This is a genomic window from Streptomyces sp. D2-8, from assembly GCF_023184515.1.
Taxonomy (GTDB): Bacteria; Actinomycetota; Actinomycetes; order Streptomycetales; family Streptomycetaceae; genus Streptomyces.
This window is the reverse complement of the sequence record NZ_JAAHBP010000001.1, coordinates 229,451-460,136: the sequence shown is the minus strand read 5'-3', so window position 1 is coordinate 460,136 and position 230,686 is coordinate 229,451. Positions and strand designations below refer to the sequence as shown.

General features: G+C 70.8%; 195 protein-coding genes, 7 tRNA genes and 6 pseudogenes (2 of these 208 cut by a window edge). 61 read left to right on the top strand and 147 right to left on the bottom strand.

Annotated features, from left to right (window positions below; translation table 11 throughout):
• The 6 genes from G3I77_RS02020 to G3I77_RS01995 form a co-directional block, all read right to left on the bottom strand.
• A protein-coding gene (locus G3I77_RS02020; protein WP_248500665.1) for a hypothetical protein crosses the window boundary here: on the bottom strand, positions 1-698 show its 5' portion. Its footprint begins 112 nt before the window's first position; 698 of the gene's 810 nt are visible here — the first part of the coding sequence; the start codon lies at positions 696-698; its stop codon lies beyond the left edge, outside the window.
• A 6-nt stretch (positions 699-704) separates the two neighbouring features.
• Positions 705-1,031 (bottom strand): hypothetical protein, encoded by a 327-nt coding sequence (locus tag G3I77_RS02015; protein WP_248500664.1) that lies wholly within the window; start codon positions 1,029-1,031, stop codon positions 705-707.
• A 73-nt stretch (positions 1,032-1,104) separates the two neighbouring features.
• The gene (locus tag G3I77_RS02010; protein WP_248500663.1) at positions 1,105-1,479 is read right to left on the bottom strand and encodes a hypothetical protein; all 375 of its coding nucleotides are present in this window, start codon (positions 1,477-1,479) and stop codon (positions 1,105-1,107) included.
• Between the two features lie 12 nt (positions 1,480-1,491).
• Positions 1,492-2,535, bottom strand: a complete 1,044-nt coding sequence (locus G3I77_RS02005; protein WP_248500662.1) for a major capsid protein — start codon at positions 2,533-2,535, stop codon at positions 1,492-1,494.
• Between the two features lie 12 nt (positions 2,536-2,547).
• A complete protein-coding gene (locus G3I77_RS02000) occupies positions 2,548-2,961 on the bottom strand; it encodes a head decoration protein (protein ID WP_248500661.1) in 414 nt (137 codons plus the stop codon).
• Positions 2,962-3,147: 186 nt separating this feature from the next.
• Complete coding sequence (locus G3I77_RS01995; protein WP_248500660.1) at positions 3,148-3,834, bottom strand: hypothetical protein; 687 nt, start codon at positions 3,832-3,834, stop codon at positions 3,148-3,150.
• Positions 3,835-4,117: 283 nt separating this feature from the next.
• Here G3I77_RS01995 and G3I77_RS01990 point away from each other — a divergent pair, with 283 nt between their 5' ends.
• Entirely contained in the window at positions 4,118-5,512 is a 1,395-nt protein-coding gene (locus G3I77_RS01990) for a deoxyguanosinetriphosphate triphosphohydrolase family protein (protein ID WP_248500659.1), read from the top strand.
• A gap of 35 nt (positions 5,513-5,547) precedes the next feature.
• Here the strand turns inward: G3I77_RS01990 and G3I77_RS01985 are convergent, their stop codons facing one another.
• From G3I77_RS01985 to G3I77_RS01950, 8 genes are all read right to left on the bottom strand, one after another.
• Positions 5,548-7,350 (bottom strand): hypothetical protein, encoded by a 1,803-nt coding sequence (locus G3I77_RS01985; RefSeq protein ID WP_248500658.1) that lies wholly within the window; start codon positions 7,348-7,350, stop codon positions 5,548-5,550.
• 41 nt (positions 7,351-7,391) lie between these two features.
• Complete coding sequence (locus G3I77_RS01980; RefSeq protein ID WP_248500657.1) at positions 7,392-8,483, bottom strand: TIGR02391 family protein; 1,092 nt, start codon at positions 8,481-8,483, stop codon at positions 7,392-7,394.
• Positions 8,484-8,649: 166 nt separating this feature from the next.
• Positions 8,650-10,188: a terminase large subunit domain-containing protein gene (locus G3I77_RS01975; RefSeq protein ID WP_248500656.1), complete on the bottom strand. Its 1,539-nt coding sequence runs from the start codon at positions 10,186-10,188 to the stop codon at positions 8,650-8,652.
• Positions 10,185-10,721, bottom strand: a complete 537-nt coding sequence (locus G3I77_RS01970; protein ID WP_248500655.1) for a hypothetical protein — start codon at positions 10,719-10,721, stop codon at positions 10,185-10,187. The genes G3I77_RS01975 and G3I77_RS01970 overlap by 4 nt, the downstream gene beginning before the upstream one ends.
• Before the next feature lie 202 nt (positions 10,722-10,923).
• Complete coding sequence (locus G3I77_RS01965; RefSeq protein ID WP_248500654.1) at positions 10,924-11,520, bottom strand: hypothetical protein; 597 nt, start codon at positions 11,518-11,520, stop codon at positions 10,924-10,926.
• 129 nt (positions 11,521-11,649) lie between these two features.
• On the bottom strand, positions 11,650-12,096 hold the full coding sequence (locus tag G3I77_RS01960) for a hypothetical protein (protein WP_248500653.1): 447 nt from the start codon (positions 12,094-12,096) through the stop codon (positions 11,650-11,652).
• 85 nt (positions 12,097-12,181) lie between these two features.
• Positions 12,182-13,627 (bottom strand): methyltransferase domain-containing protein, encoded by a 1,446-nt coding sequence (locus tag G3I77_RS01955; protein WP_248500652.1) that lies wholly within the window; start codon positions 13,625-13,627, stop codon positions 12,182-12,184.
• Positions 13,624-14,286 carry a ParB N-terminal domain-containing protein gene (locus G3I77_RS01950; RefSeq protein WP_248500651.1) on the bottom strand — a complete coding sequence of 221 codons (663 nt, stop codon included), beginning with the start codon at positions 14,284-14,286 and terminating at the stop codon, positions 13,624-13,626. Before G3I77_RS01950 ends, G3I77_RS01955 begins: the two co-directional genes overlap by 4 nt.
• Before the next feature lie 123 nt (positions 14,287-14,409).
• Here G3I77_RS01950 and G3I77_RS01945 point away from each other — a divergent pair, with 123 nt between their 5' ends.
• Positions 14,410-14,799 carry a hypothetical protein gene (locus tag G3I77_RS01945; RefSeq protein ID WP_248500650.1) on the top strand — a complete coding sequence of 130 codons (390 nt, stop codon included), beginning with the start codon at positions 14,410-14,412 and terminating at the stop codon, positions 14,797-14,799.
• A 390-nt stretch (positions 14,800-15,189) separates the two neighbouring features.
• Here G3I77_RS01945 and G3I77_RS01940 read toward each other — a convergent pair whose 3' ends face one another.
• The 4 genes from G3I77_RS01940 to G3I77_RS01925 form a co-directional block, all read right to left on the bottom strand.
• The gene (locus G3I77_RS01940; RefSeq protein WP_248500649.1) at positions 15,190-16,110 is read right to left on the bottom strand and encodes a methyltransferase; all 921 of its coding nucleotides are present in this window, start codon (positions 16,108-16,110) and stop codon (positions 15,190-15,192) included.
• 10 nt (positions 16,111-16,120) lie between these two features.
• Positions 16,121-16,435 (bottom strand): hypothetical protein, encoded by a 315-nt coding sequence (locus tag G3I77_RS01935; protein ID WP_248500648.1) that lies wholly within the window; start codon positions 16,433-16,435, stop codon positions 16,121-16,123.
• 60 nt (positions 16,436-16,495) lie between these two features.
• Positions 16,496-17,650, bottom strand: coding sequence for a ParB/RepB/Spo0J family partition protein (locus G3I77_RS01930; RefSeq protein WP_248500647.1), 1,155 nt, complete (start codon positions 17,648-17,650; stop codon positions 16,496-16,498).
• A gap of 162 nt (positions 17,651-17,812) precedes the next feature.
• Positions 17,813-17,983, bottom strand: coding sequence for a hypothetical protein (locus tag G3I77_RS01925; RefSeq protein ID WP_248500646.1), 171 nt, complete (start codon positions 17,981-17,983; stop codon positions 17,813-17,815).
• 341 nt (positions 17,984-18,324) lie between these two features.
• Here G3I77_RS01925 and G3I77_RS01920 point away from each other — a divergent pair, with 341 nt between their 5' ends.
• Together G3I77_RS01920 and G3I77_RS01915 are read left to right on the top strand one after the other, a co-directional pair.
• Positions 18,325-18,852: a hypothetical protein gene (locus tag G3I77_RS01920; RefSeq protein WP_248500645.1), complete on the top strand. Its 528-nt coding sequence runs from the start codon at positions 18,325-18,327 to the stop codon at positions 18,850-18,852.
• A gap of 5 nt (positions 18,853-18,857) precedes the next feature.
• Positions 18,858-19,628, top strand: a complete 771-nt coding sequence (locus tag G3I77_RS01915; protein ID WP_248500644.1) for a hypothetical protein — start codon at positions 18,858-18,860, stop codon at positions 19,626-19,628.
• On the opposite strand, the gene G3I77_RS01910 is transcribed toward G3I77_RS01915, so the two are convergent.
• Positions 19,617-20,576: a recombinase family protein gene (locus G3I77_RS01910; protein ID WP_248500643.1), complete on the bottom strand. Its 960-nt coding sequence runs from the start codon at positions 20,574-20,576 to the stop codon at positions 19,617-19,619. The two genes, G3I77_RS01915 and G3I77_RS01910, sit on opposite strands and share 12 nt — an antisense overlap.
• A 487-nt stretch (positions 20,577-21,063) precedes the next feature.
• On the opposite strand from G3I77_RS01910, the gene G3I77_RS01905 reads away from it, so the two are divergent.
• Positions 21,064-22,956: a site-specific integrase gene (locus tag G3I77_RS01905; protein ID WP_248500642.1), complete on the top strand. Its 1,893-nt coding sequence runs from the start codon at positions 21,064-21,066 to the stop codon at positions 22,954-22,956.
• A 193-nt stretch (positions 22,957-23,149) separates the two neighbouring features.
• On the opposite strand, the gene G3I77_RS01900 is transcribed toward G3I77_RS01905, so the two are convergent.
• From G3I77_RS01900 to G3I77_RS01890, 3 genes are all read right to left on the bottom strand, one after another.
• A tRNA-Ile gene (locus tag G3I77_RS01900) sits at positions 23,150-23,223 on the bottom strand.
• 190 nt (positions 23,224-23,413) lie between these two features.
• Positions 23,414-23,486, bottom strand: a tRNA-Asn gene (locus G3I77_RS01895).
• Positions 23,487-23,491: 5 nt separating this feature from the next.
• A tRNA-Asn gene (locus tag G3I77_RS01890) sits at positions 23,492-23,564 on the bottom strand.
• A gap of 160 nt (positions 23,565-23,724) precedes the next feature.
• Here G3I77_RS01890 and G3I77_RS01885 point away from each other — a divergent pair.
• The 4 genes from G3I77_RS01885 to G3I77_RS01870 all read left to right on the top strand — a co-directional run bounded on the left by G3I77_RS01885 (position 23,725) and on the right by G3I77_RS01870 (position 29,404).
• Positions 23,725-24,030, top strand: a complete 306-nt coding sequence (locus G3I77_RS01885) for a YtxH domain-containing protein (protein ID WP_248500641.1) — start codon at positions 23,725-23,727, stop codon at positions 24,028-24,030.
• 152 nt (positions 24,031-24,182) lie between these two features.
• Positions 24,183-25,631, top strand: a complete 1,449-nt coding sequence (locus tag G3I77_RS01880) for an FGGY-family carbohydrate kinase (RefSeq protein WP_248500640.1) — start codon at positions 24,183-24,185, stop codon at positions 25,629-25,631.
• A 111-nt stretch (positions 25,632-25,742) separates the two neighbouring features.
• Positions 25,743-27,476: an ABC transporter ATP-binding protein gene (locus G3I77_RS01875; RefSeq protein WP_248500639.1), complete on the top strand. Its 1,734-nt coding sequence runs from the start codon at positions 25,743-25,745 to the stop codon at positions 27,474-27,476.
• A complete protein-coding gene (locus G3I77_RS01870) occupies positions 27,476-29,404 on the top strand; it encodes an ABC transporter ATP-binding protein (protein ID WP_248500638.1) in 1,929 nt (642 codons plus the stop codon). Before G3I77_RS01875 ends, G3I77_RS01870 begins: the two co-directional genes overlap by 1 nt.
• Before the next feature lie 94 nt (positions 29,405-29,498).
• On the opposite strand, the gene G3I77_RS01865 is transcribed toward G3I77_RS01870, so the two are convergent.
• The 5 genes from G3I77_RS01865 to G3I77_RS01845 all read right to left on the bottom strand — a co-directional run bounded on the left by G3I77_RS01865 (position 29,499) and on the right by G3I77_RS01845 (position 36,453).
• Entirely contained in the window at positions 29,499-30,797 is a 1,299-nt protein-coding gene (locus G3I77_RS01865) for an RNA polymerase sigma factor (RefSeq protein WP_248500637.1), read from the bottom strand.
• A gap of 86 nt (positions 30,798-30,883) precedes the next feature.
• A complete protein-coding gene (gene dnaG / locus G3I77_RS01860) occupies positions 30,884-32,803 on the bottom strand; it encodes a DNA primase (protein WP_248500636.1) in 1,920 nt (639 codons plus the stop codon).
• A 29-nt stretch (positions 32,804-32,832) separates the two neighbouring features.
• Positions 32,833-34,098 (bottom strand): FAD-dependent oxidoreductase, encoded by a 1,266-nt coding sequence (locus G3I77_RS01855; RefSeq protein ID WP_248500635.1) that lies wholly within the window; start codon positions 34,096-34,098, stop codon positions 32,833-32,835.
• Between the two features lie 160 nt (positions 34,099-34,258).
• Positions 34,259-35,542: a deoxyguanosinetriphosphate triphosphohydrolase gene (locus tag G3I77_RS01850; RefSeq protein WP_248500634.1), complete on the bottom strand. Its 1,284-nt coding sequence runs from the start codon at positions 35,540-35,542 to the stop codon at positions 34,259-34,261.
• A 143-nt stretch (positions 35,543-35,685) separates the two neighbouring features.
• Complete coding sequence (locus tag G3I77_RS01845; protein ID WP_248500633.1) at positions 35,686-36,453, bottom strand: sirohydrochlorin chelatase; 768 nt, start codon at positions 36,451-36,453, stop codon at positions 35,686-35,688.
• A gap of 214 nt (positions 36,454-36,667) precedes the next feature.
• Between G3I77_RS01845 and G3I77_RS01840 the strand changes: the two genes are divergently transcribed.
• Positions 36,668-37,366, top strand: coding sequence for a vancomycin high temperature exclusion protein (locus G3I77_RS01840; RefSeq protein ID WP_248500632.1), 699 nt, complete (start codon positions 36,668-36,670; stop codon positions 37,364-37,366).
• 11 nt (positions 37,367-37,377) lie between these two features.
• Here G3I77_RS01840 and G3I77_RS01835 read toward each other — a convergent pair whose 3' ends face one another.
• The 3 genes from G3I77_RS01835 to G3I77_RS01825 are packed head-to-tail and all read right to left on the bottom strand — an operon-like array spanning position 37,378 to position 40,931.
• Entirely contained in the window at positions 37,378-38,145 is a 768-nt protein-coding gene (locus G3I77_RS01835) for an enoyl-CoA hydratase-related protein (protein WP_282572377.1), read from the bottom strand.
• 12 nt (positions 38,146-38,157) lie between these two features.
• Positions 38,158-39,414 (bottom strand): hypothetical protein, encoded by a 1,257-nt coding sequence (locus G3I77_RS01830; RefSeq protein ID WP_248500630.1) that lies wholly within the window; start codon positions 39,412-39,414, stop codon positions 38,158-38,160.
• Positions 39,411-40,931, bottom strand: a complete 1,521-nt coding sequence (locus tag G3I77_RS01825) for an amino acid adenylation domain-containing protein (protein WP_248500629.1) — start codon at positions 40,929-40,931, stop codon at positions 39,411-39,413. The genes G3I77_RS01830 and G3I77_RS01825 overlap by 4 nt, the downstream gene beginning before the upstream one ends.
• Positions 40,932-41,324: 393 nt before the next feature.
• Here G3I77_RS01825 and G3I77_RS01820 point away from each other — a divergent pair, with 393 nt between their 5' ends.
• Complete coding sequence (locus tag G3I77_RS01820) at positions 41,325-43,478, top strand: molybdopterin oxidoreductase family protein (RefSeq protein WP_248500628.1); 2,154 nt, start codon at positions 41,325-41,327, stop codon at positions 43,476-43,478.
• A 3-nt stretch (positions 43,479-43,481) separates the two neighbouring features.
• On the opposite strand, the gene G3I77_RS01815 is transcribed toward G3I77_RS01820, so the two are convergent.
• A complete protein-coding gene (locus G3I77_RS01815; protein WP_248500627.1) occupies positions 43,482-45,128 on the bottom strand; it encodes a M4 family metallopeptidase in 1,647 nt (548 codons plus the stop codon).
• Positions 45,129-45,267: 139 nt separating this feature from the next.
• Here G3I77_RS01815 and G3I77_RS01810 point away from each other — a divergent pair, with 139 nt between their 5' ends.
• Positions 45,268-45,684 carry a gamma-glutamylcyclotransferase family protein gene (locus G3I77_RS01810; protein ID WP_248500626.1) on the top strand — a complete coding sequence of 139 codons (417 nt, stop codon included), beginning with the start codon at positions 45,268-45,270 and terminating at the stop codon, positions 45,682-45,684.
• Positions 45,685-45,851: 167 nt separating this feature from the next.
• Here the strand turns inward: G3I77_RS01810 and G3I77_RS01805 are convergent, their stop codons facing one another.
• The gene (locus G3I77_RS01805; RefSeq protein WP_248500625.1) at positions 45,852-46,469 is read right to left on the bottom strand and encodes an NADPH-dependent FMN reductase; all 618 of its coding nucleotides are present in this window, start codon (positions 46,467-46,469) and stop codon (positions 45,852-45,854) included.
• Between the two features lie 268 nt (positions 46,470-46,737).
• Between G3I77_RS01805 and G3I77_RS01800 the strand changes: the two genes are divergently transcribed.
• A complete protein-coding gene (locus tag G3I77_RS01800) occupies positions 46,738-47,259 on the top strand; it encodes a hypothetical protein (RefSeq protein ID WP_248500624.1) in 522 nt (173 codons plus the stop codon).
• A 129-nt stretch (positions 47,260-47,388) separates the two neighbouring features.
• The gene (locus G3I77_RS01795; protein WP_248500623.1) at positions 47,389-48,048 is read left to right on the top strand and encodes a class F sortase; all 660 of its coding nucleotides are present in this window, start codon (positions 47,389-47,391) and stop codon (positions 48,046-48,048) included.
• Here the strand turns inward: G3I77_RS01795 and G3I77_RS01790 are convergent.
• Both G3I77_RS01790 and G3I77_RS01785 read right to left on the bottom strand, forming a co-directional pair.
• Entirely contained in the window at positions 47,986-48,378 is a 393-nt protein-coding gene (locus G3I77_RS01790) for a helix-turn-helix domain-containing protein (RefSeq protein WP_248500622.1), read from the bottom strand. The genes G3I77_RS01795 and G3I77_RS01790 overlap by 63 nt on opposite strands.
• A 32-nt stretch (positions 48,379-48,410) precedes the next feature.
• Positions 48,411-48,575 (bottom strand): annotated as a pseudogene (locus G3I77_RS01785) (sulfite exporter TauE/SafE family protein); the annotation flags it as partial.
• A gap of 161 nt (positions 48,576-48,736) precedes the next feature.
• Between G3I77_RS01785 and G3I77_RS01780 the strand changes: the two are divergent.
• The 3 genes from G3I77_RS01780 to nirD are packed head-to-tail and all read left to right on the top strand — an operon-like array spanning position 48,737 to position 52,916.
• Entirely contained in the window at positions 48,737-49,963 is a 1,227-nt protein-coding gene (locus tag G3I77_RS01780; RefSeq protein WP_248500621.1) for an NAD(P)/FAD-dependent oxidoreductase, read from the top strand.
• The gene (gene nirB, locus G3I77_RS01775) at positions 49,963-52,569 is read left to right on the top strand and encodes a nitrite reductase large subunit NirB (protein WP_248500620.1); all 2,607 of its coding nucleotides are present in this window, start codon (positions 49,963-49,965) and stop codon (positions 52,567-52,569) included. Before G3I77_RS01780 ends, nirB begins: the two co-directional genes overlap by 1 nt.
• Entirely contained in the window at positions 52,566-52,916 is a 351-nt protein-coding gene (nirD, locus tag G3I77_RS01770; RefSeq protein ID WP_248500619.1) for a nitrite reductase small subunit NirD, read from the top strand. Before nirB ends, nirD begins: the two co-directional genes overlap by 4 nt.
• A gap of 102 nt (positions 52,917-53,018) precedes the next feature.
• Here nirD and G3I77_RS01765 read toward each other — a convergent pair whose 3' ends face one another.
• Entirely contained in the window at positions 53,019-54,299 is a 1,281-nt protein-coding gene (locus G3I77_RS01765) for a helix-turn-helix domain-containing protein (protein WP_248500618.1), read from the bottom strand.
• Positions 54,300-54,533: 234 nt separating this feature from the next.
• Between G3I77_RS01765 and G3I77_RS01760 the strand changes: the two genes are divergently transcribed.
• Positions 54,534-54,962 carry a peptidase inhibitor family I36 protein gene (locus G3I77_RS01760; protein WP_248500617.1) on the top strand — a complete coding sequence of 143 codons (429 nt, stop codon included), beginning with the start codon at positions 54,534-54,536 and terminating at the stop codon, positions 54,960-54,962.
• Between the two features lie 80 nt (positions 54,963-55,042).
• Here the strand turns inward: G3I77_RS01760 and G3I77_RS01755 are convergent, their stop codons facing one another.
• Positions 55,043-56,722 (bottom strand): SulP family inorganic anion transporter, encoded by a 1,680-nt coding sequence (locus tag G3I77_RS01755; RefSeq protein ID WP_248500616.1) that lies wholly within the window; start codon positions 56,720-56,722, stop codon positions 55,043-55,045.
• Positions 56,723-57,318: 596 nt separating this feature from the next.
• Positions 57,319-57,924 (bottom strand): carbonic anhydrase, encoded by a 606-nt coding sequence (locus G3I77_RS01750; protein WP_248500615.1) that lies wholly within the window; start codon positions 57,922-57,924, stop codon positions 57,319-57,321.
• 215 nt (positions 57,925-58,139) lie between these two features.
• Here G3I77_RS01750 and G3I77_RS01745 point away from each other — a divergent pair, with 215 nt between their 5' ends.
• The 4 genes from G3I77_RS01745 (at position 58,140) to G3I77_RS01730 (ending at position 62,402) form a co-directional block, all read left to right on the top strand.
• Positions 58,140-58,964 (top strand): response regulator transcription factor, encoded by an 825-nt coding sequence (locus G3I77_RS01745; protein WP_248500614.1) that lies wholly within the window; start codon positions 58,140-58,142, stop codon positions 58,962-58,964.
• Positions 58,961-60,448 carry a HAMP domain-containing sensor histidine kinase gene (locus G3I77_RS01740; protein ID WP_248500613.1) on the top strand — a complete coding sequence of 496 codons (1,488 nt, stop codon included), beginning with the start codon at positions 58,961-58,963 and terminating at the stop codon, positions 60,446-60,448. The genes G3I77_RS01745 and G3I77_RS01740 overlap by 4 nt, the downstream gene beginning before the upstream one ends.
• A 162-nt stretch (positions 60,449-60,610) precedes the next feature.
• On the top strand, positions 60,611-61,768 hold the full coding sequence (locus G3I77_RS01735; RefSeq protein WP_248500612.1) for an alkaline phosphatase PhoX: 1,158 nt from the start codon (positions 60,611-60,613) through the stop codon (positions 61,766-61,768).
• A gap of 115 nt (positions 61,769-61,883) precedes the next feature.
• Positions 61,884-62,402, top strand: coding sequence for an NUDIX hydrolase (locus G3I77_RS01730; protein ID WP_248500611.1), 519 nt, complete (start codon positions 61,884-61,886; stop codon positions 62,400-62,402).
• Positions 62,403-62,521: 119 nt separating this feature from the next.
• Here the strand turns inward: G3I77_RS01730 and ppdK are convergent, their stop codons facing one another.
• The gene (gene ppdK / locus G3I77_RS01725; protein WP_248500610.1) at positions 62,522-65,269 is read right to left on the bottom strand and encodes a pyruvate, phosphate dikinase; all 2,748 of its coding nucleotides are present in this window, start codon (positions 65,267-65,269) and stop codon (positions 62,522-62,524) included.
• A gap of 406 nt (positions 65,270-65,675) precedes the next feature.
• Positions 65,676-66,902 (bottom strand): ROK family transcriptional regulator, encoded by a 1,227-nt coding sequence (locus tag G3I77_RS01720; RefSeq protein WP_248500609.1) that lies wholly within the window; start codon positions 66,900-66,902, stop codon positions 65,676-65,678.
• Positions 66,903-67,023: 121 nt separating this feature from the next.
• Between G3I77_RS01720 and G3I77_RS01715 the strand changes: the two genes are divergently transcribed.
• The 3 genes from G3I77_RS01715 (at position 67,024) to G3I77_RS01705 (ending at position 72,561) form a co-directional block, all read left to right on the top strand.
• Positions 67,024-68,490 carry a hypothetical protein gene (locus tag G3I77_RS01715; RefSeq protein ID WP_248500608.1) on the top strand — a complete coding sequence of 489 codons (1,467 nt, stop codon included), beginning with the start codon at positions 67,024-67,026 and terminating at the stop codon, positions 68,488-68,490.
• Positions 68,487-70,424: a glycogen debranching N-terminal domain-containing protein gene (locus G3I77_RS01710; protein WP_248500607.1), complete on the top strand. Its 1,938-nt coding sequence runs from the start codon at positions 68,487-68,489 to the stop codon at positions 70,422-70,424. Before G3I77_RS01715 ends, G3I77_RS01710 begins: the two co-directional genes overlap by 4 nt.
• 376 nt (positions 70,425-70,800) lie before the next feature.
• Positions 70,801-72,561, top strand: a complete 1,761-nt coding sequence (locus tag G3I77_RS01705) for a sulfatase-like hydrolase/transferase (RefSeq protein ID WP_248500606.1) — start codon at positions 70,801-70,803, stop codon at positions 72,559-72,561.
• Here G3I77_RS01705 and dusB read toward each other — a convergent pair whose 3' ends face one another.
• Complete coding sequence (gene dusB / locus G3I77_RS01700) at positions 72,562-73,695, bottom strand: tRNA dihydrouridine synthase DusB (protein ID WP_248500605.1); 1,134 nt, start codon at positions 73,693-73,695, stop codon at positions 72,562-72,564.
• Between the two features lie 78 nt (positions 73,696-73,773).
• On the opposite strand from dusB, the gene G3I77_RS01695 reads away from it, so the two are divergent.
• On the top strand, positions 73,774-75,219 hold the full coding sequence (locus tag G3I77_RS01695) for an MFS transporter (RefSeq protein WP_248500604.1): 1,446 nt from the start codon (positions 73,774-73,776) through the stop codon (positions 75,217-75,219).
• A gap of 369 nt (positions 75,220-75,588) precedes the next feature.
• Entirely contained in the window at positions 75,589-75,852 is a 264-nt protein-coding gene (locus G3I77_RS01690; RefSeq protein WP_248500603.1) for a hypothetical protein, read from the top strand.
• Here the strand turns inward: G3I77_RS01690 and G3I77_RS01685 are convergent.
• The 3 genes from G3I77_RS01685 to G3I77_RS01675 form a co-directional block, all read right to left on the bottom strand.
• Positions 75,849-76,445, bottom strand: coding sequence for a TetR family transcriptional regulator (locus G3I77_RS01685; protein WP_248500602.1), 597 nt, complete (start codon positions 76,443-76,445; stop codon positions 75,849-75,851). The genes G3I77_RS01690 and G3I77_RS01685 overlap by 4 nt on opposite strands.
• A 26-nt stretch (positions 76,446-76,471) precedes the next feature.
• Positions 76,472-77,476, bottom strand: coding sequence for an aldo/keto reductase (locus G3I77_RS01680; RefSeq protein ID WP_248500601.1), 1,005 nt, complete (start codon positions 77,474-77,476; stop codon positions 76,472-76,474).
• 78 nt (positions 77,477-77,554) lie between these two features.
• On the bottom strand, positions 77,555-78,181 hold the full coding sequence (locus tag G3I77_RS01675) for a LysE family translocator (RefSeq protein ID WP_248500600.1): 627 nt from the start codon (positions 78,179-78,181) through the stop codon (positions 77,555-77,557).
• Between the two features lie 213 nt (positions 78,182-78,394).
• On the opposite strand from G3I77_RS01675, the gene G3I77_RS01670 reads away from it, so the two are divergent.
• Positions 78,395-79,498, top strand: a complete 1,104-nt coding sequence (locus G3I77_RS01670; protein WP_248500599.1) for an endonuclease/exonuclease/phosphatase family protein — start codon at positions 78,395-78,397, stop codon at positions 79,496-79,498.
• A 61-nt stretch (positions 79,499-79,559) separates the two neighbouring features.
• Here G3I77_RS01670 and G3I77_RS01665 read toward each other — a convergent pair whose 3' ends face one another.
• On the bottom strand, positions 79,560-80,942 hold the full coding sequence (locus G3I77_RS01665; RefSeq protein ID WP_248500598.1) for a glycine--tRNA ligase: 1,383 nt from the start codon (positions 80,940-80,942) through the stop codon (positions 79,560-79,562).
• Positions 80,943-81,125: 183 nt separating this feature from the next.
• On the opposite strand from G3I77_RS01665, the gene G3I77_RS01660 reads away from it, so the two are divergent.
• From G3I77_RS01660 to G3I77_RS01645, 4 genes are read left to right on the top strand one after another with little or no spacing between them, the layout of a single operon-like run.
• Positions 81,126-82,082: a metal ABC transporter solute-binding protein, Zn/Mn family gene (locus G3I77_RS01660; RefSeq protein ID WP_248500597.1), complete on the top strand. Its 957-nt coding sequence runs from the start codon at positions 81,126-81,128 to the stop codon at positions 82,080-82,082.
• Positions 82,083-82,102: 20 nt separating this feature from the next.
• Positions 82,103-82,870 carry a metal ABC transporter ATP-binding protein gene (locus G3I77_RS01655; protein WP_248500596.1) on the top strand — a complete coding sequence of 256 codons (768 nt, stop codon included), beginning with the start codon at positions 82,103-82,105 and terminating at the stop codon, positions 82,868-82,870.
• On the top strand, positions 82,870-83,775 hold the full coding sequence (locus tag G3I77_RS01650) for a metal ABC transporter permease (protein ID WP_248500595.1): 906 nt from the start codon (positions 82,870-82,872) through the stop codon (positions 83,773-83,775). The genes G3I77_RS01655 and G3I77_RS01650 overlap by 1 nt, the downstream gene beginning before the upstream one ends.
• Before the next feature lie 58 nt (positions 83,776-83,833).
• Complete coding sequence (locus G3I77_RS01645; RefSeq protein WP_248500594.1) at positions 83,834-84,253, top strand: Fur family transcriptional regulator; 420 nt, start codon at positions 83,834-83,836, stop codon at positions 84,251-84,253.
• Positions 84,254-84,636: 383 nt separating this feature from the next.
• On the opposite strand, the gene G3I77_RS01640 is transcribed toward G3I77_RS01645, so the two are convergent.
• From G3I77_RS01640 to G3I77_RS01630, 3 genes are read right to left on the bottom strand one after another with little or no spacing between them, the layout of a single operon-like run.
• Entirely contained in the window at positions 84,637-85,470 is an 834-nt protein-coding gene (locus tag G3I77_RS01640; protein WP_248500593.1) for an isoprenyl transferase, read from the bottom strand.
• A 56-nt stretch (positions 85,471-85,526) separates the two neighbouring features.
• Positions 85,527-86,273, bottom strand: a complete 747-nt coding sequence (recO, locus tag G3I77_RS01635; RefSeq protein ID WP_248500592.1) for a DNA repair protein RecO — start codon at positions 86,271-86,273, stop codon at positions 85,527-85,529.
• 35 nt (positions 86,274-86,308) lie between these two features.
• Complete coding sequence (locus G3I77_RS01630; protein WP_248500591.1) at positions 86,309-86,524, bottom strand: hypothetical protein; 216 nt, start codon at positions 86,522-86,524, stop codon at positions 86,309-86,311.
• Between the two features lie 502 nt (positions 86,525-87,026).
• Between G3I77_RS01630 and G3I77_RS01620 the strand changes: the two genes are divergently transcribed.
• Positions 87,027-88,502 carry an alpha/beta hydrolase gene (locus G3I77_RS01620; RefSeq protein ID WP_248500589.1) on the top strand — a complete coding sequence of 492 codons (1,476 nt, stop codon included), beginning with the start codon at positions 87,027-87,029 and terminating at the stop codon, positions 88,500-88,502.
• Positions 88,503-88,526: 24 nt separating this feature from the next.
• Here the strand turns inward: G3I77_RS01620 and G3I77_RS01615 are convergent, their stop codons facing one another.
• Both G3I77_RS01615 and G3I77_RS01610 read right to left on the bottom strand, forming a co-directional pair.
• Positions 88,527-88,964 carry a protein phosphatase gene (locus G3I77_RS01615; RefSeq protein WP_248500588.1) on the bottom strand — a complete coding sequence of 146 codons (438 nt, stop codon included), beginning with the start codon at positions 88,962-88,964 and terminating at the stop codon, positions 88,527-88,529.
• A gap of 40 nt (positions 88,965-89,004) precedes the next feature.
• Positions 89,005-89,631 (bottom strand): annotated as a pseudogene (locus tag G3I77_RS01610) (FadR/GntR family transcriptional regulator); the annotation flags it as partial.
• 200 nt (positions 89,632-89,831) lie between these two features.
• Between G3I77_RS01610 and G3I77_RS01605 the strand changes: the two are divergent.
• The 5 genes from G3I77_RS01605 to G3I77_RS01585 are packed head-to-tail and all read left to right on the top strand — an operon-like array spanning position 89,832 to position 96,348.
• Positions 89,832-91,460 carry an ABC transporter substrate-binding protein gene (locus tag G3I77_RS01605; protein WP_248500587.1) on the top strand — a complete coding sequence of 543 codons (1,629 nt, stop codon included), beginning with the start codon at positions 89,832-89,834 and terminating at the stop codon, positions 91,458-91,460.
• Positions 91,461-91,464: 4 nt separating this feature from the next.
• Entirely contained in the window at positions 91,465-92,427 is a 963-nt protein-coding gene (locus G3I77_RS01600; RefSeq protein WP_248500586.1) for an ABC transporter permease, read from the top strand.
• Between the two features lie 8 nt (positions 92,428-92,435).
• Positions 92,436-94,403 carry a dipeptide/oligopeptide/nickel ABC transporter permease/ATP-binding protein gene (locus G3I77_RS01595; RefSeq protein WP_248500585.1) on the top strand — a complete coding sequence of 656 codons (1,968 nt, stop codon included), beginning with the start codon at positions 92,436-92,438 and terminating at the stop codon, positions 94,401-94,403.
• Positions 94,400-95,419, top strand: a complete 1,020-nt coding sequence (locus tag G3I77_RS01590; protein WP_248500584.1) for an ABC transporter ATP-binding protein — start codon at positions 94,400-94,402, stop codon at positions 95,417-95,419. Before G3I77_RS01595 ends, G3I77_RS01590 begins: the two co-directional genes overlap by 4 nt.
• A complete protein-coding gene (locus G3I77_RS01585; RefSeq protein ID WP_248500583.1) occupies positions 95,416-96,348 on the top strand; it encodes a dihydrodipicolinate synthase family protein in 933 nt (310 codons plus the stop codon). The genes G3I77_RS01590 and G3I77_RS01585 overlap by 4 nt, the downstream gene beginning before the upstream one ends.
• 14 nt (positions 96,349-96,362) lie before the next feature.
• Here G3I77_RS01585 and G3I77_RS01580 read toward each other — a convergent pair whose 3' ends face one another.
• The 5 genes from G3I77_RS01580 to leuA all read right to left on the bottom strand — a co-directional run bounded on the left by G3I77_RS01580 (position 96,363) and on the right by leuA (position 103,189).
• The gene (locus G3I77_RS01580) at positions 96,363-97,025 is read right to left on the bottom strand and encodes a response regulator transcription factor (protein WP_248500582.1); all 663 of its coding nucleotides are present in this window, start codon (positions 97,023-97,025) and stop codon (positions 96,363-96,365) included.
• A complete protein-coding gene (locus G3I77_RS01575; protein WP_248500581.1) occupies positions 97,022-98,263 on the bottom strand; it encodes a sensor histidine kinase in 1,242 nt (413 codons plus the stop codon). Before G3I77_RS01575 ends, G3I77_RS01580 begins: the two co-directional genes overlap by 4 nt.
• 50 nt (positions 98,264-98,313) lie before the next feature.
• Complete coding sequence (locus G3I77_RS01570; RefSeq protein ID WP_248500580.1) at positions 98,314-100,407, bottom strand: MMPL family transporter; 2,094 nt, start codon at positions 100,405-100,407, stop codon at positions 98,314-98,316.
• Between the two features lie 153 nt (positions 100,408-100,560).
• Positions 100,561-101,256, bottom strand: coding sequence for a TerB family tellurite resistance protein (locus tag G3I77_RS01565; protein ID WP_248500579.1), 696 nt, complete (start codon positions 101,254-101,256; stop codon positions 100,561-100,563).
• A 211-nt stretch (positions 101,257-101,467) separates the two neighbouring features.
• A complete protein-coding gene (leuA, locus tag G3I77_RS01560) occupies positions 101,468-103,189 on the bottom strand; it encodes a 2-isopropylmalate synthase (RefSeq protein ID WP_248500578.1) in 1,722 nt (573 codons plus the stop codon).
• A gap of 321 nt (positions 103,190-103,510) precedes the next feature.
• Here leuA and G3I77_RS01555 point away from each other — a divergent pair, with 321 nt between their 5' ends.
• The 3 genes from G3I77_RS01555 (at position 103,511) to G3I77_RS01545 (ending at position 106,268) form a co-directional block, all read left to right on the top strand.
• Positions 103,511-104,572 (top strand): M4 family metallopeptidase, encoded by a 1,062-nt coding sequence (locus tag G3I77_RS01555; protein ID WP_248500577.1) that lies wholly within the window; start codon positions 103,511-103,513, stop codon positions 104,570-104,572.
• A 20-nt stretch (positions 104,573-104,592) separates the two neighbouring features.
• Positions 104,593-104,859 (top strand): protealysin inhibitor emfourin, encoded by a 267-nt coding sequence (locus G3I77_RS01550; protein ID WP_248500576.1) that lies wholly within the window; start codon positions 104,593-104,595, stop codon positions 104,857-104,859.
• A gap of 83 nt (positions 104,860-104,942) precedes the next feature.
• Complete coding sequence (locus G3I77_RS01545) at positions 104,943-106,268, top strand: GH1 family beta-glucosidase (protein ID WP_248500575.1); 1,326 nt, start codon at positions 104,943-104,945, stop codon at positions 106,266-106,268.
• Here G3I77_RS01545 and G3I77_RS01540 read toward each other — a convergent pair.
• From G3I77_RS01540 to G3I77_RS01530, 3 genes are read right to left on the bottom strand one after another with little or no spacing between them, the layout of a single operon-like run.
• The gene (locus G3I77_RS01540; RefSeq protein ID WP_248500574.1) at positions 106,258-107,070 is read right to left on the bottom strand and encodes an SAM-dependent methyltransferase; all 813 of its coding nucleotides are present in this window, start codon (positions 107,068-107,070) and stop codon (positions 106,258-106,260) included. The genes G3I77_RS01545 and G3I77_RS01540 overlap by 11 nt on opposite strands.
• Positions 107,071-107,120: 50 nt before the next feature.
• On the bottom strand, positions 107,121-107,372 hold the full coding sequence (locus G3I77_RS01535) for a DUF397 domain-containing protein (protein WP_031131025.1): 252 nt from the start codon (positions 107,370-107,372) through the stop codon (positions 107,121-107,123).
• Positions 107,369-108,241 carry a helix-turn-helix transcriptional regulator gene (locus tag G3I77_RS01530; RefSeq protein ID WP_248500573.1) on the bottom strand — a complete coding sequence of 291 codons (873 nt, stop codon included), beginning with the start codon at positions 108,239-108,241 and terminating at the stop codon, positions 107,369-107,371. Before G3I77_RS01530 ends, G3I77_RS01535 begins: the two co-directional genes overlap by 4 nt.
• Before the next feature lie 248 nt (positions 108,242-108,489).
• Between G3I77_RS01530 and G3I77_RS01525 the strand changes: the two genes are divergently transcribed.
• Entirely contained in the window at positions 108,490-108,936 is a 447-nt protein-coding gene (locus tag G3I77_RS01525; RefSeq protein ID WP_248500572.1) for an ATP-binding protein, read from the top strand.
• Between the two features lie 14 nt (positions 108,937-108,950).
• Here G3I77_RS01525 and era read toward each other — a convergent pair whose 3' ends face one another.
• Together era and G3I77_RS01515 are read right to left on the bottom strand one after the other, a co-directional pair.
• Positions 108,951-109,913, bottom strand: a complete 963-nt coding sequence (gene era, locus G3I77_RS01520) for a GTPase Era (RefSeq protein WP_248500571.1) — start codon at positions 109,911-109,913, stop codon at positions 108,951-108,953.
• 62 nt (positions 109,914-109,975) lie between these two features.
• Positions 109,976-110,533 (bottom strand): annotated as a pseudogene (locus tag G3I77_RS01515) (hypothetical protein); the annotation flags it as partial.
• Here G3I77_RS01515 and G3I77_RS01510 point away from each other — a divergent pair.
• Positions 110,526-110,741 (top strand): annotated as a pseudogene (locus G3I77_RS01510) (P-II family nitrogen regulator); the annotation flags it as partial. The pseudogenes G3I77_RS01515 and G3I77_RS01510 sit on opposite strands and share 8 nt — an antisense overlap.
• A 25-nt stretch (positions 110,742-110,766) precedes the next feature.
• Here the strand turns inward: G3I77_RS01510 and G3I77_RS01505 are convergent.
• The 8 genes from G3I77_RS01505 to G3I77_RS01470 form a co-directional block, all read right to left on the bottom strand.
• Positions 110,767-111,243 (bottom strand): hypothetical protein, encoded by a 477-nt coding sequence (locus tag G3I77_RS01505; protein ID WP_248500570.1) that lies wholly within the window; start codon positions 111,241-111,243, stop codon positions 110,767-110,769.
• A 159-nt stretch (positions 111,244-111,402) separates the two neighbouring features.
• Complete coding sequence (locus tag G3I77_RS01500) at positions 111,403-111,768, bottom strand: cytidine deaminase (protein ID WP_248500569.1); 366 nt, start codon at positions 111,766-111,768, stop codon at positions 111,403-111,405.
• Positions 111,769-111,788: 20 nt separating this feature from the next.
• A complete protein-coding gene (locus G3I77_RS01495) occupies positions 111,789-112,148 on the bottom strand; it encodes an MmcQ/YjbR family DNA-binding protein (protein WP_248500568.1) in 360 nt (119 codons plus the stop codon).
• Positions 112,145-113,449, bottom strand: a complete 1,305-nt coding sequence (locus G3I77_RS01490) for a hemolysin family protein (protein WP_248500567.1) — start codon at positions 113,447-113,449, stop codon at positions 112,145-112,147. The genes G3I77_RS01495 and G3I77_RS01490 overlap by 4 nt, the downstream gene beginning before the upstream one ends.
• A gap of 8 nt (positions 113,450-113,457) precedes the next feature.
• Entirely contained in the window at positions 113,458-113,955 is a 498-nt protein-coding gene (gene ybeY / locus G3I77_RS01485) for an rRNA maturation RNase YbeY (RefSeq protein WP_248500566.1), read from the bottom strand.
• Between the two features lie 13 nt (positions 113,956-113,968).
• Positions 113,969-115,036, bottom strand: coding sequence for a PhoH family protein (locus G3I77_RS01480; protein WP_248500565.1), 1,068 nt, complete (start codon positions 115,034-115,036; stop codon positions 113,969-113,971).
• 132 nt (positions 115,037-115,168) lie between these two features.
• Entirely contained in the window at positions 115,169-116,305 is a 1,137-nt protein-coding gene (locus G3I77_RS01475; RefSeq protein ID WP_248500564.1) for a PfkB family carbohydrate kinase, read from the bottom strand.
• A 139-nt stretch (positions 116,306-116,444) separates the two neighbouring features.
• Entirely contained in the window at positions 116,445-117,734 is a 1,290-nt protein-coding gene (locus tag G3I77_RS01470) for a glucarate dehydratase family protein (protein ID WP_248500563.1), read from the bottom strand.
• A gap of 422 nt (positions 117,735-118,156) precedes the next feature.
• Here G3I77_RS01470 and G3I77_RS01465 point away from each other — a divergent pair, with 422 nt between their 5' ends.
• A complete protein-coding gene (locus G3I77_RS01465; protein WP_248500562.1) occupies positions 118,157-119,470 on the top strand; it encodes an MFS transporter in 1,314 nt (437 codons plus the stop codon).
• 15 nt (positions 119,471-119,485) lie between these two features.
• On the opposite strand, the gene G3I77_RS01460 is transcribed toward G3I77_RS01465, so the two are convergent.
• The 10 genes and pseudogenes from G3I77_RS01460 to hrcA all read right to left on the bottom strand — a co-directional run bounded on the left by G3I77_RS01460 (position 119,486) and on the right by hrcA (position 130,054).
• Positions 119,486-120,478 carry an adenosine deaminase gene (locus tag G3I77_RS01460; protein WP_248500561.1) on the bottom strand — a complete coding sequence of 331 codons (993 nt, stop codon included), beginning with the start codon at positions 120,476-120,478 and terminating at the stop codon, positions 119,486-119,488.
• 20 nt (positions 120,479-120,498) lie between these two features.
• Positions 120,499-121,407: a ribonuclease Z gene (locus tag G3I77_RS01455; RefSeq protein WP_248500560.1), complete on the bottom strand. Its 909-nt coding sequence runs from the start codon at positions 121,405-121,407 to the stop codon at positions 120,499-120,501.
• A 6-nt stretch (positions 121,408-121,413) separates the two neighbouring features.
• Positions 121,414-121,767, bottom strand: coding sequence for a histidine triad nucleotide-binding protein (locus tag G3I77_RS01450; protein WP_248500559.1), 354 nt, complete (start codon positions 121,765-121,767; stop codon positions 121,414-121,416).
• Between the two features lie 122 nt (positions 121,768-121,889).
• The gene (locus tag G3I77_RS01445; protein WP_282572453.1) at positions 121,890-125,039 is read right to left on the bottom strand and encodes a S41 family peptidase; all 3,150 of its coding nucleotides are present in this window, start codon (positions 125,037-125,039) and stop codon (positions 121,890-121,892) included.
• A gap of 90 nt (positions 125,040-125,129) precedes the next feature.
• The gene (locus tag G3I77_RS01440) at positions 125,130-125,675 is read right to left on the bottom strand and encodes a hypothetical protein (protein ID WP_248500557.1); all 546 of its coding nucleotides are present in this window, start codon (positions 125,673-125,675) and stop codon (positions 125,130-125,132) included.
• A 49-nt stretch (positions 125,676-125,724) separates the two neighbouring features.
• Positions 125,725-125,862 (bottom strand): annotated as a pseudogene (locus tag G3I77_RS01435) (VOC family protein); the annotation flags it as partial.
• A 37-nt stretch (positions 125,863-125,899) separates the two neighbouring features.
• The gene (locus tag G3I77_RS01430) at positions 125,900-126,640 is read right to left on the bottom strand and encodes a 16S rRNA (uracil(1498)-N(3))-methyltransferase (RefSeq protein WP_248500556.1); all 741 of its coding nucleotides are present in this window, start codon (positions 126,638-126,640) and stop codon (positions 125,900-125,902) included.
• On the bottom strand, positions 126,637-127,710 hold the full coding sequence (locus G3I77_RS01425; protein WP_248500555.1) for a nitronate monooxygenase: 1,074 nt from the start codon (positions 127,708-127,710) through the stop codon (positions 126,637-126,639). Before G3I77_RS01425 ends, G3I77_RS01430 begins: the two co-directional genes overlap by 4 nt.
• A 191-nt stretch (positions 127,711-127,901) precedes the next feature.
• Positions 127,902-129,038 carry a molecular chaperone DnaJ gene (dnaJ, locus tag G3I77_RS01420; protein ID WP_248500554.1) on the bottom strand — a complete coding sequence of 379 codons (1,137 nt, stop codon included), beginning with the start codon at positions 129,036-129,038 and terminating at the stop codon, positions 127,902-127,904.
• Positions 129,038-130,054 (bottom strand): heat-inducible transcriptional repressor HrcA, encoded by a 1,017-nt coding sequence (gene hrcA, locus G3I77_RS01415; protein ID WP_248500553.1) that lies wholly within the window; start codon positions 130,052-130,054, stop codon positions 129,038-129,040. The genes dnaJ and hrcA overlap by 1 nt, the downstream gene beginning before the upstream one ends.
• A gap of 171 nt (positions 130,055-130,225) precedes the next feature.
• Here hrcA and G3I77_RS01410 point away from each other — a divergent pair, with 171 nt between their 5' ends.
• Both G3I77_RS01410 and G3I77_RS01405 read left to right on the top strand, forming a co-directional pair.
• Positions 130,226-130,957 carry an MBL fold metallo-hydrolase gene (locus G3I77_RS01410; protein ID WP_248500552.1) on the top strand — a complete coding sequence of 244 codons (732 nt, stop codon included), beginning with the start codon at positions 130,226-130,228 and terminating at the stop codon, positions 130,955-130,957.
• Between the two features lie 31 nt (positions 130,958-130,988).
• Positions 130,989-131,792 (top strand): DUF3097 domain-containing protein, encoded by an 804-nt coding sequence (locus G3I77_RS01405; RefSeq protein WP_248500551.1) that lies wholly within the window; start codon positions 130,989-130,991, stop codon positions 131,790-131,792.
• Positions 131,793-131,934: 142 nt separating this feature from the next.
• Here G3I77_RS01405 and hemW read toward each other — a convergent pair whose 3' ends face one another.
• Both hemW and G3I77_RS01395 read right to left on the bottom strand, forming a co-directional pair.
• Positions 131,935-133,167: a radical SAM family heme chaperone HemW gene (hemW, locus tag G3I77_RS01400; protein ID WP_248500550.1), complete on the bottom strand. Its 1,233-nt coding sequence runs from the start codon at positions 133,165-133,167 to the stop codon at positions 131,935-131,937.
• A gap of 27 nt (positions 133,168-133,194) precedes the next feature.
• Positions 133,195-135,507, bottom strand: a complete 2,313-nt coding sequence (locus G3I77_RS01395; RefSeq protein ID WP_282572376.1) for a SpoIIE family protein phosphatase — start codon at positions 135,505-135,507, stop codon at positions 133,195-133,197.
• A 102-nt stretch (positions 135,508-135,609) separates the two neighbouring features.
• On the opposite strand from G3I77_RS01395, the gene G3I77_RS01390 reads away from it, so the two are divergent.
• A complete protein-coding gene (locus tag G3I77_RS01390; protein WP_248500548.1) occupies positions 135,610-139,689 on the top strand; it encodes a HAMP domain-containing protein in 4,080 nt (1,359 codons plus the stop codon).
• On the top strand, positions 139,686-140,156 hold the full coding sequence (locus G3I77_RS01385; protein ID WP_248500547.1) for a two-component system response regulator: 471 nt from the start codon (positions 139,686-139,688) through the stop codon (positions 140,154-140,156). Before G3I77_RS01390 ends, G3I77_RS01385 begins: the two co-directional genes overlap by 4 nt.
• An 89-nt stretch (positions 140,157-140,245) precedes the next feature.
• On the opposite strand, the gene G3I77_RS01380 is transcribed toward G3I77_RS01385, so the two are convergent.
• Both G3I77_RS01380 and lepA read right to left on the bottom strand, forming a co-directional pair.
• Entirely contained in the window at positions 140,246-142,117 is a 1,872-nt protein-coding gene (locus G3I77_RS01380) for a long-chain fatty acid--CoA ligase (RefSeq protein WP_248500546.1), read from the bottom strand.
• A 250-nt stretch (positions 142,118-142,367) separates the two neighbouring features.
• Positions 142,368-144,236, bottom strand: a complete 1,869-nt coding sequence (gene lepA / locus G3I77_RS01375; protein ID WP_248500545.1) for a translation elongation factor 4 — start codon at positions 144,234-144,236, stop codon at positions 142,368-142,370.
• A 241-nt stretch (positions 144,237-144,477) separates the two neighbouring features.
• On the opposite strand from lepA, the gene rpsT reads away from it, so the two are divergent.
• A complete protein-coding gene (gene rpsT / locus G3I77_RS01370) occupies positions 144,478-144,744 on the top strand; it encodes a 30S ribosomal protein S20 (RefSeq protein WP_175432486.1) in 267 nt (88 codons plus the stop codon).
• 175 nt (positions 144,745-144,919) lie between these two features.
• On the opposite strand, the gene G3I77_RS01365 is transcribed toward rpsT, so the two are convergent.
• From G3I77_RS01365 to leuS, 10 genes are all read right to left on the bottom strand, one after another.
• On the bottom strand, positions 144,920-145,315 hold the full coding sequence (locus G3I77_RS01365) for a nuclear transport factor 2 family protein (protein WP_248500544.1): 396 nt from the start codon (positions 145,313-145,315) through the stop codon (positions 144,920-144,922).
• A gap of 316 nt (positions 145,316-145,631) precedes the next feature.
• The gene (holA, locus tag G3I77_RS01360) at positions 145,632-146,621 is read right to left on the bottom strand and encodes a DNA polymerase III subunit delta (RefSeq protein ID WP_248500543.1); all 990 of its coding nucleotides are present in this window, start codon (positions 146,619-146,621) and stop codon (positions 145,632-145,634) included.
• A gap of 75 nt (positions 146,622-146,696) precedes the next feature.
• The gene (locus G3I77_RS01355; protein WP_248500542.1) at positions 146,697-146,942 is read right to left on the bottom strand and encodes a hypothetical protein; all 246 of its coding nucleotides are present in this window, start codon (positions 146,940-146,942) and stop codon (positions 146,697-146,699) included.
• 38 nt (positions 146,943-146,980) lie between these two features.
• Positions 146,981-147,862, bottom strand: a complete 882-nt coding sequence (locus G3I77_RS01350) for a YceI family protein (RefSeq protein ID WP_248500541.1) — start codon at positions 147,860-147,862, stop codon at positions 146,981-146,983.
• 174 nt (positions 147,863-148,036) lie between these two features.
• Positions 148,037-148,867, bottom strand: a complete 831-nt coding sequence (locus tag G3I77_RS01345; protein WP_248500540.1) for an arylamine N-acetyltransferase — start codon at positions 148,865-148,867, stop codon at positions 148,037-148,039.
• A 4-nt stretch (positions 148,868-148,871) separates the two neighbouring features.
• On the bottom strand, positions 148,872-151,466 hold the full coding sequence (locus G3I77_RS01340) for a ComEC/Rec2 family competence protein (RefSeq protein ID WP_282572374.1): 2,595 nt from the start codon (positions 151,464-151,466) through the stop codon (positions 148,872-148,874).
• Positions 151,463-152,599, bottom strand: a complete 1,137-nt coding sequence (locus G3I77_RS01335) for a ComEA family DNA-binding protein (protein ID WP_248500538.1) — start codon at positions 152,597-152,599, stop codon at positions 151,463-151,465. The genes G3I77_RS01340 and G3I77_RS01335 overlap by 4 nt, the downstream gene beginning before the upstream one ends.
• A gap of 119 nt (positions 152,600-152,718) precedes the next feature.
• On the bottom strand, positions 152,719-153,564 hold the full coding sequence (locus tag G3I77_RS01330; protein ID WP_248500537.1) for a DegV family protein: 846 nt from the start codon (positions 153,562-153,564) through the stop codon (positions 152,719-152,721).
• 72 nt (positions 153,565-153,636) lie between these two features.
• Positions 153,637-154,425 carry a hypothetical protein gene (locus G3I77_RS01325; RefSeq protein ID WP_248500536.1) on the bottom strand — a complete coding sequence of 263 codons (789 nt, stop codon included), beginning with the start codon at positions 154,423-154,425 and terminating at the stop codon, positions 153,637-153,639.
• Positions 154,426-154,563: 138 nt separating this feature from the next.
• Entirely contained in the window at positions 154,564-157,443 is a 2,880-nt protein-coding gene (leuS, locus tag G3I77_RS01320; protein WP_248500535.1) for a leucine--tRNA ligase, read from the bottom strand.
• 469 nt (positions 157,444-157,912) lie between these two features.
• Here leuS and G3I77_RS01315 point away from each other — a divergent pair, with 469 nt between their 5' ends.
• Entirely contained in the window at positions 157,913-159,178 is a 1,266-nt protein-coding gene (locus G3I77_RS01315) for a ferric reductase-like transmembrane domain-containing protein (RefSeq protein WP_248500534.1), read from the top strand.
• Positions 159,175-160,782 carry an NADH-quinone oxidoreductase subunit NuoF family protein gene (locus tag G3I77_RS01310; protein ID WP_248500533.1) on the top strand — a complete coding sequence of 536 codons (1,608 nt, stop codon included), beginning with the start codon at positions 159,175-159,177 and terminating at the stop codon, positions 160,780-160,782. The genes G3I77_RS01315 and G3I77_RS01310 overlap by 4 nt, the downstream gene beginning before the upstream one ends.
• Positions 160,783-160,882: 100 nt before the next feature.
• Here G3I77_RS01310 and G3I77_RS01305 read toward each other — a convergent pair.
• The 10 genes from G3I77_RS01305 to G3I77_RS01260 all read right to left on the bottom strand — a co-directional run bounded on the left by G3I77_RS01305 (position 160,883) and on the right by G3I77_RS01260 (position 166,099).
• Positions 160,883-160,955: transfer RNA gene (locus G3I77_RS01305), tRNA-Ala, on the bottom strand.
• Positions 160,956-161,052: 97 nt separating this feature from the next.
• On the bottom strand, positions 161,053-161,286 hold the full coding sequence (locus G3I77_RS01300) for a hypothetical protein (RefSeq protein WP_248500532.1): 234 nt from the start codon (positions 161,284-161,286) through the stop codon (positions 161,053-161,055).
• Positions 161,287-161,289: 3 nt separating this feature from the next.
• Complete coding sequence (locus G3I77_RS01295; protein WP_248500531.1) at positions 161,290-161,463, bottom strand: hypothetical protein; 174 nt, start codon at positions 161,461-161,463, stop codon at positions 161,290-161,292.
• A gap of 200 nt (positions 161,464-161,663) precedes the next feature.
• Positions 161,664-161,736 (bottom strand) — tRNA-Ala (locus G3I77_RS01290).
• Between the two features lie 74 nt (positions 161,737-161,810).
• Positions 161,811-162,479 (bottom strand): histidine phosphatase family protein, encoded by a 669-nt coding sequence (locus tag G3I77_RS01285; protein WP_248500530.1) that lies wholly within the window; start codon positions 162,477-162,479, stop codon positions 161,811-161,813.
• Positions 162,476-162,922: a ribosome silencing factor gene (gene rsfS / locus G3I77_RS01280; RefSeq protein ID WP_248500529.1), complete on the bottom strand. Its 447-nt coding sequence runs from the start codon at positions 162,920-162,922 to the stop codon at positions 162,476-162,478. The genes G3I77_RS01285 and rsfS overlap by 4 nt, the downstream gene beginning before the upstream one ends.
• A gap of 113 nt (positions 162,923-163,035) precedes the next feature.
• On the bottom strand, positions 163,036-164,769 hold the full coding sequence (locus tag G3I77_RS01275; protein ID WP_248500528.1) for an LCP family protein: 1,734 nt from the start codon (positions 164,767-164,769) through the stop codon (positions 163,036-163,038).
• A gap of 16 nt (positions 164,770-164,785) precedes the next feature.
• Positions 164,786-165,526, bottom strand: coding sequence for a nicotinate-nucleotide adenylyltransferase (nadD, locus tag G3I77_RS01270; RefSeq protein WP_248500527.1), 741 nt, complete (start codon positions 165,524-165,526; stop codon positions 164,786-164,788).
• An 85-nt stretch (positions 165,527-165,611) separates the two neighbouring features.
• The gene (locus tag G3I77_RS01265) at positions 165,612-165,776 is read right to left on the bottom strand and encodes a hypothetical protein (protein WP_248500526.1); all 165 of its coding nucleotides are present in this window, start codon (positions 165,774-165,776) and stop codon (positions 165,612-165,614) included.
• 164 nt (positions 165,777-165,940) lie between these two features.
• On the bottom strand, positions 165,941-166,099 hold the full coding sequence (locus G3I77_RS01260) for a hypothetical protein (RefSeq protein WP_248500525.1): 159 nt from the start codon (positions 166,097-166,099) through the stop codon (positions 165,941-165,943).
• Between the two features lie 125 nt (positions 166,100-166,224).
• Here G3I77_RS01260 and G3I77_RS01255 point away from each other — a divergent pair, with 125 nt between their 5' ends.
• Entirely contained in the window at positions 166,225-167,346 is a 1,122-nt protein-coding gene (locus G3I77_RS01255) for a M48 family metallopeptidase (RefSeq protein WP_248501439.1), read from the top strand.
• Between the two features lie 98 nt (positions 167,347-167,444).
• On the opposite strand, the gene G3I77_RS01250 is transcribed toward G3I77_RS01255, so the two are convergent.
• The 5 genes from G3I77_RS01250 to proB all read right to left on the bottom strand — a co-directional run bounded on the left by G3I77_RS01250 (position 167,445) and on the right by proB (position 172,429).
• Positions 167,445-168,515, bottom strand: a complete 1,071-nt coding sequence (locus G3I77_RS01250) for a hypothetical protein (protein WP_248500524.1) — start codon at positions 168,513-168,515, stop codon at positions 167,445-167,447.
• Positions 168,516-168,604: 89 nt separating this feature from the next.
• Positions 168,605-169,207, bottom strand: a complete 603-nt coding sequence (locus G3I77_RS01245) for a hypothetical protein (RefSeq protein WP_248500523.1) — start codon at positions 169,205-169,207, stop codon at positions 168,605-168,607.
• A 167-nt stretch (positions 169,208-169,374) separates the two neighbouring features.
• Complete coding sequence (locus G3I77_RS01240) at positions 169,375-170,661, bottom strand: glutamate-5-semialdehyde dehydrogenase (protein WP_248500522.1); 1,287 nt, start codon at positions 170,659-170,661, stop codon at positions 169,375-169,377.
• Positions 170,662-170,733: 72 nt separating this feature from the next.
• Complete coding sequence (locus G3I77_RS01235) at positions 170,734-171,192, bottom strand: hypothetical protein (RefSeq protein ID WP_248501438.1); 459 nt, start codon at positions 171,190-171,192, stop codon at positions 170,734-170,736.
• 130 nt (positions 171,193-171,322) lie between these two features.
• Entirely contained in the window at positions 171,323-172,429 is a 1,107-nt protein-coding gene (proB, locus tag G3I77_RS01230; protein ID WP_248501437.1) for a glutamate 5-kinase, read from the bottom strand.
• Positions 172,430-172,776: 347 nt separating this feature from the next.
• Between proB and G3I77_RS01225 the strand changes: the two genes are divergently transcribed.
• Positions 172,777-174,810, top strand: coding sequence for a hypothetical protein (locus tag G3I77_RS01225; RefSeq protein ID WP_248501436.1), 2,034 nt, complete (start codon positions 172,777-172,779; stop codon positions 174,808-174,810).
• Between the two features lie 45 nt (positions 174,811-174,855).
• Here G3I77_RS01225 and G3I77_RS01220 read toward each other — a convergent pair whose 3' ends face one another.
• The 16 genes and pseudogenes from G3I77_RS01220 to G3I77_RS01145 form a co-directional block, all read right to left on the bottom strand.
• Positions 174,856-176,013, bottom strand: a complete 1,158-nt coding sequence (locus tag G3I77_RS01220) for a glycosyltransferase family A protein (RefSeq protein WP_248501435.1) — start codon at positions 176,011-176,013, stop codon at positions 174,856-174,858.
• A gap of 251 nt (positions 176,014-176,264) precedes the next feature.
• A complete protein-coding gene (locus G3I77_RS01215; RefSeq protein WP_248500521.1) occupies positions 176,265-178,373 on the bottom strand; it encodes a CDP-glycerol glycerophosphotransferase family protein in 2,109 nt (702 codons plus the stop codon).
• 173 nt (positions 178,374-178,546) lie between these two features.
• Complete coding sequence (locus G3I77_RS01210; RefSeq protein WP_248500520.1) at positions 178,547-180,043, bottom strand: bifunctional cytidylyltransferase/SDR family oxidoreductase; 1,497 nt, start codon at positions 180,041-180,043, stop codon at positions 178,547-178,549.
• A gap of 662 nt (positions 180,044-180,705) precedes the next feature.
• Complete coding sequence (locus G3I77_RS01205; protein ID WP_248500519.1) at positions 180,706-182,256, bottom strand: alkaline phosphatase; 1,551 nt, start codon at positions 182,254-182,256, stop codon at positions 180,706-180,708.
• Between the two features lie 224 nt (positions 182,257-182,480).
• Positions 182,481-182,867, bottom strand: coding sequence for a hypothetical protein (locus G3I77_RS01200; RefSeq protein WP_374385339.1), 387 nt, complete (start codon positions 182,865-182,867; stop codon positions 182,481-182,483).
• Positions 182,777-183,775 carry a VCBS repeat-containing protein gene (locus G3I77_RS01195; protein WP_248500517.1) on the bottom strand — a complete coding sequence of 333 codons (999 nt, stop codon included), beginning with the start codon at positions 183,773-183,775 and terminating at the stop codon, positions 182,777-182,779. The genes G3I77_RS01200 and G3I77_RS01195 overlap by 91 nt, the downstream gene beginning before the upstream one ends.
• Positions 183,776-183,808: 33 nt before the next feature.
• On the bottom strand, positions 183,809-183,970 hold the full coding sequence (locus G3I77_RS01190; protein ID WP_248500516.1) for a hypothetical protein: 162 nt from the start codon (positions 183,968-183,970) through the stop codon (positions 183,809-183,811).
• A 178-nt stretch (positions 183,971-184,148) separates the two neighbouring features.
• A complete protein-coding gene (gene obgE, locus G3I77_RS01185) occupies positions 184,149-185,585 on the bottom strand; it encodes a GTPase ObgE (RefSeq protein ID WP_248500515.1) in 1,437 nt (478 codons plus the stop codon).
• A gap of 102 nt (positions 185,586-185,687) precedes the next feature.
• On the bottom strand, positions 185,688-185,942 hold the full coding sequence (gene rpmA / locus G3I77_RS01180; RefSeq protein ID WP_062926831.1) for a 50S ribosomal protein L27: 255 nt from the start codon (positions 185,940-185,942) through the stop codon (positions 185,688-185,690).
• A 14-nt stretch (positions 185,943-185,956) separates the two neighbouring features.
• Positions 185,957-186,277 (bottom strand): 50S ribosomal protein L21, encoded by a 321-nt coding sequence (gene rplU, locus G3I77_RS01175; protein ID WP_030836278.1) that lies wholly within the window; start codon positions 186,275-186,277, stop codon positions 185,957-185,959.
• 268 nt (positions 186,278-186,545) lie between these two features.
• Complete coding sequence (locus G3I77_RS01170; protein ID WP_248500514.1) at positions 186,546-190,679, bottom strand: Rne/Rng family ribonuclease; 4,134 nt, start codon at positions 190,677-190,679, stop codon at positions 186,546-186,548.
• 260 nt (positions 190,680-190,939) lie between these two features.
• Entirely contained in the window at positions 190,940-191,722 is a 783-nt protein-coding gene (locus G3I77_RS01165; RefSeq protein WP_248500513.1) for a TIGR03936 family radical SAM-associated protein, read from the bottom strand.
• A 48-nt stretch (positions 191,723-191,770) separates the two neighbouring features.
• Entirely contained in the window at positions 191,771-192,976 is a 1,206-nt protein-coding gene (locus tag G3I77_RS01160) for a hypothetical protein (protein ID WP_248500512.1), read from the bottom strand.
• A 99-nt stretch (positions 192,977-193,075) separates the two neighbouring features.
• Positions 193,076-193,543, bottom strand: coding sequence for a GNAT family N-acetyltransferase (locus G3I77_RS01155; protein ID WP_248500511.1), 468 nt, complete (start codon positions 193,541-193,543; stop codon positions 193,076-193,078).
• On the bottom strand, positions 193,543-193,773 hold the full coding sequence (locus tag G3I77_RS01150) for a helix-turn-helix transcriptional regulator (protein ID WP_248500510.1): 231 nt from the start codon (positions 193,771-193,773) through the stop codon (positions 193,543-193,545). Before G3I77_RS01150 ends, G3I77_RS01155 begins: the two co-directional genes overlap by 1 nt.
• Positions 193,773-194,274, bottom strand: a pseudogene (locus tag G3I77_RS01145) (DUF2975 domain-containing protein). Before G3I77_RS01145 ends, G3I77_RS01150 begins: the two are co-directional and overlap by 1 nt.
• Positions 194,275-194,485: 211 nt before the next feature.
• On the opposite strand from G3I77_RS01145, the gene G3I77_RS01140 reads away from it, so the two are divergent.
• A complete protein-coding gene (locus tag G3I77_RS01140) occupies positions 194,486-195,148 on the top strand; it encodes a GAF and ANTAR domain-containing protein (protein ID WP_248501434.1) in 663 nt (220 codons plus the stop codon).
• A 455-nt stretch (positions 195,149-195,603) separates the two neighbouring features.
• Positions 195,604-196,461, top strand: coding sequence for a helix-turn-helix transcriptional regulator (locus G3I77_RS01135; protein ID WP_248500509.1), 858 nt, complete (start codon positions 195,604-195,606; stop codon positions 196,459-196,461).
• Here the strand turns inward: G3I77_RS01135 and G3I77_RS01130 are convergent.
• Positions 196,446-196,715, bottom strand: coding sequence for a DUF397 domain-containing protein (locus G3I77_RS01130; RefSeq protein ID WP_248500508.1), 270 nt, complete (start codon positions 196,713-196,715; stop codon positions 196,446-196,448). The two genes, G3I77_RS01135 and G3I77_RS01130, sit on opposite strands and share 16 nt — an antisense overlap.
• A 381-nt stretch (positions 196,716-197,096) precedes the next feature.
• Between G3I77_RS01130 and G3I77_RS01125 the strand changes: the two genes are divergently transcribed.
• A complete protein-coding gene (locus G3I77_RS01125) occupies positions 197,097-197,306 on the top strand; it encodes a cytochrome c oxidase assembly protein COX20 family protein (RefSeq protein ID WP_248500507.1) in 210 nt (69 codons plus the stop codon).
• A gap of 232 nt (positions 197,307-197,538) precedes the next feature.
• Here G3I77_RS01125 and G3I77_RS01120 read toward each other — a convergent pair whose 3' ends face one another.
• The 12 genes from G3I77_RS01120 to G3I77_RS01065 all read right to left on the bottom strand — a co-directional run bounded on the left by G3I77_RS01120 (position 197,539) and on the right by G3I77_RS01065 (position 213,837).
• Positions 197,539-197,949, bottom strand: a complete 411-nt coding sequence (locus G3I77_RS01120; RefSeq protein WP_248500506.1) for a hypothetical protein — start codon at positions 197,947-197,949, stop codon at positions 197,539-197,541.
• A gap of 458 nt (positions 197,950-198,407) precedes the next feature.
• Positions 198,408-200,372, bottom strand: a complete 1,965-nt coding sequence (locus G3I77_RS01115) for a TIGR03960 family B12-binding radical SAM protein (protein WP_248500505.1) — start codon at positions 200,370-200,372, stop codon at positions 198,408-198,410.
• An 87-nt stretch (positions 200,373-200,459) separates the two neighbouring features.
• Positions 200,460-201,965 carry a CYTH and CHAD domain-containing protein gene (locus G3I77_RS01110; protein ID WP_248500504.1) on the bottom strand — a complete coding sequence of 502 codons (1,506 nt, stop codon included), beginning with the start codon at positions 201,963-201,965 and terminating at the stop codon, positions 200,460-200,462.
• A 55-nt stretch (positions 201,966-202,020) separates the two neighbouring features.
• The gene (gene rodA / locus G3I77_RS01105; protein ID WP_248500503.1) at positions 202,021-203,223 is read right to left on the bottom strand and encodes a rod shape-determining protein RodA; all 1,203 of its coding nucleotides are present in this window, start codon (positions 203,221-203,223) and stop codon (positions 202,021-202,023) included.
• Entirely contained in the window at positions 203,220-205,466 is a 2,247-nt protein-coding gene (mrdA, locus tag G3I77_RS01100) for a penicillin-binding protein 2 (RefSeq protein ID WP_248500502.1), read from the bottom strand. Before mrdA ends, rodA begins: the two co-directional genes overlap by 4 nt.
• 115 nt (positions 205,467-205,581) lie before the next feature.
• Entirely contained in the window at positions 205,582-206,253 is a 672-nt protein-coding gene (gene mreD, locus G3I77_RS01095; RefSeq protein WP_248500501.1) for a rod shape-determining protein MreD, read from the bottom strand.
• 13 nt (positions 206,254-206,266) lie between these two features.
• Entirely contained in the window at positions 206,267-207,214 is a 948-nt protein-coding gene (gene mreC, locus G3I77_RS01090) for a rod shape-determining protein MreC (protein WP_248500500.1), read from the bottom strand.
• 144 nt (positions 207,215-207,358) lie between these two features.
• The gene (locus G3I77_RS01085; RefSeq protein WP_004001297.1) at positions 207,359-208,378 is read right to left on the bottom strand and encodes a rod shape-determining protein; all 1,020 of its coding nucleotides are present in this window, start codon (positions 208,376-208,378) and stop codon (positions 207,359-207,361) included.
• 276 nt (positions 208,379-208,654) lie between these two features.
• Positions 208,655-209,068: a nucleoside-diphosphate kinase gene (ndk, locus tag G3I77_RS01080; RefSeq protein ID WP_133911629.1), complete on the bottom strand. Its 414-nt coding sequence runs from the start codon at positions 209,066-209,068 to the stop codon at positions 208,655-208,657.
• A 65-nt stretch (positions 209,069-209,133) separates the two neighbouring features.
• Positions 209,134-209,490: a DUF4233 domain-containing protein gene (locus G3I77_RS01075; RefSeq protein ID WP_248500499.1), complete on the bottom strand. Its 357-nt coding sequence runs from the start codon at positions 209,488-209,490 to the stop codon at positions 209,134-209,136.
• Positions 209,491-209,495: 5 nt separating this feature from the next.
• Positions 209,496-211,019, bottom strand: coding sequence for a folylpolyglutamate synthase/dihydrofolate synthase family protein (locus tag G3I77_RS01070; protein WP_248500498.1), 1,524 nt, complete (start codon positions 211,017-211,019; stop codon positions 209,496-209,498).
• A 160-nt stretch (positions 211,020-211,179) separates the two neighbouring features.
• On the bottom strand, positions 211,180-213,837 hold the full coding sequence (locus tag G3I77_RS01065; protein WP_248500497.1) for a valine--tRNA ligase: 2,658 nt from the start codon (positions 213,835-213,837) through the stop codon (positions 211,180-211,182).
• Positions 213,838-213,975: 138 nt separating this feature from the next.
• Here G3I77_RS01065 and G3I77_RS01060 point away from each other — a divergent pair, with 138 nt between their 5' ends.
• Complete coding sequence (locus G3I77_RS01060; RefSeq protein WP_248500496.1) at positions 213,976-214,950, top strand: hypothetical protein; 975 nt, start codon at positions 213,976-213,978, stop codon at positions 214,948-214,950.
• A gap of 69 nt (positions 214,951-215,019) precedes the next feature.
• Here G3I77_RS01060 and clpX read toward each other — a convergent pair whose 3' ends face one another.
• The 5 genes from clpX to G3I77_RS01035 form a co-directional block, all read right to left on the bottom strand.
• Positions 215,020-216,309, bottom strand: coding sequence for an ATP-dependent Clp protease ATP-binding subunit ClpX (gene clpX / locus G3I77_RS01055; protein WP_031130858.1), 1,290 nt, complete (start codon positions 216,307-216,309; stop codon positions 215,020-215,022).
• A gap of 181 nt (positions 216,310-216,490) precedes the next feature.
• Positions 216,491-217,198: an ATP-dependent Clp protease proteolytic subunit gene (locus G3I77_RS01050; RefSeq protein ID WP_308311351.1), complete on the bottom strand. Its 708-nt coding sequence runs from the start codon at positions 217,196-217,198 to the stop codon at positions 216,491-216,493.
• Between the two features lie 109 nt (positions 217,199-217,307).
• The gene (locus G3I77_RS01045; protein ID WP_248501432.1) at positions 217,308-217,913 is read right to left on the bottom strand and encodes an ATP-dependent Clp protease proteolytic subunit; all 606 of its coding nucleotides are present in this window, start codon (positions 217,911-217,913) and stop codon (positions 217,308-217,310) included.
• Between the two features lie 248 nt (positions 217,914-218,161).
• Positions 218,162-219,550 (bottom strand): trigger factor, encoded by a 1,389-nt coding sequence (tig, locus tag G3I77_RS01040; protein ID WP_248500495.1) that lies wholly within the window; start codon positions 219,548-219,550, stop codon positions 218,162-218,164.
• A gap of 217 nt (positions 219,551-219,767) precedes the next feature.
• Positions 219,768-219,844 (bottom strand) — tRNA-Pro (locus G3I77_RS01035).
• Between the two features lie 164 nt (positions 219,845-220,008).
• On the opposite strand from G3I77_RS01035, the gene G3I77_RS01030 reads away from it, so the two are divergent.
• A tRNA-Gly gene (locus G3I77_RS01030) sits at positions 220,009-220,082 on the top strand.
• Between the two features lie 183 nt (positions 220,083-220,265).
• Here G3I77_RS01030 and G3I77_RS01025 read toward each other — a convergent pair.
• The 3 genes from G3I77_RS01025 to G3I77_RS01015 all read right to left on the bottom strand — a co-directional run bounded on the left by G3I77_RS01025 (position 220,266) and on the right by G3I77_RS01015 (position 223,591).
• Positions 220,266-220,775 (bottom strand): hypothetical protein, encoded by a 510-nt coding sequence (locus G3I77_RS01025; RefSeq protein WP_248500494.1) that lies wholly within the window; start codon positions 220,773-220,775, stop codon positions 220,266-220,268.
• A 138-nt stretch (positions 220,776-220,913) separates the two neighbouring features.
• Positions 220,914-223,286 (bottom strand): PQQ-binding-like beta-propeller repeat protein, encoded by a 2,373-nt coding sequence (locus G3I77_RS01020; RefSeq protein ID WP_248500493.1) that lies wholly within the window; start codon positions 223,284-223,286, stop codon positions 220,914-220,916.
• 110 nt (positions 223,287-223,396) lie between these two features.
• Positions 223,397-223,591, bottom strand: a complete 195-nt coding sequence (locus G3I77_RS01015; protein WP_248500492.1) for a hypothetical protein — start codon at positions 223,589-223,591, stop codon at positions 223,397-223,399.
• Positions 223,592-224,214: 623 nt separating this feature from the next.
• On the opposite strand from G3I77_RS01015, the gene G3I77_RS01010 reads away from it, so the two are divergent.
• Positions 224,215-225,399, top strand: a complete 1,185-nt coding sequence (locus tag G3I77_RS01010; RefSeq protein WP_248500491.1) for an acyltransferase family protein — start codon at positions 224,215-224,217, stop codon at positions 225,397-225,399.
• A gap of 15 nt (positions 225,400-225,414) precedes the next feature.
• Here the strand turns inward: G3I77_RS01010 and G3I77_RS01005 are convergent, their stop codons facing one another.
• Both G3I77_RS01005 and G3I77_RS01000 read right to left on the bottom strand, forming a co-directional pair.
• Positions 225,415-225,852, bottom strand: a complete 438-nt coding sequence (locus G3I77_RS01005) for an HD domain-containing protein (protein ID WP_248501431.1) — start codon at positions 225,850-225,852, stop codon at positions 225,415-225,417.
• 38 nt (positions 225,853-225,890) lie between these two features.
• Positions 225,891-227,069: a PP2C family protein-serine/threonine phosphatase gene (locus tag G3I77_RS01000; protein WP_248500490.1), complete on the bottom strand. Its 1,179-nt coding sequence runs from the start codon at positions 227,067-227,069 to the stop codon at positions 225,891-225,893.
• Positions 227,070-227,231: 162 nt separating this feature from the next.
• On the opposite strand from G3I77_RS01000, the gene G3I77_RS00995 reads away from it, so the two are divergent.
• Positions 227,232-228,482 carry a GNAT family N-acetyltransferase gene (locus G3I77_RS00995; protein WP_248500489.1) on the top strand — a complete coding sequence of 417 codons (1,251 nt, stop codon included), beginning with the start codon at positions 227,232-227,234 and terminating at the stop codon, positions 228,480-228,482.
• Between the two features lie 13 nt (positions 228,483-228,495).
• Here G3I77_RS00995 and G3I77_RS00990 read toward each other — a convergent pair whose 3' ends face one another.
• Together G3I77_RS00990 and G3I77_RS00985 are read right to left on the bottom strand one after the other, a co-directional pair.
• Positions 228,496-229,305, bottom strand: coding sequence for a DNA-formamidopyrimidine glycosylase family protein (locus tag G3I77_RS00990; protein WP_248500488.1), 810 nt, complete (start codon positions 229,303-229,305; stop codon positions 228,496-228,498).
• Between the two features lie 510 nt (positions 229,306-229,815).
• The gene (locus G3I77_RS00985; protein ID WP_142163952.1) at positions 229,816-230,301 is read right to left on the bottom strand and encodes a ribose-5-phosphate isomerase; all 486 of its coding nucleotides are present in this window, start codon (positions 230,299-230,301) and stop codon (positions 229,816-229,818) included.
• Between the two features lie 279 nt (positions 230,302-230,580).
• Here G3I77_RS00985 and G3I77_RS00980 point away from each other — a divergent pair, with 279 nt between their 5' ends.
• Positions 230,581-230,686, top strand: the start of a protein-coding gene (locus G3I77_RS00980) for an amino acid permease (RefSeq protein ID WP_248500487.1). The gene runs 1,385 nt beyond the window's last position; the window shows 106 of its 1,491 coding nt (coding positions 1-106); it begins with the start codon at positions 230,581-230,583; its stop codon lies off the right edge, out of view.

Here is a 230,686-nt window from a genome sequence, read left to right as displayed (position 1 = left end):
TGATGTGTGGTCCAGCCGCAGTCGAGCCCATCGAAGACTTCAACCATCGTGACGCCCGCCTGGCGGGTCCGGTTGAGGGTGCCGGCGTTGTAGGCGACGGCCGACTTGGCGAGGGTAGCGGCCTCGGCCCAGGCGCGGACTGGGACGCGAGCGCCGTTGCGGTAGACGACGTGGGTCAGGTCGTGCTCGGCGGCGAGTCTGACCGCCAGTTTCGTCGCGGACTGCTTCGCCGTCATGTTGCCCGCCGCGAGCAGCGGGACCTCTCGGCGGGCCGCCTCTCGCGCCGCTCGATAGAACTGGTTCGCCATTCGCTCGGCTTCCTGGGAGCGGCGCAGGAAATCGGCGTAGGAGTCGGACGCAAGCGACTGGAGGGCGTCGCGGTGGAAGGTGGTCCAGGTGAAGGTCACGTCGAGGGCCTCAGCGGCGGCTTGAGCGCCGGCGGCGTACAGCTGGGGCAGCTGCCGCTGGACGAACTGCCGGGCCTCTTGGTCGACGCGCTGGCGAAAGGCGCGGATCGCTTGCTTGAACTCTTCCAACGTCGCCACGGTGTGCGACGTCCTCGGGTTGTCGGCAAACTGGGTGAGGACGGCGCGCTGTTTGGCGGCAAGTCGCTGCCAAGCGTCCTCGAGTACGACCGCGACACGGCGGGCGATCTCGTCCGGTTCTCCGGGCACCAGCGGGGACCACTCGTACGGCACGCTGGTCTACCTGCACCGGCGAGCGCGCAACAGCGGCGCGGTCACGAGGTCAGTGTTTTCCTCTCCCTCGGCCAGTTCGTCCGGTGCGACCAGGTCCATGAGTGCGGTGATTTGGCGTTCGAGTCCTGCGAGGTTGTTGCTCTGGTCGATGGTGACCACGCCATCCACGGTCATGCGGAGCGGGTCGGTGAGTAGCTTCGCGCGTCGCTCGGCCAAGACCTCGTTCGCGACAGCGCGAGCGGAGGCCAGCCGCGCGTAGCGTGCGTCGAGGTCGGAGGTGTCAGTGGTGGGGCCGAGCTGAGCCAGCAGCCAGGCCCGTACAGCGACGTCCACGAGTTGCTCCTGTCGTACAGCGTGAGGCTCGGCGCCGTGGCGGTGCCGAGCCTCACCGGTGATGTGCCGCTACCTACGCACCTGTGCCAGCCGTCTTCGCGGCGCGTCGCCTTGGAGTCTTGGCGGGCTCCGGCTCCGGCTCCGGCTCCGGCTCCGGCTCCGGCTCCGGCTCCGGCTCCGGCTCCGGCTCCGGCTCCGGCTCCGGCTCCGGCTCCGGCTCCGGCTCCGGCTCCGAGGCAGGATCCGCCACGGTTGGCGCTTCTCCCGCCTCACCGCCTGCACCGATCTGGTTCGGGATGTCCTCCTCCGCTGAGGGAGCCTCCTCTGACCACGCGGCCGGGTTCGAGATGAGTAGGGCGAGCCGCTCGGGAACCTCCTCCCCCGCTTCCAGTCGGATCGGGCCCTGCTCGGGGTCTCGCAGGAATACCGTGCGCGCCAACTTCGGCATGGCCAACTCCCTTTAGAAGACCGTCGCGGCGATGTGGATGTCCGGCACGTACAGCACGGGCATTGCGGCAGCAGCGGAGATCGTGGACAGCTGGACGGGGGTACGGGTCTGCACGTGGGTGGTGATCACGATGCCGGGTGCCTCCTCAGCAGTGATGACTCCCTTGCCGCGCAGCTCGATCGCCTCGGCGGTCAGACCGTACTGGGTCTCGCCCCACTGTTCGCGGCGTGGCGGGATCATCGCCCACAGGGACTCCGGGGTCGTGCGCACCAGGTTGTCGCTGCTGTCGTACGCCTGCACGTCGTAGGTGGTTACAGGGGGCAGGTTGTACTTGGCGCGGACCCGGTTGACCTCCTCCGGAGCGAGCATCCCTGTCGGGATCTGCTCGGTGGACGGCGAGTTATGGAACGCGGCCCGGTACTCCGCCGTGGACCCGAGCAACGACAACGCCTTCTCCGAGCTGATGACCCGCTCGGGGCGCGGCGCACCGATGCTCTTCAGGTACTGAATCCACGCCAACTCGTCGGTGATCGGGGTGGCCGCATCCGACTGGGACCACGGCACCGCCACCATCGGCCGGTTGGCGGCCGGCACCTTCCAGTCCACGTCGAGGGCGACACCGGGCAGGGACACCACACCGGTGGACAGCATCTGTCCAGCGGCGATCTCCATGGCGGCCTTCGTGGCCTCCACATGCTGTTCCAGGTCGTCGTACAGCAGATCGAGGAACTCGCTGGTGTCGTGGCCGCGGTCGACAGCGGCCAGGATGATCTGGAGTTCGGAGAAGGGCAGTTCCTGACCGACCCAGGGCAGCATGCCTTCGTTAATGACCTGCTCGGCGCGCCGCTTGGCCAGCGCCGGCGCGGCTTCCCACGCGCGGAACTTCGCCGCGTTAACACGCCGCTTGCTGCTTTTCGTACGGAACTTGACGTTGTCGATGTTCCGTTCGGCGAACACCTCACGGGTGAGGAGGTAGTCCTCCGGCGTAGTGATCGCTCGGATGAACGCCTGGATGTCTTCGGGGACGATCGCCTCAAGAAGCTTCTCAAGTGCCATGGGGCTGCCTCCTTACCGGTAGTGGATGAACGCGGTCGTGTTCGCAGCGGCCGGGGGCGCGAACACGACGGGCAACTTCGACGCGTACACCTCGCCGCGCCACAGCAGTGCCCCCGCGGTCTTCGCAGAACCGGGCGTGAACGCAGTCTCAGCAACGAGAAATCCGGTGAGGACCTGCGTGCCGTCACTGGCCGAAGCATTGTAGGGCGCGTAGAGGCCAGATACGGTGAGCCGCCCAAGTGGTATGCCGGACTTGATGATGTGGCGGGGCTGCTTCTGCGTGCCCGCGATGTAGTGGGTGCCAGCCGTCAGCTTGCTGGTGTCGATAGTGATCGTGTGGGCTTCGTGGACGCCGTCCAGTGAAGCGAGCCAAGTCCGGTCGTCGGTGACCGTCGTGGCAGTGGTGAGGACCTGGTAGTCGCTCACGGTCTCTCCCTCGTGGGTACGGATCGGATTCCTCCCGCACCCGGCGCGAACTGCGAGGGGCGGTGTCCACGAAGTGACGACGGTCGAGCCGCGTCAGGGCGTGGTCCCTGATCAGCCCGACCAGGTCCCGGAAGGGCTTCCACGGTTTGAAGGGCGTGGTCCCAAGGCCATGTCTTGTTGACGTGGTCAGTCGCTGATGAGCCCTCGCCGCCGCGCCATTTCGAGCCCCGCCGCTCCGCGCTGGGGTGGAATGCCTCCGCGCTTCGGCGGGCCGCCGGCGGGAGATCCGCCCGGAGCGGGCGGCACGGTCTCCCGGACGGGCCCGAACAACTCGGGTCGTCGCTCCTTGAGTTGTTCAGCGGCAGCGGCGACAGCCGTCTCGTCGGCGTCGGGCTGGTCGTGGAGGGCACGGTCGATCAGGAGCACTGCGTCGTCAAGGTCGTCCCCGGCCGCGCCGAGTCCCCCGATAGCAGCGCGCCGAATGGCGGCGCGCTCCCTGGTCAGGGCCTGCGCCTCGCGGGCCTCGGCTGCCTTCAGCTTCTCTTCGGCGGCCTGCTCGCGGCGCTCGACCTCGGTCATCGCGGCCTGGTCGGCGTCACGCTTCGTGGTGATGAACTCGGTCAGTGCCTCGGAAGTGTCGAAGCCGAGGTCGCCGAGCAGCTTCTTCACGGCAGCCCGGCCACCCTGGGTCTTCTCTCGGGCCAGCAGCCGCGACAAGTCGTCCTGGGTGACGCCGCCGCTCGGGGGGCTGCCCTCGTCACCCGGCTTGTTGGAGTCGTCTTCCGGCGAGGCACCGAGGATGGGATAGATCGGCCGCCCATCACGGCGGTGCCCGACCGGGTCGAGCGGGTTGGGGAGCGAGGGGCGCGTCATGCGTGAACCATCCACAGGTCTCCAGCGCCCCCGCGCCGTTGATCAGTGTAGCGGCGAGCTGCTTCTAGCCAGTAGTTCGTCCTCTGCTCGTCGACGCGCCTCCGGTCGCTCGGACCAGCCATTCGACGTAGCGTTGACAGTACAGCGGATAGCTGCAGCATCTTGGTCGTGTAGCTTTGTTGGCTGTGGTCGACGGCCTGCAATTCGGCGCGTTTATCTATCCGCAGTGCGAATCCATTCCGGAACCCGCCCACAGTGGAGCACCTTCCAAGAGGAATGCACCATGAGGAATTTTGCCGACGATTACGACCCTCCCCTGGCAACCGATCGAGCCTACGAAGGAAGGCAGGGGCAGGAAGACAAATACGGGCGCAGACCTTTCGAGAAAGACAAGGATCGAATTCTCTACTCCTCGGCATTTCGCCGACTGGCTGGGGTAACCCAAACCTCCGCCGTCAACGAGCGCCGCCTTCTTCACAATCGCCTTACGCACAGCCTAAAAGTAGCCCAGATCGGAAAGAGGATCGCTAATCGACTCTCGCGCCAAGACCCGCAGAGCGCAAGAGAAATCGGCTTGGACGCCGATATTGTGGAAGCCGCCGGACTTTCCCACGATCTAGGACACCCGCCCTTCGGCCACACGGCAGAGAAGGTTCTCAATTCTCTCCTGGAGGGCCACGGCGGATTTGAGGGCAATGCCCAAACATTCCGCATCCTGACTAAGCTATCGGTGCGACGTCGACCGAAGGCGCGGGGTCTAGATTTGACCCGCGCAATGCTTAACGGGGTCCTCAAGTACCCGCAAAAGAGGGACGAGGAAGAAGACGGGCAGGAAGCGGTGCCCTGGACGGATCGGAGTGTCGGCAGGAAGTGGGGCGCCTACGAAACCGAGGCAGACGATCTCGAATTTGCGCGCCGAGGAAGCACCGGGAAAATACGACACGCTAATGCCATAGTGATGGATTGGGCGGATGATATAGCATTCGCGACACACGACCTCGATGACTACTTCCGCGCTGGCATGATACCGATGCAAAGCATCAGTAGAGACGTGGGAGCCATCATGGGCCACGCAGCTCGACGCCTTCACGACTATCCGGAATTCAATACAGACGAACTCTCAAACGCTTTCGACAGGGTCGCTAAGGGATACCCTGGAGGCCCATTCACCGGCACACGAACCGACCGATACGAGATACATCATTTCATCTCCAACGTGATCAAACGCTGCGTTGACCACGTAAGCATGGGAACAGGAACACCACAAATTACGATCGATCCTGACGTGCAATATGAGGTCGAGGTCCTTAAAGAGCTGACTTGGTTCTACGTGATCGAGAGTCCCTCACTGGCCACTCTCCAAGAAGGGCAGCGAAGACTGATTGCAGATCTGTACTGGATGCTGAACAACTGGCTCAATACTGCTGACAAGCGCACCGTAGCGCCTGGCATGACTGTACAAGTCGACAGGAGCCCCAGTTTCAGAACTCCCGCAGCTTTGGAATCGCTCACAAGAGGTCTTGACGAAGACCTCAGTGCCAATTCGATGCGCCGAGAGACAAAGCGCGCAAGGGCCGTGTGTGACTACATCTGCACACTAACAGAAGACCAGGCGTTTGACATGCATGAGCGGTTCACCGGCACGTATCGTGGATCACTGTTTGGAGCCTGGTTTTAGACTCATAACGGATCAAATTCCAGCGTCATCGCGACTCAGATATGCGGGATACCGGAGTCGGTCTTCGGCAGGCCGAGGTAGGTGCGAACGGCATCGTTATCTCCGGTGGCGTCGGCGAGGCGAGCCGCCGCGTCGAAGGCGCGGGACTGGATACGCTCGATTTCCGCCTGTGCGTCGTCAATTGGATATCCGGCGTCGATGAGCATGCGGACGCCGGTCTCGATGGACAACACATCGGCGCCCACGCCCTTTACCACCTCGTCGAGCACGGCGGCCCGGTCGGTCGGGGTGTGCGGCCCCCACATCAGACCTGCGGGCAGCGACTCCCCCGCGGGCCAGCCCGCGGCCTGCCCGGCTTGGTGGAGGCGCTGCACCATGCGCAGCAGGACGACGTACTTGTGGTTGCGGGCCAGGCGCATAGCGGCGACGAGCGAGTCGAGCGGTCCGAGCGCGAGCTGTAGGGCGTAGCCGGACGGCAGGGCGGTTGGGTCGAGGGTGCCAAGGCCGGCGGCGGTGAGGCGGCTATTCGCGGCGATACGGTCGAGGATGTGGTCGACGCGGGCCCGCAGTTCGGCGAGCTGCGCCGCGGTGTTGAGGACGTCCATGCGCCCGTTGTCGTTGAGCTGCCACACCGTCCCGGCCCGGACCTTGATCGGGAGCGGCTGGCCGGTGGCGCGGTCGATGGGCAGTCGGGCCCCGGCCAGACCGATGATCGGCGAGCCGGTGGTAGCCGAAGCGCCAGAGCTGTCGGTGTCCGTGGCGGACAGTTCGTCGAGGGCCTGGAGGACGGTGGCCACGGTGGGCTTGCCCCAGTGCTCTCCGCTGGCGGGGATGCTGTTCGTGATATGGATGACGGGGATGAAGTCCGCCATCAGGTCGAGCCTGTCGAGGACTTCCCCGTCCGAGCGGACTCGGTACCGGGCCTTATGCATCGGCAGGTCGTACAGCAGGTCGGCGTACTTAAGGTCGTCCAGGTCCCATTCCGCGTCAGTCAGGTAGCACGTCCACGGGGAGCGCCGGGTGGGTGCCCACGGGTAGGTACGGGTGATGAGTCCTGTGTCGGCGTCACGCGCATCGCCCGTGACCAGGACCGGGTCGCCGCTGTCGGTGTACAGGTACTCGCGTGCCGGACTGCCGTCCTTTGCCGCGCCGCGCCGACTGGCCGGTCCGATCGCTCCGAGTTCGTAGGTGACCCGCCGAAGCCTCGCCTTGAGCCCGCGCCGTTTGTCCTCAGGCAGTTCCCAGGCCAGGTGAACGCGCAGTGGGAACTCGGCACCGTCCTGCTCGCCGTCCTCCGGCCACTCCGGGAAGTACAGGCCCGGGTCCCAAGTGCGCAGCAGGACCCGGCCCTTCCCCGGGTCCCAGGCCAGGGTGTAGACGGCATCACCCAGCAGGATCGCGGTTCTCTCGGCCTGCTGAAGGCGCAGCGGCAGCATTTCCTTCTCCGCCCAGGCCCTCAGCTTGTCCTGTACGGCCAGCGCCGCGGCTGCCTCGGCGGTCGGCTCGTCGTCTGTGTGCTCCGCACCCCCCACGCTGATGACCTGCTGGGAGCCGAGGAGGTAGCCGAGCGCGGTGTCGACCAGCTTGGAGGCGTCGCCGAGTTCCCTCCGTTCGATGCCTGCCTCGTCATCGCCTGTCACGGCGGCGACTTGGCCGGCCTGGTTGGAGTCGTACGCGGCCAGGAGCCGGTAAGCGGCCAGGCGTCGCAGGTCCTCGTCGGGCACCCAGGATCGGGTCAGTTCCGCCCAGGTGTTACGGCCTGGTCGGCGCGGGTCGGCCATGGCTGGCTTGTAGTCCAGCCAGCTCCAGACGTCGGTGATCAGCTCGCGCAGGCCCACAGTGCCCCTCCAGGCAGTCGGCCCCGCGCCGCAAGATCAGGTTACGGGGTCCCGGCAGCCTGAGCAGCCTGGGTGTTGAGCTCGTCCTCTGCATGGTCGAGCCGTCGCATGAGAAGGCTCGCGAAGGCGAGCATTTCCTGTGCTTCTTCAGGGTCGTCGGCGTAGTGAGGGCCGTGCGCCCTCGGGTTCCGCAGTCCCGTCATCGCTCCCTTGAACAGGTCCCGGAAGCCTTCCCGCTCGCTTGGCAGCGACGGGCCTGCGGCCCGCGTAACCACGAGCATCGGCGTCGCTGACCCAAGTGCCAGCCCCATGAGCCGCGCCCCGACTTCGGGCAATCCGCTCAGGGATTGCACTCGGTGCTCCACAGCTTGGAAGGCCCGCATCACTGCGTCGGCGTGCTGCCCGTTCTCGAAGCGTTCAGCCGCTACAGCAGCCACTTCGGGGTGGAGAGGGATTGATACGGCGAACGGAGGTGTGCGCGACATCCGGAGCTGGGGTGGAGCAGCGAAGACCGGATCCGGGGGTGTCGGCGCAAGCAGCCCCTGCCGGGTGGTCCAGTACGCGAGCGCCGTGTCTGCAACACCGACAAACGCCCTGATCCGGCGATCGAAGTTCAGCGACCACCTGTAGTCGGCAATGTTAGTGCTCGAACCGCTGAACGCCGGCTCCACACCAGCCAAGAGGACGGCGCGATAGATGACGCGTGGATCCCCGGGAAGGGAGTTCTGTCCCAGCAGGTCGGGCAAGGTTTCCGCGTCGAGCGTACGGGCTGTGAATGGCGCACGGATGCCGCATTCGATCTCGGTAGCCAGATCAACCAGCCGAAGGTACATGTGCGTCTCGGGCTCAGAGTTCGAGCAGTTGAAGGCGCCCGCGAACGTGAGCTCAAACGTCTGGCCGGTGTTCACGCTCACGGGCATGTTCCAGTTGACGCCGTGCACCAGGTCGCTGGACAGCTCGGCCAGGGCCTCTTCCAGGTGAACGCCCTCTCGGAAGAGAAGAGTGTCGATGTGATCGACGGAGGGCCAGGCATCGGCGGCCTTGAACGCCTCCCACACCTTTTCGAGGAGTGCCCTGCCCTTGTCGCCGCTCGGCTCAGACACTCCTACCGCGGTCGAACTCGTCTGGCTCATGTGCACTCCCACCGCTGATCACCACGGTTTGCAGATTAGCGGTTGACTGGACTGGCGGCCCACCGAATAGGGGCTTGGAGCGACCCGAGCAACGGCGGACGCGGTCCAGTCGGGCGGGGAGGGGCATCCCTGCTGGGCAGTTACCTGTACGGGCTGTTTCCTTCGGTCAGCGGCGGCCGTCGAAACGGTCGTCATCCGTGTCGGTGGGCAGGGTGTCGAGCTGGTCGGGGTCGGCCAGTTCGGTCAGTCCGTGCACAGCAGCGTCCATGCGATCAGGGCTGTCCATCCCCTCGACCCAGGTGACCATCTGGCCTTCCAGGTCGGGGTATTCGCCGACATGGTGTACGAGCTGCTGTTCGTAGAGCTGGGCCACGGGAGCAGCGCGCAGGCGTTTGCCGACCTTGGCGGTGACCTCCAGGATCATGGGCATGAGGAGCCCCTTGGTGACGTCCTCGCGGCGCAGCTGCTCCCATGCCTGGGTGACGATCTGCCGCGCCATGTCGCCGCCGTAATTCTTCTCGACCACGATCGCGTCGGCCTTGAGTTCGAGGGCGAGACGGCAGGCCGCTAGGCCCCAGTCGTTGGCGCCCATCGAGCCGGACCTGTCCGCCAGTACGTACAGCTGCCGGTCGAAGTCGCGGCCGACGCCGATGACGCCCGTTTCGTCGCCGACCGTGGACTCTCCACCGGCGGGGTCGACGGCGACGACGATGCGCGCCATGTCGAGACCGGAGAACTGGACGGCGTTGAGGCGGGCGGTCTCGATCCACTCCCGCTTCCAGACGCCTCCCTCCGGCGGCCGGGGCTTCTGCAAGTAGAGGGCGGCCCAGACGCGTTCGCCGACACGCTTGCGGGTCTTGGCGTGGTGGGAGACGTCGAAGCGTTCGGGCCACAGCGCCTGACCCGGAGCGCGGCCGAGCGGGTCGTCGGGGCTGTCGGCGATGGCGGGCAGGTCAATGACCCGCCAGGCGTCGCGCTCGGTGGCGAGGATGCGTCCGGCGAGGTCGTCTTCGTGCCACCGGGTCTGAATGAGGCAGATAGCGCCGACGGGTTCGAGGCGGGTCTGCAGGACAGAAGTCCACCAGTCCCAGGCACGCTTACGCATGGTGGGGCTGTCGGCGTCGGCCATGTCCTTGACCGGGTCATCGACGATGGCGATGTGTGCGCCGCGTCCGGTCAGGCCGCCGCCGATGCCGGCCGCGAGGAGACCGCCTTCGCCACCGACGATGTCGAAGCGGTTGGCGGCCTGACTTCCTGGCTTGAGCTGGATGCCGAGGTCGTCGCCCCAGGTGTTGATGGCGTCCCTGATCCACCGGCCGTGGTCGTCAGCCAGATCGGCGGAGTAGCTGGCGATCATCATGCGGTGGCCGGGGTTGCGCCGCAGGTACCAGAGGGGTGCCCATCGGGATGCTCGTCGACTCTTGCCGTGCCGTGGGGGCATGGTCAGCATGACGCGGTCGCATCTGCCCGCGGCCATGTCGATGAACGCCTGGTCGATGAGATCCAGGTGCGGCGCCTGCATCTCGCGTCCACCGGTGAGGACGGCGGCGAGAGCACCTGGCGAGCGGTCCATGGCGAGTTGGCGTTCGGCTCGTGCCAGCTCGGCGCGCAGCGTGGGAGACGCGGCCCGTGCGATGGTGCGGCGCTGCGCCGGGGGAAGGGTCTTGTAGTGGGCGATGACGCTCTCGTGGTCGCGCGGTGTCATTCGCTGTCCGGATCGGTGAGCGCGATCAGGGTGTCGAGTTCGTTGACGGTCACGTTCTCGACCTGGACTGGTCCGCCGTCCGTGCCGGACAGTTCCGCACGGACGGGCATGTCGAGGCCGAGCAGTCGTGCGCGGCGCTCCATGATCCGCAGGGTGCGGTCGATGGCGGCGAGGTCCTGGTCGCGGACGGCCTTCTTGTAGGCGACGAAGAACAGCCGGTCGAGTCGGTCAGCTTCCAGTGCGCGCAACTCGTCGACGTCGTCGTTGAGTTCGGCGCGGCGGTCGGCGAGTGCGGTGCGGACGTCCCGGCAGGCGGCATGAATCAGGGCCTCGTTGGTGGGCGGGTCCTGGTTTTTGCGGTGCCGCTCGACGCCGTACCCCTGCGGGTAGGCGATGCCGTCTGAGTTGACGGTCGGGTCGGCGGCGAGCTTGCGGGCGATCGTCAGCCAGTCGACACCGGCGAGGCGTAGATCGATGGCGTCCGAGCGGCGGCGCGCGATGGCCGCACGCGCGGCTTTGTCGGGGCGTCCCACGGCGGGGGTCCTTCACAGCTCGGGTGCGCCCCCGCGCCCGTCCTATGATCGCCCATAGCGGCGACGGTCTGCAGTCTTGCTTGTCCCACTGGGCCGCAGAAGGCCAACCATGCGCCGCGCGAACGTCGCAGACGACCGACCTCGGCAGCCAAAGCAATGCGCAGCGAGACGAGTCCCAGCCCCCGAAAGCACCCGAGCACATTCACCGCAAGCCTCGAAGCGTTTTCGCGATTTGACGCCAGGGGCGGAACAGCCACAGCAAGTCATCCTTTTTGCGCAGCCAGCGCATCTGGACACGCACGATACCTCTATTAGGCGTGAATGAAATGCCGTCCGCTTCCGATAGGGGGACAAAGCGCGGTCGCGGGTACCGTGCTCTCTCCGGGTCCTCTAGGGCATCCCCCAGTGCGTCCGCCATCTCCGCTACAGCCGAGGGAAGCCTGCCCTTCGCGCTCTCGCGCACATGCTCAGGAACGTCGAGCGTCAGACCGCCCACCACGTGCGCCTCAAAAGCCACAAGGTCAGCGAAATCTACAAGCCAACGCGGCCCCACGAGACGTACTTCGTGCACGAGACGATCAAAGTCCTTAGCAAGAGATGCGAAGGACTCACCGTCTTCCATTGAGGTCACAAGCTGTTGCGCATGGCGGCTGACCTCTTTAAACACATCGACACGACGATCCCGAAGCCACTTCGCATGATCGGTTCGCGCAGCCTCACGAGCAGCCTTACGGGTTCCTCGTGTCGTGATGAGAGTGCCGGCAACGCCAAGTAGGCCACCGCCCAGAGTGCCCGCCAAGCCAGTGAGCGCGACAGAGTCCACAAAGCCCCCTCGTCTGCCAGTTCTGGCAGACGAGGGTACTGGCACAGATGGCAAGCAAGGGACAGAACCGGCAGGGCCGAGAGCTCGCACCTGGCCCCACCTGGATCAGATCAATGCCATCTGCTCGCCTTCGCCCGGCCTCTTCGGCGGCACGTACTCTGGCGGGGCATCCGGCGCGTCGCGCTCCGCCCGCAGCCACCAGGCGAACTGGTAGTTACGGCAGGTCCGGAAACGGACCGACTTTCGGCGCGGCTCGTTCTCGGGAATGTTGTGCTCGCCCCATCCGGTGATGGGGCGAGCGTTGTCCAGGCGCACGTACAGGCCCGGCACCAGGGCCGGTCCGTCCCAGTGCTCCCCGGGTGCGCCTTCGAAGGCAAGGTGCGCGTTGTCGCTCCACTTCCAGGGGTTGGGCAGCGCGCAGAGGTACCAGGCCAGGGGTGGGTTGCGCTCGGGGAGTTCGAGGGTCTGGTGCCGGCGGCTGATGTCCAGCCGGGGGCGGTCGGGCTGGCCGAAGGTGCGCAGGCAGTGCTGGTCGAGGGCTACGTGCCGCACGCCTGCCAGCCACATGATGTGGTACGGAGTTCGTGATTCAATTTGGACCTGTATTCGCTGCGACATCCGCTCCCCATTTACCCGTTCAATTGGCGAGAGATTCATTTCTCTCTACTACCAATTTTATCAAATTTCCCACCAATTCCAGATGCCTGTCATGCCGGAAGCCATTCGGATAGGGCATGTTGAATTCCTCTTCGAATGCCTTCTCGTATTCCTCCTTGGGGAGGGCGATGGGGCGGCGGCAGGTGGCCTTGATGTTGGAGCCGCTGAGGTCGGTGACCTGTACGTCCTCGAAGTAGCGGCGGAGCAGCGGCTCCAGGGTTTCGGGGGTGTGGAAACGCAGCTTCTGCCACTTCCCTTTGACGAAGTTCATCTCCACGTTGTCCTCGTCGAGGAAGCTCATCTTGGTGGTGGCGGTCTGGGAGGTGACCCGCTTGGCCTGCTCGTCCCGGAGTTCGCGGGCGAGGTTGCGGGTGCCGAGGCACACGACTCCGTCCGCCGAGCAGAGGGCGTTGACGGTGGTCATCACCCAGTGCTGGTAGTCGAGGGATGTGGTGGCGTTGATGACGGAGTCGAGGACCACCACGTCGTAGAGGCCGTTGGCCTGGATGTCCTTGTCGATGTCGCGGATCATGCCGACGACGGCGCGGATGTCGACGGCGTACGAGCCGTCCCGGCAGCGGTAGGGCTCGTAGTCGTGGATGTTGAAGCCCTTGGCGCGCAGGTGCTTGGCGTAGTCGCCGTAGCCGGCGCCGAAGTCCACGACCCGGTGGGTGGGCTTGAGCCAGGGCGTGACCAGCTGGTCCCAGGTCTCGGAGCCGTAGGCGAGCTTTCCGGCCTTGGCCTTGGAGGAGAACTTGCGGAGCCTCTTGGGCTGCACGATGTGCTGGTTCCACACTGGGGCCTTGCTCTCGATGGCGGTCCAGTCGTAGACGCCGTACTCGCCGGTGAGGTCTGCGTGGAGCTGGGCGGCGTCGGCGGACGTGACGGTCCAGGCGAGGAGGTCGAAGCGGTTGATGGAGGCGACGACGGCGTATTCGGCGTTGAGGACGATGCGGCCCTGGTCGTCGATGACGACGCTGCCCCAGGGGCCGTGGCCGGTGGTCATGTGCCCGATGGCGTTGACGAAGGAGAGGTTCTTTCGTTCGGCGACCCGGATGGACTGCCATGGAATCCACGACCAGGCGCCGATGACGCCGGGCTCGGCGTAGACGATGCTGGCCTCGGTCTCGACCCGGTTGTGCAGCAGGTTGAATTGGATCTCGTCCTGCAACCTGACCTTCGTGCCGAGCATGACCGCGGGGGTGTGCGTCAGGCCGATGGCCTGGAGGCCCTTGGTTCTCTGGTGGCCTGCGACCAGTGTGCCGTCGGCGTTGAGGATGACGGGTTTCACGACACCGTGGCGGCGCAGTGACGCCTGGAGCCTGATGAACGCCTCCTCGCTGAGGCGGCGCGGGTTGTAGTCGGCGGGGCGAAGCCGGTCGAGCGGGTACGCCTCGTAGAACGTCGTGGTGGGGGCGTTGCTCATGCCGCCTCGCCCTCCTCGTAGGCTTGCTGCAAGACGTGCCAGCCGAAGCCGAGGTCGCTGTTGGTGTCGTCCACGAACTTCGTGTAGATGGCGTTGAGGGCTTCGACCTCTTCGGAGGTGATCCGAACTCGCTTGGACTCCCACTGGAGGTAGCCCCACTGGAGGTAGTCGACGGTGGCTGCGGCTCCGGTGCCCGCGCCGTCGGAGGTGAGCTCCAGTGTCTCGGGAAGGGAGGTGTCGTCGAGGAGCCGGTCTACGCTCTCGCGGTCGTAGCCGGTACCGGACAGGTCCGGGATCTCGGAGAGGATCTCGGCCAGGAGCACGCTGTCGTATCCGGCGAGGTCGTTGGTCCGGTTGTCGACGATGACGATCCGGGCTGCGGCGTCGTCGTCGACGTCGACCCAGGTGACGGCGATCTGCTCCCAGCCGAGCTGCTGGGCGGCCGCGTAGGTGTGGTTGCCCGCCAGGATCTCGTTGTGCCGGCCGGTGAGCGAACCCTTGTTGACGACGATCGCGCGGTACTGGCCGTTGACGGTCAGCGATTCGGCGATCGAGGGCAGGTCGCCGTTGCGGGGGTTCCGGTAGTACGGCGTGAGGTCCCCGGTGGGGACGGCGAGCGGCAGGAGCAGTTCGGGGATGTTGGCGGGCGTCGGGGTCACTGGGCGTCCCTTGTGTAGGCCGTTCCCCGCGCCCTACAGCTAGTCAGACTAGACGATCACGTCCGGCCGCGGCTGTTGCGGGAGCGGGGGTGGAGCTGGTGCGGGGGTGGAGCTGGTGCGGGGGTGGAGTTGGTGCGCCGGCTGCCGACCGTGCACCCTTCGCTGAATGTGGTGGATGGTGGCGGCCACCAGCCCGCAGCCGGGGAAGGCCAAGAGGCTGGCGAGAAGGACCCCTCCACCGCCGAGCTGCACAATGACCCAGTCGACGACAGCGATGGCCGCCATGAGCAGGACGGCCATCGTGTCTGCGGCGAGGCGAAGAAGCGTTCGCATCACCGGTTGTTGCAGCGGCAGATGCCGGACGGCAGGCACCAGGAGTCGCAGGACCGGCACCACACCGCCCCGGGTACGGGAGGCGTCCGGCGCTCCGGCTCTGCGGGCGGTGTCTGCTCGGCGGTCATGCTCTGTGTCGCTTTCGTCGTCGGGGGGTTGCGGCCGCTTCGAGTTCCGTGAGGTGCCGGGTCGCGTCCGGATCCGGGCCTCCTGGGACTTCGAGGCCCGGGTCCCGTTCGGCGAGGGCCTTGATCGGCGCCCCGTCCCGCTCGATGAGGAGACGTTCGTACAGCTCGCGATCCTCTGGGTCTCCGGCGAAGCCCTCTGTGTTCATGGCGCTCCTGAGTGCACGGGGACCCGCCCCCGGCGTGAGGCGGGGGCGGGTCCGGTCGTGATCGTGGATCTTGGCGACGCTCCGGTGGCTCCGCTCAGGTGCGGAGCCGATGCCTGGCGGGTAGGGCGCGGGGGATTGGCCACCCGCCAGGCACCGAAGGGGAATGCCGCATGCCACGGCACGTTGGTGAGCCGGTTCCTCGACTGAGGCCGCCCTCACCAACGAGATAGAACGTATCACGCATCAGTGTTGGGATCTATTTTGAGTCGTGGCGCGGCCCCGTACTCGAACCCATCGAGGGTCCGTGTGCCGTGGGCTGTCGGTGCGTCCGTGAAGAACAGACCTTGCTGGACCGCTGCCGGCCTTGCAGTGAAGTCCTCAGGTCTGGGCGCCTGAGGGTTGAAGGGACGGGGCGGCGCGGGCTCACGGACCGGGATGACGGCAACCACCGTGCTCACGCCGACCGCGGGAAACGCGTCGTCGGGCAGTTCCGTGATGGTTCCGCGCGCTTCCTGCACCCGGGCCCGGAAATCCTTCGCCTTGCGGTCAGTCCGAAAGGGGAGGCTGCCGTACATGACCGCCACGAGCAGGCCGCCCGGCTGGAGGAAGCGCAACGCCCGCTGGACGTGCCGGATGTCCTGCCGGTCAGCGAACGGCGGGTTCATGATGACCCGCTGGTATCGGCGCTGCACCTTCACGCTGAAGAAGTCGGCCGCCGTGACCTCGCGGGCGTATCCGCCGGCGCGGATGTGCTCGGCGCGAGCAGTGTCGAGTTCGACGCAGTCGACAACGACACCACGGGCAGCTGCGGCCTTAGCGATGGCGCCGCGTCCGGCCGACGGCTCCAACACCTCACAACCGACTTCGAGTTCCGCCAGGTCCAGGAGCTGTTCGACAACGGGCTTCGGCGTGGGGTAGTACCCGCGGTCGACGTCGGTGATGACCTCACCCGTGGCGAGCAGGCCCGCGATGGCGTCGGCAGCGGCGAAGGGGAACGTGTGGGCGCGCTCGTAGCGGTTCCAGGTGCCGCCGACCGCGTGAAGGGCCAGGTTGACCCGCTCGTACAGTTTGCGCTCGAGCTTGCCGTTGAGACGGAGCGTCAGGCCCTCGACCGTGGCAGAGCGGATGACCTTGAGAACGTCGGGATCTATCTTCACGGCTGCCTCCTCACTCGCTGGCGGTCTTGGCCTCGGCGGCGAGCAGCGCCGCTTCGAGCTCAACGAGTCGGGCCGTGACCATGAGGTGGGTGCGCACGTACACCGAACTACCGGCACCCTTCATGAGGTCGGAGGCGGCGAGCAGGGTGAGGTTGTACGCCTCATTCAGGGCGGCCCCGTCGTTGTGGCGCGCCTTGAACAGGTGCGCCGCAGCCTCGCGGACGAGTTCGGCCACGTCGCAGTCGTACTCCTCAAGGGCGTTGGCCGAGGCCGGCACGTCGAACAGGTTGTGGTTGATGTTGCGCATGGCGCGGATGTCGTTCATCACTGCGGGGCTCCATAGAGATGGGGGCGGCCCGCTGGGGACCGCCCCGGGATGGACAGGTCAGGCCGCGATGGCGACCGGCTCGGCCGCCGCCTCGGCCTCGGTGTCGTCCCCCTCCGGATCCACCGGGCTCTCGGTCTGCGCGTCGGCGGCCGAGGTGGCCTCGGTCTCCGCGTCGGCGGCCTCCGGCTCCGGGGTGGGCTCCGCCTGCGTCTCCGGCTCGGCGTCGCCCGCAGCCGGGTCCAACTGAGCAAGTACGGCGTCGGCCTCGGCCACCAGGTCGGGCGCTGCGGCGGCGGGGTTGACCATGATCTCGCTGGCGTCGGCGTGAGCCTTCGCCTGGCGGAGCTGGAACCGGGCCTTCTGTACGACGTCTGCGACCCGGTCCATCTGCTCAAGCCGCTTGCCGACCTCCCCCGCCAGAGCGCGGGCCAGCTCCATGGGGTCCGCCTTGCCGATGCTGTCCAGCAGCGCCCACATCCCCTCGATCGCGTCGAGGTCGCTCTTGGTCTTGGCCTGCGCGCGGCTCCGCTCGGCCTTCTCCTCGGGGGTCATCTCGTCGACGTCGACCATGGAGTCCTGCGTGGCCGCCTTCTCCTGCTTGCGCATGGCGTAGGCGATGTGGACGAGCTGGTTGTCGTTCTTGTCGCCCTTCTTCCAGTCCTGGAAGACCGCCTTCTGGTTGTCCTTCGAGAGTGCGGCGATCTGGACGGCGGCCTGGGTGCCGATGTGCCCGAGGTCGACGGCGGCCTGGATCTCGGGGCGCAAGGCGAGCAGGGCCAGGCGCTGGTTGACGAACTGGACCGACTTGGAGAACGCCTTGGCGACGCTCGCGGGCGTGGCGTCCTCCTCCTCGTCCAGGACCTTCTTGAAGCCGCGCGCCTCCTCCAGCGGGAGCATGTCCTCGCGGTTCAGATTCTCGGCCATCGCCTTCTTGAAGGAGTCCATGTCGGTAATCTCGGACTCGCCCTCGGGCAGGAGAATCTTCGCCTCGATGGTGATGTTGTCCGCGAGTTCGTTGGCGCGGAAGCGGCGCTCGCCAGCGACCAACTCGTAGCCCTCCTCCACCTTCCGGACGACGATCGGCTGGAGGAGGCCGTGCTCCTTGATCGACTCGGCCAGCTCGTTCAGCGCGTCCTCGGCGAAGGTCTTGCGGGGCTGGTTCGGGTTGCGGTGGATCTGGCGCATCTTCAGGGTGGCGTACTTGTGCGACATTTCGAGCTCCAAGAGGTCAGTGGGGGCTTCTCCTTCCCCCTTCCTTCTGGTTCTATTCTATATGCATTCAGGTTGAGGGTCCACAATTGTCGATAAGTTTTTGCAGGTCAGGCGTGTGAGAGCGGACCCCTGACGGGGCCCGCTCCCGACTACTCGCGTAGATCAACTCGTAGTAGCACCGCTCACACGCTCCACGTCACAACCGACCCGTTTCGGGTCGACGACCGCCAGAGCCCCCAGTAAGCCGAGCGCCGCTTCGTCATCCAGAATGACGTTTTCCGTGCCATCCGACTCCTCCAGTCGGGCCAGCACCCGATCCAGCTCGATCCCCACCCGCGTCCTCCCGGCGTTGCAGCGTTCCGCCCCCGTAACGAACCGCAGCTCACTTAGATCCCCACACAAGCGAGTTAGCGGCACACATCGAGGCCCATCTGGGCGCCTGTCGCAATCCTGCACGGTAGGAGGCGAAGTGGGGTGGCGCCCCCGCATGCCGAGCACGCGCTTACTACGCTTTACGTTATAGATCTTGCTTCGAGCGTTACCTATTGTCAACCAACATAGACATTGCACTGCACCACCAGCCACTGCCGTCCCATAGCGATACTGAGTGCGCACGACGTCCACCGTCCACCGCCAGGTCGGGCCTGCCCGCATCACGAGGAGTAGCCAGCACAATGCCGCTCGGCCCGGACACCCCCCTCTCCAGCAAGCTCGCCGTACTCCTCAGCAGGAAACGCGGCGCGGACGGGAAGACCCCCAGCACGCGCGCCATCGCCGCCGCCACGGCCGAGACCCCCGGCGGCAAGCCAGCGATGACCCACCAGGTCGTGAACGACCTCCTGAACGGGGTCAAGACGAACCCATCGAGCGCCCAACTGGCCGGGCTCGCAAGGGCATTCGACTGTCCGGTAGCTTACCTACTCCCCGGTTACAACGGACTGACGTCCCTATCGGTCTACGAGGAGTACCAAGACGCACGCGAGGCACTTCGGCTCATCCACGACCTGGGCGAAGCCGGGGCTGCCGAACTTCTGGAGGCCGCCCGTGAGATCCGTCTGCGACACGGACACAGCGATCTCACTGTCCCGGAAGTACCCGAGCCTCTTCCCCCGGCCGCGGAACCACCGCGGCCCGGCCGGCGGAGACGACTCAGCTTCACCGAAGCAGCCGAGCGCGCCGTCTCCGACCTGGAAGGAACCTGAACCAAATGGACGGCCTAGTCTTCGGCCTGTGCGCTCTGATCGGCCTGGTGGGCACCGTGCTCTCCGCTCGGGAAGCCTGGCGTCAGCGTGACCGAAGCGACTACCGCGTAGCCCGTTTCACCCGAGCTGTGGCTATCGGCATCTGCACTTTAGGCGTCACCCTCGCCGTCCCGGCGGTAGAGGACATGATCGAGTCTGCTACCGGCATGAACAATGCCGCCAAGCTCGGGGCGCACATCTGCGCCGTCGTGTGGTGCGGCAGTCTTCAGCTCATGCTCGTGGACTGGTCATACAACCATGAGGTGTTGAAGGCCAGCCTGTTCGCACGTGCCGCTCTGGCAGCGTGCGTCCTCCTCGCGATGCTGCCACTGTTCGTCAGCACCACCGACGAGACCGTGGAATTCACGACCGAGTACGCAACAGTGCCAGGCGTCACCGTCTACCTCATGGTCTACCTGGGCTACGTGGCAATCACGTGCGGCGAGATCGCGTTTCTGTGCACCGGAATGGCTCTCGTTGCCCGACGCGGAGGACACGCCTGGTCGGCTCGCGGCCTCGCCCTGTCGTCGGTCTCCGCGGTCCTTGGAGTGGCCTACGCCGCCAGTAAGGGGTCATATCTGGTGACCCATTACCTGGGCCATCCGTGGCCCCTGCGGTACGAGGAGGTCGTCTCGCCGCTCTTGGCGGGGCTCGCCGTGATCTCACTGATCACGGGGCTGACCATGGCGATGGTGGGCAGGCGGCTCGCATCGCGGGTGGCGACCTCAGCCGCCTGACATGCTGGACAGCTTGCGCCAGTGGAGGACGACTCGCCCCGGCTCAATGGTCCGAACACCGCGGGCGCTCGCCGGAAACACCTCGACCTTCTCCAAGAGCAGCACCACAAGACCTCGCTTCGACGCGGTGGGCGCAGTGTTCCACCACTTCACCAGGTCCTTGGCATGGCCCAGTGAGAAGTTCGCCATCTGCTCCGCGTAGCGAAGACGCGGACGGATGTCCTTGAGGTTGGCCGCGATCTCCCGTTCCCCGGCTACGAGCGCCTCGCTGCTGATCTCGCGGTTGCCGTAGAGCCTCCCGAGCTCGGCTTGGCGGCCCTCCAGATCCTTGATCTCCTGCTTGAGGTCGTCAGCCTTCTTGCGCACGGCGTCTTGGGCCTTGGTGATCTGGGCTCGGATGCCGGGCTTGAGGAGTTCCGCCACGACGTTCTCTCCGACGTAGCCCTCCAACAGCTCGGCATCGATCCGGACCTCGCCACAGCCGCCGTTCCCTCTCTTGTCCTTCGGGCGACAGCGGTATCCGGGCGTGCCGACGTTGGTACGGGCGCCCCCGAGGTCCTGTGTGCACTTGCCGCAGGTGCTGCCCCCGCCGGTCAGGAGATAGTCGTATGCCGGCTCCGCGTCCTTCGTGCTGCGAGCCTTCTCCCGCTCGAGAAGGGCCTCGAACTCATCGCGCGTGATGGCTCCGGGGTGGCCCGCGTCGACGAGTTTGCCGTCATCGTCGTAGCGCAGTCCGGCGATCGCGGGGTTACGGAAGAGCCGTCCAACCGACGCGTCCTTCCACTCCCCGCCGAGCGTTCCCCGGTAGCCCTCACCGTTCGCCCATACCGCAATGTCCTGGTTGGACTGATTGCTCAGCGCCCGGCTCACCATCTGGCGGAGCGGGTCCACTTCGTCGTCACGTAGCCGACGACGTGAGGCGTCATCGAAACCGTAGAGCCGTGGCATGCGGTGGTCCGTTCTCGTCTCGTGCGCCCGTAGCCGCCTGATCCTAGGCCACGGCCCATGTGCGAGCTATGGCCCAGCGAGACCGACAGGCGGGCTACACAGATCACTGCACCAGGGGCGTCACCCCAAGCACTTGCCAGAGTGCAGCAGTGGGGACTCTCACCGTGCCGCCCAGGGGGAGCGTCTGCACGGGGAAAGACCCCTCCTTGATCAAGTTGTAAGCCTTGTGCGTGCCGATCCCCAGCGCCCGCGCAGCCGTCACAACGTTCACGGTCGGTGGCAGCGCGAGTAGTTCCTCCAGGGTCATCGAACTGACCCCGGCGTCCGTAGCTACAGAGGCGTCCTTCGTTGTCATTCCCGTTGTCGCGTTCTCCCCCACGCCAACGTGCCATAAGGATACTCCAACACTGGAGTGTTGGGGCAAGATAGGGCATCGGTCGACAAGGACCGACACAAAAGATCCACACGCCATCGCAAAGGGGAGAGCGTGTCAGAGGCGAGCTACTTCCGCCGCTGCCAGTGCAAGGCGCCGGCGACAGACGACTCCGGGGAGGCAATATTCAACGACGACGGCTCAGCGAAGCTCAGAGACATCGGGCTGACGTGTCCTGACCTCAAGCGCAAGGGGCACGGTACGTGGTACTTCTCGATCGACTTGGAGCCTGGCGAGAACGGCAAGCGACGCCGCGTCAAACGGGGCGGATTCGCCACCAAGGAGGAGGCCAAGGCCGAGGCGAAGAAGGTCGCTCGTGACTCCGACCGCGGCACCGACGTACTCAGCAATGCGACAGTCGGCGAGGACCTCACAGCGTGGCTCAAGCGAAAGAAGGCTCTGGCCCGCACAACGCGGCACAGCTACGAGGAGCACGTCGCGAACTACCTCGCACCGCGCCTGGGCCACGTCAAGCGGCGAGACTTCAAGCTCCGCCATGTCGAGGCCATGTTCGACGCCATCGAGAAGGAGAACGCCGAACGGTTGCTGCACCACGCCCGCGTGGTTGAGCTCCAGAACGCCCGTGACACGGCCTACACGGCGTGGGTACGCGCGGCAGGGAAGAGAGATGAGCGGCGCGTCACCCGCCGAGCCTGGCTTGATGCCAACGCCGCCCTGAAGGCGGGCCGCAAGGGCGTGCGCAAGATCACCAGTGCCGCGACGATGCATCGCATCAACGCCACCCTCAGTTCGTTTCTCAACACCGGGATCAAGCGAGGCGAGTACACGACCAACTGGGCACAGATGGTCGAACTTCCAGCCGCGAAGCGGCCCAAGCCGCTGGTGTGGACGCCAGAGAGAGTCGAACAGTGGAGGCGGACGGGTGCCAAACCGGGTCCGGTCATGGTCTGGACTCCCGAACAGACCGGACAGTTCCTGGACTTTGTCAGCGATGACCGGCTGTATCCCCTATGGCACACCTTTACCTTCCTAGGACCCCGCCGCGGTGAGATGTGCGCCCTGCCGTGGCCGGAAGTGAGCTTGACCTCTCCATGGATGCGCATCTCTGCACAGATCGTCGAGGTCGCTTACCGCCTGTACGGGGAAGATCCAAAGGCAGACAGTGTCCGCACCATCTCGCTCAGTGCGGAATCAGTCGAGGTGCTGCGCGCCTGGCAGGTCGCTCAGGCGAAGGAACGCGACCAGTGGTCCGGCCAGGAAGCCTGGGTCGAATCGGACCGCGTTTTCACGCAGGAGAACGGAGAGCCTTACCACCCTGACTGGGTCAGTCGACGCTTCAAACGGCTGGTCGAGTTGTCTGGACTTCCGCCGGTCCGCCTCCACGATCTCCGGCACATTTCAGCCACCCTGTCTCTTCTCGCGAAGAACGACATCAAGGTGGTCCAAGAGCGTCTGGGGCACAGCTCACGTCAGATCACGTCCGACACGTACACCAGCGTGCTGCCGCAGCTCATGCGGGCAGAAGCCGAATCGACTCTCTCTGTAGTGCCTCGCGAGACAGCTCTCGCCTACGAGGTGGTGCGGCCCTTGAAGATTCCGGCGAAGATCTTCAACCACGACATGGCCGTGCTCTTCGTCCACGGCGCCAGCAGCGGCGGCCTCTGGACCATCGGGCTGAAGGCCCGCGCGAAGGGGATCGCGCTCGGAGTGATCCGGGCTACAGTCCGCACACCGGAGCAGGCGGCTGCGGCGACGGAGAAGTGGTTGCGGGAATGCTGCGCGAGCTCCGGTTTCGAGATCGTCCATGTAGAGAACTGGAACGATCGTCTCTCGGAGGAGCAACGGCCGCACGCGATGCTCAGCCGAGTCGTGATCGACCGAGCGGCGGGGCCGAACGCCGTCGGCTGGGTTCCGCCGCAGCCATCCGCGCCAGACTCCAGCGGCCAGACCGACTCAGCAGAGAGGCCGCCCGAGAAGGTGGTGTGACCCACAGATCCGGGTTTCACAACCCGCCTGTGGTCCCCCAGTGGCCCCTGGAGCACCGACGAATGACCTTGTGGTCCCTCTGTGGTCCCTGGGACACCAACGAGTGACAGGTAAGGACCGCCGAGACCCCTCAAGTTCCCCGCTCTGCCAGCGAAGTTGCTGGTCAGAAGGTTTCTCCTCGCGTAGCGAAGAGTGGGGCGGGTGGGACTCGAACCCACGGCCGACGGATTATGAGTCCGCTGCTCTAACCGGCTGAGCTACCGCCCCATAACGGCGTGTCGCGTACATGTGTGCGCGCCGTCTGCCGCAGCATAGCCGCTCATACGATCTCCTGCTTCGGCTGGGCGGCTTCGCACGGCCTACGTGACCTTGAGGACTGCGCCGGGTGCCGCGCGGTTCCCGGGACAGCGGATCGGACATGAAAAAGGACCCCTGAGAGGGGTCCTCGTTCATCCTGCTCCCCCGACTGGACTCGAACCAGTAACCTGCCGGTTAACAGCCGGCTGCTCTGCCAATTGAGCTACGGAGGACCGAGCTCCCCGGACTGGACTCGAACCAGTAACCTGCCGGTTAACAGCCGGCTGCTCTGCCAATTGAGCTACCGAGGAAGGTCTCGTATTGCATCGAACGTACCTACCTGGGTATCCGCCAGGGGGCGCGCGTTCGCTGCGACACATACATTAGCGCAAGCAGGGGGGTGCTCCGCCAATCGGTACTCCCCGGCACCGACGCCGCACCGGAGACCTACGGAAGGAAAGGGTGGCCGCCATGCGTTACCGGCTCACGTTCGTCGCCGGAGTCGTCCTGGGTTACGTGCTGGGCACGAGGGCCGGACGCGAGCGCTACGAGCAGCTGAAGAAATCAGCCCGGCAGTTCGCTCAGAACCCCGCCGTCCGCAACACCGCCGAGACGGCGGCGCACCAGGGCCGCGAGTTCGCGGGCAAGGCGTACCACGTCGTCAGCGACAAGGTCGGCGACCGCATGCCCGACTCAGTGGCCGACCGGGTCCGCCATCTCCGGGAGCGGGCCACCCACAACGGCGGCGAGGACGACTGGGGCACGACCAACACGTAACAGTTCGTTCTCGGGCCGGGTACGGCCACGTCCCTCAGAGGGCGCGGGGAACTGCGCGACCAGCCACGACGGCACCCGCACCCGCGCCCCGGCGCCAAGATCCACGGCGCCCACGGCCCGACCCGAGCGGAGCGTACGGCAGAATTTTGGCCATGGGGATAGTCGCCGGGTTGGACAGTTCACCCGATTTCACTCGTATCGTCGTCTGTGACACGGACTCCGGAGCCGTGCTCAGGCAGGGATATGCACCGCATCCGGTGGAGAGCCCCGAGGGCGGCGGCCGGCCGTCGGACGTCGATCCGCAGGCCTGGCTGCTCTCCCTGGGAGAGGCCGCGGGCGGCGGGCTGCTGGAGGGCGTGCAGGCGATCGGCGTCTCGGCGCAGCAGAACGCCGTCGTGCCGCTGGACGCGCAGGGCAACACCGTGCGGCCGGCGATGGTCGGCGGCGACAAGCGGACGCAGGTCGCCGCGGCCGATCTGGTCGACGCGCTCGGCGGGCGCGAGGCGTGGGCGCAGGCGGTGGGCTGTGTGCCGCAGGCCGCGCAGCCGATCACGAAGCTGCGCTGGCTGGCCCGGACCGAGCCGGAGAACGCGCAGCGCACCGCGGTCCTCCTCCAGGCGCACGACTGGCTGGTGTGGCAGCTGCTGGGCCGGCCGGTGCGCAGAACCACCGACCGGGGCGGGGCCTCCGGCACCGGCTACTGGTCGGCGGCGACCGGTGGCTACCGGCCCGACCTCGTCGAGCTGGCGCTCGGGCACCAGGTGATGCTGCCGGAGGTGATCGGCCCGGCGGACGCGGCCGGGACGACGCCGGAGGGGCTGCTGATCTCCGTGGGCACCGGCGAGACCATGGCGGCGGCGTTCGGGCTGGGCATCGGCCTCGGCGACGCGGTGGTGTCCCTGGGTGCTTCCGGGTCCGTGATGGCCGTGCACCCCGAGGCGCTGGTCGACGGGTCCGGGATGATCACCGCGCTCGCGGACGCGACCGGCATGCACCTGCCCGTCGTCACCACGCTGAACGCCGTCCGGACGCTGCGCGGGGCCGCCGAGCTGCTGGGGCTGCCCGATCTGGAGAGCCTGTCCGACCTGGCGATGAAGTCGACGCCGGGGTCGCACGGGCTGGTGCTGCTGCCCTATCTGGAGGGTGAGCGGACACCGAATCTGCCGCACACCGCCGGGACCCTGGCGGGGCTCCGGCGCGAGTCGATGAAGGCGGAGCACCTGGCGCGGGCCGCGTTCGAGGGGATGCTGTGCGGGCTCGCGGACGCGCTGGACGTGCTGCGCGGCCGGGGTGTGGAGGTGCGCCGGGTGTTCCTGCTCGGGCCGGCCGCCGAACTGCCCGCCGTACAGGCGGCGGCACCCATGCTGTTCGGGACGCAGGTCGTGGTGCCGCAGCCCGCGGACTACGCGGCGATCGGGGCCGCCCGCCAGGCGGCCTGGGCGCTCGGGGCGTCGCAGGGCACGCTCGACGTGCGGACCCCGCCGACCTGGCAGGGCGCGGTGGCGCAGGTGCTGGAGCCCGGGGACGAGTTGGCCGTGGGGCAGGCGGTGCGCCAGCAGTTCGTGGCGGTGCGGGAGCAGACGCATCCCGGCGCCCTCTGACCTTTTGACCGCTTGTTGGGTTAATTCGGTTGAGGTAACGCCGGTGGAGTGTTCGACGATAGGGGCCAGGGGCAACCACTCGCCCCCGTCGCCCACTCCGAGAGAAGCAGCGTGCTCATACGACTTCTGCGGACCTATCTCAGGCCCTACAAGAGACCCATCGCTCTGCTGGTGCTGCTGCAGTTCCTGCAGACCTGCGCCACGCTCTACCTGCCCACGCTGAACGCGGACATCATCGACCAGGGTGTCGTGAACGGCGACAGCGGTTACATCCTGGGTTACGGCGGCGTGATGATCGCCATCTCGCTCGTCCAGGTCGTGTGCAACATCGGCGCCGTGTACTACGGGGCCCGTACGGCGGCGGCGGTCGGCCGGGACCTGCGGGCGTCCGTGTTCGACCGGGTGCAGTCGTTCTCCGCGCGTGAGGTCGGTCACTTCGGGGCGCCGTCGCTGATCACCCGGACGACGAACGACGTCCAGCAGGTGCAGATGCTGACGCTGATGACCTTCACGCTGCTGGTCTCGGCACCGATCATGTGCGTGGGCGGCATCGTGCTGGCACTCGGTCTGGACGTGCCGCTGTCCGGGGTGCTGGTGGCGGTCGTGCCGGTGCTGGGCATCTGCGTGACGCTGATCGTGCGGCGGCTGCGGCCGCTGTTCCGGGCGATGCAGGAGCGGCTGGACTCGGTGAACCGGGTGCTGCGCGAGCAGATCACCGGCAACCGCGTGATCCGCGCCTTCGTCCGGGACGAGTACGAGCAGCAGCGCTTCCGGAAGGCCAACACCGATCTCACCGACTTCGCGCTGGGCACCGGCAACCTGCTCGCGCTGATGTTCCCGATCGTCATGACGGTGGTGAACCTGTCGTCGATCGCCGTGGTGTGGTTCGGCGCGCACCGGATCGACAGCGGCGGGATGCAGATCGGTGACCTGACGGCGTTCCTCGCCTATCTGATGCAGATCGTCATGTCCGTGATGATGGCCACCTTCATGTTCATGATGGTGCCGCGCGCGGAGGTGTGTGCCGAGCGCATCCAGGAGGTGCTGGACACCTCCTCGAGCGTCGTGCCGCCGTCGGCGCCGGTGCGGGAGCTGCGCCGGCACGGGCATCTGGAGATCCGCGGGGCGGGCTTCCGCTATCCGGGGGCCGAGGAGCCGGTGCTGCGGGCCGTGGACCTGGTGGCCCGGCCGGGTGAGACGACCGCCGTCATCGGCTCGACCGGCAGCGGCAAGTCCACGCTGCTCGGGCTGGTGCCGCGGCTGTTCGACGCGACCGACGGGCAGGTGCTCGTGGACGGTGTCGACGTCGCGGAGATCGATCCGGTGCTGCTCGCGAAGACCGTCGGGATGGTGCCGCAGAAGCCGTACCTGTTCGCGGGGACCGTGGCGACCAACCTGCGCTACGGCAATCCGGACGCCACCGACGAGGAGCTGTGGCAGGCGCTGGAGGTGGCGCAGGCCAAGGACTTCGTGGAGCGGCTGGAGGGCGGGCTGGGCGCGCCGATCGCGCAGGGCGGGACGAACGTCTCCGGTGGTCAGCGGCAGCGGCTCGCGATCGCCCGGACGCTGGTGCAGCGGCCCGAGATCTACCTCTTCGACGACTCCTTCTCCGCGCTCGACTACGCCACGGACGCCGCCCTGCGGGCCGCGCTGGGGCGGGAGACCGCCGAGGCGACCGTGGTGATCGTGGCGCAGCGGGTGGCGACCATCCGGGACGCCGACCGGATCGTCGTCCTCGACGAGGGCCGGGTCGTCGGCACCGGACGGCACCACGAGCTGATGGCGGACAACGAGACCTACCGGGAGATCGTGCTCTCCCAGCTGACGGAAGCGGAGGCTGCCTGATGGCGGGGCCCATGGGGCGGATGATGGCCGGGGGCGGCCCCGACCAGCGCTCGCTCGACTTCAAGGGGTCGGGCAAACGGCTCGTCGCGCAGTTCCGGCCGGAGCGGATCACCCTCTACGTGCTGTTGCTGTGCGTGGTGCTGAGCGTCGGTCTCAGCGTCGTCGGGCCGAAGATCCTCGGAAAGGCGACCGACCTGGTCTTCGCGGGCATCGTCGGGCGGGGCATGCCGGAGGGGGCGAGCAAGGAGCAGGTCCTCGACTCCATGCGGCAGCGCGGGGACGGTGACGTCGCCGACATGCTGCGCAGCACCGACTTCACCCCGGGCGAGGGCATCGACTTCACGGCCGTCGGGCATGTGCTGCTGCTGGCGCTGGGCGTGTTCACGGTGGCCGGGCTGCTGATGGCGGTGGCGACGCGGCTGGTGAACCGGGCCGTGAACCGCACCATGTTCCGGATGCGCGAGGACGTGCAGACGAAGCTGTCGCGGCTGCCGCTGTCGTACTTCGACAAGCGCCAGCGCGGTGAGGTGCTGTCCCGGGCGACGAACGACATCGACAACATCGGGCAGACCCTTCAGCAGTCGATGGGGCAGCTCATCAACTCGGTGCTGACCATCATCGGTGTGCTCGCGATGATGTTCTACGTCTCTTGGATCCTGGCGCTGGTCGCGCTGGTGACCGTGCCGCTGTCGTTCGTCGTGGCCACGCGCGTGGGCAAGCGGTCGCAGCCGCACTTCGTGCAGCAGTGGCGCTCGACGGGCCGGCTGAACGCGCACATCGAGGAGATGTACACCGGACACACCCTGGTGAAGGTGTTCGGGCGCCAGGAGGAGTCGGCGCAGCAGTTCGCCGAGCAGAACGACGCGTTGTACGAGGCGGGGTTCAAGGCGCAGTTCAACAGCGGGGTCATGCAGCCGCTGATGATGTTCGTGTCGAACCTCAACTACGTGCTGGTCGCGGTCGTCGGCGGGCTGCGGGTGGCCTCCGGCGCCCTGTCGATCGGTGATGTCCAGGCCTTCATCCAGTACTCGCGGCAGTTCTCCATGCCGCTGACGCAGGTCGCGTCCATGGCGAACCTGGTGCAGTCGGGTGTCGCCTCGGCGGAGCGGGTCTTCGAACTGCTCGACGCGGAGGAGCAGGGCGCCGAACCGGTGCCGGGCGTACGCCCCGAGGAGCTGCGCGGGCAGGTGGCGCTGGAGCGGGTGTCGTTCCGCTACGCCCCCGAGAAGCCGCTGATCGAGGACCTGTCGCTGAAGGTCGAGCCCGGGCACACGGTGGCCATCGTCGGCCCGACCGGCGCCGGCAAGACGACGCTGGTGAACCTGCTGATGCGGTTCTACGACGTCACCGGCGGGCGCATCACCCTCGACGGCGTCGACATCGCGCGGATGTCCCGGGACGAACTGCGGGCCGGGATCGGCATGGTGCTGCAGGACACCTGGCTGTTCGGCGGCACGATCGCGGAGAACATCGCGTACGGCGCCTCCCGGGAGGTCACCCGCGGGGAGATCGAGGAGGCGGCCCGGGCGGCGCACGCGGACCGGTTCATCCGGACGCTGCCGGACGGGTACGACACCGTGATCGACGACGAGGGAAGCGGCGTCAGCGCCGGCGAGAAGCAGCTGATCACCATCGCCCGGGCGTTCCTGTCCGACCCGGTGATCCTGGTGCTGGACGAGGCGACCAGCTCGGTCGACACCCGCACCGAGGTGCTGATCCAGAAGGCGATGGCCAAACTGGCGCACGGGCGTACGTCGTTCGTCATCGCCCACCGGCTCTCCACGATCCGGGACGCCGACGCGATCCTCGTGATGGAGAACGGGTCCATCGTGGAGCAGGGGACGCACGAGGAGCTGCTCGCGGCGGACGGGGCCTACGCGCGGCTGTACAAGGCGCAGTTCGCGCAGGCGGTGGCCGAGGTCGACTGAGCGCGGCGCCGTCGCGGCTGGTCGCGCAGTTCCCACCGGCCCTTCAGGGGCGCGGGGAACTGCGCGACCAGCCACCACCGGCCCGCGGACGGCGTCAGTCCAGATAGCCCCTCAGCTGGTCCGCAAATGCATGATCCCGCAGCTTGTTGAGGGTCTTGGACTCGATCTGCCTTATGCGTTCCCGCGTCACGCCGAAGATGCGGCCTATCTCCTCCAGCGTGCGGGGGCGGCCGTCCGCCAGCCCGTAGCGGAGTTGGACCACCTTGCGCTCCCGCTCCCCCAGGGTCGACAACACCGCCTCCAAATGCTCCCTGAGCAGCAGGAACGCCGCCGACTCCACCGGAGAGGCCGCGTCGCCGTCCTCGATGAGATCGCCGAGGGCGACGTCGTCCTCCTCACCCACGGGCGCGTGCAGCGACACCGGCTCCTGGGCGAGGCGCAGGACCTCGCTGACCCGCTCCGGCGGCAGCTCCAGATGGGCGGCGACCTCCTCGGGCGTCGGCTCGTAGCCCCGCTCCTGGAGCATCCGGCGCTGGACGCGGACGACCCGGTTGATGAGCTCCACGACGTGGACCGGCACCCGTATCGTGCGGGCCTGGTCGGCCAGGGCGCGGGACATGGCCTGGCGGATCCACCAGGTGGCGTACGTGGAGAACTTGTAGCCGCGGGCGTAGTCGAACTTCTCGACCGCCCGGATCAGGCCGAGGTTGCCCTCCTGGACGAGGTCGAGCATGGTCAGGCCGCGGCCGACGTAGCGCTTGGCGACCGAGACGACCAGGCGCAGGTTCGCCTCGATCAGGCGGCGCTTGGCCATGCGGCCCATGACGACGAGCCGGTCCAGGTCCAGGGCGAGTTGGCTGTCCAGGTCGGGGGCGAGCCGCAGCTTCTCCTCCGCGAACAGGCCGGCCTCGACGCGGCGGGCGAGCTCGACCTCCTCGGCGGCGGTGAGCAGGGGGATGCGGCCGATCTCCCGCAGGTACTGGCGGAACAGGTCCGAGGAGGGGCTGCCGGACTCGGTGCGGACCGGCGGGGGTTCGACGGCCTCGGGAGGCTCGGCCGTCTCGACGGCCTCGGCGGGCGGCTCCTCCGTTTCCGGTTCCGACTCCGGGTGGTGCACGGCGCGGCTCTGCGCCGGAACGGCGGACAGGGCGTCGGCCTCCGCGTCCGGCACGGTGCCGTCCGCGCCGGGGGCGGCACCGGCGCCGGTCTGGGTGAGGGTCTGGGTCTGCACGGGGGCGACCTCCAGGATGATCGCTGCCAGGGGGGACGGCAGCGGTACTTCGGGGGCGGAGTCGACGGCCTCGCCGCTTTCCGTCCCGTACGCGATGAGCGGAACCGCGGGGGTCTGGGACCCGTCGGTGACGGATCGGCCGCGCTCCGAGGACTCAGGCACCGGAACCCAGTGTGGGGTAAGACACATCGTCGCCACGAGGGGCGTGCGATGACTTTTTGCTTCCGGTCCGTGACCGCGCGGTGACCTCAGAGCGCGGCGGCGCCGTGCTCCCGGAGGGTCTGGTCGTACTGCTGGAGGACCCATAGCTCGTTCTGCACGGCGGCGAGCTGGGCCGGGTCGCCGTGGGTGCCGAGGCGGGTGAGCTGGCCCGTGATGTCGCGGATCCGGCGCTCGACGGCCCGGCGGCGGACCGTCACCAACTGGGCGCCCGCGTACACCTCGTCGGCCCCCTTCACGCCCTTGTGCAGCATGATCGCCTCGACGGCCAGCTCCGTGACCATCGCGCGGACCGCGTCGTCCGGGGCGGCCTCGCGGACCTTGACCAGGTAGTCCTGGGGGTCGGCGACGCCCAGTTCGGCGCCGCCCGCGTCCTGGATGGCCTGGCGGACGGCGGCGTAGGGCGGCGCGGTGAACTCGTCCAGGCCGTAGGCGTCGAAGGCCGGGGAGACCAGCTCGGGGCGCTGGAGGGCGAGTTTGAGGAGTTCCCGCTCGGTGGCGAAGACGGGGTTGCGGAGGTTGAGGGCCGGGCCGCGAGAGGCGGCGGGCTGGGGCGGGCCGGCGTACTGCTGCCCCTGGTGGTGCCGCTCCGGGGCGGGGCCCTTGCCGCCGCGGTCGCGGGCCCAGCGGGCCAGCTGGGCCACGCGCTTGACCACGAACTGGGTGTCGAGGATGCCGAGCATGCCGGCGAGCTGGACGGCGACCTCGTGCTGGGCGCCGCTGTTCTTGATGCGCGCGACGATCGGGGCGGCCTCGTCCAGCGCGGACGCGCGGCCCGCCGGGGTGTCGAGGTCGTAGCGGCTCACGATCTGGCGCAGCGCGAACTCGAAGAGCGGGGTGCGGGGTTCGACGAGGTCGGCGACGGCCTCGTCACCCTTGGCCAGACGCAGGTCGCAGGGGTCCATGCCGTCCGGGGCGATGGCGATGTACGTCTCGGCGGCGAACTTCTGGTCGTCCTCGAAGGCGCGCAGGGCCGCCTTCTGGCCGGCGGCGTCGCCGTCGAAGGTGAAGATGACCCGGGCCGAGCCGTTGTCCATGAGCAGCCGGCGGAGGATCTTGATGTGGTCGCCGCCGAAGGCGGTGCCGCAGGTGGCGATGGCCGTCGTCACACCGGCGAGGTGGCAGGCCATGACGTCCGTGTAGCCCTCGACGACGACCGCGCGGGACGCCTTGGCGATGTCCTTCTTCGCCAGGTCGATGCCGTAGAGGACCTGGGACTTCCGGTAGATCGCCGTGTCGGGCGTGTTGAGGTACTTCGGGCCGTTGTCCGCCTCGTAGAGCTTGCGGGCGCCGAAGCCGACGACGTCGCCGCCGATGTCGCGGATGGGCCACATCAGGCGGCCACGGAAGCGGTCGATGGGGCCGCGGCGGCCTTCCTGGGCGAGGCCGGAGAGGATCAGCTCCTTGTCGGTGAAGCCCTTGCCGCGCAGATAGCGCGTGAGGTGGTCCCAGCCCTGGGGGCTGTAGCCGACGGAGAAGTGCTGGGCGGCGGCCTGGTCGAAGCCGCGCTCGGCGAGGAACTGGCGGCCGGTGTCGGCCTCCGGGCTGGTCGCGAGCTGTTCCACGTACCAGTCGGCGGCGATCTTGTGGGCCTCGACCAGGCGGATCCGCTCACCGCGCTGGTGGGAGGGGTTGTAGCCGCCCTCCTCGTAGCGCAGGGTGATGCCCGCCTGGCCGGCCAGGCGCTCGACCGCCTCCGAGAAGGTGAGGTGGTCGATCTTCATCACGAACGTGATGGTGTCGCCGCCCTCCTGGCAGCCGAAGCAGTGGAAGAACCCCTTGCTCGGGCTGACCTGGAAGGACGGGGACTTCTCGTCGTGGAACGGGCACAGACCCTTCAGGTTTCCGCCGCCCGCGTTGCGCAGCTGGAGGTACTCGGACACCACGGCGTCGATCGGGACCGCGTCCCGTACCGCCTTCACGTCCTCGTCGTTGATCCGTCCTGCCACGCGTGAATTCTACGGTGGTGGTGTGACAGCTACGGTGCGAGGCTTTCCAGCGGAACGCGCGGGTCCGCCAGCGACTCCGTGTTCACCTGGGCCCTCGACCGGATCAGGCGCTGGATCTGGTCCGTGACGTCCCACACATTCACGTTCATCCCGGCCAGCACCCGGCCGTCCTTCACCCAGAACGCGATGAACTCACGCTTCCCGGCATCCCCGCGGATCGCCACCTGGTCGTAGCTGCCCGGGGGCGCCCAGCCGGAGTACTCCATGCCCAGGTCGTACTGGTCGGAGAAGAAGTAGGGCACCCGGTCGTACGTCACGTCGTGGCCCAGCATGGAGCGCGCGGCCGCCGGGCCGCCGTTGAGGGCGTTGGCCCAGTGCTCGACGCGCACGCGGGTGCCGAAGAGGGCGTGCGGGAAGGAGACGACGTCGCCGGTCGCGTAGATGTCCGGGTCGGAGGTGCGCAGCCGCTCGTCGACGACGATGCCGCCGCCGTGGGCCCGGTCGGCGATCTCCAGGCCGGCCGCCTCCGCCAGGTGGGTGCGCGGGGCCGCGCCGATCGCCGCGAGCACGTCGTGCGCCGGGTGCTCCTCGCCGTCGTCCGTGCGGGCCGCGAGGACCATGCCGTCCTGGCCGACGATCTCCGTCAACCGCCTGCCGAAGTGGAAACGCACCCCGTGCTCACGGTGCAGCTCGGCGAAGAGCGCGCCGAGTTCCGGGCCCAGCACGCCGTGCAGCGGGGTCGGCCCGTGCTCGACGACCGTGACCTCCGCGCCGTACTCGCGGGCGGCCGCCGCGACCTCCAGGCCGATCCAGCCGCCACCGGCGATGACGAGGTGGCCGTTGTCCCGGCCGAGGTTGGTCAGGACGTGCTTGAGGCGCTCGGCGTGGGCGAGGCGGCGCAGGTGGTGCACGCCGGCCAGGTCGGTGCCCGGGATGTCGAGGCGGCGGGGCTCGGCACCGGTCGCCAGGAGCAGCTTGTCGTAGCGGACGACGGTGCCGTCCTCGCCGAAGCGGACCGCCTTCGCCGTGCGGTCGATCGCGTCGACGGTCTGGCCGAGGTGGAGCTCGATGTCGTTGCGCGCGTACCAGGCGGGCTCGTGCACGAAGACGCTGTCGCGTTCCTCCTTGCCGAGGAGGTAGCCCTTGGACAGGGGCGGGCGCTCGTAGGGGTGGTCGCGTTCGTCGCAGATCAGTATCACGCGGCCGGTGAAGCCCTCCGTCCGGAGCGTCTCGGCCGCCTTCGCGCCGGCCAGTCCGCCTCCGACGATGACGAATGTCTGATCCGCGTCGACCACTTGATGCCTCCTACGGGGGTCTGGGGGGTGTCTCCCCAGTAAACACAGCCGGTGTCGCCACTTGCGAGCGTCCCGCACGGAGCGTGATGCGGGAAGAGGGAGTGACCCGATCAGGCCACGGAGGGTCACATTCGGGGGTGCTCGCGTCCGGCCCGTCGCGTCAGTGTCGTCCCTGCCCCGTCAGACGGGCGTGAAGCGAACGGGCGGAGGGGTCGGTGAGGGAGGCGATCTGGTCGACGATCACCCGCTTGCGCGCCCGGTCGTCCGCCGCCTGGTCGTACAGGGCGCGGAACTGCGGGTCCAGGCCGTCGGGGGCGCGGACGGTGAGCGCCTCGGCCAGTTCGGCGACGACGATCCGCTGGTCGGCGCGCAGCCGCTCCTGCTCGGCGCGCTGCATGACGTAGAGGTCGGCGACGGCCTTGAGGACGGCGCACTCCATCCGGGTCTCGCGCGGGACGACCAGCTCGGCGGCGTACCGGGTGAGCCGTCCGGCGCCGTAGGCGGTGCGGGTCGCCGTCTCGGCGGCCAGGCAGAAGCGGCCGATGAGCTGGCTGGTGGCGTCCTTGAGGCGGGCCTGGGCGACGGCGGTGCCGTCGTAGCCGTGCGGCCACCACTCCTGGGCGAGGAGCCGGTCCAGGGCCTCGGCGAGCTCGGCGGGGTCGGTGTCGGCGGGCACGTACCGGCCGCGGGCGACCTCGAAGACGTCCCGGCGTTCGGGGTCGGCGTGCAGGCAGTTCGGGTCGATGTGCCCGGCGTGCAGGCCGTCCTCCACGTCGTGCACCGAGTAGGCCACGTCGTCGGACCAGTCCATGACCTGCGCCTCGAAGCAGGTGCGGGTGCCGGGGGCGTCCTTGCGGAGCCAGTCGAAGACCGGGCGGTCGTCGTCGTAGACGCCGAACTTGCTGGAGGCCGGATCGGTGGGGTGGGCGCCGCGGGGCCAGGGGTACTTCGTGGCGGCGTCGAGGGCCGCGCGGGTGAGGTTGAGGCCGACGGAGCCCTCCGGGGTGAACCGTTTGGGCTCGATGCGGGTGAGGAGTCTGAGGGACTGGGCGTTGCCCTCGAAGCCGCCGCAGTCCGACGCGAACTCGTTGAGGGCCTGTTCGCCGTTGTGGCCGAAGGGCGGGTGGCCCAGGTCGTGGGAGAGGCAGGCCGCTTCCACGAGGTCCGGGTCGCAGCCGAGGGCCGCGCCCAGTTCCCGGCCGACCTGGGCGCATTCGAGGGAGTGAGTCAGGCGGGTGCGGGGGCTGGCGTCCCAGGCGGGGCCCCTGGTGCCGGGCGTCACCACCTGGGTCTTGCCGGCGAGGCGACGCAGGGCGGACGAGTGGAGGACTCGGGCCCGGTCTCGCTGGAAGGCGGTGCGGCCGGGGCGTTTGTCCGGTTCGGGGGCCCAGCGGTCGACTGACGTCGGGTCGTAGGCGGGGGGGTGTTGTGCGGTGCCGTCCATGGCTCGACAGTAAGCGCCAACGCGTGTGCCGGGTTCTGTTGCGGGGCGTGTGCGGGTGGTCTTTGGCTGGTCGCGCCCACGCGGCGGAGCCGCACATCGATACAGTCCCGCGCCCCTGGGGGCATGGCCCCGCTCCCCCGATATCAGGCTGAGGCCAATTCCCTGGAGGCCGCGCGTGCCAGAGCCTCGTCGTAGCGGTGGAGGAGGAGCTGGGCCATCGACGGGTGGGTGCCCAGGGGGGCCGCCGCTATCCAGGGGGCCTTCTGGGCGCACTCCGTGGCGAAGCGGCCGGGGGCCGTGAAGTAGGAGGCCAGGGCGATCTTGTGGCGGCCTCGTGCGAGGAGGGTGCGGACAGCCGCCTCGACCGTCGGGGTCGCCGCCGAGGCGTAGGCCGGGATGACGGGGACGCCGAGGCGGGCCGCCAGGAGGTGGGCCGTGCGGGCGGTGTCCGTTTTCGCGTCCGGGTCGCGCGAGCCCGCTGCGGCGAGGACGACCGCGCTGGTACGGCGGGGAGTCCCGCCCCAGCCGGCCTCCAGCAGACGGGCCTGGAGGGCGTCCACCAGGAGGGGGTGGGGGCCCAGGGGTGCCGCCAGGTGGGTGTGGGCCCGGGCGGCCGCGGCCATCTCGGGGATGTCCTGCTTGACGTGATAGCCGCGGCTGAGGAGCAGGGGGACGAGGACCGCCTCCGTGTCTCCGAGGGCGGCGAGCGTGTCGGGGAGCAGGGGGGCGTTGAGTTCGATGTGGCCCAGGTGCACCGGCACGTCGGGGCGCAGGGTCCGGACCCGGTCGAGGAGCGCGTTCACCGTGCTCAGCGCGCGGGGGTCGCGGCTGCCGTGGGCCACGACCACCAGGGCGGGCGGGGCCGCGCGGCGCGGGGCGGGCGGCGGGACGAGGCTCAGCTGACGGGGCATGCACCGATGGTCGCGGCGCCACGTTGCCTTCCCGTTGCATGGGCGTCACGGGTGTTTTCCGGCGGTTCACGATGCGGTACGGGGGGTGTGTGAGGTGGCGTGACCTGCCGTTTCCGGGAACCGAGTGAAGCTGGTCACGCTCCTGCGGATGAACCGGGCGGCCCGGGAGGACGTCCCTGACTGTCGAGGGGCCGACCTGGGGAGGGACCGTCCGATGCGTCGTGTGACGTTCCGCGGACCGCGGCTGCCACGTACCCGGCGGGGGCAGCGACGGCTGGTGCAGGCCGTGATGGCCGGGTGCGTGCTCGCGCTGCTTCCGGCGACGTGGATGTACACCGTGGCGGGTGACCGGCTGCGTACGGCGGCGGATGTGCCGCGTACCGATGTGGCCGTGGTGTTCGGTGCCGGGCTGTGGGACGGCGAGCCCTCGCCGTATCTCGCGCACCGGCTGGACGCGGCGGCGACGCTGTACCGGGAGGGGCGGGTGAAGGTGGTGCTCGTCACCGGGGACAACAGCCGCGAGGACTACGACGAGCCGGACGCGATGCGCGGGTATCTGACGCGGCACGGGGTGCCCGACGGGCGGATCGTCAGCGACTACGCGGGGTTCGACACCTGGGACTCCTGCGTGCGCGCGAAGAAGATCTTCGGGGTGGACGAGGCCGTGCTGATCAGCCAGGGCTTCCACATCCGGCGGGCGGTGGCCCTGTGCCAGGCGGCCGGGGTCGCGTCGTACGGGGTCGGGGTGGACGCCGTGCACGACGCGACCTGGTACTACGGGGGCGCCCGCGAGATCCTCGCCGCCGGGAAGGCCGCGCTGGACGCGGCCTTCCGGCCGGATCCGCGGTTCCTCGGGCCGCGGGAGCCGGGTGTGGAGAGGGCCTTGGCGACGGCCGAAGACCCTCTCCCGTAACCGGGTCCGCGTCAGCGTCCCTGGAAGCGCGGGGGGCGTTTCTCCAGGAACGCCGTCATCCCCTCCTTCTGGTCGGCGGTGGCGAACAGGGCGTGGAAGACGCGGCGTTCGAAGCGGACGCCGTCGCGCAGGCCGGTTTCCAGGGCCCGGTCGACACATTCGCGGGCGGCCCTGACCGCCGCGCGGCCGTAGGAGGCGATCGCGGCCGCCGCTTCGAGGGCCTCGGGCAGGACCCGGTCGTCCGGGACCACGCGGGAGACGAGACCGCAGCGTCCCGCCTCCTGTGCGTCCATCGTGCGGCCGGTGAGCACCAGGTCCATGGCCTTGGCCCGGCCGACGAGGCGGGTCAGCCGCTGGGTGCCGCCGATGCCGGGGATCACACCCAGCTTGATCTCGGGCTGGCCGAAGACCGCCGACTCCCCCGCGACGACCAGGTCGCACATCATCGCCAGCTCGCAACCACCGCCCAGGGCCATGCCGTTGACGGCGGCGATCTTCGGGGTGCGGAGGTCGGCGAACTCCTCCCAGGCGGCGAAGTAGTCCTCGGCCGCCATGTCGACGGCCGACTTCCCGGCCATCTCCTTGATGTCGGCACCCGCCGCGAAGACCGTGTCCGAGCCGGTGACGACGAAACAGCCCACCTCGGGGTCCGTGTCCAACGGGCGCAGAATGTCAAGGAGTTCGGACAGCAGCTCCGAGCTGAGCGCGTTGCGTACGTGCGGGCGGTGCAGACGTACGGTCACCACCCGGCCGTCCCGCTCCAGCTTCAGGTTGTTCATCGACATCCCCTTCTACGAGTCCCAGATCGCGCCGTACGCGGGAATCCCCCGCCGCTCCAGGCCGTGGACCACCTGCCAGGTCAGCTTCTTGTTGGAGATGCAGATGACCGCCTCGGCGCCGAAGTCGCGGTAGGCGTCGTGGGCGAGACGCACCATGTCGGGCTTGCCGTGCCGGGAGGTGTCCCAGATCAGGGCGTGCGGCTGGACGGCGAGGATCTCGTCGACCAGGGCGTCGCCGTAGGTCGCGCGGGGGTCGCGGGTCGCCCAGACCAACCGGGAGGGCACCTGGGCGGCGAGCAGGTGGGGCAGGCAGGGGCCGATGCCGCTGCCGGTGGCGACGTAGACCACCTTGGTGAACAGGACCTCGATGTTGGCGACGCCGGCGGTGGTGATGCCCTTGACCCACACCTGGCCGGGCAGGTCGTCGATGAAGGAGCCGGTCCAGTCGCCGGCCCGGGAGACGGTGAGCCGGAAGCCGGGCTCGCCGGGGGAGGGGACGTTGGCGAAGGAGTGCCATTCCTTCAGCGGGCTGCGGCTGATCGCGGTGGACGAGCCCGCGAAAGGGGTCTCGCCGTGGTCGAAGCGGGCCAGCACGACGTGGGAGGAGGGGCGTTCGAGGCGGACGTCCACCTTGCGCAGCCGCAGCCAGGGCAGGGCGACGCTGAAGGTGACCACCGTGAGCACGCCGACCTCCCAGGGTCCCGGCGACGACAGCAGCGTGTGCGTCCAGAACAGGGCCAGGGCCGCCCAGCCGCCGAAGCGGTGGATCTTCTCGAAGTGGTCGTGGTGGCGGGAGCGGAAGGGGGGCAGTGCGGTGGCGATGACGAGCGCGAGGAGGGCGATCAGGGCCCAGCCGACGGCCATCGGAGGGCCGCTCGGTGTCGTGATCGTCAGTGCCAGGAACCAGGCCGTGCCCGCCAGCGCCCCGCCGACGTGCAGTCCGCCGAAGTGGTAGACCTTGCCGAGCGTCCAGCGGACCCTCAGCGGCCAGCTCGTCGGCGCCGAAGTCGCCAGCCGGAAGAGCAAGTTGATCACGTACTGCTGGCGTACGACGACGGCGAGGGCGAGGTTGGCGAGGGCCGCGTGCCCGAGGGTGGGTGTGGCCAGGGGCCAACAGGCCCGGGCGAAGACCACGTTGGCCAGCAGGACCAGGGCCGCCAGCCGGTTGTAGTGCATCAGGCGGGGGTGCTTGAGCAGGCGGCGGGGGCCCGGGAGAAGCGGCGGGAGTCCGCCGGTCGCCTGATGGCTGCGGGGAGGGGACGTGGTCATCGCGCCACCGCCACGCGCTCCTCGATCATGTGCAGCAGCGCCTGTTTGTCGACCTTGCCGCGGTCGGTCTCGGGGAGGAAGGCCAGCGGCAGGATCCGCTCGGGGACGCAGTAGTACGGCAGGGCGTCCGCGACCGCCCGGCGGGCCGCGTCCGGGTCGACGTCCGCCGGGCAGACGAAGGAGACCAGGGTGCGGGCGTCGCGTTTCAGGGTGACGGCCCGGGCGCAGCCGGCGGCCGACTCCAGGACCGAGGAGACGGAGTCCAGCTCGACGCGGAAGCCGCGCACCTTGACCTGGTCGTCGGTGCGGCCGAGGTGCTCCAGCTCGCCGCCGGGGGTCCAGCGGCCTAGGTCGCGGGTGCGGAACATGCGGTGGCCGCCGCCCAGGAACGGGTCGGGGGCGTAGCGCTCGGCGTTGAGGGCGTCGTCGCCGAGGTAGCCGGCGGAGACGCAGTCGCCGCCGGCCCACATCTCGCCCACCTCGCCGATCGGCAGGGGGCGGCGGTCGGCGTCGAGGACGTAGACCGTGTTGTTGGGGGTGGGGCGGCCGATGGTGAGCAGCGGGGCGGACGGCTCGTGGCGGCTCATCGTGTTGACGATCGTCGTCTCCGTCGGGCCGCAGCAGTTGAAGAAGGCGGCCTGCCGGGCCCACCGGTCGGCCAGCGGGCGCGGGCAGGGCTCCCCCGCGACGGCGACCGTGCGCACCCGCGGGCAGGCGGCCGGGTCGAGGCCGGACAGCACGGTCGGGGTCGCCACGAGCACGTCCGCCGTGCGGGCCGCCGCGGCGAGGTCCTTGCCGCGGATGACGAGCGTGCCGCCCTGGGCGAGGCAGCCGAGGATCTCCCAGGCGGCCATGTCGAAGGCGATGTTGAGGAGCTGGGCGACACGGTCGCCGGGCCGGACGCCGAGACCGCCCGGCGCGGTGAGCAGGAGGTTGGCGACGTTGCGGTGGGTGACCTTCACGCCGTTGGGGCGGCCGGTGGTGCCGGAGGTGAACAGGACGTAAGCGCCGTCGTCGCCGGTGACGCGGACGCGCGGGGCCGGGGCGTACGGCAGCGGCTCGTCGAGCGGGAGCAGCAGATGGCCGTCCGGCAGGGGCACGCGGTGGGCGTGCTCGGCGACCGTGAGGACGATCCGGGTCCGGGCGGTGCGGATGACGTGGGTGAGCTGGGCCGGGGGCGCGAGGCCGATGTCCTGCGGGACGTAGGCGGCGCCGGCCTTCAGGATGCCGAGCAGGCCGACCAGCATCGGGATCGAGCGGCGGACGAACAGGCCGACGTGGTCGCCGGGGCGTACGCCCTCGCGGACCAGGCGGGCGGCGAGGGCGCCGGCGTACCGGTCGAGCTCGCCGTAGGTGATGCGGGCGCCCTGGTGTTCGGCGGCCACGGCGTGCGGGGTGGCCGCGGCGTGCCGGGCGACGGCGTGGTGCAGGAGCGGGTCGGGGACGGGGACGGTGGGGCCTCGGCCGTACTGCCGGAAGAGCTGCTGGTCGTGGGGGGTCAAGTGGCGCAGAGGCATGATCGGGTGGCCTCCTGGCTGTTTCGAGGTCGGATTGCCACCCGCGGTGGAGCCGCGGGTGGATGCAGCCGTGAGTGGCGGGCATGCCCGGGGGTCGAACGCCGTGCGGAGTCGTGCGAGCGCTGCGCGTAGCGAGAGCGTAGTGCTGTTGCTTCAACACTCAACGAGGCCTGATCGGCCAAGAAAGGTACGCAATGAGCCACATGTGGCGTCTCTCGTCCCACAGGCAACGTCTGTGCCGGTCGGCGACGACCTGTAGGAGGGCAAGCCTGTGCCTCACAGGGCAGCGGGCTCCTGCCTCACGCGGGCGGGAGCGTGGCGGGGAGGTTGCCGTCCCGGCCGCGTAACAGGGAACCGTCCCGGGCGTAACACGGCCGACGCACGCTGAACGGTATGCAGAGCACCGTGACGCCCACGCACTGTCCGTACTGCGCCCTGCAGTGCGGGATGAACCTGACGCCCGCCCCGGACGGGACCGTCGAGGTGAGCGAGCGCGCGGACTTCCCGGTGAACCGGGGCGCCCTGTGCGGCAAGGGCCGTACGGCCGCTGCGGTGCTCGCGCCGGACGTCCGTCTGACCTCCCCGTTGGTGCGCGACGAGAGCGGCACGCTGGTGCCCGCCTCCTGGGACGAGGCGCTGGACCGGATCGCCGCGGGCCTGGGCCGCACGCGCGCGGAGCACGGCCCGGACGCGGTCGGGGTGTTCGGCGGGGGCGGGCTGACGAACGAGAAGGCGTACACGCTCGGCAAGTTCGCGCGGGTCGTGCTCGGCACCTCCCAGATCGACTACAACGGGCGTTTCTGCATGTCGTCGGCGGCGGCCGCCGGCATCAAGGCGTTCGGTCTCGACCGCGGGCTGCCGTTCCCGCTGGAGGACATCCCGAAATCCGGCTGCGTGATCCTCGTCGGGTCGAACCTCGCGGAGACCATGCCGCCGTCGCTGCGGTTCTTCACCGAGCTGAAGGAGAACGGCGGCACGCTCGTCGTCATCGACCCGCGCCGCACGAAGACCGCCGAGCAGGCGGACCTGCACCTGGCGCCCCGGCCGGGCACGGATCTGGCCCTCGCCCTGGGCCTGCTGCACCTGGTGATCGCCGAGGGCCGGGTGGACGAGGAGTACATCCGGGAGCGCACGTCCGGCTGGGAGGACGCCCGGGCCGCGGCGATGGCGCACTGGCCGGAGTACGTGGAGCGGATCACGGGGGTGTCCGTTCCTCAACTCCGCGAGACCGTGCGGCTGTTCTGCGAGCCGGAGTCGGCGATGGTGCTCACCGCCCGGGGGCCCGAGCAGCAGTCCAAGGGCACGGACACGGTGGGTGCGTGGATCAACCTGTGCCTGGCGACCGGCCGGGCGGGCCGCCCGCGGTCCGGGTACGGCTGCCTGACCGGGCAGGGCAACGGGCAGGGCGGGCGCGAACACGGGCAGAAGGCCGACCAGTTGCCGGGCTACCGCAAGCTGGACGACCCGGCCGCGCGGGCGCACGTCGCCGAGGTGTGGGGGGTCGACCCGGACAGCCTGCCCGGCCCGGGGCGCAGTGCGTACGAGCTGCTGGACGCGCTGGGCACCGACATCAGGTCGCTGCTGCTGATGGCGTCCAACCCGGTGGTGTCGGCGCCGCGTGCCGCGCACATCGAGGAGCGCATCAGGTCGCTGGACTTCCTGGCGGTCTGTGACGTGGTGCTGTCGGAGACGGCGGCACTCGCGGACGTGGTCCTGCCGGTCACCCAGTGGGCCGAGGAGACGGGCACGACGACGAACCTGGAGGGCAGGGTCCTGCTGCGGCGCCGGGCGATCACCCCGCCCGAGGGCATCCGCAGCGACCTGGAGGTGCTGCACGAACTCGCCGCCCGGCTGGGCGTGGAGAAGGGCTTCCCGACGGACCCGGAGGAGGTCTTCGAGGAACTGCGCCGGGCGTCGGCGGGCGGGGCGGCGGACTACTCGGGCATCACCTACCGGAGGCTGGCGGAGGAGAACGGGGTGTTCTGGCCGTGTCCGGCGGCGGTGGAGGCGGTCGACGAGGGTGAGGACGCCCTGCTCGACCCGCCGCTGCCCGGCGGCCCCGCCCCGGAGACACCGGACGCACACCCGGGCACGCCCCGCCTCTTCCTCGACCGCTTCGCCACTCCCGACGGCCGGGCCCGGTTCGTCCCCGTCTCCCACCGTGCGATCGCCGAGGAACCCGACGACGAGTACCCCGTGCTGCTGACCACCGGCCGGGTCGTGGCGCAGTACCAGTCCGGGGCGCAGACCCGGCGCGTGGCGGAGCTGAACGCCGCCGCGCCCGGGCCCTTCGTGGAACTGCACCCGAGGCTGGCGGCCCGGCTCGGGGCCACCGAGGGTGATCCGGTGGCCGTCGTGTCCCGGCGGGGCCGGGCCGTGGCGCCCGCGAGGATCACGAACGCCATCCGGCCCGACACCGTCTTCATGCCCTTCCACTGGCCCGGCGAGGGTCGCGCCAACACCCTCACCAACCCCGCGCTCGACCCGACCTCCCGGATGCCGGAGTTCAAGGCGTGCGCGGTGCGGCTGGAGGCGGTCCGGCCGTAGCGGTCAGCTCACCGCCACCGCGTTCCAGGCCGCCGCCACCGCCTTCTGCTCGGTGCTGCCGCTGCCGTAGAGGTCCTTCGCCGCGCTCAGGGTCGCCGTGCGCGCGGCCGCGTAGTCCGTCGAGGACGTCATGTAGACCGTCAGCGCGCGGTACCAGATCTTGCCCAGCTTGGCCCGGCCGATGCCGGTCACCGTGGAGCCGTCGCAGGTCGGGGAGTTGTAGCCGACGCCGTTGAGGGTCTTCTTGCCACTGCCCTCCGCGAGCAGGTAGGCGAAGTGGTTGCCGACGCCGGAGGAGTAGTGCACGTCGAGGTCGCCGAGCTTCTCGTTCCAGCAGTCCGCCGACTTCCCGTCCCTGGACGGCTTGTCCATGAAGCGCAGGGCCTCCCGTCCGAGGCCGGAGCGGACGACCTTCTCGCCGATGAGCCAGTCGCCCCGGTCCTCGGCGTTGGCCGCGTGGAACTCCACCAGCGTGCCGAAGATGTCCGAGGTGGCCTCGTTCAGGCCGCCGGACTCGCCCGAGTAGGTCAGCGCCGCCGTCTTGGACGTGACGCCGTGGGACATCTCGTGCCCGGCGACGTCCAGCGACACCAGCGGGCCCATGAGCGTGCCGTCACCGTCGCCGTACGTCATGCAGAAGCAGTTGTCGTCCCAGAAGGCGTTGTTGTAGTCCTTGCCGTAGTGGACGCGGTTGAAGGCGCCCTTGCCGTCGCCGGCGATGCCGCTGCGGCCGTGGACCTTCTTGTAGTAGTCCCAGGTGACGTCCGTGCCGTACTGGGCGTCCACCGCCACCGTGGACCGGTCGGCGGCCGTGCCCGTCCCCCACTGGTTGTCGGCGTCCGTGAAGAGCGTCGCGGGCGCGCGGGTCAGGCAGACGGTCAGCAGGCACTTGTCCGTCTTGTTCTCGGCGTCGCCGGTGTACGTGCCGCCGCGGGTCGCGTCCTTGAGCTGGTACGACGAGCCGGACGCCGTCGTCTCCAGCGGGACCGTGCCGCCGTAGAGGGACTTGCCGTCACCCGAGGCCGATTCCATGGAGTCCCAGGCGTCGATCCGGGCGCCGGTCGTCGCGTCGGTCAGCACGGTGCGCCCGACCGGGTTGCCGCGTTCGTCGTGCGCCACCGCGTCGGTCTGCCAGGCCAGCTTCGGGGCGCCGTGCAGGGCGTCGACGACCAGCCGGGGCTTTGCGGTCAGCTTCTTCAGGGTCTCGCCGAGGTGCGCGGCGCGCAGCAGGTTCGCCGCGAGGTCGGCGGCCTTGGGAGCGGACACCTTCGGGGTGACGCTCGCCAGGGAGAGCGCGGACTTCGTCGCGCGGCTCGTGCCGCGGTACGTGCCGTCCGGGTTCAGATGGAGTACGAAGTCGCCGCCGAGGACCGGGAGCCGGTGGTAGGCGCGGTCGTAGCGGACGTGCCGGGTGCCGTCCTCGTCGACGACGACGTCCCGGACCTTCGTCTCCTGGGCCGGGGTGAGGCCCAGGGCGCCGGCCCGGTCCGCGAGCACCGCCTCCGCGTCCTCGATCGCGCCCGACCTGGTCGGCCGGTCCGCCGCGCCGGCGGCCGGGGAGAGAACGGCGGCCAGCAGGGCGGTGGTGCCGGTGACGGCCACACCGGCGAGGGCGAGACGGGAACCGCGGACATGACGTATCCGACTCATCGGTCTCCTCATACGGGCGCACCCGGTCGCGTGGGGTCGACCGGGGGCGGCGTTGATGTTGACCGCGAGTTAAAGCGGCGCGGACATGGCATGTCCATAGCCCCGCTGTGGAGGTGTGTGAGGGTGCAGAATCGTTCCTGTGACCCTCCCTTTCTTCGTCTACGGCACCCTCCGTCCCGGGGAGGTCAACCACGACCTCTTCCTGCGCGGCCGCACCCGTTCCGAGGAGCCGGGGAGGCTCGCGGACGCGGTGCTGTACGAGGGGCCGGGCTACCCGTACGCGGTCGAGGAGCCGGACGGCGGCGTGATCAGCGGGGAGCTGGTCACCGCACCGCCGGAGGCGTACGAGGGGCTGCTCGCCGAGCTCGACCGGCTGGAGGAGTACGTGCCGGGGGATCCGCGCAGTCTGTATCTGCGCGTCGAGCGGAAGGTCGTACGGGAGGCCGACGGGGCGTCCGTCCGGGCGTGGGTGTACGTGGCCGCGCCCGCCGTCGCCACACAGCTGCGGGCCCGGGGGCGGGCGATCGCGGGCGGGGACTGGCGGGCGCGGGTGTGAGGGGTGCGGTGCGAGGAGCCCGGCGCGAGGAGCCCGGCGCGAGGAGCCCGGCGCGAGGGTGTGCGGCGCGAGGGTGTGCGGCGCGAGGGTGTGCGGCGCGAGGGTGTGCGGCGCGAGGGTGTGCGGCGCGAGGGTGTGCGGCGCGAGGGTGTGCGGCTGATGCGGGGTCAGCCCGCGTACGGCCACCTCCCCCTGGCCTCCCGCAACGCACGCCCCCACCACACCACTTGGTCCAGCATGGTCTTCGCGGCCGCGTCCGGGCCCGACGGGTCGCGCAGGACGCCCCGGTCGTCGAAGGAGGCGCCGGCGTTGTGGAAGGAGACGGTGTCGCGGACCGTCACGGCGTGCAGCTCCGCGAAGACCTGACGCAGGTGCTCCGCGGCGCGCAGGCCGCCGGACATGCCGCCGTAGGAGACGAGGCCGACGGGCTTGGCCTGCCACTCGGTGAAGTGCCAGTCGACGAGGTTCTTCAAGCCCGCCGGGAAGGAGTGGTTGTACTCGGGGGTGAGGACCACGAAGGCGTCCGCGCGGGCCAGCTTCGGGGTGATGCCGGACAGTGCGGCGGTCGCTTCCGGGGTCGGTTCGAGGGACATGGGCAGCGCGGTCTCGGCGACGTCCACGACCTCGGCGACCAGGTCGTCCCGGTCCCGGATGCGGCCGAGGAGCCAGTCGGCGACGACGGGGCCGAAGCGGCCGTGCCGGTTGCTGCCCACGACGAGGGTCAGGCGGAGCGGGCCGGTCGCGGTCTGCTGCGGGGCGGCCGGTTCGGTAGCGGTTGTGTTCATGCGGCACAGCCTCGTACCTCAACCATTGTTGAGGTCAAGCGCCGGCGCGCACCCTCGGGTCACCCGTTCACACGCGCGCCCCGCGCTTTTCCCCGGCCCGCCCGCCGAACGCCCGTGACCTGCCGAAACGGCCACGGGAAACCGCCGGTTCACCCCTGCCTGACACCCATTCACCCCAATCCTGACGCCCCCTCAGCAAGCGCGGTCGTCCCGCTGCCCGTTACCTCGGAAGGGCAGGCGCACGACCGAACCGCTCGAAGGAGCACCGATGCGACGTACCGCCCGGCCGCTGACCGGTACCGCGCTGGCTGTCGCCGCCGCGGCGCTCGCCACCGCCCCCGCGTACGGCGCGTCCGCCGGTGGCCTGGAGGTGTCTCCGGCCCCGGTCGTGCCCGGCGGTCAGGTCACGGTGCGCACGGCGGCCTGCGGCGAGCGCGGCTCGGCGACGGGTGACGCCAGCGCGGTCGGGGCCGGTTCCCTCAGCCTGGCGCCGGACGCGCACGGGCAGGGCGCGACCGGGCGGTTCAGGGTGCCGCCGAGCGCGCAGCCGGGAACGTACGAGATCACCGCCACCTGCCACGGCAGCGGTCGGCGGGTCACCGGGGACCTGGTGGTCACGCTGACGTCGATGCGCGGGCAGGTGCATCCCCGGGGGAGTGTGAAGACGGGGGTCGGCGGCGCCCTGGGCCCCGACCCCGTGCAGACCGCGGCCGGTGTGGCGGCCCTCGCCGTCGCCGCCGCGGGCGGTACCTGGCTCCTGCATCGCCGGGCGAGAGGCGACGGGATCTGACGGACACCCTCCGCTGTCCGTCGCCGGTACCGCATGTCCCCTCCCCCTCCGGGTCCGACGCCCCTCGCGGCCCGGAGGGGGGCACGGGGTGGGGCCCCGTCACGGAGGGAGATCAGGAAAGGGTCGGGTATGCGCAGGTTCCCCAGGTACGGCACCGGGTTCGGCAACCCGGCCAACGCCGCCATGGCGGCCGTGACGGTGTTCGCCCTGTGCTCCGGGGCGTGGCTGCTGCGCAACGGCGCCGAGACACACGCCCCGCCGCAGCCGTCCGCCACGCAGGCCCGGGCAGGGCTGGACGGCCGCGCCGATGAGCGGCCCGCCGTGCCCGCGCTGCCGCCCTCGCCGCCCCACCGCATCCGCATCCCGGCGATCCGGGTCAGCGCCCCGCTGACCGGGCTCGGGCTGACGAAGACCGGCAGCCTCGACGTGCCGCCCGCCGCGGACGAGAACCTCGCCGGCTGGTACGAGGCCGGCACCACCCCCGGTGAACGGGGCACGGCGATCGTCGCCGGACATGTCGACAACGCCGACGGCCCCGCCGTCTTCTACGACCTCGGCGCCCTGGCCAAGGGCAGCACGATCGAGGTGGACCGGCGGGACGGCGGTGTCGCGGTGTTCACCGTGGACGCCGTCGAGGTGTACGCCGCGAAGGACTTCCCCGACGAGAAGGTCTACGGCGCCGCCCGCCGCCCCGAACTGCGGGTCATCACCTGCGGCGGCGGCTACTCACGCGGCACCGGTTACCAGGGGAACGTCGTCGTCTTCGCGCACCTGACCGGCAGCCGGTGACCCGCTCAGCACGTGGACCCTCCCCCAGGCCCCGAGCGGTTCCAGTGCCTCGTTCAGGGACACGCCCCGGGGCGTCAGCGAGTACTCCACGCGCGGCGGCACCTCGTCGTAGGCCTCGCGGTGCACCAGGCCGTCGGCCTCCATCTCCCTGAGGTGCGAGGCCAGCACCTTCTCGGTGACGCCCGGCAGTGCGCGGCGCAGTTCGCCGAAGCGGCAGGGCCGTTCGTTCAGCGCCCAGAGGATCAGCACCTTCCACTTGCCGCCGATCAGATCCATCGCCGCGTCGATCCCGCAGACGTACGCCCCCGGCCGCCGCCCCGTCGTCCCCATGCCCGAGCTCCTCCCTGCCGCTGCCTGGACACCTTGTTGGTTCCCAGCGCGTGCGCGGCGGGTGTGTTCGCCGGCAGCCCGAGCAGCAGCACCGGCAGCAGCAGGAGGCCGCCCCCGCCGACCACGGCGTCGATCCAGCCGGCGGCGAGGGCCGCGACGCAGAGCAGGACGATCATGGTCAGCGATATGTCGGGCATGATCGCGACCCTATGCGAGGCCGGTGCGACGCCCCTCACAGCCGCCGTCGCCGCACGTCAGGAACCCTCACACCCACAGCCCCGCCCCGCTGAGGGCAGCGTTCCCCGCGGGAAACAGAGGCGATGCTGCCGGGTAACACCGGCATCGCACGCTCGAGTGCATGACCTCGAATGAGCGTGTGGTGGTGATCGGCACCGGCCTCGCGGGCGTACGGCTCGCCCGGCGGCTCGGTGAGCTCGGCACGCCCGCGCTGCTGATCGGCGAGGAGGAGCACCGGCCCTACAACCGGGTGCTGCTCGCCGAGGTGCTGGCCGGACGGTACAGCCCCGAGGTGATCGCCCTGCCGGCGCCCGCGCAGGCCACGCGCGGCCGGGTCGTCGGCATCGACCGCGACGGGCGGACCGTCGAGTGCGCCGACGGCACGGTGATCGCATACGACCGGCTCGTCCTCGCCACCGGCTCCAACCCCGTACTGCCGCCCCTGCGCGGGCTGTTCACGGGGACCGACGAGCAGCACGCACTCCCCGAGGGCGTCCACGCGTTCCGCACCATGGACGACTGCCTGGCCCTGTCCAAGGCGGTCCGGCCGGGCGCGAAGGCGGTCGTCATCGGCGGCGGGCTCCTGGGGGTCTCCGCAGCCCGGGCGCTCGCCCTGCGCGGCGCCCAGGTGGTGCTCGCCCAGCAGTCCGAGCGGCTGATGGAGCGCCAGCTCGACCCGGCCGCGTCCAAGCTCGTCAAGCGGCACCTGACCGACCTGGGCGTCGAGGTGCACACCGAGTGCCGGGTCCGGGACGTGCGCTGCGTCGGCGGCGCGGTCCGCTCGGTGGAGATGGCCGACGGCTACGCGCTCGACGCCGATCTGGTGGTCGTCGCCTGCGGTGTCCGCCCCCGGGTCGGTCTCGCGCAGGCCGCCGGGCTCGACGTCCGCAAGGGCGTCGTCGTCGACGACGAGCTGCGCACCTCCGACCCGCACATCCACGCGATCGGCGACTGCGCCCAGCACGCGGGCGTCCTCTACGGACTCGCCACTCCCGCGCTGGAACAGGCCGACGCACTCGCGGAACTGCTGGCCGGCGACGGGGCCGCCCGGTACACCGGCACGCGCTCCCTGACCCGGCTCACGCTGAACGGGCACGACAGCCCCTTCGACCTCGCCGCGTTCGGCGAGACCGAGGCGCTCCCGGGCGACGACGTCGTCCAGCTCGCCGACGCCACCCGCGGCACCTACCGCAAGGTCGTCGTCCGCGACGACCGCCTGGTCGGCGGGGTCCTCGTCGGCGAACTCGGCACCGTCGGCGCGCTCGCCCGCGCCTGGGAGGGAGCAGAGCCGCTCCCCTCCGACGGCGGCCCGCTGCTCCACCTGCTTACCAACGATGGAGGCTCCTAATGACCGCCACCGAGGGGGCCACCCCCACGATCGTGCTCGTCGGCCACGGCATGGTCGGCCAGCGCTTCCTCGAAGCGCTCGCCGAGCGCGGCCTGACCGCCACGCACCGAGTGGTCGTGCTCTGTGAGGAGCCGCGCCCGGCGTACGACCGCGTCCAGCTCACCTCGTACTTCTCGGGCACGACGCCCGAGGACCTGTCCATGACGGACATGGAGTTCATCAAGGACCACGGCATCGAGCTGTACGTGGGCGACCCGGCGGAGAGCGTCGACCGGGAGGCCCGCCGGGTCACCGCCCGCTCCGGTCTCGTCGTCGACTACGACGTGCTGGTCCTGGCCACCGGCTCGTACCCCTTCGTGCCGCCGGTCCCGGGCAAGGACGCCGAGGGCTGTTTCGTCTACCGCACGATCGAGGACCTGCTCGCGATCGAGGAGTACGCGAAGAAGGCCCAGGTGGGTGCCGTGGTCGGCGGCGGTCTGCTCGGGCTGGAGGCGGCCGGCGCCCTCAAGGGTCTCGGACTCACCTCCCACATCGTGGAGTTCGCGCCGCGCCTGATGCCGGTGCAGGTCGACGACGGCGGCGGCGCCGCCCTGCTGCGCACCATCGAGGAGATGGGCCTGAGCGTCCACACGGGTGTGGGCACGCAGGAGGTGGTGGTCGGCGAAGACGGCTCGGTCACCGGCATGAAGCTGTCCGACGGTTCCGAACTCGCCACCGACCTGGTGGTGTTCTCCGCCGGTGTCCGTCCCCGCGACCAGCTGGCCCGCGACTGCGGTCTGACGGTCGGCGAGCGCGGCGGCATCACGGTCGACGAGCAGTGCCGTACGGTCGCCGACCCGCACGTCTTCGCGATCGGCGAGTGCGCGCTGGCCTCCGACGGCCGGGTGTACGGCCTGGTGGCCCCGGGCTACGAGCAGGCCGAGACGGCGGCGGCCACGATCGCCTCGGACGAGGCGTCCTTCACCGGTGCCGACCTCTCCACCAAGCTGAAGCTGCTCGGCGTGGACGTGGCGTCCTTCGGTGACGCGCACGGCACCGCCGAGGACTGCCTGGACGTCGTCTACTCCGACTCCCGCGCGGGCCTGTACAAGAAGCTGGTCATCGGCCGCGACGGCACGCTGCTCGGCGGCATCCTGGTCGGCGACGCAGAGGCGTACGGCACACTGAAGGCGTTCACCGGCTCGGTCCCGCCGGTCGCCCCCGAGTCGCTCGTGCTGCCGGCCGGCGCCGGGGAGTCCGTCCAGCTCGGCCCGTCCGCGCTGCCGGACGACGCGATCGTCTGCTCCTGCCACAACGTCTCCAAGGGCACGATCCGCGGCGCGGTCACCGACCACCAGTGCACGACCGTGCCCGAGGTCAAGAAGTGCACCAAGGCCGGCACCGGCTGCGGTTCCTGCGTCAAGGTCCTCGGCCAGCTCGTCAACGCCGAACTGGAGGCCAGCGGCGTCGAGGTCGACAAGGGCCTGTGCGGCTGCTTCTCGCAGACCCGCGAGGAGCTCTACGAGATCGTCCTCGCGCTGCGCATCAACACCTACCAGGACCTGCTGGACCGCCACGGCCGCGAGGAGGCCCGGGGCGGTGACGGCTGCGAGACCTGCAAGCCGACGGTCGGCTCGATCATCGCCTCCCTCGCCCCGACGATCGGCGCGAGCGGCTACGTCCTGGACGGCGAGCAGGCCTCGCTGCAGGACACCAACGACCACTTCCTGGCCAACCTGCAGAAGAACGGCTCGTACTCGGTCGTGCCGCGGATCCCCGGGGGCGAGATCGCCCCGGAGAAGCTGATCGTGATCGGCGAGATCGCCCGCGACTTCGGCCTCTACACGAAGATCACCGGCGGTCAGCGGATCGACATGTTCGGCGCCCGCGTCGAGCAACTGCCGCTGATCTGGGCCCGCCTGGTGGACGCCGGCTTCGAGTCCGGCCACGCCTACGGCAAGTCGCTGCGCACGGTGAAGTCCTGTGTCGGCCAGACCTGGTGCCGCTACGGCGTCCAGGACTCGGTGAAGATGGCGATCGACCTGGAGCTGCGCTACCGGGGTCTGCGCTCCCCGCACAAGCTGAAGTCGGCGGTCTCCGGCTGCCAGCGCGAGTGCGCCGAGGCCCAGTCGAAGGACTTCGGCGTGATCGCCACCGCCAACGGCTGGAACCTCTACGTCGGCGGCAACGGCGGTGCGACGCCGCGTCACGCGGACCTGCTCGCGCAGGACCTGTCGGACGCCGAACTGGTGCGGCTGATCGACCGGTTCCTGATGTTCTACATCCGCACGGCCGACCGCCTGGAGCGCACCTCGACCTGGCTGGAGCGGATCCCGGGCGGCCTGGACCACGTACGGGACGTGGTGGTGCACGACTCGCTCGGCATCTGCGACGAGCTGGAGCAGCTGATGCAGGCGCACGTCGCGCACTACCGCGACGAATGGGCCGAGACCATCAACGACCCCGAGAAGCTCTCCCGGTTCGTGTCCTTCGTGAACGCACCGGACACCCCGGACCCGGTCGTCGCCTTCGTGCCCGAGCGCGACCAGATGAAGCCCGACCTGCCGCTGCTGTCCATCGGCATGCGACCCGCCGCTGACGTACTGGAAGGAAGCGCCCAGCGATGACCCTGGCACCCGAGACCACCGACCTCAAGATCGAACTCGCCCTGGACGGCGACTGGTTCACGGTCTGTGACCTGAGCACGCTGCTCCCGGGCCGCGGGGTGGCGGCGCTGCTGCCCGACGGCCGGCAGGCCGCGATCTTCCGCGACCGCTGCGGTGACCTGTTCGCCATCGACAACCGCGACCCCTTCACCGGCGCCGCGGTCCTCTCCCGGGGCCTCACGGGCACCCACCGGGGCCGCCCCTTCGTCGCCTCCCCCCTCCTGAAGCAGCGCTTCGACCTGACGTCCGGCGAGTGCCTGGACGACGAGACGGTACGGGTGACGGCGTACCAGGTGCGGATCGCGTAGTCGGCCGCCTCTGAGAACACCCCTCCTTGCGGAGGGGTGTTTTCCGTGCGCGAGCGGGCTCCGCCGCACACCTGCGCGATACCGAGGCGCCGGGCACAACGTTCATGCTGGGTCCGTGCCCGCCGTGGGCGAGTGCGTCGGTGTCGGGGACCGGGGTGCGTCGGCGGCGCGTTCGCAGTGCGGCCAGTCGCCGAAGTCGCGGTCCCTGCTCCACAGCTTCCGGGCCGCCTGGATGTTCCACTCCGGGTCGAGGGCCTCACGCGGCGTGCCGCCCAGTTCGCGCAGCCGGGCGTCGGAGATCTGGAACAGGCCCCAGTTCCGGGTGCCGTTGGTGTTGGGGAGGATGTGCAGCGGGTCGAGGAAGGACTGGCAGTCGGCGATGGCCACCGCCTTGTCCGGCACTTCGGGGAACACCTCCCGGACCCGCTGCCGCACCTTCTGCGGCGACCACACCCCCATCCGGACAGGCGAGGTGTAGAGCGCCTTCTTCGTCGGCTCCGCGACGACCCCGTTGGGCTGCAGTCCGGCGAGCACCTGGAAGGCCGTGACCCGGCGCAGGGTCTGCGGGCCGAAGTCCCCGTCCACGCCGATGTCCGCGCCCTTGGCGTGCAACAGGCGCTGCACCTCCCGCACGCACTCGTCGTGCTCGCCCATCGCGATCACGGGCGGGCAGTTGGCCGAGAACAACGGCCGGACCGCCTCGCCGGTACTCCGGCCACCGCCGTCACCGTCGCCTGAGGGCGACCGGCCGCTCGACAGCACCCAGGCCGAGACCGTGACGGCGGCGATGACCGCGGCGATGACGACGGTGGCGCGCAGCCGGTGCCGGCGCGGCTGCCGCGCGGGCCGGGGTGCCGCACCGGGGGCGGGCTGCTCCGGTGCCCGGTCGCCGTCCGGGGCCGGGGCCGGGCCCCGGACCGGGGTTGAGGCCGGGCCCCCGTCCGGGGTCGGGGCCTTGGTGGGCGCCTCTGCTTTCGGTTCGGCTTTCGGCTCGGCTTTCGGTTCGGTCTTCGGCTCGGTCTTCGGCTCGGTCTTCGGCTCGGTCTTCGGCTCGGTCTTCGGCTCGGCTTCCTGCGTCGCCTCCGGTTCCGTCCTCGCTGCCGCTTCCGACACCGCTCCCTGTTCCGCGGCGGCACGTGCCGCGTCCGCCAGTGCCCACAGGCGGTGCAAGGTGCGCAGTTCGTCCGGGGTCGCGCCGCAGACCGTGGCCAGCCGGTGCACGCTCCCGTAGTCCTGGGGCACCGACGCGCCCCGGCAGTAGCGGTGCAAGGTCGAGCCGGCCAGTCCGGACTTCCTGGCGAGGGCCTCGTAACTCAGGCCGGACCGGCTCTTCAACGAACGCAACAGCGCGGCGAACCGCTCCGTTTCCGGGCATGCGGACAAGGCCGTTCCCCCCTCGGGAATCCCCACAGGACGCTGGTCGGGCGTCTCGTGCCGACACTGTGCCACCAAAGGCGTCCCATGGCCGTCCCAACGGTTCCGGAACGCGCCAGGTGCGCGGCCTCCCGCCGTCCCGGCATCCCAGCGGGCCCCGCCGTCCTTGCCCGGCCCGGTCGTGCCTTGCCAGCGTCGGGCCGTCCGCACCACCGTCCCCCGACCTCCGAGGAGACCAGGGCCATGCGCCTTTCCCTTCGCCGGCACACTCGTACGAACCCGCTGATCGCGGTTCTCGCCGTCAGCGCCGCCGCCGTCACCGCCCTGGCCGTGCCGAACTCCGCGTCGGCGGCCCCGGCCGCTCCGGCCGCGGTGGACTGCGCGTCCGGGCACATCTGCTTCTGGACCGGCGCCAACTTCACCGGCAGCAAGTGCGCCTGGGACGTGGCCGACCCCGACTGGCAGAGCGGTGCCATCAGGTGTTCCTGGGCCGCCACGACCAACGTGAAGTCGGTGTGGAACGCCGGCACCAGCAGCTCCAGCGGTGTCGCGTACTACCGCGGCGCCAACTACTCCGACCGGGTCGGCTGCACCCGGCAGCAGCACGGCGGCAACCTGGCCGGTACGTACAAGGTCCGCTCCCACAGGTGGATCTCGGGCAGCTGCGGCTGACCCGGCCCCCGGCACGAACGCGGTGGCGTGCACGCCTGCTCGGGCGTGCACGCCACCGCGGTATGTCCCCCTGGAGTGGGTCAGCCCACGAGGGGCGAGCGCGCGTGCTCCTCCGGGAGGGGCCGTGTGTCGAGGTAGAACCACTCGGCGTCGGCGGTGGGCCAGGGCGGCGCTTCCACGGTCTCCTGGGCGGTGGTGGTGACCGGGCGCCTGGGCAGCGGCGCCGTCGCCGGAGCCTCGAAGGCGGGCGTCGCGGAACCGGCCGGCTGCGCCTCCCCCGGCATCAGCAGCTCCACCCGCAGCCCCAGTCCCCGCTGCTGGGCGGTGAACTCCTCGACCTGGTTGCGGCAGGCGTGGTCCAGGTGGGTCACGCCGGTCAGGTCGAGGCGGATCCTCGGCTTCCCGGACGCGGCGGCCGCCTCCAGCGCGTCGATCACCTTCGGCAGCCGCAGGAACGTGGCGTTGCCCGCCATGACGACCTTCGCCGTGTCCTGCTCGACGTGCCGGCTGATCACGGTCTGCGACATGCGCAGCGCGGCCAGCACGATCCCCGCGGCGAGACCGAAGAGCACACCCTCCAGCAGCGCGGTCGCCACGATGACCAGCATGGTCAGCGTCATCACCGCGAACTCGCCCCGGTCCTGCCGCCACATCTTGGGGAACTCGGCGGGCCCGAACAGCTTCCAGCCGCTGTGCACGAGGACGCCGGCGAGTACGGAGATCGGGATCAGCGCGAGCACCTGCGGCAGCAGCAGCGCGAACAGCAGCAGCCACAGGCCGTGCAGGGTGCGGGAGAGCCGGGTCTTGGCCCCGGCCTGGACGTTGGCGGAACTGCGGGCCACGACCGCGGTGATGGGGAGCGCGCCGAGGATGCCCGCGACGGTGTTGCCGGCGCCCTGGGCGATCAGCTCGGTGTTGTAGCGGGTGCGTGGGCCGTTGTGCATACGGTCCACGGCGGCGGCCGTGAACAGGCTCTCCGCGGACGCGATGACCGTGAAGGTGAGGATCGCGGTGATGATCGTCCCGTCGGCGAGTCCGGCGAACTGCTCCGCGCCCGGCACCTGCACGGAGTTGAGCAGGTTGCCCACCTGGAGCGTCTTCACGTTCACGCCGGGCAGCGCGGCGACGACCATGCCGATGCCCACGGCGACCAGGGCGGCGGGGATCTTCCCGGCCGGCCCGGGCACCTTCTTCCACACGAAGCTGAGCACGACCGTGACGGCGCCGAGCAGGGTGGCGATCATCGCCTGCGGGTCGGTCAGGACGCCGGCCAGCAGCCCGGGGATCCCGGCCATGTTCTCGAGCGCGGTGCCGGGGGCCTCGGCGTCGGCCATCGGGTAGGCCTGGCTGAACATCAGCGGCACGCCGATGCCGGCGAGCATCCCCTGGACGACGGCGACCGAGATGGCCTGGAACATCCGGCCCAGCCGTACCAGTCCCAGGACGATCTGGAGGATGCCGGAGAACAGCACGATCACGCCGAGCATGGCCACGCCGACCTGGGCGACGGTCTCCGCGACCAGCGCGGCGAGCCCGGCGGCCGGGCCGCTGACCTGGAGCGTGCTGCCCCGGACCGCGCCCACGACGAGACCGCCGATCACCCCGGAGATGATCCCGAGCTCGGCGGGCACGCCGGAGGCGACGGCGACACCGATGCACAGCGGCAGGGCGACGAGGAAGACGACGAGGGAGGCGATGATGTCGGTGGCGATGTCTCCCTTCGCTCCGCCCTTGCCGCCGGTGGCCTTGGCACGGCTCATCGCTCCGCGGATCAGCCCGCCCAGCGCACCACCGCCCACCATGCCTGCGCCCCCACCACCGGCCGGGCGCCCCCCTGAACCGCCCCCGGACCGGCCTCCGGAACCCCCCGGCCGGGCTTCTGCCGGCCCGCCGATCCCCCAGCCACCTGACCCGCCGGCCACGCCTTCCCCGGTGCCGCCTCCGGGATCAACCGGTGCGCCTCCCGGCGCCCCGCCCCACGCGGCACCACCCACCGGCCAGACTCCGGTGTCCCCCGCGGAACCCCCCGTCGGCCGGCCCCCCGTGTCCCCCTCGGAACCAGTCCGCCACTCCGCGCCGCCTCCCGACGACGGCCCTCCCCCCGAACCACCGCCCGCCGGATCTCCCGCCGACCAGCCCCCCGTGCCTGCCGCCGCACCGGCCCTCCCCCAGCCTCCGGTCCCTGCCGCGGGTCCTGGTCCCCAACCCGCGGCGCCTGCCGCGGAATCGGCCGCCCCCCAGTCCGCCGTACCCCCCGCCGCCCCAGCAGACCACCGGTCAGCCGTGCCCTCCCCCGCTCCACCCGGCCGCCCGCCCCCCGGGCCGCCCCGCGTCCTCCCCCGCGCGTGCGCCCCGCTCACGCGGCGTGCACCCGGAAGTCGCCCTCGCCGCCGAGTTCGTAGACGAAGCCCGTGTCGACCTCGTAGTACCAGCCGTGCAGCCGGAGCCGGCCCGAGTCGAGGCGCTGCCGCACGACGGGGTAACTCCGCAGCGCGGCCAGCTGGTTGACGACGTTGCCCTGGGACACCTCCGGCAGGGACGGGTCGTCCGGGGCCGTCTCCAGAACCGAGGTCAGCTCCGGGCGGGCGAGGCGGAGCCAGGCGTCCACACCGGGAAGGGCGGACAGGTCGTCGCCGGACTTCAGCGCACCCATCGCACCGCAGTGTGAGTGACCGCACACCACGATGTCCTGAACCCCGAGCACCTCCAGTGCGTACTCGACGGTGGCCGCCTCTCCACAGGCCCCGGGCCGTCCGTAGGGCGGCACGATATTGCCCGCGTTCCGTAGCTCGAATATCTCCCCGGGCCGTGCGCCTGTGATCATCGCGGGTATGACCCGCGAGTCCGAGCAGGTAATGAACAGGGCCTCCGGATATTGCCCTTCAGCCAGTTTCCGATATTCGCCGCTGTCGAAATCGACGCGCGTCCTGAACGTGCGGGCACGGTCCAGCAAAGCCTTCAACACACTCTCCTGAGCTGGGAGTTCATCCTGTGATCCCACCGTAGACCGCCGACCTACAGAGGAAGGTTAAGCAAAGTCCAGAGCCCGGACAGCAATTGAACATTCTTTGTCGGATTCCCAGATGCAGCGTCATCTTGTAGCGTGTGAACTCCGTGGCAGGGAATGTGAATTGACGCTGCCCGGATTCATACCGGCTTCACGGAGAGACAGGACGTATGGGCCTACGAGTGCTGCTCATCGAAGACGACGAGACGATCGCCGAGCCGCTCACCGAAGGGCTCGGCCACTTCGGGCTGACGGTCGACCACGTCGCCACCGGGACGGACGGTCTGAGAGGCCCGTACAACGACGTCGTCCTGCTCGACCTGGGGCTGCCGGACATGGACGGCATCGACGTCTGCCGCGGCATCCGGCAGGTCTCGGACGTGCCCATCGTCATCCTCAGCGCCCGCGGCGAGGAGGCCGACCGTGTGCTGGGCCTGGAGCTGGGCGCCGACGACTATCTGGCGAAACCATTCAGCGTGCGGGAACTGGTCGCCCGGGTCCGTGCGGTGACCCGCCGCACGCAACGCACCCACCAGGCGTTTCCCGAGACCGTGGGCCCCCGGGGCACCCCCGAGCCGCCGTCGTACGAGCCGGCTCCCGCCCCCGCGTACGAACCGGCCCCGCCCCTCTCCTGTGAACCTCCCGCGGCCACCTCCTACGACCCCGCCCCCGACCCGCCGCACGACCCGGGACCGCTCGTCGTGGACCGCCGTACCCGCCAGGTCTGGGTGGGCGACGCCCCCGTCCTGCTCACGCCCAAGGAGTTCGACCTGCTGGCGCTGCTCAGCGAGGACCCGGGCGCGGTCTACTCGCGGCAGCAGATCCTCGACCGCGTCTGGGACCCGCACTACGACGGCCCGACCAAGACCCTGGACGTCCATGTGGCCGCGCTGCGCCGCAAGTTGGGGCACCCGGCGTGGATCAGAACGCTGCGGGGCGTCGGGTTCCGGCTGGCGGTGCACACCGGGCCGACCGCGCAGGTGGCCTCTCCGTGACCCGCCGGCTGCTGCTCAGCTACCTCAGCCTCGCGGCGCTGGTGCTGCTCTGCCTGGAGATCCCGCTGGGCTTCGTGTACTCGCGCGGTGAGCGGGAGCGGGTCGTCAGCGCGGCGAAGGACGAGGCCGAGTCGGTCTCCGCGTACGCCGCGCTGTCCCTCGCGGCGGGGCGGGCCGAGCGGGATCTGCCCGAGCGGGTGGCGCACTGTGCGCGGCGCATCGGCGGGAAGGTGGTGATCGTCGGCGCCTCGGGCGCGCCGCTCGCCACCTCGCACCCGATGGATGCCGACATGTCCGGCGACCTGGCGGCGCGGCCGGGCATCGCGGCAGCGCTGCGGGGCACGTCGACCGTGGACGTCCGGACCTCCACGATCGGCGGGGTCGAGTACCTGTCGGTGGCCGCGCCGGTGGGCCAGGAGGCGCGGCCGACGGGCGCGGTGTGGCTGACGGTGCCCACCCGGACGGTGCACGAGCGGGTCCACCATGTGTGGCTGCTGCTGGCGCTGGGCGGACTGGCCGTGCTGACGGCGGTCGCCGTGGTCGGTTTCGCCTTCGCCCGCTGGGCGGGCCGTCCCATCCGTGAGCTGGAGCAGGCCACCCACGACTTGGCCGACGGCGGCCGGTTCGCGCCGGTGACGGTCACGAAGGGGCCGCCGGAAGTACGCAGCCTGGCCGCCGCGTTCAACCACACCGCGGCGCGGCTCGCGCATCTGCTGGCGTCCCAGCGGGCGTTCGCGGGCGAGGCCTCGCACCAGCTGAAGACACCGCTGGCGGCGCTGCGGCTGCGCCTGGAGAACCTGGAGCCGGACATCGCCGCCCGGGCCCGGGGCAGCCTCACCGCGGCCGTCACGGAGACGGACCGGCTGGCCCGGATGGTCGAGCACCTGCTGGCCATGGCCCGGCTGGAGGAGCACGCGGCCATCCCCGGCACCGTCGACCTGGGCGCGGTCTGCGCGGAGCGGCACCGTACCTGGCAGGCCCTGTTCGCGCGGGAGGGCGTCTCCCTCGTGCTCTTCGCGGGGAGCGTGGGCCCGGTGCTCGCGGTGCCGGGGGCCGTCGAGCAGATCATGGACAACCTGCTGTCCAACGCCCTGCGGGCGTCCCCGGCGGGCAGCACCGTCACGATCGAGCTGCGGCTGCACGCCCCGCCCCGGCGGGCGTTGCGCGACAGCCGGCCCCGCTGGGTCGACCTGCACGTCACCGACGAGGGCCCGGGCATGACGGAGGAGCAGCGGGCCCGCGCCTTCGACCGCTTCTGGCGCGCCCCGGGCGCCCCCAAGGGCGGTACGGGACTCGGTCTCGCCCTGGTGCAGCGCCTGGCCCATGCCAGCGGCGGCGAGGCGACGCTGCGCGCGGCGGCGACCGGCGGCCTGGACGTGGTGATCCGGCTGCCGTCCGCGCGGCCGACGGGCGAGGGCGGCCCCGGGCCGGGCGGCGACCGCCCGAGAAGGCCGAGACGGGAGGTTCCGGCGCTGCCGGCGTAGACCGGCAGTCGCAGGGCACGGGCGGCACACAGCATGCCGCCCCACGGCCATGAGTTGTCCATGCCCCGTCAACCCGGCCCCCCTAACGTCCTTTCTGCCTCCCCCACGCACGACCCTGCCGTCGACCGGCGGCAGGGCGGTACGGCACCTCTTGGAGTGAGAGTGGAACGTCGTAGCCTCCTGCGTGCGGCCGTCCTCGGCGGCACATCGGCCGCTCTGGGCGGAACCCTGTGGCGCGGCGCCGCGTACGCGGCCCCGGCCCAGCCCGGCACCGGCCCCTACGGGCCGCTGGGTTCCCCGGACGCCAACGGCATCAGACTCCCCAGCGGCTTCACCAGCCGGGTGATCGCCCGGTCGGGCCAGCGGGTCGGGAGCACGTCGTACACCTGGCACAACGCCCCGGACGGCGGCGCCTGTTACGCCGACGGCACGGGCTGGATCTACGTGTCCAACTCCGAGATCAACCCCTCGGGCGGCGCGAGCGCGGTGACGTTCTCGTCGGCCGGCGCGATCACGGGTGCGTACCGCATCCTGTCGAACACCCGGCAGAACTGCGCAGGTGGCAAGACGCCGTGGAACACCTGGCTGTCCTGCGAGGAGGTGTCCCTCGGCTACGTCTACGAGACCGACCCGTGGGGCACGAACGCGGCGGTGCAGCGTGCGGCGATGGGCCGCTTCAAGCACGAAGCGGCGGCCGCCGACCCGGTGCGCAAGGTGATCTACCTGACCGAGGACGAGACGAACGGCCGCTTCTACCGCTTCGTCCCGACGACCTGGGGCAACCTGTCGTCCGGCACGCTCCAGGTGATGGTCGCGGGCAGCGCCACGAGCGGCTCCTTCACCTGGACCAACATCCCCGACCCGGACGGCTCCCCCACCGCGACCCGCTCCCAGGTCGCCGGGTCGAAGTCCTTCAACGGCGGCGAAGGGTGCCACTACGCCGACGACACCGTCTGGTTCACCACCAAGGGCGACAACCGCGTCTGGCAGCTCAACCTCCTCACCAACACGTACGAACTGGCCTACGACGACTCCCTCGTCAACGGCACGGCCCCCCTCACCGGCGTCGACAACATCACCGGCGCCGCCTCCGGCGACCTCTTCGTCGCCGAGGACGGCGGCACCATGGAGATCTGCGTCATCACCCCGGGCGACGTCGTCGCCTCGTTCCTGCGCATCGACGGCCAGTCGAGCTCGGAGATCACGGGCCCGGCCTTCTCCCCCGACGGCTCCCGCCTCTACTTCTCCAGCCAGCGCGGCACCAGCGGCAGCTCCTCGGGCGGCATCACCTACGAGGTGACGGGCCCGTTCCGCTCGTGACGGGGGTCGCGTGCGGCACCTGAGCCCGAGCCGCCGGTGACCATCGGCGGGTCCGGCCGTTCCACCGGTTGGGCAGCTCGTAGCGGGCTGCCCGGCCGACGGAAGGAACACCACCGTGGACACGACCGTGCCCGTCCCGAACGCGCCGGGTGTGCTGCCCCGTGCCGAGTGGGTCAAGACGCTGCCGCAGACCATCGTCGCGTCCTGCGTCCTGCTGCTCGACGCCCAGGAGCGGATCCTGCTGCTGCGCTACGCCGGGGGCCTGCCCGCCGCGGGGCTCTGGGGGCTGCCGGGCGGCATGCTCGACCACGGCGAGGACCCCGCCGGCGCCGCGCGCCGGGAGCTGCACGAGGAGACCGGCATCGTCCTGGAAGAGGACCCGCGGTTCATCGGGTACGACCACCGGGCGGATGTGCTGGGCACGGGGCCGGTGATCGACTTCTACTTCCACGGTGGCCGGCTCCCGGCCGGGCAGCCCGTCCGGCGCAGCTCGGAGCACGACGCCCACGGCCTCTTCGCCCTCGCCGAATTGGAGTCCGTGCCGCTGGCGACCGGGTTGCCCACCCTCACCGCGCTGCTGGCGGCGGCCCGGACGGGCACCGTCGTGTGCCTGCGGGAAGGGCTCCCCGGATAAGCGGGAACCCGAAGGGGCGGCACCTCCGCACAGGTGCCGCCCCTTCGTCTCGTGCACCGGAGCCGCCGCGATCGGTGAGGGTCGGGGACCGTCGACGGCTCCGGGTTCCGTGGCCCGGGCTAGCGGTGGTCGCTGCCCTGGGACTGGACCGCCGCCCGGCCCGCTTCCAGGCGGGCCACCGGGATGCGGAACGGGGAGCAGGAGACGTAGTCGAGTCCGACCTCGTGGAAGAAGTGGACCGACTCGGGGTCGCCGCCGTGCTCGCCGCAGACGCCGAGCTTGAGGTCGGGGCGGGTCTCGCGGCCGGCCTTGGCGGCCAGCTTCACGAGGGAGCCGACGCCGTCCTTGTCGATCGTCTCGAACGGGGAGACTCCGAAGATGCCCTTCTCCAGGTACGCCGTGAAGAAGCTCGCCTCCACGTCGTCCCGGGAGAAGCCCCACACCGTCTGGGTCAGGTCGTTCGTGCCGAAGGAGAAGAACTGCGCGGCCTCGGCGATCTGACCGGCGGTGAGCGCGGCGCGCGGCAGCTCGATCATCGTGCCGATGGACAGCTTCAGCTGCGTGCCCGAGGCCGCCTCGACCTCGGCGATGACCTGGTCGGCCTCCTCGCGCACGATCTCCAGCTCCTGCACCGTGCCGACCAGCGGGATCATGATCTCGGCGCGCGGGTCGCCCTTGGCGGCCTTGCGCTCGGCCGCGGCCTCGGCGATCGCCCGGACCTGCATGGTGAACAGGCCGGGGATGACCAGGCCGAGGCGCACACCGCGCAGGCCCAGCATCGGGTTCTGCTCGTGCAGCCGGTGCACGGCCTGGAGCAGGCGCAGTTCGTTCTCGTGCGGCTCCTGGCGGGACTCGGCGAGGGCCACGCGGACGGACAGCTCGGTGATGTCCGGGAGGAACTCGTGCAGCGGCGGGTCCAGCAGGCGGACGGTGACCGGGAGGCCGTCCATCGACTCGAAGAGCTGGACGAAGTCCTGCTTCTGGAGCGGGAGCAGCTGCTTGAGGGACTCCTCGCGCTCGGTGTCCGTGTCGGCCAGGATCAGCCGCTCCACCAGCTCGCGCCGGTCGCCGAGGAACATGTGCTCGGTGCGGCACAGGCCGATGCCCTGGGCGCCGAAGCGGCGGGCGCGCAGCGCGTCCTCGGCGTTGTCGGCGTTGGCGCGCACCCGCAGGCGGCGCTTGCGGTCGGCGAAGGCCATCATCCGGTGGACGGCCTCGACGAGCTCGTCGGCGTCGTCGGCACCCGGGTGCATCCGGCCCTCGAAGTACTCCACGACCGGCGACGGCACGACGGGTACCTCACCGAGGTAGACCTTGCCCGAGGAGCCGTCGATGGAGACGACGTCGCCCTCCTCGACGACGTGCCCGCCCGGCACGGTCATCCGGCGGCGCTTGGTGTCGACCTCCAGCTCCTCGGCACCGCAGACACAGGTCTTGCCCATGCCGCGCGCGACCACGGCCGCGTGGGAGGTCTTGCCGCCGCGCGAGGTCAGGATGCCCTCGGCGGCGATCATGCCGTCCAGGTCGTCGGGGTTGGTCTCACGGCGGATCAGGATGACCTTCTCGCCCGAACGCGACCACTTCACGGCCGTGTAGGAGTCGAAGACGGCCTTGCCGACGGCCGCGCCCGGGGAGGCGGCGATGCCTCGGCCGACCTGCGAGACCTTCGCGTCCTCGTCGAAGCGGGGGAACATCAGCTGCGCGAGCTGGGCGCCGTTGACGCGGGTGAGCGCCTCGGCCTCGTCGATCAGGCCCTGGTCCACCAGCTGGGTCGCGATGCGGAAGGCCGCGCCCGCGGTGCGCTTGCCGACGCGGGTCTGGAGCATCCACAGCACACCGCGCTCGATGGTGAACTCGATGTCGCAGAGATCCTTGTAGTGGTTCTCCAGCGTCTCCATGATCTGCATGAGCTGGTCGTACGACTTCTTGTCGATCTGCTCCAGATCGGCGAGCGGCACGGTGTTGCGGATGCCCGCGACGACGTCCTCGCCCTGCGCGTTCTGGAGGTAGTCGCCGTAGACGCCCTGGTGGCCGGAGGCGGGGTCGCGGGTGAAGGCGACGCCGGTGCCGGAGTCGGGGCCGAGGTTGCCGAAGACCATGGAGCAGACGTTGACGGCCGTGCCCAGGTCGTGCGGGATGCGCTCCTGGCGGCGGTAGAGCTTGGCCCGGTCGGTGTTCCAGGAGTCGAAGACCGCGTGGATGGCGAGGTCCATCTGCTCGCGCGGGTCCTGCGGGAAGTCCCGGCCGGCCTCGGTCTTGACGATCTTCTTGAACTTGGTGACGAGCTTCTTGAGGTCGGCGGCCTCCAGCTCGGTGTCGACCGTGACCTTCTTGGCCGCCTTGGCCGCCTCCAGCGCGTCCTCGAACAGCTCGCCGTCGACGCCCAGGACGGTCTTGCCGAACATCTGGATGAGGCGGCGGTAGGAGTCCCACGCGAACCGGTCGTCGCCGGCCTGCTTGGCCAGGCCCTGCACCGACTTGTCGGAGAGGCCGATGTTGAGGACGGTGTCCATCATGCCGGGCATGGAGAACTTGGCGCCCGAGCGCACCGACACCAGCAGCGGGTCGTCGGCCTGGCCGAGCTTCTTGCCCATGCGGGCCTCGAGCGCGTCGAGGTGTGCACTCACCTCGTCACGCAGTGCCGCCGGCTCCTCGCCGCTGTCCAGGTAGACCTTGCAGGCCTCGGTGGTGATGGTGAACCCGGGCGGGACCGGAAGGCCCAGGTTCGTCATCTCCGCGAGGTTCGCGCCCTTGCCACCGAGGAGGTCCTTGAGGTCCTTGTTGCCCTCGGTGAAGTCGTAAACGAACTTCACGCCCTCAACGCTGGTGCCGCGCTCAGCTACCTGGGGATCTTTGTTTTCCGACACGGGTCTCGACTCCTCGAGGACGCGGTGGCTGCCCTGACGGCGAGGAACATACCCAGATCAAAGGCGTCTGGGTACGTCCACGCGTGCGTCATGTGCCTGTAACCACTCGTCCGCCAGCGGATCGAAAGTCAAGGCTCGGCAAGCGATCACGGGCTCGTGTTTTCATTTCTTGAACGCAAGAACCTCCCTCAACCCCCCTGAGTGCTCATGTGAGCGAGGTTTCCGCACATTTGATTTCGCTCGATGAACGATCAAAGGGTGGCACTCAGTGCCACCCTTTGGAGAAGTGCAGTCGCCCATGATCCGCTCATCTGAGCGCGACCCTTATCAGGGGTGGCGAGAATCACGCTGCCACAGCCGCCGGGATTTCACCATGCGGACGCGTCCCGGGACCGAAACACGGGCGTCACACCCCGAGTGCGCGCAGCCGCTCCTCGACCCGCTCGGGCGCGTAGAGGTGCTCCACGACCATCGCACCGGCCCCGACCAGCGCGGCCTGCTCCCCCAGCCGTGCGGTCACCACGTCCAGGTGAGCGGTGGAGCGGGGCAGCGCCCGCTGGTACAGCAGTTCGCGCACGCCCGTCAGGAAGGCGGTTCCGGCCAGATCCCCGGCGATCATCAGGACGCCGGGGTTGAGCAGCGTCACGACGGTCGCGAGGACGTCCCCGACCCGGCGCCCGGCCTCCCGGGCGAGTCCGACCGCCTCGGGGTGCCCGGACGCCAGCAGATCCCGGACGTCCGAGCCGGAGGCCGCCGGCACCCCGGCCTCCGCCAGCCGCCGCGCCACCGCGCCACCGCTCGCGACGGCGGCCAGACAGCCGTACGAGCCGCAGCGGCACAGCGCTCCGGCGCCCTCCGGGACCCGGATGTGCCCGATGTCGCCGGCGCCGCCGTCGATGCCGCGGAACACCGAGCCGTCCACCACGACCCCGGCGCCGATGCCGGTGGAGACCTTGAGCAGCACGAAGGCGGAGCAGCCGGGGTAGCCGGTGCGCTGTTCGCCGTACGCCATGAGGTTGGCGTCGTTGTCCACCAGCACGGGCGCCCCGGCGGCGCCCGTGTGCTCGGTGAGCGCCCGGGACAGCCGGCCCCGTATGTCGTAGCCGTCCCAGCCGGGCATGATCGGCGGCTGGACGACACGGCCGGTCTCGGTGTCGACCGGGCCGGGCACCGCGAGCCCGACCCCGCAGAGCGCCTCGGCCCCGTGTCCGGTCTTCTCCAGCAACTCGGCGAACCAGCCGCCGAGTTCGCCGAGCACGACGTCCGGGCCGTCCTCGACGACCAGGGTGCCGGAGTGCTCGGCGAGGATCTCGCCGCTCAGTGACAGCACGGCCGCCCGCGCGTGCCGCGTGTCGAGGTCGGCGGCCAGGACCACCGCGTGCTCGTCGTCGAACTCCAGGGTGATGGAGGGCCGTCCGCCCAGCGGGGAGTCCACCGGCCCCCCGGCGCCCTCGCGCAGCCAGCCCGCCCGGAAGAGCCGGTCCAGCCGCTGCCCGACGGTCGCCCGGGACAGTCCGGTCGCCTGCTGCAGCGCACCCCGGGTCACGGCACGGCGACTGCGCACCAGTTCGAGCAGATCGCCGGCGCTCCCCTGGCCCGCACCTCGTCCGGTTCTCCCGGGCCGTCCGGTCATGCACACCCCCTTGTGTTTCCCAACCTTGCCTTACATAGTTGGTTTTGCGTGTTAAATAGACGTAACCCTACGGTAGCCGCAGCCGAACCGGCCGGCCGGACGTCTTTTCGGAGAGCCCCGAGTGGACCGCACCGCCCAACGTGCCCCGCGTCCCCCAGGACGCACCGTTGCATACGATCCGTCCAGCGCCGCGCCTCCTCTGCATGTGCGGGCCGCCGCCGTGCTGGAGGCAGGCTGGACGGGGACGTCCACGGTGCCCTCGCGCGGTCTGTATCCGCACCAGTGGTCGTGGGACTCGGCGTTCATCGCCATCGGCCTCAGGCACATCTCGCCGTTACGGGCCCAGACGGAACTGGAGACGCTGCTGGCGGCCCAGTGGGCGGACGGGCGGATCCCGCACATCGTCTTCAACCCCTCCGTCCCCCTCGACGCGTACTTCCCGAGCCCCGACTTCTGGCGCTCGTCGACCGCGGGGAGCGCCGCCGGCGCCCCGCGCACCGTACAGACCTCCGGGATCGTGCAGCCGCCGGTCCACGCCCTGGCCGCGTGGCTGGTGCACCTCGCCGACCCGGGCCTGTCCAGGGCGCGCGGCTTCCTCACCCGGGCGTACCCCCGGCTGGCCGCCTGGCACGGCTACCTCCTGCACCGGCGCGACCTCGGCGGGGGCGGGCTGGTGTCCGTCGTGCACCCCTGGGAGCAGGGTATGGACAACAGCCCCTGCTGGGACCGCCCGTTGTCCCGGGTCACCCCGGCCCCGGCCCGCTCCTTCCGGCGCGCCGACCTCGACCACGGCGCCCCCGAGGACCGGCCGACGGATCTGGACTACGGGCGGTACGTGCGGCTGGCGGCCGACTACCGGGACCGCGGATACGCCGACGGCCCCGACGAAGGGACGGCCCCCAGGGCCACGGTCGAGAGTGGCGGCGGGAGAGGGGCGGGCGGGTTCGCCGTGGAGGACCCGGCGTTCAACGCCCTGCTCGTCGCCTCCGAGTACGCCCTGGCCCGAATCGCCCACGAGCTGGGCGCGGCCGGCTCCGCACCGCGGGTCCGCGCCGAGCGGCTGACGGCGGCCCTGGTGGAGCGGCTGTGGGAACCGGCGGCGGGGATGTTCCTGTGCCGGGACGTGCGCGCCGGGGAGCTGATCCCCGAGCGCGGTGTCTCCGGGCTGATCCCCCTGCTGCTGCCGGCCCTGCCGCGCGACCTCGCGGCCACCCTGGTCCGCACGATGTGCGGCCCGCACTTCGGCCTCGGCGGCACGACCCGCCTGGTCCCGAGCTACGACCTGCTCGGCGAGGCCTTCGACCCGCACCGCTACTGGCGCGGCCCGGCCTGGTTCAACACCAACTGGCTGCTGGAGCGCGGGCTGCGGCTGCACGGCGAGCACGGCCGGGCCGACGCCCTGCGCAAGGGCATGCTGCACACCGCCGGAGCCTCCGGCTTCGCGGAGTACGTCGACCCGTACACGGCACAGGCCTGCGGCGTCACCGGCTTCGGCTGGACCGCCGCGCTCACGCTCGACCTTCTGCACGACAGGCCCGCACGGGGCAGGAACGGCCTCACGGCGATCAAGGGAGGGGACCGGGAATGACGGACCGGCATCATCTGCTCGTGCACGGACGGACGTTCGCCGCCGTCGGCGACCGCGGCGACATCAGCGGCTACCGGGGCGGCAGCGCCCCGGACGGCATGTTCGTACGGGACGCCCGGCATCTGAGCCGGTGGCAGCTCACCGTCGACGGGGCGGTGCCCGACACGCTGACGCCGGTGGCCGACGGGGACACCGCGCGCTGTGTGCTCGTGCCGCGCGGCGGCCGCGACGAACCGCCCGCGTACACGCTCTTCCGCGAACAGGCCGTAGGGGACTCCGCGTTCGTGGAGTCGCTGCGCGTCACCAGCAACCGCCCGGTGCCGACGACGGTCCACCTCGCGGTCACCGCCGACGCCGACTTCACCGACCAGTTCGAGCTGCGCTCCGACCACCGCACCTACACGAAGGCCGGGGCCGTCCGCTCCCGCCGTGTGCTCGGCCACGGCGTGGAGTTCGCCTACCGGCGCGGCGAATGGCATTCCGTCACGACCGTGACGGCCGACCCCCAGCCGGACGCCGTGGAGGAGACCGGCACCGGCGCCCGCCGCCTGGCGTGGAGCCTGGACCTCGCACCGCACGGCACCGCCGAGCTGACCCTGCGGGTCATCGCCCGCCCGCACGGCGACCGGCGCGCCCTGCGCGTACCTCGCTCCCCCTCCGCCGTCCAGGAGCAACTCCGCGCCCGGGAGGGCGATTTCGTCCAGGACCTGGCCTTCCCGGCCGACTGGCCCGAGCTGGCCGCGGCCTGCACCCGGGGTCTCGCCGACCTCGCCGCCCTGCAGGTCCCGGCGACCGGCCCGGACGGCGAGGAGCTGCGCGTCCCGGCCGCCGGCGCCCCCTGGTTCCTGACCCTGCTGGGCCGGGACGCCCTGCTGACCTCGCTGTTCGCTCTGCCCTACCGGCCGCGGCCGGCCGCCGCCACCCTGGCCGCGCTCGCCGCGACCCAGGCCACCGGGACCCGTGCCGACGAGATCGCCCAGCCCGGCAAGATCGTGCACGAGGTACGGCACGGCGAACTGGCCCACTTCGGCCAGGTTCCGTACGGCCGCTACTACGGCTCGGTCGACGCCACCCCGCTGTTCCTCGTCCTGCTCGGCGCGTACACCGAGCACACCGGCGACACCGGCCTGGCCCGCCGCCTCGAACCCCACGCCCGGGCCGCGATCACCTGGATGCTCGACCACGGCGGCCTCACCTCGCGCGGCTACCTCGTCTACCGCGCCGACCAGGGCGGCCTCGCCAACCAGAACTGGAAGGACTCGCCCGGCGCCATCTGCTCGGCCGAAGGCACCCGCCCCCACGGCCCGGTGACGGCCGCGGGCGCCCAGGGCTACGCCTACGACGCCCTGCGCCGTACGGCGGGCCTCGCCCGCACGGTGTGGCAGGACGCCACGTACGCGCACCTGCTGGAGCAGGCGGCCGGCGACCTGCGCGACCGTTTCCAGCGGGACTTCTGGATGCCGGAGCAGTCCTTCCCGGCCCTCGCTCTCGACGGCCGGGGCGAGCAGGTCGACGCGCTGGCCTCCGACGCCGGGCACCTGCTGTGGTCGGGGCTGCTGGACAAGGAGTACGGCGAACTCGTCGGCCGGCGGCTTCTCGAACCGGACTTCTTCTCCGGCTGGGGCGTCCGCACCCTCGCCGCGGGGCAGCCGGCGTACCACCCGCTCTCCTACCACCGCGGGTCGGTCTGGCCGCACGACAACGCGCTGATCGCACTGGGCCTGGCCCGCTACGGGCTGCACGACGAGGCCCGTGCGATCGCCCGCGGCCTGGTCGACGCGGCGGGTGCGACCGGCCACCGGCTCCCGGAGGTCCTCGCGGGCTACGGCCGCGACACCCACCCGGAGCCGGTGCCGTACCCGCACGCGTGCGTGCGTGAATCCCGCTCCGCGTCCGCCCCGTTGGCGCTGCTCACGGCGGTCGGCGTGGTCTGAGGGTCGATTGGCCCAGGGCCTGTCGTTCGGGTCGGGTCGCAGGGAACCGGCGGCATCTCGTCACGCCGTTGAGCGGGGTCTGGTGCGTGCAGCTGCAAGGCGGAGGAGGGCGTCGATGCGATGGGGGTCCCTCCCGCGCGAGCGCAGCCGAGCGTGGGGGAATCGGCAACCGACGACAACGCCGCAGATGCGCGTGCCAGACCCCGCGTCTGCGACCTGACCCGAACGACGGGCCCTAGTGTTTGCCGGGTGTTTGCCGAGCGCTGGCCCGGCGGGCTGAACACACCCGAGGAACATCCCGTACGGAACGGCGGCGGACCCGCACCCCCACCCGGGTCCGCCACCTCACCGGGTTTTGAACGGGAAGGACCTCCGGGTGCCTGGCTTCACACACGTCCAGAAGGCCGTCGCAGAGGAGGCCGACCCCGAGAAGAGGGAGGGCGCCGGCGTCAGATCCCGCTTCGCGCGCCTCACCCGCCTCCGCACCTGGCGCACCCGCCACCCCCGGGCCGCCCGCGCCCTTCACCTGGCCACCACCGCCCTCGCCGCCCTCGTGGTCCTCGGGGCCCTGCTGCTGCCCAACACCCTCCCCGCCCTCGAACCGGACAGCTTCGCGCGGATCCCGGCCGAGGCGGTCATCGGGGCCGTCGTCGTGCTGGCGCTGCCGCCCCGGCCCCGGCTGGCGGCGGCGGTGCTGTACGGGCTCGGCCTCACCGCCCTGACCACGGTGAACCTGCTCGACATGGGGTTCAACGAGTACCTGGGCCGGGGCTTCAACGCCGCGCTCGACTGGGACCTGCTGCCCGACGCCCAGGCGTACGTCGGGGACACGCTCGGCGGGGGCGTCGCGACCGCGGCCGCCGTCGGCGCCGTGGTGCTCGTGCTGCTCGTGGCGGCCGCCATGGTCGCGGCGACGATCCGGCTCGCGGATGTGCTGGCCCGCCACCGGGTGCGGGCGACCAAGGGCGCCCTGATCGCCGGCACCGTCTGGGTCACCTGCTCCGCGCTGGGCCTGACCCTGTTCGGCGGGCCGATCGCCTCCGAGCGCGGGGCCGGGGCCCTCCGGGTGCACGCGCAGCGGACGGTGGAATCGCTGCGGGACGAGGCGGCGTTCGTGAAGCAGTCGAAGGCGGACATCTTCGGCAACACCCCGCCCGGCGAACTGCTGCCGGATCTGCGCGGCAAGGACGTGATCTTCACGTTCATCGAGAGCTACGGCCGCAGCGCCGTCGAGGACCCGATCATGGCCCCCGGCGTCGACCGGACCCTCGACACCAGTACCCGGGCCCTGGAGAAGGCCGGTTTCGCGGCCCGCAGCGGCTGGCTGACCTCGGCGACCTACGGCGGCAGCAGCTGGCTCGGCCACTCCACGACCATGTCCGGCCTGTGGATCGACAACCAGCGGCGCTACCGCACGGTCAGCGCCGGCGACCACCTCACCCTCACCAAGGCCTTCCAGAAGACCGGCGCCTGGGACACGGTCGGTGTCATGCCGGGCGTGCAGAAGGGCTGGCCGGAGGAGAAGTGGTACGGCCTCGACAAGCTCTACGACTCCCGTGACCTGGGCTACCGGGGCCCGAAGTTCAGCTGGTCGACGATGCCCGACCAGTACGCGCTGGAGGCGTTCCAGCGGCAGGTGCACGGCAAGAAGCGGGACAAGCCGCTGATGTCGTTCGTCATCCTGACCTCCAGCCACCAGCCCTGGGCGCCCATACCGAAGATGGTCGGCTGGGACGAACTCGGCGACGGCTCGGTCTTCGACGCGATCCAGAAGGCCGGCAACAAGGCGTCGGACGTCATCACCGACACCACCAAGTCCCGCCAGGAGTACGGCAAGTCCATCCAGTACTCGATCACCAGCCTCACCCAGTGGCTGGAGCGCTACGGCACCGACGACACCGTCCTGGTCTTCCTCGGTGACCACCAGCCCATCGCCCGGGTCAGCGGCACCCGCGCCAGCCGGGACGTGCCGGTGTCGATCGTCGCGAAGGACCCGAAGGTCCTGGACAAGGTCGCCGACTGGAACTGGACGGAGGGCCTCAAGCCCGGCCGCGACGCGCCCGTGTGGAAGATGAGCTCCTTCCGCGACCGCTTCCTGAAGGCGTACGGCTCCACACCGCACCCCTCCAACGGCTGATCAGCCGCCGGAGGTGTCGAGCTCGGCGTCCTCGCCGACCCCGGCGCAGTCGTAGGGGTCCTTCAGCCAGCCGTCCGGCAGCACCACCCGGTTGTTGCCGGAGGTACGGCCCCGGGGCCCGTCGGCGCCGGCGGGCCAGGGCTGGTCGAGGTCGAGCTCGTCCAGGCCGGACCGCAGCTCCTGGAGCGAGGAGGTGATCGCGAGGCGCCCCCGCATCTCGGAGCCGACCGCGAAGCCCTTCAGGTACCAGGCGACGTGCTTGCGGAAGTCGATCACGCCCCGGGCCTCGTCGCCGATCCACTCCCCGAGCAGGGTGGCGTGCCGGACCATGACGTCGGCGACCTCGCGCAGGGCGGGGCGGGCGATGTCCTGGGTGCGGCCCTCGAAGGCGGCGACCAGGTCGGCGAACAGCCATGGCCGCCCGAGGCAGCCGCGGCCCACCACGACACCGTCGCAGCCGGTCTCGCGGACCATCCGCAGGGCGTCCTCGGCCGACCAGATGTCGCCGTTGCCGAGCACCGGGATCTCCGGCACGTGCTCCTTCAGCCGGGCGATGGCCTCCCAGTCGGCGGTGCCGCCGTAGTGCTGGGCGGCGGTGCGGCCGTGCAGGGCGATGGCGGTGACGCCCTCCTCGACGGCGATCCGGCCGGCGTCGAGATAGGTGATGTGGTCGTCGTCGATGCCCTTGCGCATCTTCATCGTCACGGGCAGATCACCGGCGCCGCTGACGGCCTCGCGCAGGATGGCCCGCAGCAGGTTCCGCTTGTACGGCAGCGCGGAGCCGCCGCCCTTGCGTGTGACCTTCGGCACCGGGCAGCCGAAGTTCAGGTCGATGTGGTCGGCGAGGTCCTCCTCCGCGATCATGCGGACGGCCTTGCCGACGGTCGCGGGGTCCACGCCGTACAGCTGGATGGAGCGGGGGCGCTCACTCGCGTCGAAGTGAATGAGCTGCATGGTCTTCTCGTTGCGCTCGACCAGTGCCCTGGTGGTGATCATCTCGCTGACGAACAGGCCCTTGCCACCGCTGAACTCCCTGCACAGGGTGCGGAAGGGCGCGTTGGTGATCCCGGCCATGGGGGCCAGGACGACGGGGGGCTGGACGGTGTGCGGACCGATCTGGAGGGGCGTGGACATGCCTCCATTGTGCCGTGCAATGAGAGGGCAAAATTCATTAGTTAGCCACACTATCGAAGTCGGCGTACGATGGCGCGCATGCCCGAGCTCAGTCACCGCCGCCGCACGCTGGTGCTCGCGATCTGCTGCATGAGCCTGCTGATCGTGAGCCTCGACAACACGGTCCTGAACGTGGCCCTGCCGTCCATGCAGCAGGACCTGCACGCGAGCACGTCGGGCCTGCAGTGGACGATCGACGCGTACACGCTGGTCCTGGCCTCGCTGCTGATGCTCGCGGGCTCCACGGCCGACCGGATCGGCCGCAAGCGGGTCTTCATGGCGGGCCTGGTCGTCTTCACCATCGGCTCGGTGCTGTGCTCCCTCGCGGGGGATCTTCAGGCGCTGGTCGCCTTCCGGATGGTGCAGGCGGTGGGCGGCTCGATGCTGAACCCGGTCGCCATGTCGATCATCACCAACACCTTCACGAACCCGCGCGAGCGAGCCCGGGCGATCGGCGTCTGGGGCGCGGTCGTCGGCATATCGATGGCCGCCGGCCCCCTGGTCGGTGGCCTCCTTGTGGACTCCGTCGGCTGGCGCTCCATCTTCTGGATCAACCTGCCGGTGGGCCTCGCGGCGCTGCTGCTCACCCTGCGGTTCGTCCCCGAGTCCCGCGCGCCGCGCGCCCGCCGTCCCGACCCCGTCGGGCAGGTGCTGGTGATCGCGCTGTTCGGCTCGCTCACGTACGCGATCATCGAGGCGCCGAGCACCCCGTTCGGGTCGATCGCGCCGCTGGCCGTCGTCGCCCTCGCGGCCCTGGTGGGACTGCTCCTCTACGAGCCCCGCCGCGAGGAGCCGCTGATCGACCTGCGCTTCTTCCGCTCGGCGCCGTTCAGCGGCGCGACGCTCATCGCGATCAGCGCGTTCGCCGCGCTCGGCGGCTTCCTGTTCCTGTCGACGCTGTATCTGCAGAACGTGCGCGGTCTGACCGCCCTGGAGGCGGGCCTGTGGATGCTGCCGATGGCGGTCCCGACGTTCCTGTGCGCACCGCTGTCGGGCCGCCTGGTCGGCACGCGCGGCCCCCGTCTGCCGCTGCTGATCGCGGGCTTCGCGATGACGACGAGCGGTGTCCTCTTCGCCGCGTTCGAGGCGGAGACCTCCAACGTCGCACTCTTCGCCGGCTACGTCCTCTTCGGCATCGGCTTCGGTTTCGTCAACGCGCCCATCACCAACACGGCGGTCTCCGGCATGCCGCGCGCCCAGGCGGGCGTGGCGGCGGCGGTCGCCTCGACCAGCCGGCAGCTCGGGCAGACGCTGGGGGTGGCCGTGGTGGGCGCGGTGCTCGCCTCGGGTGTCGGCAACTCCTCGTACCGGGAGGTGTTCGTGTCCGCGGCACGGCCCGGGTGGTGGATCCTCGCGGTCTGCGGATGCGCGGTGCTGGCGCTGGGGGCGGTGACGAACGGGCGGTGGGCCCGGGGGACCGCGGAGCGGACGGCCGAGCGGCTGGAGTCGGCGGAAGTGCGGGACGCCGCCGGCGTGAGCGCCTGACCCGGCGGCCGGTCTCACCGCCGGTCGACGACTTGGTGCAGACCGACGAGAGCGCCGCCGGCGAACCCCAGCACGGCCATCAGCGCCTGAGGCCAGGAGCGGCACTCGGCGTGGCGGCACTCGGCACGCAGTTCCTGTCCCCGGTCCCGGAGGTGGCATGCGGGACGCCCTGGTCACGGCCCTGCTGGTGCAGCTCGGCGGCGTCGTACCGACCCGGCCTGGTGAGCCTCCGGCCGCCCCGCACCGTCGGCTGAGGTGTTTCACGGCCTGATAACTCGGTTCCGGGGAAACCCTGTTGATGTTGGTCTTGCTGCACACTCCTTGCTGCGAGCAGACCGGAACGCCGGATTTCTCGACGCGGGAGGCGCCATGACGCAGATCGACACGAGCAAGGTCAGCCGATGGGACCAGCACGGCCGGGAGCACGTGGTGCGGGTGCACCGGACGGGCGTGCAGCGCACGATCCGATGCGACACCTGCGGCTGGCGCAGGGGCGCCCAGTTCCTGCCCTGGCTGAAGGCGGAGGAGCACCTGGCGGAGGCCCACCAGGCCACCGTGGATCCGACGGCGGCCAAAGGGACCGGGCGGCCCGGGCCCCTGACGCCCCGGGGCACCACGGGGTGCGCGCCCTAGAACGACCGCCGCAGCCCCTGCACCAGCAGGTCGACGACCGCCGTGAAGTCCCCCTCGGCCCCCGGCTCTTCCCACTCCCTGGCGTAACAGGGGTCGTGGAAGCGGCCCGTGGCCTGGAAGACCGCGCGGGCCGATGCCTCCGGGTCCGTGGCGGTGAAGTCGCCGGTCTCGACGCCGGCCTGGATGATGCGGGTCAGCTGAGTCTCCAGGTCGGTGATGTGCTCGCCGACCGCTGTGCCGTTCTCGTCGGTGAGGACCATGTAGGTGGCGAACAGCTCCGGGTCCTCGCCCGCCTTGCGGCGCTTCGCGGCGAACAGCGCGGCGAGCCAGTCCCGCAGCCGGTCCTCCGGGACGCGGTCGTCCGCGGCGACGATCCCGGACAGCTGCCCGGACGTGCGGTCCAGCCAGCGCTTGGTGACCGCCTCGCGCAGCGCCGCCTTCGTCCGGAAGTGGCGGTAGACGCTGCCGTGGCTGACGCCGAGCGCACGCGCCACGTCCACCACGGTGGCCTTGGCCGGGCCGTGGCGGCGCAGCACCTCCTCGGTGGCCTCGAGGATGCGCTCGGCGGTCAGAGTCTCGCTGGTCGGTGCCATGCCCCTGACCGTACCCAAAGGGCGGTTCAGCTCTCGAGGTGCGCCATCTGGGCCGCCGGGTAGCGGTCGCCGGCGGCGGCACCGGCCGGTACGGCCTCCTCTATCGCGGCCAGGTCGGCCGGCTCCAGCGTCACGTCCAGCGCGCCCAGCGCCTCCGTGAGCCGGTCGCGGCGGCGGGCGCCGACCAGGGGCACGATGTCTTCTCCGCGGGAGAGCACCCAGGCGATGGCGATCTGCGCGACGCTGACGCCCTTCTGCTCGGCGATCTTCCGCAGCGCCTCGACGAGGTTCAGGTTGTGCCGGAGGTTGTCGCCCTGGAAGCGCGGCGACATCGCCCGGAAGTCGCCCGCGCCGAGCTGCCGGTCCGCGGTGAAGTGGCCGGAGATCAGGCCCCGGGAGAGCACCCCGTACGCCGTGATTCCGATGCCCAGCTCGCGGGTGGTGGGCAGGATCTCGTCCTCGATGCCGCGGGAGATGAGGGAGTACTCGATCTGGAGGTCGGATACGGGTGCCGTGGCCGCCGCCCGGCGGATCGTCCCGGCGCCGACCTCGCTGAGGCCGATGTGCCGGACGTAGCCCTTCTCGACGAGTTCCGATATCGCGCCGACCGTCTCCTCGATGGGCACGTCCGGGTCGAGGCGGGCGATGCGGTAGACGTCGATGTGGTCGACGCCGAGGCGCTGGAGGGAGTGGGCGGCGAAGTTCTTCACGGCGGCGGGCCGGCCGTCGTAGCCCAGCCAGCTGCCGTCCGGGCCGCGCAGGGCGCCGAACTTCACGCTGACCAGGGCCTGTTCGCGCCGGGCGGCGGGAGCGGCGCGCAGGGCCTCGCCGATCAGCATCTCGTTGTGACCCATGCCGTAGAAGTCGCCGGTGTCGAGCAGGGTGACGCCCGCTTCGAGCGCCGCGTGGAGGGTCGCGATGGATTCGGCCCGGTCCGCCTCGCCGTACAGCGCGGACATGCCCATGCAGCCGAGACCGAGGGCGGAGACCTGGGGGCCGGTGGTTCCGAGGGGGCGAGTACGCATCGTCATGCCCCCACCATGCCATGACAGATGACAGATTTCAATATCTGTCATCTGATACTTGTCAGCCCCTCTCCCGACCCGCGGCTAGCGCGCCGTGAACGCCAGCTTCGCCCCCAGCGCGACGAACGACCCCGCGAAGCCCCGCCGCAGCCAGGCCATCACCCGCGGCCGGCCCACGACATGCCGACGCACCGACGCGGCCAGCACCCCGTACGCGGCGAACACCACGAAGGTCGCCAGCATGAAGACCCCGCCGAGTCCCGCCATCCGCACCACCGCGTGCGGCTCCACGGGGCTCACGAACTGCGGCAGGAACGCGAAGAAGAAGATCGTCAGCTTCGGGTTGAGGATGTTGATCAGCACCCCGCGCACGATCACCCGCCGTGCCGAAACCTCCGGAGCCGCTCCCCGCTCCTCCCGCTCCTCCACCACGAGCGCCTCCTTGTCCCGCACCGTCGCCCACGCCATGTACAGCAGGTAGGCGACGCCCGCGTACTTCAGCACCTGGAACGCGGTCGCGCTCGCGTGCAGCAGCGCGGCGACGCCGGTGACCGTGGCCAGCAGATGCGGCACGATCCCGAGCGTGCAGCCGACGGCCGCGACGACACTCGCGCGGTGCCCCCGGGAGAGCGCGGCGGCCAGGGTGTAGACGACGCCGGTGCCCGGCGTGGCGACGACGACGAGGGTGGTCAGCAGGAACGCGATGCTCATGCCGTCACCCTGGCGCGGGCCCCCGCACCGGAGACAGGACCAATCGGCCCCGGCGCTACGGGACCAATCCCCCGCACCCCAGAAACCTCAAAGACCCCACCGTTCGACACACTTCACACCGGCTCCGACAATGGAAGTGCCGGCGAGCGGTCTCCCCGGCGGCGCCTGCCCACCGGTCGCGCGGAACTCCTGCGCCGCCCGAGGGAGCGCGTCATGACGATCCGCATCGCCACCTTCAACACGGAGAACCTCTTCCGCCGCCCCAAGGTCTTCCGCCTCCCGGGCGACAAGAAGCGCCGCGAGATCCTCGACGACTACGCCGAGCTGGTCTCCCTCCTGGAGGAGAAGACCTACGACGACGCCATCAAGACCCGGGCCGCCGAACTCCTCAAGAAGCACCGGGTGCACGACTCGCGCAAGGACAGGCCGTTCTTCGTCAACGAGACGCGCGGCCAGGGCACGCTGTTCAGGACGAAGGGCAGCGGCGAGCACATCACCTTCGAGATCGTGGCCAAGGGCCGCTCGGGGTGGACGGGCTGGGTGGAACTGGTCCGTGACGACCTCGACTGGGAGGCCGTGCACAACACCGGCCGGGTGATCGCCGAGGTCGACGCCGACATCCTGCTCACGGTGGAGGTGGAGGACCGCACGACCCTGCGCCGCTTCAACGAGCAGGTGCTGGGCGCCGACCTGAAGAAGACGCCGTACCCGTACGACCTGGTGATCGACGGCAACGACCCGCGCGGCATCGACGTGGGAATCCTCAGCCGCCACCCGATCACGTCCATGCGATCGCATCTGTTCGACCCGGACCCGGACCGCCCGGGCGCGTACCTCTTCAGCCGGGACTGCCCCGAGTACGAGATCCAGATCGGCGCCACGCCGCTGTGGCTGCTCGGCAACCACCTCAAGAGCCGGAGCGGCGACGACCCGGAGCTGCGGATCGCCCAGGCCCGGCGGGTGGCGTCGATCTACCAGACCGCCCTGGAACGCTCCCCGTACGTCGTGGTCGCCGGCGACCTCAACGACGAGCCGTCCAGCGAGGCGATCCGGGCCCTGCTGGGCACCGGCCTGCGGGACGTGATGAGTCACCCGTCCTACCGGGGCGCCCCGGGCACCCACGGCACGGGCAACTCCGAGGGCCAGAAGCTCGACTACGTGATGCTGCCGCCGCCGCTGTGGGAGCAGGTGCAGCACGTGGAGGTCGAACGGCGCGGCGTCTGGGCGCCGTCCACCATCAAGTCCTTCGACACCGTCACCTCGATGTGGAACCGCGCCTCGGACCACGCGGCCGTCTACGTCGACCTGGACCTGTGAAACGCGGCGGCGCCGGGCCCCTCCGAGGAGGAACCCGGCACCGCGGCGCAGCGAAAGGCGATCAGCAGCCGATCAGGCGGGCCGCCAGGTAGCCCTCGATCTGGTCGAGGGAGACGCGCTCCTGCTTCATCGTGTCGCGCTCGCGGACGGTGACCGCGTTGTCCTCGAGCGTGTCGAAGTCGACGGTCACGCAGAACGGCGTACCGATCTCGTCCTGGCGGCGGTAACGGCGGCCGATGGCGCCGGCGTCGTCGAACTCGATGTTCCAGTTCTGGCGGAGCGCCTGGGCCAGGCCCTTGGCCTTCGGGGACAGCTCCGGGTTGCGGGACAGCGGCAGCACCGCGACCTTCACCGGGGCGAGGCGCTGGTCGAGGCGCAGCACGGTGCGCTTCTCCATCTTGCCCTTGGCGTTGGGGGCCTCGTCCTCGATGTAGGCGTCCAGGAGGAACGCCAGCATCGCGCGGCCGACACCGGCCGCGGGCTCGATGACGTACGGGGTCCAGCGCTCGCCGGCCTCCTGGTCGAAGTAGGTGAGGTCCTGGCCGGAGGCCTTGGAGTGGGCGCCGAGGTCGTAGTCGGTGCGGTTGGCGACACCTTCGAGCTCGCCCCACTCACTGCCGCCGAACTGGAAGCGGTACTCGATGTCGGCGGTGCGCTTGGAGTAGTGGGAGAGCTTCTCCTTCGGGTGCTCGTACCACCGCATGTTCTCCTCGCGCAGGCCGAGACCGGTGTACCAGTTCCAGCGCTGCTCCATCCAGTACTCCTGCCACGTCTCGTCCTCGCCCGGCTTGACGAAGAACTCCATCTCCATCTGCTCGAACTCGCGGGTGCGGAAGATGAAGTTGCCGGGCGTGATCTCGTTGCGGAAGGACTTGCCCATCTGGGCGATGCCGAACGGCGGCTTGCGTCGCGAGGTGGTCTGAACCTGGGAGAAGTTGGTGAAGATGCCCTGCGCGGTCTCGGGGCGCAGGTAGGCGATGGAGCCGGAGTCCTGCGTCGGGCCGAGGTGGGTGGACAGCAGGCCCGAGAACTGCTTGGGCTCGGTGAACTGGCCCTTGTTGCCGCAGTTGGGGCAGTTGAGGTCCGCGAGTCCGTTCTCCGGGGCGCGGCCCTTCTTCTCCTCGTAGGCCTCCTCAAGGTGGTCCGCGCGGAACCGCTTGTGGCAGGAGGTGCACTCGGTCAACGGGTCCGTGAAGGTGGCGACGTGGCCGGAGGCGACCCAGACCTCGGGGGCCAGGATCACGGACGAGTCGATCCCCACGACGTCCTCGCGCGACGTGACCATGTAGCGCCACCACTGGCGCTTGAGGTTCTCCTTGAGCTCGACACCCAGGGGGCCATAGTCCCAGGCGGCGCGCTGACCGCCGTAGATCTCACTACAGGGGAATACGAAGCCACGGCGCTTGCTCAGGCTGACGATGGTGTCGATCTTGTCGGCGGCCACGGTGCTCTCTTCATTACGACGACGGGCGACGAAGCGAGTTGCTTCCAGCGAATGATTCAGGTTACCGGCGGGGACGCCCCTTCAATCAAATCGCTCCCCCCTGGGCGGCCGCCACCCCCCTCCCGTCCCGCCCCTCGGACCGTTTGTTGACAACGGTTTCCATATTTGTTGAAAATGAGTGTCATGAACGTACGACGACGCCTCATACCCGCCGCCCTGGCCTCCGCTCTCGGCCTCGGCGCCCTGACGGCCTGCTCCAGCGACAGCGCGGCCACGGGCAACACGGACAAGTTCGACGTCGTCGCGTCGTTCTACCCGATGGCGTTCCTCGCCCAGCAGATCGGCGGCGACCACGCGAACGTCACCAGCCTGACCGAGCCCGGCCAGGAGCCGCACGACCTGGAGATCAGCACCAAGCAGCGCGCGCAGCTGGAGGAGGCCGACGCGGCGCTCTACCTCAAGGGCCTCCAGCCCGCCGTCGACGAGGCCGTCGGCCAGACCGGCATCAAGACCAAGATCGACGCGGCCACGCTGACCCACCTCGAGGACCACGGCACCGGCGGCCACAGCCACGAGGGCGAGGAAGGTCACTCCGAAGAGTCCGAGGAGGAGGAGCACGGCCGCGACCCGCACGTCTGGCTCGACCCGGTGAAGTACGCCGAGATCGCCCAGGGCGTCGGCAAGGCCTTCGAGAAGGCCGACCCGGACCACGCGGCGGACTACAAGAAGAACACCGAGGCCCTGGTCACGAAGCTGAAGGACCTGAACGGCGACTTCGAGAACGGCCTGAAGAACACCAAGACCAAGGTCTTCTTCACCAACCACGCCGCCTTCGGCTACCTCGCCGAGCGCTACGGCCTCACCCAGGAGGCCATCTCCGGTATGGACCCCGAGAGCGAGCCCAGCGGCGCCCGGGTCCGCGAGCTCCAGCAGGAGGCCAAGGCCGACGGCGTCACCACCGTCTTCTACGAGACACTGGTCTCCGACAAGACCGCGAAGACCCTGGCCCGGGACGCGAACCTGAAGACGGACGTCCTCGACCCGATCGAGGGCATCACCGACAAGTCCCGCGGCGACGACTACTTCCAGGTCATGGAAGCCAACCTCAAGGCCCTGCGGACGGCCCTGGGAGCGAAGTGACCGACCCATCGGAGGACGGCATGACCGAGCCCGTCGTATCCCTGCGCGGCGTCCGCGCGGACCTGGGCTCGCGCCCCGTGCTGCGCGGCATCGACCTCACCGTGCAGCGCGGTGAGGTCGTCGCCCTGCTCGGCGCGAACGGCTCGGGCAAGTCGACGGCCGTGCGCAGCATCATCGGCCAGGTGCAGACCGGCGCCGGCGAGATCGAGCTGTTCGGCACGGACCGCAGGCGCTTCCGCGACTGGCACCGCGTGGGCTACGTCCCGCAGCGCACCACGGCCGCCGGCGGCGTGCCCGCCACGGTGACCGAGGTGGTCTCCTCCGGCCGCCTGTCCCGGGCCCGCTACGGCGTGCTGCGCAAGGCCGACCGCGCGGCCGTGGGACGCGCCCTGGAGCTCGTCGGCATGGCCGACCGGGCCAAGGACTCGGTCGACGCCCTCTCCGGCGGCCAGCACCAGCGCGTGCTGATCGCCCGCGCGCTGGCCTCCGAACCCGAGCTGCTGATCATGGACGAGCCGATGGCCGGCGTCGACCTGGCCAGCCAGGAGGTCCTCGCGCACACCCTCACCGAGCAGGTCTCCCAGGGCAGCACCGTGCTGCTCGTGCTGCACGAACTGGGCCCCCTGGAGCCGCTGATCGACCGGGCGGTCGTCCTGCGTGACGGCTGTGTCGTCCACGACGGCCCGCCCCCGAAGGCCGTCGGACAGCACGCGCTGCCCGGGCACGACCACGTACACCCGCACGCGCCGGCGGGCGCCGAACCGATCCGCACGGGACTGCTGAGCTGATGGACCTCCTCGACTACGCCTTCATGCAGCGGGCCCTGCTCGCCGCCGTCCTGGTCGGCATCACGGCCCCCGCGGTGGGCATCTACCTGGTCCAGCGCCGCCAGGCCCTGATGGGCGACGGCATCGGCCACGTCGCGATGACCGGCGTCGGCCTCGGCTTCCTGCTGACCTGGTCCCCGGTGTGGATGGCGACCCTCGTCTCCGTCCTCGGCGCGGTCCTCATGGAGCTGATCCGCTGGTACGGCAAGACCCGCGGCGACATCGCCCTCGCGATGCTGTTCTACGGCGGCATGGCCGGCGGTGTGATGTTCATCAACCTCGCGCCGACGGGCTCCAACGCCAACCTGACGTCGTACCTGTTCGGCTCCCTGTCGACGGTGTCCGATTCGGACGTCACGGCGATCTGCGTCCTGGCCGCCTTCGTCGTCCTGGTCACCCTCGGCCTGCGGCGGCAGCTGTTCGCGGTCAGCCAGGACGAGGAGTTCGCCCGGGTGACGGGCCTGCCGGTGCGCGTCCTGAACCTGCTGACGGCGGTCACCGCGGCCGTCACGGTGACGGTGGCGATGCGGGTGGTCGGGCTGCTGCTGGTCAGTGCGCTGATGGTGGTGCCGGTCGCGGCCGCCCAGCAGATCGGCCGCAGTTTCGCCGCCACCTTCGCGATCGCCGTGGCCATCGGCGTGAGCGTGACGATCGGCGGCACCGTCACCTCGTACTACCAGGACGTGCCGCCCGGCGCGACGATCGTGCTGCTGACCATCGGCGCGTTCATCGTGCTGACGGGGCTCGCGGCCCCGCTGGCCCGCCGCCGCGCCCGCGCGGCGGCGGCGGCGGCGAGCACGACGGGCGACCCCGCCGAGTGCGCGATCCCGGGCCGCCGGGAGCCGGCCGACGAAGTCGGCGTCTGACCGCCCCCACCCCGGGCTGGCACAATGACCCGGGCAAGGCAGACGTGAGGAGGCAACGGTGACGACCGCTGGACCGTCCGTGAAGGGCCGCGCCACCAGGCAGCGGGCCGCCGTGTCGGCGGCCCTGCAGGAGGTCGACGAGTTCCGCAGCGCGCAGGAACTGCACGACATGCTCAAGCACAAGGGCGACTCGGTCGGGCTCACCACGGTCTACCGCACCCTGCAGTCCCTCGCCGACGCCGGTGAGGTCGACGTCCTGCGCACCGCCGACGGCGAGTCCGTCTACCGCCGCTGCTCCACCGACGACCATCACCACCACCTCGTGTGCCGCGGCTGCGGCAAGGCCGTCGAGGTCGAGGGCCCGGCCGTGGAGAAGTGGGCCGAGTCCATCGCCGCGGAGCATGGATATGTGAACGTGGCTCATACGGTGGAGATCTTCGGGACGTGCGCCGACTGTGCGGGGGCCTCCGGCGGTTGAGCCGGTTCGCTGCCCGCCGTGGGGTGAGGTTGCGTAGCCGGATGCGGCTGTGCGGGGGTTGTTCGCGCAGTTCCCCGCGCCCCTGAGGTCAGAAAACTCCTGCGCACGAGCAGCGACAGGGCGGTGGAGGCCAGGATCACTGCGCCGCCGACGCGCAGGACGACGCCCGAGGCCTCTCCGGCGCGGGCGGGCGAGACGACCTGCTGGGGTGGCCACGCTGGCGAACCCCGGCCAGGGCCATGACGCTGGTGGACCGAGGCTCGGCGCGAGTGCGCAGCCGGCGGCGAACAGCCCGGTGCCGGCCAGCAGGATCGGACGCCGGCCGAGGAGATCACCCAGCCGCGGCCCGGCTGCCACCGGAGGGGCGGCCGGGCGCCGGCGTGTTACTGCTGGTTGCCCTCCATGGCCTGCAGTTCCTCGTTCGGGATGGCCCCGCCGAAGCGCCGGTCCCGCGAGGCGAACTCCAGGCAGGCCCGCCAGAGGTCACGCCGGTCGAAGTCCGGCCACAGCACGTCCTGGAAGACCATCTCGGCGTAGGCGCTCTGCCAGATCAGGTAGTTGGAGGTGCGCTGCTCGCCGCTGGGCCGCAGGAACAGGTCCACGTCCGGCATGTCCGGGTAGTACAGGTACTTCGCGAAGGTCTTCTCGTTGACCTTGGACGGGTCGAGCCTGCCGCTCTTCACGTCCTCGGCCAGCGCCTGCGCCGCGTCCGCGATCTCGGCCCGCCCGCCGTAGTTCATGCAGAAGTACAGCGTGAGCTTGTCGTTCCCCTTGGTCTGCTCCTGGGCGACCTGGAGTTCCTTGGCGACCGAGCGCCACAGCTTGGGCATACGGCCCACCCAGCGCACCCGGATGCCCAGCTCGTCGAGCTGGTCCCGGGTCTTGCGGATGAAGTCCCGGTTGAAGTTCATCAGGAAGCGCACCTCGTCCGGAGACCGCTTCCAGTTCTCGGTGGAGAAGGCGTACAGGGAGATCGCGCCCACGCCCATCTCGATGGCCCCCTGGAGCACGTCCAGCACGCGCTCGGCACCGACCTTGTGCCCTTCGGTACGCGGCAGCCCCCGGTCCTTGGCCCAGCGACCGTTGCCGTCCATGACGATCGCCACATGCCGCGGTACGAGCTCCCCGGGGAGCTTCGGGGGCCGCGCGCCGGACGGGTGCGGCTCCGGCGTCCTGTACTCCCGGCGCTGGCGCCCCAGGATCCGGCGTACGGCCATGTGTTTCTCGTCTCCTCGTGCTCGCTTGCTTGCTTCTCGGCTGCTCTGCCGTCGCGCTACTTCTCGACGTAACGCAGGGAACGCAGCCCGCGCTCCATGTGCCAGTGCAGATACGCGGACACCAGCCCGCTGCCCTCGCGGACGTACCGCGCCTCGCACGCGTCCGCGGTCTCCCAGTCTCCCGTAAGCAGGGCGCCGAGGAGTTCCAGGGCCTGGGGCGAGGGTACGACGCTGCCGGGCACGCGGCAGTCCACGCAGACGGAACCGCCCGACGCGACCGAGAAGAACCGGTTGGGCCCGGGCATCCCGCACTTCGCGCAGTCGGTGAAGCTCGGGGCGTAGCCGTTGACGGCGAGGGAGCGCAGCAGGAAGGCGTCGAGCACGAGGTGCGGGGCGTGCTCTCCCCGGGCGAGGGTCCGCAGCCCGCCCACGAGCAGCAGATACTGCTGCACGGCCGGCTCCCCCTCGTGATCGGTGAACCGCTCGGCGGTCTCCAGCATGACGGTCCCGGCCGTGTACCGGGTGTAGTCACTGACGATCCCGCCGCCGTACGGCGCGATGGTCTCGCTCTGGGTGCACAGCGGCAGCCCGCGCCCGACCAGCTCGCTGCCCTTGGCGAAGAACTGCACGTCGACGTGGGAGAACGGCTCGAGACGGGCACCGAACTTCGACTTCGTCCGGCGCACGCCCCGGGCCACCGCGCGTACCCGCCCGTGACCGCGTGTGAGCAGCGTGATGATCCGGTCCGCCTCACCCAGTTTCTGGGTGCGCAGCACGATGCCGTCGTCGCGGAACAGACTCATGGAGCCATTCTGGCAGGGTCACCCGGTCGCCCGGGTCAAGGGACCTCACCCCTGCTGCGGGCGTTGGCGTACGCCGTCGCCGCGCTCAGCCGCTCGGCCGGGGTGGCGTGCCGGACGGCACCGGGGTCCACGTCCCATTCCTTCCCGCCCCCGTACGGCCGCAGCTGCACGTAGGGCCCCTCATGCCCCATGACGATGCCGATGCGTCCGTTACGGGTGTCCACGACATACGCGCCGACCGGGGGCTTCATCGCGGCACCGCCGCGAGCCGCCGGGCGGTCCGCACGGAACACCGGGCCGATTCGACGAGCGGGCAGGGCGCTTCCCGCGCAAGACTTACCGGATCAAGCCCCAGTGAGAGCTGGATAATTCCGGCCTTGGCGAGTTCTGCCCGCAATTCTTTCACCGCGTCCTCCACTTCTTCGACGCAGAGCGCCGAGTGTCGTGCCTCCACCGTGCTCCCCTTCCTTTCGCGGTTTCACTCTTCGCGTCTCCGTGGTGACGCTCCGCGACTACCCTTCGGAGGGGTCTGTGCCCTACAACTGCGTTGCGGCACAAAGGGGTTCGGCACGGGATGCCGTAAACCGGGGGTATTTTCGAGCGGTTGCGCAGGAAGCAGTCCGGCGAAATACGGGATGCCGCCGGTGTATGGGATGAGCGGGTCGGCCCGGCGGCTTCCTGGGGTAATCCCCCTGCGATATAGGGCGGTTACCCGGATGTGGCCGTCCGCCGACGTCGACCAGGCTGCTCGGCATGAAGCAGATCACGACATACGCGGCACTGGTCGCCGCCGCCGGTGCGGTGCTCGGATTCGCCGGGCCCGGTGGGGCGTCCGCCGCCACACCCGAGCGCCTCCACTGGACGAAGTGCACCGCCTCCGGCCTCGACCCCAGACAGCAATGCGCCACGCTCGACGTCCCCATGGACTATTCCGACCCGGACAGCCCGGAGATCCAGATCGCCGTCTCCCGGATTCCCAGTGAGAAGCCGTCCGCGCGGCGGGGTGCGCTGTTACTCATTCCGGGCGGCCCCGGCGGGGACAGTCTCGCCGACCCCTCCGGCAAGGGGCAGAAGCTGCCGCAGCGGGTCCGGGACGCCTACGACCTCGTCGGGTTCGCGCCGCGCGGGATGGCGCCCTCCACCGCCGTCGACTGCGCACTCGACCCCGCCGACCTCGGCATGACCAAGCTCCTGCCCTGGCCGGCCCCGGACGGTTCCATCGGCGAGAGCATGGCCACCGCGCGGCGCACCGCCGAGGCCTGTGCCCGTAACGGCGGCGAGCTGATCCGGCACCTCAGCACCGCCAACGAGGCACGCGACCTGGACCGTGTCCGGGCCGCCCTCGGCGAGGAGAAGATCTCCGCGTGGGGCGTCTCGTACGGCACCTACGTCGGCGCCGTCTACGGCCAGTTGTTCCCGCACCGCACCGACCGCATCGTGCTGGACAGCAACAACGACCCCGACCACACCCGTGTGACCCGCAACTGGCTCGCCGCCTTCGAGGTCGGTGTCGAGGACAACTTCCCCGAGTTCGCCCGGTGGGCCTCCCGGCCCGGCCATCCGTACCGGGTCGCCCGTACGCCCGCCGAGGTACGGTCCGGCTTCCTGCGGCTCGCCGCTCGGCTGGACCGCGAGCCCCTCCCCTGGCCCGGCGCCGTCCCCCCGCGGTTCGACGGCAACGCCCTCCGCCAGACCATGCTGTCCAGCCTCTACGACCCCGACGACTACCCGACCCTGGCCAAGGCCATCCGGGCCGCCCGCAAGGGCACCGTGCCGCCCGTGCCCGAGGCGCCGCCCGAGCCGGTCCTGCAGAACGTCGCCGCGGTCGCTGTCGGCACGAACTGCAACGACGTCGACTGGCCCGGATCCGCCGCCGAGTACCACAAGGGCGTCGACGAGAGCCGGGCGACGTACCCGCTGACCGCAGGCATGCCGCGCGGGCCGATGGTGTGTGCCGCCTGGCCGTTCGAGCCGAAGGAGCCGACCGTTCGGGTCACCGGCCGCGGACCGTCCAACGTCCTGCTCGTGCAGAACCAGCGGGATGTCTCCACCCCGCTCAGCGGCGCCCTCAAGCTCCGCCAAGCTCTCGGCGACCGGGCCGTCATGGTCACCGTGAACTCCACCGGCCATGGTGCCTATCTGGACAACGGCAACGCCTGCGGCGACCGGACCGTCTCCCGTTTCCTGGCCACCGGCACACGGCCCGCCTCCGACCTCTACTGCGAGTGAACGGTGCGGTGCCGAAGGAGAGGCTCATCCCTCGCCGAACCGGCGCACGTACCGCCGCTGCCACGGTGTCTCCACCGCCCGCCGGTCGTAATGCCGCCGGACGTACGCCACCGCCTCCTCCCCCGGCACCCCGTCCAGCACCGCCAGGCAGGCCAGGGCCGTGCCCGTGCGGCCGCGGCCGCCTCCGCAGGCGATCTCCACCCGCTCCCCGGCGGCCCGTTCCCACGCCCCGGTCAGCAGGGCGCGGGCGGCCGCCGGATCCGCCGGAAGGCGGAAGTCGGGCCAGCGGATCCAGGCGGAGTCCCAGGGGACCTCGGGCGGCCGCCTGCCGAGGAGGTGGACGGCGTAGGAGGGTTGGGGCTTGCCGGGGTCCAGGGGGTGGCGCAGGCCCCGGCCCCGGATCAGCCGGCCGGACGGCAGTCGCAGGACGCCGGCGTCGCTCTCGCTCCACAGCTCGCTCACGCCCTCATCATGCTCCGCGTCCGCTCGGCAGGGGGCCGGTTCAGCCCACTCCCCGCGGCTCCTGCCCCGCCCGCGCCTCGACGCCCCGGAAGTGCACCGCCATCGCCCGCCGCGCCCCCTCCACGTCCCGCGCACGCAAGGCCGTGACGATGTCGCGGTGGCGGCGGACCGTGATCTCGGGGGGCGGGTCGTCGGGCCGGCCGCGGGCTCCGGTGACCGGGCGGCAGACCGTCCAGAACGCGGCGAGGAGCTGGAGGACGAGGTCGTTGCCCAGGGACGCGTACAGGACCTCGTGGAACTCGCGGTCGAGTTCGGGGAAGGAGCGACCCGTGCCGCGCGCGGCCTCCATGCGCGTCACCACGTCCTCCAGCTTGTCCGGTTCCGCTTCGGTGGCCGTCGTGGCGACCCGGCGGATCAGGCCCTCCTCCAGCGCCTCGCGGACCTGGAGGATCTCGGCGAGGGCGCAGGTGTCGTCGTCGTGGCGGGCCAGGGTGCAGAAGGCCAGGCCGTCGTCGTGGCGGGCCAGGGTGCGGAAGGCCAGGCCGTCGACGAGCGGGGTGAGGGAGGCCTGGCCGACATACGTGCCGTAGCCGTGTCCGACCTCGAGGATGTCGAGGGCCTGGAGGGCCTTGAGGGCCTCGCGGACGGAGTTGCGGCTGACGCCGAGGCCCAGTGCCGGACCTGCCCTGATCGGCCGTCAACTCACGCCCTTCACGACACCATTGGTCCGACCTCCGGCGGATACGCCATTCGTGTGCGATCCCTTGACCGCCCTCACGGCCCCTCCTATGGTCGCGCTGACCGCAGGACGTAGGACGTCGTATCTCCTCTGCCAGTCCTTTCCCCCCAGACCTCGCTGGAGGACCCGTGCGCGACGTGACCCCCGACGTGCCGGCGCTGCACCGCCGGTCGTTCCTGAAGTACACGGGCGCGCTGGGCGCGGCAGCCGCCGTCTCCGCGTCGCTGTCGGCCTGCTCGTCCGGGCCGGACTCCACCAACGACACCGGCACCGGCGGTGGCCCGGGCCGGACCCTCACCGCGGTGATCGGCTACGGCAACGACGGCAGCTGGGATCCGACGCAGACGGCGTCCGCGTTCTGTATGGCCGCCAACCACCACATCTACGAGGGCCTGCTGGACACGGACCCGATCTCCCGGGAGCCGTACGCGGCGCTGGCGACCGAGGTGCCGGAGGATCCGGACAGCACGTCCTGGAGGTTCGCGCTGCGGCCGGGCGCCACGTTCCATGACGGCAAGCCCGTCACCGCCGATGACGTGGTGTTCGTCTTCCGGCGGATCCTCGACCCGGACACCCAGACCCTCGCCAAGGGCTTCTTCGCGAGCTGGCTGAAGGAGGTCCGGAGGATCGACGCGCAGAACGTCGAGCTGGTGCTCAAGTTCCCGTTCCCGGACGGTCTTTCACGGCTGACGCTCGCCAAGATCATGCCGAGGCACGTGTTCTCCCGGCCGGGGGGCTGGGACGACGCCATCAAGGGCAAGGCGATCGGCTCGGGACCGTACCGGCAGACCGCGCACCACCCGAAGTCGAACACGACCTTCGAGGCGTTCGACGGCTACAACGGCCCCCGCGAGCCCGCCTTCCGGAAGATGAACTGGCTGACGATCGTGGACGCGGCACCCCGCGTCGCCAGGATCTCGGGGTCGAGCGCCGGCGCGCAGATCGCGGACAACATCCCGTACGCCAACATCGGGCAGTTGGAGAGCGGCGGCATGACGGTCGCCGGCGGGGCCGGGATGAACAACCTGTTCCTGATGTTCAACACCAAGCACAAGCCGTTCGACGACGTGCGCGTGCGCCAGGCCCTGCACTACGCCATCGACACCGAGAAGATGGTGGAGGTCGCGCTCAAGGGCCACGGCAAGCCCTCCAGTTCCTTCCTCGACGAGGCCAACCCGTCCTACCGCCGGGCGAGGACCGTGTACGACCACGACCCCGACAAGGCGAAGGCGCTGCTGAAGGAGGCCGGGGTCGAAGGGCTGAGCATCGAGATCCTCGCCGTGAACGTCAGCTGGATCGTCGACTGCCTGCCGACCGTCAAGGCGTCCTGGGACGCGATCGGTGTGCGGACGACCCTGTCCCCGCAGGAGACCACGGCCGTCTTCACGAAGATGGACCAGAAGCAGGACTACCAGGTCGTGGCCGCCGCCTCGAACCCCAACCAGTTCGGCCTCGACGCCGACCTGATCATGCATTACAACTACGGCCCCGAGAACCTCTGGATGCAGTACACCCGCTGGGCCGCCGACCCGGTCGCCAGGCAGCTCTTCAAGGACATGGACCGGGCCACCCGGGAGCCCGACCCGGCGAAGAAGAAGGCGATCGTCCAGGACTACATCGACGTCGTCGCCGAGCAGGCCGTGCTCTACCCGGTCGTCCACAACGAGCTGATGACGGCCTGGGACCCGGCGCGGCTCAGCGGGATAAGGGCACAGCCGTACCCGGGCATCAACCTCCTGACGGCCAAGTGGGCCTAGCGCCATGACGGCCGTCGCGCGGATCCTGCTCCGCCGTGTCGCCCTGCTCGTGCCGCTGACGCTCGGCATCGTGCTGTTCGTGTTCCTGGTGATGCGGTTCTCGGACGTCGACCCGGCGTCCGCGTTCTTCCAGGGCGCCAACCCGACACCGCGGCAACTGCACGACTTCCGTGCGGAACACGGCCTGCTGGATCCGCTGCCGGTGCGCTACGCCGGCTTCGTCGCCGATCTGCTGCACGGCGACCTGGGCACCAGCGCGCTGACCCGGGCGCCGGTGATCGACCAGGTCACCACCGCGCTGCCGCTCACCCTCCAGCTGACGTTCCTCGGCCTGGGCATCGCGGTCGTGCTGTCCCTGGTGGGCGGCGTGACCGCGGCGATCTACCGGGACCGGCTGCCCGACCAGATCATCCGGATCGTGTCGCTGACCGGTGTCGCGGCGCCCGGCTTCTGGCTGGCGCTGCTGATGATCCAGTATCTGGCGGTCGACCGGGGCTGGTTCCCGACGGGCGGCTACATCAACCCGGCGGACTCCCTCACCGGCTGGCTGAAGACCATGACCCTGCCGGCCTTCGCGCTGTCGCTGCCGGTGGCGGCGCAACTGACCCGGATCGTACGGACGGCCGTGGTGGAGGAACTGGACAAGGACTACGTGCGCACGGCCATCGGGAGCGGGCTGCCGCCGCGGGTGGTGGTCGGGCGGAACGTCCTGCGCAACGCCCTCATCAACCCGCTCACCGTGCTCGGACTGCGCGTCGGCTATCTGCTGGGCGGCGCGGTCGTCATCGAGACGATCTTCTCGCTGCCCGGCATGGGCAAGCTGATGATCGACGCCGTGAAGAACGGCGACCCGGCCGTGGTCCAGGGCGTCGTCCTGACCACGGCGGCCGGGTTCGTCGTCGTGAACCTCGTCATCGACGTCCTGTACCTGCTGGTCAACCCGCGACTGAGGGATGCGACCTCATGATGGCCCGCATGACGACCCGGAAGGGCCTCGCCGAGGCGCTGTCCCGGCCCGGCGTCCGGCTGCGCGGCAGGCGCAGGCTGCCGCTGCTGTCGAGGATCGCCGTCTGCTTCCTGGCGGTCGTCGTCCTGATGGCGCTGCTCGCGCCGCTCCTCGCCCCGCACGACCCGCTCGACCAGCAGCCGCCCGTCGACGGCACCGGGCATCCGTCCGCCGGGCACTGGATGGGCCAGGACAGCCTCGGCCGGGACATCCTCAGCCGGCTGATGTACGGGGCGCGCTGGTCGCTCGCGATCGGGCTCGGCGCGACCGGCCTCGCCCTGGTGGCCGGCGCGCTGCTCGGGGCGATCGCGGCCACCTCGCGCAAGGCGGTCGACGAGACGCTGATGCGCTGCCTGGACGTCGTGATGGCGTTCCCGGGCATCGCGCTCGCCGCCGTGCTGGTGGCGGTGTTCGGCGGCGGCATCACGGTGCTGATCTGCGCGATCGCGTTCCTGTTCACCCCGCCGGTGGCGCGGGTGGTCCGGGCGAACGTCCTCGACCAGTACGGCGAGGACTATGTGACGGCGGAACGGGTGATCGGCGCGCGGACACCGCACATCGTGCTGCGGCACGTGGCGATCAACTGTGCCGCGCCGGTGCTGGTGTTCTGCACGGTCCAGGTCGCCGAGGCGGTCGTCTTCGAGGCGTCGCTGTCCTTCATCGGGGCGGGCGTACGGCCGCCCGACCCGTCCTGGGGCAGTGTCATCGCGGACGGCAAGAACATGGTGCTGACCGGCGGCTGGTGGGCGACGGTGTTCCCCGGGCTGCTGATGCTGATAACGGTACTGGCGCTGAACATTCTGTCCGAGGGGGTGTCCGACGCGTGGGCGGCCCCGTCGGCGCGGGAGGTGGACGCACCCGACGAGGACCGGCTTCAGACGCCGGAGCCCGGCAGTGGGGACATCGTGCCGCTGCCCGGTCTGGCGGAGGCGGCGCGGCGGTTGCGGGCCCGGGCCCGCCGGCTGCCCCGGGACGGGCAGCCGGTGCTCGCGGTGGAGAACCTCGCCGTCGGCTTCGACCAGCGGCACGACGGCGTGGACATCGTGGACGGCATCAGCTTCGAGGTCCATCCCGGTGAGGTGCTGGGGCTGGTCGGCGAGTCGGGCTGCGGCAAGTCGCTCACCGCGCTGGCGGTCATGGGATTGCAGCCGAAGGGGGCGCGGATCCGCGGCCAGGTCCGTTTCCGCCAGCGGGACCTGCTCGCCGAGCCGATGCGCGTACGCCGCAGGCTGCTCGGCCACGAGATGGCGATGGTCTACCAGGACGCGCTGTCGTCGCTGAACCCGGCGATGACGATCCGCGCCCAGCTGAGGCAGGTCGTCCGGCGCGGCGGGCACCGCAGTCCCGCCGAGCTGCTGACGATGGTCGGACTCGACGCCGAACGCACCCTGCGCAGCTACCCGCACGAGCTGTCCGGCGGGCAGCGGCAGCGCGTCCTGATCGCCATGGCGCTGTCCCGCGACCCGAAGCTGATCGTCGCCGACGAGCCGACGACCGCCCTCGACGTGACCGTGCAGGCGCAGGTCATAGAGCTGCTGCTGCGGCTGCGCGAGGAGCTCGGCTTCGCGCTGATCCTCGTCTCGCACGATCTGGCGCTGGTCGCGGACGTCACCGACCGGGTGGTGGTGATGTACGGCGGGCAGATCGTGGAGAGCGGGGTGACCGCCGACCTGGTGGAGCACCCGGCCCACCACTACACCCGCGGGCTGCTCGGCAGCGTGCTGTCGCTGGAGTCGGCGCAGGAGCGGATGACACAGATCAGGGGCGTCGTGCCGTCCCCGGCCGACTTCCCGGCGGGGTGCCGCTTCGCCGACCGGTGCCCGCGCGTGAGCGGGGTCTGCCGTACGACACCCCCCGGCCTGCTGGGCACGCCGACGCACACGGCGGCCTGCCACCACCCCGCGATCGACCTGGTCACCTCGGAGGTCGTGACATGAACGCCCTGGTGGAGCTCTCCGGCACACACGTCGTCCACAAGGCCCGCAGCGGCGGCCTCTTCACCCGTGACCGCGTGTACGCCCTGACCGGTGCGGACCTGGCGATCGCGCCCGGCGAGACCGTCGGCGTGGTCGGCGAGTCCGGCTGCGGCAAGTCGACGCTGGCGAAGGTGCTGGTCGGGGTGCAGGCGCCGACCCGGGGGACGGTGTCGTTCCGGGGCAGGGACCTGTGGGCGATGCCGCCCGCCGCACGCCGCCGGGCCGTCGGCGGCAGCACCGGCATGATCTTCCAGGACCCGTCGACGGCCCTGAACCGCCGCCTGACCGTCCGGCAGATCCTGCGGGACCCGCTGGACGTGCACGACCGGGGTACGAAGGCCCAACGTGAGGACAGGGTGCGCGAGTTGATGTCCCTCGTAGGTCTCCCCCGGGCCCTCGCCGACGCCGTGCCGGCCCAGCTGTCGGGCGGGCAGCGCCAGCGGGTCGCGATCGCCCGGGCGTTGGCGCTGGACCCGGACCTGGTCGTGGCGGACGAGCCGACCAGCGCCCTGGACGTGTCGGTCCGGGCCCAGATCCTCAATCTGCTGCTGGATCTGAGGGAACGCCTCGGCCTGGCCCTGGTGTTCGTCTCGCACGACATCCAGACGGTGCGGCGGATGAGCGACCGTGTGATCACCATGTACCTGGGCCGGATCGTGGAGGAGTCCCCGGCCGCTCTGGTCACCGACCGGGCCCGGCACCCGTACACCCGCGCCCTGTTCTCCGCCACGCCCGGCCTGCTCGACCCGATCGACCCGATCCCGCTGGTCGGCCCGGTGCCGTCGGCGACCCGCCCGCCGAGCGGCTGCCCGTTCCGCACCCGCTGCTGGAAGGCGGACGCGACGTGTGCGCAGGAGATGCCGGACTTCTCCGCCGCGTCGGCGCCCGCGCACCGCTTCCGCTGCCACCATCCTGTCCAGGAGGACGAGTCGACCCGCGACCTCGTCCGCCGACGCGACCCGATGGAGGCTCCATGACCTTCGCCCCGCTGACCGGTGTCATCCCGCCCGTCTGCACGCCCCTGACACCGGACGGCGAGGTGGACGTCCCGTCGTTGCTCAGGCTCGTCGACCATCTGGTGGCCGGCGGGGTGCACGGACTGTTCGTGCTCGGCTCGACCTCGGAGGCCGCCCATCTGCCGGACCGGCAGCGCAGGCTGGTCGTCGAGTCGGTCGCGGGCCATGTGGGCGGGCAGCTCCCGGTGCTGGCCGGGGCGATCGACATGACGACGCCCCGGGTCCTGGACCATGTCGCGTCGGTGACGGCGGCGGGTGCGGACGCGGTCGTCGTCACCGCCCCGTTCTACACCCGCACCCACCCGGCGGAGATCGCCCGCCACTACCGCGCGGTCGCCGCCGCGAGCCCGGTCCCGGTCATCGCCTACGACCTTCCCGTCGCCGTCCACACGAAGCTGCCGGCCGACGTGGTCCTGGAGCTGGCCGCCGACGGTGTCCTGGCCGGGCTCAAGGACTCCAGCGGCGACCTCGCCGCCTTCCGCCAGGTCGTGACCGGCGCCCGGGAGCGCCGGGGCATCACCGGCTTCAGCGTGCTGACCGGCTCCGAGCTGATCGTCGACGCGGCCCTCGCGATCGGCGCGGACGGCACGGTGCCGGGCCTCGGCAACGTCGACCCGCACGGCTACGTCCGCCTGGACCGCCTGTGCCGCGCCGGGGACTGGGACGAGGCCCGCGCCGAACAGGAGCGCCTGTGCGCGCTGTTCGGCATGGTGACCGTCGGCGACCCGGCCCGGATGGGCCCGAACTCCTCGGCGATCGGCGCCTTCAAGGCCGCCCTGCACCTGCGCGGCGTGATCGACCGCCCGGCGACGGCACAGCCGCAGATCCCGCTGTCGCCGGACGAGGTGGAGCAGGTCGGCAAGTACCTGGCGGCGGCTGGGCTGCTCTGAAGCCCACCCGCCCTTCAGGCGCTCCCCGGCGTCACCATCCCCGACTCGTAGGCGACGATGACCAGTTGCGCCCGGTCCCGTGCCGCCAGCTTGCCCATGATGCGGCTGACGTGGGTCTTGGCGGTGAGCGGGCTCAGGCCCAACGCGTCGGCGATCTCCGTGTTGTTGAGGCCGCGCGCGACCAGCGCGAGCACCTCCCGCTCCCGGCCGGACAGGCACTCGGGCCCGCCCGTCTCCGGGGCGGTGGGGCTGCGCAGGAACCGCTCGATCAGCCGTGCCGTGGGCCCGGGCGACAGCAGGGCCTCGCCGGCCGCGACCGTGCGGATGGCGTCGAGGAGTTCGGCCGGCCTGGTGTCCTTCACCAGGAACCCGGAGGCACCGGCGCGCAGGGCGTCGACGATGTTCTCGTCGGTGTCGTACGTGGTGAGAACGAGCACCCGTACGCCCGCGAGATCCTCGTCGGCCGCGATGAGCCGGGTCGCCTCGATGCCGTCCAGGTCGGGCATGCGGATGTCCATCACCACGAGGTCGGCGCGTGCGCTGCGGGCCAGTTCGACGGCTTGCCGGCCGGTGGCGGCCTGGCCGACGACCTCCATGTCCCGGGCCGACTCCACGAGCATCGCGAACGCCTCCCGCACCAGGGTCTGGTCGTCCGCGAGCAGCACCCGTACGGTCATCCGGTCCTCTCCCCCGTCGTGGTCAGCGGCAGAGCCGCGGTCACCTCGAATCCGCCCCCGGTGCGCGGTCCGGCGTCGAGTGTGCCACCGACGCTGCGGGCCCGCTCACGCATCCCGACGAGCCCGAAGCCCGGAGTGCCGCCCGGGGCCGGACCGGTGCCGTCGTCGCGGACCGACAGGTGCAGGACGCCCTGCCGCTCCTCCAGCTCCACCCGCACGGCGGGCTCGGGCCCGGCGTGCCGTACCGCGTTCGTCAGGGCCTCCTGCACGATGCGGTAGGCGGCGGCGCCGACGGCGGGCGGTGCCTGCCGTATCCGTACGGTCTGCTCGACCCGGGCTCCGGCCAGGCGCGCGGCCTCGGTCAGGTCGGGCAGCCCGTCGAGGCCGGGCAGCGGTCCGCGGGCCTCCGGCGGGCCGTGCTCGCGCAGCACCTCCAGGGTCGTACGGAGTTCGCCGCGGGCGCTGCGGCAGGTCTCGGCGATGTCGTCGAGGGCCTTGGCCACCGCCTCCCGGTCGAGCCGCTCCGGGTCGGCGGACAGCACATGGGCGGCGACGGAGGTCTGCACGCCGATGAGGGTGATGCTGTGGGCGAGCAGGTCGTGCAGGTCCCGGGCGATCCGCAGCCGCTCCTCGGCGACCCGCCGCCGGGCCTCCTCCTCGCGGGTGCGTTCGGCGCGTTCGGCGCGCTCCACGATCGAGGCGACGTACCGGCGGTAGACGCGCACGTCGACGCCGAGGAAGAGCACGGCGACGACCCAGCCGGATGCCCTCAGCAGCCCCAGCGCCTCGTGGGCGCTGATGGTGAGCATCACGCCCACCGCCAGGGTGATGACGCCGATGCCGACCAGGACGGTGCGCAGCGCCCGGCCGGTGACGGCGACGGTGTAGAGGGCGACGTAGGCGGCCTGGGTGGCCGCGGTGTGCGTGTAGCCGAGGAAGTGGTAGGGGAAGACGCAGGCCACCACGGCGAGCAGGACGAGCACCGGACGGCGGCGGCGCCACACCAGCGGCACGTGGGAGACGAGCAGCAGGACCCAGCCGAGCGCGTCGGGCCTGCGCCCGTCGCCGACGAGCAGCGCGAGCGCGACGGCGAGCGCGGCCGTCACAACGGCGAGCAGCGCGTCGTTGCGGAGGGCGTGCGGGGCGGTCAAGGGGTCCCGATTGATCACGGCCATGACCCGCTCAGCGGGCCGCGACCATGTCGCCGATGGTGTGGTGGGTGCCTGCACGGGCATCATCCTCGGCCAGGAAGGCGCCCCTCCGGGAGGGGAGGGGCGCCGTCGGTCGGTCAGGGGGCGTTCGCGGCGACGGGCTCCCGCTCCTCCGGCGGGAGCGTCCGCTCGGGCGCCCGCGAGAGCTTCCCCGGCCACCACACCCGGCGCCGCAACAGCACACTCGCCGTGGTCACCAGGTACGTCCGCACCAGGAACGTATCGAGCAGCACCCCGACCGCGATCACGAACCCGAGCTCGACCAGCCCCACCATGGGCAGCGTGGTCAGCACCGCGAACGTCGCCGCGAGCACCACTCCCGCCGAGGCGATGACCCCGCCGGTCGTCCGCAGCGCGGTGAGCGCCGCCGCCTCCGGCTCGGCGCCGCGCACGGACTCCTCGCGCATCCGGTGCATCAGGAAGATGCCGTAGTCGACACCGAGGGCGACCAGGAACACGAAGGACAGCAGCCCGAGCCCCGGATCGTTCCCGGCGAACCCGAACACCGGCTCGAACACCAGCCCGCCGATCCCGAGCGCGGCGCACCAGACCGCCACCACCGCCGCCAGCAACAGCAGCGGCGCGACGAGGCTGCGCAACAGCCCGACCAGGATGACGAACACGGCCCCGAGCACCAGCGGCACGATCACCTTCCGGTCCCGCGACTCGCTGTCGGCCAGATCGATCTGCTGGGCACTGGGCCCACCGACGTACGCGCCCGCGGAATCGAGCCCGGTCCGCAGCGCCTCGATGGTGCGGGTCTCGGCCGGGGACTCGGGGGCCGCGGTGGTGAAGACGGCGATCTCGGTCCAGCCCGAGCCACTGCGTCCGGACGCCACCTCGGCCACGCCCTCGGTCCTGCGGGCCCGCTCGGCAGCCGCCTCGGCCCGCTCCTCGGGCGCGATGACCGTCACGGGCCGGCTGCTCCGCTCGGGATACTCCCGCGCCAGCGTCTGCATCGCCGTGATGGACTCGGGCCGCTCGGTGAAGAAGTCCTCCTGCTTCAGGCTGCCGGACAGGTTGAGCGTGCCGAGCGCGAGGGCGCCGAGCAGCACGGCCCCGCCCGCGAGCACGGTGGCGGGGCGCCGCGTCGCCGAGGTGCCCATGGCGGCGAACAGCGACCGCCGGGCCTTCGGCTCGCTCCCGAACGCCGGGATCAGCGGCCAGAAGACCCGCCGCCCCAGCAGCACCAGAACCGCCGGCAGCAGCGTCGTCATGGCGACCAAGGCGGCGAGCACCCCGACCATGCCGACCGGTCCCATGCCCCGGCTGCTGTTGAGGTCCGCGGCGAGCAGGCACAGCAGCCCGGCCGCGACGGTCCCCGAGGAGGCGAGGACGGCCGGTCCGCAGCCGCGCAGCGCGGTGCGCATGGCGTCGTACGGCCGCTCGTGGCGCCGCAGTTCCTCGCGGTAGCGGGAGACGATCAGCAGGGCGTAGTCGGTGCCGGCGCCGAGGACCAGCACGGTCATCACGCCGCCGCTCTGCCCGGTGACGGTGACGTCGAACAGTTCGTGCAGCCCGTACCCGGCGGCCATCGACACGGTGGCGGCGACCCCCGCCACGGCGAGCGGCACCAGCCACAGGAAGGGGCTGCGGTAGATGAGGATGAGCAGCACGGTGACGACGCCGAGCGTGGCGAGCAGCAGCGTGGCGTCGAGCGTCCCGAACACCTTGTTCATGTCGGTGTTCAGCGCCCCGGGCCCGCCGACCTCGACGCTGAGCCCGCCGCCGCCGTCGGCGATGTCCCGGACCCCGTCGACGAAGGCGTCCCGGGCCTCCTCGTCCTGGCCCGGCTGGGTGCTGGAGACCGGGTACATCAGGGTGGAGCCGTCCTTCGACGGGATGCCCCGTGGCTCCCCCGCCAGGTCCCAGGCGCCGCTCACCTCGGTGATCTGCTCGTCGGCGGTGCGCCGGTCGGCGTCGGTCAGGCGGCCGTCCCGGTGGTAGACGAGCACCAGGTCGGTCGACTCACCGCCCGGCAACTCGTCCTGGATCCGTGCCACCTGGGTCGAGTCGGCGCCCTCGGGCAGGTAGTCGACCGCGCGGTTCTGCTGGATGTCGGCGAACTTGCCCGCGAGCGGCCCGACCAGCACGAGCGCGGCGAGCCACAGCCCGACCACCACCCAGGGCACGGCCCGCTTCCGCCCGGTACGCGTCCTTACGGCCCCCATGTGTCCGGCTCCCTCCGGTCGGGTGTCTGGAACGGTCTCCAGACTCCCGCCGGGCGGGGGCCGGTTCGTCGGGCGTGAGGGCGAGTCGGAGGCTACTGCGGGGGGCGGTCCGGGCCCCGCAGTACTCCCCGGGGAGTAGCGCGGGGGTGTGCCCTACGACGGCGTGCGCGCCGCCGCCAGCAGCCGGGTCACGTCGTCGGAGCAGATCGTGAGCGCCGCCCCCACCGTCGCCAGCACATCCCGCTCGGCCGGGGTGTAGGGCCCGTCCGCCAGGGCGATGCGGGCCCCTTGCAGCAGGATCGATTCGCGGCCGACGGTGGCGAGGTGCGGGGCGAGCGGGTCCAGCGCCTCGTGCAGCTCTATGGCCAGCCCCGCGCCGCAGGGTTCGCCGGTGATCCGGCCGGTGTCCGCCTCCAGCGCCTCGACGAGGGCGGCCAGCTGCTCCTCGGTGCAGTCGTCGAAGCCGGCCGCGCGCACGGCGAGCACGGCGGCCTCCAGGGCCGAACGGGACCCGGCGCCGCCGGCCGCCAGCACCGCGAGTGCGACGGTGTGCACGGCGTCGCGGAGCATCGCGGAGAAGCGGGTGGTGGTCGGGTGGTCGAGGACGTCCGTGCCGAAGTGGCGGCGGCAGGCCGCGCACTCCACGACCGGGCCGGTCTCGCCGCGCGGCAGCACGGGCAGGCCGAGCAGGGTGAAGCGGCGTTGTCCCGTCAGCCGCTGGTAGTTGCGGTCGCCGCCGCAGCCGGGGCAGAAGAACTCCCCGTCACCGGCGGCCGTCCACGCGGTACGGGTGCCCAGGATGCGAGAAAGCCTGGCGGCATGGCCCTTTCGTCCCCGTCCTGGCAGCACGTCGCACCTCCGTCACGCCGCACGGCAACGTCGCCGCGCTTGCGTGATGTTAGCCACATCAGAGACGAGGAGTCAGCACCCCGGAGGAGACCTTTCCGTGACCTCCACAGCAAATGGCCGGTATACGACGGGGCTCCACCCGCCGGACATCGGCGGACGGAGCCCCTGTGGCATCTCTGAGCGGCCCGTGGCCGCAGACCCGTACGGCTGGTCAGCGAGCCGCGCGGTTGACGGCCGAGACGACCGCCTTCAGCGAGGCCCGCGTCGTGTTCGCGTCGATTCCGATCCCCCACAGGACCTTGTCGTCGATCGCGCATTCGATGTAGGAGGCGGCCTGTGCAGAGGCGCCCTCGCTCATCGTGTGCTCCTGGTAGTCCAGCAGGCGTACGTCGATGCCGACGGACTGCAGGGCGTCGAAGAAGGCCGAGATCGGACCGTTGCCCGAACCGGTCAGGACGGTGTCCTGGCCGTCGACGGTGGCCTCCACCTTCAGCGTGTCCACGCCGTCGGTGTCGGTCGTCGACTGGTTGTTCTTGACCTGGATCCGGCCCCACGGGTTCTCGGGGTTGGGCAGGTACTCGTCCTCGAAGGCCCCCCAGATGTCCTTCGGCGTGACCTCGCCGCCCTCGGCGTCCGTCTTGGCCTGGATGATCTTCGAGAACTCGATCTGCATCCGGCGCGGCAGTTCCAGCTTGTGGTCGTTCTTCAGGACGTAGGCGATACCGCCCTTGCCGGACTGCGAGTTGACCCGGATGACCGCCTCGTAGGAGCGGCCGACGTCCTTGGGGTCGATCGGCAGGTAGGGGACGGCCCACTCGATGTCGTCGACGGTGACGCCCTTGGCGGCCGCGTCGGCCTCCATGGCGTCGAAGCCCTTCTTGATGGCGTCCTGGTGGGAGCCGGAGAAGGACGTGTAGACCAGGTCGCCCACGTACGGGTGGCGCGGGTGGACGTCCATCTGGTTGCAGTACTCCCACGTACGACGGATCTCGTCGATGTCGGAGAAGTCGATCTGCGGGTCGACGCCCTGGGAGAAGAGGTTCATGCCCAGGGTGACCAGGTCGACGTTGCCGGTGCGCTCGCCCTGCCCGAACAGGCAGCCCTCGACGCGGTCGGCGCCGGCCATCAGGGCCAGCTCGGCGGCGGCGACGGCGGTGCCGCGGTCGTTGTGGGGGTGGATCGACAGGCAGACGTGCTCGCGGCGGGAGAGGTTGCGGCCCATCCACTCGAAGCGGTCGGCGTGCGTGGAGGGCGTGGAGCGCTCGACGGTCGCCGGCAGGTTCAGGATGATCTCGCGGCCCGGGCCGGGCTGCCAGACGTCCATGACCGCCTCGCAGACCTCCAGCGCGAAGTCCAGCTCGGTGTCGGTGAAGATCTCGGGCGAGTACTGGTAGCCGAATTCCGTCTCCGGGCCCAGCAGCTTCTCCGCGTACTCCATGACCAGCTGCGTGCCGTCGACGGCGATCTGCTTGATGTCGTCCTTGGAGCCGCGGAAGACGACCCGGCGGAAGACCGGGGCCGTGGCGTTGTACAGGTGGACCGTGGCGCGCTTGGCGCCCTTCAGGGACTCCACCGTGCGCTCGATCAGGTCCTCGCGGGCCTGGGTCAGTACGGAGATGGTGACGTCGTCGGGGATGGCCCCGGGCTCCTCGATGATGGAGCGTACGAAGTCGAAGTCGGTCTGGCCGGAGGCCGGGAAGCCGACCTCGATCTCCTTGTAGCCCATCGTGACCAGCAGGTCGAACATGGCGCGCTTGCGAGCCGGCGACATGGGGTCGATCAGGGCCTGGTTGCCGTCACGCAGGTCGGTGGAGAGCCAGCGGGGGGCGGTGGTGACGCGGTTCCGCGGCCAGGTGCGGTCCGGGATGTCGACCTGCTCGTAGCGGCCGTACTTGTGGATCGGCATGGAACTGGGCTGCTGGCGGTTCGCCATGATGCGGGGGCTCCTCAGAGGGTGTCCGGAAGGACGGCCGACGACGCAGCACCAAGCTCCGCGGGGAGGGAGTCGGCCTCGACTACAGGCCCTCGCCGCGGCAGCTAAGGAGAAGCAGCCCGAAACGCATGATGCGCAGCATGCTAGCCGAGCCTCTCCCGGCGCGTGGGGTCGTATCAGTATGCGGGATTCGACGCACATACGGGACAAAAAGTGCGCTATACCACTTCGCCACGGAGCGTGAGGGCGCTTGTCCCCGTATTTCACCAATCATGGTGGCTACTAGTGACAGTTTCGTCACGCAGTGCAAGGGTGCCGGGCATGACGACTCACGGGGGCTTCGAGCCCGTCTTCTGCACCATCGTTCCGCCTCATGTCCTCGACAAGCTCGCCCAGGCCGAGGACCCCGCGCTCGCCGGTCCCGCCCGCCGCACCCTGCAGCGCGACGCCTTCGAGCGCACCCAGCGCCGCCTCACCACGGTCATCGGCGCGACCGCCGCCGCCGCGGGCGCCGACGGCAAGCCGCTGCGCACCGTCCACGACGCCCGGCACGGTACCGACCTGCCCGGCCACAAGGCCCGCGGGGAGGGCGACAAGCCCGGCAAGGACGCCACCGTCAACCGCGCCTACGCGGGTCTCGGCGCCACCTTCGAGCTGTTCCTCCACGCCTACCGGCGCGACTCGATCGACGGGAACGGCCTCCCGCTGAACGCGACGGTGCACTACGACCGCGACTACAACAACGCCTTCTGGAACGGCGAGCAGATGGTCTTCGGCGACGGGGACGGCGAGATCTTCCTCGACTTCACCATCCCGATCGACGTCATCGGCCACGAACTCGCGCACGGCGTCACGCAGTACACGGCCAACCTCACCTACTTCGGCCAGCCCGGCGCGCTCAACGAGTCCCTGTCGGACGTCTTCGGCGCCCTGATCAAGCAGTACACCCTCGGCCAGACCGCCGCCGAGGCCGACTGGCTGATCGGCGCGGGCCTGCTCGCCCCACGGGTGACGGGCACGGCGCTGCGCTCCATGAAGGAGCCGGGCACGGCGTACGACGACGACGTCCTCGGCAAGGACCCGCAGCCGGCGACGATGGACGACTTCGTCCGCACCGGCCGCGACAACGGTGGTGTCCACATCAACTCGGGCATCCCGAACCACGCCTTCTACCTCGCGGCCAAGGCCCTCGGCGGCCACGCCTGGGAGCGGGCCGGGCAGGTCTGGTACGACGTGCTGACCGGGGGCGAGCTGGGGCAGCAGGCGATGTTCACCGACTTCGCGACGCTCACCGTCAAGGCCGCCCGGGAGCGGTTCGGCGAGGGGGAGGAGCTGGACGCCGTGTCGAAGGCCTGGGAGCAGGTCGGGGTGCGGACCCTGTAGTTCCGTACTAGACAGGTGCCATGCGTATTCAGGTGCGGCGTACGGGCGGGTTCGCGGGCATCGAGCGGCATGCCGAGGTGGACACCTCGGGCCGACCCGACGCCCCCGAATGGCACACCCTGGCCGAGCAGGCCCTGGCCGCCGGCCGGAGCACGCCTCCGGTCGGGGTCCCGGACGGATTCGTCTACCAGCTCACGGTGGACGGGAGGACCGTGTACTGCGCGGATCCCCGGCTGACGGAGGAGCAGCGGAAGCTGATCTCGCGGGTGCTGAAGGAAGGGGCCTGACGGGTCCGCGTCACCGGCCGGGCAACAGCTCCTTCCCGCCCGGCCGTTGACTTCCGTTACCGCCGGTACGGATGATCCAGCACATGGCGACTGACGCAGGCAATCCGATCCCCCGCTTCCCGGCCGGCTTCCTCTGGGGCGTGTCCACCTCGGCGCACCAGATCGAGGGCGCCGCGGACGAGCGCGAGCCGTCCGTGTGGGACGCCTTCACGGCGGAGCCGGGGCGGGTGAAGGACGGCTCGACGGCGGCGGTGTCCTGCGATCACGTCCACCGCCACCGCGAGGACGTGGCCCTCCTGGCCGGTCTGGGCGTGGACGCCTACCGCTTCTCGGTCTCCTGGCCGCGGGTCCGGTCCGAGAAGGGCCTGGACTTCTACGACCGGCTGGTCGACGACCTGTGCGCGGTCGGCGTCCGCCCGGTGCCGACGCTGTTCCACTGGGACCTGCCCGCGGACCTGGACTGGCTGGAGCGGGACACGGCCGAGCGCTTCGCCGAGCACGTGTCGCTGGTCGCAGGCCGCCTCGGCGACCGCGTGACGAAGTGGATCACCCTGAACGAGCCCGCCGAGCACACCCTGCTGGGCCACGCCCTGGGCGTGCACGCACCGGGCAGGAAGCTGCTGTTCGACGCGCTGCCGGTCGCCCACCACCAGCTGCTGGCCCACGGCCTGGCCGTACGGGCCCTGCGCGCCTCGGGCGCCGCCGACATCGGCATCGCCAACTCGCACGGCCCGACCTGGGCGGCGTCGACCGAGGCGGCGGACGTGGACGCGGCCGAGTTCTACGACCTGCTGCTGAACCGCCTGTTCGCGGACCCGCTGCTGCTGGGCCGGTACCCGGACGGCATCGGCGAGCTGATGCCGGGGGACGTCGAGGCGGACCTGAAGGTGATCGCCGAGCCGCTCGACTGGTACGGGATCAACTACTACGCCCCGACCAGGGTGGGTGCGCCGCAGGGTGCGGAGATCGAGTTCGGCGGCGTCACCATGCCCGCCGAACTGCCCTTCTCCGTCCGGGAGATCAAGGGCCACCCGGTCACGGACTTCGGCTGGCCGGTCGTCCCCGAGGGCCTCACCGAACTCCTCACCGCCTTCCGCGACCGCTACGGCGACCGGCTCCCGCCCGTCGTCATCACCGAGAACGGCTGCTCGTACCCGGGCGTCGACGACCAGGACCGCATCGCCTACCTGGACGGCCATGTCCGGGCCCTGCACCGGGCGGTGGAGGCGGGCGTCGACGTGCGCGGCTACTTCGTGTGGTCCCTGCTCGACAACTTCGAGTGGGCGGAGGGCTACGCACGCCGCTTCGGCCTGGTCCACGTCGACTTCGACACCCTGGAGCGGACCCCGAAGGCGTCGTACCACTGGTACCGGGAGCTGCTGAGGGCGCAGGGAGGACCTACGGCTTGATGCCGACCCCGGTCCACAGGCTGACCTCGGCATCCGTCGGGGCGTCGCCCTCGGCGGGGTCGGGCCGCCAGCGGTGGCCCACGCTGACGCCCGGCTCCAGCAGGTCCAGGCCGTCGAAGAAGCGGGCGACCTCCTGCTGCGAGCGGAACCGCACCGGCGTGCCGGCCGAGGTGTAGATGTCGGTGACCTTCTGCCAGGTCGACGGGTCGAAGTCGGGCGTGCAGTGGCTCAGGGCCAGGGCGCTGCCCGAGGGCAGCACGTCGAGCAGGCGGCGCACGATGCCGTAGGGGTCCTGGGCGTCGGTGACGAAGTGCATCAGGGCGTTGAGGGACAGCGCGACCGGGCGGTTCAGGTCCAGGATCTCGGCCAGCTCGGGCGCGTCCAGCAGCGTCTGGGGGTCGTTGACGTCCGCCTCGATGTACGTGGTGCGGCCCTCGGACGTGCTGCGCATCAGACGCTCGGCGTACTTGAGGACGAGCGGGTCGTTGTCGGCGTAGACCACCCGGGCGTCCGGCACCACGGACTGAGCGACCTGGTGCAGGTTGGGCTCGGTGGGGATACCGGTGCCGATGTCCAGCCACTGGCGGATGCCGTGCTCACGGGCGAGGACACGGGTGGCGCGGTGCATGAAGGCCCGGTTCTCGCGGGCGCACACGAAGATGGCGGGGTAGGCCTCGGCGACCCTCTCGGCCGCCAGCTTGTCGACCTCGAAGTGGTCCTTGCCGCCGAGGTAGTAGTCGTACATGCGGGCCGAGTGCGGCCTGCTGGTGTCGATGTCCCGCGCGGCCTGCGAGGTGCTCATGGGGGGTGCCTCTCGGTGGGGGGTGGTGGTGCGAGTCGGTCCGGTGGGGTTCAGCGGGCCGTCAGGTGGTCGGCGAGGCCCTGCTTGACCCCCGTGACGAACGCGGTGATCTCCTCGGGCGTGTAGATCAGCGCGGGACCGGCGGGATCGGCCGACTGGCGCACCGCCACGCGGCCGTCGGCGAGCTGCTTCGTCTCCACGCACTGGCCCCCGTTGGGGCCGCTCCACGGACGCTCCCAGCCCTGCTCGCCGAGGTCCGACGCGGGCATCCCGTTGTAGACGGCGCCCTCGGTCACGGTCATGCGTACTCCTTCCGCATGCGGTTCAACAGCGCCTTGCTGTCCGCGGACGAGGTCTTCAGCGACAGCCGGTTGTGCGCCTCCAGATGGGCCACCACGTCCGCGCGCTGGTCGAGGTAGACGGAGGCGGAGAGGATCTCGCTGTAGACGATGTCGGGCAGCTCCCGCTCCTCGAACCGGAAGTAGGTGAAGGGCGCGCACGCCCCGACGTGGGCGCCCGCGCCGAACGGCACGATGTCGACGCTGACGTGATCCAGCTCGGACGCCTCCAGCAGCCGGTCGATCTGGTCCCGCATCACCTCCGGGCCGCCCACCACCCGGTGCAGCACGGCCTCCTCCATCACCACCCACAGCGTGGGCGCGTCCTGCCTGGTGAGCAGGCTCTGCCGGCGCAGCCGCAGCTCCACGCGCCGGTCGAGGTCGTCCTCGCCGTCGTTCGGGCAGCCGCCGCGCAGCACGGCACGCGCGTACCCGGGGGTCTGGAGCAGGCCCGTGACGTACTGCGGCTCATAGGTGCGCAGCGTCCGGGCGCCGGTCTCCAGGCTGACGTAGGCCGTGAACCAGGACGGCATCACGTCGCGGTAGGGGTGCCACCAGCCGGGCTCGTTGGCCCGCTCGGCGAGGGCGACGAACTCGTCGATCTCCTGCCGGCCCGCCCCGTAGGTCTCCAGCAGCTTCTCGACGTAGAGGATCTTCAGGCCGACCTCGGCCTTCTCCAGGCGGCGGATGGTCAGCGGCGTGACGCGCAGGGCCTTGGCGGCGTCGTCGAGGGACAGGCCCGCGCCCTGCCGGGCCTCCTGGAGCCGGCGGCCCAGGATCATGCGGAGAACGGTCGGGGCGCCGGCGCCGGTCCCTGATCGCGCGTCGCTCACGCCGTGCCTCCTGAGGGGTGGTCACTGCCGTTGATCCGGCGGGGACTTGAACGTGTCACCGGATCGTTTCGCCCGGGCGATACCGTCGTTCTGAAATTATCAGGGAGATGGTTGCAGCGTGAACTGCTCTACGAGCATAGTTACTTGTGTGACCAGGGTGCCGGAAGCATCAACTCCCCCCACCGGCCGTCCCCTTGCCCGCTCGCCCCTTCCTTGATTGCGCCCACCCCCCACGGAAGGCGATCGCCGTGTCCCCCCACACGACATCCACCCCCCGGTTCCTGGACGCGGTGCGCCCGGACCGCACCGACTGGCTGGAGCTGCCGCCGCAGCGGACCAGCGTCAGAGCCGCCCGTCACGCCCTGCGCACGCGGCTGGCCTCGTGGCAGGTGCCCGAAGAGGTGTGCGCGAACGCCGTGCTGCTCGTGTCCGAGCTGGTGACCAACGCCGTGCTGCACACGCTCAGCCAACGGATCCTGTGCGGCGTCCAGCTGATGACCGACGCGCGCTTCCGGCTGGAGGTCCACGACGGCGACCTCACGGGCCGCGGCATCCCCGAGCGCCACCCCGGCCTCGACGACGAGGGCGGCCGCGGCCTGCTGCTCGTACGGGAGATAGCCGACAGCTGGGGCATCACCCGCTCGGCCCTCACGGGCGGCAACGCGGTGTGGGCAAGCCTCGGGACGGCGTCCTAGCGCGGGGAGGGACCTCAGAACCCCAGCTTGCGCAACTGCCGCGGATCCCGCTGCCAGTCCTTCGCCACCTTGACATGCAGGTCGAGGAAGACCGGCGTGCCCAGCAGCGCCTCGATCTGCTTGCGGGACTTGATGCCGACCTCCTTCAGACGCTTGCCCTTGGGGCCGATGATGATGCCCTTCTGGCTGGGGCGCTCGATGTAGACGAAGGCGTGGATGTCGAGGAGGGGCTTGTCGGCGGGGCGGTCCTCGCGCGGGAGCATCTCCTCGACGACCACGGCGATGGAGTGCGGCAGCTCGTCGCGGACGCCCTCCAGGGCCGCCTCGCGGATCAGCTCGGCGATCATGACCTGCTCAGGCTCGTCGGTGAGGTCGCCCTCGGGGTAGAGGGCGGGACCCTCCGGGAGGAGCGGGACGAGCAGGTCGGCCAGCAGGTCCACCTGCTTGTCGGCGACCGCCGAGACGGGCACGATCTCGGCCCACTCGAAGCCCAGCTCCTTGCCGAGCTGGTCGATGGCGATCAGCTGTTCGGCGAGCACCTTGCTGTCGACGAGGTCGGTCTTGGTGACGATCGCGATCTTCGGCGTCTTCTTGATGGACGCCAGTTCCTTCGCGATGAAGCGATCACCCGGGCCGAGCTTCTCGTTCGCCGGCAGACAGAAACCGATCACGTCGACCTCGGCCCACGTCGTACGCACGACGTCGTTGAGCCGCTCGCCCAGCAGCGTGCGCGGCTTGTGCAGCCCCGGGGTGTCGACCAGGATCAGCTGCGCGTCCGGGCGGTGCACGATGCCCCGCACGGTGTGCCGCGTCGTCTGCGGCTGATTCGCCGTGATCGCCACCTTCTGGCCGACCAGAGCATTCGTGAGGGTGGACTTGCCCGCGTTGGGACGGCCCACGAAGCAGGCGAAGCCAGCCCTGTGGACAGCTCCGGCCGGCTCTTCGGATGACTGGGTACGAACGCTCATGCCGCCCATTCTCCCTGATCCCCGGAGCCGCCCCGCACCGGACGTCTCTGGTGAGCTTCTCGAAACCGTTCCTAGAGGCTGAGCGGGAGTGGGCCCTGCTGCCAGGGCTCATGCTCAGCCGGACGCCCCGAACGGTGTTGGGCGTCCTGGTCTCCCGCTTTCGCTTCGCGTCCGGCGCGCACGGATCGTGTCCGTGGTCCGGGGACGCGCGGGCGGGGTTCCTCACGTCCCGGGATACCGGATCTGGCCTGGACGGTCCGATGCCCCTGCTCATCACTCCGGTGAGCAGGGGGCGGCGCCGTCCTCCCCCAGTGCCTTAAGGGCCTGGGAGGTACCCCCAGCCGGATCGGGTGCCCCAGGGCGCGCCTGCCGATCGCCACGGCTGCCGCGTCGTGGCGAGTAGTCGTGCGGTTGTGGGTAGTAAGAGGTTTCTGCCAGTGCTGGGCGCCCCACCTGGAGGTGTAGGCGGGGTCGACGGCGACGACGGTGATGCCTAGCTCGGCCGCCATCGACACCAGCCGGGCCCGCAGCCTGGAGGTGGGCATGCCGGAGATCAGCTTGCGGAACTGCTTGCGGCGGCCGTGCTTCTCGCGGGTGGTCTCGGCGGTGAAGTCGAGGTCTTCGATCGAGGTGTACCGCGGCGCCGAGTACCAGGTCGACCTGGTACCGAAGGTCCGCATCGAGGTCGTCGTCGAGGACGCGGTCGCCGAGGACGTCATCGACGCGGTCGTGAAGGCCGCGCACACCGGCAAGATCGGCGACGGCAAGGTGTGGGCGGTGCCCGTCGACACGGTCGTGCGGGTGCGGACGGGCGAGCGCGGCCCCGACGCGCTCTGACACCGGGGCCGCGTCGCTGTCGGTCTCAGTCGAACACGAACGGGCCCGGCGACTGCGGCCCGGTCGCCGTGCAGGTGATGGTGATGCCGAAGACGGTCATCTTCAGCGAGCCGCCGAAGGCCTCCAGGCTGTCGCCGGAGGCCACGGTGCCGCTGAGGGGGCCGACCTCGACGGGGGCGCCGGCGGCCATCGCCGGGTTCTCCGTGCCGGCGAAGTCGACGGTGCCGCCGCCGCTCTTCACCAGGGTGAGGGTGGACGAGATCGAGTCCTCTCCCAGCGCGATGGGCGCCGTGATCGCGGAGGACTTGACGGTGAGGGTGGCGGCGGTGCCGTCCTGCGTGGCCGTGAGCGTGGCCTCGCCACTGCCGAAGGTGCCGCAGTCCGCGCTGATCGTCGCTGCCTGGGGGGTGACGGCGAGGGCTGCGGGGGCGAAGGCGAGGCCCGCGGCCGCGAGGGCCCCGGCCGCCAGTGCCGCACCTGCTCCGATTCGCTTGCATCTCATGGGATTCCGGCTCCCTTTCCGTGTGGGGGGACCGCTCGGCAGGTGAGTGCGGGCACGCTGCGCGAGAGCCGAACCTGACGGTCCGTCGGAACTTACGGTTCCATTGATGCGCGTGGGGCAGAGTGCGGCAAGGTTGAAAACCGGCCTAATTACCGGCGGTTACAGCGAAGTTCGGCCAGCGGTGACCGTGGTCCGGACCGTTCCGTCGGGACCGGCCACCAGCACCGGCGTCTCGGCACTGCCGAGGTCCCGCACCGCCGCCAGGTCCTCCGCGGACGCGGTCTCCGCCTCCGTCACGACCGCCGCCGCCTCCAGCGACCGTGCGCCCGAGGCCACCGCCATCGCCACCGCCGTCCGCAGAGCACTGAGCTTCAGGGAGTCGAGGGCCACGGTGCCCGCGACATAGGTGCGTCCGGTCTCGTCCCGTACGGCCGCGCCCTCCGGCACGCCGTTGCGGGCCCGCGCGGAACGGGCCAGGGTGACGATCTTGCGGTCCTCGGGGTCGAGCGCGCTGCTGTCGGTCATGATCCGAGCATACGTAAGCGTCAGGGGCGGTCGAGGCGGAGGCGGTCCGCTCGCGGCAGGCCCGCGACGACCAGGTCGTAGGAGTCCTCGATGAGCTCCCGGACCAGCTGGTCCGGGAGCTCGCCGTCGGCCGTGACCGTGTTCCAGTGGCGCTTGTTCATGTGCCAGCCGGGGACCACGAGGCCCTCGTGCTCGCCGCGGAGGCGGACCGCCTCGTCCGGGTCGCACTTGAGGTTGACCTTCAGGGGGCGCGCGTCGAGGTGCGACAGGGCGAACAGCTTGCCCTGCACCTTGAAGACCGAGATCTCCGGGCTGAACGGAAAGTCCTCCACCGCTGCGTTGAAGGACAGGCAGAACGCGCGCAGTTCCTGCGGGGTCATTCCGGCTTCTCCTCCTCGGCCGGGTCCGCCGGGCCCACCGGCTCCGCCAGCACCGTCACGATCTTGTTCCGGCGACCGGCCGCCGCCTCCGCGGTCAGGCGCAGCTCCCGGCCGTCGGGCAGGCCGACGACGGACGAGGCACCCGCGATGGGGACCCGCCCCAGCGCCTTCGCCAGCAGGCCGCCGACCGTCTCGACGTCCTCGTCGTCGAACTCCTCCAGGCCGTACAGCTCGCCCAGGTCTGAGATGTCGAGGCGGGCGGTGACGCGGAAGCGGTCCCCGCCCAGCTCCTCGATCGGCGGCAGTTCACGGTCGTACTCGTCGGTGATCTCGCCGACGATCTCCTCGAGGATGTCCTCGATGGTGACGATGCCGGCCGTGCCGCCGTACTCGTCGATGACGACGGCGACGTGGTTGCGTTCCTTCTGCATCTCGCGCAGCAGGTCGCCGGCGTTCTTGGTGTCGGGCACGAAGAACGCGGGGCGCATGGCCGTCGACACCTGCTCGGACTCGGCGTCGCGGCTGATGTGCGTCTTGCGGACCAGGTCCTTCAGATACACGATGCCGACGATGTCGTCCTCGCTCTCACCGGTCACCGGAATGCGCGAGAAGCCGGAGCGCAGGGCGAGGGTGAGGGCCTGTCGGATGGTCTTGAAGCGCTCGATCACCACCAGGTCCGTGCGCGGCACCATGACCTCGCGGACGAGGGTGTCGCCCAGCTCGAAGACGGAGTGCACCATGCGGCGCTCGTCGTCCTCGATGAGCGACTCCTTCTCGGCGAGGTCGACCAGTGCGCGCAGCTCCGCCTCGGAGGCGAAGGGGCCGCGGCGGAAGCCCTTGCCGGGGGTGAGCGCGTTGCCGATGAGGATCAGCAGCGACGGGATCGGGCCCATGATCCGGGCCAGCGGCACCAGGACGTACGCCGAGACCGTCGCGGTGTTCAGAGGGTGCTGGCGGCCGATGGTGCGCGGGGAGACGCCGACGGCGACGTACGACACGAGGACCATGACCGCGATGGCGACCAGGAGGGCCTCGGTGGTGCCGTCGAACTCCTTGAGGCAGCCGTAGGTGATCAGCGCGGCGGCGGCCATCTCGCAGGCGACGCGGACCAGCAGCGCCACGTTGAGGTAGCGGGTCGGGTCGGCGGCGACCTGGGAGAGCTTGGCGCCGCCGCGGCGGCCGGAGCGCACGGCCTCCTCGGCGCGGAAGCTGGAGACGCGCGCGAGGCCCGCCTCCGCGCAGGCGGCGAGCCAGGCCACGACGACCAGGGCGATGGCGCCCAGGACGAGTTGCGGACTCATCGGCGGCGCTACGAGACCGTCGGCGCCGGGGAGGGGCCGGTCAGGCCCCGCTCCGAGCGCCAGCCGTCCACGATGGCCGCCTGGAGGCCGAACATCTCGGCCTTCTCGTCCGGTTCCTCGTGGTCGTAGCCCAGCAGGTGCAGCACGCCATGGACGGTGAGGAGCTGGAGCTCCTCGTCCATGGAGTGCTGCGTGTCGGCCTCGGCCCCCTGCTTGGTGGCCACTTCGGGGCACAGCACGATGTCGCCGAGCAGCCCCTGCGGCGGCTCGTCGTCGTCCTTGGAGGGCGGCCGCAGCTCGTCCATCGGGAAGGACATGACATCCGTGGGACCCGGGAGGTCCATCCACTGGATGTGGAGCTGCTCCATGGCGTCGGCGTCCACGACGATCACCGAGAGCTCGGAGAGCGGGTGGATGCGCATCCGAGCGAGCGCATAGCGGGCGATGTCGAGGATCGCCTGCTCGTCGACCTCGGTGCCGGACTCGTTGTTGACGTCGATCGACATGGTGTTGTGCTTGCTACTTCCCCTTGTGGCCGGACTTGCCGCGGCTCTTGTGCGCGCCGTTCTGGGTGCCGTGCGTGGTGTCGTACTTCTCGTACGCGTCGACGATACGGCCCACCAGCTTGTGCCGGACGACGTCCTGGGACGACAGCCGGGAGAAGTGGACGTCGTCCACGCCCTCCAGGATCTCCTGCACCTGCCGCAGACCGCTCTTCGTCCCGTCCGGGAGGTCGACCTGCGTCACGTCACCCGTGATCACGATCTTCGACTCGAAGCCGAGGCGGGTGAGGAACATCTTCATCTGCTCGGGGGAGGTGTTCTGAGCCTCGTCGAGGATGATGAAAGCGTCATTGAGGGTCCTGCCACGCATGTACGCCAGCGGCGCGACCTCGATGGTGCCCGCCGCCATCAGCCGCGGGATCGAGTCCGGGTCGAGCATGTCGTGCAGCGCGTCGTAGAGCGGGCGCAGGTACGGGTCGATCTTCTCGTAGAGCGTGCCCGGGAGGAAGCCGAGGCGCTCTCCGGCCTCGACCGCGGGGCGGGTCAGGATGATGCGGTTGACCTGCTTGGACTGCAGGGCCTGCACCGCCTTGGCCATCGCCAGGTACGTCTTGCCGGTGCCCGCGGGGCCGATGCCGAAGACGATCGTGTGCTTGTCGATCGCGTCCACGTAGCGCTTCTGGTTGAGCGTCTTGGGGCGGATCGTGCGGCCGCGCGAGGACAGGATGTTCTGCGTGAGCACCTCGGCCGGGGTCTCCTGGCCGTCGCTCTCGCCGTTGTCGCTCGCCTTCAGCATGGCGATCGAGCGTTCCACTGCGTCCTCCGTCATCGGCTGCCCGGTGCGGAGCACCAGCATCATCTCGTCGAACACGCGCGAAATGAGGGCGACGTCCTTCGGGTCGCCGACCGCGCTGATCTCGTTGCCCCGGACGTGGATGTCGGCCGCCGGGAAGGCCTTCTCGATCACGCGCAGGAGGCTGTCGCCGGACCCCAGCACGGTCACCATGGGGTGCTGGGCGGGGACGGTGAGCTGCGCTCTCGCCTGCTCCTGCGCGGGGGTGTGAGCTGTCGATGATTGAGTCATGGGCCGGCGCTTAAGGCCTGCGTTTCCTCCTCGTCACGGCCGCACAGCTGAGGGCGGCCTCGCGATTCCCAGGGTACGACGGGGAAGTGACAACGCCGTAGGGGTTTTGGGGGGCGGGGTTTCCGCAAGGCCTCACGCCGAGCGGCGGAAGCCGATGGTGGGGACGGCCCGCCGCAGCGGCCAGGGCCTGTCCAGCTCCTCCGACACGAGCCCCGCCAGGAACCCGTATCGCTCCAGTGCCACCGGCGACTGCCCCTCGACCGACTGGACCTTCCGCCACCACGCCGCGATCTCCGACCACCCCGGCGCCGACAGCGACCCGCCGAACTCCTGCACCGACAGCGCCGCCGTCAGACCGGCGAAGGCCAGCCGGTCGGCCAGCGGCCAGTCCGCCAGGGTCCCGGCCACGAACCCGGCGACGAACACGTCTCCGGCCCCGGTCGGATCGAGCGCCTCGACCGCGATGGCCGGAACCTCCGCCGTCTCCCCCGTTCGCCGGTCCACCGCATACGCCCCGTCCGCCCCCAGGGTGACCACCGCGAGCGGCACGTAGTCGGTCAGGGCGTGCGCGGCGGCCCGGGGGCAGTCCTCGCCCGTGTACCGCATCGCCTCCTGCGCGTTCGGCAGGAACGCCTCGCAGTGCCGCAGGTCGGGCAGGGCCGCCAGATCCCACGCCCCGGTGTCGTCCCAGCCGACGTCGCCGAACACCCGGGTGCCGTTGCTCGCGGCCTGGGCGATCCAGGGCGCGCGCACGCCGGGCGCGAGGGAGGCGACGGCGGCACGCGCGCGTGAGGGGCAGGCGGGCGCGGGCTTCTCGGGCGGCGGTTCGTGGCCGTGCGAGACCATCGTGCGCTCGCCCTCGTAGGCCATGGAGACGGTCACCGGGGAGTGCCAGCCGGGCACCGTGCGCGACGGGGAGAGGTCGATGCCCTCGCCGTGCTCCAGGGCGTCCCAGCAGTAGTCGCCGTAGTGGTCGTCGCCGAAGGCGGCCGCGAGGGAGGTGCGCAGGCCGAGGCGGGCCAGGGCGGTCGCCATGTTGGCGACGCCGCCGGGGCTCGACCCCATCCCGCGGGCCCAGGACTCCGTCCCGCGCACCGGGGCGGAGTCGAGCCCGGTGAAGATGATGTCGAGGAAGACGGTGCCGGTGAGGTAGACGTCCCAGGGCGGGTCGTCCGGTGTGCGCAGCGGGGCGAGGGGATCGACCTGGCTCTGGCGGTGCGATCCCTTTCCGGCCGGGCCCTTTCCTGCCGGGGCGGTGGACGCGATCACGATGCGCTCCCTGACGTGGTGCGGATCAGGCCAGTCTGCACCACATCACTGACAAGGTGACGCCGATCACGCCGGACCCGTCGGTCCCGTCAGCTCGCGGCAGGCCCTCGCGCGCCCCCCGTCCCGGCGGACGCGGGCACTACCAGCGGGGCATCGCGGGTGTCACCCACTCCGGGTCGGCGATCCGCATCGCGGCCGCGTCGTCGCGGTCCCGCAGAGTGCCGTCGTCGTCCAGCCACCGCTGGTGCAGTGCGGCCAGCCGCTCGCGGTCGAGCTCCACACCGAGGCCGGGCGCGTCGGACACGGCGACCTCGCCGCCCTCGAAGGTGAGCCGCTCGGTGAGGACGTCCTCCGACTGCCAGGGGTAGTGGGAGTCGCAGGCGTGGTGGAGGTTCGGGACGGTGGCCGCCACGTGGGTCATCGCGGCCAGCGAGATGCCCAGGTGGGTGTTGGAGTGCATGGACACACCGACGCCGAAGGTGCGGCAGACGGCGGCGAGCTGCTGGGTGTTGCGCAGGCCGCCCCAGTAGTGGTGATCGGAGAGCACTACCTGTACAGCGCCCCGGGTGAAGGCCTCCTGGATCTCGGCGAAGGTCGTCACGCACATGTTGGTGGCGAGCGGCACCCCGGCCCGCTCGGCGACCTCGGCCATGGCGGGCGTGCCGAGCGCCGGGTCCTCCAGGTACTCCAGGACGTCCCCGAGCTCCCGGGCCACCTTCACGGACGTCTCCACGGACCAGGCGCCGTTCGGGTCGAGCCGCAGCGGATGCCCCGGGAAGGCCTCGGCGAGCGCCCGTACGGCCGCGATCTCCTCGTCGGGCGGGAAGACGCCGCCCTTGAGCTTGAAGGAGGTGAAGCCGTAGCGCTCCGTGAACCGCCGGGCCTGTTCCACCACCCCCGCCGGGTCGACCGCTGCGCCCCAGTCGTCCTTCTCGGCCTGCACGCCCTCGGGGTGGTGGGCCCACTTGTAGAACAGGTACGCGCTGTACTCGACGGCGTCGCGGACCTTGCCGCCGAGCAGGGTGTGCACGGGCAGTCCGAGCGCCTTGCCGAGGGCGTCGAGGCAAGCGACCTCGAAGCCGGAGACGACGGACAGCCGCAGCTTGTCGGCGGTCTGGACACCGCGCAGCCCGCCGACGTCGACGGCGTTCTCCACGCGGGAGGCGTCGACCGCGACCTGGTCCGCCACCGTGAACAGGCCGTTCAGATCGCTGACCTGGCGCCCCTTCAGCCGCTCGGCGAAGGGCCGGGCCAGGTCCAGGTACTTGGCGTCGCCGTAGGTCTCCCCCACGCCGGTGATGCCGTCGGCCGTGACGACCTCGACGATCAACCGGGGGGTGTACGGCTGGTGCACGCCCTGGGTGTTCAGCAGCGGCGGGTCCGCGACCAGGATCGGCGTCAGCCGTACGTCGGTGATGGTGAGGTTCACGGGGCGGCTCCTACGAGGTCGAGTCCGGTGGTGAGGACGGCGGCGAGGTGTCGCAGCGCGGCCACCATCGATCCGGCGCGGCCGGCTCCCCATGCAGACGTCATCTACATACGAGAATGATGATTGAGCATGTGAACGTCAACCGCCGTGATGCGGGAGATCCGGACGAAGGCCGAGGCGACCGTTCCGACGGGGTACGGATCGGTGCACCGGCGCTGGCGAAAGCACCGTGGACGCCTGACGAAAGGCGCTTGTTTACCCGGGCTTCACCACCCCAAACGCAACGTGCTCCAGATCACACGCCCCGGGTTCCCGTGTCCGACTACGTGCTTGATACAAATTGCTCGCGCGTTCCTGTCCGTCGACGGTCGTCGCCCCATCCCCCCTTTCCCCCGCTCCTTTCGCATGCCCTGGGAACGCCCGTGTTCGCCCCCCGCACCACTCCCTGGCCCCTCGTCGCCCTTTTCACGGCCGGGTACCTCGCTCCGTATCTGCTGCCCACCACCGTCGGCAGACTCGACTCGGACCTTCCGCTCTCCGCCACGCAGGCCGGTGCCGTCGGCAGCGCCCTGCTGCTGAGTTCGGCCGCCGCCGGATTCGTCCTGGCCTCCCGGGTCGAACGGGTCGGAGCCCGCACCCTCGCCCGGCTCGGCCTCGCCCTGGCCCTGCTCGGCTACGGCGGTGCCGCCCTGACCACCGCGATTCCCGCTGTCGTCGCCGGCGCGATCGTCGGCGGGTTCGGCTCCGGCACTGCCACCACCGTCGCCGCGACCCTCATCGCCGGGCAAAAGGATCCGCACCGGGCCTCCACGGCCGGACTGCTCACCGTCTCCGCCCTCGCGGGCGCCGTGTATCTGACGGTGCCGCACCTCGGCCCGGGGCACGGTCTGCCCCTGGCCGCGATCGCCCTCACGGCCCTGGCGGTCTGGCCGCTCACCGGCCGCCTCCCCGTCGCCACGCCCGTCGCGCCCACCCGGCAGCACAAGGCCCGGCTGCCGCACGCCCGTTCGGGGCTGGTGCTGGCCGCCGCCATGGTGTGCTGGTCGCTCGCCCAGAACTCCCTGTGGGGCGTGAGCGGACGCATCGGCCTGGAGCAGGCGCACCTCGGCGAGGCCACCGTCGGCGCCGTCTTCGCCCTCGGACTGGGCGCCGGCCTGACCGGAGTCCTCGCGGCGGGCGCCCTCGGGGCCCGCCTCGGACGCGCCGTGCCCATCGGCGGCGGCACGGTCCTCATCGCCGCCTGCATCGCGCTCAGCGCCTCCGCGACCGACCTGGGGAGCTTCGCGGCCGGCGAGATCGCCTGGAACACGCTCTACCCGGTGGTGCTGTCGTACCTCATCGGGCTCGCCGCCTCGCTCGATCCGCGCGGCCGCTGGGCGGTGCTGGTCGGCTCGGCCTCCTCGCTGGGCACGGCCGCCGGGCCGCTGACCGGCAGTGTGCTGTCGGCGCAGGCCGGGTTCCCGGTCATGGGCGCGGTCCTCGGCGCCGGACTGCTGGTGATCGCCCTGCCGATGACCGCCGTCGCCCTGCACACCGGCGGACGCCCGCTGCTGCCCGGCGCGATCCGCCGCCGCGGCGGTCACCCGGCCGCCCTGGTCGCCGCCGCCACGGGCACGCCCAGCGGCGCTATCCCCGAGATCGGCGCCCCGGAGCAGCCGGTGGTGGAGATCTCCGTGGAGGCCGCCGCCGTCCCCGCCCAGCGTGCCTACGACAAGGCGGGGTCGGAGTTCTTCTGAGGTCTGCGAAGAGGCCTACGCGAAGGTGTAGGCCTCGACCTCGGCGAGATACCGCGCCCGCAGCTCCTCGTCGTCCTCCAGGAAGGAGGCCAGGAAGGAGTTGCGGGCGAGCTCCCGCAGCCGCTCGTCGGTGAGGCCGAGGGTGGCGCGCACGGCGTCGAAGTTGTCGCCGGCGTAACCGCCGAAGTAGGCCGGGTCGTCGGAGTTGACCGTGCACATGAGGCCGGCGTCCAGCATGGCGGGCAGAGGGTGGTCGGCGAGGGTGTCGACCGTGCGCAGCCGGACGTTGGACAGCGGGCACAGCGTCAGCGGCACCCGGTCGCGCACCAGCCGCTCCACCAGCGCGGGATCCTCCACGCAGCGCAGCCCGTGGTCGACCCGCTCGACGCCGAGGACGTCCAGCGCCTCGGTGATGTACTCCGGCGGGCCCTCCTCACCGGCGTGGGCGACCCGCCGCAGACCGAGCGCGGCGGCCGCCTCGTAGACCTCGCGGAACTTCACCGGAGGGTGCCCGACCTCGGCGGAGTCGAGGCCGACACCGGTGATCCGGTCCAGGTACGGCTTGGCCGCGTCCAGCGTGGCCAGGGCCGACTCGGCGGACTCGTCGCGCAGGAAGCACAGGATCAGCCGGGTCGAGACGCCGTGGTTGGCCTCGCTGCTCCCCAGCGCGCGCCACAGCCCCTCGACCACCGTGCCGATCTCCAGCCCGCGGCCGGTGTGGGCCTGCGGGTCGAAGAAGATCTCCGCGTGCCGCACGCCCTGCGCGGCGGCCCGGGCGAGATAGGCGTTCGCCAGGTCCTCGAAGTCCCGCTCGGTGCGCAGGACGGCCATGAGTTCGTAGTACAGGTTCAGGAAGGACTGCAGGTCCTCGAACCGGTAGGCCTCGCGCAGCTCGTCGGTGTCGGCGTACGGCAGCGTGACGCCGTTGCGCGCGGCAAGCTCGAAAGCGAGTTCCGGTTCCAGGGTGCCTTCGATGTGAAGGTGCAGTTCGGCTTTGGGGAGGGACATCAATTCATCGTACGGCCGTTTCACCGACGCTTCGGAACCGGCACTCTCAGTAGATCGTGGGCGACGGTCAGCTCACCGTCGTACCCTGCGGCCCGTGCCTGCCGCTCGAACTCTCCCCCACGGTCGGTGTAGCGCTGGCTGAAGTGGGTCAGCACGAGGTGCCGCACCCCGCCGTCCCGGGCCACCCGCGCGGCCTGACCTGCTGTCAGATGTCCGTGCTCGACGGCGAGTTCCTCGTCCTCGTCGAGGAACGTCGACTCGATGACGAGCATGTCGCAGCCCTCGGCGAGCGCGTCCACGCCGTCGCACAGCCGGGTGTCCATGACGAACGCGAAGCGCTGCCCGCGCCGCGTCTCGCTGACGGCGTCGAGGGGAACCCCGCCGAGCGAGCCCTCGCGCTGGATCCGGCCGACGTCCGGGCCCTTGATGCCGTGCGCGGCGAGCCGCTCGGGCAGCATGCGGCGGCCGTCGGGCTCGACGATCCGGTACCCGTACGACTCCACCGGGTGCGACAGCTTCCGGGCCTGAAGCGTGTAGCCGCCGGTGCGGGCGAGGGGCCCGTCGGCGTCGACCGGGGCCTCCGTGATGCCGACGGTCTCGCGGTAGGCGGTGGCGTACCGGAGCCGGTCGAAGAAGCGCTGCCCGGAGCGGGGGTAGTGGGCGGTGATCTCGTGCGGGACCCGGTCGAGGTTGATGCGCTGGATCACACCGGCGAGGCCGAGGGAGTGGTCGCCGTGGAAGTGTGTGACGCAGATCCGGTTCAGGTCGTGCGCGGCGACCCCGGCGCGCAGCATCTGGCGCTGCGTGCCCTCGCCGGGGTCGAACAGGATGCCCTCGCCGTCCCAGCGCAGCAGGTAGCCGTTGTGGTTGCGGTGCCGGGTCGGGACCTGGCTGGCGGTGCCGAGGACCACGAGTTCACGTACGGACAAGGCGGATTACCCCGGGGGCCAGTCGAGGCCGCGGCCGCCGAGCACGTGGGCGTGCACGTGCCAGACCGTCTGGCCGGCGCCGCTGCCGGTGTTGAAGACGAGGCGGAAGCTCTCCAGCTTCTCCTCGTCGGCGACGGCCTGGGCCTCGCGGAGCACGTCGGCGGTGAGGGCCGGGTCGGCGGCGGCGAGGGCGGCGGCGTTCTCGTAGTGCGCCTTGGGGATGACCAGGACGTGGGTGGGGGCCTGCGGGTTGATGTCGCGAAACGCGATGGTCGTCTCCGTCTGGCGGACGATGGTCGCCGGGATGGTGCCTGCGACGATCTTGCAGAACAGGCAGTCTTCCTGGGGCTCCCCTGCCATGTTTCCTCCGGGGGTTGGCCGAATTCGGTCCGACTCGGGCATCGTATCGTCGTCGGGTGCGGGTGCGTTGTGGCTGGTCGCGCCCCGCGGCGGAGCCGCACATCGACACAGCCCCGCGCCCCTCAAGAGGTCGGCACAGCCGGGGGCGTTTTCGCCGGTGCTGCCTCCAGCGCTTCCAGTGCCAGTCGGATTGCTTCATCCAGCTGGGTGTCCCTGCCCGCCGCGTAGTCCTGGGGGCGTTGGACGATCTCCACGTCCGGGTCCACGCCGTGGTTCTCGACGCCCCACTCGTAGCCCTCCAGCCAGAAGGCGTACTTGGGCTGGGTGACGAGGGTGCCGTCGACGAGACGGTAGCGGCTGTCGATGCCGATGACGCCGCCCCACGTGCGGGTGCCGACGACCGGGCCGAGGCCCAGGGCCTTGACGGCCGCGTTGACGATGTCGCCGTCGGAGCCGGAGAACTCGTTGGCGACGGCTACGACGGGGCCGCGCGGGGCGTCCTCCGGGTAGCTGTAGGGACGCATACCGCGCGGGACGGCCCAGCCGACGATGCGGCGGGCCAGCTTCTCGACGACCAGCTGCGAGGTGTGGCCGCCCCGGTTCTCGCGGACGTCGACGACCAGACCCTCCCGGGCGACCTCGACGCGCAGGTCGCGGTGGATCTGGGCCCAGCCGGGCGCCTGCATGTCCGGGACGTGGAGATAGCCGAGGCGGCCGCCGGACTTCTCGTGGACGTAGGCGCGGCGGTCGGCGACCCAGGCGTGGTAGCGCAGGGGTTCCTCGTCGGCGACCGGGACGACGACGGCGTGCCGGGGGTCGCCGCCGCCGGACGGGGAGATGGTCAGCTCCACCGGCTTGTTCGCCGTGCCGATCAGCAGCGGGCCGGGCCCGGCGAGGGGATCGACGGGCTGCCCCGCGACCGCGACGATGGCGTCCCCCGGGCGCACCGCGACACCCGGCGCGGCCAGCGGGCTGCGGGCGTCCGGGTCGGAGGTCTCGGAGGGCAGGATGCGGTCGACGCGCCAACTGCCGTCCTCGTGGCGGGAGATGTCGGCGCCGAGCAGGCCCTGGCGGGGGCCGTGGCCGTGTCCGCCGCGCGGGATGACGTAGGCGTGCGAGGTGCCCAGTTCGCCCTGCACCTCCCACAGCAGGTCGACCAGGTCGTCATGGGTGGCGAGCCGCTCCACGACCGGGCGGTAGCGGTCGAGGACGCCGTCCCAGTCGACGCCGCTCATGTCGGGCCGCCAGAAGTGGTCCCGCATGATGCGGCCGTTCTCGTCGAACATCTGGCGCCACTCGGCCGCCGGGTCGACGAACTGGCGTACGCGGCCCAGGTCGACGGTGATGTTGGTGTCGCTGTCGTCGTCGCTCGAGGCGCGCCGGTCGCTGGGGACGACCTTCAGCCGCCCGTCGGTCCACAGCAGCACCCGCTTGCCGTCGCCGCTGACCGCGAAGTGGTCGGCGTCGACGGCGAGATGCTCGATGCGCTGCTGGGCGAGGTCGTAGCGCTCCAGCTCGGACTTGGGTTCGGGGTCGTCCGGGGCGGCCCGGGACGCGCCGAGCACCCCGGCGACCGGGTGGCGCAGCCACAGGACGCCGTCCTTGGCGGCGCGCAGGTTGGTGTAGCGCGCCGCCTCGACCGGGAAGGGCACGATGCGGTCGGCGAGGCCTTCGAGGTCGATGCGGGTGGTGGGGGTGCCCTCGCTGTCGGGGGTCTCCTCCCGGTCGGGCGTCTCGAAGGACCGGCCGTGCCGCTGCGGCCCGAACGGGGAGGGCGTGGTGGCCGCGAGGGTGATCAGATGCGGCCGGGCGCCCTCCACGAAGGCCAGGTCGAAGACGTGCTCGTCGTAGACCGGGTCGAAGGAGCGGGTCGACAGGAACGCGAGGTGCTTGCCGTCCATCGTGAACGCGGGCGCGTAGTCCTGGAAGCGCAGCGGGGTGGCCTCGGTGACCGACAGGTCGGTGGTGTTGGCGAGTTTCAGCTGACAGAGGGGCCGGGGGCCCGGGTGGGACCAGGCCAGCCAGGACGAGTCGGGCGAGAAGACGAGGCCCGACACATCACCGTCCTCGCTGCGGTCGACCTCCCGCACCTCGCCCGTCTCGCGCTCCACCAGCAGCAGGCGCCCGTCGTGGCAGGACACGGCGGCTCGGCTGCCGTCGGGCGCCATGGCGAGGTCCAGCACCCGGCCGAGCTGCCCGGCGGCGAGCCGGCGGGGTGTGGCCCCCGGGGCGAGTCCGGTGGCGGGCGCGAACTCCAGGGCGTCGTCGCCCTCGGCGTCCGTCACCCACACCACCCACTGCTCGCCGTCCGCGCGGAACGTCCGCGGCAGCCGGGCCCGTACACCGGGCGTCGCGGCCAGCGCGCGGGCCGGGCCGGAGCGGTGGGTGACCCAGTGCACGGAGCCGCGTACGGCGACCGCGCTGCCGCGCGCGGTGTGGTCCGGGGACGCCGACCCGAACCACCGGGAGGCGTTCACCGGGAACGGCTGAAGATCGACGCGCTGTCCGCCCAGCCGCACCTCCAGCCGCCGCGGCTCGGCCCCCTCCAGGTCGTCCAGCACCCACAGCTCACCGGCGCTGGAGTAGACGACGCGGATGCCGTCGCTCGCGGCGTGCCGGGCGTAGAAGCCGTCGAGTGGCGTGTGGCGGCGCAGGTCGGACCCGTCGGCGAGGGAGGAGTAGAGCGCTCCGGTGCCCTCGTGGTCGGAGAGGAAGGCGATCCGGTCCCCCACCCACAACGGGTACTCGATGTTGCCGTCGATGTCCTCGTGCAGCCGCACGAACTCCCCGTTGTCCTCGGGGTCGATCCACAGCTTGCCCGCCGTACCGCCGCGGTACCGCTTCCACCAGGCCGCCTCCCGGCCCATCGGCGCGGACAGCAGCACCGTGTGCGGGCCGTGGGCGACGTCGCCGACGGGCCCGTACGGCAGGGTGGTGGCCGGGCCGCCGTCCAGCGGGACGGCACGCGCCCAGGTGCGGCGCAGACTCGCCTGCCCCTGGGTGCTGATCGCCAGGACCTCGCCGTCCGGGGTCCAGCCGCGCACCTGTGTCTTGGCACTCCCCCAGTACGTCAGCCGCTTGGCCGGGCCGCCGTCGGCCGGGGCGATGAGCACCTCGGGGGCGCCGTCGCGGGTGGAGGTCCAGGCGATGGTGGTGCCGTCGGGTGAGATACGGGGCTGGGTCACCGGCACGTTGTCGGCACTGACCCGCCAGGCCCGGCCGCCGTCGAGTGGAGCGAGCCACACGTCGTCCTCGGCGGTGAAGGCGACCAGGTCGCCGTGCACATGGGGGAACCGGAGGTAAGCAGGCAATGTCACCTGATCACCCTATGCAGGGACGACCGCGCGCGGACAGAGTTCGGATCACTTGCCCTCGACGGGACGGCAGTCCGGATACTGCTCGCACCAGATGGTCTGGGTGACGGTCACGGTGACGGTCGGCCCGGGCTGCCCGTTCGGGGGCCCGCCGACGGGGGGCGGGCTGGTGGAGTCGCAGTCGCCGAGCCCGTCGACCTCGAACCACACCTTGCCGTCCACCTTGGCGGTGATCTTCCCGCGCACACATGCCCCGTCCACCGCGTGGGTGACCTTGCCGTCGACGGTGATGTCCTTGCCGTCGTCGGTCTCGCCCTCGCAGTCGACGGTCGCGACGGTCCGCTCCCGCGCCGAGGGTGACGACTTCCCGCCGTTCTCCCCGTAGGAGGCGGTGCACGTGAGCCAACGCACGCCCGCCTTCTGCCGGTTGAGCTCCTTGGTCACCGTCTCGTCGGTGGTGTACGCGACGGACGCGGAGCTGATGCTGCCGGGTTCGCAGGCGACGGCGCCGCCCACCGCCAGCGCGGCGAACGTCGCCGCGACCGCCACGCGCCGACCGCGCGGCCCCGGTCGGTTCCTCGTCGAAGCCACCATGGAGGGGAGCCTGCCACTGACGGGGGCCGCGCGGTAGGGCGCAAAGGCGTCAGCCGCGCAGCAGCAGCCACTCCTGGAGCTCCACCACGTTGTCCTCGGGGTCCTTGAGATGCGCCACCCGCATGCGGTCCGTCATGGGCACGGGGCCGTGCAGCACCGTGGCGCCGCGCGTCGTGATCTCCTCGCAGCAACAGGACTCACTCCCGCTCAGTCCCTGGGAACGGTCAGGACCAGCGTCCGGTGCGTGCCAGGAGCACGGCCGCGGCGGCCGTCCCGGCAGTCGATGTGCGCAGCACACTGCGCCCGAGGCGGTAGGCCGCGGCCCCTGCCTCCTCGAACAGCGCCAGCTCCTCCGGCGCCACGCCCCCCTCGGGCCCCACGACCAGCACGATCTCGCCGGTGGACGGCAGTTCGGCCGTGGCGAGCGGCGCATCCCCGCTCTCGTGCAGCACGGCGGCGAACTCCGCCCCCGCCAGCAGGGAGGCGACCTGCTTGGTCGTAGCCGCGTCCGCGACCTCCGGGAAGCGCACCCGGCGGGACTGCTTGCCGGCCTCCCGGGCCGTCGCCCGCCACTTGCCCAGCGCCTTGGCCCCGCGTTCGCCCTTCCACTGCGTGATGCAACGCGCCGCCGCCCACGGCACGATCACGTCGACGCCGACCTCGGTCATGGTCTCGACGGCGAGTTCCCCCCGGTCGCCCTTGGGCAGCGCCTGGACGACGGTGACCCGGGGCTGCTCCGGGGACTCCTCGTGCACCGAGTCCAGCCGGAGGATCAGCCGGTCCTTGCCTTCCGTGTCGAGTACGACGCAGTCCGCCCAGCGGCCCGCCCCGTCCGTGAGGACGACGTCCTCTCCGGCCCGCAGCCGCTTCACGGAGACGGCGTGCCGTCCCTCCGGCCCGTCGAGGACGTACCGGCCGCCGCCGCCCGCGTCGAAATGCTCGACCACGAACACCGGCGCGGTCACAGCACGCCCCCGCCCGTCAACGAAGCCCTGGCGGTGGCCAGTTCACCGGCCAGCACCTCCACGAGCTGTCCGGCGGGCAGCTCCCGCGCCATCCGGTGCCCCTGTCCGGCCCACAGCGCCATGCCCTGCGCGTCACCGGCCTTGGCGGCGGCCTTGCGCAGCGGCGAGGTGAGGTGGTGGATCTCGGGGTAGGCGGCGGGCGCGTACGGGCCGTGCTCGCGCAGGAAGCGGTTGACGAGGCCGCGTGCGGGCCGGCCGGAGAACGCCCGGGTCAACTCCGTGCGGACGAACAGGGGGTTGGTCAGCGCCTGCTTGTGCAGGGCGTTCGCGCCGGACTCGTGGGTGGCGAGGAAGGCGGTGCCCAGCTGGGCGGCGCTCGCGCCGGCCGCGAGGACCGCGGCGATCTGGCCGCCGCGCATGATGCCGCCGGCGGCGACGATCGGGATGCTCACGGCTTCGCGGACCTGGGCGACCAGCGACAGCAGCCCGATGCCGGAACCGTCCGTCTCGGGGATGTCCCGGTGCGTGCCCTGATGGCCGCCGGCCTCGACGCCCTGGGCGATGACCCCGTCCGCGCCCGCCCGCTCGACGGCCCGGGCCTCGTCGGGAGTCGTCGCGGCGGCCAGGACGAAGGTGCCGCCGCGGTGCAGGGCGTCGACGACCTCACGGCTCGGCACTCCGAAGTGGAACGACACCACCGGCACGGGGTTGTCGCGCAGCACCACGAGCTTGGCCTCGAAGCCGTCGTCGCGTCCGCTGTCCGGATCGCCGAGCTCGGCCTCGTACCAGGTGGCCTCGCCGGCCAGCTGGTGGGCGTAGACGTCGACGGCGGCGGGGTCGGCGTACTCCGGCTGCGGCATGAAGACATTGACGCCGAAGGGCCTGGCGGTGAGGCTCCGGAGCTGCTTGATCTCCTGGTACATCCCGTCGGCGGTCTTGTACCCGGCGGCGAGGAAACCGAGCCCACCCGCTTCGCACACGGCGGCGGCGAGCTGCGGCACGGAGACGCCGCCCGCCATGGGGGCCTGCACGATCGGGAGGGGGAAGAGATCGGTCAGTGCGGAGGACATGACCGCATGTTGTCACGTCCTCCGAACAACTCCGAAACCGGCCTGCCGACTGGCATAGACCAGAAGCACGCTCGGTCTCAGCGCCCGTTGAAGGCGTCCTTCAACCGCGAGAACAGCCCTTGCTGCCCAGGCTGACTGTGCCTGCCCGGGGGACGACCCCCGGACCCCCGGCAGCAGCCGGACCACCCGCGTCAGCGCCCGTTGAAGGCGTCCTTCAACCGCGAGAACAGCCCTTGCTGCCCAGGCTGGAACTGCCCCGTGGGGCGCTCCTCGCCGCGGAGCTTGGAGAGCTCGCGCAGCAGGCGTTCCTGCTCGGGATCGAGCTTGGTCGGGGTGGTGACCTCGACGTGGACGATGAGGTCGCCGCGTCCGCCGCCCCGCAGGTGCGTGACGCCCCGGCCGTGCAGCGGGATCGACTGGCCGGACTGGGTGCCCGGGCGGATGTCGACCTCCTCCATGCCGTCGAGCGTCTCCAGCGGCACCTTCGTGCCGAGGGACGCCGCCGTCATGGGGATCGTCACCGTGCAGTGCAGGTCGTCGCCGCGCCGCTGGAACGTGCTGTGCGGCAGCTCGTGGATCTCGACGTAGAGGTCACCGGCCGGACCGCCGCCGGGACCGACCTCGCCCTCGCCGGCGAGCTGGATCCGGGTGCCGTTGTCGACACCGGCCGGGATCTTGACCGTGAGCGTGCGGCGGGACCGGACGCGGCCGTCGCCCGCGCACTCCGGGCACGGAGTCGGGACGACCGTGCCGAACCCCTGGCACTGCGGGCAGGGGCGGGACGTCATGACCTGGCCCAGGAAGGACCGGGTGACCTGCGAGACCTCACCGCGGCCGCGGCACATGTCACACGTCTGGGCGGAGGTGCCCGGGGCCGCGCCCTCACCGTTACAGGTGTTGCAGACGACGGCCGTGTCGACCTGGATGTCCTTCGTGGTGCCGAAGGCGGCCTCGTCGAGCTCGACCTCGATGCGGATCATCGCGTCCTGGCCGCGGCGGGTGCGCGAGCGCGGTCCGCGCTGCGACGCCGTGCCGAAGAACGCGTCCATGATGTCCGAGAAGTTCCCGAAGCCGCCGGCTCCGAAGCCGCCCGCGCCGCCGCCACCGGCCTGCGAGAGCGGGTCGCCGCCGAGGTCGTAGACCTGCTTCTTCTGCGGGTCCGACAGCACCTCGTAAGCGGCGTTGATCTCCTTGAACCGCTCCTGGGTCTTCGGATCCGGGTTGACGTCCGGGTGCAGCTCGCGGGCGAGCCGCCGGAAGGCCTTCTTGATCTCTTCCTGCGACGCGTCGCGGCGCACGCCGAGTACGGCGTAGTAGTCCGTGGCCACTACGACTCCGCCAGGATCTGTCCGACGTACCGTGCCACTGCGCGTACCGCTCCCATCGTTCCCGGGTAGTCCATGCGGGTCGGTCCGACCACGCCGAGCTTGGCGACTGCCTCGCCGCCCGAACCGTAGCCGACCGACACGACAGACGTGGAGTTGAGTCCTGCGTGGGCGTTCTCATGACCGATCCGTACGGTCACGCCCGGATCCTTCGCCTCGCCGAGCAGCTTGAGGAGCACCACCTGCTCCTCCAGCGCCTCCAGCACCGGCCGGATCGTGAGGGGGAAGTCATGCCCGAAGCGGGTCAGATTGGCGGTGCCGCCGATCATCAGCCGCTCCTCGTTCTCCTCGACGAGCGTCTCCAGAAGTGTGGAGAGCACCGTGGAGACCGTACCCCGGTCCTCGTGCTCGAACGCCTCGGGGAGATCCTCCACGAGACTGGGCACATCCGCGAAACGGCGGTTCGCCACCCGGCTGTTGAGCCGCGCGCGCAGATCCGCGAGCGAGGCGTCGCCGAAGGGCGCCGGGCAGTCGACCATCCGCTGCTCGACCCGCCCGGTGTCCGTGATCAGCACGAGCATCACGCGCGCGGGCGCCAGGGAGAGCAACTCCACATGCCGCACGGTCGACCGGGTCAGCGACGGGTACTGCACGACGGCGACCTGACGCGTGAGCTGCGCGAGCAGCCGTACCGTACGCGCCACGACGTCGTCGAGGTCGACGGCACCCTCGAGGAAGTTCTGGATCGCGCGCCGCTCGGGCGCGGTCATCGGCTTGACGCCGGCCAGCTTGTCGACGAACAGCCGGTAGCCCTTGTCGGTGGGGATGCGCCCGGCACTGGTGTGAGGCTGGGCGATGTACCCCTCGTCCTCGAGGGCCGCCATGTCGTTGCGGACGGTGGCCGGGGAGACGCCGAGGCTGTGCCGTTCGGTGAGGGCCTTGGAGCCCACCGGCTCCTCGGTGCCGACGTAGTCCTGGACGATGGCGCGCAGCACCTGAAGCCTGCGTTCACTGAGCATCGCGCACACCTCCAGAAGTCGTCCGCCCGTGGTCCTGCCTGTCGAGCCTGGCACTCTGCGCGTGCGAGTGCCAGCATTCCCCGGCCCAGTGTACGGCGGTGGGGTACATCCCCGGCAAGGCTGGTCATGCGGCGCCGTGCGCCGAGCGGGGCGCACCGCTAGCGTCGCCGTATGACGGTGACTTGGGAAGACCTCGGATGGGAGCGCGTGGCCGCCGGGGTGGGGCGGTGCCGGATGCCGGTGTGGGACTGCACGATCGGGCTGGTCGCCGGCGAGGGGGCGGTCCTCATGATCGACGCGGGGTCGAGCCTCGCCGAGGGTGCGAAGCTGGGCGCGCAGGCGCGGGCGCTCACCGGTCACCGTGTGACACATCTCGCGCTGACCCACCCGCACTTCGACCATGTCTTCGGCGCCGCGGCGCTCCTGGACACCGAGGTGTTCGGCGCGGTGGGCGTGGACGCGCTGCTGACGCGGGTGCGGGACCGCGAGGAACTGCGCGAGGACGCGGTGCGCCAGGGCCTGGCGGCGCCCGCGGCCGAGGAGGCGGCGGAGCGGCTGGCCCCGCCCGGCCATCTGGTCTCCGGCGAGTGGACGCTCGACCTGGGCGGCGGCCGGCAGGTGCTGCTGGCGAACGTCGGCCCGGGGCACACCGCGCACGACCTGGCGGTGCTGGTGCCCGGTGATCCGGAGGTGGTGTTCTGCGGTGACCTGGTCGAGGAGTCCGGCGAGCCGCAGGCGGGCCCCGACGCGGTTCCGTCGCACTGGCCGGCCGCCCTGGACCGGCTGCTCGACCTGGGCGGCGAGGACGCGGTGTACGTGCCCGGTCACGGAGCGGTGGTGGACGCGGCGTTCGTGCGGGCGCAACGGGACGCCCTGGCGGCGCGTTTCGGCGTGTCTCCGTGATCGTCCACCGGCTTCTCCTATCGTCATTCGAATGCGCCAGTACTCCGCCGATCTGACCCCGCCGTGGAAGAAGCCGAAGCCGGTGCCCGAGGTTCCGGCGGAGCCGGGCCTGGTGGTGGAGGAGCCGGGGACCGGGTTCTGCGGCGCGGTGATCCGCTGCGAGGCGGGCACGGTGACGCTGGAGGACCGCTTCGGCAAGCACCGGGTGTTCCCGATGGAGCCGCGCGGCTTCCTCCTGGAGGGCAGGGTGGTGACCCTCGTCCGCCCCGCGCCGGGCGGCCCCGCACGTCCCACCCGCACGGCCTCCGGTTCGGTCGCCGTCCCCGGGGCACGCGCGCGTGTCGCCCGCGCCGGCCGCATCTACGTCGAGGGCCGCCACGACGCCGAGCTGGTCGAAAGGGTGTGGGGCGACGACCTGCGCATCGAGGGCGTGGTCGTGGAGTACCTGGAGGGCGTCGACGATCTGCCGTCGATCGTCTCCGAGTTCGCCCCCGGCGCGGACGCGCGGCTGGGCGTCCTGGTGGACCACCTCGTACCGGGCTCGAAGGAGTGGCGCATCGCACAGTCGGTGACGAGCGAGCACGCGCTGGTCGTGGGCCACCCGTACATCGACATCTGGGAGGCGGTGAAACCGTCGTCCCTGGGCATCGAGGCGTGGCCCCGGGTCCCGCGCGGCCAGGACTGGAAGACGGGCGTGTGCAGGGCTCTGGGCTGGCCGGAGAACACCGGGGCGGCCTGGCAGCGGATCCTGTCGGGGGTCCACTCGTACAAGGACCTGGAGCCGGAACTGCTGGGCAGAGTGGAAGAGCTGATCGACTTCGTGACGGCCCCCTAGCCGCACTCAGCTGCGGGCATGCGTGCCGCCAGGGGCGGCACGGGTGGGCGCTGGGGGTACCCCCAGCTCGAAGAGCTTGGGGGAGGCACCCCGCTACGCCGGGCTGCGGACCCACCAGGCGTCAGCACCCACGCCGAACACCTCAGTCCACGAGGTCCCGAACAACCCCGTCCGCCAGCAACCGCCCTCGCAACGTAAGCACCGCCCGCCCCTCCCCATACATCCCGGCGTCCAGAAGCCCATCCGCCAACGCCCTGCGCGAGGCCGCGAGCCCCTCCTGCCTGAGCAGGGAAAGCGGCACCCCCTCCCGCAGCCGCAGCTCCAGCAGAATCCGCTCGACCCGCCGGTCCTCCTCCGACAGCACCTCACGCCCGGCCCCCGGCGACCTCCCCGCCGCCAGCGCCGCCGCGTACGCCCCGGGATGCTTCACGTTCCACCACCGCACCCCGCCCACATGACTGTGCGCACCGGGCCCGGCCCCCCACCAGTCGGCCCCCCGCCAGTACAGCTCGTTGTGCAGGCACCGCCCGGCCCGCGAGGTCGCCCAGTTCGACACCTCGTACCACTCGAAGCCCGCACCCGAGAGCACCTCGTCCGCGATCAGGTACCGGTCGGCATGCACGTCGTCGTCGGTCATCGGCACCTCGCCGCGACGGATCCGCCGCGCGAGCTGCGTCCCCTCCTCGACGATCAACGCGTACGCACTGACGTGATCAGGCCCGGCTCCCAGCACCGAGTCCAGCGACGCCCGCCAGTCGTCGTCGGACTCGCCCGGCGTGCCGTAGATCAGGTCGAGATTCACATGCTCGAAGCCGGCCGCCCGGGCCTCCGCCACACATGCCTCGGGCCGCCCCGGCGTATGCGTACGGTCCAGCACCTTCAGCACATGCTGCCGCGCGCTCTGCATCCCGAAGGAGATCCGGTTGAAGCCCCCCTCGCGCAGTGCCGCCAGGTACGCGGGATCGACCGACTCGGGATTCGCCTCCGTCGTGACCTCGGCATCCTCCGCCAGCCCGAACTCGTCGCGGACGGCCCGCAGCATCCGTACGAGATCCCCGGCGTCCAGCAGCGTGGGCGTGCCCCCGCCCACGAACACCGTGCGGACCGGCCGCGGGTCGTCGCCCAGCACCTTGCGTGCCAGCCGGATCTCGTCGGCCAGCGTCTCGGCGTAGTTGTCGCGCGACGCGAGCACCCCGCCGGTGCCGCGCAGCTCGGTCGCGGTGTACGTGTTGAAGTCGCAGTAGCCGCAGCGGGTCGCGCAGTACGGAACGTGCAGGTAGAAACCGAGCGGACGATCGGCGGCCCCGGCGAGCGCGGATGCGGGCAGCGCGCCGTCGTCGGGGACGGGCTCGCCGTCGGGGAGTGCGGAAGGCATGCCTTCCATTGTCCAGCACCCGCGCGGTCAGTCCGCCTGGAGCACCAGCAGCGCCAGATCGTCCGCCGGCGGCCGCGCCCCGAACTCGTGCACCAGCCGGTTGATCCGCTCGGCTATCAGCTCGGCGTCCAGCCCCGCGCACCCGGCCAGCGCCGCCGCGAGGCCGTCCCCGTCGTCGAACTGGCGCGAGCCCGAGCGGCGCTCGGTCACACCGTCGGTCACACACAGCAGGGTGTCGCCGGACCGCAGCTCGAAGGTCTCGCTGGTGTAGGTGGCGTCCTCGACGACGCCGAGGAGGGTCTGGGGCCGGGCGGCCGTGTGGACCTCGCCACCGGCCCCGAGCAGCAGGGGCAGCGGGTGCCCGGCGGAGGCGACGGTGCAGCGGACACCGCCGTCGAAGGGGACGAGTTCCCCGTACAGCAGGGACAGGAAACGCGTCTGGGGACCGTCGCCGGGCGGGGTCGGCCGCGCCCCCGCGGCCACCAGCGCCCGGGCCGCCGCGTCGGCGGCCTCCGTGGCGTCGTCGAGCAGCAGCTGGTTGAGGCGGTCGAGGACGTCGGCGACCCGGTAGCCCTCGCGGGCCAGCAGCCGCAGCCAGGGCCGGGCCAGGCCGATGACGACGGCCGCCTCGGGCCCCTTGCCCTGGACGTCGCCGACGGCGAAGCACCAGCGGCCGTCGCCGGCCGGGAACAGGTCGTAGAAGTCGCCGCTGGGACCGCCCTTGTCGCACGGCTCGTAGACGAGGGCGCTGCGCACGCCGGGAATCTCGGCCACGGCGCCGGGCAGCAGTCCGCGCTGGAGGACGGCGCTGATGGTGGCCTGGCGGGCGTACTGGCGGGCCGCGCCGATGGCGAGGGCGACCCGGCGGCCGAGGTCCTCGACGAGGCCGGTGATCTCGTCGGGGAAGCCGGCCGTCCCGGAGCGTCCGATGACGAGGGTGCCCAGCGGGCGTCCCCCGGCGACCAGCCGGTATGCGAGGGCCGAGCCGGGCTCGCCGTCACCGAGCGCCTCACCCGGCCAGGGGTACGCGGCGGGCCCGGACCTGCCCTGCTCCCGGCCGCGTTCGAACGGGGAGGCCCCCACCGGGTCGAACGGCTGCGGCGGGTCCTTCTCCAGGACGCGGCGCAGCTCCTCGATGCGGTTCTCGCTGCCGTGCCAGACCCGGGCGAGGCGCGGGGCCCCGCCGCTCCAGCCGCCGCCGGTGGCCTCGTCCTCCAGCCACACCGCGCACCAGTCGGCCAGCCGGGGCACGATCAGCTGCCCGGCGAGGGCCGCGACCAGGTCCTCGTCGAGCTGCCCGGCGAGCAGGTCGGAGGCCTCGGCGAGGAAGGAGAGGGCGCCGCGGCCCAGCCAGGCGCCGTCGGGCCCGTTCCGTCCGTCGCGACTCTCGTGCCGGTCCCGCCAGTCCCGCAGGTCGTTCCAGTCACGAAGGCCACGAGCCTCCCGTAAGTCTGGCCAGTCCCGTGCCTCTCCGCCCTCCCGTGAGTCCCATGTCTCTCCTCCGCCACACAGATCCCAGGGCTCACCCGCGCCACGCAGGTCCCACTGCTCACCCGCGCCACGCCAGGCGCGTACGGCCTCCCCCACCTCGTCGCCCGGGCGCGGTTCGGGCGCCAGGATCTCCGCCACCCGCAGGCCACGCGCCAGCGCGTGCTCCCCGGCGTACGCCTCGATCTGTTCGCCCGCCGCGCACCCCCCGGCGGGCAGCCGCGCCCACACGGTCTTCCGGCCCGTGCGGTACGTGATCCCCCACGCCTCGGAGAGCGCGCCGACGAGCCGCAGGCCACGCCCGTACTCGGGGGTGTCGTGCGGCGTCTCCGGCTCGCTGCCGCGCGGCGCGCGCGAGGGGTGGTGGTCGGAGACCTCGACGACGAGCGCGGCCGTGTCCGGGGCGTCGCCTTCCAGCCGGCACTCCATCTCGACGTCGGTTCCGGCGTGCACGACGGCGTTCGTGACGAGTTCGCTGACGACGAGCGTCGCGTCGTCGGCGAGGCGGTCGGTGAGGTGCTCGGCGCCGGGCAGGCCGAGCCCGGTCCACTCGGCGAGCGCCGCGCGCACCAGGGCGCGGGCGGCGCCCGGTGCGTGGGAACTGCCGGACAGGGTCGCGTGCGCCCGCGCGCGCTCCTGCGTGGGCGCCTCGGAGGCAGACCCGGGCGCCGCGCAGGCCGGCGCGCGCGTATCGGGGGCGAGCGCCCCGGCGGACGGTGTGATCACCTCCGCGGACGGTGCGGGCTCCTCGGAAACGGGCCCCTCCTGGACGGGCACGGGCGTCTCCCAAGCGTGTGCAGGCGCCTGCGAGGCACGGGAAGCGGTCTCCCGTTGCGTCGGAATGGCCCCCATGGACAGCTCCCCGGGCAGTTCGTACGAATACGCCACAGTCGATGCCGACAGAGTGACAGACTGACCACGCCCATAAGCGCCGAGTTACCGAAGTGGGCCGCCATGAGTGAGAACAGTGCTACTCCTGTGGTCGAAGACCGGCACGAAGACGGTCAGATTCGTGCATCTGATCTACGTCCCCTGCTCGCCGCCATGACAGCGGCACGCGACGGCGACTTCATGAGGGTGCCGGAATCCGGCCACGGGATGGTGGCCGAACTCACCGCGGTCTTCAACCAGATCATGGACCGCAGCGTCCATTTCACCTCCGAGGTGCAGCGCGTCAGACGGGAACTGGTGCGGCACGGCCGGCTCGACGAGCGACTCTCGGCCAGCCCGGGCCAGGGCCTGTGGACGTCCCGGGTCAACGACGTGAACCAGCTGCTCGACGCCCTGGTCGCCCCGGCGGCGAACGCCACGCGCGTGCTGGACGCGGTGGCCGGCGGCGATCTGACCCAGCGGGTCGACCTGCACGACGGGACGCGGCAGTTACGCGGCGATCTGCGGCGTCTGGGCCGGGCCGTGAACAAGATGGTGGACCAGCTCTCCCTGTTCACCGGCGAGGTGACGCGGGTCGCCCGCGAGGTCGGCACCGAGGGCCGGCTCGGCGGCCGGGCCAAGGTGCGGGGGCTGTCGGGCAGCTGGCGGGACGTGACGGAGGCCGTCAACACGATGGCGTCCCGGCTGACGGCCCAGGTGCGGGACATCGCGGCGGTGACGACGGCGGTGGCCCGCGGCGACCTGACCCGCACGGTCACGGTGGAGGCGACCGGCGAGCTGCTGGAGCTGAAGCTGACCGTCAACACGATGGTCGACCAGCTGTCCGCCTTCGCCGACGAGGTGACCAGGGTCGCCCGCGAGGTCGGCACCGAGGGCCAGTTGGGCGGCCGGGCGCAGGTGCGGGGCGTGTCGGGGGTGTGGAAGGACCTCACCGACAACGTCAACTTCATGGCGTCGAACCTCACCTCCCAGGTCCGCAACATCGCCCAGGTGACGACGGCCGTGGCCAACGGCGACCTGTCCCAGAAGATCACGGTCGCCGCGCAGGGCGAGATCCTGGAGCTGAAGTCCACGATCAACACGATGGTCGACCAGCTCTCCGCCTTCGCCGACGAGGTGACCCGCGTCGCCCGCGAGGTCGGCACCGAGGGCAACCTCGGCGGCCGGGCGCAGGTCCGGGGCGTGTCGGGCGTCTGGAAGGACCTCACCGACAACGTCAACTTCATGGCCGACAACCTCACCTCCCAGGTGCGCAACATCGCCCTCGTCTCCACCGCCGTCGCCCAGGGCGATCTCGGCAAGAAGATCACGGTGGAGGCCAAGGGCGAGATCCTGGAGCTGAAGTCCACGATCAACACGATGGTCGACCAGCTCTCCGCCTTCGCCGACGAGGTGACCCGCGTCGCCCGCGAGGTCGGCACCGAGGGCAACCTCGGCGGCCAGGCGCAGGTCCGGGGCGTCTCCGGCGTCTGGAAGGACCTCACCGACAACGTCAACTTCATGGCGCTGAACCTGACGTCGCAGGTCCGCAACATCGCCCAGGTGACGACGGCCGTCGCCAACGGCGACCTGTCGAAGAAGATCACGGTCGACGCGCGCGGCGAGATCCTCGAACTGAAGGACACCGTCAACACGATGGTGGAGCAGCTGCGCGCCTTCGCCGACGAGGTGACCCGCGTGGCCCGCGAGGTCGGCACCGACGGCCGGCTCGGCGGCCGGGCCCAGGTGCTGGGCGTCTCCGGCGTCTGGCGGGACCTGACGGACAACGTCAACTACATGGCGGACAACCTCACCTCCCAGGTGCGCAACATCGCCCAGGTCGCGACGGCCGTGGCGCAGGGCGACCTGTCCCGCAAGATCGACGTCGACGCGCGCGGCGAGATCCTGGAGCTGAAGACCACCATCAACACGATGGTCGACACGCTGTCCTCCTTCGCCTCCGAGGTCACGCGGGTCGCCCGCGAGGTGGGCTCCGAGGGCCAACTCGGCGGCCAGGCCCGGGTCGAGGGCGTCTACGGCACCTGGAAGCGCCTGACGACCAACGTCAACGAACTCGCCCTCAATCTCACCACCCAGGTCCGCGCGATCGCCGAGGTCGCCTCCGCCGTGGCCCAGGGCGACATGTCCCGCTCGATCACCGTGGAGGCCCGCGGGGAGGTCGCCGAGCTGAAGGACAACATCAACCTGATGGTGGCCAACCTGCGCGAGACGACCCGCGCGAAGGACTGGCTGGAGTCCAACCTGGCCCGGCTGGCCGCCCTGATGCAGGGCCATCGGGACCTGATGGAGGTCGCCGACCTGATACTCCGCGAGCTGACCCCGCTGGTGAACGCCCAGTACGGCGCGTTCTACCTGGCCGACCCGGAGGAGGACGGGGCGACGGTTCCCACCAAGGGACTCGCCTTCATCGCCGGGTACGGCGCCGCCCAGGACGCGACCGTCGAGACCGGGGGCCTGCCGGTGCACGGCCTGGTCGCGCAGGCGGCCCGGGAGAAGAAGCGGATCCTGGTGGAGGGCGCCCCGCCCGACTACATCAAGATCAACAGCGGTCTCGGCGAGGCGGCCCCGACCACGATCGTCATCATCCCGATCCTCTTCGAGGACAAGCTCCTCGGCGTCATCGAACTCGCCTCGTTCTCCCGCTTCTCCGATGTGCATCTCGCGTTCTTCGACCAGTTCGTCAACACCATCGGCGTCGCCATCAACACGATCATCGCCAACTCCCGCACGGAGTCTCTGCTCGGCGAGTCCCAGCGCCTCGCCATGCAGCTCCAGGAGCGCTCGGACGAACTCCAGAAGCAGCAGGGCGAACTCCAGCGCTCCAACGCCGAACTGGAGGAGAAGGCCGCCCTGCTGGCCACGTCCTCCCAGTACAAGTCGGAGTTCCTGGCCAACATGTCGCACGAGCTGCGCACCCCGCTCAACTCCCTGCTGATCCTGGCCCGGCTGCTCTCCGACAACCCGGACGGCCATCTCTCCGACCAGGAGGTGCAGTTCGCCACGACGATCCACCGCTCGGGCTCGGACCTGCTCCAGCTGATCAACGACATCCTGGACCTGTCGAAGATCGAGGCCGGCCGAATGGACGTACGCCCCAAGCGGCTCCCGCTCATCAAGCTGCTCGACTACGTCCACGCCACCTTCCGCCCCCTCACGATCGACCGGGGACTGGCCTTCGAGATCGCGGTCGGCGAGGACGTACCGCGCGAGATGTACTCGGACGAGCAACGGCTCCAGCAGATCCTGCGCAACCTGCTCTCCAACGCGATCAAGTTCACCGCGAGCGGCAAGGTCGAGCTGCGGGTGGACCGGATGCAGGACGCCGAGAGCCGCTACGTCCGGGACACCGACGACGTCATCGCGTTCGCCGTGTCCGACACCGGCATCGGGATCGCGCCGGAGAAACTCCCGGTGATCTTCGAGGCGTTCCAGCAGGCCGACGGCACCACCAACCGCAAGTACGGCGGCACCGGCCTCGGCCTGTCCATCAGCCGGGAGATCGCGGGCCTGCTCGGCGGCCGGATCGTCGCCGAGAGCGAACCCGGCAAAGGCTCCACGTTCACCCTCTACGTCCCGGTCGTCAGCCCCGGTCACACGGCTCCCGCGCCGCTCCCCGAGGACCGCACCGACCTGCCCCTGCCGCTCCGGCCGACCACCGGCCCCTTCCCGGTCGCGCACGACACGGACGACGCCTGGCCGTCGCCGACGAAACTGGAGGCGTGGACGTCCGGCAGGCCGGGCCGGATCCTGGCCGGGCGGCGGGTGCTGATCGTCGACGACGACATCCGCAACGTCTTCGCCCTCACCCATGTCCTGGGCCGGGTCGGCATGACCGTGCTGTATGCGGAGAACGGCCGGGAGGGCATCGAGACACTGGAGCGCGGCGCGGACGTCGAACTGGTCCTGATGGACATCATGATGCCGGAGATGGACGGCTACGAGACCATCTCCGCGATCCGCCGCACACCCCGCTGGGCAGGCCTGCCGATCGTGGCCCTGACCGCCAAGGCGATGCCCGGCGACCGGGAGAAGTCCATCGCCCGCGGCGCCAACGACTACGTACCCAAGCCGGTGGACATCGACGGCCTGCTGACGGTCGTGTGCGAACTTCTCGACCCCGAGGGCACGGAAGAAGAGGCATGAGCAGCACGGCCACTCACCCCGAACGCGCCGGAATCCTCCTGGTCGACGACATGGAGGACAACCTGACCGCCCTGGAGGCGGTCCTCGCCTCCCTCAGCGAACCGCTGGTACGCGCCCGTTCGGGCGAGGAGGCGATGAAGGCCCTGCTGCGGCAGCCGATCGCCCTGGTCCTGCTCGACGTCCGCATGCCCGGCATGGACGGCTTCGAGACGGCCGCCCACATCAAGCGCCTCGACCAGACCCGGGACGTCCCGATCATCTTCCTGACCGGCGCGGACGACGACTCGGGCTACGCCTTCCGCGGCTACGCGACCGGCGCCGCCGACTACGTGACCAAGCCCTTCGACCCCTGGGTCCTCAGGGCCAAGGTCAGCGTCTTCCTGGACCTCTACCGCAAGGGCAGAGAGGTGGAGCGCCTCCGCGCAGAGGTCCAGGAGCTGAGACGCCGGGTGGGTGATGCACCTTAGGGGCGCGGGGCTGGGTCGATGTGCGGCTCCGCCGCGTGGGCGCGACCGACCACACCGGACCCGCAGCCGCCACACGGCCCCGCCACCCCTTACGCCTCGCGAGACCCGTCGTACATCTCCTCGATCAGGTGCTTGTACTCCCGCTCCACAACGGGCCGCTTCAGCTTCAGACTCGGCGTGATCTCACCGTGCTCGACATCGAGATCCCGGGGCAGCAACCGGAACTTCTTGATGGTCTGCCAGCGCTGAAGCCCCTCGTTGAGCTGCTTCACATACCCGTCGACCATCTCGACGGTCACCGGCGCGGCGACGATCTCCGCGTACGACTTGCCCTCGAGCCCGTTCGTCTTGGCCCACTCGGTGATGGCGGCCTCGTCGAGCGCGATGAGCGCCGTGCAGAAGTTCCGGTCGGCCCCGTGCACCAGGATGTTGGACACGTACGGGCACACCGCCTTGAACTGCCCCTCGACCTCCGCCGGGGCGATGTACTTGCCGCCCGAGGTCTTGATGAGGTCCTTCTTGCGGTCGGTGATCCGCAGGTACCCGTCGGGCGACAGCTCCCCGATGTCCCCGGTGTGGAACCAGCCGTCCGGCTCCAGCACCTCCGCGGTCTTCTCGGGCAGCTTGTGGTAGCCCTCCATGACGCCGGGGCCCCGCAGCAGGATCTCCCCGTCGTCGGCGATCCGCACCTCCGTGCCGGGCAGCGGCTTGCCGACCGTGCCGGTGCGGTAGGCCTCGCCCGGGTTCACGAAGGACGCGGCCGAGGACTCGGTCAGGCCGTAGCCCTCCAGGATGTGGATGCCGGCGCCCGAGAAGAAGTAGCCGATCTCCGGCGCGAGGGCGGCGGACCCGGAGACACAGGCCCGCAGGTTCCCGCCGAAGGCCTCGCGGATCTTGGCGAACACCAGCGCGTCGGCGACCTTGTGCTTCGCGCCCAGCCCGAACGGCACGGACGCGGTCCCGGTCCGGCGGAAGTTGTCCTGCGAGACCTTGGCGTACTCGCGGGCCACCTCGGCCGCCCACTGGAAGATCTTGTACTTGGCCCCGCCGCCCGCGCGGGCCTTCGCGGCCACGCCGTTGTAGACCTTCTCGAAGATGCGCGGCACGGCCGCCATGTACGTCGGCTGCACCACCGGCAGATTCTCGATGATCTTGTCGACCCGGCCGTCCACGGCGGTGACGTGCCCGACCTCGATCTGCCCGGAGGTCAGCACCTTGCCGAAGACGTGCGCGAGCGGCAGCCACAGGTACTGCACGTCCTCCGTGCTGACCAGCCCGGTCGCGGCGATCGCCTTCGCCATGTACGACCAGTTGTCGTGCGGCAGGCGCACCCCCTTGGGGCGGCCCGTGGTGCCGGAGGTGTAGATCAGGGTGGCCAGCTGGTCCTTGGTGATCGCGCCGACCCGCTCCTTGATCAGGTCCGGGTCCTTCCCCAGCCTGGCGGCGCCGCGCTTCTCCAGCTCGTCCAGGGTGAGGATCCAGTCGGCGGTCTCGACACCGGCCGCGTCGATCACCACGACATGGGTCAGCTCGGGCAGCTCGGCGCGCTTCTCCTTGGCCTTGGCCAGCTGCTCGGCGTTCTCCGCGATCAGCACCCGGCTCTCGGAGTCCGACAGGATGTACGCGGACTCGTCGGCGTTGGTCTGCGGATACACCGTGGTCGTGGCCGCGCCGGCGCACATGATGCCGAGGTCGGCGAGGATCCACTCGATCCGGGTGCCGGCGGCCAGCGCGACGCGCTGTTCCGGCTGCACGCCCAGCTCGATGAGTCCCGCCGCGATGGCGTAGACGCGCTCGGCGGCCTGCGCCCAGCTCAGCGACTTCCACTCGTCAGGCCGGCCCGCGGACGATGGGACCGGATACCGATAGGCCTCGGCGTCCGGCGTGGCCGCCACGCGCTCCAGGAAGAGGCCCGCCACGGACGGCGGACGGTTCTCGATCAGGGTCTGTGTGTCGCTCAAGACATCCTCCGGGGCCCGCGACGATGCGGCTGGCTCAGGTGCGGCTGGGTTCACTCACGAGCCCTTGTTTAACTCGTGAGTAACTATCGAGCAGGGATCAGAGTAAAGGGCGACCGGCCCCTGCGTAAGGGTCCGCGGCCTGTCACTTCGTACAGAGAGCTACCCCGCACACGCACAAGGGCCCGCCGCACTTTCGCGCGACGAGCCCCAGTTCAACCCGGATTGCGGTGTAACCCACGGTAATCCGTGATTACTTCTTGCCCTTGCCCGACCCCGCGCTGTCATCGCTCGACAGGACGGCGATGAAGGCCTCCTGCGGAACCTCTACGGAACCCACCATCTTCATCCGCTTCTTGCCCTCCTTCTGCTTCTCCAGCAGCTTCCGCTTACGGGAGATGTCACCGCCGTAGCACTTGGCGAGGACGTCCTTGCGGATGGCGCGGATGGTCTCGCGGGCGATGACCCGGGAGCCGATGGCCGCCTGCACGGGGATCTCGAAGGCCTGGCGCGGGATCAGCTCGCGCAGCTTGGCGACGAGCCGCACTCCGTACGCGTACGCGGCGTCCTTGTGGGTGACGGCGGAGAAGGCGTCGACACGGTCGCCGTGCAGCAGGATGTCGACCTTCACCAGCTGGGCGTCCTGCTCACCGGTGGGCTCGTAGTCCAGGGAGGCGTAGCCGCGGGTCTTGGACTTCAGGTTGTCGAAGAAGTCGAAGACGATCTCCGCGAGGGGGAGCGTGTAGCGGATCTCGACGCGGTCCTCGGAGAGGTAGTCCATGCCGAGGAGCGTGCCGCGACGGGTCTGGCAGAGCTCCATGATCGAGCCGATGAACTCGCTGGGGGCGAGGATCGTGGCCCGGACGACCGGCTCGAAGACCTTGTCGATCTTGCCCTCGGGGAACTCGCTCGGGTTGGTGACCGTGTGCTCCTTCCCGTCCTCCATGATCACGCGATAGACCACGTTGGGCGCGGTGGCGATGAGTTCGAGGTTGAACTCCCGCTCCAGGCGCTCACGGACGACGTCCAGGTGCAGCAGGCCGAGGAAGCCGACGCGGAAGCCGAAGCCGAGGGCCGCGGAGGTCTCGGGCTCGTAGACCAGGGCGGCGTCGTTGAGCTGGAGCTTGTCCAGCGCCTCGCGGAGGTCGGGGTAGTCCGAGCCGTCCAGCGGATAGAGGCCGGAGAAGACCATCGGCTTCGGGTCCTTGTACCCGCCGAGGGCTTCGGTGGCGCCCTTGTCCTTGCTGGTGATGGTGTCACCGACCTTGGACTGACGGACGTCCTTCACGCCGGTGATGATGTAGCCCACCTCGCCGACGCCGATGCCGTCGGCCGGCGTCATCTCGGGCGACGAGACGCCGATCTCCAGGAGCTCGTGCGTGGCGCCGGTCGACATCATCTTGATGCGCTCGCGCTTGTTGAGCTGCCCGTCGACGACACGGACGTAGGTGACCACGCCACGGTAGGAGTCATAGACCGAGTCGAAGATCATCGCGCGGGCGGGGGCGTCCTTGACGCCGACCGGGGCCGGGACGTCGCGGACGACCCGGTCCAGGAGCGCGTCCACACCGATGCCGGTCTTCGCCGAGACCTTGAGCACATCCTCGGGCTGACAGCCGATGAGGTTGGCGAGCTCCTCCGAGAACTTCTCCGGCTGGGCCGCCGGCAGGTCGATCTTGTTCAGAACGGGGATGATCTTGAGGTCGTTCTCCATCGCCAGGTACAGGTTGGCGAGGGTCTGCGCCTCGATGCCCTGGGCGGCGTCGACCAGGAGGATGGTGCCCTCGCACGCGGCGAGCGACCGTGAGACCTCGTAGGTGAAGTCGACGTGCCCCGGGGTGTCGATCATGTTGAGGATGTGCGTGTCGTTCTTGTCGTGGGTGGGGGCCCACGGCAGACGCACCGCCTGTGACTTGATCGTGATGCCACGCTCGCGCTCGATGTCCATGCGGTCGAGGTACTGGGCGCGCATCTGCCGCTGCTCGACCACTCCGGTCAGCTGGAGCATCCGGTCGGCGAGCGTGGACTTGCCGTGGTCGATGTGCGCGATGATGCAGAAGTTGCGGATCAGAGCCGGATCGGTACGGCTCGGCTCGGGCACGTGGCTGGGGATCGCGGGCACGCAGGGTCCTGATTCTTGAGGCGTCCGCAGTGTCTGCGGTCTCGGGTCGGATCGATACGTAGCCTCCATGGTCCCACGGGTGGGGACCATGGACGGGTTTGGGCCGCGGAAGGGGCCGCTGGTAGCCTGGGTGGCTGTGCCTCATGCCCTCTCGCAGGAGGCGCGACCTCAAGAAATCACCCGGTACGGGAATCGTGCGGTATCCGTGCGGCCTCGTGCCAGAACCTGAGAAGGCTCATTCGTGGCGAACATCAAGTCCCAGATCAAGCGGATCAAGACCAACGAGAAGGCGCGGCTGCGCAACAAGGCCGTCAAGTCCTCCCTCAAGACCGCGATCCGCAAGGCCCGTGAGGCTGCTGCCGCGGGTGACGCCGAGAAGGCCACCGAGTACCAGCGCGTCGCCGCGCGTCAGCTCGACAAGGCCGTCTCGAAGGGCGTCATCCACAAGAACCAGGCTGCCAACAAGAAGTCTGCGCTGGCTCAGAAGGTCGCCGCGCTCAAGGGCTGACATCTGATGTGACGCCGGAGGGAATCGAGCGGGCCCTCTCTCATCCGCTCCCGTCCGGCACCCCTCGGATCCGCGCGCGGCCTGCGTTCGCCACGCGGGCGCGGATCCCGCAGCTTGAACCGAAGGCCGGTTGCCCTCCTGTTCCCCATGGGAAGGCATCCGGCCTTCGCTCTGTTCAGGACCAGAACTCGTTGTTCTTCTCGATGTCCTCGACGCATTCGTCGAGGTCGGTGACCTTGTCTCCGACGATCCGGAAGATGATGCAGCCGGTGTCGTCGAGCTGCTTGCCGTTGCGCTCCGCCGTGAAGCGGGTCATGCCGACGGCATGACCGCGGCCGTCGACACAGATGCCGATCAGGTCGGCACGCGCCGTTCCATTGGTCTCCGCGCCGAGCCGCTCGTACATCTCGATGATCGCGTCCACCCCTTTGAAGTCGCCCGACAACGGGTGATCTCCGGGTACGTGGTGCGCTGCGTCCCCCGCCATCAGTCCACGCAGGGTGTCCATGTCCCCGCGCGAGAACGCCTCGAATCCCTTGCGGACCAGTGCTGCGTGCGGGTGTTCAGCCATGACCCTCGCCACCTCTCCGTCACTCGGCGACGTACGGCTGACCCTTCCGATTCTCCCCCCGGCCGGCTCCGGCGGCACCGTGGAGAGATGGACACCGACGACACGGAGGTACTGGCCGGGGCTCGCGTGGCGCCGAGCCCCGGGGCCGGCTCGTCCGGGGCGCGAGCCTGCCCGACGCTCTGAGGCAAGCACCCGAGCCCGAGCCCGACTGGCCGCCGAGCCCTCGGGCCGCCTGGTCCGGGGCGCGCTGGCCCGACCTCTGGGTCGAGCATCCAGACCCGGGCCCTTGAAGTGAGCCGCCCAGGTCCGGGGCCTGCTAGCCGCGTCCCCTGGAGCGGGCCGCCCGGGCGATGGTGACCACTGCCTTCTCCAGGGCGTACTCGGGGTCGTCGCCCCCGCCCTTCACGCCCGCGTCCGCCTCGGCCACGGCTCGCAGCGCGACCGACACCCCGTCCGGAGTCCAGCCCCGCATCTGCTGCCGCACCCGGTCGATCTTCCACGGCGGCATTCCCAGCTCCCGCGCGAGATCGGCCGGCCGGCCCCCGCGCGCGGACGACAGCTTCCCGATCGCCCGGACGCCCTGCGCGAGCGCGCTCGTGATCAGCACCGGCGCCACCCCGGTCGCCAGCGACCAGCGCAACGCCTCCAGGGCCTCCGCCGCACGCCCCTCGACCGCCCGGTCGGCGACCGTGAAGCTCGACGCCTCGGCGCGCCCGGTGTAGTACCGCCCGACGACCGCTTCGTCGATCGTCCCCTCGACGTCCGCGACCAGCTGCGACACCGCAGAGGCCAGCTCCCGCAGATCGCTGCCGATCGCGTCGACGAGCGTCTGGCACGCCTCCGGCGTGGCGGATCGCCCCGTCGCCCGGAACTCTCCCCGCACGAACGCCAGCCGGTCCGCCGGCTTCGTCATCTTCGGGCAGGCCACCTCACGCGCCCCGGCCTTGCGCGCCGCGTCGAGCAGCCCCTTGCCCTTGGCCCCGCCGGCGTGCAGCAGCACGAGGGTGATCTCCTCGGCGGGGGCTCCGAGGTACCCCTTCACGTCCTTGATCGTGTCGGCCGACAGATCCTGCGCGTTGCGTACGACCACGACCTTGCGCTCCGCGAAGAGCGACGGGCTCGTCAGCTCGGCGAGCGTGCCGGGCTGCAACTGGTCCGGAGTCAGGTCCCGTACGTCCGTGTCGGCGTCGGCGGCCTTCGCGGCGGCCACCACCTCCTGCACCGCACGGTCGAGGAGCAGGTCCTCCTGGCCCACGGCGAGCGTCACCGGGGCGAGAGGGTCGTCATTCGCAGTCTTCCTGGCCATCGCGACAAGCATCCCACGCGCCACTGACAGCGGGACCCGACGGACCGGGAGGTGCGCCCACGGAAGACCGGGTGCCTACGGTTCCTCCCGCCAGCCCTCCCACTCGCCGGCCAGCCGGTCCAGCTCCCCGGGGTCCAGCCGCTCGTCCTCGTCCCGCAGGACGACCAGCCACTGCGCGTCCTCGGCATCGTCCTCGCCGGCCAGCGCGTCCCGCACCAGCTGCGGCTCCTCGACGACCCCGAACCGCTCCCGCAGCGCCTCCACCACCTCTTCCGCGGCATCACGGTCGGGCAGCACCAGCACATGTCGCACATCACTCACGCCGGACATTGTCCGACACCGCCTCGCGCCCCGGCCGCTCAGCCCTTGCGGACGACCTGCACATCGAGATCGACCCTGATGCTCGGCCCCACCACCGCGATGCCCCGCGCCAGCATGGTCTGCCAGCTCACGGTGAAGTCGTCCCGGTGCAGCTCGGTCGTGGCCCGGCAGGCCGCCCGCACCTCGCCCTCCAGGCCGTTGCCCAGCCCCAGGTACTCCGTGTCCAGCGTGACCGTCCGCGTCACGCCGTGCAGCGACAGCGCCCCCGTGACGGCCCACCGGTTCCCGCCCTTGTGCACGAACCGTTCGCTGTAGAACTCCAGCGTCGGGAACCTCTCGACGTCCAGGAAGTCCGCCGACCGCAGATGGTCGTCGCGCATCCTCATGTTGGTGTCGATGGACGCCGCGTCGATCACCACGTGCATCGCCGACCGCTCCACCGGGTCGGCGACGCGTATGACCCCCGCGAACGACTTGAACTGCCCGTGGATCCGGGCCAGTCCGATGTGCCGCGCGGTGAAGGCGATCGAGGAGTGCGCCGACTCGATCTCCCAGTCACCGGCATCCGGAAGCTCCGGCGGCCGGGCCACCTGCAGCGTCACGTCCCCGAGCGACGCGAGCGTGTTCTCCGCGACCTGCGTCGTCGCCCGGTACGGCGTGTATCCCTCCGCCGACACCGCGAGCCGGTACTCCCCCGCGGGCACCGTCGTCACGAACGACCCGTACGGATCCGCTCCCCCGTTGACCACCGGACGCCCCACGGCGTCCGTGACCGCGAACTCCGCGTGCCTGACCGGCTCGTTGACCGGGTCCAGTACCCGGCAGGCCAGCACCCCCGCGCTCGGCGGGGTCGGCACCGCCGCCAGGGGACTCGTCCGTTGCACCCGGTCGGTGCGGCTTCCCCGCCAGCGGCCGATCATCCACGACTCCTCTGAGTGACTCGAAATCGCCTGTTGATCACTGTTGATCACACATTGCCGAAGACGCATTCGACCACCAGTGAGGCTTTCGAGGCAACACGGGACCACATCACGGGAATCCAGCAGATGTGCTGGTACTACGCACGAGTAGCCCCGTGTGGCCCGAATTGACCTCTACACGGGATTTCGCAACGTCGGCACCTCGTCGAGCGCGATCCCGAACCGCTCCCGGTACACCCCGAGCACCTCCTCGTCCGTCTCCAGCTCCCGCTCCTCCCGCGTCCCGTCGGCCGCCGTCACCGTGAGCCTGCGCCCGCTGAGCGTGATCCGTCCTCCCTCGTCCGTCACCCGCGAACAGACCAGCGACCGCGTGAAATGCGACACCGACGACGTGCTGTGCCACCACGCCCCGGCCACGAAGTCGCCGAGCGCCCGCGGCCGCACCTCCAGGCGGTACTGCGCTCTGCCGTCCCGGAACACGTCCAGGTCCGCCGCCTCCACCGTGCCGTGCCCGCCGCGCACCCCGGCCGCGTCCGGCCCCGCCTCGACGATCCGGAACGTGCCCCCCGGATCCTCCTGCTCCCCCCGGTCCCCGAACGCCAGCGGAAGATGGCTGTGCGCCCCGAACCCGACATCGGCCAGCCAGTCGCCCCCGTCCACCGTCCGCACCCGCAGCGCGAGATGGTCGTACGGGATCCCCAGCCGCTCCTCGTCCCCGTACACCCGCGCCGCCAGCAGCGCCACGTCGTACCCCAACGCGGCGAGCAACGCCCCGAAGGAACCGTTGAGTTCGTAGCAGAACCCGCCTCGCCGCGCGCCCACCACCTTGTCCAGCAGCCGCTTCTCCTCCAGCACGATCTCCTCGCCCAGATGGATCGAGAGGTTCTCGAACGGCACGGTCTGCAGGTGCCGCAGGTGCAGCTCGCGCAGCGCGTCGACGGTGGGCCACGCCGGGTGCTCGACTCCCAGTCGGCGGAGATAGGCATCAACCTGTGCTGAGTTCATCCCCTCAGTCTCGCGCCACCCTCAGCTCTCCGCCGCCTCCCAGGACCGCGAGCGCGCCGTCCCGGTCCGTCCGCAGCACCGCCGCGCCCCCGGCGCGCAGGGCCGCGACCGTGCCGGGCGCCGGGTGCCCGTACGTGTTGTCCTCGCCGCAGGAGATGAGGGCCAGCCGCGGGGCCGCCCGGCGTATGAGGCCCGGGTCCTGGTAGGCCGAGCCGTGGTGGGCGACCTTCAGCACGTCCACACCCTCCAGCGCCTCGGCCGCCGGTGAACGCGCCAGCGCCCGCTGCGCCGGGGGCTCCAGGTCTCCGAGGAGCAGCAGGCGCAGTCCGGCCGAACGGACCAGCATGGCGACGCTGGCGTCGTTCGGCCCCTCCGGCGCCGGGTGGGCCACAAGCAACCCCGCAGGCGCCCCCGCAGGAGGGTCCGGCGGCGGGCTCGGGGGCGGCCACACCACCTGCCAGGACAACTCCCCCGTGCGCCGCTGCTCCCCGGCCGCTGCCCGCGTCACGGGAATCCGCCGCGCCGCCGCCAGCCTCCGTACGAACGCGGCCTGGTCCGCGGGCTCTTCGAAGCCCGTCGTCTCGATCGCGCCCACCGCCCGTCCGCGCAGCACCCCGGGCAGGCCCGCCACGTGATCGGCGTGGAAGTGGGTGAGCACGACCAGCGGGATCCTGCTGATGCCCAGTGAGCGCAGGCAGTGGTCGACGAGCTGCGGGTCGGGCCCCGCGTCCACCACCACGCCGGTTCCCCCGCCCGCCGCGAGCACCAGGGCGTCGCCCTGCCCCACGTCACACATCACCAGCCGCCAGCCCGGCGGCGGCCAGCCCGTGACCACCCGGGTCAGCGGCGGCGGCTGCACCACCACCAGCGCCAGCACCACCCCGCAGACCGCGCACCACCAGGGATGCCCGAGCAGCCGCCGTCCGACGAGCACCACGACCAGGGTCACGGCCAGGAGCAGCACCGCGCCCGTCCAACTGCCCGGCCAGTCCACTCCCCCGCCCGGCAGTGCCGCCCCGGTCCGGGCGATCTGCGCGATCCACTCGGCGGGCCAGTGCGCGCACCACGCGAGGGACTTGGCCAGCGGCATCGCCACCGGTGCCGTGGCCAGCGCCGCGAACCCCAGTACGGTCGCCGGCGCGATCGCGAACTCCGCGAGCAGATTGCACGGCACCGCCACCAGACTCACCCGCGCCGACAGCACGGCGACAATGGGCGCGCACAGGGCCTGTGCGGCCGCGGCGGCGCCCAGCGCCTCAGCCGCCCTCGGCGGCACCCCGCGCCGCCGCAGCCCGGCGCTCCAGCGCGGCGCGAGGGTGAGCAGGGCGCCGGTCGCCACGACGGACAGCAGGAACCCGTAACTCCGCGCCAGCCACGGGTCGTACAGCACCAGCAGCAGAACCGCCGTCGCCAGCGCCGGGATCATCGACCTCCGGCGGCCGGTCGCCAGGGCGAGCAGTGCCACGGCTCCGCAGGCCGCGGCGCGCACCACGCTCGGATCCGGTCTGCACACGACGACGAACCCGAGCGAGAGCACACCCCCGAGCACCGCCGTCCCGCGCAGGGAGATACCGAGCCGAGGCGCGAGCCCCCGCCGCTCGACGTGCTGTGCCAGCCCCGGAGGCCCGAGCAGCAGCGCGAGGAGGATCGTGAAGTTGGCTCCGGACACGGCCAGCGTGTGCGTGAGATCGGTCTCCTTGAACGCCTCCTCCAGCTCCGGAGTGATCCGCGAGGTGTCGCCGACCACCAGGCCCGGCAGCAGCGCCCGAGCGTCCGCCGGCAGTCCGCCGGTCGCCTCCCGCAGCCCGGCACGCAGCCGCCCGGCGAGCCGCTGCGGCCCCGAGGGTTCTCCCACCACCTCCGGTTCACCCTGGTCCCGCACGCGCAGCACCGCCGCGACCCGGTCGCCGCCGGTCATCGCGGGCGCCAGCCGCGCACCGACCCGCAGCCGCGTCGACGGCAGCAGGCCGAGCCACGGTGACCGCCCGCGCCCACCGACGGCCCGGCCGGGAGGGGCCGCGTCCACGTCCACGATCAGCAGCACCGGCGCCCGTGTGGTCACCGCCGTGCCACCCGCCGCATGGACGCGCCGCACGTCGGCGTCGATCAGCACCGCCGTCGGAGCCACGTGAGCGCCCCGGACCTTCGGCCGGGTGAGCCGCGGGTCGGACGTGAGCTCGACCTCGGCGGTCACCGTCGCGTACTCCCGCGCCAGGCCGGGCACGGGCCCCCGGCGCAGATCCGCCCCGTGCAGCCCGGCCGATGCGGCAGCCGCGGCGACGCACAGCAGCAGGGCGGCGGCCGAGGCGCGCGGCCATGACGCCGTCCGGTGCCGGCGGGCCAGCGGCAGCAGTCCGACGGCTGCCAGTGCGCCGATCACGATGCCGAGCACCCATTCCGGGGATGCGTCCAGCACCAGCGCCGCCGTGCCCCAGGCCGCGAGGGCGGGTGGTACGAGCCGCAGGTCCGTCGGGCCTTCCTGGCGTGGACGGGCAGTACCGAGACGTGTGCCGGAGGAAGCGTGCACGGACGACCGGGTGGGAGGGAGCCCGGTAGCGGTCTCGTCCCGCGGCGCCGCCGGGGCGGGGCGGCTCCTCATGGCCGTACGAGATTGCGCAGGTCGGCGAAACGGCGGTCGCCGATGCCGTTCACCTCGCGCAGCTCGTCCACGGAACGGAAACCGCCGTGCTGCGTGCGGTAGTCGATGATGTGCTGCGCCAGCACGGGGCCGACGCCCGGCAAGGTGTCGAGCTGGTCCGCGGTCGCCGTGTTGAGGGAGACCGGGGCCGCCGGAGCGGCCGCTCCACCCGCCGCAGCACCGGCCGGGCCACCGGGAGCCGCACCGCCCGCCCCGGGTCCCGCGGCGGGAGCCGGTCCCCCGACGATCACCTGCTCGCCGTCCACGAGGAACCGGGCACGGTTGAGCCCGTCGGTGTTCGTGCCCGGCTTCACCCCGCCCGCCGCGTGCAGCGCGTCCGCCACCCGCGAGCCGGCCGGCAGCCGGTGGATCCCTGGTTCCCGGACCTTGCCGCTGACGTCCACGACGATCTCGGCCGCCCCCGCCTTCACCGACCCGGACGAAGCACCGGCAGGCACCCCGGCAGCGCCCGGGCCTCGCTCCTGCCCGGCGCCTCGCGCGCTCTCCTGCCGCTCCCCGTAGGGCACCGCCGCCCGCACCACCTCCGGCGGCCGCACGGACTGGGTCCGGCCTGTCCAGAAGTGCTGCACGGCGAAGGCCGCGGCGGCGACGAGCACCACCGTCAGAGCCAGCACACTCCGCCGCTCCAGACCGCACCTGGCCTGCAACCACAGCGGCACACGCTCCCGCAGCGCGAGCCCGGCCCGCTCCCGCCAGGCTCCCTCCGCTGCGCGCCCGTCCCCGCCCGCGAGCTCGGGGGGAACGCCGACGGGCTCCATGACCGCTTCCCGGCCAGCAGGCCCCCGCCTGGTCTCCTGGACGTCGGCGGGACCCGGCGGCCCCTGCCCCGACTCCCGCCGCTCCCCGGCCGGTTCGGCCGGTTCGGCACGCCCTGGAGGCCCGGCCGGCCCGGCGTGCTCGCCGAACAACACCCCCGCGCGGCGCCGAACCGCCTCCGCCGAAGCGTGACGCTGCCTGGCCCGCCCGCGCGCGACAGGCGGGCGTCGGTGATGACGAACGCGCCCGTCGGACGCCGGCCCCCGGCCCGGCCCGCTGGTCGCGGTCGCTGTCTGTGAAGGTGATCGAAGTGCCATGCGACGAGGATCGGCCACCTCGCCCCACCCGCGATGATCATGGTCAATTCCCGGGGACAAGCCCCCGGTTGTGGACAACTCCGCCACTCACACGGGCGGCCGGAGCCCCACAGCAACGTTCACCGGGGCGAAACCACAACTCCCAGCAGCCCGGGCCCCGTATGCGCCCCGATCACCGCCCCTACCTCGCTGACATGCAGATCGGCCAGCCCGGGCACCCGGGTCCGCAACCGGTCGGCGAGGGCCGACGCCCGGTCCGGGGCGGCCAGATGGTGGACGGCGACATCCACCTGGGCGCTTCCCGCACGGTCGGCCGCGATCTCCTCGAGGCGGGCGATCGCCTTGGACGCGGTCCGCACCTTCTCCAGCGGTTCGATACGCCCGTCGGCCAGTTGCAGCAGTGGTTTCACCGCGAGCGCCGAGCCCAGCAGGGCCTGCGTAGCGCCGATCCGGCCGCCGCGCCGCAGGTAGTCGAGGGTGTCGACGTAGAAGTAGGCGGAGGTGCCCGCGGCCCGCTTCTCGGCGGCTGCGACGGCCTCGTCCACCGTCCCGCCCGACTCCGCGACCTTCGCCGCGGCGAGCGCGCAGAACCCGAGCGCCATCGCGATCATGCCGGTGTCCACCACCCGCACCGGCACCGGCGCATGGCGTGCGGCCACGACGGCCGCGTCGTAGGTACCGGAGAGTTCCGCGGAGAGGTGGAGGGAGACGATGCCGGTGGCGCCGGACTCGGCGACCTTGCGGTACGTCTCCTCGAAGACCGCGGGACCGGGCCGCGAGGTCGTCACGGGGCGCCGCTTCTGCAAAGCCTGGGCGAGGGCGCGGGTGGAGATCTCGGTACCCTCCTCCAGCGCCCGGTCACCGAGGACCACGGTCAGGGGTACCGCTGTGATGCCGTGACGCTCCATCGTCCGGGCCGGCAGGTAGGCCGTTGAATCGGTGACGATCGCGACATGGCGGGACATGAGCTGGAGGTTACCTGCCGTAGCGCCCGTGCGGCAGCCCGGACCCCGCGCCCCGCGGCGCGAGTGGCCGGATCAAGTGGTGCTCTCGGGGCGGGGCTTCTTCTGCCAGGGGTAGGTCGGGCGGGGCCCCGGCGGCGTGATGGCGGGCCGTGCCGGCTCCTGCGCCGGGTCCGACTGCGCGGTGTCCGGCCAGGTCTGCCCGGCCGTGGCGGCATCGGCGGCGGGCGCCTCGGGCCACGGCGGCGGCGCGGACGGAGACGGCGAGCTGGGCTTCGGTGAGGACGCGGACTGCTGCGAGGACTCGGGCTGCGGCTCCGGGGCCGTCCAGTGCCGCAGCGCCCCGGACTCCAGGTCGATCTGGGCACCGAGGGAGTCCAGGTCGTCGTCCGCGAAGCGGCGGGCGCGGTCGCGGGCCGCCCAGCGCAGCGAGTCCGCCGAGTGCGTGATGCGCTCGGTGCGCTCGCGCAGCCCGGGGAGCCGCTCGGTGAGCGCGGCGCGGTCCGGCTCGGACTCCAGGCGCTTCAGCTCGTCGTCCAGCTCGTGCCCGTGCGCGCTGAGCCGCTCGAAGAGGCCGAGGGACTCCTTCAGGGTCTCGTCCTCGGCGACGGCCGCGCTCAGCGCCTCCTGCGTGGCGCGCATCGAACTGCGCAGCTTCAGCCGGAGCTGGGCGAGTTCGCCCGCGGCTCCGGGCTGGGCGAAGGACTTGGCGCGCAGTGTGTGGTCCTCGACCGTGCGGCGGGCCTGGGTGATGCCACGGTCCACGCCGCGCTTGGCGGCGCCGACCGCCTTCACCGTGGCGTACACCCCGAGCCCGAGAAAGATCACGAAGAGCAGGGCGAAGACTGCGATCACTGCTTCCACAAGGGCTCCTCCTCAGGACGTCACGGCGCCTCGCGTCGCTCTTCAACGGTAAACGCAACGGGCAGGTCCGGAGTTCCACAAGAACCCCGAACCTGCCCGTAGGGGACCACCCCGAGAGGAGCCCGCAGTGCCTGGCGGCTAGGCCGGAACGATGTTCACCAGCTTCGGCGCGCGCACGATCACCTTCCGGATCCCGGCGCCGCCCAGCGCGGCGACGACCTTCTCGTCCGCCAGCGCGACCTTCTCCAGCTCGTCGTCGGAGATCGACGGCGACACCTCCAGCCGCGCCTTGACCTTGCCCTTGACCTGCACGACACAGGTCACGGTCTCGTCGACGACGTACGCCGGGTCGGCCACCGGGAAGTCCTCGTGGACCACCGAGTCGGTGTGCCCCAGCCGGCGCCACAGCTCCTCGGAGATGTGCGGGGCCAGCGGCGCGACCATCAGCACCAGGGCCTCGGCGACCGGGCGGGACACGGGCCCGCCCACCTTGGTCAGGTGGTTGTTCAGCTCGGTGACCTTGGCGATGGCGGTGTTGAACCGCATGCCCTCCAGGTCGCCGCGGACCCCGTCGATCGCCTTGTGCAGGGCGCGCAGCGTCTCTTCGTCGGGCTCGGCGTCGACCACGGTGACCTCGCCGGTCGCCTCGTCGACGATGTTGCGCCACAGCCGCTGCAGCAGGCGGAACTGGCCGACCACCGCGCGCGTGTCCCACGGCCGGGAGACGTCCAGTGGACCCATGGCCATCTCGTACAGGCGCAGCGTGTCGGCTCCGTACTCGGCGCAGATCTCGTCCGGAGTGACCGCGTTCTTCAGGGACTTGCCCATCTTGCCCAGCAGCCGGGAGACCTTCTCGCCCTGGTAGTAGTACGCGCCGTCGCGCTCCTCCACCTCGGCGGCCGGCACCGCGATGCCCCGGCTGTCGCGGTAGACGTAGGCCTGGATCATGCCCTGGTTGAACAGCTTGTGGAACGGCTCGGCGGACGAGACGTGCCCCAGGTCGTACAGGACCTTGGACCAGAAGCGCGCGTACAGCAGGTGCAGCACGGCGTGCTCGGCGCCGCCGACGTACAGGTCGACACCGCCGTGCGGCATGCCCTCGCGCGGGCCCATCCAGTACTGCTCGATCTCGGGGTCGACCAGCTTCTCGGAGTTGTGCGGGTCCAGGTAGCGCAGCTCGTACCAGCAGGAACCGGCCCAGTTGGGCATGGTGTTGGTCTCGCGCCGGTACGGGCGCGGACCGCGGCCGTCGCCCAGGTCCAGCGTGACGTTCACCCAGTCCTCGTTGCGCGACAGCGGCGTCTCGGGCTGGGTGTCGGCGTCGTCCGGGTCGAAGGTGCGCGGCGAGTAGTCCTCGACCTCGGGCAGCTCCAGGGGCAGCATCGACTCGGGCAGCGCGTGGGCGATGCCGTCCTCGTCGTAGACGATCGGGAAGGGCTCACCCCAGTAGCGCTGGCGGCTGAACAGCCAGTCGCGCAGGCGGAAGTTGACGGTGCCCTCGCCGACGCCGGACCGCTCCAGCCACTCGGTGATGCGGGCCTTGGCCTCGGCGACGCCCAGGCCGTCCAGGCTGACCTGGTCGTTGGACGAGTTGATGATCTTCGCGTCGTACGACGCGAAGGCGTTCTCCCAGGTCGAGGTGTCCGTGCCGCGGCCGTCGGTCGGCTCGACGATGCAGTGGATCGGCAGCTCGAAGGCGCGCGCGAACTCGAAGTCGCGCTGGTCGCCGGCCGGGACGGCCATGATCGCGCCGGTGCCGTAGCCCATCAGCACATAGTCGGCGATGAAGACCGGGACCTGCTCGCCGTTGACCGGGTTGGTGGCGTACGCGCCGATGAAGACGCCGGTCTTGTCCTTGGCCTCGGCCTGCCGCTCGACGTCGGACTTCGAGGCGGCCTGGGCGCGGTAGGCGGCGACGGCCTCACCGGGGGTCGCGTGGCCGCCGGTCCACACCTCGTGGGTGCCCTCCGGCCAGGCGGCCGGGGTGAACTTCTCGACCAGCGGGTGCTCGGGCGCCAGCACCATGTAGGTGGCGCCGAACAGGGTGTCCGGGCGGGTGGTGAAGACGGTGATGCGCTCGCCGTCGATGGGGAAGTCGACGCGGGCGCCCTCGGAGCGGCCGATCCAGTTGCGCTGCTGCAGCTTGATGGCGTCGGGCCAGTCCAGCTCCTCCAGGTCCTCCAGCAGCCGGTCGGCGTAGGCGGTGATGCGCATGTTCCACTGGCGCAGCTTGGCCTTGAAGACCGGGAAGTTGCCGCGCTCGGAGCGGCCCTCGGCGGTGACCTCCTCGTTGGCCAGCACGGTGCCCAGGCCGGGGCACCAGTTGACCGGCGCGTCGGAGGCGTAGGCCAGCCGGAAGTCGCCCAGGACGTCGGCCTTCTCGGCGGCGCTCAGTTCGCTCCACGCGCGCGTGTGGCCCGGTACGGGCCGCTCACCGGACTCGAACGCGGCGACCAGCTCGGCGATCGGGCGGGCACGCCGGGCGTCGTGGTCGTACCAGGAGTTGAAGATCTGCAGGAAGATCCACTGGGTCCACTTGTAGTACTCCGGGTCGATCGTGGCGAACGACCGGCGCTTGTCGTGGCCCAGGCCCAGCCGGCGCAGCTGGGACTTCATGTTCTCCATGTTGGCTTCGGTGGACACGCGCGGGTGCGTGCCGGTCTGCACCGCGTACTGCTCGGCGGGCAGGCCGAAGGCGTCGAAGCCCAGGGTGTGCAGGACGTTGTGGCCGGTCATCCGCTGGAAGCGGGCGAAGACGTCGGTGGCGATGTAGCCCAGGGGGTGGCCGACGTGCAGGCCCGCACCGGAGGGGTACGGGAACATGTCCATGATGAACTTCTTGGGGCGGGTGACGATCCCCTGGTCACCCGCCAGGTCGCCCTTGGGGTTGGGCGCGGCGTAGGTGCCGTCGGCGTCCCAGAAGTCCTGCCAGCGTGCCTCGATCTCGGCGGCCATGGCGGCCGTGTAGCGGTGCGGCGCCGCCACCTCGGAGGTGGCGGCGGGGTTCGTCTCGCTCATGATCCTCAAAGCTCCATCGATCGTCTCTGCCTGCGGCGTCTGGTTCGAGAAACGAAAAATCCCCTCACACAGGAGGGGACGCCGCGCCGATGCCGGCCACTCGACTCGTCCGGTGGCCGGGACTGATCAGCGCGGCCCGCTAAGCAGAAGGCGTACGGCACGCATGGCGCTAGGGTACCGCAGGCCCTCCGCGTGCCGCGACGCGCTTCCGAGGGCCGTCCCGGTGCCCGAAAAGCTGAACCAAGGTCAATAGTTACTTCGCGTAACAGTCACTAAGGGGACATCGCAGCAACCGCATTGTCCTTTGATAACAACGCAATAACTCAAACCTCGTACCCATCGGTATGGCTCCGCTTAGAGTTCGGCAGCGGGACCGCTGCTTTCCCGAACCGCTCGGAGTTGCCCCCATGAACCCTCATCGCAGTAACACCTCGCCACCCCCGGACACCGGGACGTGGGGAGGCAGGTCGTGAACCCCTACGACTCCACGGCAGACGACTCCTTCGCCGAGTTCCTCAACTTCGGTGCGGGCGTGCTGTCCCTCGTGTGCCTCACCTGCTCGGTGATCTGGGGCCTGGTCGCGCAGGACCGGATCCTCCTGGACGCCCGCAGGCGCATCCTGGCGCAGGCCGTGCACCGGACCACGGCCGTCGCCTCGATCGTCTTCCTGCTGGTGCACATCGGGGTCAAACTGGCGCTCGACCACACCTCCTGGATCGCCGCGGTGATCCCCTTCGGGCTGCTGCTCACCGACGAAGAGGTGGTGGGGGGCAGGTCGTTCCTGATCGGCCTGGGCACCCTGGCAGGCATGCTCATGATCTTCGTGGGCATCACCGGCGTGCTGCGCAACCGCTTCGCGTCCCCCGCGCCCGTCGCGGCCCGCTGGCGGGCCATGCACATGCTGGCCTACCCGGCCTGGTGCGCCGCCCTGGTCCACGGCCTCTACGCGGGTCGCTCGGCCAAGCCGATCTTCATCATCCTGTACTGCCTGTCCCTGGCCGGAGTGGCCGGCGCCCTCGCCCTGCGCGCGGCCCCGCGCCAGGTCAAGCGCCGGGTCGCCGACAAGATCGCCTCGCTCATCGGCCCTGGCGAGGGCCAGGGCCGCAGGGACCTGGAGGAGAGCCGGGCCCGGGCGGGCGGCGGCTCCACGATGCCCGGCTTCGAGCGCCGGGAGGCCCCCGCACGCGCCGCGGCGTCCCCGTCGGGACCGCTGTACGAGAAGGCGGAACGCCCCGCGGCTCCGGAGCCGGCGAACGGCTTCGCCGCCGCCTACCGGGCCGTCACGGGCCCTCCCCAGGGCCAGCAGCCGTTCGCGCCGGGGTCGACCACCCGCATGCAGCTGCCGCTGGACATGCAGCCCACCGAGACCATCCCGACCGTGGACGGCCCCTCCAGCACCTCGGGCAACTGGCCGATACCGTCCCCGCCGCCGGTCGGCGAGGCCCCGCAGTCGGTCTACGACCCGCTCCAGGACACGGGCTTCAACATCCCGCCCTACGACCCCCAGCAGGACACCGGACAAAGCATGCCGGCCTATGGCAATCCAGGCGCCTCTGGCTACGGATCGAGTGATGTGTACGACACGGGTGAGACGAATGCCGTCTACGACACGTACTACCCGAACGACACGTACAACAGCGGTCCCGCCACTGAAACATCGCCCGGTGCGTCCTATGACTTCGACGCACCGGGATCGGGCGAACCTTGGAACACGCCTTCCGGAGGCTTTAAGTGAACGAGGCCCTGCCCGACGTACCCGAAGTCCGCGTAGTCGGCCTTCCCCAGCTCACGTCGGGCTTCGACCTTGTCGATCGACTCGATCTGCCCATGCACCTCAAGGTGCACGGGCCGCTCGAGCCGATGGGCGGCGAGCAGCTCGCGCAACTCGCTGAAGGCATCAACCTGAAGGGCCGCGGCGGCGCGGGCTTCCCCTTCCACAAGAAGCTGCGCTCGGTCGCCGAGGCGGCGATCAAGCGCGGCGTCCGGCCGGTCGTCGTCGTGAACGGAAGCGAGGACGAGCCGGCCTGCCGCAAGGACACGGTGCTGATCAACCGTGCCCCTCATCTGATCCTGGACGGCGCGCTGCTGTGCGCCGAGGCTCTGGGTGCCCGCACGCTCGTGGTGGGGGTCACCCGTGAGTCGACCCAGCGCTCCATGGAGGCCGCGCTCGCCGAACGCGGCCTCAGCAACGGCCGTCGCTCGGCACTCCGCGCACGGGTCCAGCGCAATCCGGTCCGTATGGTCACCGGTGCCGCCGCGTCGCTGATCCGCTCGATCGACGGCGGTCCGGCCGTCCCGCCCGGCCGCAAGGTCAGCGCCTCGCAGAACGGCGTCGGCGGCGCGCCCACCCTGCTGTCCAACGCCGAGACCTTCGCCCAGCTGGCGATCGCCGCCCGCATCGGCCCGGAGCGCTACGGCAACACCGGCCTGTACGACGAGCCGGGCACCGTCATGCTCACGGTCTCCGGCGCGGTCGCCCGCCCCATGGTGATCGAGGTCCCGACGGGCGTGCCCCTGCGGTACGTCCTGCAGCTCGCCGGCGCCCCGCCGGTACCGCAGGGCGTGCTCACCGGCGGCTACCACGGCAAGTGGATCGACGCGGCGACCGTCAACGAGGCGATCGTCTCCCGCAACTCCCTGGACGCGGTGGGCGGCGCGCTCGGCGCCGGCGCGATCCTGCCGATCACTCAGGACACCTGCCCGCTGGGCGAGTCGCTGCGGGTGGCGCAGTGGCTGGCCGAGGAGAGCGCGGGCCAGTGCGGCCCCTGCTACCTCGGCCTGCCGGCCGCCGCGCGCGGTCTGGAGGACATCCTCAACGGCGGCGGACCGGCCGCCCTGGAGGCTCTCAAGCAGGTCGCCAAGAACGTGAAGCGGCGCGGGGCGTGCTCGCACCCGGACGGCTCCGCGATGTTCCTGGAGTCGACCATCAAGGCGTTCACGGACGACCTGGCCGCCCATGTCCTCGGCAACGGCTGCGGACGGCCCGTGGAGGGCGTTCTGCCGCTCTTCGAGGGCGGCAGGGCCCCCACGGGCATCCCGGGCGGCGAGTCCGAGGAGAACGGCCCCAGCCGCCAGAAGATCTTCGTCGACTGGACGCTGTGCCGGGGCCACGGGCTGTGCGCGGACATCCTCCCCGAGGTGTTCCAGCTGGGCGCCGACGGCTTCCCGACCGTGGCGCAGGCGCAGGTGCCGCGGTACGCCGAGGCCAAGGCTCTACGCGCGGTGCGCCGCTGCCCGGCGCTGGCGCTGCGCCTCGAGGAGGGGCGCCCGCAGGGCGCGCCGTCCCGCAACCTCCCTGTCCTCTCCCAGGGCCGCGGCCGCCGCGCTCTCGGCCGCTGAGCACCCGTACGGCGGGCTCCCCTCCAGGGGGCCCGCCGTACTCATACTCACGACAAGAAGGCGGGCCATCCGATCGGATGGCCCGCCTTCTCAACTTCTGTGGAGCTAAGGAGAATTGAACTCCTGACCTCCTGCATGCCATGCAGGCGCTCTACCAACTGAGCTATAGCCCCTTGCCAGTGCTCCTCCGGGTTTCCCCGGCGGCGAAGCCAACATTACTGGCCCATCAGGTCCAACACCAAATCGGTTTCGCTTCGCCCGAAATGCCCGTTATGCCGTGACAAACGAGTAGAACCGCTTGAGCGTGCAGTGCTCCTCCAGAAGCCGGCCGTAGATCGGCTCGCCCTCCAACTCGCGGTACGTCTCGATGGGGTCGCCTTTTATGATCAGCGCCTGCGCGCATTCCTCGCACCAGTACTGGTAGTCGGGATTGATCGGTTCCATGTCACGGACGATCGGAGTCCCGCTGCCGCACCAGTCGCACTTCCGCCTGTGTGCACCCATCGATCAGCTCCAGCTGTGGCCGCAGGCCGTGCACACGTAGGAAATCCCGCCGTTGTCGCCGAGCATCTGGGCCACGTGCGCGGAACCGCAGGAAGGGCAGCTGAGGCGGGTGGACATGTCCCGTGTGAACGCTGCTTCGAGGAGGTGGTCGACCTCCTCGATGATGCTCGCAGGCATCACTACTCCTCCCGTCGGGCCGCGCCCCCTTCCGGCCGTTTGATTCTGCCACGGCCGGAGCAATACGGTCAGCGACGCCTCAGTACCAGTCCGGACACGGCACCCTGCGGGGCCGTAGAGGTATACGCCTCAGCAAGCCCGAGTGACTCAAGCCGGAGCATGAAAAATCCCGCCCCCTGGCCGGGAACGGGATCTTGACGTGGAGCTAAGGAGAATTGAACTCCTGACCTCCTGCATGCCATGCAGGCGCTCTACCAACTGAGCTATAGCCCCTCGCGTCCGTCCCCGCTGGCGGGGCGAACAAGAAGAACTTTAGCCTGCGACCTGCCGGAAAGTGAAATCCGGGGTCAGTCGTCGTCGCCGAGCACCGGTTCCGGCAGGGTGCCGGCGTTGTGCTCCAGCAGGCGCCAGCCGCGGGCGCCTTCGCCGAGCGCGGACCAGCAGCAGTTGGAGAGTCCGCCGAGGCTCTCCCAGTGGCGGGGGTCGAGACCCAGCAGGCGGCCGAGGGTGGTGCGGATCGTGCCGCCGTGGCTGACCACGACGAGCGTGCCGTCCTCGGGGAGCTTCTCGGCGTGCCGCAGCACCACCGGGGCGGCGCGGTCGGCGACCTCGGTCTCCAGTTCGCCGCCACCACGGCGCACGGGCTCGCCCCGCTTCCACGCGGCGTACTCGTCGCCGAACCGGGCGATGATCTCCTCGTGCGTCAGGCCCTGCCAGACGCCCGCGTAGGTCTCGCGCAGCGCCTCGTCGTGGGTGACGTCGAGGCCTGTGAGCATGGCCAGCTCGGCGGCCGTGGCGGCGGCGCGGCGGAGGTCGGAGGCGACCACCGCGTCCGGCCTCAGGGAGGCGAGCAGCCGGGCGGCGCGGCGGGCCTGGGCGACGCCGGTCTCGGTCAGCTCGACGTCCGTGCTGCCCTGGAAGCGGCGCTCCACGTTCCACGAGGTCTGGCCGTGCCGCCAGAGGATGATGCGACGGCCCCGGCCCTTCCCGGCGGACGCCTCACTGGATGAGGTCACGCCCAGTCACCGTCCAGTTCCGCCGCCTCCTCGGCCGCGCGCAGCTTGGCGTGCTCCTCGGCCTTGCCACGGGTGGCCTTGGCCTCCTCGGGCAGCTCGAGCTCGGGGCAGTCCTTCCACAGCCGCTCCAGGGCGTAGAAGACGCGCTCCTCGCTGTGCTGGACGTGGACGACGATGTCGACGTAGTCGAGCAGCACCCAGCGGGCCTCGCGGTCGCCCTCGCGGCGCACCGGCTTGGCGCCGAGTTCCTTCGAGAGGCGCTCCTCGATCTCGTCGACGATCGACTTGACCTGGCGGTCGTTGGGCGCGGAGGCCAGCAGGAAGGCGTCCGTGATGGACAGCACGTCACTGACGTCGTAGGCGACGATGTCGTGGGCCAGCTTGTCGGCGGCCGCCTGGGCGGCGGTGTTGATCAGCTCGTGAGAGCGGTCGGTCACGGTCACTACAAGGCTTTCGGTCGGCGGACACTTGCCACCAAGGGTCTCACGGACCGCCGTGGGCCCCCCACGCGATGACGGGGATCACGTGGGGAGCATCCTCCCGCCGTCCGGTGGGACTACGGCTTGTAGTCCTGGCCGAGGATCACGGAGACGTCGGCGCTCGCGGAGGTCTTGCCCTTGGTGACGGAGCCCGCGGGCAGACCCAGGGTCTTGGCGACCTCGGCGGCGTTCGCCTTGGCGGCGGCATCGGAGTAGACGACCTTGGAAGCGGCCTGGGCGGTGCCGGTGCCGCTCTCCAGGAAGGTGAAGCCGCCGTTGAGGAGCACGACGCGGGCCTTCTCGGTGTTGTCCTTGACGCCGGTGGCGTTCTGGACGGAGACGCTGACGGCGGCGTCCTTGTCGGGGCTCTTGGCGGTGCCGCCGAGGACGTTCTTGACCACACCCGCGCTCGCCTGGGCGCTGAGCGTGCCGTCGTTCTGGACGGGCAGCAGGTCGGTCCTGACGTCGCCGCCCTTGGCGAGGTCGGAGAGCCCGGCGAGGAAGGTGCCGAGGTCCTTGTCGGTGAGGGACGGGTCGAGGATCTGCGCCAGGGTCTGGATGGTCGTCGTCGCGGCCTGCGGGTCGGAGGACATCTTGCGCAGGACGCCCTGCATGACCTGCCCGAAGCGCTCCAGCTGGGCGTTCTGGGCCTCGCCGGGAGCGCGGTAGGTGGCGTAGGCGACCGCCATCTTGCCGCTGAGGGTCTGGTCCTGGCCCTTGTTGACCAGGGGGGCCTCGCCCTTCTTCTTGGCGGCGGGGTCGGGGACGTCGGCGTCGGTGTCGACGTCGATGTTGCCGACGAGGTCGACGAGGTTCTGCAGGTAGGGGGTGTCCAGGCGCCAGGTGCCCTCGATGTCGGTGCCGAGGACCGTGTCGAGCGCGTCGCGGGTGCCGTCGGAGCCGTCGTCCTCGACCGACTTGGCGAGCGTCGTCGTGGTGCCGTCGTCGCTGGTCAGGGCGAGGGAGTTGGGCAGCAGGACGGTGGTGCCCCGCTTGGTGGTGGTGTTGTCGACGAGGAGGGCCGTGGAGGTGCCGCCGCCCTTGGTGTCGTGCAGGTGGACGACGATCACGTCGCGCTTCTGGGCGCCCGCGGCCGTCGCGGTGCCCGCCTTGGAGTCCTCGGAGGACAGGCCGGGCAGCTTCCCCGCGTACCAGAGGTAGCCGACGCCGCCGGCCGCGACGAGCGCGAGGACGACCGCCAGGGCGACGATCCGGCTGCGGGCCCGGCGCCGGGCCTCCTCGCGGCGTTCGGTGCGGTTCTCGGTGAACTTCAGCCAGTCGATGACGTCTTCGGAGTTGGCGTCCGGTTCCTCGACGAAGGCGAACTGCTCGGTGTGGTGGTCCCGTTGCGGCTCGGCGGCGGCCGCCTGGTCGTGGGCCGGGCCGGCCTGCTGCGGGATGTGGGCGGTCTGCCGGGCGGTCTGTTCGGCGACCCGGGGCTGCCGGCCGGTGGCCCCGGCGGCGCCCTGGCCGTAGGGGTCGTGCGGGGCGCCCTGCGCGGGGCCGCCCTGGTGCGGGGCGGTGCCGTACGGGTCGTAGGAGCCGTAGTCGGAGGCGGGCTGCCCGCCCGTGCCGTAGTCGTACGCGGGCGGGGACTGCTGCTGGAACTGCTGCCCCTGCTGCGCGTAGGGGTCGTAGCCGTAGCCCTGCTGGTGCTGCTGCCCGGGCTGCCCCTGCTGGGTGTACGGGTCGTAGGTCTGCTGCTGGGTCTGCTGCGTCCGGACCTGCCGGTAGACAGGCTGGCCGTACTCGTCGTAGCCGACGAGCTCGTACTGGTCGCCCCCGTACCCCGGGTCGTATCGGTCGTTCACCGGTGCCCCTCTCGGCTCACTCGCCGCGGTACAGCTCGCGCTTGTCGATATAGCGCACAACACCGTCCGGCACCAGGTACCAGATGGGATCGCCCTTGGCGACTCTCGCACGGCAGTCCGTGGAGGAGATGGCCAGGGCGGGAACCTCCACGAGCGAGACACCGCCCTCCGGGAGTCCGGAGTCGTCCAGCTGGTGGCCCGGCCGGGTGGCTCCGATGAAGTGCGCCAGGGAGAACAGCTCCTCGCTGTCCCGCCAGGTCAGGATCTGGGCGAGCGCGTCGGCGCCGGTGATGAAGAACAGATCCGTGTCGGGGTTGAGCGCCCTCAGGTCGCGCAGGGTGTCCACGGTGTAGGTGGGGCCGCCGCGGTCGATGTCGATGCGGCTCACGGAGAACTGCGGGTTCTCGGCGGTCGCGATGACCGTCATCAGATAGCGGTCCTCGGCCGGGGAGACGCTGCGGTGGGTCTTCTGCCAGGGCTGGCCGGTCGGGACGAAGACCACCTCGTCGAGGTGGAAGGCCGCGGCGACCTCGCTGGCCGCCACCAGGTGCCCGTGGTGGATCGGGTCGAAGGTGCCGCCCATGACGCCGAGACGGCGCTTGCCCGGGCTCGAAGGGCTCTCTCCGGGGCCGGTCCGGTGGGCCACCGCGGAGGCACGGCGGGGCTCCGAGTGTCGCTCGGTTCCGCTCGCCGTGTCCTGTGCCGGGTCGTGCGGCGTCTCGTTCGCCGGACCGGTAGGCATGTCCTGCTCTCCCATGCGTGCAGACCCTACCGGCCCTGCCTGAGGGCTCCGGCCGCCCCCGTGGTCCCCCGGGCATCCTCCGCGGGATGCCCCGCCGGTCTCAGCGGTCGCGGTTGAAGCGGGTGGTGATCCACAGCAGGAGGAGCAGGATGAAGAGTGCGGCACCACCCGTGAGGTAGGGGTTGAGGCTCTCGTGGTTTCCGCCGTGCTCCTCGCCCTCGGCGGCGAGGGTGACCAACTGGGCAGCGGTGCTGTGGAAGCTCATCTTCGGCAGGACCTATCGCGTGTGGGCGGGATAAAGACGTCGGCTCATCGTAAGCGGGCGCCCGTTCCGCGATCACCCCGACTCCGCCTGTTCGTGCCCCGGGCGGTCACACGTGCCGCCGCCGGGCCCGGCCCCGCAGCGCGGCGGGGAACCTTCGCCCGGCCTCAGTCGTCCTTCCGTCTGTAGCCACGCAGCAGGAGCCACGCGGTCAGCGCACAGCCGAGGATCATCACGATCAGCACGATCCGCAGCCACCCCGGCCCCTGCCGCTCGGCGGCGCTCGCGGCCTCGGCGAACCAGGCGGACACGCGGTGGTGCTCCATGGCGGTGGTCTCCTTCGCTGTACTGCCCGACCACCGTAACTCCGCCTAGGCTGGGCCCTGCCTCGGGGAAAGCAAAAGGCCGCACAAGGGGCCGCAAAGGTCACACCAGACGCATGGGGGAAGACATGTCCGACGGCCACGAGCACAACGGGCACGAGCACGTGCCCAGCAGGCAGCGCAGGCGCTTCCCCGGGATCTCCTCGCGCACGTACGAGCACCCCGCCGACCGCTCCGCCCTGGTGGCCCTGCGCAAGCTGAGCGGCTTCGACACGGTGTTCAAGGCGCTCAGCGGTCTGCTGCCCGAGCGCAGTCTGCGGCTGCTGTTCCTGTCCGACTCGGTGCGGGTCTCGGACCAGCAGTTCGCCCATCTGAACGTGATGCTGCGGGACGCCTGCTACATCCTGGACCTGGAGAAGGTCCCGCCGATGTACGTGAACCAGGACCCGCAGCCCAACGCGATGTGCATCGGCCTGGACGAGCCGATCATCGTCGTCACGACGGGCCTCGTCGAGCTGCTCGACGAGGAGGAGATGCGGGCGGTCGTCGGGCACGAGGTGGGGCACGCGCTGTCCGGCCACTCCGTCTACCGGACCATCCTGCTGTTCCTGACGAGCCTCGCCGTCCGGGTCGCCTGGATCCCTCTGGGCAACCTCGCGATCATGGCGATCGTGACCGGGCTGCGCGAGTGGTTCCGCAAGTCGGAGCTGTCCGCGGACCGGGCCGGGCTGCTGGTCGGGCAGGATCTGCAGGCCTCCATGCGGGGTCTGATGAAGATCGCGGGCGGCAACCACCTGCACGAGATGAACGTGGACGCGTTCCTCGCCCAGGCCGAGGAGTACGAGGCGGGCGGCGACCTGCGCGACTCCGTGCTGAAGATCCTGAACGTGATGCCCCGCTCCCACCCCTTCACCACCGTGCGGGCGGCCGAGCTGAAGAAGTGGGCCGAGTCGCGGGACTACCAGCGGATCATGGACGGCCACTACCCGCGGCGCGACGAGGACAAGGACACCTCGGTCCGGGACTCCTGGCGGGAATCGGCGAACCACTACACCACCCACGTGAAGGGCTCCAAGGACCCGCTGATGAAGCTGGTGACGGACCTCGCGGGCGGCGCCGGCGACCTGGGCGACCGGGTCCGCCGCGGCTTCGGCGGCTTCACGGGCGCGTCCCCGAAGCCGCCCCAGGGGCCGGAGACGGGCACACCGGACTCCTCGGGGGACGACAGGCCTCCGCACGACAAGGACTAGGCACGGCAAGGGCTGGGCGCGACAAGGGCTGGGCGCGACAAGGGCGCCCATGCCGCCCACAAGGCCCTGGCAGGCCCGGCTCACACCTTCGCCCGGGCTCACACCTTCGGCTGGGCGCTCGTCGCCAGAGAGCCGCACAGGGCCGTCGCGCTGCCCGTGGCGTAGGGGTCGGTGCCCGCGGGGCCGCCCTCCTTGGCCGTCTGGCCGGCCAGGAGGGGCCGGAGATGGTTCGTGGAGTCCTCGGCGCAGGAGAGCGGGCCGGCCTGGACGTAGGAGACGACGAGCTGGGCCTGGTGCAGCCGCAGGTCGTCGCGGTCGAAGCGGAAGTGCAGCTCGCGCCGGAGGGTGAACAGGGACACCTTCTCCTTGTCGCCGGCCCCGTTCGGCCGCAGCGCGTACACGAACGTGTGGTCGGCGGTGACCTCGAGTGTGGACGAGTCGGCCTCGGCGGCCTGCAGCGTGCCCTGGACCCGGACCTTGGGGTCGGCGAGCTCGGCGCGCGAGGGGTCGAAGCGGACCAGCCAGCCGGTGGGCGCGTGGCGTCCGTCGGCGGTGGGGCGGGCGAAGCTCTGGTCGAACTGGTCCAGTTGGTCGGGGTCGAGCAGCACGCGGACGGCGCGGACCTCACCGCCCGTGAGCACCTCCGGGTCGAGGGCCGACCGCACGATGTAGTCCTTGGCGGTGGTCAGGGCGCTCACGACCTGGCTGTCCGAGAAGTGCGCGGTGCGCCGCGAGGCGGGCAGCGGCACGCCCTCCGCGCCGGTCCGGAACTGTGCGGCGGGGCTGCGCTCGTACAGGTAGGCCAGGTCGGCCGTGCCGGGCACCTTGCCCTCGGGGGCGAGCGGGATGACGGTCATCCGCAGGGGCTCGATGGGCTCCCGGGCGGCAGGGGCCTCGTAGGGGTGCCGCACGCCCATGTAGATCGCGGTGCCGAAGGCGACGGCGATCAGCAGGACCAGGACCAGAGCCTGCCGGGACAGGCCCCGGCGCAGGGGCGGCCGACGCCGTACGGCGGGCGCGTGGTCGGCGATGCGCTCCTGCGCGGAGAACTCCTGGAGGCGGGCAGCACGGACGAACGACTCGTCGAAAACGACGGATCGGTACTCGTCCTCTCCACCTCCGGGGGCGCCCTCGGGAGTCCCCTCAGGTGGGTTTCCAGGCCCGCCCATATCTTCAGGGTAGGTCGCCTGAAGCTCGGGTAAACGCCCCGCTGCTCCACAACTTCTGACAGGTTCTCACCAAGATGGGCGGGTTCAGGTCAGGGGCTGCGGGGGATCACCGAGACGGCCGGCGGGGAGGAGTCGGCGGAAGCCGAGGGGGCCGCTCCGCTGCTCTGTTCCAGCCCGGTCGAGGCGGGCGGCGGAGCGGGCTCCTCCCGGTTGGAGGAGGCGCCCCGGTAGACCGCCGTGAAGGCCAGGGCGACCATTCCGATGCCCATCACGAGGGCGAGCAGCCAGGCGACGGGGCGGTGCCAGCGGACCTGTTTGGAGTACGGCCCCGTGCTGCCGTAGTGGTCTTCGAGGACGTCGGGGTCGTCGAGCTCGTCGGAGTCCGGATCATGGCCGAAATCGCCACGCCGGTCCGGGCCGTACCCGTCGTCGTAGCGTTCGCCTCTGGTGTGGGCGCGGCGCGCCTCGGCCTCGGAGGCCTCGGCTCTCGCCTGTGCCGCGGCCAGGAGGCGCTCCACCGCGGTCGGCTCGTGCACCACGGCCGCGCGTACGAAGGCCTCGTCGAAGACCACGGAGGCGAACTCTTCGTCCGACACCCCGCGGTCGTGGTCGTCGTCGGGCTCCCGGCCGTCCGGAAACGGCGTGCCCCCCACGTCCTCCGGCACGGATCCAGAGTAGACCTGGGGGGTCAATTTGGGCAGACGGTATGGAAATTCATCCGCCGGATGAGACGGCTTCCACGGGGTTCAGGACGGCGCACGCCCGCCCGGGCACTCCGCCGCGCGCACCTGCGCCACCCGGGTGACCCGGCACGGACCATGCGTTCTCGCGCATGGTCCGGTACCCGGGGAAGCGCGGCTCAGCGCCGTACGTGCCCGTCCCCGGTGACGATGTACTTCGTGCTGGTCAGCTCCGGCAGGCCCATGGGGCCGCGGGCGTGCAGCTTCTGCGTGGAGATGCCGATCTCCGCGCCGAAGCCGAACTGGCCGCCGTCGGTGAAGCGGGTGGAGGCGTTCACGGCGACGGTGGTGGAGTCGACCAGTTGGGTGAAGCGGCGGGCCGCCTGCTGGGAGGTCGTCACGATCGCCTCGGTGTGGCCGGAGGTCCACAGCCGGATGTGCTCGACGGCCTTGTCCAGCGAGTCCACGACCGCGGCGGCGATGTCGTACGACAGGTACTCGGTCTCCCAGTCCTCGGCCGTCGCCTCGACGACGGTGGCCTTGGAGTCCTTGGCGTAGGCCTGCACGCGCTCGTCGGCGTGCACGGTGACCCCGGCCTCCGCGAGGGCGTCCAGGGCGCGGGGCAGGAACGCGGCGGCGATGTCCTGGTGGACCAGCAGGGTCTCGGCGGCGTTGCAGACGCCGACCCGCTGGGCCTTGGAGTTGATCAGGATCTCGACGGCCATGTCGAGGTCGGCCTGCGCGTCGACGTAGACGTGGCAGTTGCCGGTGCCGGTCTCGATCACCGGGACGACGGACTCCTGGACGACCGTGTTGATCAGGGAGGCTCCGCCGCGCGGGATGAGCACGTCGACCAGGCCCCGGGCGCGCATCAGCTCGCGCACGCTGTCGCGGCTCTCTCCGGGCACCAGCTGGATGGCGTCGGCGGGCAGCCCGGCCCCGCCCACGGCGTCGCGCAGGACGCGCACCAGGGCGGTGTTCGACTGGTACGCCGAGGAGGAGCCGCGCAGCAGGACCGCGTTGCCGGACTTCAGGCAGAGGGCGGCGGCGTCGACGGTGACGTTCGGCCGGCCCTCGTAGATGATCCCGACGACGCCGAGCGGCACGCGGACCTGGCGCAGGTCGATGCCGTTGGGCAGCGTGGAGCCGCGGACGACCTCGCCGACCGGGTCGGGCAGCGCGGCCACGTCGCGCACGTCGGAGGCGATGGCGCGGATCCGCTCGGGGGTGAGCGTGAGCCGGTCGATCATGCCCTCGCTGATGCCGGCCTCGCGGGCCTTGGCGACGTCCTTGGCGTTGGCCTCGACGATCTCGCTCGCACGGACCTCCAGCGCGTCCGCGATGGCCAGCAGCGCGTCGTCCTTCTCGGCCCGGGGCAGCGGCGCGAGGGTCGCGGCGGCGGCCTTGGCGCGGTAGGCGGCCTCGGTGACCGGGGACATGGAGTCGTACGGCGAAAGCGTGGTCATGAGGGAAGGGTAGTGCGCCGGGCGGATCCGTTCATCGCGCGTTTCACACCCCGAGACGATTCCCGGACCGGGTCAAAACGGGTGAACTCCGACCGGCGAGGCCGGGGGCGGCCCGTACCCCTCCGCGATGCGCTGGTGGTACGTCGCGCGGTCGATGACCTCCAGGCCGACGATCTCCCAGGGCGGCAGCCCGGCGGTCTGCCGATGCTCGCCCCACAGGCGCAGGGCGACGGCGGCCGCGTCGTGCAGGTCGCGGGCCTCCTCCCAGTAGCGGATCTCCGCGTGGTCGACGGCGTATCTGCTGGTCAGGAAGAAGGGGTGGTCGTGGGCCAGCTGCTCCAGGGCGCGCCGGACCTCCGGGAGCGGGGCCTCCTTGCCGGAGACGCTGAGGGTGACGTGCCACAGTCGCGGGGTGTCGCCGGGTTCCTCGCCCTGGAACCGGTCCCCGGCCGCCACGCTCGCCAGGGCACGCTCCTCACCGGCCGCGCGGGAGCCGGCACCACCGCGGGACGCCTGAGTCCCAGGGCGCACTCGTCTCACGACGGCCTCCTTTGCACAGTGGCGCTGCTGCTAGGTCCCTGGGACAAAGTTGAGCAGGCCGCAAGGGATCGCGTGGCGGTTTTGCGGAACGTCCACCACCGGGGGCGGACGTTTCGGCCCATTACGGGTGCAGGACCACCAGGTCGTCCCTGTGTACGACCTCGCGTTCGTACGCGGGTCCGAGTTCGCGGGCCAGTTCCCGGGTCGAGCGGCCGAGCAGCCGGGGGATCTCCTTGGCGTCGAAGTTGACGAGCCCGCGGGCCACGGCGTGCCCCGTGCGGTCCCGCAGCTCGACCGGGTCGCCGGCGTTGAACTCGCCCTCGACGGCGGCGATCCCGGCCGGCAGCAGCGACTTGCGGCGGTCCACGACGGCCTGCACGGCACCGTCGTCCAGGGTCAGCGCGCCCTGCGGGGTGGAGGCGTGCTGGAGCCACAGCAGCCGGTCGGCGGAGCGCTTGCCGGTGGGGTGGAAGAAGGTGCCGGTGTCCTGGCCGGTCAGGGCGTCGGCCGCGTGGATGGCGCTGGTGAGGACGACGGGGACACCGGCGGCGGCCGCGATCCGGGCGGCCTCGACCTTGGTGACCATGCCGCCGGTGCCGACACCGGCCTTGCCCGAGCTGCCGATCTCGACGTCCGCGAGGTCGGCAGGGGCGCGCACCTCGCCGATACGGGAGGTGCCGGGCCGCGCGGGGTCTCCGTCGTAGACGCCGTCCACGTCGGACAGCAGGACCAGCAGGTCGGCGTGGACGAGGTGGGCGACGAGGGCGGCGAGGCGGTCGTTGTCGCCGAAGCGGATCTCGTCCGTGGCGACGGTGTCGTTCTCGTTGACGATCGGGAAGGCGCCCATCGCCAGCAGCTTGTCGAGGGTGCGCGAGGCGTTGCGGTGGTGCGAGCGGCGGCTCATGTCGTCGGAGGTCAGCAGGACCTGGCCGACGCGGACGCCGTAGCGGGCGAAGGAGGCGGTGTACCGGGCGACCAGCAGGCCCTGGCCGACGCTGGCGGCGGCCTGCTGCCGGGCAAGATCCTTGGGGCGGCGGCGCAGGCCCAGCGGGGCGAGGCCGGCGGCGATGGCGCCCGAGGAGACCAGGACGATCTCGCGTTCCCCGCCGCTGCGGACCTTGGCGAGGACGTCGACCAGCGCGTCCACGCGGTCCGCGTCCAGGCCGCCCGAGGCGGTGGTCAGCGAGGAGGACCCGACCTTGACGACGATCCTGCGGGCCTCGCCCACGGCCTGCCTTGCCCCTGCCACGTCGCCGTCCGTCCCCTCGCGTCGATTCGGTCCCTCACCAGGAAATCTACGGGACGCCCGGACGGGGTGCGGCGCCGGTCCACGCTACGGACGGTGCCGCCCGCGTCACGGGAGCGCTGCCGCCCTCCTTCGCCCCCACTCCACGGCCTGTCGCCCTTCCTCGACCCCACCCCGCGACAGGAACACGATCTTCCGCTACGGTCCGACCACACGTGCGACGGCAGCCGCCCCCACGCCCCGACGACACGCGCGTGTCGTCGGGAGGTCGCCGCGCGTTAACCCGGACGGCCGACCTGCGCCGACCCGACGCTCCTGGAGTGACCGCAGTGCCCGTACCTCTCCCCCGTCCACAGGCCCTCCTCAAGGGGCTGGTCACCGTCGTCCTGGCCGCCGCGTTCGCCGCACAGGCGGTCGCGGCGCTGCTGCCCCACGTCCCGCTGCTGCTCGCCGCGACGGCCGTCTCCCTGGCCACCGAGGGCGCCCTGTACCGGTGGCAGCGCGGGGTCCTGTCGCTGTTCGCCAAGTCGCACGCGGACATCACCGTGCGGCACGTCCTGCGGGACCTGCTGCTGGTCGTGGCCCTGCTGCGGCTGGGCGAGCAGGACCGGGAGACGGTGTACGCCCCGCTGGTGGCCGGGCTGCTCGTCTTCTACGTGCTGCACTGCGCGATCCAGGCGGTCTCCGTGCTGGTGCGCCGCACCCGCACCCTGCCGGTGGTGACCCGGAACATCGACGCCTCGGCGCTGCGGCTGACCCCGGCCCCGTCCGTGCTGCTGTGCCGCCCCGGACAGCGGCTGCTGGTGTTCGGCCTGCCGGCGACGGCCGGGCTGCTGGCCAGCGCGGCGGGAGACCGGCCGGTGTACGCGGCCGCCGGCATCGCACTCTCCCTGGCCCTCGGGCTGACCGGCCTCGGGGCGCTGCTTCTGCGGCTGCTGCCGGGCCGTCGCCCGGCGGGCGAGCAGGAGGTGCTCGACTGGTTCGACGCGTGGCTGGCCTCGTACCGGCCGACCGTCGGCCTGTACTTCTCGGGCGGCGCCGCCTCGGCCTACCAGGCGAACATGTGGCTGGAGCCGCTCGCCGGGCTGGACGGCAGGCCGGTGATCATACTGCGCGAGCGGTTCATGGTGCAGAAGATCGCGGCGACGGACATCCCGATCGTGTGCCTGCCGAAGGTGTCGACGCTGATGCGCCTGGAGCACTCCGCGCTGCAGGTCCTCATCCACCCGTCGAACTCCGGCAAGACCTCCCAGGTGCTGCGCATCCCCACGATCAAGCACACCTTCGTCAACCACGGCGAGAGCGACAAGCTGTCCTCGTGCAACCCGGACGCGAAGGCGTACGACGAGGTGTGGGTGGCCGGGCCCGCCGCGCGCGAGCGGTACGCGCTGGCCGAGGTCGGGGTCGAGGACAAGGACGTGGTGGAGACGGGCCGCCCGCAGCTGGACGGCGTGCTGCCGTACGCGGGACCGCCGGCCGGGGCGTGCACGACCGTGCTGTACGCGCCGACCTGGGAGGGCTGGGACGGCAACCCCGGCAACACGTCGGTGATCGCGGCCGGCGAGAACCTGGTGCGGGCGCTGCTCGCCGACCCGGGCGTGCGGCTGCTGTACAAGCCGCACCCGCTGACGGGCTCGGTGGACCCGCGCGCGGGCGCGGCCGATCTGCGCATCCGGGAGCTGATCCGGGCGGCCAACCGGGAGCGGACGGGGGCGCGCCCCGCCGACAGCGCGGAACTCACCCGCTGCACCGCCGAGCTGGACCGGCTGACCACGTCGGCCTTCCGGTCCGGGGCCGACACCGTGGAGCGGATGCTGGTGCAGTCGGCGCCCGAGCCGGGCCGCGCGGAGGCGGTGGCGCGGGCGACGGCCGAGTGGGAGGAGGCGTACTGGGCCTCGCTGCCGGAGGGCGAGCACCAGATCATCACGGACGTCCGGCCCACGCTGTACTCCTGCTTCAACGTGGCCGACCTGCTGATCAGCGATGTGTCGAGCGTGATCAGCGACTTCCTCGCGAGTGCGAAGCCGTACGCCGTGGCCAACACCAGCGGGCTGCCCGAGGACGCCTTCCGTGCGGCGTTCCCGACGGTCGTGGCGGCGACGGTGCTGACGCCGGACGCGGCCGGTGTGCCGGGCCTGCTGGACGCCGTCCGGAACCCGGAGCGCGACGAACTGGCCGAGGCGCGCGCCGAGTTGAAGCTGCGGCTGCTCGGCCCGGCGGAGCCGTCGTCACAGGAGCGCTTCAACGACGCCGTCCGGGCGCTGTGCGGGGCGGCCCGGGACCACCGGGTACGGGTGGCGGAGCGCCTGGCCGCGGTGCCCGGTCAGCGCACCGCGGCCGAGGTCCCGACCGCGCCGCGGTGAGCGGCAGGCGCGCAGTGGCGCCGTGTTGAGCGGCGGCGCGCGCGGTCACGCCGCCTGCCGTACCTCCCGCGACGTCAGCACCCGCCGCGCCTTGCGCACGGCCCGGCGTACGAACGTGTCGACGCCGCCCTCGCGGTAGCCCGGGAAGGCGCGGGCCTCCCGGGGCTCGGCAAGGTAGACCGAGTCCGGGACGCCGGCGGCGCGGTCCCGGAAGTGCGGGTAGGCCAGGTACACACGGCGGCCCTTCCGCTCCAGGAGGGCCGCCGCCTGCTTCTTGGCCTTGACGAACTTCACCACGTCCAGGAGCAGTTCGGGACGCTGTTCGGCGACCAGGTGCAGCCGCAGCCGCTCGTGGACCTTGAGGCGCCGGGCGACGCCCTCGGTCCAGTAGGTGTCCATCAGCGGCTCGGCTAGCTCGAACTTGTGCCGGCGTATCTCCTCGCTGTCCGTCAGGTACTTGGGCCCGAACTGCGGCAACAGCGTGACGAGGAAGGGCCGGACCATCAGCTGGTCGCGCCGGCCGCCCGCCGGGACGAGGTCGGCGATGAGGTCCATCAGGGCCCGCGCGGAGTCGAAGCGCAGCGTGTAACTGCCGCTCTTCGTCACGTGCTTGCCGTCGTCGCGGCCGACCAGGTAGTAGCAGGTGTGGTCCGCGACCACGGAGACGCCGTCCGCCCGCAGATACGCCTCCATGGTGAACAGCGCGTCCTCGCCGGTGAACAGCGACTCGTCGAAGCGCATGCCGTGCCGGTCCAGCAGCGCGCGGCGGAACAGCTTCTGCGCGCTGAGGGTGAACTTGATGTTGGAGGAGAAGACGTCCGTCCGCTCCACCGTCTTGCCCCACATGGACTTCGGCGCCGAGCGGTTGACGCCCTCGACCTTGCCGAGCACCACGTCCGTGCCGGCGCGGTCGGCCATGGCGACCATGCGCTCCAGGGCCTCGGGGCCCAGCCGGTCGTCCGCGTCGAGGAAGAACACGTAGCGCCCGGTGGCCTTGCCCAGGCCCACGTTGCGCGGGCCGCTGGGGCCGCCGGAGTTCTCCTGCCGGATCACCAGGACGTGCATGGGAGCTCGCGCGGCGAACTCCTCCAGGTACTCCCCCGTTCCGTCCGTCGAACCGTCGTCCACCGCGATGACCTCGAGGCGCATCGGATCGATGGTCTGTGCCTCGACGGACGCGAGGCACTCGATCAGATACGGCATCGCTTCGTACGCGCCGATGATCACACTCACATCAGGCTGCGCGGTCACTTTTCCCCCTAGTCAATGGGATATTCCCCCCGTATCGCCTCATTCGCTACTTGGTAGACGGGTGATCGAGGCAAGCGGTTGCCTCCCGCATGCATGTTCGTGAGTCACCTCACACGGATTACTCACAGGGAGCGGGAAAGCGAAAGAGTTCGGCCCCGAGGAGAATCTCCTCGGGGCCGAACTCTTCAGTCAGCGGCGGCCGTTCAGCCCGTGCCGACACCGTCGGTGTCACCGGCGGCGGACACCCGCTGCCCGGGCACGGCGTTCGCCAGCTCGGCCTCGGCGCCGGCGGCCGCCACCCGTGACTCCTGGCCGACGTTGCGCGTCTCGGCCTTGAGGGCGAGGTTCGCGACGGCGGTGTTGAACTGGTCGAGGGAGGTCGGCTCGTCCGGGCCCAGCAGGTACTGCTTGAGCTCCTTGCGGTCCTCGGCCAGCGGGTCGGCGTCCGGGGCGCGGACCGCGCCGAGCAACTCGCCCAGCTCGGCGGCGCTGTTGGACAGGATCACCGCGGCACGCACCGCCGTGTTGTTCCGCTTGAACTCCTCGACGCCCACCTCGGCGGAGTCCGTCACCGCGTACGGCTTGCCGCTCGCGATGAAGTCGGAGACCACGCTGGAGATGTCGGAGACCATCGCGTCGGAGACGTTGAAGCAGTCGTACAGCCGCGGCTCGGCGCCCGTGATGACGCGGTGCTCCCAGGACGGGAAGGAACGCCAGTAGGCGTCGTTCCACTCGGCGCGCAGCCGGGCGGCCTCCTCGTGCCGGGCGACGTCGACCAGCCCGTCGCGGGTGGCCTCGGCCTCGTCGCCGCGGTCGCCGCCGGAGCCGGACAGCTGCGCGAGCCGGGCCTGGATCCGGTCCAGCTCGGCCTTGGCCTGCGCCTGGGCGGCGGTGTCGGCGATGAACCGCGTGTTGATGGCGCGCTCCGCGGCGGCCTTCTGCACCAGCGCGGTGATCCGCCGGTGCGCGGCGTCGGCCTCCTTGCTGACGGTGCCGGTGAAGGGGTGCGGCTTGTACAGGACGCGGACCGGCGGGTCGGCCGCGACCAGCTTCTCCACGATGCTCTCGCCGGCCAGCACGATCGAGGTGTTGCCCGGGTTGCCGTCCCAGCCCTCCCAGGTGGGGGCGTACAGCACGGTCGGGATGCGATCCTCGGGCACGCCCTGCCAGGTCTGGATCGGGGCGAGCTGCGGGCGGCCGACCTCGACGATGTCGTCGTCGCGGACACCGACGTCGGCGATGGCGTAGCGGTCGCGGCCCGCGCGCCCGGCCGTCCACACCTCGTCGTAGACCTTGCTGTACGGGTTGACGCTGGCGAGCTTGTCGCTGTCGCCGTGGCCGATGAAGACGTGCTTGACGGTGGGCACGCGCAGCATGTGGATGTTCTTGCCGACGTTGGCCGCGTAGAGCGCGACGCGCACCGTGGACAGGTCCAGGTTCATCAGGTGCACCCCTCCGGGCACGCAGATGACGGGGACCGTGGTGGGCGCCAGATTGTTCAGGATGGCCCGCTCACGCAGGATGATCAGCGGCTTGGACTCCAGCTTCTCCATGGTGTCGAGCCACATGTTGACCTGGTAGGCGGAGTCCTTCGAGCCGGAGAAGTACAGGACCGTCTCCGGCTTGTACTCGCCCAGCCAGTCGTCGACGGCGGCCAGGACCTTCTCGGCGTTCGGCGGAATCCTCCGGCCGCGCACGTACGGCACGAGCGCCAGGACGTACAGGGTGGCCAGGGCCACCGTGATGCCGATGCCGATGAAGCCGATCAGGGCCGACTTCACCTGCGCGGCGACCAGGATGCCGACGACCGCCGCGAGGTCGAGGTGGAGCATCTTCTCGGCGGAGCGGTGCAGCAGCCCCCGCGGCGGGGCGTCCGGGATGCGGATGCGCGAGGCCAGGTCGACGTTGCGGGTGGCGACCGGCATGCGGCGGCGGTTGCGGATCAGCTGGACCAGCGCGCCGTGCGGTGCCTGCAGACCGTAGAAGGCGATGAAGCAGGCGATCGCCCCGTAGTAGATCAGGTTGTCCGCGAGGGACAGCCGGGCCAGCAGCAGGACGAGGAGCAGCTGCCTTATCAGGAAGCGGATCGACAGGCCGGCCCGCACCTTGCTGAGGCGGTTGATCAGGTAGCTGCCCTTGCGGTGCAGATAGTGGTCCGCCAGGTACGTCACGGCGGCCGCTGCCGCGAAGGCGGGAACGCTCGGGACGAGCGCGGCCAGCATGAGGGCGGGGAAGCCCGCCACCATGAGGAACGCCGCGGCCAGCTCGGCCGCGCTGCCCACCCGGGCGACGCGAATAGCGGTGGATATCACGGAGAAACCTGCTCTTGGGAGGGGTGTGCCGGTCTTGGTTCGAGAATGCGGCTGGTCTGTGAATATTCGCGAGACTGGATGGATTCAGGCCCCTGCGAACACTCCTGTCGACGAAACCCGTTAACAGGAGGGCGCAGAGGCCTGAATTACTGAAGTCTATTTGGCGCCAATTATTACACGCCGTCCTGCCGGTCCAGCACCGTGGCCAGTGCCTGCTCGAAGCCGGTGGCCCGGGCCGCGCCGGCCGTCGGGTCCTGCTGGCGGACGTCGATGACGTGGCCGGTCAGCTCGGAGAGCAGCACGTCGAGCGAGGTGCGGGCCACGGCCTCGGAGGACAGCAGGGAACCCGAGGGCTCCTGGCCGAACGCCTTGGTGCGCATGGGGGTGGCGGTGCGCTCGGGGTTGATGCAGTTGACGCGGACGCCGTCGCCGGCCCACTCGTCGGACAGCGCCTGGGTGAGGTTCACCATGGCGGCCTTGGTGGAGGAGTACAGGCTGTACTCGGCACGGCCCCGGGTGTAGCTGCTGGAGGTGTAGAGCAACAGCTGGCCCTTTGTCTCGGACAGGTACTTGTACGACGACCGGGCGATCTGCACCGGGGCCAGGTAGTTGACCTTCAGCGCCTCCTCGATGGTGGCGTTGTCGGTCTCGGCGAGCTTGCCTATGCGCAGCACGCCGGCGGTGTTGACCACGTAGTCGATGCGGCCGGTCTCGGCGTACGCCTTGGACAGGGCGTCGTCGACCTCCTCCGGGTTCTCCACGTGGGTGCCGGTGGTGGAGCGGCCGAGGGCGTAGACCTTGGCGCCGTAGGACTCGGCGAGCTCGGCGATGTCCTTGCCGATGCCGTAGCTGCCGCCGAAGACGACCATGGTCTTGCCGGTCAGCAGCTCGCGGTAGGCCTCCTCGGAGACCTGCTCGGGCGCGGCCGTGGAGGCCAGCTGGAAGAGCTTGTCGGCGATGAAGACGTCGACGGGCTGAGTGACCTTCATGTTGTACTCGTCACCCGCGACGACGTGGATCGGCACGTCCGGCAGGTACTTGAGCACGACGGAGCAGTCGTCGGTGGCCTGGAAGTTGGGGTCACCGGCGGCGACCTCGTAGGCCCGCTTGATCGTGGACAGCTTGAAGGCCTGCGGCGTCTGGCCGCGGCGCAGCCGGGAGCGGTCCGGGATCTCGGTGATGAACTCGCCGTCCTCGCCGTGCGTGCGCGTGACGATGATGGTGTCCGCGGACGGGATGGCCACGTCGACGGCCTGGTAGCGCTCCAGGGCGACGACACAGTCGTCGATGACGCGCTGCGAGAGCAGGGGGCGCACGGCGTCGTGGAAGAGGACGTTGGCGTCCTCGCCCTCGGCCAGGCCCTCGCCCAGCGCGGCGATGGCGCGCTCGGTGGTCTCGTTCCGCGTGGAGCCGCCCTCGATGACCTTCGAGACCTTCTTGAATCCGGCCTTCGCGACGATCTTCTCGATGTCGGGCACGTAACCCGGCGCCATCAGCACGATGATGTCGTCGATCGAGTCGGCGTTCTCGAAGGTGGTCAGCGTGTGCTCGATGACTGCCTTGCCGGCGATCTTCAGCAGCTGCTTGGGGATCGACAGACCCACGCGCTGGCCGGTGCCACCGGCCAGGATCACTGCGGTGGTACGGGGCTTGGCTATGTGCTGGGACACAGGTGACCTACCTTGGGGCGACAGGGAACTTGGAAATGGTCCCACTTGTGGTTACCGCAATGCAAGGTGAGCGACCTCCACCGCATATGTGCGCGCAACCTCTCATTCACCTGGCGACGCCGGTGATTGGCGAGACGGTTCCGCCGGTGATGCAGGTGCCTCAGGAATTGCTGTGAGTAACTCCACAGGAGCTCAGCGGCGCCGAAGGGGCTTGAGCCGGCGGGGACCGAGGACCTTCACGAGTTCTTTGGACGATGTCTGGTGCACGGTACGCGCTTTGACGGTGCGCACCGCACCACGGCGAGCGCGGCGCGGCTCCGCGGCCCGATCGCCGCGGGCCCGCGCCACGGCCGGCAGCGGCGCCGGATCATCGACGCCCCGGGGCCGGGCCCGTCCGCCGGTGTGCCGGCCTTCACGCCCCGGCCGGCGGACCGCACGTCTTCTCCACCAGGATGACCGCACCGTTGCGGACAAGTCGCGAATACGGCTCGTCCGGGCGCTCATTGCCGCGGAATTCCCGGCCAAGATTCCGCAGCATTTCGGTCTCGGCAAGAGCAATACGCCGCAAACCCGGGTCGGACTTGTCACCCGGCTCACCCGCCCCGTACGACGAAGAGCCCGGGACTCCGAGGAGTCCCGGGCTCCTGGGGTGACGGACCAGGTCAAACGACCTCGACGCCCGGCCGGCCCGCCTGGACCCTCAGCCGGGCCAGTGTGCTCGGGGTCGCCGTGGGCCGCCGGACGGTGTCGACCACTCTGACCTGCGCGTCGATACGGTCGCGGCGGACGTCGAAGAGGTGGTAGCCGCGGTGCGCGTCGAGCAGCTTCCAGTGCGGGTTGTCCGGGCGCCGCGGGTCCCACTCCCTGCGGAAGGCCTCCTGGTCCTGGTCTCCGTTGCTGGAGATGGAGGTGCCGACGAACTCGGCGCCGACCACCTCGGAGTCCGGGTCGGCGTAGTCCTCCTTGAGGTCGCTGATCATCGTCAGGTGCCGGTCGCCGGAGAGCACCACCGGGTTGCGGACCTGCTGGAACTCCTGGAGGAACCGGTTGCGTTCGGCCTGGTAGCCGTCCCAGGCGTCGTAGAACCAGAGCTTGCCCTCGCCGACCTTGAGGTCCGTCTCGGCCATCATGATCTGGGAGGCGATGAGGTTCCAGCGGGCGGGCGAGTCCTGCAGCCCGTTCAGCAGCCACTGCTTCTGCCGCGCGCCGAGCATGGTCAGCGACGGGTCCTGGGCTCCGGCCTGGCTGGTGGCCTGGTCGCTGCGGTACTGGCGGGTGTCCAGGACGTTGAGCCGGGCCAGGCGGCCGAACTCCAGGCGGCGGTACATCCGGATGTGCGGGCCGTTCGGCACGGCGGTGGCGCGGACCGGCATGTGCTCGTAGAACGCCTGGTAGGCCGCGGTCAGCCGGGCCACGAACGCGTCGTGCGGCTGCTTGTCGGGGTCCTGCGGGATCTCCCCGGCGAAGTCGTTGTCCACCTCGTGGTCGTCGAAGGTCACCACGAAGGGCGCGTTCGCGTGCATCGCCGCGAGATCCGGGTCGGTGCGGTACTGCGCGTACCGGTTGCGGTACTGGACCAGGCTGAAGGGCTCCCCCGTCCCCTCGTGCCGCCGCAGCGCCGTCGCCGAGGGCGTGGATTCGTAGATGTAGTCGCCGACGAACACCACGACGTCCGGGTCCTGGTCGAGCATGTCTGCGTATGGCGTGAAATAGCCGTGCTGCCAGTTCTGGCAGGAGGCGAGGGCCATGCGCAGGGAGCCACCGGAGCTGTAGGGGTGGGGCGCGGTACGGGTGCGGCCGACGGGTGAGAGCTGCCCGCTGGTGCGGAAGCGGTACCAGTACGTACGGCCCGCACGCAGGCCCCGTACGTCCACGTGAACGCTGTGCCCGTACTCGGGCCGAGCCTGGGCGGTGCCCTGCCGGACGAGCTTTCTGAACCGGTGGTCCTCCGCCAGCTGCCACTCCACCGGCACCACCCGGTCGGGCATGCCGCCGCCGTTCAGCGGGTCCGGGGCGAGCCTGGTCCACAGCACGATGCCGTCGGGCAGCGGGTCGCCCGAGGAGACGCCGAGACTGAACACCCCGTCCGGCAGCGGCGTCTCGGCCGCGCGGGCGGCGGCCGGCAGCCACAGCTGGGCGGAGGCCGCGGCGCCGAGCACCGCGGCACCTGCGGTCAGAAAGCGGCGTCGGTCGGGGGATACTGCTCCGGTCATCGGCTGACTCCCTTACCTCGCTGGCCACTTGGACACTGGGAAGCTTCACGCTCGCGGGCGGTCCGCCCGCTGAACGCCGGGGTTCACGTACATGACAACTAAGCAGACAAAGAGAGACTCGCCGCCAGCACCGGAACAAGCCGTTGACGGGGCGAGTCTGACAGGCGATCAGCCGGCGATACCGGAGCCGAGCCGGGCGCCTGTGGCAGGCGGGGGCCCTGCTGTCAGCGGGCGAAGGCCGCACCGAGGGCGGAGCCGTCCGCCACGGTGCCGAGGGTGCCCGCGCCGAAGCTGACCGAGCCGACGGGCGCGTTGACCGGGTTGCGGAGCGCCCAGATGGCGCCGTCCCGGTTCTCGCCGACGGCACCGGCGAACAGCTCGGCCCGGCCGTCGCCGTTGACGTCGAGCAGCTTGGTGTCGGCGCCGAAGAAGTCGTTCTGCTCCGCCGTGCCCGGGACGTTCGCGGTGTTCCGGTCCATGGAGTACGCGCCATGGGCGGTCAGCCCGGACTTCCCGCCCTTCAGGACGGTGATCTGCCCGGCCGCGTACACCTCCCCGATGCTCTCGCCGCCGCTTCCGGTGCTGACGTCCGCGTAGCCGTCGTCGTTGATGTCGCCGACGGAGATGCCGCCGCCGAAGCCGTCGCCCCCACTCCGAGCCACCGGGCACATAGGGGGTGTCCTGCGTGATGACCGTCGTCCGGGATGGTGTCGGGACCGTCGGCCGAGCCGTGGACGACACCGACCTGACCACCTTTCAGCAGCGGGTCCTCGAGCGGGACTTCGCCCGAGCCGTCGAGGCGGCGGCCGATGACGAGGTCGGCGTACCCGGCCTTGTCCACGTCGCCGATGCCGAGGCTCTCGCCGCCGCGCATCCGCGTGCCGTCGGGGTTCCTCACCGGGGCCGGGGCGCTCAGGCCGTCCGGGGTGCCGCGCAGGTAGACGGCACGGCGGTGCTCGGCGTCCGGGTCGTGCAGGTCGTCGTCGCTGCGGTCGTGGATGAGCCCGACCAGGTCGGTGATCCCGTCGTGGTCGATGTCGCCGGCGGCCACGTCGTCCGTGAGGTAGTCGGCCTCCAGGGCGAGCTTCCGGCTGCTCGCGGCGCCGGTGGTGCGGTCGAACGGCCCGTACAGCAGGCGGTTGCCGGTGGCGAGGTCGAGATGGCCGTCGCCGTTGAAGTCGCCGAGCGCCTGCTGGAGCGGGTCGACACGGTCGTCCTCGGTGCCGGTGGCCACGGCCGTGCCGCCGGACAGGCGCTGCGGCCCGCCCCACAGCACCGCGAGGGTGCCGGCGCTGACGACCTCCCCGAGGTCCTCGCCCTGTACGCCCACGACCAGGTCGGCATAGCCGTCCCCGTCCAGGTCACCGGCCGCGAGACCCTCACCGTAGGAGTCCTCGGCCTCCGCGGCACCGGGTATGCCCGGGGTGTCCTGGCTGATGACCTGCTTGTGGGCGAGGTCGATGCCCTTGGCCGAGCCGTACACGACGGCCACGTAGCCGGCGCGGGCCTTGCCGCCCACCTTCCCGCGCGGGGCGGCGACGGCCAGGTCCTGCTAGCCGTCACCGTTGAAGTCGTCCTGGAGCTTCGCCGCGGACGCCAGGGCGGCGGGTGCCTCGGCGGCGTTCGCGACCGCAGGGGCGGTGACGGCCACGACGACGCCGATGGCCGCTGCGACTCCTCGGCCGATCCTGCGCTGGGCTGTGGACTGCGGCACGTCAACTCCGGTGATCGGCTGGGCAGTTGCAACGCGGAGGGGAACAAGATCCTCATCCGCACTGCCCAGTACGACCCACCTCAGAGCGACTTGGTTGCGTCGGGATCCGTTGCGAATGCCCTTTCCGCTAACCGACGATCCGCAACGGATCAGCCCAAAAGACGCTACCCCGGCCCGCTCAGAACGGCTCGAAGTCGTCGAACTCCTGCTGCGCCTCGTCCCGCTGGGCCTGCCGGTCCTTGCGGCGCTGCGCGGCCGGCCGCTCCCCCTCGAGCCGGTGGTCCTCACCGCGTCGGCCGAGCATCTCGGCCCCGGCCGTCATGGACGGCTCCCAGTCGAAGACGACCGCGTTCTCCTCGGGGCCGATGGCGACGCCGTCGCCGCCCCGGGCGCCCGCCTTCATCAGCTCCTGCTCGACACCGAGCCGGTTCAGCCGGTCCGCGAGGTATCCGACGGCCTCGTCGTTGTTGAAGTCGGTCTGCCGCACCCAACGTTCGGGCTTCTCGCCGCGCACCCGGAACAGGCTGTCGGCCTCGCGCGTCACGGTGAAGCCGGTGTCGTCCACGGCCTTGGGCCGGATCACGATCCGGGTGGCCTCTTCCTTCGGCTTCGTGGCCCGCGACTGCGCCACGAGCTCCGCGAGCGCGAACGACAGTTCCTTCAGGCCCATGTGCGCCACGGCCGACGCCTCGAACACGCGGTAGCCGCGCGCCTCCAGGTCGGGCCGCACCATCTCGGCCAGATCCTTGCCGTCCGGTACGTCGATCTTGTTCAGGACGACGATCCGCGGCCGGTTGTCCAGCCCGCCGTACTGCCGCAGCTCCTCCTCGATGATGTCGAGGTCGGAGGCCGGGTCGCGGTCCGACTCCAGCGTCGCGGTGTCCAGGACGTGCACGAGCACACTGCACCGCTCCACGTGCCGCAGGAACTCCAGTCCCAGGCCCTTGCCCTGGCTGGCCCCCGGGATCAGCCCGGGCACGTCGGCGATCGTGTACACCGTCGAACCGGCCGTGACGACACCGAGGTTCGGCACGAGGGTGGTGAAGGGGTAGTCGGCGATCTTCGGCTTGGCCGCGCTCAGCACCGAGATCAGCGACGACTTGCCGGCACTCGGGTACCCGACGAGCGCCACGTCGGCGACGGTCTTCAGCTCCAGGACGACGTCCCGCAGGTCCCCCGGCTCGCCGAGCAGCGCGAACCCGGGCGCCTTGCGCCGCGCGGAGGCCAGCGCCGCGTTGCCGAGCCCGCCCCGGCCGCCCTGCGCGGCGACGTACGACGTGCCGTGCCCGACCAGGTCGGCGAGGACGTTGCCCGCCTTGTCCAGCACCACGGTGCCGTCCGGCACCGGCAGGATCAGGTCCTGCCCGTCCTTGCCGGAACGGTTGCCGCCCTCGCCGGGCTTGCCGTTGGTGGCCTTGCGGTGCGGGGAGTGGTGGTAGTCGAGCAGCGTGGTGATCGACTGGTCGACGGTGAGGATCACGTCCCCGCCGCGCCCGCCGTTGCCGCCGTCCGGCCCGCCGAGGGGCTTGAACTTCTCACGGTGGACGGAGGCACAGCCGTGGCCCCCGCTACCCGCGGCGACGTGCAGCTCGACGCGGTCCACGAAGGTGGTCATGGGATGTGCCTCCAGTTACTGCGGGAATGTCTTTGGGTAACACGCGAAAGGCGGACCCGCTTCCCGTGAGGGAAGTGAGGCCCGCCTCGCGAAAGTTTCCGATCAGGCGACCGGAACGATGTTCACGACCTTGCGGCCACGGTGGGTGCCGAACTGCACCGCACCCGCCGAGAGCGCGAACAGCGTGTCGTCGCCACCACGGCCGACGCCGGAGCCCGGGTGGAAGTGGGTGCCACGCTGACGAACCAGGATCTCACCCGCGTTGACGACCTGACCGCCGAAGCGCTTCACGCCGAGCCGCTGGGCATTGGAGTCGCGACCGTTCCGGGTGGACGATGCGCCCTTCTTGTGTGCCATTTCTCCTCAGTCCCTTACTTCGCAGCCGTGGGGATCTCAGTGACCTTGATCGCCGTGTACTGCTGGCGGTGGCCCTGGCGACGGCGGTAACCGGTCTTGTTCTTGTAGCGCAGAATGTCGATCTTCTGCCCCTTGTGGTGGTCCACGACCTCGGCCTGGACCTTGATGCCGGCCAGCACCCACGGGTCGCTGGTCACGGCGTCGCCGTCGACAACGAGCAGGGTCGAGAGCTCGACCGAGTCGCCAACCTTGGCAGTGGAAATCTTGTCAACCTCAACGATGTCGCCGACAGCAACCTTGTGCTGGCGACCACCGCTGCGCACGATGGCGTACACGCGGGACTCACTCTCTAGCTCGGGAAACGGCACCCCCGCAGGCCAGCCGCCCGACTCAGCGAGCAGCCTCTCCTGGCGCCCGGCGCCCGGAGGATGAGGTTTACGGGGATGTGACGCGTCAGTCGACACGCCGACGGTCAAGGTTACGGGGCCGCGGCCGAAGGGGTCAAACCGAGCCGGGCCCGCCACCTGTGCGACCGGTCACGCCGGTCGCGTCCGCCGGGGCGTACGCGGGGTTCGCGCACGCCCCGGGGGACGTCGAGGCCGGTCAGCCCTCGTCGGTGGAGGCCGAGACGGAGGACGCGGAGGACACGGACTGCTCCGCCGCCACGGTCTTCTTCGACGCGGTCTTCTTGGCGGCGGTCTTGGTGGTCTTCGCCGCCTTCTTGGCCGTCGTCTTCTTGGCGGCGGTCTTCTTCGCCGCCGTCTTCTTGGTGGTGGCGGCCTTCTTCGCCGTGGCCTTCTTGGCCGTCTTGCGGGCCGTCTTCTTGGCGGGGGCCGACTCCTCGGCGGCCTCCTCCGGGGCGGCACCGTCGGACGCGGGCGCTGCCGGGACGTCCTCGGACGCGGCCGACGGGACGACCACGACGGCCGTCTCCTCGGACGCCGTGGACACCGTGGGCTTGCGCACGGCACGGCGCCGCGGACGGGCCGGGGCGGCGCTCGCGACGGGCGCCTCGGCGGCCGGCTCGACACCGGTCTCGGGCTGTCCGCCCTGCTCCGGCGCCTCAGTGGCCTCGGCCACCGCGGGCACGGTCTCGGCGACCGTCACCACGGCCGCCTCGGCACCCGCCGGAGAACCGGCCGGAGCGGACACCTTGCGGGTGGCCCGCCGCCGGGTACGGCCCTTGGGCGCGGCCTCCTCGGCCGGAGCGGCCTGCGCGGCCTCGACCACCGGGTCCTCCACGGCCATCGGCTCGGCCTGCGCCTCGGCGGCCGGCTCCGGCTGCACCGGACGGGCGACCTCCTGCTCGGCGGTCACGTCCTGAGCCGTCGGCACCTCGGCCTCGGCCTGCTCGGCCCTGCCCCTGCCGCGCCGGGCCTTGCCCCTGCCCTGCTCGGCCTGCGGCTCCGCCGTCTCACCCCGCGGGGAGCCCGCCGGAGCCGACGCCCGCCGGCTCGCCCGGCGTCGCGACCGGCCACGGCCGGCCGCGGCCTCCGCCTCGGCGACGCTGCCGTAGAGCTCCTCGTCGGGCTCGAAGGCCGGCTCGGGCAGCGCGATGGGCTCGGCGACCTCGGCTCCGACCTCGGCCTCGGTCTCCGCCTCCTGCTCGGCGGTCTCGACGGCACCCTCGTGCACGTGCGGCTGCTCGGCGGCACCGGCACGCGCGCGCTTCTTGCGCTTGCCGCCGCCTCCGGGGGCCGTCGGCTGCTCCATGTGCACGATGACACCGCGCCCGTTGCAGTGGACACAGGTCTCGGAGAAGGACTCCAGCAGACCCTGCCCGACCCGCTTGCGGGTCATCTGCACGAGCCCCAGCGAGGTCACTTCCGCGACCTGGTGCTTCGTACGGTCCCGGCCCAGGCACTCCAGCAGGCGCCGCAGCACCAGGTCCCGGTTGGACTCCAGCACCATGTCGATGAAGTCGATGACGATGATGCCGCCGAGGTCGCGCAGCCGCAGCTGACGCACGATCTCCTCGGCCGCCTCCAGGTTGTTCCTGGTGACGGTCTCCTCGAGGTTGCCGCCCTGGCCGGTGAACTTGCCGGTGTTGACGTCGACGACGACCATCGCCTCGGTCCGGTCGATCACCAGCGAACCGCCGCTGGGCAGCCACACCTTGCGGTCGAGGGCCTTGGCGAGCTGCTCGTCGATCCGGTAGGTGGCGAAGACGTCGACCTCGGAGGTCCACTTCGACAGCCGCTCGGCGAGGTCCGGCGCGACATGCGCGACGTACCCGTGGATGGTCGACCACGCCTCGTCGCCGCTGACGACGACCTTGGAGAAGTCCTCGTTGAAGATGTCGCGCACGACCCGGACGGTCATGTCCGGCTCGCCGTACAGCAGCGTCGGCGCGTTGCCGTTCTTGGCCTTCTTCTGGATGTCCTCCCACTGCTGCTGCAGCCGCTCGACGTCCCGGCGCAGCTCGTCCTCGCTCGCGCCCTCGGCGGCGGTGCGCACGATGACGCCCGCGTCCTCGGGGACGATCTTCTTGAGGATGGTCTTCAGCCGGGCCCGCTCGGTGTCGGGCAGCTTGCGGCTGATGCCGGTCATGGAGCCCTCGGGCACGTACACGAGGTAGCGGCCCGGCAGGGAGACCTGGCTGGTGAGGCGGGCGCCCTTGTGACCGATGGGGTCCTTCGTCACCTGGACGAGCACGGACTGGCCGGACTTCAGGGCGGACTCGATACGCCGCGGCCCGTTGGCCATGCCGAGCGCCTCGAAGTTGACCTCACCGGCGTACAGGACGGCGTTGCGGCCCTTGCCGATGTCGATGAAGGCGGCCTCCATCGACGGCAGCACGTTCTGCACCTTGCCGAGGTAGACGTTGCCGACGTACGAGGTCGACTGCTCCTTGTTGACGTAGTGCTCGACGAGCACGTTGTCCTCGAGGACGCCGATCTGCGTGCGGTCGCCGTGCTGGCGGACGACCATCACGCGCTCGACGGCCTCGCGGCGGGCCAGGAACTCGGCCTCGGTGATGATCGGGACGCGCCGACGGCCCTGCTCGCGGCCTTCGCGGCGGCGCTGCTTCTTGGCCTCCAGACGGGTCGAGCCCTTGATGGACTGCACCTCGTCGGACGGCTCGGCCTTGGGGCGGGGCTCGCGGACCTTGACGACCGTACGCTCCGGGTCGTCGTCGGAGGTCTCGGGCTCGGTCCCGGAGTCGCCGGCACGACGACGGCGGCGACGACGGCGACGGCTGCTGCTGGAGCCGCCTCCACCGGACTCGTCGCGGTCGGTGGCGTCCTCGGAGTCCTCGTCGTCCTCCTCGGAGGCGTCCTCGGCGGTCTGCTCGGACTCGCCGTCCGGGCCCTCGGCGCCCTCGCCGTCGGAGTCGGCGGACTCGCCACGCCGGCGGCGGCGACCGCCCCGGCGACGGCGGCGGCGCGAGCCGCTGCCCTCGGACTCCTCCTGCTCGTCACCGTCGGCCTGGTCCTCGGCGGACTCGTCGGCGTCCTCCGCCTCGTCGGCGGGGGCGTCGGCGGCGACGGCGGTCTCGGGGGCCTGGGCCTCGGGATCGTCGCCGGCACCCCGGCGACGGCGACGGCGACGCGAGCCGCCGCTCTGCTCCTCGCGCGGGGCCTCGGCCGACGCGGACTCCTCGGCCTCCTGGGGCTCCTCGGCCCCGACCGCCTCGGCGGCGGCTGCGGCAGCGGCCCGCTCGGGCGTCTGGAACTGGGGCTCGGTGAAGACGGGCGCCTGGAAGAGCGCGACGGCGGGCCGCGCCGGACGCGACGGCGACTCGCTGTCGCTGTCGGCCGCGGCGGCACGAGCGGCGGCCTTCGAGGCCCTCGTGCCCTTGGCGGGCTGGGCAGGCTCGGCGAAGCCGCCGGCGGCCCGGCGCACGACCCGGCGACGGCGACGCGGACCGGTCTCTTCGGCCGACTCGGCCGACTCGTCGGCGGCGACGGTTTCGGCGGGGGCCTCGGCAGCGCGGGCGGGCTCGGCGGCAGCGGTCTCGGAGGCGGTGGCCTCGGACGCGCGGGCGGGCTCGGCGGCGGGGTTCTCGGTCACGGGTGCCTTCGCCTCCTCGGCGTTCCCCTCCACCGCGTCCGCGGCGGAAGGCGCCCCGACAGGCGCGGACGCCCGCCGCGAGGCACGCCGGCGAGTCCGACGCGGAGCAGCCTCTTCAGCGGCCTCGGCGCCTTCGGCGGCGCCGTCGGCCACGACCGCCGGCTCCGGGCGGCCGTCCGCCTCGGCCGGTGCCGCGACCGTCTCGGCCGCTTCCGCCGGAGCGGCGGTGGGCGAGGTGACGGTGCGCGTGGCACGACGCCGGGTGCGCTTGGGAGCGGCGTCCTCGGTCACTTCGGCGGACGCGGCGGGCGTGGCGGCCTCGGCCGGCTCGGCGACGGCGGTCGCCGGGACCACGGTCTCGGCGGCCTCCGCGGCGGCCGCCGGAGCACCGACGGGCGCGGAAGCACGGCGAACGGCGCGACGCCGCTTGCGCCCGGCGGGCGCGGCCTCCTCGTCGCCCTCGACAGCCTCGGGAGCCTCGACGGCTTCGGGCGTCTCTTCGGCCTCGTCGGCCGCTACGGCATCGGCCTCTGCGGCATCAGCCGCGAGGTCGTCGGCATCGGCGAGCTGTATGGCCGGCGCGACGGTCTCCACCGGCGCGTCGGAGGCACCGGTGGGCGGGCCCGCCGGGCGCGACGCGGCACGCCGCCGCCGGCGGGGCGGCAGGGTGTCGCTGGGAGTGTTCTGTTCGGAACCCTCTGTGGGTTCGGTCGGTTCGAGCATGCGGGCTTATCTCCCGTCAGGCTCCCGGGCGCCGCGCCTGGTCCGGCGATGCCGGTGACGTCCGCGGCGCGCGCTGTGCGCGTTCGCCGCCGTCCGGGGCGCGGGCGCCGCACGGGAGCTCTCTGTGTCCTGTCTCGCCGGTTCCGTACGCCGAATGCGTACGGCCTGGCGAAAGTCTTCTGGTCGGTGCGCTGCCCGACCCAGGTGGCTCCCGAGTCCGAGGGCGGCGCTACGACGTCCGTCCCTACGCGGAACCTTCCTTACGCCGGCGCCGTCGCGGCGGCAGTCGGTTCGGCCGTTGAGGGGGCCTCGACTGCCTCGCGGTCGGGCGCGAGCGGGTCGGTCACCGTGCCGGTCTCTTCATCGAACAGCCCCTGCGCCAGCCTGGTCACCGCTGCGGGGACCGGCGGCGCCAGGTCGGCCACGGCGCGGAGACCGGACAGGACGTCGTCGGGTCGTACGGCAGGCGTCACGTGCCGAACAACCAGCCGCAGTATCGCACAGGGCTGGTCGGTCGGCCTATCAGCCTGCGAACTGTGCGTTTCCGCGAGGTCGCGCACCTCCAGGCTCGCGACGGCGGAGCGGGCGTCGAACGTACGGACGCCGTTCTTGGCGAGGCGCTGGACCTCGACGGTCTCGGCCGCGTTGAAGGCGTCCGCCGCTCGGCGGGCCTCCTCCAGCGGCACTCCGTCCAGCCGGAGCTCCCAGACGGAAGCCGTCAGCCGGTCGGCGAATCCCGAGGTGCGGGCCTCGACCGCGTCGGTGATGTCGAGCCCGGCGGGCAGCGACTCGTCGAGAAGGGCCCTGAGCTGCTCCGGGTCGCGGGGCGCGGTGAGCGCGATCTCCAGGTACTCCGCCTCACTGCCCGTGCCGGTGGGTGCGGCATTGGCGTACGACACCTTCGGGTGCGGTGTGAAGCCGGCCGAGTAGGCCATCGGCACCTCGGCACGGCGCAACGCACGCTCGAAGGCGCGCTGGAAGTCACGGTGGCTGGTGAACCGGAGGCGGCCGCGCTTGGTGTAGCGCAGTCGGATGCGCTGCACCGCGGGTGCGGGCGGCGGGCCTTCGGGCTGTCGCTTGCCCAGTGTCGTTCAGTCCTTCGTGAGAGCGGTCGTACTGCTACCAAGACTACGTGTCTCACGCGCCGAAGGTTCCCTCCGGTCGACCGGCTGCGGCCGCCGCGGCTCGCCGAGGAGCATCCGCCGGAAGTCGGCGCGGGCCTGACGCACGGACTCCCGGGCGGCGGCCAGCGCCTGCCGGGTGGCCCGGCCCACACTGCGGGCGGCCTCGGCGGCGGGCCGCCAGACGGTGTCCCGTACGACGTGCCCGACGGGCGTCAGCACGCTGCGGTACACCCACCGCACCGGTTCGACGAAGATCCACCGGAAGAGGGTGCCGAGGAAACGCCCGACGGCGAGCGAGATGTGCCCGGCGATACGCCAGGCGTGGCCCAGGGCGTCCCACACCTCCCGCCCGATGACGGCGAGGACGCGTCCGACCGGGGTGAGGATCCAGCGCCACAGGGCGAGCGCGGGCAGGACGAGCAGGATGCGGGCGATCCAGTAGAGGGCCGCGCCGATGCCGGTGACGGCCATGCTCGCCAGCCACACGAGGCCCTTGCCGCACCAGACGATCGCGCGGCCGACGGGCGCGAGCACCCAGGTGTACAGCCAGACGGCGGGTACGGCGACGAGGTACTTCGCGAGCCAGGCCAGGACCGTCCAGACGCCGATGCCGAGCGCGGCGAGCACGGCGCCGAGTCCCTTCAGGACCCACGTCACGGCACGCCCGACGGGGGTGAGCAGGTACGCGTACACCCAGCCGAGCGCGGCCCCCACGCCCCCGGCGATCCAGCCGAGCGCCGCCCCGATGCCCCGGGCCACCCATGCGATCGCGTGCCCCACCGGGGTCAGGACGTAGCGGTAGAGCCAGACCAGCGGCACGACGACGAGGACCTTCCCGAGCCATCCGAGGGCCTTGCCCACCGGGACGACGACGTAGCGCCACAGCCCGACGAGCGGCCAGACGAACACCGCCCGCCCGAGCCACAGCAGCGCCCGCCCGAGCGGCCGGAGCAGCGCGTCGTTCAGGAACCGCCCGGCCACGACGAGCGCGTCCCACAGCATCCGCACGGGGACGACCAGGACGAGCACGACGATCCGCACGGGAATCCGGATCGCGACGGCGAGACACCCCTCGGGCGCCTCCGGCTCGCGCCGGACGGGCGGCTCGGCAGTCCGTTTGTGCAGATCGACCCGCGCCTCGGAACCCTCGCGGGGATGCTTCTCCAGATCCATACCGTCGTAGACGCCTTCAGTGCCCCGTCCGGATCCAGCACCGCACAGTCCCGCCCCGTTCTCCCGCGATTCCTCCACTCGGCCGCAAGATCATACGGCTCACGCGCGGGCGATCCGCGCCTGCAGCAGCCGGGGCGACTCCTGGAAGCCGTTGCGGGCGTACGCGGGGATCGCCCGCGTACCGGAGTGGACGGTCACGCGCTCCAGCCCGAGCTCACGGGCTCCGTCCAGGACGGCCCGGATGAGCCGCCCGCCCAGTCCGCCGTCGCGCGCCTCGGGTACGACGTAGACGCACTGCAGATCGCCGGAGGCCCGCCGCGGCGCCCGGGGCGTGGGCACCCGCCGCACCACCGCGAGCCAGGCCATGCCGATGACCCGGTCGTCCCGGACGAGCACCGTGCAGCGGTGGGAGCCGGCGTTCTCCCCCGCCCAGGCGACGAAGTGCCGTACGAAGTCCTCGCGTTCACCGAGATCCTCCGAGCCGGTCTCTACGAGCCACTCCCACCGGAGGGCGGCCACGGCCGAGAGTTCGGCGGGCCGGGCCGGGCGGATGCTGATGTTCTCCATCAGGGCATTGTCGGGTCGGCCGCCCCGTCCGACTCCCAGCGCAGCAGATCTCCCGGCTGGCACTCCAGAACCTCGCACAGCGCGGCGAGGGTGGAGAAGCGGACCGCCTTGGCGCGGCCGTTCTTGAGGACCGCCAGGTTGGCGGGGGTGATGCCGACGCGTTCCGCCAGTTCGCCCACGGACATCTTGCGTTTGGCCAGCATCACGTCGATGTCGACGGCGATCGCCATCAGATGACCTCTTCCAGCTCGGCCTGCATCTGGGCCGCCTCGATGTCGCGTGCGACGGCCTGCGCGAGCAGCATCCGCAGCACGAGCACGATCAGCGCGACGCCCAGCACGGCCACCACGACCCCGCACAGCAGAAGGACCACCCAGGGAGCGACGGCCTCGCCCGGCGCGAGCACGACCGCGAGCGCGAAGACCAGCAGGGCGGCCGCAACGAACGCGCCGATCACGATGTGCACACAGCGGAAGGCGGCGGTGGAGAACACCGTCCCGCGTCGCACCATCGTCACCAGGCGCCACACGCAGACCACGACGACCTGGGCCGTCACGATAGATACCCAGGATCGTGATCACGAGGATCGGGGTGCGCAGATACGCGTACTCGGGCTTGAGCCCGTTCATGTCGACGGCCAGCAGCGGAACCATCACCGCCTGCACGAACAACGACCCGGCGAGCAGCACCACGAGCCCCCCACGCAACGCCGCCACGGCCAGCTTCCCCATCGCCACTCCTTCGATCGAACTGCGATCGATCGAACTGCGATGGAAATCTATCGATATTCGATAGATGACGCAAGGAGCACCCCCTGTACGGCGACCGCGGTGTGCGACTGCCCACCGGCGTGCGCGGTACGTGACACCGTGGCAGGGGTACGCATGCCCGGCACTCGGACCGAGGAGGACGACAGTGGACTGGCGCGTGTTCGCACGGGAGATGGCCTCCATGGCGCGTGACCTGCTCGCCCAGGACTCGGTCGGCGCCACGCTCGAGCACATCACCGGAGCGGCCACGGAACGCGTGGCGGGGTGCGACGCGGCCGGCATCCTCCTCCTGCACGGCGACCGCGTGGAGACGCTGGCACCCACGCACGACCTGGTCGTCGAGAGCGACCGGCTCCAGGAGCACCTCGCGGCAGGCCCCTGCTTCGACGCGGCCCGCACCAGCACCGGGGAGCGCGTGTTCCGCATCGCCGACTTCACCGCCGAGCAGCCCCGCTGGCCCACCTACGCCGCGGGGGCCCGCGAACTGGGCGTGGGCAGCATGATGGGCTTCCTGCTGTACACCGAGGACGAGGATTTCGGCGCGCTCAATCTGTACGCGCACCGGCCGGGGGCCTTCACGGACGACAGCGAGACCGCCGGCTGGCTCCTGGCCTCGCACGCGGCCGTGGCCTTCTCCAGCGCCCGCAGCCACGCCCAGATGGAACAGGCCATGGCCACGCGCCACGTCATCGGCGAGGCCATGGGCATCCTCATGGGCAGCCACCGCCTCACCGAGGAGCAGGCCTTCGACGTGCTGCGCCGCTTCTCCCAGGAGAAGAACATCAAGCTCCGCGAGGTCGCCCGGCGGGTCTGCGAAGAGGGCCGCCTGGCCTGACGGTTCCCCCAGCACACATTCTGAACTGGGGGAACCTGGCCGAATCGGCCCCCAGGGGAGCGTCACCAACCCGGCCTACCCAGCGGGTCCCCCTCAGAACGGCCCTCTCACCTCCCAGGTCCGCACGCAGGGGTCGCGACGCCGGCCGAGGGACCTCTGTTGCTCCGTTGTCCGGTTGAGCCGTGGGAGCGGATTCGGCAATTCCCGAGGACCCCTCGAACAGAAGTAACTCATGCGAGTGAATACATCGATCACACGTCCAGATAAACCGGATCGGTGTTTCATTCCTTCCCACTCATCCCGTGCATCTCTTCAGAGTTGACGGCGTCGGCGCGGAGCCGTGATGCATAGTGACACCTGGCAAAAATCCGCGTAGCCTTGCGACGCTGGTCGTCTTGAATACGGTCGGAGTGCCTGGCGGCGGTACGACCTGTGGCACCAGAAGGAGTTCATTCATGCCCGATGCCGACCCGATGTTCTACCGACACCTGCTGAGCTCACAGCTCCAGGAGGCACGCAAAAAGGCGGGGTACTCACAGCCTGACGTTGCGCGAGAGACGGGATGGTCTCTTTCGAAAGTCATGCGCCTGGAGTCGGGCAGGGTGAAGATCTCCATGACCGACCTCAAGGCATTGATCAGCTTCTACGGGCTCGCACCCGAGAATGCGACGGAATTGCGTCGCGCCGCAGAAGAAGCGCGCCGTCAGCCCTGGTGGTACGACTACCGCTCCCTGCTGTCGGAGGGTTTCCAGTCCTACCTGGGCTACGAGGCGTCGGCATCCGTGATCCGCAATTTCGAGGCACTGTTCGTCCCCGGCCTGTTGCAGACCGAGGCGTATGCCCGCGTCGCCCTCCAGCAGTCCGTGGTCCCGGAGAAGGAGGAGCTGCTCGACCTGCGCGTGAAGCGTCAGGAACGCATGCTGAGCGAATCGTCCAACACCGAGCTGCGCTTCCTGATCGACGAGGCCGCGCTCCGACGCGTCGTGGGCGACAGCGATTTGATGGAAGCCCAGATCCGCCATCTGCAAGAGGTCAGCACACTGGATCACGTGAGCGTCGGGGTGGTGCCTTTCAGTAGTGGACTGTATCCACTACTGCGCTCACCGTATGTCATCTTCGAGTTCGCCAAAGTCGATCAGGAACGGGTGGTGTATCTCGAGAACCCCGACGGGAGCGTCATCCTCAACAACAAGGCGATCGTCGGTGTGCAACGCAGCGTCGAAGACTATCTGGAAGCCTTTTGGGAGGTCGAGAACCGTTACGCCCAGCCCATCACCGAGTGGAGCGAGAATCTTCCTCAGCTCGCGGCATAGCGGCGGGAAAGGGAATCCAGAAAGAACGCCCAGGCTTCGGAACCGACCGCCAGGCGGGGCCCCTCGGACATCTTCGAATCCCTGACCATGACGGGACTGCCCAAAGAGACTTCGACACAGTTTTCCGGCCCACTGGCGGAACTCTTCCGCCACTTCGATGCCGGATCCGGAAACGTCACGACTCCCCCATTCCCGCACTGTAGTACCGATGGCACGGTCAGGCCCCTGGCCGTCAGTATGACGGCAGGAGCCATGACTGCCAAGGCCGCCGAATAGCGCTGATCTCGACATCGAAGAAGGAGACGGTCATGGAAAGGTGACCAGCCACATGGCACCCCGCGAAGCGGCAAGCGTCTTTTCGGCCAAGAATGCGGAGAGTTTTTCACAGCAGGAAACAGCAGGAAGGGGAGCGCTCGGTCAGCCGGCAAGCATCGTCCGAGTACTCCCCCACCGCGAAGCGCCCTCGTCCACTCAACTCAACCAGGAAGCCTCATGGCAGATAGTAACGCGAGTTGTGTCACCAGCCAGACCCACGGCTGGGCATTCCCCGTCGGCCCGCTGCCCCACCGCACCGCCGACCGCCGAGGCACCCGTCAAGGGCCTGCGCGGATAGCGAGCTCAGAGGGAGGCATGTCATGACTCAGTTGCCGCCTCCCGCCGGAGGGCAATCGCAGCGAGCCCTGCTCATCGTCATCGCCTTACTGATCGGCCTTCTCACCGGCCTCGCAGCGGGCGTGCTGGCCGTACTGCTGCACGCGACGATCCTCCACGCGGCGACATGGGCAGGGGGCACCTTCATCGCCATCACGATGCTGCTGTTCAAGATCTGCGAACTCCTGCGGTGACCCACCCCCGCCTGCTGTCGGTTGCCGACGAGCGACCGACAGCAGGACCGGTGACTCCCCTCAGTGCCCGTGCCCGCTGGGAGCCGGCGCCGCGTTCGTGACCGTCAGGGGGAGCAGCTTCTTGCCCGTCGGGCCGATCTGGATCTGGGTGTCCATCTGCGGCGTCGTGCCTACGGAAAACCTTTCGAGCCAGTCCGACTCGCACGGGTCTTCGATGGGCTCAACGCCCTGCTCAGTAGCTGACAGTGCGGTTGAAGCTGGTGATGTTGAGTTTGATGCCCTCTACGGTCTTGAGCGTCGTGGGGAACTCACCCTCGGCGGTCTGGCCAGGTTGCACGTCGGTCTCCACTTGCGAGCCGTTCGCCACGCGAGTGCCGTCGGCGTCGACCGCCTCCCACTCCCATGAGTAGTTGGACTTCTCGCTGCTGCTGTTCTTGATCGTCCAAACCAGCCAGATATTGGTGATACCGGCTTCCGAGCGGTCCTCCAGTTCGAAACTGGTGAGGTCGGCCCGTTCATCCTGGGGTGCCCGCGTCTGCTCCTGCGCCGTCTTCGTGGTGGGGGTCCGTGTGGGCGCAGGAGCCGTGCTCTCATCGTCATCGCCCAGCGCGACCACCAGCACGACAATGAGGATGACGATCACGGCCGCCAAGGCGCCGACACACCCCCAAAGACAGCCACGGCTCCGCTGCTTCTTCTGCGGCGGCCCCGGCGGAGATGTCCACTGCCCGGAAGGGGGAGAACCATCGCCCGGACTTCCCCACCGAGGCCCGCTAGCAGGCGGCCCACTTGCTGCCATGTCGCCTCCTCCGTAGCGGATACCGCCACGCTAGGAAGCTGTGAGCCACCCCGCGAACGGAGCGCAGCCACTCAGGCGACAGCCGTCGGTCCAGCCCTCCGCGGAGCAATGGCGCTCAGACCCACTCCACCTCGGACTGAATCCCGGAAGAGCCTCCAGGAAGCGGCAGAGGCGTTCTCGGGGTGTCCCGAGCGAGCCCCTGCCGCCTGCCCGCAGCGCCGAGCGCCCTCAGCACCGCCGTCCTGTCGTCCTCGCCGATGTCCGACAAGGCGTCGACGGTGCGCCGCAACGCGTCGCTCACCTTAGTGCGAGTGCCCGCTAGGCGCCGGCGCGGCATTCTTGACCGTGAGAGGCAGCAGCTTCTTCCCGGTCGGACCGATTTGTATGGCCGTGTCCATCTGCGGGCACACCCCGCAGTCGAAGCACGGCGTCCAGCGGCAGTCGTCGACCTCTGTCTCGTCGAGGGCGTCCTGCCAGTCCTCCCAGAGCCAGTCCTTGTCCAGGCCGGAGTCGAGGTGGTCCCAGGGGAGGACCTCCTCGTAGGTGCGCTCGCGGGTGGTGTACCAGTCGACGTCGACGCCGAACGGGGCGAGGGCCTTGTCGGCGCAGGCCATCCAGCGATCGTACGAGAAGTGCTCGCGCCAGCCGTCGAAGCGGCCGCCGTCGTCGTAGACCGCGCGGATGACCGCGCCGATGCGGCGGTCGCCCCGGGACAGGAGACCTTCGACGATGCCGGGCTTGCCGTCGTGGTAGCGGAAGCCGATGGAACGGCCGTACTTCTTGTCGCCGCGGATCTTGTCCCGCAGCTTCTGCAGACGGGCGTCCGTCTCCTCGGCGGAGAGCTGCGGGGCCCACTGGAACGGCGTGTGCGGCTTGGGGACGAAACCGCCGATCGAGACCGTGCAGCGGATGTCGTTGGACCTCGACACCTCACGGCCCTTGGCGATGACCTTCGTCGCCATGTCGGCGATCTGCAGGACGTCGTCGTCGGTCTCCGTCGGCAGGCCGCACATGAAGTACAGCTTCACCTGGCGCCAGCCGTTGCCGTACGCCGTCGAGACCGTGCGGATGAGGTCGTCCTCCGAGACCATCTTGTTGATGACCTTGCGGATGCGCTCCGAGCCGCCCTCGGGGGCGAAGGTGAGGCCCGAGCGCCGGCCGTTCCTGGTCAGCTCGTTCGCCAGGTCGATGTTGAAGGCGTCCACGCGGGTGGAGGGGAGCGACAGGCCGATCTTGTCTTCCTCGTAGCGGTCGGCGAGTCCCTTGGCGATGTCGCCGATCTCCGTGTGGTCGGCGGAGGAGAGGGACAGCAGGCCGACCTCCTCGAAGCCCGTCGCCTTCAGGCCCTGCTCGACCATGTCGCCGATGCCCGTGATGGACCGCTCGCGCACCGGGCGCGTGATCATGCCGGCCTGGCAGAAGCGGCAGCCGCGGGTGCAGCCGCGGAAGATCTCCACCGACATGCGCTCGTGGACCGTCTCGGCCAGCGGGACGAGGGGCTGCTTGGGGTACGGCCACTCGTCGAGGTCCATGACGGTGTGCTTGGAGACCCGCCACGGGACCCCACTGCGCTTCGGCACGACACGGGCGATACGGCCGTCCGGCAGGTACTCGACGTCGTAGAAGCCGGGGACGTACACCCCGCCCGTCTTCGCCAGGCGGAAGAGGAGCTCCTCGCGGCCGCCGGGGCGGCCCTCGGCCTTCCAGGCGCGGACGATCGCGGTGATCTCCAGGACCGCCTGCTCGCCGTCGCCGATCACGGCGCAGTCGATGAAGTCGGCGATCGGCTCGGGGTTGAACGCCGCGTGCCCGCCGGCCAGGACGATCGGGTCGTCCAGACCGCGGTCCTTGGCCTCCAGGGGGATGCCGGCCAGGTCGAGGGCGGCCAGCATGTTGGTGTAGCCGAGCTCCGTGGAGAAGGACAGGCCGAACACGTCGAAGGCCTTCACGGGCCGGTGGCTGTCCACCGTGAACTGCGGGACGTGGTGCTCCCGCATGAGCTCCTCGAGGTCCGGCCACACGCTGTAGGTGCGCTCGGCGAGGACGCCCTGCTGCTCGTTGAGCACCTCGTAGAGGATCATGACGCCCTGGTTGGGCAGACCGACCTCGTAGGCGTCCGGGTACATGAGCGCCCAGCGGACGTCACAGGAGTCCCAGTCCTTGACCGTGGAGTTGAGCTCTCCGCCGACGTACTGGATCGGCTTCTGCACGTGCGGGAGCAGAGCTTCGAGCTGCGGGAAGACCGACGCAGCGACTTCGGCAGGCATGTCGCGCACCTTCGTGAGCTGGACTGAACTGACAGGGGTGACCATCCAGACTAACGCGAGAGCGGGGCGCCTCCGTACGCCGGAAGGTCAGAGGTCCGCCGCACCGCCCTTGATCCCGTCCCAGAACCCGGGCAGTTCGGCCTCCACGCGCACCGCCCGCTGCTCCTCGCGCTCATGGAGGATGCCGTAGGTGAAGGCGCTCTCTCCTGCCGCGTGGGCGACCGCCGACAGCTCGCGCAGGGCCTGCCGGGCCATCACGCTGTCCTGGTGCTCGCCGAGCAGGTTCTGCAGCGACTTCATGGACTTGACCATGGTCTTGGCGGGCTTGCCGAGGACGGGCTTGGCCGCCTCCGCCGCGTAGCGGGTGCGCTTGGCCTTCTTGCGGGCCTCGTGCAGCGCGATGTCCCGCTCGGTGCCGGGCTCCAGGTCCGCCGCCCGCTCGATCAGCACGGACACCTTGCGGAAGTCCTTGCGCACGGCCTTGGCGATCGGCTTGCGGGGCTCCTTGCCGGCCGCCTTCAGCAGCGGCGGGTCGGCGATCAGCGCGTCCAGGGTGTCGAGCAGGGTCAGGTAGCGGCGGGAGTCCAGGACACCGAGGAGGCGGCCGCGGGCCCCGCCGTGCTCGGCGCGGGACCAGGAGTGCAGGCGCTCCGCGACCGGGCCGCGGACCAGGCCTGCGGGCACCTCGTCGACGGCCGCGGTGAGCCGTTCGGTCAGCACCTCGCGGTCCCGGTCCAGGCCCAGCTCCGCGGCGAGCCACTTCAGCTCTTCGGCGACGGGGGCGGTGACGGCCCGGTCGAGGATCTTGCCGAACGACTTGAAGGTGCTGCGCAGCCGGCGGGTGGCCACGCGCATGCTGTGCACGGAGTCCTCGGCGTCCCGGCGGACGGCGGGATCGAGCTCGACGATCGCGTCCCGCTGGGTGCGTACGTAGGCCAGCACATGGTCTCCGGCGGTCACCGGCTTCCGGGCGGGCGCGGACCTGCGCCGCTTCCCCGGTGCCGTCTCCTCGAGGGCGCGGGCCAGCTTCGACGACGACGCCGACGGCCGTACGCCCGCCTTGCGCAGCCGCTTCTCCACCTTGTCGAGCAGGGCCGGGTCTCCCCCGTCGGCGAGTTCCACCTCGATCTCGGTCCACTGCGTTTCGCCGCCGCGCCCGGTGAGCCGCTCGGCGTGCACGGTGTCCACGCTCACCTCGGCGAGCAGCCGGCCGTCGGCGTCGAGCAGATGGCGTACGTCGCGGTCGGAGCGCAGCCGGACCACCGGAAGCAGCTCGCTGCCGCGGACCCGGGAGCGGACCAGTGCGCCGAGGTCGTCGGGGAGGGTGTCGGAGAGCGGGGCGTGGATTTCCTCGCGGACGTCCGGCGCGATCGGGAACTTCAGGTGCCAGCCCGCGTCGGAGCCGCCGGTGCGGCGGCGCAGGGTGACGGACGACGCGGCGAGGCGTTCGTCGCCGGTGTCGTAGTAGGTGGCGTCGAGGTGGGCCACGCCCTTGTCGGCCACGGCCGCGACCCCGGCGACTCCGGTCAGGTCGGGAAGCCCGCCGTCCGCCGACTCGTACTTCCGCTCGATCTCGCGCTTGCTGTCCGCCATGAACCGAATCTAGTCGGCCGGGGCGCGGGGCGGCAGAGGGCCACCCCGCGCGGTGTCATGCCGACATCGGCCGTTGCACCCGGATCGACTGCAACAACCCCACCGCTATCCACACGGCGAACATCGACGATCCGCCGTACGACACGAAGGGCAGCGGCAGTCCGGTGACCGGCATGATGCCGAGTGTCATGCCGACGTTCTCGAACGTCTGGAAGGCGAACCAGGCGACGATGCCCGCGGCCACGATCGTGCCGTACAGGTCCGTGGTCTCCCGGGCGATACGGCAGGCCCGCCACAGGACGATGCCGAGGAGCACGATGATCAGGCCGCCGCCGAGGAAGCCCAGTTCCTCCCCCGCCACGGTGAAGACGAAGTCCGTCTGCTGCTCGGGCACGAACTGGCCGGTGGTCTGCGAGCCTTGGAAGAGGCCGGAGCCGGTCAGGCCGCCCGAACCGATGGCGATGCGGGCCTGGTTGGTGTTGTAGCCGACGCCGGCCGGGTCGAGCTCGGGGTTGGCGAAGGCGGCGAAGCGGGCGATCTGGTAGTCGTCGAGCACCCCGATCTGCCAGACGGTGACCGCGCCGAGGGTGCCGGCGCCGAGGAGGCCGAACACCCACCGGTTGGACGCCCCGGAGGCCAGCAGCACACCGAGCACGATGATGACCATCACCATGACCGACCCGAGGTCGGGCATCAGCATCACGATCAGCATCGGCACGGTGGCCAGGCCGAGGGCCTGCACGACCGTGCGGTGGTCGGGGTACTGCTTGTCGCCTGCGTCGACCCGGGCCGCCAGCAGCATCGCCATGCCCAGGATGATCGTGACCTTCACGAACTCCGAGGGCTGGAGCGAGAAGCCGCCGGGCAGCTTGATCCAGGAGTGGGCGCCGTTGATCGTGGAGCCGAGCGGGGTCAGCACCAGAAGGATCAGCAGCACCGAGAAGCCGTACAGGACCGGCACGGCCGTGCGCAGGGCGCGGTGGCCGAGCCAGATCGTGCCGGCCATCAGGGCGAGGCCGATGCCGGTGTTCAGCAGGTGCCGGACGAGGAAGTAGTACTGGTCGCCCTGGTTGAGTTCCGTGCGGTTGCGGGTCGCCGAGTAGACGAGGAGCGTGCCGAGCAGCGACAGGGCCACCGCCGACAGCAGGATCGGCCAGTCGAGCCGCCGCACCATCGAGTCACGGGCCAGCAGCCGCGTCCAGCCGGAGCGCTCGGGCCCGTAGCCGGAGACCTGGAAGCTGTTCACACCGCCGGTCATGCTGGCAACCTCCGGCTTCCCCGGCGGCGGCGCCGCCTTCGGGTGTCACGGTTCTCCGGCGTCGGCGGGGCCGTCGTCGCCGGCTGGAGCGGGTCGGCCGGGGCGTTCGGGTCCTTCTTGTCGGCCTGCTGGTCCTTGGCCGGGTCCTTGGGGACCTTCGGGGAGGTGATGGTGCCGTCCGTCTTGACCTTCGGCAGGGTCTTCTGCGGGGTCGGCAGCAGCGCCTTCTTCGGGTCGATGGCGCCGTCCTCGGAGACGCCGTACAGCGCGTTGTAGATGTTGCGGACGGCGGGGCCCGAGGCGCCGGAGCCGGTACCACCCTGGGAGATCGTCATGACGATCGAGTAGTCCTTGGTGTACGTGGCGAACCAGGAGGTCGTCTGCTTGCCGTAGACCTCCGCCGTACCCGTCTTGGCGTGCATCGGGATCTTGTCCTGCGGCCAGCCGCCGAACCTCCAGGCGGCCGTACCGCGGGTGGCGACTCCCGCGAGGGCTTCGTGTATCTCGTCGCGCGTCTTCTGCGTCATCGGCAGCTTGCCGTGGGGCTCGGGCTTGATCGGCGTGACGGTCCTGCCGTCGGCGCTGATGACGGCCTTGCCGACGGAGGGGTTGTAGAGGGTGCCGCCGTTGGAGATGGCCGAGTAGATGGTGGCCATCTGGATGGGCGTGACGAGTGTGTCGCCCTGGCCGATGGAGTAGTTGACGGAGTCACCGGCGCGCATGCGGTTGCCTTCGAGGCAGTTCTCGTAGGCGATCTTCTCGGCGTAGCTGCCGTTGCGCTTGCCGGTGCGGCACCAGGCGTCCTTGTTGGCCTTCCAGTAGTTCAGCTTCCACTGGCGGTCGGGGACGCGGCCGGTGACCTCGTTGGGCAGGTCGATGCCGGTTTCCTTGCCGAGGCCGAACTGGTGGGCGGTCTTGTAGAACCAGTCGCCTGCGTTCTTCTTCGGCTTGGTGCCGCCGTCGCGCTTCCACTCCTCGTGGGAGAGGCGGTAGAAGACCGTGTCGCAGGAGACCTCCAGGGCGCGGCCGAGGCTGATCGGGCCGTACCCCTTGGACTCGAAGTTCTTGAAGACCTGGCCGCCGATGGAGTACGAGCTGGAGCACTGGTACGGGCCGTTGAAGGAGTAGCCCGCGTTGACCGCGGCGGCCGTCGGGATGACCTTGAAGATCGAGCCGGGTGCCGACTGGCCCTGGATCGCGCGGTTGAGCAGCGGGTAGTTGGAGCTCTTGCCGGTGAGCCGCGCGTAGTCCTTGGCGGAGATGCCGCCCACCCAGGCGTTCGGGTCGTAGGTGGGGTTCGAGGCCATGGCGACGACGCGGCCGGTCTTGGCCTCCATCACCACGACGGCGCCGGAGTCGGCCTTGTAGTTGGTGCCGGTGTTCCGGTCGTGCTGTTTGCGGGCTTCCTTCATGGCCTCGTTCAGCTGGTACTCGGCGACCCGCTGGACCCGGGAGTCGATGCTGGTGACGAGGTTGTCGCCGGGGTGGGCCGGGTCGGCCTCGGCCTGGCCGATGACCCGGCCGAGGTTGTCGACCTCGTAGCGGGTGACGCCGGCCTTGCCGCGCAGTGCCTTGTCGTACTGGCGCTCCAGGCCCGAGCGGCCGACCTGGTCGGAGCGCAGATACGGCGAGTTGGTGTTCTGCGCCTTCTTGATCTCCTCGTCGGTGACCGGCGAGAGGTAGCCGAGGACCTGGGCGGAGTTGGCCTTGCCCGGGCTCGGGTAGCGGCGCACGGCCTCCGGCTCGGCGGTGATGCCGGGGAAGTCCTCGGCGCGCTCGCGGATCTGCAGGGCCTGCTTGGCGGTGGCCTCGTCGGTGATCGGGATGGGCTGGTACGGCGAGCCGTTCCAGCAGGGCTGCGGCGTCTTGGCGTCGCACAGCCGGACCTTCTCCTGGACCTCCTTGGGCGTCATGCCCAGGACCCCGGCGAGTTTGGTGAGGACTTCCTTGCCGTCGTCCTTCATCTTCAGCAGGTCGGTGCGGGACGCGGAGACCACCAGTCGCGTCTCGTTGTCCGCGAGGGCCACGCCGCGCGCGTCCAGGATCGAGCCGCGGACGGCCGGCTGGACGACCTGCTGGACGTGGTTGCCCGAGGCCTCCTTGGCGTAGGCGGCGCCCTCGCGGATCTGGAGGTACCAGAGGCGGCCGCCGAGGGTGAGCAGGAGGGAGAGGACGAGGACCTGGATGACGACGAGCCGGATCTGGACCCGTGAGTTCCTGCCGGTCTCGGGAATGTTGGTCACTGCGGCTGCCTCCTCCTCTCGGTGTGCGTACGGATGTGCGGGTACGAGTGATGAACGCCCGCCCACGAACCGGCGTTCCTACTGGATCGCCCCGTTCGGGTGAACTTCGCCGCGTTCACAGCCGCTTGACCCCCTTGATGCGTCCGGCGCGTGCCATGCGCGCGCGGGCCGCCTTCACGCGCAGCCCGTTGCGCTGGCTGCCGATCTTCAGCCCGGTGCCGCCGGAGAGCCAGCCGGAGGAGATGTCCGTGGCCTTGGTGGCGGAGCCGGTCTCGGCGAGCGGATCGTTGTCGGCGCGCCGGGCCAGGGCCATGATCCCCGGCACGACGAAGGGGGCGAGCAGCAGGTCGTACAGGGCGGACGTGAACAGCAGGCCGCCGAGGCCCACATGGCGGGCGGCGGTGTCGCCGACGAGGGCGCCGACCCCGGCGTACAGCAGGGTGGAGCCGACCGCGGCGGCGACCACCACGGCCATGGGGCCGGTCGCGGACTTCAGCTGGCCCGTCTCGGGTTTCACCAGGCCCGCGAGGTAGCCGATGACGCACAGCACCAGGGCGTAGCGCCCGGCGGCATGGTCGGCGGGCGGGGCCAGGTCGGCGAGCAGACCCGCGCCGAAGCCGACGAGGGCGCCGCCCACATGTCCGTACACCAGCGCGAGGCCGAGCACGGTAAGCAGCAGCAGGTCGGGCACGGCGCCCGGCAGATGGAGGCGGGCGAGGACGCTCACCTGGATCACCAGGGCGACGACGACCAGGGCGGAGGAGAGCAGGATCCGGTTGACGCGCATGGGGTGACAGCTCCTACTGCTCTTGCTGGTTCTGGCCGTCCACGGGGGCCTCGGCGGACGGCGTCACGGTCACGGTCACCGTCGGCCTCGGGGTGGGCTTGGGCTTGGGCGGGAGCACCGTGTCGCGCGGGTCCTTCTTCGGGGCCGTGACGACGACACCGACGATGTCGAGCTTGGTGAAGCCGGCGTACGGCGTGACGTACAGCGTGCGGGTCAGGCCGCCGCCGGAGGGGTCGACGCGGGAGACCACGCCGACGGGCACGCCGGGCACGAACGGCCGGTCGGCCTGCGAGCCGAAGGTGACCAGGCGGTCGCCCTTCTTCACCTCCGCCTTGCCGTTGAGGAGTTCGACGCGCAGCGGGCGGTCGCCCTGGCCGGAGGCGAAGCCGAGCTCGTCGCCGGACTCCATCCGGGTGCCGACCGTGAAGTCGGGGTCGCTGGCCAGCAGCACCGTGGCGGTGTTGGGCCCGACGGTGGTGACCCGGCCGACCAGCCCTTCCCCGTTCAGGACGGTCATGTCGCGCTTGATGCCGTCCTTGGCGCCGACGTCGACGGTGATGGTCCAGGAGAAGCCCTGCGCGGCTCCGATGGCGATGACCTGGGCGCCCTTGATGCCGTACTGGCCCTGGCCGGCGAGCTTCAGCATCTTGTCGAGCTGCTTGAGGCGGCTGCGGCTGCGGTCGTCACTGCCGAGGCGCGCCTTCAGGGCCGCGTTCTCCTGTTCCAGCGCGGCGAGCCGGTCGTGCCGTTCCCCGGAGTCGCGGATGGCGGAGACCGCGTTGCCGACCGGGTCGACCGCGGCCGAGACGCCGCTCTCGATCGGGCCGAAGACCGTCGCCGCGCCCTGCCGGGCACCGTCGACGGGCGAGTCCTCCCCGCCGCGGATGTCCACCGTGATCAACGCGAACGCGACGGCGATCAGCAGCACCAGGAGCAGCCGGCTCTCTCGTGTGTCCCTCACGTGCGGCGGCCGTGCCCTTCCTCATAGGAATTCGGGAAGCCCCAGGGAAACCCGAGGGGCTGCTTTGTGGGAGCTTATGCATCTATATCAACGATCCGCCGTACGAGAGGAGATCGTCCCGTACGGCGGAATCGAAGAGTTATGTCATCTGCGCGGCTGGGCGTCCAGCACCTGCTGGAGCGCCTCGAACTCCTCGACGCACTTTCCGGATCCGAGCGCCACGCTGTCCAGCGGGTCCTCGGCGATGTGGATCGGCATACCGGTCTCCCGGCGCAGCCGCTCGTCGAGACCCCGCAGCAGCGCTCCGCCGCCGGTCAGAACGATTCCTCGGTCCATGATGTCGCCGGACAGCTCCGGCGGACACTTGTCGAGGGTCGTCTTGACGGCGTCGACGATCGCGTTGACCGGCTCCTCGATCGCCTTGCGGACTTCGGCGGCGGAGATGACCACGGTCTTCGGCAGCCCGGAGACGAGGTCCCGGCCGCGGATTTCGGTGTGCTCGTCGGAGTCGAGGTCGTACGCCGAACCGATCGTGATCTTGATCTGCTCGGCCGTGCGCTCACCCAGCAGGAGGGAGTACTCCTTCTTGATGTGCTGGATGATCGCGTTGTCCAGTTCGTCGCCCGCGACACGGATGGACTGGGCGGTGACGATGCCGCCGAGGGAGATGACCGCGACCTCCGTGGTGCCGCCGCCGATGTCGACCACCATGTTGCCCGTGGCCTCGTGGACCGGCAGGCCGGAGCCGATGGCCGCGGCCATGGGCTCCTCGATGATGTGCACCTGACGAGCGCCGGCCTGGGACGACGCCTCGATGACGGCGCGGCGCTCGACGCCCGTGATGCCCGAGGGCACACACACGACGACCCGCGGACGAGCCAGATACCGCCGCTTGTGGATCTTCAGAATGAAGTAGCGGAGCATCCGCTCGGTGATCTCGAAGTCGGCGATCACGCCGTCCTTCAGCGGACGAACGGCAACGATGTTGCCGGGCGTGCGCCCGATCATCTTCTTCGCTTCGGCACCGACCGCGAGGATGCCACCGGTGTTGGTGTTGATCGCGACGACGGACGGCTCGTTGAGTACGATCCCGCGACCCCTGACGTACACCAGCGTGTTGGCGGTCCCGAGGTCGACAGCCATGTCACGGCCGATGAACGACATTGAGTTCCCCATCAGGATTCGTCTGGCCTTCCCACTGGCTTTTGAGGGCTTTTCAGGTAGGCAAAGGTGGGTGCTGTGACGTGAAGGCTTCCATCGTAGACGCGCCTTCGCGAACACTGCGGGAGGGTCTCCGCCATTGTCAGCAGATGGCGCCTGCATTCGCTTCTGGAGACGGGCGTTCGGGGCTCATCGTTCCCTCGATCGCCACGCATATGCCGCAAAGCCCGGGGGCCTCGGCCCCCAGACCCCGCAGAGTGTGCTGGTGAGGTGCGGACGCTACGCCCGACCGGGGAAGAAAATCTTCACCTCGCGCTCGGCGGACTCCTCGGAGTCGGAGGCGTGGATCAGGTTCTCCCGGACGATCACACCGAAGTCGCCGCGGATGGAACCGGGCGCCGCGGCGATCGGGTCGGTCGGGCCGGCGAGCGCGCGCAGCCCTTCGATGACCCGCTCACCCTCGACGATCAGCGCCACGACCGGGCCGGAGGCCATGAACTCCACCAGCGGCTCGTAAAAGGGCTTGCCCTTGTGCTCGCCGTAGTGCTGCTCCAGCGTGTCCTGGTCCAGGGTGCGCAGCTCCAGCGCGGTGATCGTCCAGCCCGCCTTGCGCTCGATGCGGCTGATGATCTCGCCGGTCAGGCCGCGACGGACGGCGTCGGGCTTGAGGAGGACGAGGGTGCGCTGGCTCACGACGGGCTCCTTGTACGTAAAGGTTTAGCGGTGGGACGAGGTTACCCGGCGTGTCGGGGCGGCTGTTACGCAGCGTCAGGTGTGGAGGAGCTCGCCTGGGCCGCGAATCTCGCCTTCGCCTCGTCCACCTTCTTGCCGTAGTGCACCGACGCCCACCACAGGGCCGCGAAGATCGCGCCCAGGAAGTACATGATCGGCACGATGAACCCCGACGCGATGAGCGCGATCTGCAGCGCCCAGCCGAGGGCCACCCCGCCCGGGCGCGTCACCAGGCCGCACAGCACCAGGCACAGGAACATCGCGATGCCGCTGACCGTCCACACCGTCGCCATGGACAGGTCGGGGTCCTTCATGGCGACCAGAGCGGCGAATCCGATGACGAAGAACTCGCCGATCAGCGTCGAAGAACAGAGCACGCGCACGGGACTCAGCCTCTCCCCAGGAGCAGTCGGGCCTCGCCGACGGTGATGACGGAACCGGTGACGAGCACACCGCCGCCGGCGAACTCGCCCTCCTCCTCGGCCAGGGTGATGGCGGCCTCCAGCGCGTCGGGCAGCCTCGGCTCGACCTGGACGCGCTCCTCGCCGAAGACCTCCACCGCGATACCGGCGAGCTCGTCGGCGTCCATCGCACGGTGGCTGGAGTTCTGCGTGACCACGACCTCGGCGAACACCGGCTCGAAAGCCTCCAGCAGCCCCCGGACGTTCTTGTCGCCGCTCGCGCCGACCACGCCGATGAGACGGCTGAACTGGAACGCCTCCCCGATCGCCTCGGCGGCCGCCCGGCCACCCGCCGGGTTGTGGGCGGCGTCCAGCACGACCGTCGGCGACCGGCGCACGACCTCCAGCCGGCCCGGCGAAGCCACGGCGGCGAAGGCCTTGCGGACCGTGTCCAGATCGAGCGCGTCGGCCCGCTGCGCACCGACGCCGAAGAACGCCTCGACGGCGGCGAGCGCGACGGCCGCGTTGTGCGCCTGGTGCGCGCCGTGCAGCGGCAGGTACACCTCGGGGTACTCGCCGCCCAGCCCGCGCAGCGTCACCAGCTGCCCGCCGACGGCCACCTGCCGCTCGACGACACCGAACTCCAGCCCCTCCCGGGCCACGGTCGCGTCCACCTCGACGGCCTTCTTCAGCAGCACCTGCGCCGCGTCGACCGGCTGCTGCGCCATGATGACCGTCGCACCCTGCTTGATGATGCCGGCCTTCTCCGTGGCGATCTCGGCGTGCGTTTCGCCGAGCCGGTCGGTGTGGTCGAGGTCTATGGGCGTGACGACGGCGACGTCCCCGTCGATCACGTTCGTGGCGTCCCAGGAGCCGCCCATGCCGACCTCGACGACGGCCACGTCCGCGGGGGCGTCGGCGAACGCCGCGTACGCCATGCCGGTGAGCACCTCGAAGAACGACAGCCGGTACTCCTGCGCGGCGTCGACCATCTCCACGTACGGCTTGATGTCCTGGTACGTCTCGATGAACCGCTCGGGCGAGATGGGGGCGCCGTCGAGGCTGATGCGCTCGGTGACCGACTGCACGTGCGGCGAGGTGTAGCGGCCGGTGCGCAGCTCGAAGGCGCCGAGCAGGGCCTCGATCATGCGGGCCGTGGAGGTCTTGCCGTTCGTCCCCGTGATGTGGATCGACGGGTACGACCGCTGCGGTTCCCCCAGCACGTCCATCAGCGCGGCGATACGGCTGACGGAGGGCTCCAGCTTGGTCTCACCCCAGCGGGTGGCCAGCTCCGTCTCGACCTCGCGCAGGGCCTTGTCGACCTCGGGGTCGGCGGGGCGCGTGGGGATGTCGGCCTCCGGGGGGCCGCCCTGGGTACGGAGGGTCCGGCTGCCGGCTTCGATGACGGCGAGGTCGGGGTCGCGGGTGGTTTCCTCCGCGATGATCTCGTCGAAGGTGTTGAGGGGGTCGGGCAGGTCGTCGGCGTTGTGGTCTGGAGGGAGCTCGCTCACGGGGCCCAGTCTACGGAGACCGACTGACATTGCTTGCGGTGGCTTGTGCCCGTGGCGGCTGCGGGTCCGTGGGGGTCGCTCGCGCAGTTCCCCGCGCCCCTGAACGGCGTGCAGGCCCCGGCGCTGACCAGCACCGGGGCCTGCACGACCGTACGAACCCTTACGCCTGCGGCAGCCTCTCCAGCTGGGACTGGATCCGCGCGATGTCCTCCTCCGCCTTGGCGAGGCGGGTGCGGATCTTGTCCACGACGTGGTCGGGGGCCTTCGCCAGGAACGCCTCGTTGCCGAGCTTGGCGTTCGCCTGGGCCTTCTCCTTCTCCGCCGCGGCGAGGTCCTTGGCCAGGCGCTTGCGCTCAGCCCCGACGTCGATCGTGCCGGAGAGGTCCAGGGCGACCTCGGCGCCGGCGACCGGGAGGGTCGCCGTGGCCGTGAAGGCGTCGCCCTCCGGCTGGAGGCGGAGCAGCTGGCGGATGGCCGCCTCGTGGGGCGCGAACCGCGTGCCGTCCAGGGTCAGCCGGGCCGGGACCCGCTGGCCGGGCTGGAGGCCCTGGTCGGCGCGGAAGCGGCGGACCTCGGTGATGACCGACTGGAGGCTCTCGATCTCGCGCTCGGCGTCGGCGTCCCGGAAGCCGCCCGGTGCGTCAGCACCAGGAACGGACACAGCCTCGGGCCAGTCGGCGATGACGACCGACTCGCCGCCGGTGAGCGTGGTCCACAGGGTCTCGGTGACGAACGGGACCACCGGGTGCAGCAGCTTCAGCGTGACGTCGAGGACCTCGCCGAGGACGCGCTGGGAGACCTCGGCCGCCTCGCCGCCCGCCTGGAACGTCGTCTTGGACAGCTCGACGTACCAGTCGAAGACCTCGTCCCACGCGAAGTGGAACAGGGCGTCGGAGAGCTTCGCGAACTGGTAGTCCTCGTAGAACGCGTCGACCTCGGCGACCACGGAGTTGAGGCGGGAGAGGATCCAGCGGTCCGTCGACGACAGCTTCGACGCCTCCGGGAGCGGGCCGTCGACCGTCGCGCCGTTCATCAGCGCGAAGCGCGTCGCGTTCCAGATCTTGTTGGCGAAGTTGCGGGAGCCCTGGACCCAGTCCTCACCGATCGGGACGTCGACGCCCGGGTTGGCGCCGCGGGCGAGGGTGAAGCGCAGGGCGTCCGAGCCGTACTTGTCCATCCAGTCCAGCGGGTTGACCGCGTTGCCGAAGGACTTCGACATCTTCTTGCCGAACTGGTCGCGGACCATGCCGTGCAGGGCGATGGTGTGGAACGGCGGGGTGCCGTCCATCGCGTACAGGCCGAACATCATCATCCGGGCGACCCAGAAGAAGAGGATGTCGTAGCCGGTGACCAGGACCGAGTTCGGGTAGAACTTCGCGAGCGACTCGGTCTCTTCGGGCCAGCCGAGCGTGGAGAACGGCCACAGGCCGGAGGAGAACCAGGTGTCGAGGACGTCGGTGTCCTGACGCCAGCCCTCGGCCTCGGTCCCGGGCGGCTCCTCGTCGGGACCGACGCAGACGACCTCGCCGTTCGGCCCGTACCAGACCGGGATGCGGTGTCCCCACCACAACTGCCGCGAGATGCACCAGTCGTGGAGGTTGTCGACCCAGTCGAAGTAGCGCTTCTCCATCTCCTGCGGATGGATCTTGACGCGCCCGTCGCGGACGGCGTCACCGGCGGCCTTCGCGAGGGGGCCGACCTTGACCCACCACTGCATGGACAGACGCGGCTCGATGGTGGTCTTGCAGCGCGAGCAGTGGCCGACGGAGTGGACGTACGGCCGCTTCTCGGCGACGATCCGGCCCTCGGCGCGCAGCGCGGCGACGATCGCCGAGCGGGCCTCCAGCCGGTCCAGGCCCTGGAAGGGGCCGTGGGCGGTGATGACCGCGTGCTCGTCCATGACCGTCAGGGCCGGGAGGTCGTGACGCTGGCCGATCTCGAAGTCGTTCGGGTCGTGCGCCGGGGTCACCTTGACGGCGCCCGTGCCGAACTCGGGGTCGACGTGCTCGTCCGCGACGACCGGGATGGAGCGGTCGGTCAGCGGCAGCTTGACCAGCTTGCCGATCAGGTGCTGGTACCGCTCGTCCTCGGGGTGGACGGCGACGGCCGTGTCACCGAGCATCGTCTCGGCGCGGGTGGTGGCGACGACGATGGTGTCGTCCCCGTCGCCGTACTTCATGGAGACGAGCTCGCCGTCGTCGTCCTGGTACTCGACCTCGATGTCCGAGATGGCCGTCAGACAGCGGGGGCACCAGTTGATGATGCGCTCGGCGCGGTAGATCAGCTCGTCGTCGTAGAGCCGCTTGAAGATGGTCTGGACGGCCTGGGACAGGCCCTCGTCCATCGTGAAGCGCTCGCGCGACCAGGCGACACCGTCGCCCAACCGCCGCATCTGGCCGCTGATCTGCCCGCCGGACTCGCCCTTCCACTGCCAGACGCGCTCGACGAACGTCTCACGGCCCAGGTCGTGGCGGGACTTGCCCTCCTTGGCGAGCTCCCGCTCGACGACGTTCTGCGTGGCGATACCGGCGTGGTCCATGCCGGGCTGCCACAGCGTCTCGTACCCCTGCATGCGCTTGCGGCGGGTCAGGGCGTCGATGAGCGTGTGCTCGAAGGCGTGCCCCAGGTGGAGCGAGCCCGTGACGTTCGGCGGCGGGATGACGATGGTGTACGGCGGCTTGTCGCTCTTCTCGTCCGCCTCGAAGTAACCACGCTCTACCCAGCGCTCGTACAGCGGCCCCTCCACGTCGGCCGGCGCGTACTGGGTCGGCAGGTCGGTGCTGGGCGCTGGTGGCTGCTGCTGAGCGTTCTCGGTCACGGGGGTCAGTTTAGAGGTGTCACCGCCCCGTCCCGAAACGCGATTCCTTTGTAACGGCAAGGGCCCCGATGCCATGGACACGGCGGGTCTGCGCCAGGATGTCTGGAACACATAAGCATCTGGAGGGGAACCCAGAACATGAGTTATAACCAGCCGGGCCCGTACGGCGGGCAGCCCCAGCAGCCCGGTCCGTACGGCCAGCCAGGGCAGCCAGGGCAGCCGGGCCCGTACGGCCAGCCGCCGCAGGCGCCCCAGCCCGGCTACGGATACCCCCAGCAGGCCCCTCCGCCCCAGCCCGGTTACGGCTACCCGCAGCAGGCCCCACAGGGCGTCCCGCCCCAGCAGGGTTACGGCCAGCAGCCCCCGTACGGCCAGCAGCCGCCCTACGGCCAGGCTCCCTACGGCGTTCCGCAGCCCCCGGCCCCGGGCGGCGGCAACAAGAAGACCGGCCTCATCCTCGGCGCGGTGGCGGTCGTGGTGGCCATCGGCGTGGGCGCGTACTTCGTGATCGGCGGAGGCGGCGGCGCGGGTGCCCTGGAGGACGACGGGCCGCACAAGCTGGCGACGCCGGCGAAGGTGCTCGGCGAGTACAACCGTGGCACGAAGGACGGTCAGACCGTCGGCGACGACTCCGCCAAGGAGCTGGAGAAGAGCGGCATCGAGAATGCCAAGTCCGTGCTGGGCTTTTACTCCACGGAGGACATGAGCAGCTACGACCCTGACGACCCGTCCTCCGCCGCCCAGATGGCAACGGCCAAGGGCGTCACGTTCATCGGCGTCTACGGCAAGGTCTCCGACCCCGAGGCGGCGCTGGACGCCTTTTTCGCCAACTACAAGAAGTCGGCCGAGAAGAGCTCCTCCGACAGCGGCGGCAAGTCCGAGGTCCTCGGCGGGCCCGAGGAAGCCGATCTCGACGGCGCGGTCATGAAGTGCCAGGCGGTCAAGGGTCAGAACGCGCTGACCAAGAAGGAGAAAACCGACTGGTTCTGCGCGTGGGCCGACTACAGCACGATCACCATGGTCTCGCCGGGTCAGGCGAGCGCGGGCATCACCAAGGACGTCGCGATCGACATCACGACCAAGCTCCGCCCGGAGATCCGCGTCAAGGCCTGACGACGCACAGCGGACAACAGGAAGGGCCCCGGTCGTCGACCGGGGCCCTTCCTGTTCAAGCCTGCTGTGTCACGCCGTCTTCTGCTCGCCCGGGCCGCGTCCGTTGCGCGCGTCCCGCGGAATCAGCGTCGGGTTGACGTTCGACTGGACGACGTCCGCCGTGATGACGACCCGGGCCACGTCCTTGCGGGACGGGACCTCGTACATCACGCCCTGGAGGACTTCCTCCATGATGGCGCGCAGCCCGCGCGCGCCGGTCTGGCGGAGGATGGCCTGGTCGGCGATGGCTTCCAGGGCCTCGCGCTCGAAGTCCAGCTCCACACCGTCGAGTTCGAAGAGGCGCTCGTACTGCTTGACGAGCGCGTTGCGCGGCTCGACGAGGATCTGGAGCAGGGCCTCGCGGTCGAGGTTGTGGACCGAGGTGATGACCGGGAGACGGCCGATGAACTCGGGGATCATGCCGAACTTGACCAGGTCCTCCGGCATGACCTCCTGGAACTGGTCCTTGGACTCCATCTCGCGCTTGGAGCGGATCTGCGCGCCGAAGCCGATGCCCTTGGCGCCGGCCCGGGACTCGATGATCTTCTCCAGTCCGGCGAAGGCACCGCCCACGATGAACAGCACGTTCGTCGTGTCGATCTGGATGAACTCCTGGTGGGGGTGCTTGCGGCCGCCCTGCGGCGGGACCGAGGCCGTGGTGCCCTCCAGGATCTTCAGCAGGGCCTGCTGGACGCCCTCGCCCGAGACGTCGCGTGTGATCGAGGGGTTTTCACTCTTCCTCGCGACCTTGTCGATCTCATCGATGTAGATGATCCCGGTCTCGGCCTTCTTGACGTCGTAGTCGGCCGCCTGGATCAGCTTGAGCAGGATGTTCTCGACGTCCTCGCCGACGTATCCCGCCTCGGTGAGGGCCGTGGCGTCGGCGATCGCGAAGGGGACGTTGAGCATGCGCGCGAGGGTCTGCGCGAGGAGGGTCTTGCCGGAGCCCGTGGGGCCGAGGAGCAGGATGTTGGACTTCGCCAACTCGATGGCGTCGTCACGGCCGTTCGCCCCGCCGTTCTCGCCGGCCTGGACTCGCTTGTAGTGGTTGTAGACCGCTACGGAGAGGGCCTTCTTGGCGGCCTCCTGGCCGACCACATAGCCCTCGAGGAACTCGTAGATCTCGCGGGGCTTCGGGAGTTCCTCCCAGCGGACCTCGCTGGTCTCCGCGAGCTCTTCCTCGATGATCTCGTTGCAGAGGTCGATGCACTCGTCGCAGATGTACACACCGGGCCCTGCGATGAGCTTCTTGACCTGCTTCTGGCTCTTGCCGCAGAACGAGCACTTGAGCAGATCGCCGCCGTCACCGATGCGTGCCACGGTGTGCTTCCCCTTCGCCTGGGAGACTCCTGGACGTCAACGTCCAGCGGACTCCTGGTGCTGCCTTATGTCCGACGGTACCTTGCCGGGCCCCTCGTTCGGGCCCCCCTTGGCGCGGTTCGCTTTGACGTGAACCAGGCCAAACCGTGCCAAGGGGCGGCAGACGTTACAGCCTCTCGCCTCAACGCAGGCTCGAGTTGTCCATCTTCCGGGTGGTGATGATCTGGTCGATCAGGCCGTAGCTCAGCGCGTCCTCGGCCGTGAGGATCTTGTCGCGCTCGATGTCCTCGCGGATCTTCTCGACCGGCGTGGTGGAGTGCTTGGCCAGCATCTCCTCCAGCTGCGAGCGCATCCGCAGGATCTCGTTCGCGGCGATCTCCAGGTCGGAGACCTGCCCGCGGCCGGTCTCGCTGTACGGCTGGTGGATCAGAATGCGCGCGTTCGGCAGCGCCATGCGCTTGCCCGGCGTGCCGGCGGCGAGCAGGACGGCGGCGGCGGAGGCGGCCTGGCCCATGCAGACCGTCTGGATGTCCGGCTTCACGTACTGCATCGTGTCGTAGATCGCAGTGAGCGCCGTGAAGGAGCCGCCGGGGCTGTTGATGTAGACCGAGATGTCGCGGTCGGGGTCCATCGACTCCAGGCACAGCAGCTGCGCCATGACGTCGTTGGCGGAGGCGTCGTCGATCTGGACGCCGAGGAAGATCACGCGCTCCTCGAAGAGCTTCGCGTACGGGTCGTACTCGCGGATGCCCTGGGAGGTGCGCTCGACGAAGCGCGGAATGACGTACCGGGACTCGGCCTGCGGGCCGGTGTAGCGGCCCTGCGAGGCGCTCATGTCCTGCACGGCGTTCATACGGTCGTAGATCCCGCTGCCGGGGAACTGGTTCACGGTGTCTCCTGAAAAGGGCTGAGGCGGTCGGCTGGGGCTGTCGGGGGTCGCTGGGGCCCGGGAGGGCTCCGTGGGCCTCACGGGGCGCGACAGGCCCCGTGGGGACCGCTCAGGCCCCGGTGCCGCCGCCGCCCGGCATACCGGCGGCCGTCGTCATCACGTCGTCGATGAGGCCGTAATCCTTGGCCTCGAAGGCGTCGAACCAGCGGTCGCGGTCCGAGTCGCGGGTGATCTGCTCGATCGTCTGGCCGGTGTGCTGCGAGGTCAGCTCGGCCATGCGCTTCTTGGTGTGCAGCAGCCGCTCGGCGTGGATCTTGATGTCCGAGGCCGAGCCGGCGAGGCCGGCGGAGGGCTGGTGGATCAGGATCTCGGCGTTCGGCAGCGCGAAGCGCTTGCCGGGGGTGCCGGCGCTGAGCAGGAACTGGCCCATCGAGGCCGCGAGACCCATGGCGATGGTCACCACGTCGTTCTTGATGTACTGCATGGTGTCGTAGATCGCCATGCCGGCCGTGATGGAACCGCCGGGGCTGTTGATGTACAGGTAGATGTCCTTGTCCGGGTCGGAGGCAAGGAGCAGCAGCTGCGCGGTGATCTTGTTCGCGATGTCGTCGTCGACCGGCTGGCCGAGGAAGATGATCCGCTCGTTGAGCAGCCGGTTGTAGACCTGGTCGCCGAGGCCACCACCGATGGAAGGGTCGCCGGCGGCTGAGGGCATCAGATTCGTCACGTATCCACCTGCTCGTCTTACGACGGCGCCGGGCCGTCTCACGTTTCCCTAGGGGCTAGGAGCCGTTCGGGGACTCCACTGCCCTCGTATTCATGGACCCTAACGCGCGGGTCCCTTCGGGGAATCCCGGAGATGGGAGTGTTCGCCGGGGGCGTAGCGACTCGGGGGCTTGTACGACAGGAGGGCCCGGGGTTCACACCCCGGGCCCTCCCCACGATTCAACCGGTGCCGAGGGCTCAGCCCTCGGTCTTCTCCTCGGCCGGGGCGTCCTCGGCCGGGGTCTCCTCGGCGGAGGCCTCGGTGGTCTCCTCGTCCTCGTCGTCGAGGTCGATGATCTCGCCGTTGGTGTCCTTGACCGTGGCCTTCTCGACCACGACGGCCAGGGCCTTGCCGCGGGCGACCTCGCCGACCAGGAGCGGAACCTGGCCGCCCTCGACGACCGCCTGCGCGAACTGGTCGGGGGACATGCCGGAGGAGGCCGCACGGCGCATGAGGTGCTCGGTGAGCTCCTCCTGGTTGACGTTCAGCTTCTCCTGCTTGACGAGCTCGTCGAGCACGAACTGCGTCTTGATGCCCTTGACCGCGGCTTCCTTGGTCTCGGCGTCGAACTCCTCCTCGCTCTTGCCCTGGATCTCCAGGTACTTCGCGAGGTCGAGGCCCATCTGGCCGAGCTGGTGGTGCTCGAGGTTGTGCTTGCGGGTGTTGACCTCGTCCTCGAGCAGCTTCTCGGGGACCGGGACCTCGACCAGCTCGAGCAGCTTCTCCAGGACGCGCTCCTGGGCCTGCGTGGCCTGGTCGTACTGCTTCATGTTCTCGAGGCGCTTGCGGCTGTCCGCGCGCAGCTCCTCGATGGTGTCGAACTCGGAGGCGAGCTGCGCGAACTCGTCGTCCAGCTCGGGCAGTTCACGCTTGGCGACCTGGGTGACCTTGACGGTGACCTCGGCCTCCTTGCCGGCGGCGGAGCCGCCCTTGAGCTCGGAGGCGAAGGTGGCCTCGCCACCGGCCTCCAGGCCCTTCACGGCGTCGTCGATGCCTTCCAGCAGTTCGCCGGACCCGATGGTGTAGGAGACGCCGTCGGCGACCCCGTCCTCGAGGACCTCGCCGTCGACCTTGGCCTGCAGGTCGATGGTCAGGACGTCGCCGTCCTCGGCGGCACGCTCGACCGGGGCGGTGGAGGCGAAGCGCTCGCGCAGCTCCTCGACGGCCTTGTCGACGTCCTCGTCGGTGACCTCGACCGCGTCCACCTCGACCTCGATGCCGGAGAAGTCCGGGATCTCGATGGAGGGGCGGATGTCGACCTCGGCGGTGAAGTTCAGCGTCTCGCCGTCCTTCAGCTCCGTGATGTCGACCTCGGGCTGGCCCAGCACGCTGAGCTCGGCCTCGTTGACCGCGTCGGTGTAGAACTTCGGAAGCGCGTCGTTGACCGCCTCCTCCAGAACCGCACCGCGGCCGAACCGCTGGTCGATGACCCGGGCCGGGACCTTGCCCTTGCGGAAGCCCTTCACCGTGACCTGCTGGTTGATCTTCTTGTACGCCGCGTCGAGGCTGTCCTTGAGCTCCTCGAAGGGCACCTCGACAGTCAGCCGAACCCGGGTCGGGTTCAGGGTCTCCACGGCGCTCTTCACGGTTCGGTCTCCTTGTGGCTGACTTCTTGGTTTCTGCCGGGGCCAGAACGGCCCGGCGGATTTCGCCGCCCGGAGACTTCAGACGCTGAGACACACGGGCGTGCAGCTTGCATAGTAACGGCAGCGCCTACACCGCCCAAAAGCCGATCACGCGAGTGATCGGATGGGCGATCACGCGAGTGATCGGATAGGCGATCACGCGAGGTGATCGGGTGGCTGGTCGGGGTGGCGGGATTTGAACCCACGGCCTTCCGCTCCCAAAGCGGACGCGCTACCAAGCTGCGCCACACCCCGTCTGGTGCGAGACGTAGGGTACATGCCGACAGGCGGTGCGGCCGCCGCATTTCCCCAGGGTCCGTGCCGCCTCCGCTCCGGCGGGAATGCGGTGTGCGACGGAGGGGGCCGACCCGCTACGATGCCTTCAGTGCCGCGGTCACCCGACCTGCGGCGCGTGCTGTGCGGGCGTAGCTCAATGGTAGAGCCCTAGTCTTCCAAACTAGCTACGCGGGTTCGATTCCCGTCGCCCGCTCCATACAGCTCAGGGCCAGGCCAGAGGATCACTCCTCCGCCTGGCCCTGAGTGTTTCCGGGGGCCGCGTTCGGTCCGGCGTGTCCCCCGCGTGCCCCCGCGGCCAGGCGCACGAGCCGGGAGGGCGCACCACGCGTCTCCAGACACCGTGCGCCGTTCCAGCCCAGAGGCCATCGCGGGTCGCCTGTCAGCTGGCCCCGTACCGCCTGGCGACCCCGCATATCTCCCGCGCGGCGCTCGGCTGTTCCAGCAGCATCGTCCCGGCCTCGCGCCCGTCATGGTGGATGCGCAGTCGCGGACCCTCGGCGATCACACGCAATTCCGGCAGCGGATGCCGCCACAGCAAGGCGGTGCGTTCCCACATCTCCATGCTGCGGGTGGTCATGCGGAGTTGATATTGCGGGCCCTCATGGGCTGCCGGCGGGGTGTGCTCGGTGTACGGGGGCCGGACGGTGTAGGTGCCGAGCACCGTCTCCCCCGGCTCCAGGACCTCGTTTCGGATGCCGTGCTGACGGCCGATCTGCGCCCCGGTCCAGCCGGCGAGTCCCCCCGTCGGCAAAGCCCCGGCCACGACCGCCCACCACGGCAGGCCGGCCCTGATTCCGAAGCCGACCACCGCTGTCACCGCGAGGAATGCCGTCACGGCAGCGCCGAACAGCCTCGCGAGCCGGATCCGCCGGTCCCGCACTCGGTTCACGTCCCGTATCCCCCTCGGAGCTGCCGGTGTACCGCAACACTATGGGGTGCGAGGCAGGGCCGTACCCGCCCCGTGCCCGGCCGGAGAGGGAGCAGGGCGCGTCGCCCACTACGAGCATGAGGGCGGCCTCGTCACCGGTCAGAGGTCCCGGACGTCCACGGTGTAGACGGACCGGACGCCGTACGGGACGTACAGGGCATCACCGACGAGCAGGAGCGGTGCCCCGGAGGTGACGAGGATGCTGTCGACCCGGCCGCCGTCGTCGCGCCCGACCCGGGTGTCCTCGACTTTTCCGCTGTGCGCGTTCAGGGCCGCCAGGCGCCCGCTGGGCGAGGCGAAGTAGACGTGGGTGGCGGAGGCGGTCGGCGGCCCCTGCCGCTCCAGGGTGGAGTTGGATTCCCACAGCGTCCGCCCGGTGAGCGGAGAGACGGCGCGAACGCCTCCGCTGCTGCGCGTGAAGTAGACGGTGCCGCGGACCAGGTACGCCCTCGACGCCTCGGGCCGGGGCTTTGCCAGTCGGCGCACGGTGAGCTCGTGCGAGGAGACGTCGATCAGGGTGAGGCCGCGGGCCGTGGACATGCCGTCCGTGAACACCAGGCGCCCCTCCTGCAGGCCGAGCATCTGCAGGGCGCCCTCGGCCTCGACGGTCCAGCGGGCCTTCCCGGTGGCCGGGTCGATCTGGGAGACGGTGGTTTCGGCTGCTTTCTCGTCGTTCGCCTGGGTCGTGCAGATCAGGTAGGCACGGTCGGCCGCCGAGTCCAGCGTGCAGTCACCCTGGTCACCCGGCTCCGGCTGCCGCCAGCGGACCCTGCCGGTCTGCGCGTCGAGCAGGGCGTACTGGTCGCCCTGTGATCCGTAGAAGGTGACGACACCCTCGGACACGGCCGTCGCGGAGCCCCGGGGCCCCTCGGGGGCTCTCGCCATCTCGCCGCTGCCGGTCCCGGTCCGCCAGAGCTCCTTGCCGGTGCCGGCGGCCAGGGCGTAGATCGTGTACCTGGACCCCACGCCGCTCACGCCTTGCGCGTCCTCCGCCCCGTAGACGTAGACGCGACCGTCGCCGGTGCCGATGAGCGCGCCCTCGTCGCCGGAGGCACCGTCGGGTGTGGTGTCGACGGGCCGGCTCCAGGTGTTGCGGCCGTCGGCGAGACCGAAGCGGGTCGCCATGAGGTCGGATCCCGCGCACACGAGGGAGGCGTCGACGACGGAGCAGCTCTTGAAGGATGTGTCGGCCCCTCCCGGGCCGCCCTCGCTGTCCGCAGGAGACTTCGCCGTGGCGACCCACGGCTGCCAGCCCTCGGGGAGGTCGGCCGCCTTGGCGGTGGACGAGGGCGGGCGGTCGGTGTCGCGGATCAGGGTGACGGTGGCGGTGCCGAGTGCGGCGAGTGCGACGGCCGCCGCGGCCGAGACCAGCAGCAGTCCGCGTCTGCGGCGGCCGCGGGTGCGCTCGGCCTCGGGGGCCGGGGCCTCTGCCGGGTCGCGTGACGGCTGGTGCTGTTCCGTCGGGGTTCTGTCGGGCCGGGGGCGCCGTTCCTCGTCCCGCCCGGCGTCCGCCTCCTCGGGCAGCTGATGCGGCGTTTCGCCCCGCTCCGTGCGGGCCGCGTCGGGCCATGCCGTGCCGGCCGGCTCGGTCGGCCGTGCGCCCGGCCACGGACGTACGGGGCGCGCCGCGCCGGTGCCGGGCACGGGGAGCGGGCCTGGGGTGCCGCCTGTGCGGAGCAGTGTGAACAGTTCGTCCGCGGCGGGGCGGGACTTCTGGTGCTTCTCCAGGCAGAGGCGGATGAACGGAAGCAGTTCGTCCGGGACGCCGGTGAGGTCCGGCTCGCCCTCGACGACCCGCAGGGCCGTTTCGTAGGGGCTGGGGCTGTCGAAGGGGCCGCGGCAGGTGGCGGCGTAGGTGAGGACCGAGCCGAGGGAGAACATGTCGGCGGCCGGGCCGACGTCCTGGGGGGAGGCGAACTGCTCCGGGGACATGAAGGGCGGGGTGCCCATGACGCGTCCGGTCTGGGTGAGGACGTCGGAGGCGGCGAACTCGGCGGCGCGGGAGATGCCGAAGTCGATGACGCGGGGGCCGTCCTCGGCGAGCATCACATTCGCCGGCTTCAGATCGCGGTGGACGACTCCGGCGCGGTGGATGTCGCGGAGCGCCTCGGCGAGGCCGGCGGCGAGGTCGCGCAGGCGGGGCAGCGGGAGCGGGCCGTGTTCGCGGACGTGGGTGCCGAGGTCCGCGCCCGGTATGTAGAGCGTGGCCATCCAGGGGTGCGTGGCGTCGGCGTCGGCGTCCACGACGGGGGCCGTGAAGGCGCCGCTGACCTGGCGGGCTGCGGCCACCTCGCGGCGGAAACGGGTGCGGAACTCGTCGTCGTCGGCGTACTGGCTGTGCACGACCTTGATCGCGAGACGCCGGCCGGAGGCCGAGCGGGCCAGGTAGACCACACCCATGCCGCCGGAGCCGAGGCGGTCCTCGATGCGGTAGCCGCCCACCTCCGCCGGGTCAGAATCGCGCAGCGCCATCCCCGTACGTTCCCCCCGTCAGGCACCGTCCTGTGATCGGGGCGAGCGTAACCCGCCCCCGCACCGGGTCCGCAGCGCGGGGCTCGGGAGGGGTCGCTCCCGCCCGCCGGTCAGAAGCTGATGGAGTTGATGGTCGCCGCTATCGAGTTGAGGAACCGCTGGATGTCGTCGGCCATGCCGGTCGAGGCGAGGAAGAAGCCGAAGAGGACCGCCACGATCGCGGGACCTGCTTTGAGGGAGCCGCCTCTCAGCAACACCACAAGGATGATCGCCAACAGCAGCACCACAGACAGTGAAATGGCCACAACTGATCACACCCTCGGTCGGTCCGCTCTCCCGGCCCGGGGACGCGACCCCGCGCACCCCCGCCAGAACCATCGTGCCACCAACGTGGCCCGGCTATGCGGCCGGTGACGCATCGACCACACCCGTGTTGTCCCCACGCGCGCGTGGCGCCTGTGCGCAGGGCCCCGACACCGAGGAGTCGCACGGCAATTCGACGAGCCACCCCCACAGGAAATTCGATCGAATCGTTTCCGTCTCCACACAACGCGTTCGCCGCTAATTCGAATTGCCGCCACAAGCTCCCCAACAGCCTTGCCGGACAGCGGCCGAAGAGGGCGGAAGCGGACATTCCACTGGAGTCGCCTGCTGGTCTTATGCATCACTTAGTCCGGAAGTATCACGACAAGCCGGGCCTGGTCTGTGCCCACAATCCGCCCCGGACGATGTGTTCGCCATCACGCCGATGTGACGTCAACTCCACGTAATCCGGGGGTACCCGCAGCGAATAGCCAGGAATCACGTCCGGCGTTTTACGAATAGCTGCAGGGAACGCTAGGGTGCCTCAGATGTTCCACGCTGCCTCGTCCCCCGTACGCGCAGCGAGGTCCCGGATCGTCTCCCCGAGCACCTGGTGGGAGGGTCTGTGACGAACTCGCTGCGACCGAACGGCGACCGCAGGGCGCCACTTCCCCCGGCACAGTCGCCGGCCGACGGAGTGCCGAGCCCGCGCTCGCCGCAGAGCACGCAGAAGAAGCAGAACGGCAAGCAGCGCGACGCGTTCTTCGACAACGCCAAGTACCTCGCGATCGTGCTGGTGGCCATGGGCCACGCCTGGGAGCCGCTCAAGGGCGACAGCCGGATCCTCGAGGCGGCGTACCAGCTCGTCTACGCGTTCCACATGCCGGCGTTCATCCTCATCTCCGGCTACTTCTCGCGCAGTTTCGACATGCGGCCCGACCGGCTGAAGCGCCTGATCACCGGCGTGGCCGTGCCGTACATCATCTTCGAGACGGCCTATCCGCTCTTCAAGCGGGTCATCGACAACGACCCGCATCAGGAGATCAGCCTTCTCGACCCCTGGTACCTGACCTGGTTCCTGGTCGCGCTGTTCGTCTGGCGGCTGACCACCCCCATCTGGAACCTGGTGCGCTGGCCGCTGCCGCTCGCGCTGGGGCTGGCCATGCTGGCGACCGTCACCCCGGAGATCGGTGACGACCTGGATCTGCAGCGCGTCCTGCAGTTCCTGCCGTTCTTCGTGCTGGGCCTGGTCATGAAGCCCGAGCACTTCCACATGGTGCGCCGCCGTTCGGTGCGGATCGCCTCGGTGCCGGTGTTCGCCGTCGCGCTGGCCTTCAGCTGGTGGGCGGTGCCGCGCATGAACACCGCGTGGTTCTACCACCGTGACGCCGCGCAGGAGCTGGGCGCCCCCTGGTGGACCGGGCCGGTCATGGTGCTCGCGATGTTCGGCTGCTCCCTGGTGCTGACCGCCTGCTTCTTCGCCTGGGTGCCGCGCCGCCACATGTGGTTCACCGCCCTCGGCGCCGGCACGCTCTACGGCTACCTGCTGCACGGCTTCCTGGTGAAGGCCGGCGACTACCAGGGCTGGTTCGAGGCGTCCTGGATGCACCGGCCCGCCGGTGAGATCCTCGTGACCGCCCTCGCGGCCGCCGTGGTGACGGTGCTGTGCACCAGGCCGGTGCAGCGCGTCTTCCGCTTCGCCATGGAGCCGAAGATGGAATGGGCCTTCAAGCGGGACGCGGCCGAACTGGCCCGCGAACGCCAGAGCGCCGAGCGGCGCGAGCGCGAGCGCGAGACGGTCAACGCCTGACCCCCACAGCAGAATTCATCCGACGAGACCGAGAAGTACGCGCATCCGTGTGTACTTCTCGGTCAGTCGTTCACGGGTCCCCTCGTCGAGCACCGCGAGCCGGGCCGGGTCCGCGTTGTGCGCCAGGTCCGACTCCTTCACCAGCAGCGCGCCGGGCGTGGCGAGGATCCGCGCGGCGTACGCCTCCGGCGACTCCCCCGCCCGCTTGGTGACCGCCAGGACGATGTCCTTCGTACGGCTGCTCAGCGCCGCCTCGCGCAGCCACTGCGCGGAGAGAGCGTCGTCCTCGACGGCGTCGTGCAGCCAGGCCGCCGCGATCTGCTCCTCGTCGCCGCCCCGCGCCCGCACGCCCTCGGCAACGGCCTGGAGGTGTTCGGCGTAGGGCCGTCCCGCCTTGTCTGTCCGACCCGTGTGCGCGGCACGGGCGGCGGTCTCGACCTGGGCCAGGGTCATACGGGATGTCTCGGTCACCGCTCCAGTGTCCACCCGCCTCAGCGGGTCGCGGCAGCCGTCGGTCCCTCGCGGCAGATCAGCAGCAGGGCCCGGTCGTCGTTGACGTCCTTGGCCACGGACTCGATGAGATGCCAGGCGGCGCCGTGGAAGCCGCCGGCCACATAGCGGTCGGCCTCGCCGGTGAGGCGGTCGATGCCCTCGACGATGTCGCGGTCGGAGGTCTCCACCAGGCCGTCCGTGAACAGCATCAGCACGTCCCCGGGCCGCAGTGAGCCCTTCACCGGGTCGAACTGGGCACCGTCGTACACCCCGAGCAGCGGGCCCTCGGCCGTCTTCTCCTCCCAGCGGCCGCTGCCGGCGCTGAGCTGGAGGCCCGGCGGGTGGCCCGCGGAGTAGAGCTCGTAGTCGCCGGAGTCCAGGTCGAGGACCAGGTGGATGGAGGTGGCGAAGCCCTCGTCCCAGTCCTGGCGCAGCAGGTAGCCGTTCGCGGCCGGGAGGAACGCGTGCGGCGGGAGGGAGCCGAGCAGGCCGCCGAACGCACCGGACAGCAGCAGGGCGCGGGAGCCCGCGTCCATGCCCTTGCCGGAGACGTCGGTGAGGACGACCTCGAGCGTACGGCCGCCGTTGGTGCGCGCCGCCACCACGAAGTCGCCCGAGAAGGACTGGCCGCCCGCCGGGCGCAGCGCCATCTCCCGGTGCCAGCCGTCCGGCAGACCGGGCAGCTTGCTCTGCACCCGGATGCGCTCACGCAGGTCGAACAGCATGGTGCCGCCGCGCCGCCAGGGCACGCCCACCCGGCTGCGGAACTGCGCCAGCAGCAGTCCGAAGAACCCGCAGGCCGCGACCACCAGCACGACACCCGGGGTGACCCGGGACGGGCCCTCCGTGTACGGGCCGAGCTGCACCGCCTCCACGATCAGCGCCGTGGCCGCCGCCGCGTACAGGCCGAGCAGGCTCGCCGGGCGCAGCAGCAGCCCGCCCACGACGACGGGCAGCACCAGCGCGGCCGGTGAGAACCACACCGAGTTCGTCAGCGTCGCCGCCGCGATCAGGGGAACCATCAGGAGCAGACCGGCCAGGGCGATCCAGTCCGAGCCGTTGCCGCGGAAGTAGTCCACGGCGGCCCGGCGCACGCCGACGCGGACCCGGTGCCACTGCTTCTTCAACCGGGCCGTGAACGTCTCGGCTTCCGCGCGCCGCTCTCGTCCTGATGCCATTAGTTCGGGACCCTATCCATCGGACCAGCCGCTTGGCACCTGAGGTCCCACTTGTCCCCCGTCCGAGGGCCGACATCACAGTGAACTTCACAGCGAGCCGCCCTGCCGCCACCCGGGAGAAATTCCCTCGCTCGTCCCGCATTGCCCTGGTAGGCATGACTCATGGCAACTGACGCGAACGGCCTTTCGCCCGGCTTGCGGGTCCTTCGGAAGGACGATTGGGGCAAGTGGTACGACACCCTGGTCCGGGGCTTCGGAGGGGTGCCGGAGTCCACTGCGGAGCGGGAGTTGTGGAACTCGCTGACCGAGTTCGACCGTTCACTCGGTGTCTGGGACGGGGACGAGTGCGTGGGGACGGCCGGGGCGTTCAGCTTCCGGCTGACCGTGCCCGGCGGCGCGTCACTGCCGGTCGCGGGCGTCACGATGGTCAGCGTGGCCGCCACGCATCGCCGGCGCGGCCTGCTGACGTCGATGATGCGGCGACAGCTGGACGATGTGCGTGCGTGGGGCGAGCCGCTGGCCGTGCTCACCGCGTCCGAGCCGGCGATCTACGGGCGGTTCGGATACGGCAACGCGACCGTCTCGTTGACCGCTGAGATCGACACGACCCAGGTACGGCTGTCGGTGCCGGACGGTACGGATGACGTACGGGTGCGGTACGCGGCGCCGGCCGATGTGCTCGACGTGTGCGAGGCGGTGTACGCCCGGCTGGTTCCGGCGCGGCCCGGCATGCTGGCCCGGCGGCCCGGCTGGGAGCGGCTCGGGGTGCTCGATCCGGAGAGCGAGCGAGAGGGGGCGTCGCCCCTGCAGTGCGTGCTCGCCGAGCGGGGCGGGGAGACGGCCGGGTACGCGCGGTACCGCGTCAAGCCCGAGTGGGGGCCGTCCGGGCCCAACGGCACGGTCCTCGTCGAGGACTTGGCGGCGCTGGATCCCGCGGCTGACGCGGCGCTGTGGCGGTTCCTGTTCGGGATCGACCTGACGACGAAGGTGACCATGCGGGGGCGTCCGGTGGACGACGCGTGGCAGTACCTGGTGTCCGACCAGCGGCGGTGTCAGCCGCGGTTGCGGGACTCGCTGTACGTGCGCCCGGTGGAGGTGGGGGCCGCGCTGGAGGCGCGGACGTATCAGGCGCCGGTGGATGTGGTGTTCGAGGTGGAGGACGCCTTCTGCCCCTGGAACGCCGGGCGTTGGCGGTTGAGCGGGGACGCGAAGGGGGCGTCCTGCGAGCGTACGGCGGATGCGGCTGATGTCGCCCTGTCGGTACGGGAGTTGGGCGCGGCCTATCTCGGGGGTGTGTCGCTGGCCTCGCTGGCGGCGGCGGGACGGGTGCGGGAGGTCCGACCGGGGGCGTTGGCGGAGGCGTCCCTCGGCTTCGGGGTGGATGTGCCGCCGTGGCTGCCGCACGGGTTCTGACGCCCGGGCGGTTTCAGGGGCGTTGGCAGGCCGGGCACCAGAAGAGGTTGCGGGCGGCGAGGCCGGCGGTGCGGATCTCGCCGCCGCAGATGTGGCAGGGCAGGTCGGCCCTGCGGTAGACGTACACCTCGCCGCCGTGATCGTCCACGCGGGGCGGGCGGCCCATCGCCTCCGGCGTGTGCTCCGGGCGGACGGTGTCGATGCGGTTGTTGCGGACGCCCTCGCGCATGAGGTCGACGAGGTCGGTCCAGATCGCGTGCCACTCGGTGGGGGTGATGTCCTTGCCGGCGCGGTACGGGTCGATGCGGTGCCGGAAGAGGACCTCCGCGCGGTAGACGTTTCCGACGCCGGCGATGACCTTCTGGTCCATGAGGAGTGCGGCGATCGTCGTACGGCTGCGGGTGACGCGGCGGTACGCGGTGTCCGGGTCGGCGTCGTCGCGGAGGGGGTCGGGGCCCAGGCGGTCGTGTATCGCCTGCTTCTCCGGGGGCGTGATGAGGGCGCAGGTGGTGGGGCCCCGCAGGTCCACGTAGGTGGTGTCGTTCGCCAGGCGGAGACGGACGGTGTCGGTGGGGGGCGGTTCGGGGGCCGGGCCGAAGGTGACCTTGCCGAAGAGGCCGAGGTGGATGTGGATCCAGTCGGTGTCGCGGAAGCCGAGGAAGAGGTGCTTGCCGTGGGCTTCCGTGCGGGTGAGTTCCGTGCCGGTGAGGAGCTCGGCGGCGGCGGTGAACTTGCCCTGGGGGCTGGTGGTGCGGGGTTCTGTGCCGAGGAAGGCGGCGGCGTAGTCCTGGGCCAGGCGGTGGATGGTGTGGCCTTCCGGCACGGGTGCTCCCTGTGATCGTTGCCTGCGCCCACCACCCGCCCGACTCGGTTCGTCAAGACGCTGAGGCCGACCTGCCCCGGGGCCCGCCCCGAATCCCCGGCGGGACTCCGTCCCCTGCACCCCTCGCGGGCTGCGCCCCGGCCCTCCGTGCACGTCCGTGCCACCCCCGCCGCCCGGGCCCGGGCCCCGAGTTCGGGTCGGACGCCGCACCCTCGCGCCTCAGCCGGACCCGCTTGGACTCGGGGCCGACCCGGTGCCGGGTTCGTGCCTGAGGCTCCGGCGCGGCCTTCGCACCGGGTGCCGGTGCCGGCCCCGCATGGGGCTCGGCGACGGAAACCCCGGGCGGGTCCGGGCGGCGGGCTCCGCGGGGCGCCCGCCCCGTGCGGTGCTCAGCACGCCGCGTCCCGGCCCGCGCGCAGAGCTCGGAAACCGAGCCCTGCGGCCGAGGCACCGCCCGTCCGACGTGGATCGGGCGTGGGTCCTGCCGGTCGGCCCGACCGGCAGCTCGGGTTACTGCTGCGGGTGGTGCGGCGGGATCGGGGGCAGGTCGCCGGTCGTTTCGTAGGCGGACAGCATGTCGATCCGGCGGATATGACGTTCGTCACCGGAGAACGGCGTGCCGAGGAAGGTCTCCACGAACTTCGTCGCCTCGTCCTGCGAGTGCATGCGCGCGCCCACCGCGACGACGTTCGCGTTGTTGTGCTGGCGGCCCAGGGACGCCGTCTCCTCGCTCCAGGCGAGGGCGGCTCGGACGCCCTTGACCTTGTTCGCCGCGATCTGCTCGCCGTTGCCCGAGCCGCCGATGACGACGCCGAGGGCGTCGGGGTCCGCGGCCGTGCGCTCCGCTGCGCGGAGGCAGAAGGGCGGGTAGTCGTCCTGGGCGTCGTAGATGTGCGGGCCGCAGTCGACGGGGTCGTGACCCGCCTCCTTCAGCCACTCGACGAGATGGTTCTTGAGTTCGTAGCCCGCATGGTCCGAGCCGAGGTACACGCGCATGGGACGAGTGTGACACGGGTGTTTCGGGGAAAGTGCGCGGGGTGGCGCTCACGAAAACCCGAGGCGCGTGTGAGCCACATTACTGAACATCAGGAAAACCTCAAGTAACAATCTTGATTCAAAGGTTCTCTTGCTCATTCACCTCCGATTCACTGGTCCAACTCGTACATCGCTCGTACGGGGCCCCCGTGCACCGTCATGCCGCGACACACCCTCGTTCGTGCGGCTTGTGCGGTTCGTACGGAAGTACAGCTCCCCGGCGCAAAGGAAAACCGTTCCATGACCTCGCAGCCGACTCTGAACCAGACCGGAAACGACCCCGGAGGGCCCGGAGAACCCGGAGCCGAGGGCTCCGGGCTGCAGGCCGGGCTCAAGAATCGTCATC

What these genes read in the sequence shown, in the direction of transcription:
- G3I77_RS01000 (WP_248500490.1), bottom strand. Translation starts at nt 227,069, where the DNA reads ATGGCATCAGGACGAGAGCGGCGCGCGGAAGCCGAGACGTTCACGGCC.
- nirB (WP_248500620.1), top strand. Translation starts at nt 49,963, where the DNA reads ATGACCGCCACCGAGGGGGCCACCCCCACGATCGTGCTCGTCGGCCAC.
- G3I77_RS01745 (WP_248500614.1), top strand. Translation starts at nt 58,140, where the DNA reads ATGGGCCTACGAGTGCTGCTCATCGAAGACGACGAGACGATCGCCGAG.
- G3I77_RS01670 (WP_248500599.1), top strand. Translation starts at nt 78,395, where the DNA reads ATGACGATCCGCATCGCCACCTTCAACACGGAGAACCTCTTCCGCCGC.
- G3I77_RS01140 (WP_248501434.1), top strand. Translation starts at nt 194,486, where the DNA reads ATGGCCTCCATGGCGCGTGACCTGCTCGCCCAGGACTCGGTCGGCGCC.
- G3I77_RS01835 (WP_282572377.1), bottom strand. Translation starts at nt 38,145, where the DNA reads ATGAACAACCTGAAGCTGGAGCGGGACGGCCGGGTGGTGACCGTACGT.
- G3I77_RS01620 (WP_248500589.1), top strand. Translation starts at nt 87,027, where the DNA reads ATGAAGCAGATCACGACATACGCGGCACTGGTCGCCGCCGCCGGTGCG.
- G3I77_RS01570 (WP_248500580.1), bottom strand. Translation starts at nt 100,407, where the DNA reads ATGGGGGCCGTAAGGACGCGTACCGGGCGGAAGCGGGCCGTGCCCTGG.
- G3I77_RS01675 (WP_248500600.1), bottom strand. Translation starts at nt 78,181, where the DNA reads ATGAGCATCGCGTTCCTGCTGACCACCCTCGTCGTCGTCGCCACGCCG.
- G3I77_RS01115 (WP_248500505.1), bottom strand. Translation starts at nt 200,372, where the DNA reads ATGCCTGCCGAAGTCGCTGCGTCGGTCTTCCCGCAGCTCGAAGCTCTG.
- G3I77_RS01460 (WP_248500561.1), bottom strand. Translation starts at nt 120,478, where the DNA reads ATGTCCCTCCCCAAAGCCGAACTGCACCTTCACATCGAAGGCACCCTG.
- G3I77_RS01365 (WP_248500544.1), bottom strand. Translation starts at nt 145,315, where the DNA reads ATGGCTGAACACCCGCACGCAGCACTGGTCCGCAAGGGATTCGAGGCG.
- G3I77_RS01425 (WP_248500555.1), bottom strand. Translation starts at nt 127,710, where the DNA reads ATGTCCTCCGCACTGACCGATCTCTTCCCCCTCCCGATCGTGCAGGCC.
- G3I77_RS01870 (WP_248500638.1), top strand. Translation starts at nt 27,476, where the DNA reads ATGGCGGGGCCCATGGGGCGGATGATGGCCGGGGGCGGCCCCGACCAG.
- G3I77_RS01695 (WP_248500604.1), top strand. Translation starts at nt 73,774, where the DNA reads ATGCCCGAGCTCAGTCACCGCCGCCGCACGCTGGTGCTCGCGATCTGC.
- G3I77_RS01760 (WP_248500617.1), top strand. Translation starts at nt 54,534, where the DNA reads ATGCGCCTTTCCCTTCGCCGGCACACTCGTACGAACCCGCTGATCGCG.
- hemW (WP_248500550.1), bottom strand. Translation starts at nt 133,167, where the DNA reads ATGCCTTCCGCACTCCCCGACGGCGAGCCCGTCCCCGACGACGGCGCG.
- G3I77_RS01150 (WP_248500510.1), bottom strand. Translation starts at nt 193,773, where the DNA reads ATGGCGATCGCCGTCGACATCGACGTGATGCTGGCCAAACGCAAGATG.
- G3I77_RS01780 (WP_248500621.1), top strand. Translation starts at nt 48,737, where the DNA reads ATGACCTCGAATGAGCGTGTGGTGGTGATCGGCACCGGCCTCGCGGGC.
- G3I77_RS01130 (WP_248500508.1), bottom strand. Translation starts at nt 196,715, where the DNA reads ATGGCTCCTGCCGTCATACTGACGGCCAGGGGCCTGACCGTGCCATCG.
- G3I77_RS01755 (WP_248500616.1), bottom strand. Translation starts at nt 56,722, where the DNA reads ATGAGCCGTGCCAAGGCCACCGGCGGCAAGGGCGGAGCGAAGGGAGAC.
- G3I77_RS01680 (WP_248500601.1), bottom strand. Translation starts at nt 77,476, where the DNA reads ATGACGATGCGTACTCGCCCCCTCGGAACCACCGGCCCCCAGGTCTCC.
- G3I77_RS01595 (WP_248500585.1), top strand. Translation starts at nt 92,436, where the DNA reads ATGACGACCCGGAAGGGCCTCGCCGAGGCGCTGTCCCGGCCCGGCGTC.
- G3I77_RS01820 (WP_248500628.1), top strand. Translation starts at nt 41,325, where the DNA reads ATGCAGAGCACCGTGACGCCCACGCACTGTCCGTACTGCGCCCTGCAG.
- G3I77_RS01405 (WP_248500551.1), top strand. Translation starts at nt 130,989, where the DNA reads ATGCGCCAGTACTCCGCCGATCTGACCCCGCCGTGGAAGAAGCCGAAG.
- G3I77_RS01995 (WP_248500660.1), bottom strand. Translation starts at nt 3,834, where the DNA reads ATGACGCGCCCCTCGCTCCCCAACCCGCTCGACCCGGTCGGGCACCGC.
- G3I77_RS02005 (WP_248500662.1), bottom strand. Translation starts at nt 2,535, where the DNA reads ATGGCACTTGAGAAGCTTCTTGAGGCGATCGTCCCCGAAGACATCCAG.
- G3I77_RS01045 (WP_248501432.1), bottom strand. Translation starts at nt 217,913, where the DNA reads ATGCCCTCAGCCGCCGGCGACCCTTCCATCGGTGGTGGCCTCGGCGAC.
- obgE (WP_248500515.1), bottom strand. Translation starts at nt 185,585, where the DNA reads ATGACCACCTTCGTGGACCGCGTCGAGCTGCACGTCGCCGCGGGTAGC.
- G3I77_RS01020 (WP_248500493.1), bottom strand. Translation starts at nt 223,286, where the DNA reads ATGGCGCTGCGCGATTCTGACCCGGCGGAGGTGGGCGGCTACCGCATC.
- G3I77_RS01935 (WP_248500648.1), bottom strand. Translation starts at nt 16,435, where the DNA reads ATGAACGACATCCGCGCCATGCGCAACATCAACCACAACCTGTTCGAC.
- G3I77_RS01990 (WP_248500659.1), top strand. Translation starts at nt 4,118, where the DNA reads ATGAGGAATTTTGCCGACGATTACGACCCTCCCCTGGCAACCGATCGA.
- G3I77_RS01345 (WP_248500540.1), bottom strand. Translation starts at nt 148,867, where the DNA reads ATGAACTCAGCACAGGTTGATGCCTATCTCCGCCGACTGGGAGTCGAG.
- G3I77_RS01385 (WP_248500547.1), top strand. Translation starts at nt 139,686, where the DNA reads ATGAGCAGCACGGCCACTCACCCCGAACGCGCCGGAATCCTCCTGGTC.
- G3I77_RS01060 (WP_248500496.1), top strand. Translation starts at nt 213,976, where the DNA reads ATGAGTTATAACCAGCCGGGCCCGTACGGCGGGCAGCCCCAGCAGCCC.
- G3I77_RS01255 (WP_248501439.1), top strand. Translation starts at nt 166,225, where the DNA reads ATGTCCGACGGCCACGAGCACAACGGGCACGAGCACGTGCCCAGCAGG.
- rodA (WP_248500503.1), bottom strand. Translation starts at nt 203,223, where the DNA reads ATGACCGGCGGTGTGAACAGCTTCCAGGTCTCCGGCTACGGGCCCGAG.
- era (WP_248500571.1), bottom strand. Translation starts at nt 109,913, where the DNA reads ATGGGCGGCATGAGCGTTCGTACCCAGTCATCCGAAGAGCCGGCCGGA.
- G3I77_RS01505 (WP_248500570.1), bottom strand. Translation starts at nt 111,243, where the DNA reads ATGAGATGCAAGCGAATCGGAGCAGGTGCGGCACTGGCGGCCGGGGCC.
- G3I77_RS01590 (WP_248500584.1), top strand. Translation starts at nt 94,400, where the DNA reads ATGAACGCCCTGGTGGAGCTCTCCGGCACACACGTCGTCCACAAGGCC.
- G3I77_RS01450 (WP_248500559.1), bottom strand. Translation starts at nt 121,767, where the DNA reads ATGGCAGGGGAGCCCCAGGAAGACTGCCTGTTCTGCAAGATCGTCGCA.
- G3I77_RS01395 (WP_282572376.1), bottom strand. Translation starts at nt 135,507, where the DNA reads ATGGGGGCCATTCCGACGCAACGGGAGACCGCTTCCCGTGCCTCGCAG.
- G3I77_RS01840 (WP_248500632.1), top strand. Translation starts at nt 36,668, where the DNA reads ATGCGTCGTGTGACGTTCCGCGGACCGCGGCTGCCACGTACCCGGCGG.
- G3I77_RS01480 (WP_248500565.1), bottom strand. Translation starts at nt 115,036, where the DNA reads ATGACTCAATCATCGACAGCTCACACCCCCGCGCAGGAGCAGGCGAGA.
- G3I77_RS01585 (WP_248500583.1), top strand. Translation starts at nt 95,416, where the DNA reads ATGACCTTCGCCCCGCTGACCGGTGTCATCCCGCCCGTCTGCACGCCC.
- rpmA (WP_062926831.1), bottom strand. Translation starts at nt 185,942, where the DNA reads ATGGCACACAAGAAGGGCGCATCGTCCACCCGGAACGGTCGCGACTCC.
- G3I77_RS01555 (WP_248500577.1), top strand. Translation starts at nt 103,511, where the DNA reads ATGACGACTCACGGGGGCTTCGAGCCCGTCTTCTGCACCATCGTTCCG.
- G3I77_RS01005 (WP_248501431.1), bottom strand. Translation starts at nt 225,852, where the DNA reads ATGACCCTGGCCCAGGTCGAGACCGCCGCCCGTGCCGCGCACACGGGT.
- G3I77_RS01805 (WP_248500625.1), bottom strand. Translation starts at nt 46,469, where the DNA reads ATGAACACAACCGCTACCGAACCGGCCGCCCCGCAGCAGACCGCGACC.
- G3I77_RS01545 (WP_248500575.1), top strand. Translation starts at nt 104,943, where the DNA reads ATGGCGACTGACGCAGGCAATCCGATCCCCCGCTTCCCGGCCGGCTTC.
- G3I77_RS01690 (WP_248500603.1), top strand. Translation starts at nt 75,589, where the DNA reads ATGACGCAGATCGACACGAGCAAGGTCAGCCGATGGGACCAGCACGGC.
- G3I77_RS01580 (WP_248500582.1), bottom strand. Translation starts at nt 97,025, where the DNA reads ATGACCGTACGGGTGCTGCTCGCGGACGACCAGACCCTGGTGCGGGAG.
- G3I77_RS01975 (WP_248500656.1), bottom strand. Translation starts at nt 10,188, where the DNA reads ATGACACCGCGCGACCACGAGAGCGTCATCGCCCACTACAAGACCCTT.
- G3I77_RS01825 (WP_248500629.1), bottom strand. Translation starts at nt 40,931, where the DNA reads ATGCCTCTGCGCCACTTGACCCCCCACGACCAGCAGCTCTTCCGGCAG.
- G3I77_RS01330 (WP_248500537.1), bottom strand. Translation starts at nt 153,564, where the DNA reads ATGTCCCGCCATGTCGCGATCGTCACCGATTCAACGGCCTACCTGCCG.
- G3I77_RS00995 (WP_248500489.1), top strand. Translation starts at nt 227,232, where the DNA reads ATGGCAACTGACGCGAACGGCCTTTCGCCCGGCTTGCGGGTCCTTCGG.
- nadD (WP_248500527.1), bottom strand. Translation starts at nt 165,526, where the DNA reads ATGGGAGAGCAGGACATGCCTACCGGTCCGGCGAACGAGACGCCGCAC.
- nirD (WP_248500619.1), top strand. Translation starts at nt 52,566, where the DNA reads ATGACCCTGGCACCCGAGACCACCGACCTCAAGATCGAACTCGCCCTG.
- G3I77_RS01125 (WP_248500507.1), top strand. Translation starts at nt 197,097, where the DNA reads ATGACTCAGTTGCCGCCTCCCGCCGGAGGGCAATCGCAGCGAGCCCTG.
- G3I77_RS01535 (WP_031131025.1), bottom strand. Translation starts at nt 107,372, where the DNA reads ATGACCGTGACCGAGGGCGCCGTCTACAACGGGATGCCCGCGTCGGAC.
- G3I77_RS01240 (WP_248500522.1), bottom strand. Translation starts at nt 170,661, where the DNA reads ATGACCACGCTTTCGCCGTACGACTCCATGTCCCCGGTCACCGAGGCC.
- G3I77_RS01720 (WP_248500609.1), bottom strand. Translation starts at nt 66,902, where the DNA reads ATGACCGGACGGCCCGGGAGAACCGGACGAGGTGCGGGCCAGGGGAGC.
- G3I77_RS01550 (WP_248500576.1), top strand. Translation starts at nt 104,593, where the DNA reads ATGCGTATTCAGGTGCGGCGTACGGGCGGGTTCGCGGGCATCGAGCGG.
- ybeY (WP_248500566.1), bottom strand. Translation starts at nt 113,955, where the DNA reads ATGTCGATCGACGTCAACAACGAGTCCGGCACCGAGGTCGACGAGCAG.
- G3I77_RS02010 (WP_248500663.1), bottom strand. Translation starts at nt 1,479, where the DNA reads ATGCCGAAGTTGGCGCGCACGGTATTCCTGCGAGACCCCGAGCAGGGC.
- G3I77_RS01930 (WP_248500647.1), bottom strand. Translation starts at nt 17,650, where the DNA reads ATGTCGCACAAGTACGCCACCCTGAAGATGCGCCAGATCCACCGCAAC.
- G3I77_RS01495 (WP_248500568.1), bottom strand. Translation starts at nt 112,148, where the DNA reads ATGACCCCGCAGGAACTGCGCGCGTTCTGCCTGTCCTTCAACGCAGCG.
- G3I77_RS01135 (WP_248500509.1), top strand. Translation starts at nt 195,604, where the DNA reads ATGCCCGATGCCGACCCGATGTTCTACCGACACCTGCTGAGCTCACAG.
- G3I77_RS01915 (WP_248500644.1), top strand. Translation starts at nt 18,858, where the DNA reads ATGGACGGCCTAGTCTTCGGCCTGTGCGCTCTGATCGGCCTGGTGGGC.
- G3I77_RS01685 (WP_248500602.1), bottom strand. Translation starts at nt 76,445, where the DNA reads ATGGCACCGACCAGCGAGACTCTGACCGCCGAGCGCATCCTCGAGGCC.
- G3I77_RS01600 (WP_248500586.1), top strand. Translation starts at nt 91,465, where the DNA reads ATGACGGCCGTCGCGCGGATCCTGCTCCGCCGTGTCGCCCTGCTCGTG.
- G3I77_RS01815 (WP_248500627.1), bottom strand. Translation starts at nt 45,128, where the DNA reads ATGAGTCGGATACGTCATGTCCGCGGTTCCCGTCTCGCCCTCGCCGGT.
- G3I77_RS01640 (WP_248500593.1), bottom strand. Translation starts at nt 85,470, where the DNA reads ATGGCCGTACGCCGGATCCTGGGGCGCCAGCGCCGGGAGTACAGGACG.
- G3I77_RS01800 (WP_248500624.1), top strand. Translation starts at nt 46,738, where the DNA reads ATGCGACGTACCGCCCGGCCGCTGACCGGTACCGCGCTGGCTGTCGCC.
- G3I77_RS01955 (WP_248500652.1), bottom strand. Translation starts at nt 13,627, where the DNA reads ATGAGCAACGCCCCCACCACGACGTTCTACGAGGCGTACCCGCTCGAC.
- G3I77_RS01335 (WP_248500538.1), bottom strand. Translation starts at nt 152,599, where the DNA reads ATGGCACTTCGATCACCTTCACAGACAGCGACCGCGACCAGCGGGCCG.
- G3I77_RS01265 (WP_248500526.1), bottom strand. Translation starts at nt 165,776, where the DNA reads ATGAGCTTCCACAGCACCGCTGCCCAGTTGGTCACCCTCGCCGCCGAG.
- G3I77_RS01410 (WP_248500552.1), top strand. Translation starts at nt 130,226, where the DNA reads ATGACGGTGACTTGGGAAGACCTCGGATGGGAGCGCGTGGCCGCCGGG.
- G3I77_RS01850 (WP_248500634.1), bottom strand. Translation starts at nt 35,542, where the DNA reads ATGGACGGCACCGCACAACACCCCCCCGCCTACGACCCGACGTCAGTC.
- hrcA (WP_248500553.1), bottom strand. Translation starts at nt 130,054, where the DNA reads ATGCTCAGTGAACGCAGGCTTCAGGTGCTGCGCGCCATCGTCCAGGAC.
- G3I77_RS01350 (WP_248500541.1), bottom strand. Translation starts at nt 147,862, where the DNA reads ATGATCGGCCGCTGGCGGGGAAGCCGCACCGACCGGGTGCAACGGACG.
- G3I77_RS01155 (WP_248500511.1), bottom strand. Translation starts at nt 193,543, where the DNA reads ATGGAGAACATCAGCATCCGCCCGGCCCGGCCCGCCGAACTCTCGGCC.
- G3I77_RS01830 (WP_248500630.1), bottom strand. Translation starts at nt 39,414, where the DNA reads ATGACCACGTCCCCTCCCCGCAGCCATCAGGCGACCGGCGGACTCCCG.
- mreD (WP_248500501.1), bottom strand. Translation starts at nt 206,253, where the DNA reads ATGCGCGTCAACCGGATCCTGCTCTCCTCCGCCCTGGTCGTCGTCGCC.
- G3I77_RS01250 (WP_248500524.1), bottom strand. Translation starts at nt 168,515, where the DNA reads ATGGGCGGGCCTGGAAACCCACCTGAGGGGACTCCCGAGGGCGCCCCC.
- G3I77_RS01920 (WP_248500645.1), top strand. Translation starts at nt 18,325, where the DNA reads ATGCCGCTCGGCCCGGACACCCCCCTCTCCAGCAAGCTCGCCGTACTC.
- leuA (WP_248500578.1), bottom strand. Translation starts at nt 103,189, where the DNA reads ATGGCGAACCGCCAGCAGCCCAGTTCCATGCCGATCCACAAGTACGGC.
- G3I77_RS01880 (WP_248500640.1), top strand. Translation starts at nt 24,183, where the DNA reads ATGGGGATAGTCGCCGGGTTGGACAGTTCACCCGATTTCACTCGTATC.
- G3I77_RS01160 (WP_248500512.1), bottom strand. Translation starts at nt 192,976, where the DNA reads ATGGATCTGGAGAAGCATCCCCGCGAGGGTTCCGAGGCGCGGGTCGAT.
- G3I77_RS00985 (WP_142163952.1), bottom strand. Translation starts at nt 230,301, where the DNA reads ATGCGCGTGTACCTCGGCTCGGACCATGCGGGCTACGAACTCAAGAAC.
- G3I77_RS01085 (WP_004001297.1), bottom strand. Translation starts at nt 208,378, where the DNA reads ATGTCGTTCATCGGCCGTGACATGGCTGTCGACCTCGGGACCGCCAAC.
- G3I77_RS01440 (WP_248500557.1), bottom strand. Translation starts at nt 125,675, where the DNA reads ATGGTGGCTTCGACGAGGAACCGACCGGGGCCGCGCGGTCGGCGCGTG.
- G3I77_RS01910 (WP_248500643.1), bottom strand. Translation starts at nt 20,576, where the DNA reads ATGCCACGGCTCTACGGTTTCGATGACGCCTCACGTCGTCGGCTACGT.
- G3I77_RS01500 (WP_248500569.1), bottom strand. Translation starts at nt 111,768, where the DNA reads ATGACCGACAGCAGCGCGCTCGACCCCGAGGACCGCAAGATCGTCACC.
- G3I77_RS01340 (WP_282572374.1), bottom strand. Translation starts at nt 151,466, where the DNA reads ATGAGGAGCCGCCCCGCCCCGGCGGCGCCGCGGGACGAGACCGCTACC.
- G3I77_RS01575 (WP_248500581.1), bottom strand. Translation starts at nt 98,263, where the DNA reads ATGATGCCCGTGCAGGCACCCACCACACCATCGGCGACATGGTCGCGG.
- G3I77_RS01630 (WP_248500591.1), bottom strand. Translation starts at nt 86,524, where the DNA reads ATGAAGCCCCCGGTCGGCGCGTATGTCGTGGACACCCGTAACGGACGC.
- G3I77_RS01295 (WP_248500531.1), bottom strand. Translation starts at nt 161,463, where the DNA reads ATGCCTGCGAGCATCATCGAGGAGGTCGACCACCTCCTCGAAGCAGCG.
- G3I77_RS01205 (WP_248500519.1), bottom strand. Translation starts at nt 182,256, where the DNA reads ATGACCGGAGCAGTATCCCCCGACCGACGCCGCTTTCTGACCGCAGGT.
- G3I77_RS01390 (WP_248500548.1), top strand. Translation starts at nt 135,610, where the DNA reads ATGAGTGAGAACAGTGCTACTCCTGTGGTCGAAGACCGGCACGAAGAC.
- G3I77_RS01540 (WP_248500574.1), bottom strand. Translation starts at nt 107,070, where the DNA reads ATGAGCACCTCGCAGGCCGCGCGGGACATCGACACCAGCAGGCCGCAC.
- recO (WP_248500592.1), bottom strand. Translation starts at nt 86,273, where the DNA reads ATGAGTCTGTTCCGCGACGACGGCATCGTGCTGCGCACCCAGAAACTG.
- G3I77_RS01220 (WP_248501435.1), bottom strand. Translation starts at nt 176,013, where the DNA reads ATGCCGTATCTGATCGAGTGCCTCGCGTCCGTCGAGGCACAGACCATC.
- leuS (WP_248500535.1), bottom strand. Translation starts at nt 157,443, where the DNA reads ATGAGCGAGACGAACCCCGCCGCCACCTCCGAGGTGGCGGCGCCGCAC.
- G3I77_RS01170 (WP_248500514.1), bottom strand. Translation starts at nt 190,679, where the DNA reads ATGCTCGAACCGACCGAACCCACAGAGGGTTCCGAACAGAACACTCCC.
- G3I77_RS01260 (WP_248500525.1), bottom strand. Translation starts at nt 166,099, where the DNA reads ATGGAGCACCACCGCGTGTCCGCCTGGTTCGCCGAGGCCGCGAGCGCC.
- G3I77_RS01110 (WP_248500504.1), bottom strand. Translation starts at nt 201,965, where the DNA reads ATGGCGGACAGCAAGCGCGAGATCGAGCGGAAGTACGAGTCGGCGGAC.
- G3I77_RS01300 (WP_248500532.1), bottom strand. Translation starts at nt 161,286, where the DNA reads ATGGGTGCACACAGGCGGAAGTGCGACTGGTGCGGCAGCGGGACTCCG.
- G3I77_RS01650 (WP_248500595.1), top strand. Translation starts at nt 82,870, where the DNA reads ATGGACCTCCTCGACTACGCCTTCATGCAGCGGGCCCTGCTCGCCGCC.
- G3I77_RS01655 (WP_248500596.1), top strand. Translation starts at nt 82,103, where the DNA reads ATGACCGAGCCCGTCGTATCCCTGCGCGGCGTCCGCGCGGACCTGGGC.
- G3I77_RS01710 (WP_248500607.1), top strand. Translation starts at nt 68,487, where the DNA reads ATGACGGACCGGCATCATCTGCTCGTGCACGGACGGACGTTCGCCGCC.
- G3I77_RS01790 (WP_248500622.1), bottom strand. Translation starts at nt 48,378, where the DNA reads ATGGGGACGACGGGGCGGCGGCCGGGGGCGTACGTCTGCGGGATCGAC.
- holA (WP_248500543.1), bottom strand. Translation starts at nt 146,621, where the DNA reads ATGGCCAGGAAGACTGCGAATGACGACCCTCTCGCCCCGGTGACGCTC.
- G3I77_RS01980 (WP_248500657.1), bottom strand. Translation starts at nt 8,483, where the DNA reads ATGAGCCAGACGAGTTCGACCGCGGTAGGAGTGTCTGAGCCGAGCGGC.
- G3I77_RS01845 (WP_248500633.1), bottom strand. Translation starts at nt 36,453, where the DNA reads ATGCCCCGTCAGCTGAGCCTCGTCCCGCCGCCCGCCCCGCGCCGCGCG.
- G3I77_RS01795 (WP_248500623.1), top strand. Translation starts at nt 47,389, where the DNA reads ATGCGCAGGTTCCCCAGGTACGGCACCGGGTTCGGCAACCCGGCCAAC.
- G3I77_RS01490 (WP_248500567.1), bottom strand. Translation starts at nt 113,449, where the DNA reads ATGAGTCCGCAACTCGTCCTGGGCGCCATCGCCCTGGTCGTCGTGGCC.
- G3I77_RS01885 (WP_248500641.1), top strand. Translation starts at nt 23,725, where the DNA reads ATGCGTTACCGGCTCACGTTCGTCGCCGGAGTCGTCCTGGGTTACGTG.
- dusB (WP_248500605.1), bottom strand. Translation starts at nt 73,695, where the DNA reads ATGTCCACGCCCCTCCAGATCGGTCCGCACACCGTCCAGCCCCCCGTC.
- G3I77_RS01660 (WP_248500597.1), top strand. Translation starts at nt 81,126, where the DNA reads ATGAACGTACGACGACGCCTCATACCCGCCGCCCTGGCCTCCGCTCTC.